Source organism: Thiohalophilus sp. (genome assembly GCF_046483665.1).
Lineage (GTDB): Bacteria > Pseudomonadota > Gammaproteobacteria > UBA6429 > Thiohalophilaceae > Thiohalophilus.
This window is the reverse complement of record NZ_JAWOCR010000021.1, coordinates 1-173,022: the sequence shown is the minus strand read 5'-3', so window position 1 is coordinate 173,022 and position 173,022 is coordinate 1. Positions and strand designations below refer to the sequence as shown.

Genomic DNA, 173,022 nt, shown 5'->3' with positions numbered 1-173,022 from the left:
GGGTTCAACGGAATCAAAATGGCCATGATCGCGCGTAACACCAATAATTACACCATATCCTCCTTGCGCAGCAGCAAACTGCGCCGCGCCTCCGACACTCCCATGATCAACGGTAAACCGCTGACCACCGAAGCCATCACGCTCAAGGATCAGGATGTCATCGAACTGGCCGGCACCCAGATGAAGTTTTTCTATATTGAGTAAAAACAATCCGCGAATTAACGCGAAAAACGCAAATAAATTATGACCTGAATAAGTTTGCGTTTATTGGCGTGCATTCGCGGATTTTCTGAATATCCCTATCAGACCCGCCTTGACCCGCGTCGCGGCCACAAACGCTGCCGGGATGGTCAGCAAGGTGACCAGTGTAGCAAACGCCAGTCCCCAGGAGAGCGCCAGAGCCATTGGGGCCACAAAGGGATCGGCCCCCCCCCAGCCGTAGGCGGTCGGTAACAGCCCGAGCACCGTGGTAGCAGCGGTCAGAATCACTGCCCGCAGACGCCGATTCCCGGCCTGCATTACTGCCTCGTAGACATCGTGGCCTTCTTCCAGCGCTCGCTGGATAAATACCACCATAATCAGCGAGCTGTTAACCACCACCCCGGTCAGGGCAACCATGCCCAGAGTTGAGAAAAACGACAGAGGCATCTCTTGCCAGAACAGATCGTGCAGCAGGAAACTGATCACGATTCCCACTACTCCGAACGGAATCGCCATCATTACCAGTAGCGGATAACCCAGATTGTTGAACTGAATTGCGAGAATAAAGAAAATGCCGATCAGAGCGACCACGAAAGCCATACCCAGATCCTTGAACGACTCCTGATTTTTCTCGTTTTCGCCCCCATAGACCACCCTGACCTTGTCTGCATCCTGGCCCAGCCATTGCGCTTTCCCCTCTTCCACGGCCTGGTTGACCTCCAGACTGGTGGTCTGTTTACTGTCGATATTGGCAACCACGGTAACCGCCCTGACACCCTGCTTGTGCCGAATTGTGGTATAGCCTTCGTGCTCATCGAGTTTGGCGAGCCAGTTCAACGGCACCATGCCGCCGGTGCGATTGGGGATTTCCAGCTGCATCAATCTGCCCACGGGATCGTCTCGATCACGCGGCAGCCGGATAGTAATATCGACCTCCTCGGTTCCCTTTCGCGTGGTAGTTACCCGCAAACCATCGACTGCCGCTCGCACATGACTGGCGATAGTCGCCAGATTGATCCCCGCATAGGCTGCCCGGACCCGGTCCACCCGCACATGCAGCTCCGGATCGCCCGGTTGCAGTCCGCTTTCAATGGTAGTAATCCCTGGCAGGGTTTTCACGTAATCCATCAGACGCTGGGCTACCGCTTCATTAATGTCGTTGTTATTACTGGAAATTTCTACCTCCAGCGCCCTGCCGGTGGGCGGACCGTGCTTGATCTCGCCCAGGGATATTTGCAATTCCGGGAATTTTTCCGTCAACAGCGACTCAAAGCGACGCATGTCCTCCAGCACGTCATGCTCTTCGCGCAGTACCGCGGGAATATAATTGACCCGGATCTGTCCGAAACGACTGCCACGCTGCATCAGAGGATCGTTGGCATCCAGGGCAATCTGTCCGGTGGAAATGATCGTCGTCTCCAGATAGTCCGGGTTGGTCCCCTCGCGGACGATTTCATCAATGGTGCGCATCTGTTTGCGCATTTCCTCCAGACTGGTACCGGCCGGGGCCGTCACCCTCACAATGTATTCATCCACATCCACCGGCGGGAACAGCTGGAACTTGAGGACATTGATGGCGGCAAACAGGCTCAGAGCCAGTGCCGCAACGGAGATCAACAAGGTGATCCAGTGATGCCGTATCGCCTTGTCCAGTATCCAGGCATAGGCATTTTGCAGACTCACCACCCAGCGTCGCTCAGCGGGATGTTTTTTACTGTTAGTTACATGAGCAACGTGACTGGGCAGGATCAAGAAGGACTCCAGCCAGGAGAAAACCAGCAGGGCAATCACTACGGTCGGGATGGCAACAATAAACTTGCCAATAACCCCGCTCATGAACAGCATTGGCATGAACGCCGTGATCGTGGTCAGAATGGTCGCCGTTACCGGTCCAATCAGTTCCCTGGCACCGACGACCGCCGCTTCGTTGGGCGACAGGCCCTGCTCCATGTGATAGGTAATATTTTCACCGATGATGATGGCATCATCTACCAGCATTCCCAGTACCATGATAAAACCAAGCATGGAGACCAGGTTTAATGTGATACCGGATAGATAGAGCACATACAGCCCGGTCAGAAAGACAATCGGGATACCCCAGGTGGTGGTCAATGCCACCGAGGGGCGTAAAAACATGATTAGCGAAAGAAAGACCAGTACCAGCCCGACCTGGGCATTATTGGTCAGCACTCCCAGTCGGACGTTGGCGAAATAGGAAAAATCCTGAAAGGTTTCGATCCGGATATCGTCACCATAACGCTCGGGGACTGTCGCCAGATAGGCTTTGATTCGATCCACTGCCTCGATAATATCGGCCTCACCCTTTTTCATCACAATCACATTCAGCGCCGGGGTACCACTGACATCATAATAGATATTGGCCTCCTCCAGTGACTCAGTCACCTCGGCGATATCCCGCAGACGAATGCCCTCACCCTGCTCGTTGGCCCGCAGCACCAGCTCACTGATATCCTCCGTGCGCTGATATTCGCCGACAATGCGAATGGCTCGTTGGCCCTCCGGGGTATCCAGATCACCGCCGGGCGCGTTGACGTTCCAGTTCTCCAGCACCTCGGCCAGCTCGCCAATGGAGATACGATGCTCGCGTAACTTGTCGGGCCGGACCACTACCTGCAGCTCGGCGCGGCGATCACCCTGGATCTGCGCCCGCGCGATGCCATCGATGTTCAACAGATCGTCTTCGATGTCATCCACCAGGCGTTTCAGCGCCACCTCGTCGCGTGGCGCGGAGATCGCCAGCTGGATGATCGGAATCATCTTGCCGTCCACCTCCAGTACCACAGGCTCCTCAGGCATATCGCCAGGCAAGGTGGCGCGATCCACCGCCAGTTGCACATCACTGACGATGCGATCCCGGTTTGTTGCATCCGGATCCACTTCCAGATTAATACGCCCCGATCCGGGAAAGGCAATAGAGGTCATGGTGTCAATACCGTCGAGCGAGCGCAGCTCCTGCTCGATCGGCGTGATAATGATGCGTTCGATCTCCTCGGGGGAGGAGCCGGGATAGACGATCTCGATCTGCACTTTGTCGAGATTGACATTGGGAAAGGCTTCGCGGTTGATATTGGCAATCGCGATAATCCCCAGCACGATCAAAAACACTGAGACCAGATGGACCACCAGACTGCGTTCTACCAGAAACCGGATCATGGCAATTCCCCGGGATTCATCCCGCTATCCAGGGCGGCCCAGAAGCTGCCGTGCAGAATTTGCAGAGCACTGAGCCGACGCGCCAACTCCACCTCCAGTTCGGCCAGCGTCAGGCGAGCCTCATTGCGTTCATTATCAAACTGGATCAACCGATCAGTCTGTTCCCGCCCCTGACGATAACGCTGCATGGCCTCACGGTATTTATCCTGTTCGCTTTGCAGACGACCTCGCGCGCTATCAAGCGCACGACGCGTGGCACGGATCTCCTGGACCAGGCTGGCGACACCATAGCGCAGCTCATCGCGAGCCCGGCGAATCTCTTCCATAGCAATGGTGCGATCCAGTTGGGCCTGGCGGACTTCGGCATCCAGCCCCTGCTTGTTCAATGATTCGCGATATTCAACGCGAATCTGACCGGCCATATCTTCTTCACTGACACTGCCGTTGGTGGCATCGCCGCTGCGGGTGCGGGTCCCGACCGAGAAGACCAGATCCAGCTGGTCCTTGCGTTGATCGCGACTGCGGCGCAGCACTGTTTCGGTCACTTCCAGGCGGGCCCGGTTTTGCTGCAGGGGCGGATAATGCACTTCGGCCTGCCCGATCAGGGCCTCCACTTCATAATCGCTCAATGTTGTCTCTAACTGAACAGCACTGCGGTAACGGCGCTGCCAGGGTGCGCCCATCAGACGGTTGAGCGCGATACGCTGTTGTTCCAGAGCCATTTCCAGCCGTTGCCGGGCGGTCTGCTGGGCACGTACCTGGGCCTGAACCTGCAGAGTATCCTTTTTCTCGGCCAGCCCCAGTTCACGCCGTTCGGCGATGTACGCCTGCAGGCGGCGCGCGTTCTCCACGCCTTCGCCGGCGCTGGCCAGTCGCGCCTCGGTCAGCGCTTTGGCGTAAAACAGATCGAGGGCCTGATTGGCGATCTCGTTACGCAAAGCCCGGGCCGCGGCACGTTCGGCTTCAACCCCGGCCTGTGCGCCAGTCAGACTTTCGCTGTAGAGTGGATTGTCCTCGCCCTGGCGTAGCGGGATGCGATAATTGAGATCCAGTTCAGTGGCATGCGAAGGGTTCGGAAACCGGGGATTGACCGTGAACGAGCTGTCTTCATAGGTATAATTGCCACTGATCCCGACTCGATGTCCCGATTCCAGTTGCCGTTCGAGGGAGAGGTTCACATCGGCACGATCGGTCGGTGTTCCGAATACCGAAACATCATGTGCTACTCCGGCGTTACCGGCCAGCTCCCAGCCCAGCCGGCTATGGACCCGGGCAATTTCCTGGCGCGAACGCTGTACCTGCAGGCGCGCCACTTCCAGGCTGGGATACTGCTGCAGAATATTCTCCACCACCCGTTCAAAACCCAGCGTCGGTTGTGCGGCCTGTCCTGCCGGCAGACCCAGAACCAGCAGCAACGCGCCGAGCATGCCACGCGAATTCATGGCATCTCCTTGCGCAGGCCGTTGAGAAACAGATCCAGATGCTGCTGCAAATAGATTTGCTCATCCATCGGGAACGCCTGATCGTAGGGCTGCAGGGAGTGACGCCAGATAGCCAGCAAGACCATCGGTGACATCAACAGGCGCGTCGCATACTCGGGATCGACCTGGCGAAACTCGCCTTGCTCGATCCCCTTTTCGATGACCTTGCTGAAAACCCCGCGCACCCGTTGTATGACATTGTCTACAAAAAACTGGGCTGTCTGCGGAAAATTGGCCGATTCGGCAATGATCAGCTTGGGGATACCACAGACCCGGGTCGTACTGACCGATTGCCACCAGTTCATCACCAGTTGCTCGAGTAATTCACCCTGACTGCCCTGATGCTGCTGCGCCAGCAGTTCGCTGCGCTCGACCTGGGGAATCACTACCTCGCGAACCACGGCCTCGAATAACGCCTCCTTGCTGTCAAAATAAAGATAGACCGTTCCTTTGGAAACACCGGCCCGATGAGCTACATCCTCCAGCCGGGTGGCGGCAAAACCGTGTTCCACAAACAATTCCAGGGCCGAGGCCACAATCTCACCGGGGCGGGCCGCCTTGCGGCGCTGATGGCTGGTGCTATCTGATTGTTTTATTGGACTTTTTGTCATCTTCAAGGGCGTTTACTGACTGACTGGTCAGTTAGTATAGGAGGCTGCTGAATAAATGCAAGAGCCGATGGAGCGCTACAGGCATCAGAATGCCGAGTGTAACCCAGATCCCCCTGTTCGACGCGCGAATAGCCTGTAGTTAAGCCAGCCCTTCAGGGCTAAACCAACCAGGAAGTTAACAGAACAAACAGGAGAACCGTATGTTACCCAGGCCCGTTTTAGGTCTCTGCAATATTGTAGTTGTTGCCGGCCTCAGTTTTCAGGCTGTAGCAGAGCAGGATCACCATCCACGCAATAATTACGACTGTCCCGACGACTATTCCGCTCAGACCTGCGTGATGAGCAACGGTACTGTGGTGGAGGATCCGAATCTGACCATCGATGAGGAGTCCGGCGCAGGCTCCGAAGCCATCACTCATTGCCTCTCCATCGCAAACACACCAAGGTACTGATTGCCATCACCGCCCCCCCCCCTCCCCGCCCCAGGACAAGAACGGTATCGCCCAGACTCAACGAGTGCGTTTTCTCTTTAACATCGAGTACATGCGCGAGAATTATGAAGTCACGCATAACATGAAGATCGGTGAAGATGTGAAAGTGAACACCGTGGCCAGTAACTCCGGCGCCTGGTTAATGACCACCTATCACCCGGCCTGGATGCGCGATAGCGACGACGGCAGTACTGACTGCCCGATGAGCCCCCTCGCCGGTAAAACCAGCGCCAATCCCTTCAGGAAGCTCGTCGAACGTGCACAGAATTATGTGCGTCAAGTTTTATCTGTGCCAGATGGCCTCGCAAATGCCGGGGATCAAAAAGGCGAACAAGATCGACGGCGTCACCTTCGTGCCGGGTGGACACATCGCCGTCGCGGATTTCCAGATGGATGGGTACGCATTGATCGATCTGTGATCGGGAGAATCAAGTGAAACAAAAAAGCCCGCTTACGCGGGCTTTTTTGTTGGATATGGCGTCCCCAAGGGGATTCGAACCCCTGTTGCCGCCGTGAAAGGGCGGTGTCCTAGGCCAACTAGACGATGGGGACGAAAAACGTGGTGTTATTCGTCGTCAGGGCGTGACAGCTGTGACATGACAGTGCCCGCCAATAATACTACAAATCCGACTGGCACGACGCCGAGCCACTGAATGCCCGCGCTGTCCTGATCGACAATCATCGCACCGAAGCCCGCGATCATACCCACTACTATCAGTATGATCCCGAGGTACACAGCAAGGCGTCCGGCCAGTTTCACGCGTCACCTCGCTGTGGTCTCTGGTGGAGCTAGGCGGGATCGAACCGCCGACCTCTTGCATGCCATGCAAGCGCTCTCCCAGCTGAGCTATAGCCCCGAAAATCGAGAGCGCGCAATTTACGATAGCGGCCCTGGCATGTCAATCATTTGCCTGTGATTTTTCCGTGATCCCGTCAGATTTCAGGTATTTGCGGAATCTTTCGCCATTCTTGCCAGGGATTTCAGCCAGCGGCCGATTTCTGCTCGATTTTCGCCCAGGTATCCCGCAGGGTGACCGTACGATTGAACACTGGCAGGCCACCCTCGCGGTTTTGCGGATCCCGGCAGAAATACCCCTCACGTTCGAACTGGAACACCTCACCGGCTTGCACCTCGCCCAGGCTGGCTTCCACCAGACTGGTGGTTAGTGTACGCAGGGAATCGGGATTGAGGTGCGCGGTCCAAGGCTGGCCATCTCTGGCACTGTCCGGATTGGGGTGACTGAAGAGCCGATCGTAAAGCCGAATCTCGGCCACAATTGCATCGGCGGCATTGACCCAGTGGATCACCCCCTTGACCTTGCGCCCCTCGGGGTTAGCGCCCAGGGTGTCGGGATCATAACTGCAATGCAATTCGATAATCTCCCCATGGGCGTCCTTGATCACCTCATCGCAACGAATCACATAGGCGTTGCGCAACCGCACTTCCCCGCCACTGACCAGGCGCTTGAATTTTTTGTTGGGGGCCACTTCCATAAAATCCTCTCGATCAATCCAGACCTCGCGACTGAAGCTGATCTGGCGGCTCCCCATGGCCTCGTTCTGCGGATGGTTGGGCGCATTCAGTTGTTCGCTCTGCTCTTCGGGATAATTGGTAATGATGACCTTGAGCGGATGCAAGACGGCCATACGCCGCGGGGCCTCCTGATTGAGATCCTCGCGGATGCTGTTCTCCAGCACCCCCATCTCAACGAAGTTGTCCGACTTGGTCACGCCGATACGCTCGCAGAAATCACGCAGCGCAGCCGGGGTGTAACCACGACGACGCAGGCCGGCGATGGTCGGCATGCGCGGATCGTCCCAGCCTTCCACAAATCCCTGTTCCACCAGTTCGGTCAACTTGCGCTTGCTGGTCATCGTATGTTCCAGCGTCAGGCGGGAGAATTCGATCTGTTGCGGATGGGACGGTGTCTGCAAGGTATCCAGAAACCAGTCATACAAGGGACGATGATCTTCGAACTCCAGAGTGCAGAGCGAATGGGTAATCCCCTCGATGGCATCAGACAGGCAGTGGGTAAAATCATACATCGGATAGATGCACCATTCTTCGCCGGTCTGGTGATGAATCACGCCGTGGCGAATGCGATAAATAGTCGGATCACGCAGATTGATGTTGGGTGAGGCCATATCGATTTTGGCACGCAGGACTTTTTCGCCGTCCTGAAACTCACCGGCGCGCATGCGCGCAAACAAATCGAGATTCTCCTCGACGCTACGCTCGCGATAGGGACTGTTCCTGCCCGGCTCGGTCAGGGTGCCACGATATTCGCGGATCTGTTCGGCATTGAGATCGCACACATACGCCTTGCCCTGTTTGATCAGCTGTACGGCATAATCATGCAATTGTTCAAAATAGTTTGAGGCGTACAGCAGCTCATTCCATTCATAGCCCAGCCATTGCACATCCTGCTTGATCGATTCAACAAACTCGATATTTTCCTTGTGCGGATTGGTATCATCGAAACGCAGATTACAGGTGCCATTATAATCCTCGGCAATACCGAAGTTCAGCACGATTGATTTGGCATGGCCGATATGCAGATAGCCATTGGGCTCGGGCGGAAAACGGGTCGCGACACGCCCCCCGTGCTTACCCGCGGCCCGATCGGCCTCGATGATCTGGCGAATAAAATTACCGGCTTTGGTTGTATTGCTGCTCATAAGAAGTTGCGTCCGTGAGTGGCAGGCTTAATTTATTGTGCGCTGCGCTGACGGATATAGTCCAGCGCCATATCGATGCGACGCAAACAGGATTCGCGTCCGATCAGGTAGACAGTCAGATCCAGCGAGGGCGATGGCGCGCCTCCGGTCACAGCCACGCGTAACGGCATGCCCACCTTGCCCATTTTCAGGTCCAGCTCTTCAGCCGTGCTGTGAATGACGGTATGAATCGCGTCCTGTTCCCAGGGTTCCAGCACTGTCAGCTTGTCGCGAATCCGTCGCAGTGGCTCGGCCGCGGCACTCTTGAGTTGTTTGCTGGCGACTTTTTCGTCATAGCCGTCCAGGTCACGGTAGAAAAACTGGCAAATATCCGCCAGTTCCTTCAGCGTTTGCGCCCGCTCGCGCTGGGCCTCGACCACCGCGACGATATCCGGCCCTTTGCTGGGATCGATATCCAGTTTGCCCAGGTGGTAACCAAGTTGATAGGCAATATAATTCGGATCGCAGCTTTTCAGGTATTGCTGATTCAGCCACAGCAACTTGCTGATATTAATGCTGGAAGCGGAGTTGTTGACCTCGGAAAGATCGAACAGCTGCACCATCTCATCCAGAGAAAAGATTTCCTGATCACCATGTGACCAGCCCAGGCGGACCAGATAATTAAGCAGCGCTTCGGGGAGATAGCCTTCCTCGCGATACTGGATCACGCTGACCGACTCACCGTGTACCCGTTTAGAGAGTTTGGCGCCATCCTCGGCCAGAATCATGGGCAGATGGGCATAGATCGGCACGGGCGCTTCCAGAGCCTTGAGAATATTTGCCTGACGCGGGGTATTATTGAGATGATCGTCGCCACGAATCACATGGCTGATTTGCATATCAAGATCATCGACTACCACGGTCAGATTGTAGGTCGGCGCGCCATCGGAACGACGAATGATCAGATCATCCAGCTCGGCATTTTGCACCGTTACGCGCCCCCGGATCAGATCGTCAATCACGATCTGTCCTTCCAGCGGGTTTTTAAACCGTATCACATGCGGCTCCTGCGCACTGACCTGACGATGGCGACAATGCCCGTCGTAGCGGGGCTTTTCCTTGCGCGCCATCTGCGCCTCGCGCAATTCATCCAGGCGTTCACGGCTGCAGCTGCAGCGATAGGCATGCCCTTCGCTCAGTAAACGTTCGATGATTTCGTTATACCGCTCGAAGCGCTCGGTCTGGTAAAACGGTCCCTCGTCATATTCCAGGCCCAGCCAGGTCATGCCCTCGAGAATAGCATTGACCGACTCGGCGGTAGAGCGCTCCAGATCGGTGTCCTCTATGCGCAACACAAAGCGGCCTCCGTGTTTGCGGGCGTACAGCCAGGAAAACAGCGCGGTGCGCGCTCCGCCGATATGCAGATAACCAGTAGGGCTGGGGGCAAAACGGGTACGAATGGACATGAAAATCAAATCCTTGAAAAATAAGTCATACTGCAGCTGTCAGGAGGAGTATTGTACTCGTCACGCGGCAAAAATGCAGTCCTCGCAGTGCATTGGCAGACGACAGGTTGCAACGCTTTGTGAGTTCCCGATCCGGCCTGAAACGTCTCTGAAAGCCGTCTATTTTCCTAAAGTCTGCGCGACACAGACCGACTAACCTGATGAATAGCGTATTTAACTGCCTGTCAGTGACAGTGACAATCACCACTCCAGAGGCAGGGAATCATTCGGAGAATGCTCATGGAAGTAATAAATTATCGTTTATCTCATGTAAATACACTCAACATCATCACCAGCCTCCTGACTCAGCGAGAAAGGCAATGACGATTGTGCTGGACGATGATCAGCAGGCCGTCACCTGTGAGATCAACCCTCGCTCCATGGCGCAGTTTCTGGAACACTGCACGCATTACAACTTGCCGAAAAAAAGCATCGTGGTACGCGCCGGCGATCCGGGTGACACCCTCTACTACATTATCGAAGGCTCGGTTAGCGTCATGCTGGAAGATGGCGGGGAAGATAGCCATGAAATCGTACTTGCCTATCTCAACAGCGGGGATTTTATCGGGGAGATGGGGCTGTTCTATCGCGTCAAGAATCGTACAGCCCTGGTACGCACCCGTACCCCTTGCCAGCTGGCCCGAATCACCTACGACGAACTGAATCGCCTGTTCGATAACGAACTTCAGGAGGCCCAGCCCGATATTCTTAAAGCGGTGGGGCTTCAGCTGTCACAACGTCTGATCACCACCAACCGGAAAGTCAGTCAGCTGGCTTTCATGGATGTGACCGGCCGCATTGCCCGCACACTGCTGGATATGTGTTCCCATCCCGAGGCCATGTCCCATCCCGCAGGTACCCAGATCCACGTCTCTCGCCAGGAACTGGCCAGGATTGTCGGGTGTTCACGCGAGATGGCCGGCCGGGTACTGAAAAGTCTGGCCGAACAAAAAATGATCGAAGTACAGGGGATGGATATCGTCGTGTATCACGAGCGTTGAAAGGAGCGACGCTGAGTTCAACCATCTGTCACTGGAGGTTAAAAAGACGCTCAAATCGCGACAGTTCAAGAATCTGGCGCACCTGGCGCGACGCTCCACGCAGTGTCACCTGCGCCCCTTCAGCACCCGCCTGTTCGCGTAACCAGAGCAACAATCCCAGCGCTGCGCTGTCCAGCTGTTTAGTCCGGCCTGGATCCACCTCGTAGCACTGGACCTGTTCATGGGGTCAAATGCGTCTCTGAACGCCTTGTGCAAATCATAATCAAAATCCCCTTCGAGCCTGATAATCCGGGTTTTACCATCATCACTCAGTTCGGAACGCGCTGCCATATCAACCCCTTGCGGCCCTTCAGGTTATCCCGGCCTTTGAAAATACGGGCCCTCATAACGGCGCTTTGCAATTTTTAGCGGACAAAAAAATCCCCGCTCACTGGCGGGGAAACTGAATTTGCGCAATTCCTGCGCAGGGGGAGGAAACACAACAATCAATACAACAAAACATCGCTCTCTCACTTTGTCCGGAACAACGATTCTCTCCGGGCTTGATAAGTATGTCGGCAGTCGGGGGGATTGACTTTAAACTTTTTGCGCCATCCAACTGGTTGTTTTTAAATCTGAAACCCGAAGCACCGCCCGCCCGGCCAGGTTACGGGTTACGTACTCAGGGCTCGAGACGGCGCCACAGACATTGACCGTCGCTGGCCCCGTCGATGGCTTCCAGGCGGGCCTGATGAGCGCGCAGCTCATCCTCGCTGGCGGACAGGATTTTCAGCGGGGGGCGATCCGCCGCCAGCGGGCGGCGCGCTTCGGACCGGTCAGCTGTCTCCCTGCTACCCCGCCTCTCCAGTGACAGCGTCACCTGACCGCCGGTCATGGCCAGATAGACTTCCGCCAGGATCTCGGCATCGAGCAGGGCCCCATGCAGCTCACGCGAGGAATTATCGATGGAATAACGCTTGCACAGGGCATCGAGATTGTTTTTCTGCCCGGGATGTAGCTGGCGCGCCATCACCAGCGTATCGATGATTCGACAGAAATTGTCGACCGGCTGGCTCCCCTCCGCCAGGCGCCGGAGTTCGTGGTTGATAAAACCCACGTCGAACGGGGCATTGTGGATAATCAGCTCAGCACCCCGGATAAAATTGACAAAATCCGCGGCCACTTCGGTAAAACGGGGTTTGTCGGACAGAAACTCGGGGGTAATACCGTGGACTTCGATTGCCCCCTCATCAATCGCCCGGTCGGGATTGATGTACTGATGATAACGATTATTGGTCAAACGCCGGTTGACCAGCTCGACACATCCGATTTCGATGATCCGATGCCCCTGGGACGGTTCCAGGCCGGTGGTTTCCGTGTCGAGGACGATCTGTCGCATAAATCAGGTTCTAGTATCTAGGGGCCAGGTCCTAGGATCCTAACCGGAAAATTCAGTAACGAATAAAGCAAGTGCCATTTTCACGAGGGTATCCCATTCCCTTCTCAAATTCACGCATTGCGCAACGTATCACCCCATCCCTAGGGGCTAGCCCCTAGCCCCTAGCCCCTAGCCCCTAGCCCCTAGAATCTAGCCCCTGGGAAGACATGCGAAGCATGTCGTCAATCCCCTGGTTGGCCAGCTCATCGGCAATCTCGTTTTCGTCATGGCCACTGTGACCCTTGACCCAGTGCCAGTGCACCTTCGGATGCTTTTGCACCGCCGCGTCCAGGCGTTGCCAGAGATCGATGTTTTTGACCGGTTTTTTAGAGGCGGTTTTCCAGCCGCGTTTTTTCCAGCTTGCCAACCATTCGCTGATGCCTTTCTGGACATAGGTCGAGTCCGTCGTCAAATGCACTTCACAGGGTCGGGAAAGGCTCTCCAGTGCCTGGATGGCGGCCATCAATTCCATGCGGTTGTTGGTGGTCTGCAGCTCGCCGCCGTGTAGCCGTTTTTCATGGCCATTATAACGCAGCAAGGCACCCCAGCCGCCCGGCCCGGGATTGCCGCGGCAGGCGCCATCGGTAAAAGCTTCAACGATCTGGCTCAAAACGGGCTCCTTTTTGTTGTCTTTCATTATTCATTGGTTTTACCAGGCCACTCACAGCGATGCGTCGCCGCGCTCGCCAGCGTGGTCGGATCGGTGTCAGGGTAACCACCCGTTTGCGCGCCACCAGCAGGTAACCGCCGCCCAAAAAAGGCCACAAACGAGACCCGACCCGCTCCAGAAACGCCAGCCGTTGCATCAGGCGCGACCGCTGCCAGGGAGGCCGGTAGAAATAGCGACGCTGTTGCACCACATCAAACCCGAGCAGGGCCAGCCAGTCCTTGAGTCGGGTGAGAGTCATAAAATGGCCACACCAGGGCAACTGGCCTTTGCCGCCGCGCAACAGACTGGCCAGCCCCCACAGGCTGAGGGGGTTGAAACCCAGTATGGCCATATGCCCCTGGGGGATCAGACTGCGTCCCACCTCCCGCAGGACGGTATGCGGGTCGTTTGAAAACTCCAGCACGTGGGATAACACCACGACATCCAGGCTGTCGGGGGTAAACGGTAAGGCGGTGGGCTGCAGACACAATACGCGCTCATCCTGCTCTGCGGCGCGGCTGTCGGGGTCGAGCCGGGTACGCATGCGGTGGTTGACCCGGCTGGACCGCAAAACTGCCTCGTCTGCGGGGCTGCCCAGATGCAGCAGATGATAGCCAAACAGATTCACCAGCTCCGTATCCAGCTGCTGTTGCTCCTGCTCGGCCAGCAAACGCCCCAGGCGGGTGGCATACCATTGTTCGAGCCGGATCCCGACCTGTTCCCCTCCCGGACAACGATGGAATCGGCGCGGGTCGTTTTTTTGACGGCGTAGTTTCATAATTTCCTGATCTAGGACCGATTCACCCCTGGTACCAGTATGCCTGCTCTGCGCGGTGGGGGGAATCTCGCCGCCGTTGATAAAGCTTGACCACCTGGTTCACAGTTTTTACTATCTGTATTCACTATAGTCTGTCGTCAACTCATCAAAGAATTGATAATAACAACATGCGCATACTGATCGTTGTTTTGCTGACGGCGGCCATGAGCGGCTGCGCCCTGCCCTCATCCACCTCTGGCGACGTGCAAATCGAACCCACCGCGCCCCCCCCGGAACATGTCTCGATGGTTGTGGGTGATGCACCGTTTCCGCTGTTGATGCGCGATGAAACAGTCTATTCCCTGCTGTCGGACGAACCGGCCCCAGCCCCGGATATCTGGCAACGAATTCGTGATGGTTTTGAGCTGACGGACGTCGACCATTCGCGCGTCGAACAACAACTCAGCTGGTATGCCCGCCATCCCGAATATATGAAGCGGGTTGCACAACGTGCCCGCCCCTATTTGCATTATATCGTGGAAACGCTTGAGCAGTATGATCTGCCACTGGAGATCGCCCTGCTGCCGATCGTCGAAAGCGCTTTTCAACCGTTTGCCTACTCCCATGGGCGGGCTTCGGGCATCTGGCAATTCATTCCTGCAACCGGCCGTCTGTATGGATTGAAGCAGAACTGGTGGTACGACGGTCGCCGCGATATTTATGCTTCAACCGAAGCGGCCGCCAAATTTCTCAAGCGCATGCATGACTATTATGACGGTGACTGGATGCACGCGCTGGCTTCCTATAACTCCGGGATTGGCAACGTTAATCGCGCCATTCGTCGTAACAAGGCTCGCAACCGCCCGACTGATTTTTTCTCGCTGAATCTGCCGCGTGAGACCGAAGCTTATGTACCCAAGCTGCTGGCCCTGAAAAAGCTGATTGCCGCACCTCAGGAATACGGCCTTTACCTCGATCCGATTCCCAATCAGCCCTACTTTACCCGGGTCGATATTCAGGGGCAGATCGATCTGGCCAAAGCCGCCGAGCTGGCCGAACTGGAGCTGGATGAACTCTATCGACTCAACCCCAGCTACAATCGCTGGGCGACAGCGCCTGACGGTCCGCATTATCTGCTCCTGCCCATCGAGTCAGTCGCGAAGTTTGAAAAGCGTCTGGCCGGGCTGGACCGTGACCAGATGGTCACCTGGCAACGCCATCGCATTCGCCAGGGTGACACCCTGAGCGGTATCGCCGGTCAATACAACACCAGTATCAACACCATCAAACGCATCAACCGGCTACGCGGCAACCTGCTGCGGGTAGGACAAAGTCTGATGATACCGGTAGCCAGCCAGCAACCGGAACGTTACCGACTCAGCCAGGCCCAGCGCACCCAGCGCCTGCAAAACCGCCCGCGTCAGGGCAACAAGATTACCCATATGGTGCGCTCTGGTGATACCTTCTGGCAACTGGCGCAACGTCACGGGGTCAGCGTTCGGGCCCTGGCGGCCTGGAATGCGATGGCCCCCGGCGACCCGCTGCGACCCGGGCAAAGCCTGATTATCTGGTCACAGTTGCGTGACCAGGCCGCACGGGACCCGGACCAGATTGCCCTGCCGGCCCAACGCAGCCTGACCAAGCGTATCGGCTACCGGGTACGTCGGGGTGACTCCCTGGCCCGCATCTCACAAAAATTCCGCGTCAGCATCGGCCAGTTGCGCAAATGGAACAACCTGCCCGAAGGCAAATACCTCCAGCCGGGGCAACGGCTGACCCTGTATGTCGATGTCATGCAGACATCCAGCTAACCTTTCCGATTTAATAAAATTCACCGCAGAGACGTTTATGCCCATTGCGTGAGTGCAAAGTACGCAAAGTAAAATGTCATTCTATCCGCTAATAAACGCCAATTAACGCAAATAAAATTCATGAATTCATTCGCGTTAATTCGCGTGCATTTGCGGACCTATAATCGAATCAGGCGCGCTCTGAACACACACAACGCGCATAAACGTCTCTGCGATAAAAAATCATTAATCCCAATAGCAAATCGGTTACCTTAACAGGGTCTCGTCACCCTGGTCTGACTATCAATGGCTGAACTGAACCCGGGGTACAGCTGAAAGTAATTTTTGGGTGTATTCGTGTTGCGGGTCGCGACTGATACGATCGGTTGGGCCGCGTTCCACGATTCGCCCTTCGTTCATCACCAGCATCTCGTCGCTGACGTACTCCACTACGCCGATATTATGCGTGATGAACAGTAACGTCAGATCCCGCTCGCGGCGAAGCTCCAGCAACATTTGCAGAATCTCGGCCTGTACCGAGACATCCAGCGCACTGGTCACTTCATCACAAACGATGAAACGTGGATTGAGCGCCAGGGCGCGAGCGATACCGATACGCTGGCGCTGACCGCCGGAGAATTCATGCGGGAAACGCCACACATAATCGCCCTTGAGATGCACTCTTTCCAGGATCTGTTTGGCCAGATCCAGACGCTCTTCCTTCGACTCGCCGATGCCGTGTACCTTCATCGGTTCAGTCAGCGTCGCAGCAATGGACAGGCGCGGGTTGAGCGACGACATGGGATCCTGAAAGATGATTTGCATTTCTCGTCGCAACGGCTGCAGGGCCCTGCGCGGTAGTGAAGTAATCTCGCAACCATCGAAGTGGATCCTGCCGGCGGTGGAATCGGTCAGGCGCAGAATTGCACGGCCGAGGGTGCTCTTCCCGCAACCGGATTCTCCGACCAGTGCCAGAATCTGGCCTTTGGGAATGCTCAGATCGATACCGTCGACCGCCCTGACGTAATCGACAGTACGCCGCAATAACCCCTTCTTGACAGGAAAATGGACTTCAACGCCCTGCAGATCGAGCAGGATATCGGTGGTCTTGCTATGTTCGCTGTCGTGAGTAATTACCTCGCGCGGCAGGTTCTCCGGCAGCGCCGCCAGTAGCTTGCGAGTATAGGGATGGCCGGGTCGATTGATCATCTGCTGCAGGGGTCCGGATTCGACAATTTTGCCTGTTTGCATCACTGCCAGCCGATCAGCCATTTGCGAGACCACCCCGAAGTCATGCGTGATAAATAAAATCGCCGTACCGCGCCGCTGCTGTAACTCTTTCATCAACCGCAAAATCTCGGCCTGCACGGTGACATCCAGCGCCGTGGTCGGCTCGTCGGCGATCAGCAAATCGGGTTCACAGGCCATGGCCATGGCAATCATCACACGCTGGCGCTGGCCGCCGGAAAGGCGGTGCGGATAATCATCGATCCGCTCGGCGGCATTGGGGATTTTGACCTGCTCGAGCGCGGCGATGGCCCGTTCGCGTGCCCGGGCCTCGCTCATGTCCGGGTTGTGCAGCAGTAATGCCTCAATGATCTGATCGCCGACACTGAACACCGGGTTGAGCGAAGTCATCGGCTCCTGAAAGATCATGGCAATGCGCGAGCCGCGAATGTTGAGTGTCCTGGCCGGATCCAGCCGGAGCATGTCCACCTGTTCCGTACGGCCGTCGTTATGCCGATAGTCGAACAGCACCCGACCACCCGGATGCTCGCTGATATCTTGCGGCAGCAACTGAATGATCGACAGCGCGGTAACCGACTTGCCGCTGCCCGACTCCCCGACCAGACAAAAGGTTTCTCCCTTGTTTATCTCGAAACTGACATCATCCACCGCGCGGATCATCTCATCGCCGCTGCGCAACCAGGTCTGCAGTCCTTCCACTTTAAGTAAGCGGCTCATAACGATCTCACCGCGCGGATTTTTTCAGATGGGGATCGATGGCATCGCGCATGGACTCCCCTATCAGGTTATAGGCAAACACAGTCAGGAAAATGGCTCCTCCGGGGAAGGCCGCCATCCACCAGTTGAACGTGGCCGCCTGTACTGCCTGATTCAGCATCTGTCCCCAGGAGGGGTCATCCACCAGTCCGAGACCAAGAAAACTCAGGGTCGCCTCGGCCAGAATCGCGGAGGCGACACCGAAGGAGGCGGCGACCAGCACCGGCGCCATGCCGTTGGGCAAAATATGCCGAAACAGAATCGAATACAGCGGCAATCCGCAGGCAATCGCCGACTGGACAAATTCCTGTTGTCGCAATTTGAGAAACTCCGCCCGCACGTAGCGGGCAAAACCGGTCCAGCTGGTGATGCCGATGATGATCATCATCACGTAAAGATTACGCCCAAAGAAGGCGACAAAGGTTAACAGCAAAAACAGGACCGGGATCGCCTCGAATATCTCCACCAGGCGCATGCCCAGCATGTCGTATATGCCGGAAAAATACCCCATCAGACCACCGATCAAAGTACCGATGAGCATCGCGATGCCGGTGGCGACAAACCCGATGCCCAGTGCGATGCGCGAAGCATGGATCATGCGACTCAACACATCGGCGCCATTTTCATCGGTTCCGAACCAGTGTTGGCGTTCGCTGGCGCTCAACGGTGCTTCCAGACCGGTATCCCCGGCGTCGCGCAGATAATCCTTGGGCGAATAGGGAATCGGCGCCGTAATCACCCACTCATAGGCGCCGGCCCGCTGCTTATCCCGATATTCTTCATAGACACTCAATTTCGGCGGGGAAACCAGCGCGTTGCACAGTACCGTGGCGACCAGCGCGATCAGCAGTAATATACCGAAGCGGAGCCGCAGGCGAATCCGGATAAACCAGAGCGCCACGGCACTGAAGAAAATAATCAACAACGTCACATCGGCCGCGCCCAGATAGCGCAACAGGGGACTGGACAGGCTCCCTTGTTCCCTCAACAGCAGGGGATAGCTGCTGGCCAGCAGCGGCGCGAACACGGCCACGAATACCAGCAAACCGATCCAGGCCAGGCCAATACGCGCGGCCCATTTGGTAAACACTTCGCGCATGACCTGGGCCGCATAACTGCGTTGCTGTCTTGGCTCACTCATAACTGACCCGCGGATCGGCAATCGCATAACAAAGGTCGGCCAGCAAATAACCCAGCAGTGACAACAGTGCCCCTATCAGGGTAATCGACAGTACCAGTTCGCGATCCCGGGTCTGGACCGCTTCCACCGCCAGCTTGCCCATCCCGTCGATACTGAACAGCGCTTCGACAATAATGGAACCGCCCAACAGGCTGGGCAACAGTGCTGCGGCTACCGTAATCAGGGGCAGCAAACTGTTGCGAAAAACGTGTCGCCACAGTACCTGTTGTTCGGGAACCCCCTTGGCCCGGGCGGTGCGCGCGTAATCGGACAACAGATTCTCCAGCACCGCGCTGCGCGTCAGTTTTGCCAGAAAGGCAAAACCGCCATATGACAGGCACAGCACCGGCAGAATCAGATGCCAGAGCCGATCCAGAAGGAAGCCTCGCAGAAAGTCACCCTGCATGAAATAAACGGCGATCCCCGCCCCGATCCCCGCCCCGAGGAGACCCATCATGGTAGTGCGCAGCGCGGCATAGTCGGTGTAGCCGATCAGGCCGAGACAGGCAGCCAGTACTACGCTGTTCAGCAGCCAGAATACCCACGTCGTCTCGCCGGGCAAGGCCGCGGTCATGAATAAACCCAGCACCGCGCCCAGTGTCCCCATCAGGGCAGTGCGCCAACGGCTGGCAGCTCGCAAGCTCAGCATAATGAACAGTGCCACAGAGAGTGCCATTGCCACAAACAACAGCACGAGATCGCCTGACGAACTCCAGTGAGGCATGAAAGGCATATCCAGTGCCTCGCGCCGATTCAGACCGCCGGTGGGAAACCAGTGCCAGTACTGATCACTGGCAAAAAAGCCGATCAGCAACACCCCCGCCAGCATGGTCGGTACCGACCACAGGCCCAGCAGTGTCACTCCCGAACCGACATCGAAGGCCTTGCCACGCTGAGTCGCGGCATGTACCCCAATGGCGATCGCCACCACGTAGATTAACGGAATGGAAAGAATATTCAGCAACAGGGTAATCGGCAAACGCTCCTCGATCAGATCTGCGACCGGGCGTCCATAGCGAAAGCTGGTGCCCAGCTCGACCCCTTTGGTCAGCGAAAACCCATCGACCCGGTTATCCTGATCGAAAGTGAATCCGATCGGCGAGATATTGTTCAACCAGCGCAGATATTGCACCGGCGCCGGCTGATCCAGCCCATAGAGGCGGTTATAGTACTCCTCCATCGCCTTTTTGACTTCCGGCTCCAGATTTTGTCCTTCCACCAGGCTCTGGGCACTGATCCCTCCCGGGGCTGCCGCCATAACAGTGAATACCACGATAGTAATCCCGAGCAAGGTCGGGATCATTAACAACAGGCGGCGAAGAATATAGGTGTGCATCGGGCCAATGTTGCCGGATCAGCTAGCGATTATATTTCTGCATATCCAGCGGCACATAGATTTCCACCGGCAGGATTCCCAGGTTCAGTCCCAGGTTGGTGTTTTGCAGGTTTTTGATACGTTCGTCAATAAATACCAGTGACTCGCGTCGCATCAGAAATGTGTAGGGTTGATCGTTATGCAAAATACGCTCGGCTTCCTGCCACAGTGGCATCCGCCTGGCCTCATCCACTGTGCCGCGTGCCTGCTCGATAAGCTGATCAAGCTGTTCATTTTCATAGCCGACAAAGTTGTCGCCGCCGGACTCGATCTGCTTGCTGTGGAATATCTGGTAAATATCGGTTTCCACCCCGCTGGTCCAGCCAAGAGTAATGGCATCGAAATCGCGTTTGTTGATCAGATCCAGCATCACCGACCATTCGGTCGGCTTGGGGATCATGGAGATACCGGCCCGGGCATAGATATCCTTGAGAAACAGTACAATACGCCGGGTGTCCTCGCTGTCCTGGAAGAACACCAACTCGAATTCAAATGCTTCACCATCCGGCCCTTCCAGCAGGCCGTCATTGTTGCGATCACGATAGCCCGCCTCGCCCAGCAACCGGCGTGCCTTGTCCAGATTAAACCGGCGCGGTTCCAGTGCCGGATCATGCTGTTCGCTGCGCGGGTTGAATGGACTGATCGCCACTTCGGCATAACCGAGCATAATCTCGTTAATGATGCGTTGCCGATCAGTCAGGTAGGTCATCGCCTCGCGCACACGCGCATCAGCGAACCGGGTCGGCTTGCCATTGCGTTGCTGGTTCCAGCCGATGTAGCTGTAGCCGGCGGTGGGACTCATGTATTCAAACCGCTGACTGCGGGACATCAGTGACTTGTCATCCAGCAAGGTCTGGTATTCACGCGGCCGCGCACTGTAGGTATCTATCTCGCCGTTACGAAAGGTGGTCAGTCGTGCAGCATCATTCTGGATCACTTTCCACATGACCCGGCCAAACGAGGGCTGCAGTCCCCAGTAACGCGGATTACGCTGCAATTCCACCAGCCCCTGATCCGGTGTCCAGCCTTTCGGATCGGCGAGTCGATAGGGTCCGGAACCGAGCAGCAACCCCTTGGACTGGTTAAAGGTTTCCGGCTCGTCGAGATACGGTTCATAAAAATGGCGCGGCATGATCGCCATGCCGCCGGCCAACGCCAGGCTGTTGAAGTAAGGCTCCTTGAATTTGAACACCACTTCATTCGGACCCGTGGCAATCACGCTGTCGATCTTGTCATAGATAGCCCGTTCGCGCGGTGCAGCGATGGCCGGATTCCGGATAAACTCGAACGTGAACACCACATCGTCAGCATCCAGAAGTTCACCGTCGGAAAACTTGACCCCCTCGCGCAACCGGAAAGTAAAGCTCAGCCCGTCGTCGCTGACCTGCCAGTCGCGGGCGATCAACCCCACCCATTCGAGCGAGTCGGGATCGCGGGTCAGCAGGGATTCCTGGACATAGGATTGCACCTGCGAAGCATAGGCATCGCTGGAGACCAGGGGTGTGATGGTCTTGATTCCGGTACCAAATGAGTCCACCAGCCAGTCACCGCGGGCGAAATCGGACTCGCGGGTGGCGGCCAGCGCGCGTTCGAACGCCGGCAGTTCCGCCTCCGACTGCGCCGACCCGCCGCCGTCGCTGGCAATTTCGCCACGTTCAAGTCGACGTTCCAGACGATTAATCGAACCCCGCAAAGCCCGGATATCCTCCGCCTGCTCGTTCATCGTGCGCTGTATCCCGGCCATTTCGGCCCACTGGCGATCGACCATGTACATCGATAACAGTAAGGTGATGAACAACAGGGCCAGAAAGGCAAACAGAAAGAAATCTTTAAAGGTAAACCGTTTTTCCATGGCGGGACTCGCTACGCCTTTTATATTTATACTGAGATCTTCGATGGTACACTATTTTCAAACCCGGTCGAGACTCAGAATAACCACCTCGTTGCCGGCGAACAAGCCGTGGAATCTGATGCAAGCCTTCCCCTGGATGGTAATTTTCGGTACCTTATGATGCTGTTGGCGAACGTCCGGGACGCCCACAACCGAATTCAAAACAACTTAATTGCAAGGTGAACTATGGGATTTCTACAAGGGAAACGCGCGTTGATCGTCGGTCTTGCCAGCAACCGCTCCATCGCCTGGGGCATTGCTCAGGCCATGCACCGCGAGGGCGCCGAACTTGCTTTCACCTATCAGAACGACAAACTTGAAGATCGGGTCGCCAAAATGGCCGCCGATCTCGATTCAGAAATCACCATTCCCTGTGATGTCAGTAGCGACGAGGAAATCAGCAAGGTCTTCGATCAGCTCGACAATTACTGGGATGGACTGGATATCATCGTCCACTCGGTTGCTTACGCACCACGCAATGAACTGGAAGGTGATTATCTGGACGCCGTAACCCGCGACGGCTTTCGGACCGCGCACGAGATCAGTTCCTACAGCTTCGCGGCCCTGGCCAAGGCCGGGCGCAACATGATGGAAGGCCGCGACGGCGCCCTGCTGACCCTCAGCTATCTGGGGGCCGTGCGCGCCATGCCCAACTACAACGTCATGGGCCTGGCCAAGGCCAGCCTGGAAGCCAACGTGCGCTACATGGCCCAGAGCCTGGGGCCCGACGGCATCCGCGTCAACGCCATCTCCGCCGGCCCGATCAGAACCCTGGCCGCGGCCGGAATCGGTAATTTCAGAAAAATGCTCACCGAAGTGGAAAACACCGCCCCGCTGCGCCGCAACGTCACCATCGAGGACGTCGGCAACGCCGCCGCCTTCCTCTGCTCCGACCTGGCCAACGGCATCACCGGTGAAATTACCTACGTCGACTCCGGCTACAGCACCATCGGCATGCGCCCGCTCGACGACGAGTAAATCCTCAACCAGAAATACTCACCACCAAGACGCCAAGACACGAAGAAAACTGTTCAGAAGAATTGAGTTTTTAACTTGGTGTCTTGGTGGTGAAGCCTTTCCTCGTAACTCGTCCCTCAGCCCTCGGCCCTTTTTGTCAGCGGCGAAGGATTTATGCCGTTTTTACAGCCGGTTGTTCGTCCACCAGCAGGTCGGTCTCCCCCTCAGAGCGGGCGATGATCACCGCACCACAGGAGTCGCTGAACACGTTCACCGAGGTGCGGAACATGTCCAGTATCCGGTCCACCGCCAGGATCAGCCCCAGCGCTTCCAGGGGCAGGCCGATGGCGGCCAGGATAATGGCGATGGCGACCAGGCTGGCGGCCGGGATTCCCGCCACGCCGATGGAGGTCAGCAACGCGATGAGGACGATGGTGAACTGGGTGGCAAAGCCCAGCTCCAGGCCGTAGGCCTGGGCGATGAAAATCGCCGCCACACATTCATACAGCGCCGTGCCGTCCATATTGATGGTTGCCCCCAGCGGCAGGACCACGCTACTGGTGCGGTTGGAAACCCCGGCGTTTTTCTCCACGCATTCCATGGTCAGCGGCAGAGTTGCCGCGGAAGAGGCCGTCGAAAACGCGGTCAGCATGGCCGGCGCCATGGCCCGGTAGTGGCGCCGGGGGCGCACTTTGCCGAGGAATTTGAGCAGCAGCGGCAAAAAGATCAGCACGTGCGCCAACAGGGCCAGTAACACCGCCGCGGCAAACAGTCCCAGCGTCTGGGCCAGCTCCGTGAGCTGATCCAGTTCAGTCTCCGCCACGACTTTTGCCACCAGGGCAAAGATCCCCAGCGGCGCGAACTTCATGACCAGATCGGTAATGGCCATCATGATGTTGAACATGCCGTTCCAGAAGTTGTACTGCGCTTCAGCGAAGTCTTCCTCGATCCGGGCCATGAAAAAGCCGTACAACAGACTGAAGAAGATCAACCCCAGCATCTGCCCGTTGGCAGCAGCGGCAACGATATTGGCCGGGATCATGCTCAAAAAGACGCCGGCAATGTCATTCGCGCCCCGCTCGCCAACCGTCTCCCGGGCGATACCCGCCTGTTGCTGGCTAAGCCCGAGGACCTCGTTGGCCGGCTGGCCATCGATGATACCCGGCGATAACAGATTGACGAAAAACAGACCGATCAGAATCGCCACCAGGCTGGTGGCCATGTAATAGAGCAGCGTTTTGCCGCCGATCCGGGCCAGCCCGTGGCCGCCGCCGATCCCGGCAATCCCGACGATAATCGAGGAGACGATCAGCGGCACGATGATCATCTTCAGGGCATTGAGGAACAGGCTGCCAACAAAGTCGAAGACACTGTACAGGCGTACCCCGAACAGCGTGCCCTCCTGACCGGCCCAGGCCCCGATCAGTACCGCCAGCACCAGCGCAATCAGGATCTGCCAGTGGAGTTTAAGTTTTAGCATGGCCTGGTCCCTTCGTCTTCCAGCGGGCTGTTTACCCGGCAGGCTGTTACCGCCTCAAAGCGGCGAACCGCGTCCCGGGGCAGATTGTTATTCCTCGCCGCTCAGGTCATCGCTGATACGGATTTTCGCCTCCTGACGCAGACTTTCCACCAGGGCATTGTATTCGCTGACACCAAAGGCGGCGGCCAGTTGCTGGCGTTCACTTTCCAGGGTTTCCCCGGCGGGCAGCTCTCCCTCGCGGATCGCTTGCAGACGAATCACGGCCACATTGCCGTTAGACAGGGCCGTGGTGGTCACGCTGGGTTGCCCCTGTTCATCCGGGGCCGGCATCCGAAACGCCGCCTGACGCAGACTCTCGTCCAGCTGCGCACCCTCTTGTTGCGCGCGGCGGCCGATCAATCCGGGCGTCTGCCAGTCGGCGTCATACCGCGCCGCCAGCGTCTGGGGCGCAGCGCCCTGCTCCAGCTCAGCCTGGATGGACTGCGCCGCCTCGACAGCCAGCTCCTGCGCCTGTTGTCGCTTTAGCTGCCGGACAATCTGCGGGCGGACTTCCTGCAGGGATTTTTCACTGGCCGGCGCGTGTTCGTTAACCCGCAACACCAGAAAATGGGTATCGCTCAGCTCCAGCACCTCGCTGTTGCGCCCCTCCTGCAGGACCTCCTCGCTGAAGGCCGCGTTCACCACTTTGGGATGGCCGAGGACACCCTCCCCACCCTGGCGGGTCAGCATCGGACTTTGCCGGAGTTCCAGATCGAGCTGCTCGGCCACCCCTTGTAGTGAGTCGGGCATCTCATAGCTGTAACGCTCAAGCTCGCTGACCTTCTCGTAGAAATCCTGCTCCGCCTGACGCATGCGCAGCTCCTGGCGGATTTCATCTTCGACCTCGGCGAGCGGTTTCACCGGCGCAGAGACCACCGAGTCGGCCTTGATCAGGTGGTAACCAAAGCGGGTTTTGACCGGCTCGCTGATCGCGTCTTCTTCAAGAGCAAACGCGGCCTCCTGGAATTCGGGATCAAAAGCCCCCCGTTCAATCCGCCCCAGATCACCCCCTTCACTGGCGGAGCCGGGATCATCCGAGTGGGTCCGCGCCAGCTCGGCAAAGTCGGCGCCCTGCTGCAACTCGCGGTAGAGCTGTTGCGCCTTTTCGAGCGCTTCGCTCTGGCTGCGTTCGGCATTGATCGCGATCAGTATATGGCTGACCTCGCGCTGCTCTTCGCCCTCGCGATACTGCTCCTTCTGGCTGGCGTAAAATTCCTCGACTTCCCGCTGACTGACTTCATACTGTCTGGCCAGTTTCTGCAGATCGAGCTCCAGGTAGTTGAGACGGACCTTCTCGGGCGTCATGAAACGACCGCGATTGTCCTGATAGAAGGCTTCAACCTCGGACTCATCCACCGCGACCTGATCCACAAAACCAGCCACATCGAGTACCAGATACCCGATCTCGCGCTGCTGGTATTTGAGGCGCAAATAGCGCTGCAATTCGGCGTCGGTGACAAAGGCACTGCCAGCAATCCCGTTGCGTAATTGTTCGAACGCCAGGTCACTGGCCACATCCCGCTCGAACTGTTCGGCCGCAATGCCCTGCTGACGCAGCAGGGTTTTATAGCGCGCGCTGGAGAAACGCCCCTCCTCCTGAAATGCGTCGTACTCCTGGATGGCACCCAGTACCTGTTGGGAGCCGGGCTGATAGCCGGTGTCGTTGATATGTTGCTGAACCAGTTCGCGCTGAATCAGTCCCTGCAATACCTCGCGCTTGATCTGCGCATTATCGAACAGGGAGGCATCGAACTGATCGCCCTGGAATTGCCGTAAACGCTCCAGATAATTCCGCTGCGCGCGTAACAACTGATTTTCGGTGATTTCCGTATCGTTGACTTCCGCCACGCTGCTCGGCCCTCCCCCACCGGTGAGATAACTGCTCAGACCAAACAGGGCAAAGGTGATGATAATCAGACCGACGATGGTCCAGACAAACAGCCCTTTGGCGCGATCACGAATCAGTTGCATCATAACTAAACAGTTTCAGTTGTGGACGAAGCGCCTATTCTAACTTTATTCACACAAGAATAAAGAGTAAGCAGGCCAGTTGGTCACACTTGACCACAAACTTGCTGTACTCGCGGGCCTCAGTGGCACCCTGGTAGCTGACGGCCCGGATGCGCCCGACCTGGTTGTTGGCGCGGATCTCGGGGCTGTCGTCGCCATAGGTGTAGGTGACGTTATTGTCTGTAAAATGGGGTAGGTAATTCCTACCAGGCGGCTGGGGATTTGGCTCGCGTCAGCAGAAATCTGTGGTAAACTGATTGTAATTCAATTGCTTGGACTCCACTTGGTGAAGATTATGGAACAAATCGTCAATCTCCATATCGAGCATCTGCCGGAAGGCGTCTATCTGGCGACCTCCGAGGATCTGCCCGGGCTGGTGGCCCAGGGCAGGACCGTCACCGAGACCCTGGAGATTGCCCGCGACGTGGCCAAAAAGCTGCTTGAGGCCCAGACAGAGCGTCAGGAACCGGCCAATCTCAAGACCACAGGGGAGTCCTTCGACTATCCGCTGGTCGTGAGCTAAATGGGGCGGCTGACCGGTTTTCGTTATCACGAAATCATCAAACGGCTAAAACGGCACGGTTTCGAGTTTGACCGCCAGGCGGCGGGTTCCCACGAGATATGGTACAACCCACCGCTAAACGCTACACCACCATTCCAAACCATCCCGGCGATATGCCCGAAGGCACCTTGAGGGCCATTCTGAAACAAGCGGGGATTGAGGCAGAGCAATTCCTGAAAAGAAATAATAAGAGTCTTGCTAACGGGCAAGCCGAAAAAGTTACCATCTTCTTTTATACAATAAAAATTTCACACCATGCTGTTCATCTACCTGCTCTACCGGACATTGCACCCGGTCCTGCGTCGTATTGCGTTGGTTCTGACACTGCGAAAACGCTTCCCTGTCTACGGCCGCAAGAAGGCGGTTGAACCGACGGCCCGCTACTGCCGCTTCCCGAGAAAACCCGCCTGGGTGGCAAAGGAGCTCATCCGCATGAAGGCGCTGATGCCGGATCAAGGCTGTCGGGCGCTGGCGGCGAGCTTCAATCGCCGCTTTGCCGGGAAAGAGTCAGTTAGCAAGAGTTATGTGCACGGGGTACTGGTCAAACACCGGCACGAGATCGCCCTGCTGCGCAAGAACCTGAAGAAGAAACAGCCCCGGCCTGGGCCGCACAACCTGATCTGGGGGCTGGATCTGACCGGTAAGCAGGATACCCGAGGAAGCCCCCACAACATTCTCGGTATCGTGTAGCATGCTTCACGCGCGAGCCTGGTTCTTATCGGTTTGAAAGACAAGGCCAGCCTCACCCTGCTCCGCCATCTTCTGGACGCCATCGAACACTACGGCAAGCCCAAAATCGTTCGGACCGATAACGAAGTAATCTTTACCTCCAGGCTATTCCGGTTCAGTTTGTGATTATTGGGCATCAAGCATCAGAACACAGACAACGGGTGTCCGTGGATGAACGGCAGAATCGAGCGGTTCTTCAGCACGCTCAAGCAAAAGCTCGAACTGTGGGAAGTGGATAATCTGGCCCAGCTCAACGGCGCCCTGGGTCAATTCAGAACGTGGTACAACTTCGTTCGGCCACATCAAAACCTGGCCGAACGGACACCCGCCGAGGTCTGGCAAGGCGTGGATGTCTATGCCAACCGGCCGCGTCGGGAATATTACTACAGTGCCTGGAACGGGTTGCTGACAGGGTATTATCTACGGCTGTAGGTCGCCGCGCCACCGATGCCGACAAACCTCTCAGGTGGACAGTCAAGCCGGCTGTCCGGGGAAAGTTGTGTCGGTCAGGGGAATATCCGGTTGAAACAGGCCAGATCGATGAAGGTTATCGGCGGTTTGAGGCAATGGATTTTGCAAACCGTGATGTAGTACCGCCTGAACAGCGGTCGAGGTTGAAGATTTCAGGGAGGAAAACAGCCTGGCGAGTGTTGCGGACGGATAGACGAGACAACGGGACAACGGGACACTTAAATAAAATAAAAAAAGGGCGAGCTCGTTAAAGCTCGCCCTTTTCAGCGTTGGCGGACCGGACGGGACTCGAACCCGCGACCTCCGGCGTGACAGGCCGGCATTCTAACCAGCTGAACTACCGGTCCGAACTGGTGGGTGGTGCAGGGATCGAACCTGCGACCCTCGCCTTGTAAGGGCGATGCTCTCCCAGCTGAGCTAACCACCCCAGCAAAGGCGCGCTAGTTTACGGCATCTTTCAGCGCTTTTCCAGCCTTAAATCCAGGAACTTTTGAAGCAGCGATCTGGATCGCTTCACCGGTGCGCGGGTTGCGTCCGGTACGGGCCGCACGTTCCTTCACGGAGAAAGTACCAAAGCCAACCAGCGTCACCTGGTCTCCCTGCTTCAGGGTGCTGGTGATGCTGTCAAACATGGTATCTACGGCACGGGTGGCGGCGGCTTTGGAAATATCGGCGCCTTCGGCAACTGCATCGATCAGTTCGGCTTTATTCACAGTGGGGGTCCCCCTTATTTTCAGTGTTGTGTGAGGTAAAAAAAACACCGCCAGTGCGAGACCGGCGGTCATACAGGATATTATTTGAGAATTTTTATACCAACCAGAGCCACAGACGGTCAAGGAATCATTACCGGTTTAATCCTCCAGACCGGTAATAAAGTCCTTGACAAGCCTGTCAATCCGATTCGGTTGCAGGGTCAATGCGGCCGCAGCGTGCCCGGCTGATCCGGATTATCGCTGTTTTTAACCACCTCGGCCTTCTCTTCACCCTTGGCCGGATTGAGCTCCTCGGGCTGGCGGGTCAGTGCGACCTGAAACACCTCATCGATCCAGCGGACCGTGCGAATATCCACTTTCTCCTTGATATTGTCAGGTATCTCGGTCAGGTCCCGCTCGTTTTCATGCGGAATCAGGACCGTCTTGATACCCCCGCGGTGCGCCGCCAGCAGCTTCTCCTTGAGACCGCCGATAGGCAATACCTCGCCACGCAGGGTGATCTCACCGGTCATGGCCACGTCGGCCCGCACCGGGATGCCGGTCAGGGAGGAGACCAGCGCGGTGCACATGCCAATACCGGCACTGGGCCCATCCTTGGGGATGGCGCCTTCGGGCACGTGCACGTGGATGTCCTTCTTCTCGAACACATCCGGTTCGATACCCAGCACATTGGCGCGGCTGCGCACCACCGACAGGGCCGCCTGGATAGACTCCTTCATCACATCGCCCAGCTGGCCGGTGATATTGTGCTTGCCCTTGCCGGGCATGACGGCGGTTTCGATGGTCAGCAGTTCACCACCGACCTCGGTCCAGGCCAGTCCGGTCACGTGACCGATCCGATCCTGTTCATCAGCCATGCCGAAGCGGAAACGTTTCACGCCCAGGTATTTCTCCAGATTGTCGGCCTTGACCACTACAGTCGTATCGCTCGGTTCCAGCAGGACCTCCTTGACGACCTTGCGGCAGATCTTGGCAATTTCGCGCTCCAGATTACGCACCCCGGCTTCGCGGGTGTAATAGCGGACGATATCCAGAATGGCTTCTTCGGTAATATCGACCTCAGCTTCCTTGAGCCCGTTGGCCTTGACCTGTTTGCTCACCAGGTACTTGAGGGCGATGTTGACCTTCTCGTCCTCGGTATAGCCGGACAGGCGAATCACCTCCATGCGGTCCAGCAGCGGGGCCGGAATGTTCATGGTATTGGAAGTTGCCACGAACATGATGTCCGACAGGTCGAAATCGACCTCCAGATAGTGATCGTTAAAGGTATGATTCTGTTCCGGGTCCAGCACTTCGAGCAGGGCCGAGGCCGGATCGCCGCGAAAGTCCATCGCCATCTTGTCGATCTCGTCGAGCAGAAACAGCGGATTACGAGTCTCGATCTTGTACAGGTTCTGTACCACCTTGCCCGGCATGGAGCCGATGTAGGTGCGACGATGACCGCGAATTTCCGCCTCGTCACGCACGCCACCGAGAGCCATGCGGATAAACTTGCGGTTGGTGGCACGAGCCAGTGACTTGCCGATGGAGGTCTTGCCCACACCGGGCGGTCCCACCAAGCACAGGATCGGACCTTTCATTTTCTTCATGCGTTTTTGCACGGCCAGGTACTCGAGAATTCGTTCCTTGACCTTCTCCAGACCATAGTGGTCTTCTTCCAGCACCTGTTCGGCCTTGGCCAGATCGTTACGCACCTTGGAACGTTTCTTCCACGGTACACCGACCAGCCAGTCGAGATAATTGCGCACCACGGTGGCCTCGGCCGACATGGGTGACATCATCTTCAGCTTGTTCATTTCGGCTTTGGCCTTGGTCTTGGCTTCTTTGGACATGCCGGCATTTTCGATTTTCTTTTCCAGATCTTCGATCTCGTTGGGCACGTCGTCCATTTCGCCCAGTTCCTTCTGGATCGCCTTCATCTGTTCGTTCAGATAATATTCGCGCTGGCTCTTCTCCATCTGGCGCTTGACGCGACCGCGGATGCGTTTTTCCACCTGCAGCAGATCGATTTCCGATTCCATCAATCCCATCAGCTGTTCCACGCGATCACGCAGCGAGAAGTTTTCGAGAATTTTCTGTTTCTCCTCGATTTTCAGCGACATGTGCGCGGCAATGGTATCGACCAGCCGATTCGGATCATCAATACTGGACAGGGAGGTCAGAATTTCCGGCGGGACTTTCTTGTTCAGTTTAACGTACTGATCAAACTGGGTAGTCAGTGAACGCACCAGCACTTCAGCTTCGCGATCATCGACTGTCTCTTCTTCATGTACCTTCGCCTGGGCGATGAAATACTCGCCCTCGGCTTCGTTGAAGTTCAGAACCTTGGCCCGCTTACCCCCTTCGACCAGAACCTTGACGGTCCCGTCAGGCAGTTTGAGCAATTGCAAAATACTGGCCACGGTACCGATGCGGTACATGTCGTCGGCCTTGGGATCATCCTCGGCAGCACTCTTTTGCGCTACCAGGAGAATCTGTTTGTTATCTTCCATGGCTGATTCCAGCGCCTGAATCGATTTTTCACGACCGACGAACAGCGGAATGACCATGTGGGGATAGACCACCACGTCCCGCAACGGCAGGACCGGAATTTCAGTCAACGGTTCTTCTATCATATCGGACATAATCACGTATCTCTTGTTTGCATGAGGTCCCGCGGGACCATTACAGGCTAATCTGGGGTTCTGTACTCAGGAATTCAACAGCTGCCGGTCATTTTTGCCTGACCATAATAATTAAGGGGTATCGAAATACCCCTTAATCCTTTCAGTCTTCGGCAGAGGCCGCTCTGGAGGAATCCGAGCTTTCATAAATGAACAGGGGCTCGCCTTCTTGGCGAATCACAGAATCATCGATGACCACTTTGTTCAGATCCTCCAGCGAGGGCAGGTCATACATGGTATCCAGCAGCACGCCTTCAAGAATGGAGCGCAAACCGCGCGCGCCGGTCTTGCGTTCCATGGCCTTGTGGGCCACGGCCTTGAGGGCGGATTCGCGGAATTCCAGATCGGCCCCTTCCAGTTCGAACATCTTCTGATATTGCTTGGTCAGCGCGTTCTTGGGCTGGGTGAGGATTTCCACCAGCGCCTCCTCGTCCAGCTCGTTAAGCGTGGCGATCACCGGCAGACGACCGACGAACTCGGGAATCAGGCCGTAACGGGTCAGATCCTCGGGCTCGACGTCGCTGACCACTTCGCTGGCGCTTTTCTTTTCCTGCTTGGTCTTGACCTCGGCGCCGAAGCCAATACCGCCGCGCTCGGAGCGATCGCGGATGATCTTGTCCAGACCGGAAAAGGCACCGCCGCAGATAAACAGAATATTGCCCGTATCCACCTGCAAAAATTCCTGCTGTGGGTGCTTGCGCCCGCCCTGAGGCGGCACGGAAGCCACGGTCCCTTCGATCAACTTCAGCAGGGCCTGCTGGACCCCCTCGCCGGAAACATCCCGGGTAATAGAGGGATTGTCAGACTTGCGGGAGATCTTGTCGATTTCATCGATATAAACAATCCCGGTCTGGGCCTTCTCAACGTCATAGTCACACTTTTGCAGCAACTTCTGGATGATGTTTTCCACATCCTCGCCGACATAACCGGCCTCGGTGAGAGTGGTCGCATCGGCAATGGTGAATGGCACATTCAATAGCCGCGCCAGTGTCTCGGCCAGCAAGGTCTTGCCACAGCCGGTCGGCCCGATAAGCAAAATGTTGCTCTTGGCCAGTTCCACATCGTCTTTTTTCTGAGCCGATTCCAGACGCTTGTAATGATTGTACACCGCCACGGCCAGCACCCGCTTCGCGCGTTCCTGGCCGATGACGTATTCGTCGAGCTTGTCACGGATTTCGTGCGGGGTGGGCAGCTTGCTGCCGGTCACCGAACCGCTTTGTTCCTGGACTTCCTCGCGAATGATGTCATTGCACAACTCAACACACTCATCACAAACAAACACGGAGGGACCCGCGATAAGCTTGCGTACTTCGTGCTGGCTCTTGCCGCAGAAAGAACAGTACAACAGCTTGCCGTTATCACCGGAATTGGTTGTGTCGTCACTCATGTCCCTACCTCAAAATGTGTGCTGACTGTATTCATACCATGCGTCGATTTGACGTATTTTTCAAGTAGCGAATGCACGGTTAAATGCCCTATTGCATACAGGCGTTTAGCTCCCCGCCTCGGGATAAAATCCCTTTATGCGTCCTTACCACTGTCCCGGTTGATCATAACCTCATCAATCAACCCATACTCGACGGACTGTGACGCGCTCATGAAGAAATCCCGGTCGGTATCCTTCTGAATCTGTTCCAGTGGCTGACCGGTATGCTCGGCCAGAATCCGGTTCAGACGCTCGCGCACATCCAGGATTTCCTTGGCGTGAATCTCAAAATCCGACGCCTGGCCCTGAAAGCCGCCGAGCGGCTGATGAATCATGGTGCGCGAATGTGGCAGGCCAAAACGTTTGTCTTTCGCCCCACCGGCCAGCAGCACCGCGCCCATACTGGCCGCCTGCCCGATACACATCGTACTCACATCGGGCTTGATAAACTGCATGGTGTCGTAAATTGACAACCCTGCTGTAACCGAACCGCCAGGCGAGTTGATATAAAGGTGGATATCCTTGTCCGGATTTTCGGACTCGAGGAACAACAGCTGGGCCACAATCAGGTTGGCCATATGATCCTCGACCTGCCCCACCACAAAGATCACCCGCTCCTTGAGCAGACGTGAATAGATGTCATAAGAGCGTTCGCCGCGCGAGGTCTGCTCAACCACCATGGGAACCAGCTGGGCCACGGTATCGGTGTGCTTGCTATGATTATCGGTCACGACTACCTATCCTTTAAGCTGCTAGCTTGTTATTTCGCATTTTCGGACGTCATTATTTCATCAAATGAGACTGGTTTCTCAACCACTTTGGCCTGATCGACCACCCAGTCGACAACCTGATCCTCGAAGACCAGCGATTCGATTTCGCTCAGACGCTGGCGATCGGACTGGTACCATTTGACCACTTCTTCGGGGTGTTCGTAAGGGGCGGCGATCTCCTGGATGCGCGCCTTGACCTGCTCCGGTTCCACCTTGAGGTCATTGGCCTTGACGATCTCCGACATAATCAGCCCCAGTGTCACGCGCTTTTCGGCCTGCTCACGGAACATTTCCGGGTTAAGACCTGATAGGTCCTGCTGTTGCATCCCCTGGCTGGCAAGGTTCTGCAGCATCTGCTGTAACAGAGTCCGTTCCTCGTTTTCCACTAATGATCTGGGCACATCAATCGGGTTGGCGGCCAGCAGGGTCTCGATCACCGCTTCCTTGAGCTTCCCGCGCAAACGCTCATCCAGCTCACGTTGCATGTTCGCACGGACCTCATCGCGCATCTCGCTCAGGTCGCCGCTTTCCACGCCCAGTTGCCTGGCAAACTCGGCATCGACTTCGGGCAGGACGGCTTCCTCGACACTTTTTATATGGGCTTCAAATACCGCGGGTTTGCCGGCCAGGCTCTCAACGTGGTAATCCTCTGGAAAAGTCACGTTCAGGGTCCGGTCTTCACCGGCTTTGGCTCCCATCAGACCGTCTTCAAAGCCCGGAATCATGCGACCGGCGCCCAGTTCGACCTGCATCCCTTCACCGCTGCCGCCTTCAAAGGTCTCGCCGTCGACCATGCCCTTGAAGTCGATAGTGACGCGATCGCCCTGTTTGGCTTCACGCTCTACCGGTTGCCAGCTGATGTTCTGCTTGCGGATGGTTTCGATCATCTTGTCGACATCACCCTCGCCAATCTCGGTCACCGGTTTTTCGACGGTCTGCTCGGCCATGGGGGCCAGCTCGAGGTCGGGGTAAATTTCAAAAGTGGCGGTATAGGCCAGCCCCTGACCCGGCTCGTTTTTCAAATCGTCAAAATTCGGATTCCCGGCCGGCTGCAGCTTTTCCTGGCTGACGGCCTCGTAAAAGGTGGATTGCACGACTTCGCCAATCACTTCATCACGCACCTGCTTGCCGTAATGCTGTTTGACCACCTTGAACGGCACCTTGCCCTTGCGAAAGCCCTTGAGCTTGACGGTATGGGTCATATTCTTGAGCCGATCGTCGACTGCCGAGGCGATTCGCTCCTCGTCAACGTTCACTGTCATCCGGCGTTCCAGACCCCCGGTGGCTTCTACAGAGACTTGCATGTGTTTGACCTCGTCGTTTAGTTCTTTAAATTCATATAGTTAAAGCTCTTCAACAGCTGGTGCGGAAGGTGGGACTCGAACCCACACGCCTTGCGGCACAGGTACCTAAAACCTGCGTGTATACCAATTTCACCACTTCCGCGAATACTCATCAGGAGGGATTATACAGAAGACTATGTATAGAGGTGTAATCCGTGCGCGTAGCGGGGACAATCGGCAGGTAACTGGTGGGCCGTGAAGGACTCGAACCTTCGACCAAGAGATTAAGAGTCTCCTGCTCTACCAACTGAGCTAACGGCCCCAAGCGCTGAATTGAACCACAATCGTTAGATGTTTTTCAAGTCATACTCGCCTGCGTTTGACCGGGGGTTCTTAATCAAAACGGAAAACAGCATGAATCATAAAGCGTTGCGGGAAGATTTCGAACATCAGGCGGATATTGGCGATCGGGGCATCGGGCCGAGACAGAGACCGGCTTTGAACAGGCGACACTGGCATGACGGCGGTCAGCGTGACCTGCGGGATCCGCTTGAGTATAAATATAAATCGCACATAAATTTTGAAACAGTAGTTCAGATATACAAAGAGGTGTTGTAGCCAGCCTGACATTCATGGCAGAGAATCACTCTTTTATCTATCCCGGCAAATAACGAACAGGCGATCAATTACACATCATCAGGCAATCTTCAGACCCACTTTAACAATCCTGCCCTGTTCGATCTCCAGTACAACCAATTCAACCGTGTCCAGTCGCGCCCGATCACCGACAACCGGCTTATTACGAAACTGTTGTGCCACGTACTCCCCGACAGTCATTGTGTCACATCGCTCGGGCACCGAGACACCATAAACTGTCGACAGATCGCAGAGTTTGGCCGCAGGATCGAGAATAAAATCACCAAAGAATTGATGATCCGCCGCGTACTCCAGTGTGGTAAACAGCCGGTTGATCTGATCGACTTCATCACTGGCGGCAAGAATATGGACATAGTCCCCTTCTGCAAATCGATCGATATCTTTAGCATCATAAGAAATCCCATCGCGTATAACCGAAGTCAGACGCGCCGTCCCTGGCAAAATAAAGTAATCCGGTGAACGATCACGCAACGGGCTATTGTGCCCAAGATGGTAAACCAGAATCTCACATTCAGGATGCCCGGGTATCAAGGTATCGATCTGCATAACAGGCTCCGGTCCCGGTGGAATCTCGAGACGTAACCAGCGAGCTACAGGAGCCACGGTCCAGCCCTGTAATAATAATGAGACCAGCACGACAAAAAAAGCCACGTTGAAATAGAGTTCGGCTTGCTCCATTCCCGCCAGTAACGGAAACAGGGCCAGAATAATTGGCACCGCACCCCGCAACCCGACCCAGGCAATATAACTCATCTCGCGCCAGGCAAAGCGAAACGGTAACAGGCATAGCAGCACCGCCAGCGGTCGCGCGATAAAAATCAGCACCAGTGCAATCAAAAGGGCGTGCCAGGCGACTGGATAGAGCTCGGAAGGCGTGACCAGTAATCCCAGGATCAGGAACATACCGATCTGGCTTAACCAGGCCAGCCCGTCATGAACACGCAAAATATTCTGTCCGGCATGTAGCTTGCGATTGCCCAGAACCACACCAACCAGATAGATAGCCAGAAAACCACTGCCGCCCAGACTGTTACTCAGAGCGAATACCAGCAAGCCACCACTGGTCACCAGCAGAGGATACAGACCATTGGCCAGCGTCAAATGGTTTATCATAAACCCCAGAAGGCGCGCCCCCAATACCCCCGCCAGGGCGCCAATCCCCATCTGCATGCAAAACGAGAGCAAGACATCCCAGCTCATCAGCGACTGCTGGGTCTGGATCAGTTCAATCAGGACAATTGTGAGAAAGATGGCCATCGGGTCATTACTACCCGACTCGATCTCCAGTGTGGCCCCCACCCGGCGCTCGATATTCATTCCCCTGGCATGCAACAGAGAAAAGACCGCTGCCGCGTCAGTGGAACCGATAATGGCACCCAGCAGCATGCCCTGCATCCAGTGCAACTCAAAAATCCAGGCTGCCGCCAGCCCCACCAGACCACTGGTAATCAAAACCCCGACGGTTGCCAGACTCAATGCCGGGCGCAACCCAACCCGAAAACTTTCAAATTTGGTGTGCAGTCCACCGTTTAAAAGAATGATCCCCAGCGCTGTCGAACCGATCAGATAGGCGGTACCGACATCATCAAATACCAGATTTCCCGGCCCTTCTTCACCGCCGAGCATACCCACAATTAAAAAGATTAACAGCAGGGGAGCGCCGACCCGTGCCGAGATTGAACTGACTACAATACTCCCGAATAACAGCAACGCGGCGATCAATAACAGATTATTCAGCAGATCCATTTATTCCGTTAACTCCATATAATCATGCTTGTTGATACGCGCCAGAAAAATCGCGCTTTACTACGCCGTCAGAATATTTATCATGACAGAGGGTCAACCCTGTTTCTTCCTTGACACCCTGAGCCTGAAATTTGTTGCATTATATCGTTTATCGCCACGGGTGACGAGACGACACTTTATTCTATGAATATGCCACAAAGACGAGAGCTGATTATCAGTGGCCGTGTTCAGGGCGTCGGATTCCGACCGTTCGTTTTCCGGCTCGCACAACAACTGCACCTCAGCGGCTGGGTCAGAAACAGCCAGGGTCAGGTACAGCTACAGCTCCAGGGAGATGTTCAACATATCGAAATGTTTATTTCACAGCTACAGGTCCATCCCCCACCTGCCTCACGGCCTGTGGTCAGCAAAAACGAAAGCCTGAACATTGTTCGCGAAGAGAAGGGTTTTCTCATCCTTCCGTCGCAGTCTGCTCTCGGCGCCGACATCCATATTCCGCCTGACTACTTTCTCTGTTCCGATTGCCTGCGTGAACTCAACGATCCCGATGACCGTCGCTATGCTTACCCGTTCATCAACTGCACCGCGTGTGGCCCTCGTTATACGCTTGTCAGGCACCTACCTTATGATCGCGCCAATACAAGCATGTCGGGATTCACCCTGTGTCCCACCTGTCAGGCAGACTATACTGATCCTCTGAATCGGCGATTTCACGCCGAACCGCTGGCCTGTCCCGATTGTGGTCCCCAGCTCCAGTTTGAAACAGCCGGTACGAACCGGCAAATTGCCGGTGAGGCGGCTCTGCAAGCGTCCGTCGATTCACTTCAACAGGGCGCTATCATCATCGTAAAAGGTATCGGTGGTTATCACCTTTGCTGTGACGCCACCAATACGAAGGCAATCGACTATCTTCGGGGGCGAAAGAAGCGACCTGACAAACCGCTCGCCGTAATGTTTCCTTCCGAAGGCAAGGATGAACTCGACAGAATTCGTCATGAGCTGCAAGTGGACGCGGTCTCCGCCGAGGCCTTGTGTTCAGTGACCCGACCCATTGTGCTGTTGTCGCGCCACGGTAACAGCCAGCTACCCGAAAATCTGGCTCCGGGCATGAATGAGCTGGGCGTCATGTTGCCTTACAGTCCTCTGCACCATCTTCTTCTGGCCCGGTTTGGCAAACCCATCGTGGCCACTTCGGCCAATCTTTCCGGGGAACCGGTACTGACCGACGCGGATGAGGTCAGACAACGCCTCGCACATCTGACCCCTGTGCGCCTGCACCATAATCGTCCCATCGTACGACCGGCGGATGACCCGGTGATACGCATCATCGATCGCCAACCTCGCCCCCTGCGCCTGGGACGTGGCAATGCGCCGCTGGAACTGGCTTTGCCGCAGCCATTATCCCGGCCGATGCTCGCCTGTGGCGGTCATATGAAAAACAGCGTGGCACTTGCATGGGATCAGCGGATTGTCATCTCCCCGCATATCGGCGATCTCGATGCGCCGCGCAGCCAGCAGATTTATGCCCGGACCATTGCCGACTTGCAACAACTCTATGCCGTAGAAGCCGCTGCACTGGTCTGTGACAAGCATCCCGACTATTTCAGTTCACGCTGGGCCAAACAACAGAACCAGCCGCTGGAAACGGTAGCCCATCATCACGCCCATGCCGCCATTGTCGCCGGCGAATATCCCCACGAGCCACGCTGGCTGGTGTTCACCTGGGACGGTGTCGGACTGGGAGCGGACGGTACACTGTGGGGTGGTGAAGCCCTGCTGGGCCAGCCCGGCCAATGGCAGCGCCTGGCCAGCTGGCGGCCGTTTTATTTACCCGGCGGCGAACGCACCGCGCGTGAACCCTGGCGCACGGCCCTGGCATTGTGCTGGCAGACCCAATACGACTGGTCTGATGCCCCCGAGAATACCGCTCTGTTACACCAGGCCTGGCACAAAAGACTCAACGCACCGCAAACCACGGCAGTCGGTCGCCTGTTCGATGCCGCATCCGCCCTCACCGGCCTTTGCCGTAACGCCAGCTTTGAAGGCCAGGGACCGATGTGGCTGGAACAGCAGGCGTTCAACGGCACGCATAAAGGCATCGATCTGCCCCTGATGAAACAGTCAGGGCTGTTACGCAGTGACTGGGCACCGTTGTTGCCGTTATTGCTGGATGAAACATTGTCGATTGCCGATCGGGCTGCGGCCTTTCATCACAGCCTGGCCCGGGCCCTGCTCGCTCAGGCTGTCGAATTGCATCGGCAACATGGCGATTTTGCCGTCGGGCTATCCGGCGGCGTCTTTCAAAACCGTTTACTCAGTCAACAGGTCATGCAACAGTGCCGCCAGGCCGGCTTTCGCGTCTATCTGCCGCAACAGGTCCCGATCAACGACGCCGGACTATGTTACGGTCAGATTATCGAAGCCCAGGCCCGGCTCAAGAGCTAAAATCATTCTGAGTCTTGAATGCTGAATTTGAATTAAATCTCTGTATCCAGATTTAACTCAATATTCGACATTATGTTTTCGTCTCTGCGGTAAAAAATCAACCCCATGAACAACCTGACTGACTCGCACATCTCACTCGCCCACGGTAATGGGGGCCGCCTTATGCGCGAATTGATTGCAGGATTGATTGCCGATTGTCTCGGCGATCGGCTGGGAGATATCGAAAACGATGCGGCCAGTATCGCGCTGAACACAGATGGAGCCGAGTTACTGATCACTACCGACGGCTTTACGGTCAAGCCGCTGGAATTCCCGGGCGGCGATATCGGTTCGTTGGCGGTGCATGGCACGGTCAACGATCTGGCGGTCAGCGGTGCAATTCCCCATTACCTGACGTTGAACCTGTTTATCGAAGAAGGACTCGAGGTGGCATTACTTCAGCGTCTGCTCAACAGCCTGGCGGGCGCGGCCCGTGAAGCTGGTGTGCGTATTGCCTGCGGCGATACCAAGGTGGTGCCTCGCGGCGAAGGCAGCGGGGTCTATTTTGCTACCACCGGTGTCGGCCTGCGAAGACGTTCGTTACAACTGGGGATGTTCCATATCCAGCCACAAGACACGATCATCGTCAGCGGCCCGGTTGGCGACCACGGGATTGCCGTCATGCTGGCCAGAGAACAGTTCGGCCTGCGCGGCGATGTCCGTTCCGACGCCGCCAGCGTTCTGCCGCTGGCACAGGCCGCCACCGAACTGGAAGGGCTGCGCTATATGCGCGATCCCACCCGCGGCGGGCTGGCAACAGTCCTGCATGAGATTCAGCGCGCCACCGGTCTGGGTGTGCGGATCCAGGAGACCGGGATTCCGGTACGCCAGCCGGTCCGGTCAGTTTGCGACATACTCGGCTACGATCCCTGTTACCTGGCATGTGAAGGCCGGATTGTCGCCGTTGTTGCAAGTGCTCAGGCCGGGGCCCTGCTGGAACGTTGGCAACAGCTTACCGGGGGCGAGGAGGCCGCCATTATTGGTCATCTGAATTGCGAGGATCCCGGCGTAGTCCTGGAGACCGAACTGGGCGGCGAACGGGTACTGGAAGAACTGGAGAACGATCCTCTGCCCCGGATATGCTAAATGACCGCGGCAGGCTCCGATCCTGCAGGGGCGGTAAAGGGAGGTTGACTGGTGCGCGTGACAAATTCCGTCTATTTGCTATTAATAAACAGGGACCGGGATTCTGCGCGGCCCCCACAGACACCGGCATAACCTGTCACTAACCCGGGAGTTCACTATGTCTGATCACATAACACCTTCGACTCGCTTGAGCATTCTGTGCAGTATCGGCATCATGTTCAGTACTCCAGCCGTTAGCGCGGCCGAAGGTAAGCACCTGTTCCAGCAACATTGTAGTCGCTGCCACCAAACCCCGGCTAAACTCACAACCCCGCCCGATCAACTCCCTGAACTTTTACGCTCGGACACGATACGGCCCCACCGTTTTGAACTGGACGATGAGGCCCTGCGCCACATCGTCGCCTATATCAACCAGGAACGCTCCTGAATAAACATTTCGCCCGTGGCCCGAGAAATCCTGTACACCATTCGCAACCGGGTTCCCTGTATTGCCTGAGCCGGGCATGTGACCGATACTGAGGAAGATGAGCTGGTCAATGTCAAAGTCGTCTGACAAGAAGGAGAGATAACCATGTCACGCCTGTTTCCTGCCATTTTGTTATCCAGCGGCGGACTGTTATTCAGCAGCTCCGGTGTGGCTCACCCTGCAGCCGGGCACAGCATGCCCTTTGGCGAGGGCATTTTGCACCTGCTCAGCCAGCCGGATCATCTGCTGATGATCCTGGGTTCGGGCCTGTTCGCGGTGTACATGTTAAAAGGCCTCGTTATGCGCCGGGCAAAAGCACGCAAACGCCGGGATCAGTAACCCATGTGCCTGGGCATTCCGATGCAGATTGTGGAAATCAACGGTTTCAACGCCCGTTGCGAAGCCAAAGGCGTGGAACGGGATATCAGCCTGTTCATGTTGCAGGACGAGGCAGTCCAGACCGGCGATTATGTGATGGTTCACGTGGGCTATGCCATCCAGAAAATCTGCGAACAGGATGCCCGCTCGAGCTGGGAACTGTTTGATGAGATCCTGGCCGCCGAATCGGCCCTCTCCAATGCATGAACTGTCGATCTGTCAGAGCATGCTGAAACAGATCGAAACCGTGGCGATGGAAAACCGGGCCACCGCGGTGCACTGTATCAAAGTACAGATTGGTCCTTTGTCCGGTGTCGAGCCGCAATTACTGCAGCAGGCCTTTCCCCTGGCCGTCGCCGGCAGCATCGCCGAAAACGCGGTGCTGGAAATTGAGCTGCTACCCATTCGCCTCGAATGCCGGCATTGCGGCGCCGAATCGAACGCCGTCTCGGCCAGCAAACTGGTGTGCGGACAATGCGGTCACTGGCAGACCCGTTTATTAAGCGGCGACGAAATGTTACTGGCCAGCCTTGAACTGGACCGCTCGACGGCTGAACAGGCGGCAAAGGGTTAATAAACAAATGCAAACCACCAAGACACGAAGACACCAAGATAAATAAAATCGCATCATATACATTTATAAATTTTCGTGTCTTGGTGTCTTCGTGGTTGGGCTTTTTTAATCTATTCGGAGGAAGGCGGTATGTGTGATACCTGCGGCTGCAATATTACTTCCGGTAACCGGCACCTGCTGCAACCGACCGGCATGCTGGAAAAAACCGCCGACGGCAAGTCAGCGGTGATGGTACTGCAAAGTCTGCTGTCGGAAAACGATCATCAGGCACTACACAACCGTCAGCACTTTGATCAACACAGCGTACTGGCCATCAACCTGATGTCCTCCCCCGGCTCGGGCAAGACCGCCCTGCTCGAGGCAACCATCGATGCCCTGGCCGATCGTTATCGCATCGCCGTCATCGAAGGTGATCTGGAAACCGAAAATGATGCCGAACGCATCCGCGCCAGAGGTATCACGGCGATCCAGATCGCCACCGGCAGCGCCTGCCACCTGGATGCCCACATGGTGCATGATGCTCTGCACCAGCTGAACCTGGCCGATTACGATCTACTCTTTATCGAGAACGTTGGCAACCTGGTCTGCCCCGCCAGTTTCGATCTCGGCCATCACCACAACATTACCCTGCTCTCGGTGACCGAAGGCGACGACAAGCCGGCCAAATACCCGGTCATGTTCCGCGCCGCCGATCTCATGCTGCTGACCAAAATCGACCTGCTCGCGGTACTGGATGACTTTGAACCACTCAAAGCCGAGCAGTGCCTGCGGCAACTGGCCAACCCCGCTCCCATGCTGTCGCTGTCGGCCACCCGACAACAGGGCATGGATGCGTGGTTCGACTGGCTGGAAAACGCAATAGCTTCACATCAACAGCGACTTGCCCGGGGCGAAACAGTATTGCCTAAAATCCAGGCGAACAACGGCCGGTTGCACGCCGGCGAACCGGCCCAACCCTGAGATCGATAATCGCTGATGAGTCTGACCGCCAGACAATGGCTGCAGAAGATTCGGCAACTGTCGTTGCCGAAGAAGGTGCGCATCATGAACGTGTGTGGCGGGCACGAACGCTCGATTACCCAGGCCGGCCTGCGCACTGCCCTGCCCGATAACATCGAATTGATTCCCGGCCCCGGTTGTCCCGTCTGTGTCTGCCCCGAAGAAGATGTCTATGAAGCCATCCAGATTGCACTGAACGAGGATGTCATTCTGGTAGCCTTCGGCGATATGTTGCGGGTCCCGGTCAATGTCAGCAAAAGCGAGGCGCGCTCCCTGGAAGAGGCCCGGGCCATTGGCGCCGACATCCGCCCGGTAGCCTCGCCCGCCGAAGTGGTCCGGATCGCCAATGAGCATCCCGACAAAGAAGTTATCTTCTTTGCCGCCGGCTTTGAAACCACCACCGCCCCGGTGGCGGCCATGCTGGCCGAGGGCGCCCCGGACAACCTGTTGTTACTGCTCTCGGGTCGTCTTACCTGGCCGGCAGTTGCCATGCTACTGGCATCGGACGAACCCGGTTTCGATTGTCTGGTCGCCCCGGGGCATGTGGCCACGGTCATGGGTTCTGAGGAATGGCGCTTCGTCGTCGAACAGCACAACATTCCGGCGGCCGTGGCCGGTTTCAATAACGAGAGCCTGCTGGCCGCTATCTATTCGACACTGCGACAGCGACTGGAGGACAGGCCATTTCTGGATAATTGCTATCCCGAACTGGTCAGCAAAGCGGGTAACCCCCGCGCCAAACAGCATCTGTATAACGTCATGGAAGTCATCGACGCCAAGTGGCGTGGTATCGGAGTCATTCCTTCATCAGGTTTTGGTCTGAGGGAAGCCTGGCAGCCGCATGACGCCCGTCAAAAATACGCCAGCTATCAGGATGAGGCCCGTAAACGAGCCGGCAAGATGCCACCGGGGTGCGACTGCGCGCGGGTGGTACTGGGCAAGATCTACCCCACCGAATGTAAACTTTACGGTGCCGCCTGTACGCCGCGCCATCCCATCGGCCCCTGCATGGTCTCTGACGAAGGTGCCTGCCGCATCTGGTGGAGCCACGTTAGAAAACCTGCCGCCTGATCCCCTTGTTAACCGGTTCCGAAAAACATGGAGCCGCTCATGTTCCCGAACTCTCCAGCCAGGACATGGCCTGTTCGCGTTGAGCAAAAGGGAAATGTTGCACTTCGGCTTCAACAAAATGATCGGCCAGTTTCGGCAACAGGGAAAGAATATCGTCATCACTGACCACGGCCACCCGTTTTACCCGGGTCTGGTGATCTTCGACAAAACGGATATGAGAAACCAGGGCGGCAAAATCCTCCCAACCAGGAAAATCACTGGCCAGAATCATCATCCCGTTGATTTCTCCATGTTTTTCAATATACGGGTTAACCAGATAGGCCAATTCCTCGAAATCCGTTTGTTCCAGCTTCCCGCTCGGACTAACGATAACAACGCCCTTATCCCGTAATAATTCCGGATGTATCACATCGCCTCCATGAACTGGTATTTGTTAACTCCAGTTTGAAGTATCTGCTCTGATTAACATTGAAAAATCTCAACGCGCAGCCGGGGAATTCCTGCCAGACTTTAATCAGGAAATCCGGCTATATCCCCTTGAGAGTCAATTGAGGAAAAGCAAATTATGAGCTGGTCAGGCTATCTTTATCTATTTGGTATACCGCTTATATTTATCGGGATTATTGTCTATATCTATCGCCCCGGTGCAAAGCGACGATATCGTCAGGATGCGCAGATTCCCTTAAAAGAAAATGATAACCACAATCGTCATCGCAACGGTGACAAAGGAGAACAAAATGACCCTCGCAGATGAATTCAGGGAACATCATCTTTTCGTCAACAGTGCGGAAATACAGAAGCACCGCGGCTGGTTCATTTTCCTCGGTGGGGTAATGGTTTTACTGGGGATAGCCGCCCTGCTGTTTCCCTTTGCCGCCACTCTCGCCGGCGAACTGGCGCTTGGCGTGATATTACTGGTGGCCGGGATAATCGGTACGGTACACGCCTTGCAAGTCAGGCCCTGGAAAGGATTCTGGTTATCTTTGCTGACTGCCCTGTTGACCGTCATCATCGGAGGGCTGCTGGTGGCTTTTCCGATGCACGGCATTATGACTGTCACCCTGTTGATCACAGCCATGTTTCTGGTATCGGGCGTATTTCGTACGATCCTGGCGTTTCAGCTTAAACCGTATGATGCCTGGGGCTGGATTCTGGCCAGTGGCATCCTGGCACTGATTCTGGGTATTCTGGTTATTACGCAACTTCCGGAAGCTGCGTTCTGGCTGATCGGTATTCTGGTGGGAGTCGACTTTCTGTTCGCCGGCTGGGCAATGATTAGCCTGGTCCTGTCCGTACCCGGACGCTAAATTGACTGAACTATTTTTTTGTCACGTAATAAATAAAGGGCTGTCTCACTGAGACAGCCCTTTATTCATCAGATGGGGTGGCTGATGGGAATCGAACCCACGACAACAGGAGCCACAATCCTGCACTCTACCAACTGAGCTACAGCCACCATAGAACAAGTATCTAGATTCTAGTTACTAGCTGCTAGAACCTGGGTATTGGCGCGCCCGGCAGGACTCGAACCTGCTACCCTCGGCTTAGCTTACCCGCTACAGCTTTCGCTGCCGGATTCCATCCGTTTGTGGTCTGGACCATCTCTTCACCGTCTCAGGTGTCGCACGTATGGCCTCTACGGATCCCGGTGATTTTATCATAGCGCCCAGAGGGCGAACCACCGGTTTCCTCGGGATTGCCATCAGCCTGACCTGTTAAGGTTTCCCCGATACAGTGCGATCCACTTTGCAGGTTCCGGTTCCCTGCAAAGGCTCCTCGTTCGTCCCACAGGACGAGCTTAAAGGCCGATGCTCTATCCAAATGAGCTACGGGCGCTGAACTGGTCGGGGAAGAGGGATTCGAACCCCCGACATCCTGCTCCCAAAGCAGGCGCGCTACCAGACTGCGCTATTCCCCGAACAAGGGCGGCGATAATACGCATACTGCCGACGCAGGTCAATGAAATTGCTGCTATTTTCCGCCGTATGCTTGGCCTGACGAGACTATCATGCGATCATAACAGGGATTTCAATTCCAGAAACCCAAATTCGGACAGGTTTGCATGACAGCCCAGATTATCGATGGCAAGGCCCTCGCCGCCCAGCGGCGCCAGTTGGTGAAACAGCAGGTGGATGCCCGGCTGGAGGCCGAAAAGCGAGCCCCCGGACTGGCTGTCATCCTGGTCGGCAACGATCCGGCCTCGGAAGTGTATGTGCGCAACAAGCGCAAGGCGTGCGAAGAGGCCGGGATCAACTCCTATGCCTATGACCTGCCCATTGATACGGAACAGGATCGCCTGCTGACCCTGATCGACGAGCTCAACGCCAATCCGGTGGTGGACGGGATTCTGGTACAGATGCCCCTGCCCCCGCATATCAACCAGGAAACCGTCATCGAGCGCGTCAAGCCCGACAAGGATGTGGACGGCTTTCACCCCTACAATATCGGCCGCCTGGCGGTGCGCATGCCGGTGTTGCGCCCGTGCACCCCGCGCGGGGTAATCGCCATGCTGGAGAGCACCGGCCAGCCGGTCAAGGGCCAGGACACGCTGGTGGTCGGCGCTTCCAACCACGTCGGCCGCCCGATGGCGCTGGAGCTGTTACTGGCCGGCGCCACAGTCACGGTCTGCCACCGTTTTACCCGGGATCTGAAACAGAAGGTGCGCGAGGCGGAGATTGTGGTGGTGGCCGTCGGAAAACCGGGCGTCGTCGACGGCGACTGGGTTAAACCCGGCGCCACCGTGATCGATGTGGGGATCAACCGCACCGAGGCCGGCAAGCTGATCGGGGATGTCGATTTTGCCTCCGCCAGCCAGCACGCCGCCTGGATCAGCCCGGTGCCCGGCGGAGTCGGCCCCATGACCGTGGCCATGCTGCTGCAGAACACGGTCGACGCCTGTAACAACTTCCACGATCATTAAACCTTTGCGGCCTATCCCGCCGGACACCACTTGGCTATGTCCGGCCTGCCTCTGTGGGACTTACTGAGGCTGAAGATACTTGCCCGGCTTCTCGGGCAGGCCAGCGAAGCAGCGTTGATAAAGCGGGGTTTGCTGCAATTCGGGATCTTGCTCGGTACTGCCAAACACCGATCCCTGATCAACCAGTAATTCTACGCGCTCACCCTCGTGTGTGCCGCTACACCGCTCCACGTTCAACTCTCCCGAGGCATCGAAGCTGCGAAATGCGTGCAGACCGTTATTGTAAGCATGGAAACTCACCAGGGTCTGGGTCGGCGCGTTATGGTATTCGGGCAAATAGGCGGCGGTATAATCGCGTACGACGCGCCCCTCATCATCGCGAATAAATACTTCGATCACATGCAGGTCGCCGGATTCGATTTCCCATTGCACCCGGCTGATCAGCTCGCCGTCGTGAAAATAACTTTCCTGACGATAAAATTCCGGCAGGTGGGCATAGCCACCCGTCGTGGTCTGGCGTTCAACGTCCTGCTCGTCAATTAATTGCCGATGCAGCGCCAGAGTCTGATCGGCAAAGCGGTTCCAGGTCGCAACATGTGTCTGATCTTCCTGGAGAGCCTCCTGGCTGAAAACCGGATTGCCCGATAACAAAAATGGCCCCACGAACAACAATACCAGCGTTCGGATCTTCACATTGACCTCCTTACGACGGATTCAGACAGTTGATCGCTACGGGACGATGGAAACTTACACCCGTCGCCAGGTGGTGCCCCCGGGGCCGTCCTCGAGTATCACGCCCTGGTCGTGCAGTTCATCGCGGATCCGGTCACTCTCTGCAAAGTCCTTGTTGGCACGCGCCTCGGTGCGCTGACGAATCAGCGCCTCGATGACGTCGCTGTCCGGCGCGTCGCCGCCCCCCTCGCCCTGCAAAAACGCCTGTGGCGACTGTTGCAACAAACCGAGCAGGCCGCCGAGATATTTAAGCGTGGCGGCCGCCTGTTGCGCCAACCCCGGATCCGCCTGCCGGTTGATCTCGTGGGCCAGTTCAAACAACACCGACTGGGCTTCGGGGGTATTGAAATCATCGTCCATGGCGGTGCGAAAACGTTCGACATAATCCGCACTGAGCGGAGCCGCTTCGACCGCTTCATGCCCCCGCAAGGCGGTATACAGTGTGGTCAATGCCCCTTTGGCATTGTCCAGGTGCTGATCCGAGTAATTGAGCGGACTGCGATAGTGACTGGAGAGAATAAAATAGCGCAGCACTTCCGGTGCATACTGCTGCAGCACGTCGCGGATGGTGAAAAAGTTGCCCAGCGATTTGGACATTTTTTCTTCGTCCACCCGCACAAAGCCGTTGTGCATCCAGACATTGACAAAGGTCTCGCCGGTGGCGGCCTCGGACTGGGCGATTTCATTTTCATGATGGGGAAACTGCAGATCCAGCCCGCCACCGTGGATGTCGAAATGGTGGCCCAGACAATGGGTGGACATGGCCGAACACTCGATATGCCAGCCGGGGCGGCCCTTGCCCCAGAGTGAATCCCAGGCTGGCTCACCTTCCTTGGCGGCCTTCCACAGAACAAAATCGAGGGGATCCTGCTTGGCCTCGTCAACCGCAATGCGTTCGCCGGCACGCAGATCCTCGATATGTTTGCCGGACAGGCGTCCGTAGCCGTCAAACTGGCTGACGTCATAGTAGACATCGCCGTTATCGGCCGCATAGGCATAGCCCTTCTCCACCAGGGTGGCGATCATCTCGATGATCTGCTGCATATGCAGCGTCGCACGGGGTTCCTGGTTGGGTTGCCGCACGCCCAGGGCCCCGGCATCGCGGTTCATCTCCTCGATGTAGCGGTCGGTCAGGCTATCAATGGGCTCATGATTTTCGCTGGCGCGCTGGATAATCTTATCGTCGATATCGGTAATGTTGCGCACATAAGTGACGTGTTCGGCCCCGAACACCTCGCACAGATAGCGATAGACCACATCGAATACCACCAGTACCCGGGCATGGCCGATGTGACACATATCATAGACCGTCATTCCGCAGACATACATCCTGACATTGGCCGGATCGATGGGCTGGAAGGTTTCCTTGCGCCGGGTCAGATTATTATGGATTTGCAGCATTCGAGTCACTCGTCACAAATGCCGGCGCACCTTGCACCGACCAGCGCGTAGAGTACCGGAATTCCTTGGCCCAGACAAAATCCGCCGGCCGATTCAAGACTTTTACCCGCCGCACAAACCCATTATTATGCCCACTCTATGCCTCAACCTTATGGAATTGCTGTTATGCGAAATCTCCTGCTCTGGCTCAAACTGATCCTCCTGCTCGTCCCCGCTTCCGCCCTGGCCCAGGAATCCGCGCCGCGAGTCGAAATGCAAACGAGCATGGGCACGATTGTTCTGGAGCTGACGCCGGACAAAGCCCCCAGGACAGTTGACAATTTTCTGCGCTATGTCGAGGACGGCTTTTACGACAACACGCTGTTTCACCGCGTGATCGATGACTTTATGATCCAGGGGGGCGGTTTTACCCCCGGTTACGAGCGCAAGGAAACCCGGGCGCCGGTGGTCAATGAGGCCGACAACGGACTGCAAAACAAACCCGGCACCATCGCCATGGCCCGCACCATGGATCCCCATTCGGCCACGGCCCAGTTCTTTATCAATGTTGCTGACAACGAGTTTCTCAACCATAGCGGCAAAACTCCCCGCGAATACGGTTATGCCGTCTTCGGCAAGGTGGTCAAGGGCATGAATGTCGTGAACAAAATCAAGTCCGTCACTACCGGAGCCGGCGGCCCCTTTGCCCGGGATGTACCCAAAACCCCGGTCATTATCCAGAATGTCACCCTGCTCAATCCCGAGCAGCCCGCTTCATCCAACTAACCAGGAACCCTCATGGTCAAACTGCATACCAACAAAGGCACGATTGTGCTGGAACTCAACGCCGAAAAAGCGCCGAAAACAGTGGAGAACTTTCTTAACTATGCCAAAAGCGGCTTTTACGATGGTACGATTTTCCATCGTGTGATTGAAGACTTCATGGTCCAGGGTGGTGGCATGGAACCGGGCATGCGTGAGAAAAAAACCGACGCGCCGATTCAAAACGAAGCCAATAACGGATTGAAGAACGAGCGCGGCGCTATTGCCATGGCCCGCACCCCGGATCCCCATTCCGCCTCCTCCCAGTTCTTCATTAACGTTTCCAACAACGATTTTCTGAACTTTCGTTCCGAAACGGGTGAAGGCTGGGGCTATTGCGTATTCGGCAAGGTCGCCGAGGGCATGGATGTTGTGGATGCAATCCGCCAGGTCGACACGGGCTCCTTCGGCCCTCATCAGGATGTGCCCAAGGAAGACATCGTGATCGAACGGGTGGAAGTCGAATAATTCCGGGTATGACTACCCTCTTTATCTCCGATCTTCACCTTAGCGATGAGCGGCCCGATATCACCGGGCTGTTCATCGACTTTCTGCAACAACGGGCCAGCCACGCCGAGGCCCTCTATATACTCGGCGATCTGTTCGAAGTCTGGCTGGGCGATGACATGATCCTGCCGGACTACCGGGCGGCCATCGATGCCATGCACGCGCTCTCCCGAAAGGTCCCGCTGTATGTCATGTACGGTAACCGGGATTTTCTCATGCGCGAGGAATTCTGCCGTCAAAGTGGCGCCAGACTGCTGGCCGAGCCGACCGCTCTCGATCTCTACGGCACCCCGACGCTGTTGTTACACGGCGATATACTCTGCACCGACGATCAGCCCTACCAGGAATTTCGCCGCATGGTACGCGATCCCGCGTGGCAGGAAGCGTTACTGGCCAAATCTCCCGAAGAGCGCCTGGCATTGGCCAGACAATACCGTGAGACCAGCAAACTCGAGACCGGCAGCAAGGATGAAGCGATCATGGATGTCAATGCCCGGGCCGTGGAACAGCTGCTGCGCGAGCACAACGTATTGCAGATGATTCACGGCCACACTCACCGCCCGGCCATCCACGAATTTATCGTGGACGGACAGCCGGCACGCCGGATTGTGCTGGGTGACTGGTATGAACAGGGCAGCGTGCTGGTGTGTGATGCAAGCGGCTGTGCTCTGGAAGGGCTGCCGCTTTAAGAAGATTACCGGATCCGCTGCGCTTGATCCGGCCAATTTCCGGTACAGGGTGGTAGCGCTGTGCTTATACCACTCTGCGTATTATTCCATTACTGATTTGCGTTTATTCGCAGACTTTTTGAGAAACCTCAATGCCCGCCGCCGTTCACCTTGCCTCCGCGTATGTCCTGAACGGAAAAATGACGGTAATCCTCCGGTAATTCGAACAACGTCGGGTCCGGTTTGTAGCTTTCATCATAGTCAACCAGCGTCCGGCCGTCTCCATCAACACTCCATTCCTGGATCGGAAAACCGTGCTTGAGATGCCGGCCGGTGGCAAAGGTACTCATGGACATATCGCAGGCATTGTGCAGATCGGCAGGCATATTGTTGAACGTTACCTTGCTGTCATTGGCCAGAATGGTTTTAAAAGCCTGCATGGCGTCGACCACATCGGGCATCAGTCCCTTGACGGCCACCACATCATAACAGACCTCGCCATTGGCGAAGAACTGATAATGCACAGGCGTCATCCCCTGTATTTTCGGGGCCTCTTCCAGTGTTCCCAGGTTGCGTTCTTCCAGTTCCAGCGCCATGGGTGGTTCCAGATCAATCTCCTGATCCTTCAGTGACATTACGGTACGATCCTCGTCATTGACACTGTAGATGGTATCGGTATCCCGGTTAAACAGGATAAAACTGGTGGAGCCTTCACCGTCATCGAAGCGCATGAACTTGTTGGTGACAATCAATCGGGTTGGATAGGGTTTGACATATTGCTCGTGTTCCATGAAGTCAATCTTGACCGACGTCTTCTGCTTACCCGGGTCTGGTTCTGAAGTGTCACACCCCCCCAGCATCGTCAACGCTAACAGGCTCATCATTACGGCTTTGTACTGCAACATCATCCTACCCCTTCGATATAATCCAGTTCGGCTTCAGAAAAACCGGCTTGCAGGCGCGAGGCCCTGTCCAGCGGCCCCCGGCCGCCCGCCGGCATGTATTGATCAAATAATTTGCGGAATGTCGCTTCCGGCGCCAGTCCACGTTGTTCACACAAATAAGAAAACCAGCGCGAGCCGATGGCGACATGCCCGACTTCGTCGCGTTGGATAATCCGTAACAGATCCACGGCGTTATCATCGCCGCTTTGTTCCAGCTTGCGCATGATTCCCGGTGTCACATCCAGTCCCCGTGCTTCCAGCACGCGCGGCACCAGCGCCATGCGGACCAGCGGATCATGCGCCGTTTGCAGACACATCTCCCACAAGCCGTTGTGCGCCGGAAAATCGCCATAGTCATAGCCCAGGTGACGCAGATGATCGCGCAGCAGGCTGAAATGATACGCCTCCTCGCGCGCCACCTTGATCCAGTCCGTGTAATAGTCCCGTGGCAAATCACGGAAACGATACACCGCGTCCCAGGCCAGGTTAATGGCATTGAATTCGATATGACAAATCGAGTGGATCAGCGCCGCCCGACCCGCCTCACTGGCTGTACTGCGGGTCGGCAGATCCCGTGGGGCCACCAGCTCCGGCCGCCCGGGACGCCCCGGCTCGGACAGGCACACCGCTTCCCCACTCGACTCGCACGCCAATTCCCCCGCCTGCCAGGCCACCGACACCACCCGCGTCTGCTGCAGTTTGGTATCGGGATCACAGGCCCGCAGACAGGTTTCGGCCTCGTCAAAAACAGAGGGCCGAGGGACGAGGGACGAGTTACGAGGCGTATCCGGCTGGTTCATAGCGATATTGTAACAGCCTGCCTCGATCGGGAAAGAACACAGAAGGAAAACAAGTCAAAACCGACCCGAGTAAACTCGCCTCGTCCCTCGTCACTCGTCCCTCGGCCCTGTTTTGATAGCGATAACCAGATCCATGACATTGGTCCCGGTGGGTCCAGTGGAGATCAGGGCCCCGGCCTCGGCCAGAAAGGTGCCGCTGTCGGCCCGATCCAGCGCGCCGGTGGCACCGCCGGGATAATCGGAGGCCTGTCGCACGGTGGTGCCGTCGATAATCGCCCCGGCATCGTTACCGGGCCCGTCACTACCGTCGGTGGCACCGCACAGCACGCTGATACCCGGCTCTCCGGCCAGCGACGCCGCCAGACTCAGCGCCAGATGCTGGTTGCGCCCGCCCCGCCCCGGTTGCGGCGGTAATTCCAGAGTGGGTTCACCGCCCCGGATATAGACCCCCGCTCCTGCCGAGCGCAGGAACCCGGCCAGCTCTGAGGCCACCTCGGCGACCGGACCATAGTGGGGTGGCAGGATTGTCACCGGCAGATCCCGGGTCCGGGCGGCCTCGGTGACGGCCTCACAGGCATCCTGGTTACTGGCGACAATCTGCGGTTCCACAACCGGCAACGCCGCCCGGCCGGGGGGGCAATCGGCGCTGTGGGCCAGCAGGGTAGTTAACCAGTCGGGGAGATTCGATGGGAGAGGGTCCTGGTCCGGCGTCAGCAACCCCGAACCGATCACGGCCGGATCGTCGCCACGAACATCGGAAATCATCAGGTTCAATACCGGCCGCTCGCCCAGATAATTCAATAACCTGCCCCCCTTCAGACAGGACAGGACCTTGCGCACCCGGTTCATGCCGGCAATGTCGAGACCACTGCCCAGCAGCCAGGCATTGACCCGCTGCAGGTCCGCCAGACTCACCCCGGGCGGCAAGACCTCCAGCAGCGCCGAGGTCCCCCCCGAGATCAGGCTCAGCAAGGGCATGGCGGGCGGCAGTTGCGCCACAAAATCGAGCAATTGTTGACCCGCCTGCAGACTGCAATCATCAGGCAGCGGATGACCGGCTTCGAGGTATTGCCAGCGAGAGGACAGACCGGTCTCCCGATAACCGTGTTTGGTGATCAGCAACCCCTGCTCGATCCGTTGCCCGAGAACCGACTCCGCCCCCCGCGCCATGGCTACAGCTGCCTTGCCACAGGCCAGCACAGCCATCGGCATATCGGCCTGCCAATCCCGCTGACGCAGATAACCGCGGGTTACCGTCTCGCCGGCGACTGCCTTGAGACCCGCCTGATAGAGCGACAATAACAGTGACCGGGGTTCGATATCGGAATGTGGCATGGGCTGACACCATACCCGTTTTATTGCGGGGGTCAATAAATGAAGGTAATCCTGGCAATAAGGCAAAAGGGTGCTAGGCTGAAATTGTTGCCCACCTTGTCGCCGGTTAAGCGACATCGTTTTTTTCATGGAACGAAACCAGCGAGGACTTTCCCATGCTTCCCAAACCGATTTACGAAATATTGCCCTATTTTTATGTGTGTTGCGGTATTGCCGCAATGCTGCTGCTGGATAGCCTAATGTCCTTTGTCTGCGGTCTGCTGATGAGTGTTACCGGTGTGCTGGTAATGTGGCTGCGAAGAAATCATCGCCGACCTGCCAGGCTGTTGCTGGAACAGGAATGGCAGACCGAATAACCCCTCACAGGCTGTCAGCCTGATCTGATAAGCTATTTCTCAGTAGATGTTGTGGAGAGTTTTTATGCCTTCTTTTCCCCAGGTGGCGGTTGGCGCCGTTGTTCGCCGGGGCAAGGCTATATTACTGATTCAACGGGGTACCGAGCCCAATGCCGGTCAGTGGACAATTCCGGGGGGTAAAGTCCGCGCCGGTGAAAGCCTGCAACAGGCGGCGGAGCGGGAAATCCGGGAGGAAACCGGCATTCATATCCGTGCCGGTGAACCGATTTTCAGCTTCGATGTCATTGAACGGGATAACGAAGGTGAACTGCGTTATCACTATGTCATCGTGGATTTACTGGCCGACTATCTCGACGGGGAGCCGCAGGCCGACGACGACGTACTCGACGCCGCCTGGATCGAACCGGATACCCTGGCCCGACTCGAGGTTAACGCCATAACCCGACAACTTCTGGCCCGGCTGGAAGCCGGGCGGGCTTCACACAAGAGCGAGAATCAAAAGACCGATCACCACCACCGAGATACCCAGCGAGACGAGTAAGCCTCGCTTGTTAGGATCGCGGGGATAATTGGCGTCGAAATCCTCTTTCTGATCGGCATCAGCACTCTGTTGAGAAACCCCGGAATGATCCTCATCGTTCATCAAAAAACAAAAACCCATTAAAATATAAAGTATAAGGTTTCATACTGCATCCCTCTCACGCTCTACCGCCATCAGCATTATTCCAATGGCCACCCTGAACTCTAACAGCACAGACAAAGCGAGGATTGTCAGCCTTTTCTGAGAATCATGTAGGACAATTCCTACAGAATCGTGAAACGTAATCTTTAACGTAGAGGCGCAAAGACGAAAAGATATAATTTTTAATGTTGAATTTTAAATTGTGGAATCCACATTGAATTCAGAATTCAACATTTAAAATTCAAAATTACTTCAGACCCCGTTCAAGGTCGGTAATGATGTCTCCGACGTTTTCCAGGCCGACAGCAACCCGCACCAGTCCGGGTGTAATACCCGACTCGGCGCGTTGTTCGTCGCTGAGCCGTCCGTGCGTGGTGCTGGCCGGATGGGTGATGGTGGTTTTGGCGTCTCCCAGGTTGGCGGTAATCGACAACAGGCGGGTATTGTCGATTAGATTCCAGGCTGCTTTCTGCCCTCCTTTCACTTCAAAGGCCAGTACACCGCCATAACCGCTCTGCTGGCGAGCGGCCAGTTCATGCTGCGGGTGCTCCGATAACCCGGCATAAAACACCTGGCTCACGTTGGGATGCTGTTGCAAATACTCGGCCAGCTGGCTGGCATTGTCACTGTGCGCTTTCATGCGCACGTTGAGGGTCTCCAGTCCCTTGAGAAAAACCCAGGCGTTGAACGGGCTGAGCGTCGGGCCGGCAGTGCGCAAAAAACCATATACCTCCTCACCCACCAGCTTGCTGTCTCCGACGACCGCGCCGCCGATGCAACGCCCCTGTCCATCAATGTATTTGGTCGCCGAATGAATCACAATATTGGCACCGAGTTTCAGCGGTTGTTGCAGCACCGGTGTACAAAAACAGTTATCCACCACCAGCAGACAATCATGTGCCCTGGCCAGACTCGCCAGCGCCTGAATGTTTGCCACTTCACTCAACGGGTTGGAGGGAGTCTCAAGAAACAGCATTTTCGTTTCCGGGCGAATCGCGTTTTCCCATGCCGACAGATCCGTTAACGGGACATAACTGGTTGCAATACCTGTTTTACCCAGATACTTGTCGAACAGGACTACCGAGGTACCGAAAATCGAACGGGAAGAGACGATATGATCCCCCTGTTGCAACAGCGCCAGACAGGTACTGAGGATCGCCGACATTCCCGAAGCGGTCGCCACACAGGACTCACCTCCTTCCATCGCAGCCAGACGTTGTTCAAACGTACGAACCGTCGGATTGGTAAACCGTGAATAGATATTACCTGGCAACTCTCCCTTGAATCGCGCCGCAGCCTCGGCAGCAGTGTCGAACACATAACTGGAGGTAGCAAAAATCGGTTCAGAATGCTCGTTTTCGGCGGTGCGTACCTGCCCGGCGCGCACCGCCAGCGTCTCTACTGCCCATTCCTTATCAAAGTCCGTCATCATTGTTCCTCAGCATTGTTCGATAAAACTCTTTCTCTCGCCAGGACTCAAAGGCGCAGAGAACAACTATTATCCTTTGCGGGCTTTACGACGCTACGAGAGATCATTTTCACTCCGCAGATAATAAAAAACCCGCCAAGCTGTTCAAGCCAAAGCGGGTCCGCGCTCGCTTTAGCTGAATTTATTACGCGCCCGCAAGTTGAGTTAAATCGGCGCGATGTAATTTATCATAGGTCAGCCTCAATGCGGCGTCAAGTCGCTTACATTGAGTTGCGGATTTCCACTACTTCACCGTCAGCGCTCGAATCCTGACTGCGCGCCTTGTCATTACGCAGTGATTCAATATGCTGTAGATAAGATTCACTGACATCGCCGGTCACATAGGTACCATCGAAGACCGAGGTATCAAATTGTTTCAGCCTCGGTACTTTTTTCTTCACCGCCTCGATTAAATCGGACAGATCCTGATAGATCAGCTTATCAGCGCCAATTGCCCGGGCTATTTGTTTCTCGTCACGACCATGACCGATCAGTTCATCCGCGGCGGGCATATCGATCCCGTAGACATTGGGATAACGTACCGGCGGCGCTGCCGAGGCAAAATAGACCTTGTTGGCGCCGGCTTCGCGCGCCATCTGGATAATCTGTTGTGAGGTAGTGCCCCGCACGATGGAGTCATCAACCAGCAGTACATTCTTGCCCCGAAATTCCAGCTCGATAGCATTGAGCTTCTGACGTACCGATTTCTTGCGCTGTTTCTGCCCGGGCATAATGAAAGTTCGACCGATATAGCGGTTCTTGATAAAGCCTTCGCTGTATTTAACGCCCAGGGTATAGGATAACTGCAGCGCGGAGGTGCGACTGGTATCGGGAATCGGCAAGACCACATCAATATCATGATTTGGCCATTTGCGCATTATCTTGCGGGCAAGATAATCCCCCATGCGCAGGCGCGCCTTGTAAACAGACACACCGTCAATAATGGAATCGGGACGGGCAAAATAGACGTGCTCGAAAATACAAGGTGATAACTGGCTCTGGTCGGCGCACTGACGTGTATGTGGGTTACCGTCGGAATCGATGTAAATCGCCTCACCCGGTTCCAGATCGCGTACCAGATCGAAACCGAGCACATCGATCGCCACGCTCTCGGAGGCAATCATATATTCGGTACCTTTGTCGGTATGCCGTTTACCGAATGCTACCGGCCTTATACCATAGGGATCACGAAAGGCAAAAATGCCCCGCCCGGTGATCATTCCCACCACTGCATAGGCCCCCTGACAACGCCGATGGACGGCACTTACTGCGGCAAAAATATCATCGGGACTCAGAGTGAGTGTGCCCTGGTTCTGCAACTCATGGGCAAATACGTTGAGCAGAATCTCCGAATCCGAGTTGGTATTAATATGCCGTCTGTCCGACAGGAACAGATCTCGTTTCAGTTCCGCAGCATTGGTCAGATTTCCATTATGTGCCAGGGCAATACCAAAGGGTGAATTAACATAAAACGGTTGCGCCTCGGCCGAACTGGCACAACCGGCAGTCGGATAACGCACATGGCCGATACCCATATTGCCCGGCAGGCGCAGCATATGCCGGGTATGAAAAACATCCCGCACCAGGCCATTATCCTTGCGCATATACATTCGATCGTCTTCGCAGGTCATAATACCCGCCGCATCCTGACCGCGGTGTTGCAATACCGTCAGGCCGTCATACAGCGACTGGTTAACCGCCTGTTTTGCCACGATGCCAATAATTCCGCACATTCCACGCTACCCTTTCTGTTACTTGTGCAAACGGATTACACAGTCAAAGTATAGTTCCATCAATGGTTATTCAAACTGGAAATTGTCGGCAATCGAGTCCGGTAACAGGCTCTGAATTCCTTCGGCAATTGCCTGAAACCGGAACAGAAAAAACGACTCGTCCCACCAGGGCTCTCTGGGCAGGGTTGTCAGCCCTGCCAGCAGGACCAGTATCGAGACAATCACCACGCCGCGTCCGAAGCCGAACAAGAGACCCAGAAACCGATCCATTTTGGTCAGCCCGGTACGATACACCAGTTTGACCGCGAAAAAATTCACCATGCCCGAGACAATCAGGGACAGGACAAACAACCCGACAAAGGCCACAATTAATCTGAATGTCGGATCCTCGAAGGTGTTGGTCAGTAACCTTGCCAGACCTGTTGCGAAGGTCAGCGAGACCCAGAACGCCAGAATCCAGCCGGCCAGCGACAATGCCTCGCGCACAAAACCCCGTAACAGACTGATGAACGTGGAAATCACCAGGATTCCCAGGATCGCGTAATCAACGCCCAGCATCAGTCCGCCGCGTATCCCGCATCAGATACCATCATGGGTGCGCAACCACCAGACCTTCGAGCTTGAGTTTGGCCTGCAACTCCTGTTGCAGCTTCTCAGCCTTGCTGCGTTTCACTTCCGGGCCGACCCGTACCCGGTAAACCGGGCCATTGTCCGTGGACACTTCTTCTACGAAGGTGCTATAGCCCTGATCGCGCAGCTTGTCGCGCAGTCCCAGCGCATTACTCTGTTGACTGAAACTGCCTACCTGCACAGCCCATGCCTTGTTGTCGACAGCCTGCGCGTCGGCTTGAGTTTCGGAAGGAGACTGCGTTTTCGCTGCCTCATCCCGGCGGTCGTTCGAAGATGCCTCATCCTCTTGCGCCTGCGGGGTATGCGCATCTACCGGGCTGCGACGAATCGGTTCGGCGGGCGGGGGCGCCGCAGGCGGTTCGATATCGAGGGTTTTGACCCGATCCACATGTTCGGGTTTGGCCGGTATATTGGATTCCACAATGGATAGGTTCCCGTCCCGATCTCCGCTGAGCAACATGGGGATGAAGATGACAGCCAGGGCGACCAGTATAATGGCCCCCACAATGCGTTGCTTGAGCTGATTTTCGTCCACGATACTCCCGACTCTGGGCACTGGAAACAGAGGCGTATTATAGGGTCTGGGAGAGGGCTTCCGCCACCGTATAAAAGGACCCGAAGATCACAATACGATCGCCGGGGTCAGCAACGGCCCGAACCTGTTCCAGGGCCTGTGACATATGGCTGCAGGGCCTCACGGATGTTGCGCCAAGTTCCCCCAGAACTGCCGCCAGCGACGCCGCGCTGGCCGCCCGCGGTATCTCCGGCAAGGCCACGGGAAACCAGCCGGCAATCTGCGCCAGAATCGGCTGCAGCGTCCCGTACAGGTCCTTATCCGCCATCATGCCGATAACGGCCCAGTTGCGACCCGCCACCGGCTCCGTGCAAAGCGCCCGGGCCAGTTGCTCGACCCCGTCGGGATTATGGGCAACATCCAGCAGCAGAGGAGGATCCCCCGGGATACTCTGCATACGGCCAGGCAGAACCATCCGGGCCAGGCCAGCGCCTATCTTGGCCTGATCGAGCGAAAAGTGTTCGCGCAGCAGCGACACCACCATCAACGCCCCGGCCAGATTACGGTACTGGTGTTCGCCCCCCGGCACCGGACGCGGCAGATCGACCAGCGTCTGTTGGGGGGCAACTGTGCACTGCCAGTCCCAGGAGTCACCGTGCAGCCGGTAATCAAATTCCCTGCCCAACCGGTATAAGGGCGCAGCCAGCTTGTCGGCCCGATCGACGATGGTCGCTGGCGGCAGCGGGTCGCTGCACACAACCGGTCCGCCAGGACGCATTATCCCGGCTTTTTCGCCAGCTATCGTCTCGCGGTCCTCCCCCAGCCAGGCGGTATGATCGATGCCGATGGCGGTAATCAGCGCCACATCGGGATCAACAATATTGACCGCATCCAGTCGCCCGCCAAGCCCTACCTCGAGCAATACGATTTCCGGCATCACATCGGCAAATATGCATAGCGCCGCCAATGTACCGAATTCAAAATAGGTCAGGGAGATGTCAGCCCGGACCTGATCCACCCGCTCAAAAGCCTCGACCAGCGCGCTATCACTCACGGGGGCGCCGTCGAGACGAATCCGCTCGTTGTAGCGCAGTAAATGCGGTGACGTATACGCACCGACCCGGTAACCCCCTGCCAGCAGCATCGCCTCCAGTGCCGCGATACTCGACCCCTTGCCATTGGTGCCGGCCACCGTCACCACGGTAAACGGCAACGACTCGGGACACAGCCGGGCGAACACCTCCCCGACCCGCGCCAGCCCGAGTTCAATCTCCTCGGGATGCAGACTTTCCTGCCAACGGAGCCATTCCGAAAGGGTTTTAAAACGCATAGATATTAATTGGTGTGGGAGGCGATTTTATCGGCGAACGGATTCGAGGCGGATGAACAGGAAGGATCGAGGTTACAAACTCAAAATAACCTCGTCCCTCGTCACTCGTACCTCGTCCCTTTTCAAAGAGAGGGTTGTTTGGTGAGCATGGCCAGCACATTGGCGAGGCGGTCGCGCATTTCGCGACGGTCGATGATCATGTCGATAGCGCCGTGTTCCAGCAAAAACTCGCTGCGCTGAAAGCCTTCAGGCAGGGTCTCGCGCACGGTCTGTTCAATAACGCGTGGGCCGGCGAAGCCGATCAGGGCGTTGGGCTCGGCAGCGTTGATATCCCCGAGCATGGCCAGACTGGCGGAGACGCCGCCCATGGTGGGATCGGTCATGACCGACACGAAGGGAAGGCCTTTTTTACTCATACGGGCCAGTGCGGCGCTGGTCTTGGCCATCTGCATCAGGGAGAACAGGGCTTCCTGCATGCGCGCCCCGCCACTGGCGGAAAAACAGACCAGCGGCATGTTGTGCTCGATACAGGTGTTGACCGCACGCACGAAACGCTCGCCGACCACCGAGCCCATGGAACCGCCCATGAACTTGAATTCAAACGCTACGGCCACCAGCGGCATGCCTTTGAGCGATCCCTGCATAGCGACCAGTGCGTCGTTTTCATCCGTCGCACGCTGGGCCTGTACCAGCCGATCTTTGTATTTTTTTATATCCCGGAATTTGAGGGCATCGACCGGCTTGAGATTGGCGGCAATCTCCTGGCGACCCTCCTCGTCCAGAAACTGTTCCAGCCGGCGGCGGGCACCGATACGCATATGGTGATCGCATTTGGGGCAGACATCCAGGTTACGTTCCATCTCGGCGCGGTAAAGCACGGCACCACAGGACTGGCATTTGCTCCACAATCCTTCGGGAACGCTTTTACGAGTGCCACCTTCGGTGCGGATCCGGGTGGGTAATAACTTGCTAAACCAGTTCATCGATGAACAACCTCAAGTCTTGTTGGTAATGTCCTGGCGGGCATCCATTGCCCGACGCATCTCGCCCAGCAAGTTCGTGACAGCCGCCACGATCTTGTCCGCCGACGTGATATTTTCTTCTATTTTACGCACCAGTGCACTACCTACCACAACGCCATCGGCCTCGGCAGCCACGGCAGCGGCGGATTCGGCATCCTTAATGCCGAAGCCTACTCCTACCGGCAGTTCTGTCAACGTGCGAATCGCCGAAACACGATCCCCGACTGCTTTGGTATCGATATTGGCCGCGCCGGTGACTCCCTTGAGCGAAACATAATAGATGAAACCGCTGCTGGCCCGGCTGACCACTGCCATCCGTTCGGGATCAGTCGTCGGCGAGATCAAAAAGATCCGGTCAATATCGTGCGCCTGGAGGGTGCGGATATAATCCGCGCCTTCTTCCGGGGGTAGATCGACGGTCAGAACCCCATCAATGCCCGCCCCGGCTGCCTCGTCCGCGAACTGATCGTAGCCTTTGACCTCGATGGGGTTGAGATAGCCCATCAGCACTACCGGTGTGGCATCATCCTGCTGGCGGAAGGTACGCACCATGCCCAACACATCGTCCAGGGTTACGTCATGGGTCAGGGCGCGTTCCATGGCTTTTTGGATCACCGGCCCCTCTGCCATGGGATCGGAAAACGGCACTCCCAGCTCGATGATATCAGCCCCGGCCGCCACCATGGCGTGCATCAGGGTCACAGTCTGATCCGGGGCGGGGTCGCCGGCCGTCACATAGGGAATCAAGACCTTGCGCCCGGCTTCGCGGGCCGCCGCAAAACAACCGGCGATACGACTCATAATTCGATCCCCTGATGGTTCGCGACTGTCTGAATATCCTTGTCACCCCGCCCGGAGAGATTCAATACAATGATCTGGTCCTTGCTCATCGTTGGAGCCAGTTTGGTGACATAGGCAAGCGCATGGCTGGATTCCAGGGCCGGCAGAATACCCTCGATCCGCGTCAGATCATGAAAGCCCTGCAGGGCTTCGTCATCGTTGACCGCGACATAATGAGCCCGTCCCGAATCTTTCAGCCAGGCATGCTCGGGACCGACGCCCGGATAATCCAGACCGGCCGAGACCGAATGGGTATGGACGATCTGGCCGTGGGCGTCTTCCATCAGATAGGTGCGATTGCCATGCAAGACCCCCGCCTTCCCGGCACTCAGCGGTGCCGCGTGCTGGCCCGTCTCCAGGCCAAAGCCGGCCGCCTCGACACCGTACATCTCGACCGATTCGTCATTAATAAACGGATAAAACAGACCGATGGCGTTGGAACCGCCACCCACACAGGCCACCAGCGCATCGGGCAGGCGTCCCTCCTGGGTCAGGATCTGCTCGCGGGATTCTCGGCCGATGATCGCCTGAAAATCGCGCACCATGGCCGGATAGGGGTGCGGCCCGGCCACGGTGCCAATGATATAGAAGGTATTGTCGACATTGGTCACCCAGTCGCGCATCGCCTCGTTCAATGCGTCCTTGAGTGTACGCGAACCTGATTCCACCGGTACTACCGTCGCGCCCAGCAGTTTCATGCGAAAGACATTCATCGACTGGCGTTGCACATCCTCGGCGCCCATATAGACCACACACTCCAGCCCCAGCCGGGCCGCGACAGTAGCAGTGGCCACCCCATGCTGACCGGCGCCGGTCTCGGCGATGATCCGGGTTTTGCCCATATGCCGCGCCAACAGGGCCTGACCGACGGTATTGTTGATTTTGTGCGCCCCGGTGTGATTGAGGTCCTCACGCTTGAGGTAGATGCGCGCGCCGCCGAGTTTTTCACTCCAGCGCCGGGCGTAATAGAGCGGGCTGGGCCGGCCGACGTACTGGCGCAGCTCGTCGTCCAGCTCGGCCTGAAAATCGGCGTCAGCCATGTAGCGATCATAGGCCTCGCGCAGCTCTTCCAGCGGCCCCATCAGGGTCTCGGCCACAAACCGGCCCCCGTAAGGGCCGAAATGACCGCGAGCGTCCGGATAGTGATATTTGGGTTTAGTCTCTGCCAATGCGTTCAACCTCTGCAATAAAGGAACGGATTTTATAGGCGTCCTTGATGCCCTTCTGGGATTCAACCCCGCCGCTCACGTCCACGGCATAGGGCCGGGCGGTAATCACTGCCTCGGCGACGTTTTCCGGGGTCAGCCCGCCGGCCAGAACCACCGGGGTAGTCAGGTGAGCCGGGACTCGCCGCCAGTCAAAACTGTCGCCCGTGCCCCCCGGAATACCGGCCTGGTAGGTATCCAGCAGTAACCCGGCGGCATCGTGATACTCCCGCGCCGCGCCCAGAACATCCGCCTCTTCACGCATGCGCAGAACCTTGATGTAGGGACGGGCGTAGCGACGACATGCCTCGGGCGACTCGTCGCCGTGAAACTGCAATATATCCAGCGGCAATGCCGCCAGTACCTGCCGGATGGTTGCCTCCTCGGCATCAACAAACAACCCCACGGTCGTCACAAACGGCGGTAGCACGGTGACGATCTCCCGGGCCTGCTCGATCTCCACCGCCCGTGGACTGGCCGGATAAAACACCAGCCCGATGGCATCGGCACCGGCCTGTGCGGCGGCAATGGCATCCTGCGGTCGGGTAATACCGCAAATCTTGACCCGGGTTCGCATCGCTATCGATTGTCCTGTAAAGCGCCGGACTCGCAAGCCGGACGTGTACAAAGGTTATTGATTTTACAGGTACTTAGTACACACCTGCAAGAAAAAGCCCGTTACACAGGTCGTCTGGTTGCACGCTTGTCCAAAAGTGTATTGTCGTAGTTTCTATGACAGGCCGTATTGTTGTTATATCCGGTAATCCCTGCGAAATTAAAATCGGCAGTCAATCTGTCGAGACATAAACCGGCGCAGGAAACAATACAAGCAAATATCGCTTGTTTGTTGTCATGGACAACAGGCTCCCGAACCAAAATTACACCGAAATCGGTATCGGGCCGTCAGCATAGACATAGCTGAAGGCAAGTGTTTATACTTTGACAACCAATCCCGAATCACCTGACAACCTGCCGTACAAACCACCAGCAAATAAAACAAGACTTTCGGCCGTGCAGTATAAGAAACCCTATTTTACAGCCGCGCTGGTAGCACTGTTGGTGCTGGGTTTTCTTGCCACCAGCGTCATCAGCTATCTGGTAGCACATGATTCGCTGCGCACTCAAATTGCCGATGAAGCATTGCCGCTGACCAGTGACAATATCTATTCAGAAATCGAACGCGATCTTCTACGTTCCATACTGATCTCCTCGCTCATGGCATATAATACTTTCGTGATTGACTGGACATTGGGCGGCGAGAAAGATCCGGACAAAATCATTCGCTACCTGAAGCAAATCAAGCAACGCTATGAAACCACCTCGGCTTTCTTCGTCTCCGAAGAACACCGCAACTACTATCACCCCGACGGTGTTTTGAAAAAAGTATCCCGGGATGACGCGGCCGACAAATGGTACTTTCGGGTTCGCAACATAGACGATCCCTACGAGATAAATCTTGATTTTGACACAGCGGATCGAAGCCGGCTTAGTATCTTTGTTAATTACCGGGCTACCGACTACAACGGTAAATTTATCGGCGTAACCGGCATCGGTTTGTCCGTGGAACGTGTAGCCGATATGATTGAAAATTATCAGCGCCGCTACAATCGGGACATCTATTTTATTAACCGTGAAGGCATGGTAACCGTGCGTGGCAGCCATTACACTGGAGCAAAACGGATACAGGATCAGCCGGGGATGAAGCGGGTCGCCACCCACATACTGGCCAACCCCAGTGCAACGGTAAATTACACCCGGCCTGACGGCAAAACGGTTTATGTTAACAGCCGACTGGTTCCCGAGTTCGACTGGTATCTTATTGTCGAACAGCCTGAATCCGATGCCAATGCACGGGTTCTTGATGCCCTGTTTGCCAACATCGTCATTGCCCTGATGATCACGGCGCTGGTGCTGGGAATCGCCTGGTTCACATTGCGCGGTTATCAGCGTCGTCTGGAAGAAATGGCCACCACTGACAAGTTGACGGGGGCCGCGAACCGACATGTCCTGGAGGTAATATTCAATCATGATATCCCTGCTGCCCGGCGCCACAATACGCCGGTCACGCTGGTCAGTCTTGACATCGATACTTTCAAACAAATCAACGACTCGCAGGGGCATGATTGTGGCGATGCGATCTTGCGCAGTTTTGCTGAAATTGTCCGCGATCACATCCGCGCCTCCGACACCCTGTGTCGCTGGGGTGGCGATGAGTTCGTTATCCTGATGAACGGCCTGGGTAGCGAGGAAGCCGGGCAACGGGCTGAAATAATTCGCGAGGCAGTCATGAAACACGTCTTTCGTTGCAACAAACAAAGCCTGGAAGTCACGATCAGCATTGGTGTGGCCGAATACAGACCCGACGAGGTGCTGACCGACCTGCTCAAACGAGCCGACACCGCCCTTTACGCCTCAAAAAAACAGGGCCGCAACCGAACCACAAGCGCATGAACAGACCTGTCTTGCCTGTTTTGATCCTGCTTGCGGGACTTTTGGTATCAAACCCTGTCTCTGCCCTGCAGTGGCAAACCACCGAACTGCATTATCAGCGCGGCACACTTGCCGCTCCCGCGTTTGCCGGCGGCGCCCGCAGCAACACAGACATACTAACCCTGCAACATGCCAGTGGCTGGGCGTTCGGCGATCTGTTCCTGTTTGCTGATTATCTGGATGATCGCCATGCCGATGACTTTAACGACAGCGATGTCTACAGCGAACTGTATATCAATTTCAGTCTGGGCAAGCTGATGGATCAAAACGTCGGCTTCGGCAGGGTCAGCGATATCGGTCTGCTGGCCGGGGTCAATTATTCCCGTGATGCGCGGGTGCGCAAATACCTGCCGGGTATCCGCCTGAGCTGGGAGTTTCCGGGTTTCACCTTTTTCAATACCGACTTCACCCTCTATCTGGACGACAGTGCCGGGATAAGCGGTGGCGGCGCCCCGGCCGAGGACGACAGCTATATGATAGATATCAACTGGGCCTATCCCTTTAGTCTGAGCGAGCACCGCTTCAGCATCGAGGGGCATGGCGAATACATCGCCGAGCGGGATAACGAACTCGGTCAGATCGTGCATGACTGGATTCTGTTACAGCCTCAGTTTCGCTATGATCTGGGCCATACACTGTGGGATGTCCCCGAACGCCTATTTATCGGTGTCGAGTGGCAATACTGGCATAATAAACTGGGGGATAAACAAACCGAGGACAACGTCCTTCAGGCACTGGTCGTCCTGCGCCTTTGAGTCAGAGCGTCACTTTTTGACTTTACTGGAAATAACGCCAAGTTCGCGGAGGCGCGAAGGTCGCAAAGATAAAATGATTTTTTCGTGTCCTGGTGTCTTCATGGTCGAATCCAAAATAGACATAACCACTGAAACACCGAGCAAACCGAGCACACCGATACGCACTGAAAAACAGTGGATTGGGTCCGTTCAAAAAGGTCACTGGCCCGACTAAACGAAGCGGTATCGGGCAACACCTTCCAACGAAGCATGCTGCAAAGCAGAATCTGATCGTGTCTTTCCCGGAAGCAGCGTTGTAGCAGAGGTTTAATTATTTTTACCTTTGCGTTCTTGGCGTCTTTGCGTTACTTCGACAGGATACGAAAAGTGAAAAAATCCCGCCGGGGGACGGCGGGAAAAATCAGCTATGGAGAATGCACCGTTAGCTGGAGACAGCTTGCCAGCGTCCCTGCCCCGGCACTTTGACCTGGATCAAATGACGCTGAAAAAATCGAACACACCGCCCGCCCCGGGATTATCCGCTCCCCCGGGCAGTTCAAACTGGGCGGGATAATCGACCCGCGTAAAATAGAGCCCATCCGGCGGTGCGGTCACTCCTGCGAGGGTGCGATCCCGTAATTCCAGCACCTGACGGGCCCAGTCGGGTTCGGCTTCACCGGCGCCAATGCGCATCAATACACCGGCGATATTGCGCACCATATGATGCAAAAAAGCATTGGCCGACAAATCCATAATAATAAAAGGGCCCTGCTGCCGGAGATCGAGTTGATAGAGCGTACGCACCGGACTTTTTGCCTGGCAGGCGACCGCCCGATAGGCGCTGAAATCGTGTTCACCTAGCAAATGCCGGGCCGCCTGCTGCATGGGAGGCAGTTCCAGTGGCCGGTATTCCCAGCTGACCCGTTTGTGCAAACAGGCCGAATGGATGGGACGATTGAAAATGACATAGCGGTAATAACGGCGCTGCGCCCTGAAACGGGCATGAAAAGTCTCATCCATCTCGCGGGTCCAGAGCAGGCGCACACCGGGTGGCAGATTACTGTTGCTGCCTCGCACCCAGGAAAATTCACTGCGCACGGCATCGGTATCAAAATGAATCACCTGTCCCGCGGCATGCACCCCGCTATCGGTGCGTCCGGCACACATCACTCGTACAGGATGGTTGGCCACCTTGCCCAGAGCCTTTTCCACCACGGCTTGCACATTCGGCGAGTGCTCCTGATACTGCCAGCCACAGAAGGCACTCCCGTCGTATTCTACGCCTGCCGCGATTCGCACAAGGTCTCCGATGTTACAGTTCGATAAAGGCGCTGAGGATAAAACCGGCACACAGGACGACCGGCCAGCCCCATTGTATCAGGCCTGGCGGCGCCGGAAGCTCGAGCACCACGGTTTGCCGGGGTTGTTCTGTGGCCTGCTCAAACAGCCGCGGCAGCAAACTGCCCAGATGTCGGGCAATGCGATTAATCCGGCCCTGCAGGCGCTCCTGTGGCGGTGGAGGCGGCGCGCACCAGTACTCCTGCTGCTGGTCGACATAGGCCAGAGTCAGGCTAAGGCGCACCGCGAACCGTTCCGGCTGCAGGCCGAGATAACGCAATGGTGCCAGCAGCCAGTAAAGCGCGGCAATTAACTCGACGCGGGAGGTAGTCACCAGCAGCAGGCCGGCGGCCAGCAAAATCAGTATCAGGGTGATACCACGCAACAGACCGGTTTCCAGGCCAATGCGGGTCGGTAACAGAGAATCAGGCAGCGGCCACGAGACGGGTAAGCCGGGGGTAAACCAGCCGTAGATTACCAGCACGGAAAACAATAACCAGCGCAGGCGGCGAACCATTCTCAGGGATTGGGTCAACTGAGCGAACGTGCAACGAGACAACAGGACAGTGATCAGCAGCCCGGCCAGAATCAGCTGTTCCTGATCCGGGCGTGCCAGCGCGATACAAAAGAGTAAAAAGCTGACTACCCGGATAACCGGATGCATTTACTCAGGCAATCTGCTGTAACAGTTGCTGGGCTTCCTGCTTCTGGGAATCATTTCCTTCGCCAAGGACTTCATCGAGGATACTGCGGGCCCCGTCGGGATCGCCCATGTCGATGTATGCCCGGGCCAGATCCAGTTTGGTTCCGACTTCATCACCGCCACCCAGTGACATTTCTGAATCCGCCGCATCGGAGGCATCCAGGTTCAGATCCATGCCACCCTGGTCACCCGCACCGAAGTCCAGATCCCCGGCGTCAATCGCCATAGTCTGTTCCTCCTCGCCTCCTTGCAACTCATCGCTGCCGGTATCCAGGGACAGGGTGTTGTCCTCATCGCCCAGATTGAAGTCGAGCCCCCCGATCTGTTCTGATGATGCTTCTGTACCGCTATCCAGATCCAGACTCAGTTCAGTTTCGGTATCAGGGCTTTCGGCGCCACTATCGAGATTGAATTCCAGATCATTTCTGGTATCGCCTTCGTCACCACCGAGATTGAAGTCCAGTCCCCCCCCTGCCTCTTCAGCCCCACCGAGATTGAAGTCCAGTTCCCCCCCAGCCTCTTCAGCCCCGCCGAGATTGAAGTCCAGACCACCGCCGGTGTCATCCTCGCCGAGGTTGAAATCCATGCCCCCGGCATCAGACTCTGCCGGCGTCCCGGCGGTTTCTTCGCTTCCCATATCCAGGTTGAAATCGAGATCCGAACCGGCGTCCGCCTGGCTTTCACTCGAAGCGGCTTCACTTCCCATATCGAGATTGAAGTCCATGCCCCCGGCATTCTCTTCAGAGGCCGCCGCGGCGGTATCGCTTTCGGTACCGAAATCCAGATTGAAATCAAGTTCCGAGTCGGCGCCACCAGTCTGCTCGGCGCCGGCAAAATCGCTGTTTTCAAAGACCCCGGTATCCAGACCGATATCCATAACCTGACTGTCGGACAGACCGGAGGAAGCTGCGCCTCCTCCCAGGTTCGGGGCAGCCGCTGCCGCGGCCGCACCGGCGGCGAACAGCGGATTATTCGGCGCCAGTTCCTTGCCCATAGCCACGACTTTTTCCCACTGGGGATCGGATTCGGCCTCGCCGCCGAGACTGGCATAAAACTCTTCGGCCAGATTTTCAAATGCATTACTGTTACCGGTAGCCGAATACAGTTCCAGCAACTTGAGTTTGAGTTCCTTGCGGCCCGGTTCCTGTTCGATCGCTTCCTGCAGGCGTTCTTCGGCGGCCTCATAACGACCATAAGCCATAAAGACATCCGCTTCGGTCAACGGATCGACTTCCGAATCTTCGGTTTGAATCGCGCCGGCACCACTGACAGCAAAGTCACTCAAAAATGAAGACTCACCCGTATCGGTGCTGTCCGTCCCGCTGGTTACGGTCGACGGGCCACCGGAGAGAATACTTTCCTGATAATTGCCTTCTGCCTGACGACGGCGACGTACCACGATCAACATCAAAATAACCAGTACCAGCAATACCGGAGCCGCTACATACATCAGCAGGGAATTGCCGGAGGCGCCAATCATGCCACCGACCACACCGACGGCGCTGTTGAAGATATCCCTGGCCATGGTGAGATACTCTTCCACCATGCCTTTGGGTTCGCTGTCGGTTTGCGGTGCACTCGCCGCCTGAGGCTCTTCTTCAACCGTCGGTGTCTCAGGTTGGGCTGGCTCCTGAGAGGCTTGTGGCGGTGCCGGTTCGAGTTGCGCCTCGGGTTGCGGAGCCATATCAGCTTCTGCTTCCGCCTCGGCTTCCTCGCGCGGCATCGCCGGTTCGGCGTCGTTCGCCTCTTCCGCCGGTTGCGGTTCAACCCTCTCTTCAGCTTCAGTGGCGGTTTCTTCTTCCGCCGCGGGCGTCTCCGGCACGGCGTTCAGTTCGGCCAGTTGCTGCTGCAGCGCGGCCAGTTCGTCATCCTTGACCGACACGGAACGTTGCAGTCGGGCCAGTTCCTCTTCCATTTCCTGCAACTGACGGTTCAGTTCCACATTACGCTCACGGGTGCTCGTGGCATTCTCGCGCAGCTGACGCATTTCATCCTGCAGGGCAACGAGGTCGTTGCTCATGGCCTCTTCACTGGCACCGGCGCCGGCCTGCAAATCATCTCCATCCGGCGAAGATAGCGTCAGTTCGCCGCCGTTATCAGCACGAACCGGTGCCTGTACGGCGCCGGCCTCAGCCACCACGGCCTGGCGTCCGGTCCGTTCGGCCATGGCCTGGCGGTACTCGTTCCAGCTTTCGGTCTGTGCCATATATTCATTGGCCGCCTGCTGCCGGTTCATGGCATCCAGCAGCGAGGGATCCTCGATACGCAGCACCTGGCCGCTCTTGAGGCGATGGATATTGCCTTCAATAAAGGCCTCGGGATTGCTTTGCAGCAACGCCATCATAATCTGGTAAATACTGGCCGATTCGGCATTGCTCTGCAGTTTTTCAGCAATGGTCCAGGCATTGTCGCCCTCTTTGGTAACGCCATAATCGAGTTCGCCCAGCTCAACATCACTGCGATAACCACTGATATCGATGCGCGGGAACAGGGAGCCGTCATCAACGAAGGCGTCACTGGTTTTCCAGGCTTCTTCTGCGGCGAGCTCATCCGTCGCCGGCGCCACCTCGATAACTTCCGGTTCATCCGTTTCTTCCGCCATAGCCGGCTCATCCGCACCAGCGGGTGCCGGTTCGGCAGGCATGGGCTGCGGTTCGGCCGGCACGGCGGGCTCAGGGCTGTAAGGTTGCGGCTCGTAACGCTCGATGGTGTCAGCCGGTTCCTCGGTTACCGGGGTCTCGGCCATGGCCGGCGCCGACTCGCGGCTGATCCTGCCGGGCGGATCCAGCAACATGGTGTATTCGCGCAACATCCGCCCATTGTCCCAGCTGAACTCCAGCAGGAAATTGACGAACGGTTCACGAATCGATTCGCGGGAGATAATCTTGATATAAGGATCCCCCCCCTCTTGCACAACCTCAAACTGCAGGCCGCTGAGGAAATGGGGGCGATCGATGCCGGCGCGGGTGAAGGCGCCTTCGGAAGCCAGTTTGACGTTCAGGGAATCGAGATCGGAACTGGTCGGTGAAATCAGTTCGATTCGCGCATCGAGTGGTTCATTGAGTGTCGAATTGAGCTTGATATTGCCAAACCCCAATGCCTGAGCGGTCAACGGCACCATGATCAGGCACGCCGAAGCCAGGCCCACAAGCAGCTTTCGCAACATAGAAATTCTCCAGTCTGTCATGCTCCCGCTCCCCTCAAACTGGCGGCAACCTTTTTATTCTTGTATATCAACAACTTATTCCGGTTTTTTGGAAGATTCTTTATGAGTATGCAGTAACTATAGCTTATAAATAGTCTTTTACCAAAATTTCTGCAATTTGAATACTATTTAATGCCGCTCCTTTACGTACATTATCGCTCACGATCCATAGATCCAGTCCCTGTGGCTGGGCGATATCCTCACGAATTCGCCCGACCAGCACGGCATTTTCATTGGCCGCATCGGTCACCGGGCTCGGATAACCGCCACCCCGCAAGGTGTCCATGACCGTGATCCCCGGCATTTGCTCCAGCAAGGCCCGTGCCTGGCCGGCACCGAGCCTGTCCCGCGTCTCCAGATGCACGGCCATGCCATGGCCGTAAAACACCGGAACGATCACCGCCGTCGGATTAATCGGCAGATTTTCATCGCCCAGTATTTTGCGACTTTCCCGTACCAGATTCATCTCCGCCCGGGTATAACCGTTATCTTCCAGCGGTTCGACCTGTGCCAGCGTATTGAACGCAATTTGCCGATCATAAACCTCATGTTCGAGTGGTTGGGCATTCAACAGGTTAGCGGTCTGCCCGGCCAGTTCCTTAACCCCGGCTTTGCCGCTAGTGGACACCGCCTGGTAAGTTGCCACATTGAGTCGGGTAATACCGGCGGTATCATAAAGCGGCTTGAGCACCATCCATAACAGAGTCGCCAGAGCATCAGGACTGGCAATGAGATTGTGTGCCGTGTAACCGGCCAGAGCCTGCGGATTGACTTCCGGTATCACCAACGGCACCGACACATCGCCGCGAAACCGGGCGCTGTTATCGATGACCACGCAACCGGCCGCCGTTGCGCGAGGCACATAATCGGCCGCGACTGTCTCCCCGGCACAAAACAGTGCCAGCTGCACCCGGGAGAAATCGAAATCCGTCAGATCTTTGACCACCAGCGACTTGCCACGAAATTCCACCCGTTTGCCGGCGGAACGGGCGCTGGCAAGCGGATAGATCGTCCCGACCGGAAAATCCCGTTGCTCGAGAATTTCCAGCATTACCTCGCCCACCGCGCCGGTGACCCCGACAATCGCGATATCCACGTTCTTATTCATAAAAATCGTTTAACGCAGAGGCGCAAAGGCGCAAAGAACGCAGAGAACTTATTCAACTGACTTTCACATCGATTACACATTACAAACTTTGCGCCTCTGCGTTGGATTTTTCAGCTGCTTCAGTGTTCGAGCAGGATGCGCAGCATGCGGCGCAGGGGTTCGGCGGCGCCCCACAACAGCTGGTCGCCGACAGTGAAGGCGGACAGGTAGTCGTTGCCCATGCTCAGTTTACGCAGGCGCCCGACCGGCACATGCATCTTGCCGGTAACAGTGGCCGGACTCAGCTCCTGCATACTGGCCTGTTTGTCATTGGGAATAACTTTCACCCAATCATTGGCCCGGGCCAGGATGTCGCTGATTTCATCCAGCGGCACATCCCTGTTCAGTTTGATGGTCAAAGCCTGGCTGTGGCAGCGCATCGCGCCGATACGCACGCAGATACCGTCGATCGGGATCGGCCGCTCGCTGCGTCCGAGGATCTTGTTGGACTCGACCTCGGCCTTCCATTCTTCCTTGGTCTGACCGCTGTCGAGCTGTTTGTCGATCCACGGGATCAGGCTGCCGGCCAACGGCACGCCCCATTGATCGACCGGATAGTCCTTGCTGCGAATGAATTCGGCCACCTGACGATCGATATCCAGGATCGCGCTGGCGGGATCGACATTGAGTTTCTCGACCGACTTGTTAATGGCCCCCATCTGCCGGATCAGTTCGCGCATGTGTTGCGCGCCGGAACCGGAGGCCGCCTGGTAGGTCATGGGTGAAATCCATTCGACCAGATCCTGGTCGAACAGGCCACCGATGGCCATCAGCATCAGGCTGACGGTGCAGTTACCACCCACGTAGGTCTTGATGCCTTTGTCCAGTCCGGCTTCGATGACGTCGTTGTTGACCGGATCCAGCACGATAATGCTGTCGTCCTTCATGCGCAACGTGGAGGCCGCGTCGATCCAGTAACCGTCCCAGCCCGCCTTGCGCAGTTCGGGGTAAACCTTCTCGGTATAGTCGCCGCCCTGACAGGAGATGATGACCTCCATGGCCTTCAACTCATCAATATCATTGGCGTCCTTCAACGGCGGGACATCCTTGCCGACATCCGGCCCCGGTTGACCGGTCTGCGAGGTAGAGAAAAACACCGGTTCGATATGATCGAAATCCCGCTCCTCACGCATGCGTTGCATGAGAACCGATCCCACCATACCGCGCCAACCTACCAGACCCGTGCGTTTCATTGCTTCACCTCGATCAAAACTCTGCTGTTATATACCTGACATTGTACCCCTGAACAGGGTCGGGGGACGAGGGACGATGCGTATGAGATATCCGATTGGTTCTACGCATTTCGCTTTTCCTCGTCCCTGGTAACTCGTCCCTGTTCCCTTTCAGGCTGGATTCCGGGTCGCGCCTCCGGCTTGCCCGGAATGACGGGGTAAGGGGTTATTTTCCTGGTCCCTGGTCCCTCGTCCCTCGTCCCTCGTCCCTGTTAGTTGTTAGAGCGCCTTGACGACCGCATCGCCCATCTCACTGGTGCCGACTTTCTGTGTGCCTTCCTGGAAAATATCTACCGTGCGCAGTCCCTGATCCAGTACTGTGTTGACTGCGTGCTCGATCCGATCGGCCATAGCCGGCTCGTCCAGGGAATAGCGCAACATCATGGCCACTGACAGAATAGTTGCCAGCGGGTTGGCCACGTTCTGCCCGGCGATATCCGGTGCCGAGCCATGGATCGGCTCGTACATCCCCTTGCCGTGGGCATCCAGTGAGGCCGAGGGCAGCATGCCGATGGAGCCGGTAAGCATGGCGGCGGCATCGGAGAGAATATCACCGAACATGTTGGTGGTGACCATTACGTCGAACTGCTTGGGCGCGCGCACCAGCTGCATGGCCGCGTTGTCCACGTACATGTGGCTCAGCTCCACCTCGTCGTATTCCTTGCCGACCGTGGTTGTCACTTCCCGCCACAGTTCAGTGCATTCAAGGACGTTGGCCTTGTCCACCGAGCAGACCTTGTGCTTGCGTTTGCGGGCGATATCAAAGGCCACCCGTGCGATGCGTTCGATTTCTGATTCGCTGTAGACCAGGGTATTGTAGCCTTCGCGCTGACCGTCCTCGCGGGTACGAATGCCGCGCGGCTGGCCAAAGTAAATGCCGCCGGTCAGCTCGCGCACGATCATGATATCCAGCCCGGAGACCACTTCCGGCTTCAATGTCGAGGCATCGGCCAGTTGCGGATAGAGAATTGCGGGGCGCAGATTGGCAAACAGTTCCAGTTCCGAACGCAGCCCCAGCAGGCCCTTCTCCGGGCGGACCGCGATCTCCAGCGACTCCCATTTGTAACCACCGACTGCACCGAGCAAAATCGCATCGGCCTCTTTAGCGAGATCCAGGGTTTCATCAGGCAACGGCGTGCCATGCTCGTCATAGGCCGTGCCACCGACCAGCGCCTCGTCCAGCTCAATATTCAGGCCATCGGTTTTCAGGGCTTCCAGGACCTTGACCGCCTCGGCCACGATCTCCTGACCAATACCATCGCCCGGGAGTACTAAAATCTTCTTGCTCATCATTTAATCCAGATTGAAGTGATTTGAATTTCCGTCTTTATTCGGCAGGAACGAGTTACGAGGGCCAAGTGACGAGGAAATGCTTTCAAGCGCAGTGCCTCGTCACTCGTACCTCGTCCCTCGTCACTGAAAAAGCCATGGCCTTTGTTGACGTTGCTGTTCTTCGTAGGCGCGGATCTCGTCGGCATGCTGCAGGGTCAGGCCGATATCATCCAGGCCTTCGAGCAGGCGCTGTTTGCGATAGGCGTCGATCTCGAAGGGAATCGCTTCGCCGTCGGGCGTGCGAACCTGTTGTTGTTCGAGGTCCACGCTCAGTCGATAACCTTCCTGCACTTCGACGGCCTTGAATAACCTGTCTACTGTCTCGCTGTCCAGAACGATAGGCAGGATGCCATTTTTAAAACAGTTGTTATAAAAGATATCGGCGTAGCTGGGCGCGATAATCACCCGAAAGCCGTAATCGAGCAACGCCCAGGGCGCATGCTCACGACTGGAACCGCAACCGAAGTTCTCCCGCGCCAGCAAAATTTGCGCGCCCTGGTAACGCGGCTGGTTGAGCACGAAGTCGGAATTGATCGGCCGCTGGCTGTTGTCCTTGCCCGGCTCGCCGTGATCCAGATAACGCCACTCGTCGAACAGATTCGGCCCGAAGCCTGTGCGCTTGATCGACTTGAGAAACTGCTTGGGAATGATCGCATCGGTATCGACGTTGGCTCGATCCAGCGGCGCGGCGATGGCGGTTAATGTCTCAAATTTTTCCATAGCTCATATCCTGCAAAGTAACGCGGAGTTCGCGGAGGCGCAGAGTCGCAGAGGTAAATCAATTTATTTCTCCGCGCCTCCGCGACTCTGCGTGCTCTGCGTTAGTTACGTCAATTCTCGAACATCAACGAAGTGACCGGCGATGGCCGCGGCGGCGGCCATCGCCGGGCTGACCAGGTGGGTGCGCCCGCCCTGGCCCTGGCGGCCTTCGAAGTTGCGGTTCGAGGTCGAGGCGCAGCGCTCGCCGGGTTCGAGGCGATCGGCATTCATCGCCAGGCACATGGAACAGCCGGGCTCGCGCCATTCGAAACCGGCCTGAATGAATATCTTATCCAGCCCCTCGGCCTCGGCCTGCTGTTTGACCAGCCCGGAACCCGGCACCACCATCGCCAGTTTGATGTTGTCCGCAACCTTGCGGCCGTCGACCATGGCGGCGGCATTGCGCAGGTCCTCGATGCGCGAGTTGGTACAGGAGCCGATAAAAACCTTGTCGAGCAGGATCTCGCAAATCGGCATGCCGCCTTCCAGCCCCATATATTTCAGGGCCGCACGCGCACCTTCCTGTCTGACCGGCTCGGGGAACGACGCCGGCATCGGGACCGTCTCATTTACCCCGACCACCATCTCCGGCGAGGTGCCCCAGGTAACCTGCGGCTCCAGGGTGGTGGCATCCAGATGTACGACCTTGTCGAAACCGGCACCGGTATCGCTGTGCAGCTCCTGCCAGTCGGCGACCGCCTGCTCCCAGAGCTCTCCCTGCGGTGCAAAAGGCCGGCCTTTGACATAGTTGAGGGTCTTGTCATCCACCGCTACCATGCCGGCACGGGCGCCGGCTTCGATGGCCATGTTACACAGGGTCATGCGTCCTTCCAGAGAAAGATCGCGGATCGCCTCACCGCCGAATTCAATGGCGTAACCGGTGCCGCCGGCGGTGCCGATCTGGCCGATCACCGCCAGCACGATATCCTTGGCGGTCACGCCGGCCGGCGTCTTGCCGTCCACGCTGATTAGCATCGATTTCGACTTTTGCTGCACCAGGGTCTGGGTCGCCAGCACGTGCTCCACCTCCGAGGTGCCAATACCGAAGGCCAGGGCGCCGAAGGCGCCGTGGGTGGATGTATGGCTGTCACCGCAGACCACGGTCATCCCCGGCAGGGTTGCGCCCTGCTCCGGGCCGATCACATGTACGATACCCTGGCGCGGATCGGCCATGGCAAACTCGGTAATGTGGTAGGTCTGGCAATTTTGATCCAGAGTCTCCACCTGCAGGCGCGAGACCGGATCGGCGATACCACCGCTTCGATCGGTAGTCGGTACATTGTGATCCGGCGTGGCCAGATTAGCCCCGACCCGCCAGGGCTGACGGTTGGTCAGGCGCAGGCCCTCGAAGGCCTGGGGCGAGGTCACCTCGTGAATCAGATGCCGATCGATATAGAGCAGCGCGGTGCCGTCACCGTTATCGCGCACCACATGCCGATCCCACAATTTATCGTATAAGGTTCTGGCGCTCATCATTTCTGTTCCTGTCTTGCGATTGGACAGAGTTTAACCTTCGATTTATCATTACTCAAATTCATTATTTTCATATTATTGATTACTTTTATTCATGGATATTGCCCACCTTCAGGCTTTTGTCGCTGTCGCCGAGCAGCGATCTTTCTCCCGGGCCGCCAGCCAGTTATTTCTCACCCAGCCGGCCGTCAGCAAACGTATTGCGGCGCTGGAGGTGGAGCTGGCTAATCCCCTGTTCGACCGCATCGGCCATCAGGTGCAACTGACCGAGACCGGTCATGCCCTGCTGCCCCGGGCCCGGAATATTCTGCTGGAACTGGAGGATACCCGCCGCAGCATTCGCAATCTCTCTGGTCAGGTGGGCGGGCAATTGAGTATGGTCACCAGTCACCATATCGGTTTGCATCGCCTCCCCCCCGTACTGCGTCACTACAGCGGCGATCATCCGCAGGTGGAACTGGTCCTGCAATTCATGGAATCGGAACAGGCCTGCCAGGCGGTATTGCACGGTGACAGCGAGCTGGGCGTGGTGACCTTGCCGCTGACCCCACCGGCGGAATTGAAATTCCAGGCTGTCTGGCGTGATGCTTTGTATCTGGTGGTCGCTCCCGGCCATCCACTGACCCGGGTAACATCCCTGACGCCGCAAGCGTTGCTGGACTGGCCGGCCATTTTGCCCATGCATGGCACCTTTACCCGCACGCTGGTGGAACAGGCATTTGCGGATTTGCAGGCGCCTGCGCCTGTGCAGGTCAAACCGGGCACCAATAACCTGGAGACCATCAAGATGATGGTTGGTATCGGACTGGGCTGGAGTGTGCTGCCGCAAACTTTGCTGGATGAAGAGCTGGCCTGTTTGCACTTGCCCGCATTGCAGCTGGAACGTGAACTTGGTGTGGTCTGGCACGCGGGCCGAACGTTAAGTAACGCCGCCAGTGCGATGCTCGACTGCCTGCAACAAAGCGCCAAACCGGGTTAAACTGGACCCTGACTCTTCACCTCTGGATAAGCCCGTGCGCTACTCAATAATACTGCCTCTGTTATTTCTCTGGTTGGCTGGCCAGATCACGGGCTGTGGAACACTGGCTGCCACCGGCGCCGCCCGGGACAGCGGGAGTGAGTATGGTTTCAATGACAACCACAGCGGTCATTCCGACGTTCGTATCAGTGCGGCGATTCGCTCTCGGTTGATTGTGGCTCCCGAGATCAACGCCAATCAAATTTCTATCAGTACAAAACAGGGTATCGTCACGCTGCAGGGACGGGTTGCCGACGCAACGATTCGCAAACGTATCATCTCCCTGTGCAACACCACGCCCGGTGTCAAACAGGTCAATGCCCGGCATATAGTCGTTCAGGATTGACGGTACTGCTCGAGTGCCGCATCCCACAGCCGCCGACGCTGTTCAAGACTCATCGCCGCGGTTTCGTAGGCTTCCTCAAGTCGGCGTGGATCATCAGCGCAAAGCACTTCCAGGCATTTTTGTGCCAGATGCGAATGCTCTTCCCCGTCCAGTTCGATATGGCGTTCCAGATAATAGACCAGCGTCGGGCATTCCTGTTTGCGCTCGCCCAGACCGTTGAGAATTCTGGTGAACATTTCCGGAATCAGTTTTTCACGGCCGAAGAAAAATGCAGAGGCGATCCGGTGCAGTTCACCACTGGCGGCCAGATCCAGATTCATCTGTACAAACTCCCGCGCGCCGGAAGGAATTACCTCATAATCAAAATCACGTAGAAACTGTTGTACCATGCTGTAATCCACGCCCAGCTCTTCCATCGCCCGAAGATACAGCGTGAAGTGATCGCAGGCCTGTCCTTCCTGATCCAGGTCGCTCTCCTCGCCCAGCACGATCTCGTTAATAAACCGCACCAGTTCTTTCGAGGTATCAACGGGTCGCCAGGGAACCTCCAGACAGGTCAGCCCGCGCTGCAATGCCTTGAGCAGGGACATGAAATCCCATACAGCAAAAACATGATATTGCATAAAAACAGGCACAGCACGGGGATCGTCAAGAACCTGATAAAGAGGGTGTTCACAAAGCGAGTGCTGAAGTTGCTCCAGCTGTAACGTCATATCAACCGCGGATTTCATATTCTCTACAACCTGAAGGGGTAAATTTTCCAGTGATCCCTGACGAGCCTGACAGGCATGCAAGGAGGCCTATTGTCCGCAATCGTTCGCCACAAGACAACCACCGGCTGTTTCGCCAGGGCCGGATATCCCTGGATTTAAAGGTGTACAGAAAATAAATCTTTCATCCATCCCACGAGCGATATTGATGTGTATAGATCGCTATTCGGACTGACCCGAGATCAGCTCGGATTCGAATCGCCGGGTATCAATCCGACAACCCAGATAATCGGCAATAATCCGCATATCCTTTTCCGCGTTCCCCAGGCAACTGGTGGCTCCCGGAGACGGTGTCATATTAAAAATAATTCCGTTACCCGGATTAATCTTCGCCTCTCCCAGATGCAACTGGCGATTCAGTTTATCGATCATAATCGGGCGTATTCCACCGATACCGCTGGCAAACTCCAGCTCACTGAGTTTCATATCAGGGACAATCTTGCGGGCATCGCGCAGGAACAACAGTCTGCGGATAAACGGTATCTCAAACAGAAAGTTCTTGAACATGTAATTGCGTATCTCACTCACCCGGAACAGATCCCAGAAAACTTTCAACACACGCCAATCAGGGCGAAACACTCTAAAAAACTCCCCTACCGTGCGCAGGTTATAGCGCTCCAGCATTGGCAACATCAGAGCAGTCGGACCAAAACGGGTTTTGTTCGGCACCAGTACATCGGGGTCCCCGTGAATCGCCGCGAAGGGCAGATTCTTTTTCTGCACAGTATAGACTTTGCCATTGAGAACTCCGGGTGTGTAATAAAAACTACCTGCCATCGGCAAGCAGGAATAATCCAGACCATAGCCCAGCTTCTGGGCATAAAGGAGACTGTGCGCGCCGGCGGAGACAACGACAAAACGGGTACGATAAGTTCCCCGGCTGGTCACCACTTCGTAATAGTCATCCATTTTGTGAATCGATTGCACATACGTAGACAGGTGCACGGCCACCTGCTTATTGCGTTCCTGCCGGGCCTGCTGAATAAAACTGTTAGCCAGGGCATGGAAATCGACCGCGGTATACTCATCAAGCACGGCGAGCGCTACAATCTCCTGATGTCGATTGACGGCCACGCGGGGTTCGATTTCGGCAATCTGATCCCGCTCCAGCAATTGCATCCCCGGGAAGTGCTGATGAAATTGTTTATAACGTTCACGCAGCTCGTGACACTCGCTGGCACCGACACCGAGTACCATCTTCGGATACTTAAAAATCAGACTGTCGCGTTCCTGTACTTGCTGGCAGTAATTGACCACCATGGCGGCAGTGGCCTTGACCTGTATTGCTTTTTCCAGACTGTAATTGGTTTCTATATCACCGCAGTGCAGGGTCTGACTGTTGTTGCGACCGTGTGAATTCAGACCGGCAATGCTGTCACGCTTTTCCAGCAGGCAAAGCTCATGAAGATCCGTATAGCGGGCCAGTTCGTACAACAGAGCGGCGCCGGAAATACCGCCACCCATAATAAGCACATCATAGATCGGCCCTTCATGAATTCTCGCCTGGGTTAACATCGGATCATCAATACCTTTTTCTGGTACGGGTTATAAACAACAGTTTCGAACTTTATCGGCCAACAGGCGGGTTTGTTTATCTTCCCCCGGCGGCCTCCGAAGCTTGTGGGGGATAAACAAATATGTATACCACCAGCGTTCCAACCAGACTGAGCATTGCAGCGAGGCTGTACATAACCAGCGGCCCGGCCAGATCATAAAGATAACCGCTATAAAAGCTGCCCACCGCGCCTCCGGCGCCAAAGCTGAGACTGCTGTAAAGTGCCTGCCCCTTGCCCTGGTGCCGACCGGTAAAAAACAGGTGAATCATCTGTATCGCTGCAGCGTGATAAACTCCGAAACTGGCAGCGTGCAGCAGCTGGGCCATAATCATGATCGAAACCCATTGCGGAAACAGGCCAATGAGTACCCAGCGCATTGTCGCCATCAGCAGGCTGAGCATCAACAACCAGCGCAACCCAAAACGCGGCACCAGCCGGTGCATAACCAGAAAGACCCCGACTTCCGCCAGCACACCGAGAGCCCAGAGCAAGCCAATTTTATTCAGCGAGTAACCCACTTCTTCCAGATATATAGAGTAAAAAGTGTAATAAGGACCGTGGCTGGCCTGCATCAGAAAACAGGCCACCAGCAGGCCGGCCACCGCCGGTTTTGCCAGCACCTGGCGAAGCGGCTGATGATCGAGCAACATATGACCGGCCGCCTCTTCGGGGACTACCACACTGCTGAGCCAGATAGCCGCAAACAAAAACAACAAAACATGGGGGAGCCACTGTATCGCCTGACCTTCCAGTGCATAACCCACCCCCCAGACAGACAAAATAAAGCCGACCGAACCCCACAGCCGGATAGAACTGTAACGATGAACCTCTCCGGCCAGGTAGTTGAAGGTCGTCGCCTCGAACTGGGGGAGTGCCGCATTCCAGAAAAAACTGAACACGGCCATGACCAGTACCAGCCACCAGAAATCGGATGAGACATAGACCCCCATGAAGGTCAATGCCGCCAGCAGACTGCCCAGCTGGACAATCGCCATACGCTTGCCGGTGTGATCGGCAATCCAGCCCCAGATGTTGGGCGAGATGATCTTGGTTGCCATGACGATACCCATCAGGGTCCCGATAGCGGTAGCGCCGTATCCCAGCGACTTGAGATACAGCCCCCAGTACGGCACCAGCGCACCGAGGCTGGCAAAATAAAACAAATAAAACGAGGATAACCGCCAGTATGGGGCTCTGGATGACACGCTCAAACCTCAATCCGATATTCAGAGAACGCGACATCAACCACTGGACACACCGAATACACTGACAGCAATGAAAACGAGTGCAATGAAGTATTCCACTCTGCTCTCAAGGTGACTGGCATCTGCGCTGATGCCTGCATTCTGTGATGCCACGCTGGTGATAAGAGTCCGGATTGCACCATGACCCCGGCACCGTTAGCGGACGGCAGGCGGGATCACCGGGGTGGTGGATTGCACATCCGCATTCTGGGCGCGGTGACGCAGCAGATGGTCCATCAGGACGATCGCCATCATCGCCTCGGCTATCGGGGTAGCACGAATGCCGACACAAGGGTCGTGTCGCCCTGTGGTGATCACTTCGATGGGATTGCCATCGATGTCGATACCCCGCCCCGGCAGGCGCAGGCTGGAAGTAGGCTTGAGAGCGAGGCTGGCTACGATGGGTTGACCGCTGGAGATACCCCCGAGTACCCCGCCGGCATGATTACTCAAAAAACCTTCCGGCGTCATCTCATCCCGATGTTCAGTGCCTTTTTGTTCCACAGCCGCAAAACCGGCACCGATCTCCACCCCTTTGACCGCGTTGATGCTCATCAGGGCATGCGCCAGATCGGCATCCAGGCGATCGAAAATCGGCTCGCCCAGTCCCGGAGGGACGCCCTCGGCCACGACGTTGATACGGGCGCCAATGGAATCGCCCGATTTGCGCAATGCGTCCATGTAGCTTTCCAGCTCGGCGACTTTTGCGGCATCGGGGAAGAAAAACGGATTGGCTTCCACCGCCTCCCACTCAAATGCCTCGGCCTGTATCGGGCCCAGCTGGCTCATGTAGCCACGGATCCGGATACCGAGTTTTTCGTGTAGATATTTTTTGGCGATTGCCCCGGCTGCCACCCGTATTGCGGTCTCGCGAGCTGAAGAACGCCCGCCACCGCGATAATCGCGAATCCCGTATTTCTGCTGATAAGTATAATCGGCATGCGCCGGACGAAACTGGCGCATGATATTCGAGTAATCCTTCGAGCGTTGATCGGTGTTGTGAATAATCAGCCCGATCGGCGTGCCGGTCGTCTGACCTTCAAAGACGCCGGAAAGGATCTGCACCTCGTCCGATTCGCGGCGCTGGGTGGTATGACGCGTCTTACCCGGTTTGCGGCGATCCAGATCCGGCTGCAGGTCGGCCTCGCTCAGGGTCAGACCTGGCGGGCAGCCGTCGACGACACAGCCGATAGCCGGGCCGTGGCTCTCGCCGAAACTGGTGATGGTGAACAACTTGCCGAAACTGTTACCGGACATTTTTCGCGCATTCCAATGGGAGGTCATGAACGCCCATTGTAATGGAACTCGGCGGCGCGGGACAGATGGGACTGGTGTGCGGAGCATATGATTTGGCGCCGGACTCAACTGACCCGGGCTGGCCAGGAAAAATGATTAACCAGCATAAAACCGACTACACTGAACCGGGTTGGTTAGATTTCTTCGGTATATTCAGTGTGTGTCAGTGGCTAAATGCGGGCCAGCCACTCGATATCCGATCCTGAAGTGGATACCAAAATATATTAAATAACTTTGGAATAGCGCCGGGTTTGTTGCTGACGCAGATATTTGTCGAACACCATACAGATATTGCGAATCAGCAGCTGGCCGGCCCCCAGTACGGTGATGCCCCGTTCGTCGAGTTGCAGCAAACCGTCCTCCTGCATGGCTTTGAGCTCCGCCAGCTCCGTAGCAAAGTACTCCGCTACAGAAATATCAAAAGCCAGTTCCAGCGCCGGGAAAGAGAGAGTGAACTGGCAGATCAGCTGATTGATGATCTCCCGCCGCAGCAAATCGTCGCCATCCAGTTCCCGGCCACGAAACACCGGTAATTGATTCTGATCGATGCGCGCAAAATATTCATCCATTGTCTTGACGTTCTGGCTGTAACTGTCGGCTACCTTGCCAATTGCTGTCGTCCCCATAGCAACCAGATCGCACTCAGCATGGGTCGAATACCCCTGAAAATTGCGATGTAAGGTCCCGTTGCGCTGGGCAATGGCGAGCTCATCATCCGGTCTGGCAAAGTGGTCCATCCCAATGTAGACGTAACCGGCTTCCGTTAACTTGTCTATGGAATACTTGAAAATTGCCAGTTTATCGTCCGGGCCGGGCAGATCTTGCGCGTTGATCTGGCGTTGTGATTTGAATAAATCGGGCAGATGCGCGTAGTTGAAAATCGACAACCGTTCCGGTTGCAGGGCCAGCACCTTGTCCAGGGTACGGCTGAAACTCTCAACACTCTGCAACGGCAACCCGTAGATCAGGTCAAAACTGGTGGAACGAAATCCGTATTCACGGACAGCCTCCATCACTTCGGTGACCTGGGCTTCAGACTGGATGCGGTTGACCGCTTTTTGGACTGCGGGATCGAAATCCTGTACCCCCAGGCTGATGCGGTTGAAACCCAGTTCGCGTAACAGAGCGAGGGTTTCGCGATCGGCTTCGCGCGGATCAATCTCAATGGAGTACTCGCCGCTGTCGTCCTCCAGCAGATGGAAATGCTGGCGGGTTTTATCCATCAGCTCACGCATTTCCGTATGACTGATAAAGGTGGGTGTTCCGCCTCCCCAGTGTAACTGTTCGACCGGACGCGAGCTATCGAACAATTCACTCTGCAGTTCTATCTCGCGGTGTAACCGTTGCAGATAAGGGGCGGCTCGACGACGATTGGCGGTGATGACCTTGCTGCAGGCGCAGTAGAAACAGACCGTATTGCAAAACGGCAGATGAAAATAGAGCGACAGGGAACAGCCCTGCTGGTTACTCCGCATAGCCAGGCGACGATAGTCCTCTGACCCAAAATCCTCGTGAAACTGCACCGCGGTCGGATAGGAGGTATAGCGTGGACCCGCCTTGTCGTAACGGCGAATCAGATCCTTGTCGAATTCCAGCTCATACATAGCCATTGCCCCGGAGAAATTGCCGACATTATCGGCATTTTAGGCGGGTTCAAACTATGATCTGGATCAAATCCGGCTCACACCTCAATTTTAGAGTAATTTCAACGCAGAGGTGCAAAGACGCAGAGAACCGCAGAGAACCGCAGAGAACCGCAGAGAACCGCAGAGAATAAATATAAATTGGCCCGACAAAAGAGCCAATGACTGAGCGAGCAGGTCAGGGGGCGCGCAGCGCTCCCTGAAATTCTCCGTATCAGCTGACGGGTACAAGCGCCGGAATGACCCTATTCGGACCTTCCTGAAATAATTATGTTTTCTCTGCGTCCGTTGCGTTTCCGCGCGACGTACAGGGACGTACTAGTGTCGCGGGAGTCAGGATGACGAGCGACCCTCTGCGTTGGGTTTTCTTTATTCTATACCGCCGCCCGGACTGCTTCCGAAGCTTCGTTCAGCTGTTCGGCGGTGAGCAGGAAGACGCCGTGGCCGCCGAATTCGAATTCGAGCCAGGTAAACGGAACCTCCGGCAACAACTCGGCCAGGGCTTCGGCACTGTTGCCCACCTCCACGATCAACACCCCGCCCGGATTCAGGTGTTGCGGCGCCTCACGCAACATTGGCAGGACGAAATCGAGCCCCTCGATGCCGGCGGCCAGCCCCATGGCCGGCTCATGCCGGTATTCCTCCGGCAGGGCCGCCATATCCCCGGCATCCACATAGGGCGGGTTGCTGACGATCAAATCGTAACGACGCCCGCCCAGGCCGGCGAACAGATCCGATTCGATCAGTTCGACCCGATCCACCAGCTCGTATTGATCAACATTGATCCGGGCCACGGCCAGCGCCCCGGCGGAGACATCACTGGCATCGATCCGGGCCTGCGGCAGGGCTTCAGCCATGGCAATGGCAATACAGCCTCCGCCGGTACATAAATCCAACGCGCACTGCACCTTCGAGGCATCCACCCAGGGTTCGAATTGATCGGCAATCAGTTCGGCGAAGGGTGAGCGCGGGATCAACACCCGTTCGTCCACATAAAATTTCAATCCGGTGAACCACGCTTCATGGGTCAGGTAAGCTGCTGGCTTGCGGGTACTGATCCGTTGCCACAGCAAATCCGCCAGTTGCTGTTTTTGTTCCGCCGTGGCCTGACGTTGCAGATCCTGCTCGCCAAAATCCGGTGCCAGCCCCATGCTGTAGGAGACCAGATACGCGGCTTCATCAAGGGCGTTGTCGGTGCCGTGACCGAAAAAAATATCCGACGCTTCAAGCAACGACTCGCTTTGCAGCACCAGCTCGTGCAGGTTGTCGGCCGGAATCAGTGCTGCTTCGAACTCGGTCTTGTTCATGGAGGTCAGCCGGCTGGTTTTTTAGCATGTTTGGGACGAAACGCTTTAACCACGCCCTCGTCGGTTTCCAGATAGGGTCCTTCGATCAGATCGATACAATAGGGCACCGCCGGGAACACGGCATTCAGGCAATCGGCGATCGCCGAAGGCTTGCCCGGCAGGTTGATTAACAGGCTGCGTCCACGGATTCCCGCCATTTGACGCGACAGAATCGCAGTGGGAACATACTGCAGCGAAACAGCACGCATCTGCTCGCCGAAACCATCAAGTATCTTGTCACATACCGCTTCGGTTGCCTCGGGAGTAATGTCACGCGGTGCGGGTCCGGTCCCGCCGGTGGTTACAACCAGGCAACAACGCTCATTGTCCGCCAGCGCTTTCAATGCCAACTCGACCTCATTCTGCTCATCCGGAACCAGGCGCGCAACAGCCTCCCATTCATTGATCAGGGCTTTATCCAGCCATTCGTGGATCGCCGGTCCACCCTGATCCTCGTATTCGCCGCGACTGGCGCGGTCAGAGACGGTCACGATGCCGATACGAATCATGTCTGTCATTTTTGCTTCATCTCTTTTGCTTTTGACTGCTAATGCCAGAGTACTTAAAAATCATACACCAGTGTAATAGCCGTGCGGGTATCCGTAGTTTCAAACCCGGGCTGGGGATCGCTGTTGTTCTTGATGGTATAGCTGACCTTCATAGCCAGGCGGTTATTGATTTTTGCCGTCAATGCCGTCACCGATTCGGTATAGGTATTGTTACTGCCATGTTCCACATAAACTACTTCACTGAAAGAGCTGGTCTTGCTGATCTGCCACTTATAATCGAGACCGACCCGCCCAATACTTTCACTATCGTCACTGCCATCGACAAATTCGGTCTGCCGGCCACCGGCACCGAACTCACCCTTGAGATGCATATCCTCTCGTTTGAGAAACTGGTGTCCATAACCGAACACTTCAGTCGTGCGTCGATCATAGCCGGCAAATTCGTCGGACTCGTAACGCAGGGTGCCAAACAGATAATCATTTTCATCCAGCAGATACTCCGAGCGTCCGGACACCTCGTAACTTTCCGCCGTGGTCGTGTCTTCTTCGCTGATGCGCAACACCTTGGCCTCGGCGCGGTGACGCCATTTGTGGCGTGAATTTTCGACACGCAAGCGGGCATTCAGACTATCGGAGTCGGTATTGCCCCGATTCATAATGAAGCCCAGCTCCACAGCCCCGTCCCATTGACTGGCAGCTACCTGTTCGGCCTCTTGCGCTGCCATCAATGGAGCCGAGCTCAATACCATCAGCAACCCACCCAGACCGCACCGACATGCGGTCGCCATGTTTGAAATCATAGTCACCTGCCTTGGTTATTTACCACTTTTGACACAAGGTCGTCTTGAAACCCGCGGACCGCGACTCTATGGTGAGAGTATGAACACACAAATCCGCCAACCGGCTGTGGCCGGAATGTTTTATCCCGCTGACGCCGTACGTCTGCGCCCCATGCTGGATGAGTTTCTGCAGCAGGCCGGCCAGCAAATCGACACCGACCAACCTGTTCCGCGTGCTATCATCGTGCCGCATGCCGGTTATATCTATTCCGGCTCAGTGGCCGCCAGTGCCTATGCACGACTGCGACCGGCTCATGCCAGATACAAACGTGTGTTATTACTTGGTCCCTCGCATCGGGTCCCCTTGCGGGGCCTGGCGACCAGTAGCGCCACTCATTTTCTCACGCCGCTGGGCCAGATTCCGCTGGATCGCGCCAGCCTGGAGCAGCTCGAAACCTTACCACAGGTGACACGGCTGGATCAGGCCCACGCCATGGAACACAGCCTCGAAGTTCAATTGCCCTTTTTACAGTCGGTGTTAGATGATTTTGTACTGGTGCCACTGGTGGTGGGCGACGCCGATCCGCAGGAAGTCAGTGAAATTATCGACCAATTCTGGGATGAACAGACCCTGATTGTCATCAGTTCGGACCTGAGTCATTACCACGACTACGCTACCGCCCAACAACTTGACACGGCGACCTCCCGGGCCATTGAGGCTCTGCGACCTGAAACTATAGGTTATGATGATGCCTGCGGACGCAACCCGGTCAATGGGCTACTGCAATTTGCCCGTGCACACGGTCTGCGTGCCAGCACAGTGGATTTGCGAAATTCCGGCGATACGGCCGGCCCCCGGGATCAGGTTGTCGGCTACGGCGCTTACCTGATCCAGTAAATGAACACCGAACAGCGACAACAATTACTGGCCATCGCCCGCCAGTCAATCCAGCACGGTTTACAAGATGGACGGCCATCAAGCGTTAATGCGCAGGACTATGACAAATCATTGCAACAGCCGGGCGCCAGTTTTGTCACCCTGAATGTACACGCACAGCTACGCGGTTGTATCGGGAGCCTGGAAGCATGGCGTCCGCTGGTTGTTGATGTGGCCGAAAATGCCTATGCGGCAGCCTTTCGTGATCCGCGTTTCCCCCCCCTGAACGAGAGCGAGTACCCACAACTTGAATACCATATTTCCCTGCTCAACCCCGCCGAGCCCATACAGTTTACCCGCGAGTCGGATTTGCTGGCGCAACTACGCCCGTATGTCGATGGCCTGATACTCGAAGACCACGGGCATCGGGGAACCTTCCTGCCCGCCGTCTGGGAGAGCCTGCCCGACCCCGAACAGTTCTGGCAACAGCTTAAACTCAAGGCCGGTCTGCCGGCTGACTACTGGTCGGACACACTGAAAGTCTCCCGCTACACTGTTGAGGAATTTGGCTGAATTTAAATTTTCAATCCCCCTGCCAGGGGCAAGCGAATCAGTTCCACCTGAAACCTGCATACTCGGAATTCGTCGCGTTGCAGCTTGTTTCAGACTATCGGCTTATGGACAGGTATTCGCAGCGCTTATATTGCCCGTTGCGATAAGATAAAATCCGCACCTCATCCCATCGTGCATGACAGGACAACCTGACGGTATGACTTATTCCCTGGTGATACACCTCTGATGAACTGCCTGGTGTCACAGATCATCTTTCGGCAATGGGACAAAGGGCAATGCAGCGAACAGCAGGAGCAACGACGCGCGGCCCTGCCAGATCGTTATCCAGTCAAAATCCCACACGCACAGGTACTGGATTCGGGTCGTATTATTGTCGATCAACACGGCGAGGATCGACTCGGTAACCGTCTGCAATACCGGCAGGATACGAATCAGGTGTTCGTCATCGATCGTTTCCATATCGACCGGGCAAATAACCGGCTGACCTACGACAATGACAGCGGGCGACTCATACTGGGTCCGCTACCCAGTCCCTGGATACAATGCCGTTATCAATGGCGATACCGGATGGAAGAAAGCGGCATGATCTACTGGCTATACGAAATGGTGATATTAAACATTGCTTTGTGCGAGGATTTTAATCCCGGTTTATTCGTCCGCACTGAACCTGCCCGAATTCACGATCAATTAATACCCCCTGCTTCAAGTTCCCCGCTCAAACTAACCAACCGCCCTGTATTAAAAAACAACCCGGACCACTGAGCACACAGAAGGCACTGGAAACGCTGACTGATAACTATCCCGGAGACCTCGAAAAATTACTTCGGTGGGTTCGGGGTTACCACGCACCGATACCGGGTCCTGCCCGGCAAGCTCATGACCGTCAACGGAAGACGGTCTGACATTCACCGATGGAGCCGGCAATACAGGTGCGTCCATCGGTCCAGATCGCATGGTCCAGTCTGGCACCGGAGAGGTCCGCGCTGTCGAGCGTCGCGCCTCTGAGATTGGCATAGGACAGATTCGCATTGATCAGACTGGCATCGGTCAGATCGGCGTTCTGCAATCCGGCTCCCTTGAGATTGGCCTGTTCGAGATCCGCGTAGCTGAGATTGGCCAGACTCAGATCCACATAACGCAGATCGGCACTACGCAAACTGCTGGCAAACAAATTGGCACCTCCCAGTGCGGCATTGTTCAATTGCGCCTCATCCAGATTTTCCCGAATAGCATTGAGTCCAATCATCCGGCAGTTACGCCAGTCTACCCCGGGTGCGGGAGGGGCATTGCAATCGGGATCGCCCGGACCGGGTTGGGGGTCATAGAGGAAACCAAGCGCAATCAGCCCCGCCGCCAGAGCGATAACCAGTCCCAGCTGCAGCAGGGAGAATTTGCGCCCGGGATTGGTGTCGCGCATGACATCTTCGCGGTGATGACGGTATTCCAGCGTCTCGTAGGGTTCAGGGTTGCGCTGGTCCTGCTCGCTGGTCACCAGATGATGCTGGGGGCGACGTTCATCGGCCCAGCGGCGGGCCGCCTGCAGCCGTTCCCGGGACAGCTCGTCGTCGGGGTCGGCTTTGAGTACGTCGGGGATCAGATCCGGCCGCTGGCGAATCGACAACCAGCTCTGCTTGTCTTCGCTGACCTGATCGTCCAGGCTGAAGCGCCCCAGCAACAATGACTGGGCGATCTGGCCTACCGGAAAGGGGCCCTTGATCCGGTTATTCTGCTTGAGTTTTACAAATAACGGTGCCTGTTTTGTCATAATTATGCTCGGCGTGTCGGTTAAGACGACGTATTTTATCTGCCAGGGTAAAGTGTGGCGGCTTTTATCCGTTAAGTATCCATAGGACTTGCCGGGCAAAGATCAGCAAGCACTCCTGTTCCTCTTTATATCGGCCAAAGCGTGATGGAAATTAAAGGTCCGGGCAATTTTCCCGCAATCAATCTGAGCGAACTTCGCCAGCTGTCTACAAAGGCGGCCGAAGGGGCGTTGCAGGCCGCCCGTCTGAACTGGCAAAACGGTCAGCTGTTGAATGCGCTGGTGGTCCGTCAGGATAACAATAATCTGCTGCTGAATATCCAGGGCCAACCGGTGCTGGTCAAAAATCGGCCTGAATTCGCCTTTTTGCCCGGCCAGAAACTGACCCTGCAGATCCAGCAGCTCACGCCGCAACCGGAGATGAAACTGATCGCTCCCGCCCCCCGGCCGATCGCCGGCGCTGAGCAGGGACTGCTGCAACAGACCCTGCGCCAGGATATGGGGCGTCAGACGCCGCTGCCCCCGCTGCTGGCCAACCTGAAAACGGTGGCCCGCGAGCCCCAGCAGCATCCGCCCCTGCCGGCCCCGGTTCGCAAACAGGCCTGGGAGATCCATCAGCTGTTGCCGGACGTGCGTCAGGCCAGCCGGGGAGAAAGCCTGCAGCAGGCCCTGGAACGTACCGGCCCCTTCCTGCACTCTCAGCTGGGCCAGCTCGCCCGCGGGCAGGCTGCCCCGCTGCCGGAGAAAACCCTGCAAGGCGCACTGTTGCGCCTGGCCGATCAGATTCGCCAGCAACTGACGCCCGTGCCAGCGCGTCCGGCGCCCGCCACTTCTCCTGGCGCCAACCCCCCCCCGCAAATCGCCCTGGCCGCTTCGTCATCCGGCGCTGCCGCGCAGGCCGCCACCCACGCTGCCCTCAATACCGCGCCCCGTCCGCAAACTCCCCAACCCCAGCCGCCCCAGCCCCCGACACTGCAAGGGCTGAGCACCCAGGATCAGGGACTGGGCGAGTTACTGCGCCAGGTCGAGGGTGGCCTGGGGCGAATGCAACTGCACCAGCTGCAGAGTCTGCAAAGTGAACAGGCCGGACGCCCCATGTGGGCCATGGAACTACCGATTCGCTCCGAAGAAGGGATCGATCTGTTCGATCTGCGTATTCGTCAGGAGGATTCCGAACAGAGCGACGACAACGACCCGCGTCCCTGGCACGTAAGCCTGGCGTTCGATCTGGAGGGGCTGGGACCGGTGCGGGTCAACCTCACCTTAATCGGGCAAACCGTCTCGGCGCATTTCCAGATGCAGGAAGAACAGACACGCAGCTTGTTCGACGCTGCCCTGGATAAACTGCGCAGCCGTCTGCATGGCGTGGGACTCGAGGTTGGCCGTCTGGAATGTGCCAATGGCATCGAAGACCCGTCTCCCACTCAGTCCACACCAGGCAGTGTCCTGCTGGATGAAAAAGTATGAGCGAACAAACCGGACAACCGCCGCTGCCACTGGCCGTGGCGTTGCATTATGACGGCGAGAACGCCCCGACAGTCACCGCCAAGGGGGGTGGCGACCTGGCTCAGCAAATTCTGGATATTGCCCGCCAGCATGAGGTGCCGATTCAGGACAACCCGGAGCTGGTCAAACTGTTATCCCGACTGGAACTGGGGGAAGAAATCCCGCACGCACTTTATCTGGCGGTCGCCGAGGTGATCGCCTTTGCTTATATGTTACGCGGTAAAACACCGAAAAACCGGGAATAAAAAACAAGACCGAATTAAAACAAGGTAGCCGGTGCTGTATCAAGGCTCTCCGGAAATCGAATTTCAATCATACCCTCCCTCTCGATAGTGATGAAGAATTTCACACCCCCCTTTCCATTGCGTCTTTCTGTAACTTTCCAGTAAGCTTCAACATCATAGGTTCGCGCACGGGTAACAGTCGAGAAAAACCGAAATACCCGAAGGAAAGTAACCTCCCCCGTCAGATATGATTACTGATAACGCATGAATCGAGCCAAACCTGTTAATGTAACGATATCCGCTGTATGCCGCATCGCTCACGTACATTCGACTTCATCTACAGGTCCTCTTGGTGTATCAATCATTGCTACTTTATTATTTTAAGATTTCCGTATTTCGATACACCAGCTACCCAAAGCACCTCCCCCGGGAGCTCTGAAATAAAGCTCATGCCGGGATTGAGCAGCGCCAACAATCACACCAGTGACAACGGCGGAAGCAGCTCTCCGGCAGCCGGAACGGAATCAGGCGTGAGCAGTTGAAAACCAGTATCAGGAATCAGCTCTGATTTGAGAGGTCAGACCTTATAGTGCGAAAACACACCCAGGGTGAACACCCTGCCGGTCGCTGACAATTGACACAATCCAGCACTTGCATTATTAAAAACCAAGCATACGACACGGTTTCGACCCGTTCCAGTCGACGAAAAACCACATAGAAAACACCCGCACCAGGCACTGCAATCAGGATAACGCCGTTAAGCGACAGCCCCTTACCAGCTTTACTGTCGCGAAGTGATCTTGTTCGATGAGAAGGATTAACAAGATGGTTCGGGCTTACACCCAAAGTTCAAAACCACAATCGAGTTCACTGACAACAGTGATAGCTTGTCGACTATACCTGGGCAATTTCCCGGTGCCCGGGTTATTATTTACGCAACACGGCAACAAAGTTACCATCAGCTTCCTCGAATGGCGCAAAACATTCTATTTTACTGAAACCAGCACGCTTCGCCAGTGAGGTGAAGTTTTCGCAATTGAATAGATGTAAATGTTCGAGCGGCTTGAGCGCTCCCCAGCCACACTTTTCCCGTTCAGCCCGCTCACAGGCGGTATCGGGAGTCTGAATCAAGAAGACTCCACCCGGCTTGATCAGTTCATAAATCCCCTGCAAATCGCCAGACACATCTTCAAAATGCTCAACCACATCGATCGCCGTAATCAAATCGAAACTGGCCTTTTCAACGTTTTCTTTTGCATCCTCGAAGCGTTCCGAGAATACCTGCTTACTGTACTGCGGATAACTGTTGATAAAAGGCCGGATCAATTCCCGGACCAGCTCAATGCCATAAACATCCCAGCCATGCTTGTGCGCCGTCGCCAGCAAGAAACCTTTGTTACAGCCGATATCCATATACCGGCGCTTCTCGCCGCCGGCGGTTACCTGTTTTTGACCAAATTCGAAAATCCCGCGGGCGCGACGCATGGACTTGTCGAACGATTTGCTCCAGCTGAATTTTCTAAACGGTGCGGTCAGTTTGCGGCGCAACGACTTGAAGCTGTTGCCACTATAGGCCTTGTAGAGCTCTTCCGGTTTTAACAACCGGTCAACATAAATCAGGCCGCAGCTATCACAACGCAGATAGTCCTGATCTTGCAGGTGGCAATATTGTTGAGCGAATTCATTCGTCTCGCAGACGACGCAGGCCCGCCTTTTCATTCGACATCCTCTTGGATTTACAGTGATTTGCCTGCCTGAAGCAGGTACAAGCTGGATTTTAAACCAATACTCCCAGCCATGCACCGGACCCGTGACACGCTACAAGAAAAAATCCCGGAAAATAAGACGCCCGGATTGACCGGGCGCAAAATACAACAGTTGGGAGAACAGACAATCAAGAAACAGAGATTTAACCCGCCTTGTCGAAGCGATGCATCATGTGCAGCAATTCCGCCTCGTTGGTACTGAGACCACAGACGTCCACCAGTTGTTCAACACTGGCACCTTTTTCGACCATGCGGATGGCATGTTCGTAAGGCTGGTTGGCGGAGTCATAGATGTCGACCTGTTCCTGGCGTTCGGCCAGATGCCGCTGACGACGCTCGACTTCAAGCAGACGCTCACCAACACTGACCGCCGCTGTGGTCAGAGCGCGCAAATCGTTTTTGACCGCGGCCAGGGTTTGTTGCTGTTGTTTGTTCTGGCGGCGCAGGGAATGAATAGCCAGTCCCGCCAGCAACAGGAATACGCTACTTGCCAGCAGCAGCAAAATATTGAAATCGGGTTCGCTTAACAGGTTCAAGGGTTCCATTCGCCACCTCAGGCATATTCGTCAATCTGCGATCCGTTATCGGGATCACCCTGTTTATCCGGCGGCTGTTGTGGCGAACGTCCGGGTTGGCGTCCGGGGCGTTGCTTGCGGTCCCCGGTCGGTTCGGTTGGCCGGGACTTGTTAACCGACCAACCAGGATTCAACGGGATGATATTACGTATCTCCGTCATGCCCGAACAGGTTACAAGGTTGCAACCTCCTCCCATTCATCGTCCGTCAACAACTTGTTAACGTCGACCAGAATCAACAACTCGCCATCCTGGCTGGAGACACCCTGAATATATTTGGCACTGTCGTCGTTGCCAACATTGGGCGCGGTTTCGATCTCGGAAGTTCGCAAATTGGCGACTTCAGCCACGCTGTCGACCAGAATACCGACGATCTGGTTTTCCGCCTCAACGATGACGATACGTGTCGAATCATCCGGTTCTTGTATCGGCAGGCCGAACCGTTTGCGGGTATCGATCACGGTAACGACGTTACCGCGCAGGTTGATGATGCCCAGAACATAATCCGGGGCGCCAGGAACCGGCGCAATCTCGTTCATACGCAGCACTTCCTGCACCTGCATCACCTTGATGCCATACTTCTCGCCTTCCAGCTTGAAGGTCACCCACTGGATGCTCGGCTCGTTGGCGGCTTCTACGACGTCATTCATCGGTTGTCTCTCTCCTTGCCGGTGCCGGTGGCGTCAAATATTCGGCGCCCCGACCGTGCGAAATAATAGATTGCATTATCCATGCCATTGACAGCTCAGTGGACGACAGCATCCTGCGTGGCGATGGTTATATTATTGTTATCGGCCGCTAAGCCGCTGATTTGAGGGTTTAATCCCGACCTTCGGCCAATTTTGTTGCAAACGCGTCAGTATCCACCAGGGCGCACATGTGTTGAATGACTGTTCCCCGCAGCCAGCGTCGGCGGGTGCGATTACTGCGCCAGCGAACTTCATCCTTGCGCAGGGTAATCACCTCGTCGACCTCGTCACAGGCCAGACCCCAGCGCCCCTCATCGATAAGGACCACGCGCCGGAGCCGTTTGACCGGATCGTCTCCGGCCAGCTGTTGCAGTTTTTCTGGGGGAAAGACCAGACGGGCAGTATCGACGATCGGCACACTCTTGCCCATGTGGGTGACCAGCCCCAGATAGAAATCGGCGTGACCGGGCATCTCGGTAAGCTGATCGGAATCGAACTCCAGCACGCCGCCCAATTCTTCCAGAGGCACCGCGAGGGTGAGACCGGCAACACGAAACAGCATGGCCTGGAAAAGCTCAGCCCAGGGCGGCAAATCTTCGCCGGCGACCGGTGACGGAGTATCAGGCATGCTCTCCAGCGATACGTCCGGAGATTCCACCACCAGGGTTTTCTGCTCCACTGCCGTCGGCGGCGGGACATCGACCGTCACCCGCGGTGGAACCTCAGGTGGCGTGATCACCGTCGGCGCGGGGGCCGCTTCCGGTTCGGGCGTCGGTTCCCGCAGCAGGGACTGCAGGAATATATCCAGCGCGACTTTTTCTTCCACCAGAGTCTGCTTGGCGGGCTTATTGCTCATAACCGGTCACCAGTTTTAAACGGGGTTCGTCGACCCCGGGATTCAACAGGGAATACAGCAGCGCGGCATAGGCCTGGGCTCCACGCGCAGAAGTCCGCATAATCGAAAGGGGAATGCCCTGCTTGCTGGCCTCCCGAAACTGGGTATCGACCGGAATCACGGAGTTCCACACCTCGTTGCCGTATTTTTCACGCAGTACCTGCAAACTCTCTACGGCAGCGCGGGTACGCCGATCATACATGGTCGGAATAATGGTATGGCTCAACCCGCCGCGGCGCGCGCGCAGGATCATCTGTAAAGTGCGCATCATCCGTTCCAGTCCCTTGAGGGCAAGGAATTCCGTCTGTACCGGCAGCAGCAGGTGTTCACAGGCCGCCATGGCATTGACCATCAGAATACCCAGCGTGGGCGGGCAATCGATCAACACGGTATCGAATTCCCCCTCCAGTCGCGCCAGGCTGCGGGCCATAACCAGGCCCTTGCCCTCCTGGCTGCCAAGCTGGCGATCCAGCGTGGCCAGTGCGGTGGAGGCCGGCAACAGCCTCAGGCCATCGAACCGGGTATTCAGCAATAACTCTCGCGGGTCCTCCTGCGACTCGGCGCCCTCGCCCTGGAACAGCAAATAGAGGCTCTCTTCCAGAGTATCGGGATCATTCCCAAAATAGGCGGTCAACGAGCCATGGGGATCCATGTCCACCAGCAGCACACGCTCGCCCTGGTTGACCAGATGTCCGGCCAGCGTCACGGCCGTGGTGGTTTTGCCCACCCCGCCTTTCTGATTGGCCACCGCCCAGATTTTCAAATGCGTCTCCTCATAAGGGCTGTTAAATGCAAGAATCCGGCCAGACACCAGCCTGGATATTCTGTCATCAGGCTGTTCCAGCAAACAGATATCCTCTGACAGAGAGCCCGGACCCCGCAAAAGCTTATTCAAAAGCGGCTCCGGGATTCTCCATAAGATCGGGGCCGGCATTCTGTGCATCCAGGCTGACGAGAGGATGTAACTGCCTGTCACACAGTACAACCGATACCAGGACGTCTAGTTCCGATCCTTGTCCATCTGGCGCTCGATTTCCAGCATTCGGCGGGCATTTTTATCAGCCAGAATCACCACCGTGACCCGGCGATTGCGCTGGCGGCCCTGGAGGCTGTCATTATCGGCAATCGGCCGGTGTTCGCCATAGCCGATGGCGGACAGCCGCTGCGGCTCCACCCCGCTCTGGGTGAACAGATGGACCACGCTCGCGGCGCGCGCTGCGGACAGTTCCCAGTTAGACGGATAGGCCAGAGTATTGATGGGCTGATTGTCGGTATGCCCTTCCACATCAATATGGTTGGGGACATCGCGTAACACCTCGGCCAGCTCCTCCAGTACCGGGTAAGCTTGCTGTGTGAGCTGCGCCGCGCCGCTGGGAAATAGTACCCGGGTGTCCATTTCCACTTCTACCCACAGTTTGTCCTGGTTGATGTTAATAATCCCCTTATCGATCAGCGGCTGCATGGATTCGCGGAGCTGCTCGGCAATTTGCGCCATCTGCCGGGATCGATCCACGGTCGTCTCCGGTGCCTTTAACTGGACGATTTGTGTGCGAGGCTGTTCGATCAACGGATCCACCGGGAGAAACGCTTTGGCCTGCTCCCCGATCTGAATCGGGTCCCGGGACTTCGGCGGTGTTTTGAAAGCATCGATCATGGTGTCGGACAACACCCGGTATTTGCCCTCGTTGAGCGAGGACATGGAATACATAACTACAAAAAACGCAAATAGTAACGTGATGAAATCCGCGTAGGAAACCATCCAGCGGTCGACATTCTCCTCTTCCGGTACTTGTCGACGTTGGCGGCGACGCATAGTTATGCTCCCTGTCGCAGATAACCCAGCAGCTTGGTTTCAATATTGCGCGGGTTCTCGCCTTCGGCGATGGAGATCATGCCCTCAATAAACATATCCCGGTACTGGGACTGCAATTGCACGAGAGATTTAAGCTTGTTGGCAATGGGCAAAAAGATCAAATTGGCGGCACCTACTCCGTAGATGGTGGCGACAAAGGCCACAGCAATACCACTGCCCAGCATGCCGGGATCGGACAGGTTACCCATGACCTGAATCAATCCCATAACCGCGCCCAGGATGCCGATGGTCGGGCTATAACCGCCCATGCTTTCAAAAACTTTGGCCGCCTGGGTATCGAACTGTTCCTTGACCGAGATATCCACGTCCAGAATATTTCGAATACTGTCCGGCTCGCTACCGTCTATCAGCAGTTGCAAACCTTTACGGGCAAACGGATCGGACTCTTTTTCTTCAACACCTTCCAGCCCCAGTAAGCCTTCCTTACGGGCGATGTTGCTCCAGTGAATGATACGCTGAATGCCCTCTTCAAAATCAAACCGGGGAGAATAAAATGTCCAGAACAGCATGCGCATCGCGCGCAAAAACACCACGAGCCGGGATTGCAACATGACTGCCCCGACGGTACCGCCAATGACGATCAACAGCGCCGGCCCGTTCAGCAACGAACTGATATGCCCGCCTTCCAGATGCTGGCCAACCAGAATCGCAGCAAGCCCGAGTATCAGGCCGAACAGGCTCAGCAAATCCATGTTCTACATCACCCGTTTGATGATACTCGGACCGATATCGGTCAGGTTGAGTATCTGTTCAGTTAGACCGGCCTCGGCCACGGCGGCCGGCATACCATAGACCACACTGCTGGCCTCATCCTGAGCCCAGATATTGGAGCCCATTTGCTTCAGGCTGCGCGCGCCCTCGCGACCGTCTGCCCCCATTCCAGTCATGATCACCGCCAGAGTTTCACCCGGATAGACTTTGCTGATCGACTCGAAGGTAATATCGACGCTCGGTTTGTAGGTCTGCGATTCATCAGCATCGACAATTTGCAGATTCGCCCGACTGCCGCGTCCCTGCAGCAACATTTGTTTGCCGCCAGGAGCAAGATAGGCCCAGCCCGGTTTAAGGACATCGCCATTCTCGGCTTCCTTGACGTTAATCTTGCACAGCTGATCGAGGCGCCTGGCAAACGCCGGAGTAAAGGTTGCGGGCATATGCTGTACCAGCACAATCGGCAAGGGGAAATCCGCAGGCAAGTTGGTCAGAACCTGTTGTAGCGCCACTGGTCCGCCGGTGGATGTGCCAATTGCCAGTAATTTAAGTGTGCCGCCCTTGTTGATACGCGGTGCGGGGGCCGGCGCCGGCGCGGAACTGCTGGTGCTAATCGGTTTACTGGCCGGCGTAGTGCCTGGCGGCGTTGCCATGCGTTTGCGTCCCAGCGCCCGGACCCGCTGGCATAACAGGTTCTTGGCTTCATCCCGATCACGGGCGATATCCTCGAAACGTTTGGGCAAAAAGTCGAGCGCGCCGGCTTCCAGCGCATCCAGCGTGGGCTTGGCCCCATCGGTCGTCAGGGAAGAAAACATGATCACCGGTGTCGGGGTACGCTGCATGATCTTACGTGTAGCAGTGATGCCGTCCATCACTGGCATTTCGATATCCATGGTGATGACATCGGGTTTGAGTTCAGCCGTCATGCGTACGGCTTCTTCACCGTTTTCCGCCTGCCCTACCACTTCCAGCGATGGATCGGCATTAAGAATTTCAGCAACTCGACGACGAAAGAACCCCGAGTCATCGACCACCAGCACCCGTGTTGCCATTAACGTTCCTCCGTCATACTGCGTTGTTTGTCATACTTCTGTTTGGCAAGACACGGGCGAGGGGCCTTGCCGGAGATGAATTAACTTGCTGCTTCAGGTATACATTTTCATCAGACCCGGCACATCGAGAATGACGGCAATGCCACCATCGCCGGTGATGGTAGCCCCCGCCAGGCCAGAAATCCCCTGCAACTGGGCTCCGAGAGGTTTGATTACCACTTCTTCCTGACCAATCAGTTCATCCACCACAAAGCCGATCTTCTGGTTACCCATATGAACAATGACCACGTGACCTTCGCTGGGCAGCGGCGTATTGGCTTCGCCCTTGATCAGCCAGCGTTTGAGGTAAAACAGAGGCAGGGTTTTTTCGCGTACGATGATCACCTGTTGACCATCCATAACATTCGTCTTGGTCAGGTCCAGATGGAATATCTCACTCACGTTGACCAGTGGCAGGGCAAACAACTGATCCCTGAGCCGCACCATCAGGGTCGACATAATCGCCAGGGTCAGCGGCACTTTAATACCCAGGCGCGTGCCCTTCCCGGGCGCCGAATCGATCTGGATGCTGCCATTGAGCTGGGTAATCTTGGTCTTTACCACATCCATCCCCACTCCCCGACCAGAGATATCGGAAATTTCATCCTTGGTGGAAAAACCCGGGGCGAAAATCAGATTGAAGCACTCATTGTCGTCCAGGCGCGCGGCCGCGTCCGCATCCATGACCCCTTTTTCCACGGCTTTTTGCCGCAACTTGTCGGGGTCCATACCGCCGCCATCATCTTCAATCACCAGCAGGATATGATCCCCTTCCTGGGACGCCGTCAGGGCTACGGTCCCTTCCCGGGGTTTACCCGCCGCCTCGCGGACATCCGGCATCTCAATACCGTGATCCACTGAATTACGCACCAGATGCACCAGTGGATCAGCCAACGCCTCAACCAGGTTTTTATCCAGATCGGTTTCTTCACCAATCATTTCCAGATTGATTTCTTTTTCCAGGCTACGCGCCATATCCCGAACAACGCGCGGAAAACGACCGAAGACTTTTTTGATCGGCTGCATGCGGGTCTTCATGACCGACAATTGCAGATCGGAGGTGACCAGATCCAGAGTGGCGACCGCCTTTGACAGTTCTTCGTCACCTGCATGTTCACCCAGACGTGAAATCCGGTTACGCACCAGCACCAGCTCGCCGACCATATTCATAATCTCGTCCAGACGGGCGGTATCCACCCGTACGGAAGTTTCACCAGCAGGACGTTCCTTGTTTCCGGCCGCCGCCTTGGCCACCATGGCAGCCGCGGACTGAGGTTGTTCGGGTTGCGGAGCAGCGGCCGCTGCGGCAGATCCACTCGTCCCGCTGCCGACCCCGCCAGCACCACTGACGGGAGGCGGCGCGGCGCCCTGTCCGCTACCGGCCGGTGCCCCCTGGAACTGTCCCTTGCCATGCAAGTCATCCAGCAACGCCTCGAACTCATCCTGGCTGATCGGCTCTTGCGATTCATTACTGCCCACCGCGGCGGCCGGTTTGCCCGTTGCGCTGTCGGCCGGCGGCCCCTTGAACTGCCCCTTGCCATGCAACTCATCCAGCAGCGCTTCGAATTCATCGTCGTTGATCTCGTCGCCGTTGCTATTGCTTGCCGCCGCCGATTTGGCACTCGCACTACCCCCGGGCTTGTCCAGCGCATCAAGCAGCGCCTCGAATTCCTCATCGGTGATATCTTCATTACCGGCGGCTGCCACTGCTTCGGGCTTCGGTTCGGCATCCGCAACGGCTGCGGGAGCAGGACCATCGCCGGGTGTAGTGTAATGTTCCAGGGCACGCAACAGCGCAGGATCAGCGGCGTCCAGCTCATCGCCGGATTGCAGCCGCTCGAACTGATCGTTGAGCACATCCAGCACCGGCAACACAGTATCCATCAGATCCTGGGAGACATGGCGTTCACCGTTGCGCAACAGGTTGAAGATATCCTCGGTGCGATGACAGAGAGCGACCATCGGTTCGATAGTCAAAAAACCGGCGCCCCCCTTGATGGTATGAAAACCGCGAAATACAGCATTAAGCAGGTCCTTGTCATCGGGGGCCTGCTCCAGACTGATCAGCTGGCTGTTGAGTTGCTCCAGGATTTCGCCCGCCTCAACCAGAAAATCTTGTAACAGTTCATCATCCATTCTTATGTTCAGCCTGTACGCTAGATTAAAACCCGAGACTGGAGAGCAGGTCGTCGACTTCATCCTGACCAGAGACACTGTCGCCGGTATCGTCGACACCCGGCACCACTGGTCCGGCCAGTTTTTCACCATCCTGTTTTTGCCGTTGCTCTTCGTGTTCCGGCAACCCGGCCAGCTTGATCAATTCCACCAGGTTGTCCTCGACTTCTTCTACCAGCTTGATCACTTTCTTGATGATCTGCCCGGTCAGATCCTGGAAATCCTGAGCCATCAACACCTTGTTGAGATTATCTTTCAACACCAGCGTTTTATCGGACTGGCTGCCCAGATACTCGCCAAGCCGGATGCTTAGCGCCCGGAATTCATCGGCGCTCATTTCACGACGGGTAAAACGTTGCCACTGGTTATTTAAATCAGCGGCCTGATTTTCGATTTCTTCACACAAGGGGAAGGATTCTTCCACCGCCTGCAGGGTGCGGTTGGCGGCTTCATCGGTTTTCTGGATGACATAATTGAGTCGCTCTCGCGCGTCGGGAATATCATGCTCGGCGATGTCGGTAATGCGATCATCCATACCAAATGCGCTGATGGCGTCGTGCAACTCGCGGGTGAGCTTGCCCATTTCCTGATATAGCGTGGACTCACGCATCGAGGTCAATTCGTCCACAACCTCCTTGGCACCTTCTTCATCACCGTTTTCCATGGATGCCAGCAGATCACGGACCTGGGCAATGTTATCGTCATTAATGAAATTATTATCCGACATTTGACCGCCTTAAATCTGTATCAGCTTTCGATGCGTTCGAAAATCTTATCGAGCTTTTCCTTGAGCGTCTGGGCGGTAAAGGGTTTGACGATATAACCATTTACCCCGGCCTGAGCCGCTTCGACGATCTGTTCACGTTTCTGTTCAGCGGTCACCATCAATACCGGGATCTGTGCCAGTTTCTCGTCTTCACGAACTTTTTTGAGAAGATCAATGCCCTGCATACCGGGCATGTTCCAGTCAGTAATCAACAGATCGTAATTACCGGATTGCAGCATCGGCAGAGCCGTAGTGCCGTCATCGGCTTCCTCGGTGTTGGTAAAACCCAGATCCCGCAACAGGTTCTTGATGATTCGTCGCATGGTGGAAAAATCATCCACTACGAGGATCTTCATATTTTTATCCACGCTATCCCTCCAGCATTAATGCAACACCATGCTGCCATACCCAGCCCCGGACTCTTACCGGCAACAGGCATATGGAGCGGCAAATTCATCGAATATATCGGCCAGGTTCGACGAAAACTTAAGGGGGGTCGGCCAAAATCCGGGGGTGAAACAACCATCATCGGATGTCAGATTACACCGAGCACGCCGAAATCAGCGAAAAACCCGGCTCACTTTCCAATGACTTGGCCATCAATCCAATCACCTCAAGAACCTTCGGTGATTTCGCTGACCAGGGTGTTCCCGGTAGTATGAGGCGACAGACTGGAGTTGGAAGAAAACGCAGTAATAAAGCGAATGGTACGGAAAGGACAGGCCAAAGACCCGAATACAAGAGTGAGAATCACGCTTCCTTGAAGCGGTTTTCCATGCGAGCCTGCAGGCGAATGACTGCCTGGCTGTGGATCTGGCTGACGCGCGATTCGCTGACGCCCATCACCGCGCCAATCTCACGCAAATTGAGTTCTTCATCGTAATAAAGTGCCATGACAAGTCGTTCGCGCTCGGGCAGGCTGGCGATCGCCTCGCCCACCACCCGCTGCATGTCTGCACTCTGCAGTCCGTCGACAATGCCAGGGGCGTTATCCGACATATTGTCGAGCATCGAGTCCTCACCCGTACCCATGTCCTCGAAACTGAGTACCTTGTGGTAACTGTTGTCTTGCAGAATCTTGTAATAGTCCTCCAGGGACATATCCAGGGATTCGGCAATTTCCACGTCGCGGGCATCCCGACCACGGTCATTTTCGATCTCACGCACTGCCTCGGCCACCATGCGCGCCTTGCGGTGTACCGAGCGTGGCGCCCAGTCGTTCTTGCGGATTTCATCCAGCATGGAACCACGAATCCGGATTCCGGCATAGGTTTCGAAGCTGGCGCCCTGGGTTTCATCATAATTGCGTGAGGCCTCGAGCAGGCCGATCATGCCGGCCTGAATCAGATCCTCGAGCTGGACGCTGGCTGGTAACTTATTAATCAGGTGACAGGCAATACGCTTGACCAGCGGCGCATGCTGCTCGACCAGATCGTCATGCAGCCGTGGCTGGTTGGCGGCATAGATAGCCACACCACTCACGTCAGTACCTCCGCCTCTTGCTCATGTCCCATTACCAGTCGTTCCACAAAAAACTCCAGATGGCCTCCCGCAGTCTCGGGTAAAGGCCATTTGTCAACTTTTTCCGCCAGGGTAGCGTAAGCCTGACTCGCCTTGCTGCGCGGATAGGCCTCGATCACCGAGCGTTGCTTGCGTATAGCCTTGACCACGAATTCATCATCGGGGACGTAGCCGACATAATCCAGCGCGATATCCAGAAACCGATCCGTCACCCTGGCCATCTTTTCGTATACGTCACGCCCATGCTGGGCACTGCGTACCATATTACACAGTATACGGAATCGAAACAGCCCGTATTCCCGATTCAGCAACTTGATCAGCGCATAAGCGTCGGTGATCGAGGCCGGTTCGTCGCATACCACTACCATCACTTCCTGTGCCGCCCGGGAGAAACTGACCACGCTGTCAGTAATTCCGGCAGCTGTGTCGACCAATAATACATCAATATTGTGGTTCAACTCACTAAAAGCGCGGATTAATCCTGCGTGCTGGTTGGCGTTCAGTTCCGCCATCTCCTGTACCCCCGAAGAAGCCGGGATCACACTCAGGCGGCCGGGACCCTGCACCAGAATCTCATCCAGCTCGCATTCGCCGCGCAGAACATGCGACAGGTTATAGCGCGGGTGCAGGCCCAGCAGCACATCAATATTACCCAGCCCCAGATCGGCATCGAGAATGGTGACATCCTTTTCCATCGCCGACAGAGCCATAGCCAGGTTAAGCGATACATTGGTTTTGCCCACGCCACCTTTGCCACTGGTAACGGTAATAACGCGGACCGGATTGGGTTGACTCATGCGACGTAATCCTGCGGCCTGATCCATGAGCGACTCAACCGTTGGCCCCGGCGACCATGCCGCCCAGAACCAGGGAGATATCATCTTCTTTAACACCGGCCGCAACCTGCTGCATGATCACCACGCTGCGGCTGACCAGGGTGTGTGGCCGGGCCGGATGGAAATCCTCGGGGACCCGCTGTCCATCGCTGAGGTACACCGGGGGCAGGTTCTGTTCAATGGCGACCGACAGCGCCCCGCCCAGACTCGTGGTCTCGTCCAGCTTGGTCAGGATCAGACCACTGAGCGGCACCTGACCGAAGGCACTGACCACATCGTTCATTACACCCCGCTGGCTGTTGGTAGCCAGCGTCAGATAGGTCTGAACCGCCCGCCCACCAGTGTTGAGTGCGGCCAGATGTTCGTACAGGGCCATATCACGCTGGCCCATGCCAGCGGTATCGATCAGCACCAGCCCTTTGTCACGATATTCGACAAGCGCCTCATCCAGCGCTTTGCTGTCAGCAGCTACGCGCATGGGCACCCCCATGATTCGGGCATAGCTGCGTAGCTGTTCATGGGCCGCAACGCGATAATTGTCGGTCGTGATCAGCGCGACTTTTTGCGGACCGTGTCGCAATGTATAGCGGGCCGCCAGCTTGGCAATGGAAGTGGTCTTGCCAACGCCGGTCGGACCGACCAGGGCCACGACCCCGCCGCGATCCACAATATCAGTCTCGGTCGTGGGCAGCTGATGGGCGACCACACCCAGAGCCTTGCGCCAGTTAAAATCAAAATCCTGCTGCTCATCACACTGGGCCACCACCTGGCGCGCCAGGTTCGGACTCATCCCCAACGCCAGCAGGCGTTGCAACAAACGGGCACGCAGCGGGTGATAACGGGTTTCCTGTCCCCAGGCCAGACCAGAGAGCTGGTTGACCAGCATGCCGCGCAATGAGCGCAATTCATTTTGCATCTCCATGATCATCGGCTGTTGCGACCAGAGGTGATCGGGCTGTTGTGTCCGTCCGGCCGGCGCGCCGGCGTTCGGCGTGGCCGGTGGATAATCACCGTCGGGAATATTTCGACTGAAGCGGATGTCATCCAGTGCCGCCTGACGGGATTTGCGCGGTGCCGGCGTGGCCGCCTTGGTCGTGACGCTGGGGGCGCCGGTGCGGTCGGCTCCGGTTGTGGGATTGGCCTCGCTGCCGGTGGCCGGACCATCCAGCAGCGACTCGTCATAATCGATGGCCGCGACGATCTCGACACCCCCGGGGATTTTCTGGTTGGAAAGAATCACCGCGTCGGAGCCAAGCGTATCCCGCACCTGGCGGATGGCCGTGCGCATGTCAGTACCCTGGAAGCGCTTGATTTTCATAACAAAAGCCTCTATCTGGCTGGTTTGCGTTACCCGCCCGGCTTACTGGCCGACCGTGGCAACAATACGAATCTGTTTGTCGCTCGGTATTTCGTTATACGAGAGCACCTGCAGCGCCGGGATGCTGTGGCGGACAAACCGGGCCAGCATGGTCCGGATAGCGCCAGAGACCAGCAACACAGCCGGTTCCCCGGCGATCTCCTGCTTCTGGGCGGTTTCGCTCAGCGCCTGGTGCAGCCGCTCGGCCAGACCCGGCTCTACACCGGCCGTCGAACCTTCGGCACTCTGGATAGACTGTTGCAATATCTGTTCCAGTTTGGGATCCAGAGTAATTACCGGCAGTTCCGCCTGCATCCCGTTGATTTGCTGGACAATCATGCGTCCCAGCGCCTCGCGCACGGCCGCCGTCAATACGTCGGGATCCTGCGTGCGGCCACCATGTTCCGCCAGAGTTTCGGCGATCGTACGAATATCCCGCAGCGGAATACCTTCGTTGAGCAGATTCTGCAGTACCTTGACCACGACCCCGAGTGAAAGCGTATCGGGCACCAGATTCTCGACCAGTTTCGGCGTACTGGCCGCCAGCTTGTCGAGCAGGTGCTGGACTTCTTCATGTCCCAGCAACTGACCGGCATGAGTTTGCAGCAGCTGACTCAGGTGAGTGGCGATCACGGTGTTGGCATCGACCACGGTGTAGCCCATGGTCTGGGCCTGATCCCGCTGGGCGGGTTCGATCCAGAGCGCATCCAGACCAAAGGCGGGGTCAGTCGTGTCGATGCCCTCGATGGTGCCAAATACCTGGCCGGGATTGATAGCCATCTCCTTCTCCGGATAGACATCAGCCTCGCCCACAGTAACGCCCATCAGGGTAATGCGATAGGTGGTGGGAGCCAGTTCCAGATTATCGCGGATATGCACCGGCGGAATCAAAAAGCCGAGATCCTGGGTGAGCTTCTTGCGCACTCCCTTGATCCGCTGCATCAGCTGTCCCCCCTGATCCTTGTCCACCAACGGGATCAGACGATAGCCCACTTCCAGACCAATGGGATCGACGGGGGTGACATCCTCCCAGGTCAACTCCTTGACCTCGGGTTGGGCCGCACTGGTACTGGGAACGGCCGCTTCGGCTTCTTCAGCCTGTTCCCGATGACGACGCTGCATCCACCAGGCCAGGCTGCCGCTGAGCAGTGCGAGAGTCAAAAACGCGACGTTAGGCATCCCGGGAATGATTCCCATGATACCTAGAATGACGGCAGTCACCGCCAGCGAACGGGGATTCCCGAACAACTGGTGGATCACCTGCTCGCCCATATTCTGGGAAGCCGACACCCGGGTAATAATAATGCCGGCGGCAGAGGACAATAACAGCGCCGGAATCTGCGCCACCAGGCCATCCCCGATAGTCAACAGGGTGTAATTACGCGCCGCTTCGGAGAAGGACAGACCATGCTGGGCCGTGCCAATGATCAAGCCGCCGACAATACTAATCACCAGTATCAAAATTCCCGCCACCGCATCACCGCGCACGAACTTGCTGGCACCATCCATGGAACCATAGAACTCGGCCTCGTCACTGATCTCCTGGCGCCGGGTCCGCGCTGTATCCTGATCGATCAACCCGGCGTTGAGATCGGCATCAATGGCCATCTGTTTGCCTGGCATCGCATCCAGGGTGAAGCGGGCGCTGACTTCCGAGATACGGGTCGCGCCCTTGGTGATCACCACAAAGTTGATAATGACCAGAATCGCGAAAACCACGATCCCCACGGCGTAATTACCCCCGACCACGAATTCACCAAACGCCTGAATGACCTGCCCCGCCGCATCAGTGCCGGTGTGTCCCTCCAGCAGCACCACGCGAGTAGAAGCGACATTCAAGGCCAGACGCAACAGCGTGGTCACCAGCAACACCGCAGGAAACAGGGCAAAGTCAAGAGGACGCAGGGTATAGACCGTTACCAGCATGACGACCAGTGCCAGCGAGATATTGAAGCTGAATAGTGCATCGAGCATGATCGGCGCCAGCGGCACCACGATCATGGCCATCATCAGGATCAGCAGAATTGGAGCACCCAGACCCTGCCGGCTGAATTGACGTAATGAACTGACTACCGCACTGCTGGACTCGGCCATGACAATTACCTGTCTTGTATTAATCGAACTTGAAGTCGTCGGGAATCGGCAGATCGCTGATCTTGTGTTCCCGGGTGGTATTGCCCTTGCGATCCCGCCGCAACTGGAATACATATGCCAGTACCTGCGCGACCGCCAGATAAAGTCCAGAGGGAATTTCCTGTTCCAGCTCGGTGGTATGGAACAGCGCACGTGCCAGCGGTGGCGCCTGAACCAGAATGACATTGTTCTCGCGGGCCACGGTGCGGATTTGCATGGCGATCAGATCGGCCCCCTTGGCCAGTACGACGGGCGCCCCCATCTTCTCGGGGTCGTATTTCAGTGCGACCGAAAAATGGCTCGGGTTAGTGACCACCACATCGGCCTCGGGAACCGCCGCCATCATCCGATGCTGGGCCATCTCCCGTTGCATGCGCCGCGCACGACTGCGTACGTCAGGGTTCCCCTCGGTGTCCTTGTTCTCGTCCTTGACTTCCTGGAAGGTCATCTTCAACTGACGATGGTGGTCCCATATCTGAAACGGCACATCCGCTGCCGCGATCAGAATCAGTGCAGAGCCAATAACCAGAAACGCCCCGATCAATAAATACGCAGCGTGGGGAATCGCCTGCATCACCGGTTCGTTTCCCAGACCCAGATAGTTCTCGGCCTGGAGATATAAAAAGGCAATAGCTACCGAGGCAATGACGATGAATTTGACCAGAGCCTTGACCAGCTCCATCAAGCCGCGCCAGGCGAAGATCCGTTTAAGGCCCTTGATGGGATCGATCTTTTCCCACTTGAAGGTAATCGACTCGGGGCTGAGTACCACACTCCCCATCAAAATCGGTCCTGCCACCGCGGCAATCATCACGACAATAAAGAATGGCGCCAGAATCCATAACGCCTCGAGCATCGCGCTTTCAAACTGGCGCGGCATGGCCATAGGGTCGAATATCACCTGCCGACCGACGTCCAGATGCCGGCCCATCAAGTCCAGCATGTCGTCGATGGCACCCGGTCCAAGTAACAATACCGCCATACCGGAGATCAACATCACCAGCATGGTATTGAGTTCCCGTGAGGAGGCGACCTGACCTTTTTCCCGCGCCTGCTGTTTGCGGCGCGGGGTCGCCTCCTGCGTGCGTTCCTGACCGGTATCTTCCGCCATCCTCAGGCGCCTCCGCTCAGTAGTTGCCGGATTAACTGATAGGTGTCGTTAAACATGCCCGTGCTTTGCGGCACCACGCTGGGCAATGTCAACAGAACCAGGGCAAAGCCGATTAGCATCGTCAACGGAAAACCGATAGCGAAAATATTCAGCTGCGGCGCAGACCGGGTCATAATGCCAAAGGCAAAGTTGACTACCAGTAACGAAGCCACGGCAGGAATCGCCATGCCCAGTCCCCCGGCGAAAATCAGACTGCCCCAGCTCACCACCTGCCAGAAGGTGTCTGCTGTCACACCTTGCGGACCGATGGGCATGGTTTGAAAGCTGTCGACTATCACTTCGATCATTACCAGATGGCCATTGAGCGTCAGAAAGACCAGTAACACCATCAGCATGTAGAACTGGCTGAGTACCGGAGCCTGGGCGCCATTTTGCGGGTCCACCATCAGGGAAAAACCCAACCCCATCTGCATTGCAACGATCTGACCACCGGTGACTACCGCACTGAAAACCAGTTGCAGGGTAACCCCCATCACTATGCCAATGAGTATCTGTTGACCGATAATAAACAGCATCATCGGACTTAACAGCTCCACTGCCGGTTGCGGCGGGAGCAGGGGTACAACCAGTGCGGTCACTGCCAGTGCCACTACCAGTCGCACACGAACAGGAACATACCGGGCCCCGAACACCGGTGCAGACATCACCAGCGCACCAATGCGAAACAGCGGCCAGAGGAAGGCGCCGATCAAACTGGTGAGTTCGCTGCCGGTAATAACCATGTATCATCCGATCAAATAGGGGATATCGCGCACCAGTCGCTGGGTGTAATCGATCAGCAACCGTAACAACCAGGGACCAGCCAGCATCAGTGTCAGCACAGTGGCAATCAGTTTGGGAATGAAACTCAGGGTCATTTCATTAATCTGCGTTGCGGCCTGGAACATACTCACCAGCAAACCAACCACCAGTGCCGGAACCAGAATCACCACGATCATAATCAACACCACTTCGAGGGCGTGCTGAAAAATACTGAGAACGCTATCCGGTGTCATCATCACGCTCCGCTATACATAGAAACTCGAGGCAAGTGTTCCCATGATGAGGTTCCAGCCATCGACCAGCACAAAAAGCATAATCTTGAATGGCAGTGATACAATCATGGGCGAAAGCATCATCATCCCCATAGACATCAGAACACTGGCCACTACCAGATCAATAATCAGAAACGGGATAAATAACAAAAAACCAATCTGGAACGCCGTTTTCAGTTCGCTGGTCACAAAGGCCGGCACCAGAACGGTAAATGGCACATCCGCCTCGGATTCGTAGCCATCATCACCCGCTATACTGGCGAACATATTGATATCTGCTGCGCGGGTCTGGCTCATCATGAATTCACGCAAGGGTTCGCCAGCCTTGATAGCGGCATCCTGCATGCCAAGCGACTCGTTCATATAGGGCTGAATGGCATCGTTGTTAATCTTGTTAAATACCGGTGCCATAATAAAAAAAGTCAGAAACAGAGCCAGGCCAAGCAACGTCTGGGTGGTCGGCGTCTGCATCAACCCCAGCGCCTGACGCAGAATCGCAAGCACGATAATGATACGGGTAAAGGAAGTCATCATCATCAATGCCGCCGGCAACAGTGTCAGCACCGTCATCAACGCGACGATTTGCAAACTCAAGCTGTAGGTCTGCTCGCCATCCTCGCCGGTCGTCATGGTCAGGGCATTGATACCATCCTGTGCCATGGCATCGTCAAACGGCAACAGCATGGCCGCTACCAGAAAAAACAACATTGACAAAGACGGGCGTTTCATTTGCGTGACGTTTGTTGTTTCAACAGTTGATTGAGTTTTTCCGCGAACCCGGACGACATTGCTTGCGGTGATTCATCGCTGACCGGTTTTTCCAGCACATGCAAGGTACGAACCTGTCCCGGGGCAACACCTACCAGTAACTGGGTCTCACCTACCTGTACCAGAACAATTTTTTCACGCTGACCAATTGACAGGCCGCCAAGAAGTTTGAGGCTGCCGCTGGCAACACTGTTAAAGGTCCCCAGCCGGCGTATGAACCATCCCATGCCAAAGATCAATGCAACGATGAACAGCAGGCCAAGCGCCATTTGCACATAGCTGCCACTACCGATCGGCTCGCTGGTCAAGGGGCCGGATTTGACTGTTTCGGCCGCCAGCAGCGCGCAGGAACTTGACAGACCTGCCAGAAACAGGCCCATTCTGGACAGAAATCGCTTCATTTGAGTTTTTTGACCCGTTCCGCAGGGCTGATAATATCGGTCAGACGAATGCCAAATTTCTCGTTCACGACCACTACTTCCCCATGCGCGATCAAAGTACCGTTAACCAGTACATCCAGCGGCTCGCCCGCCAGACGATCCAGTTCAATCACCGAGCCCTGGTTCAGTTGCAGCAGGTTACGAATATTAATCTGAGAACGTCCAATCTCCAGTGACAGGGTCACCGGCACATCCAGTATCACATCCAGGTTGATATCTTCGTTGCTGCGACTGCCTGATTCCTGAAGGTTCTCAAAGCCGGCATGCTGAACCTCTGTGGTTTGCTTGGCTGCCGCTTGATCACCGGCTTCCGCCGCTTCATCCATTGCAGCCGCCCATTCGTCCATAACTTCTGATTCGTCGTTTGTATCGTTCATGGTTACCTCACTTTGATTCCGTCATGGCCGTCTTCAGCAACGGGTTTTCCTTGGTTCGTTCCACCTGTTCAACGATCTTTATCGCCATATTGTTGTGGTGCACCCCATATTTGCCACGAAAGACCGGTATATCCTCGGCACGCACGGTAACCAGTTCGGGCATTTCTATTGGAATGACATCTCCCGCCTTAAGCTTCACAACATCCGCAAGGCTCATTGTGGCTTCGGTCAATGTGGCAGTCAGGTTTACCTCAGCCGACTTGATATCCTGGCGCAAAGCATGGGCCCAGCGTTCATCCCGCTCGGAGACATCGCTTTGTACGCCGGCATCCAGTAACTCACGAATCGGTTCAAGCATGGAATAAGGCATAGTGACCTGAAATTCGCCACCGCCCCCTTCCAGTTCGATATGAAAACGGGATACCACCACTACTTCCGAGGGACTGACGATATTGGCAAACTGCGGGTTGACTTCCATGTTCATAAATTCGAAGTTGATCGGCAGCACCGGCTTCCAGGCATCGATCAGATCATTAAAGGCATCTTCAAGTACCGTACTGACAACGCGTTGTTCGGTGGCGGAAAAATCGCGTCCTTCGATCTTGGCGTGCCGGCCAATCCCGCCGTAGTAGTTATCAACAATAATAAAAACCAGTTTGGGTTCGAATACGATCAGCGCTGTGCCGCGCAGGGGGCGCACGCGGGTCAGATTCAAGCTGGTGGGAACAAACATGCTGTGCACGTATTCAGAGAATTTCATCATTTCCACGCCCCCGACCGAAATTTCGGCAGCACGGCGCAGCATATTGAATAAACTGATACGAAACTTGCGCGCGAAACGCTCGTTAATCATCTCCAGCGTCGGCATCCGGCCGCGAACAATGCGATCATGACTGGCAAAGTCAAATCCACGCGCCACCCCGTCGTGGGCGGCAAAATCGTCCTCGGTATCAACGTCGCCACTGTCAACGCCATGTAACAGCGCATCGATTTCGTCTTGTGATAATAGATCGTTGACTGACATCCCGGGGCCCTATTGCATAATCAGGCTGGTGAAATAGACCTGCTCGATGCCGGGGTCATCTTCACCGGTCTGCAGTATCTGGTTAATGGTTTTCAAGGTCTCTTCGCGCAGGCGCAGTTTGCCTTCACGCGTGCTGAGCTCTTCGTAAGTCTGTTCGCTGAACAGAATCAGAAGCTCGCTGCGAATAACCGGCATATGCGTCTCGACCTGCTCGAAAACCCCGGAATCACGGGCCATTAACTGGATTTCCAGCTGTAGATAGCGGGCTTTGCCAGGATTCTCGAAATTGACCACGAACTCCGGTTCGAGTTTGAAATAATGCGCCGGTTTCGGTTGCGCTTCGACCACCTCCGCCGTCTCGCCCTCTTCCCCCTCGGCAGCGGCACTGTCATCATCACCGCTCATCAGGTACCAGGCGGCGCCAGCACCGGCGACCGCAAGCAAGAGTACGATCAGCACCACGAGCAAGATGGTATTCAGCTTGCTGCCGCTTTTTACGTCGAGATCCAGATCTTTTTCGTTATCTGCCATGAGCTTCCCCTGGGATTTAAAATCGCCGTCCATCCATCCGGGTGCAAAACATGTGCCAGTGGTTGTGCTGAATAATTTATTATTTAAAAACAATAGCTTGACAATGCAGATGCGCGAAACGCCAATCTCTTGACGGCCGACAACGCCGTAGCGCAGTCAGAAACCTGACTGACACGGCGGCCGCACGGGAACTCTGGCCCGGGTGATTTATCTAACTTTTGCGAGTTGTCAGGAGGTTATCCCCGCCGGGAGGCGGGATTCAATCGGAAGGAAAGGACTTGAGCAAGTGCTCACGATAGTAGCGTAATTCATTGATGGAATCGCGAATATCGTCCATTGCCAGGTGGGCGCCGTTTTTCGTCAATCCGCCGCAGATGGAAGGCGCCCAGCGCTTGGCCAGTTCCTTGAGGGTACTGACATCGAGATTGCGGTAATGGAAATATTGCTCCAGCTGGGGCATGCAACGCGCCAGAAAGCGACGATCCTGACAGATACTGTTGCCGCACATGGGCGAGGCGCGGGCCGGTACGTACTGACTCAGAAACGCCAGGGTCTCTGCCTCCGCTTCAGCTTCGGTCACCGTGCTGTTACGAACCCGCTCCACCAGACCTGACTGACCGTGCTGGCGTGTATTCCATTCATCCATGCCGGCCAGGATCTGATCGCTTTGATGAATCGCCAGAACCGGGCCTTCGGCCAGAATGTTGAGCTGGCTATCGGTAACGATGGTGGCAATTTCGATGATCATGTCGTTCTGGGTGTCCAGACCGGTCATTTCCAGATCGATCCAGATGAGGTTATTGCTGTCTGCACTCATAAAATTGGTTTCCGTCGTACGTCTCTTGCCAACCATTCTATCAGAGGCTAACCTGCCATGCTGCACTCTGAACAGGGAAATCCACGATGAATACGGTGACTCTTATTTTTATTACAGCACTGGCCCTGTCCGTCGCCCTGCAATGGTGGCTGGGTCAGCGTCAGGCACGTTATGTCAGTCAACATCGCGACCGTGTTCCGGAAGCATTTCAGGAACATATTGGCCTGAGCCATCACCAGAAAGCCGCCGATTATACGTTGGCCAAATTGCGTTTTGGCAAGACCGAGTTAGTAATTGGCATCGGTCTGCTATTACTCTGGACGCTCGGTGGTGGATTAAACATGCTGGATCACTTCTGGCGCGGGATGGAACTGTCACCGGTTCTCACCGGCCTGGCGGTAATTTTCAGCTTTATGCTGATTAGCAGCCTGCTGGATATCCCCCTGAGCCTCTATCGGACTTTCCGACTGGAGGAGCGCTTCGGGTTCAATCGCATGACCGGCAAATTGTTTGTTACTGACTTCATGAAAAACATGCTGCTGGCGGTGCTCATCGGAGGACCGCTATTGTGGCTCGTGCTATGGCTGATGCAGGATGCTTCGTCATTGTGGTGGCTATATGTATGGGCCATCTGGATGGGATTCAGTCTGCTGATGATGTGGGCCTATCCGACCTTCATCGCGCCACTATTTAACAGGTTCTCGCCGCTGGATGATCAGGCCCTGCGCGAGCGCATCGAGAAGTTATTGGCGCGCTGTGGTTTTCGCAGTAACGGTATTTTTGTCATGGACGGCTCGCGCCGTTCCAGTCACGGAAATGCCTATTTTACCGGTCTGGGTGATAACAAACGTATTGTCTTCTTTGACACCCTGCTCAAGTCCCTGACTCCGGATGAAGTGGAAGCAGTGCTGGCCCATGAGCTGGGCCATTTCCGCCGCCGCCACATTCCCAAGCGCATTGCGGTAATGGCCATGCTCAGTTTGGCCGGGCTGGCGCTGCTGGGCTGGTTGCTCGACTACGCGCCTTTCTATTATGGTCTGGGCGTAGAACAACCATCCACCTATATTGCACTGTTGCTTTTCATGCTGGTGATGCCGGTATTCACGGTCTATCTGCAACCGTTGATGGCGGCTTTCAGTCGCAAGCATGAATTCGAGGCCGATGACTTCGCCGCACGGCAAAGTGACGCGGGCACTCTGATTCAGGCCCTGGTTAAACTCTACCAGGAGAATGCCAGTACCCTGACTCCCGACCCGGTTTATTCGGCCTTTCATGATTCACATCCGCCAGCCCCGGTGCGTATCGCGCATTTGTCGAGTAAAATGAGTTAAGTGTTTACTTTACAAAACATAAGGTTTTAAGCCGATGCGTTTGCACCTCAGTCATAGCTTCCTGATCTGCCTTCTCCTGGCAGGCCCCGCGCAAGCCGGCGATCCCGAACGTGGGCGGGAACTGCACCGTGAAAACTGCATCAATTGTCACGCCTCGATGAAAAGCGGTATTTATGGCGAGGACGGTACCGGCATCTATGTCCGGGAAAATCGCCGTATCGAAACGCTTGAGGCATTGTATACCCAGGTGCGACGATGCAAGACCAGCCTGGGTGCCCCCTGGCCGGAGAGCCAGATTGAGGACGTGGTAAATTATCTAAACCAGAACTTTTACAAGTTCGAGGAGTAAAAACCATGGGACTTTCCGATAAAAGTTGTCAGTCACTGCCCAAAGGCAGCCCGGCACTCGATGCACAACAGGCTGCGCAATTACACAAGGAAATTCCCGGCTGGGAACTCATAGAAACCGAGCAGAGCCTGGCCCGTGAATTCAAGTTCAAGAATTTTTACGAAACCATCGAATTTGTTAACGCGGTTGCCTGGATTGCCAATCAGCAAGATCATCATCCGGATATCGAAGCCGGTTACAATCGCTGCAAGATTATCTTCACGACACACTCGGTTGGCGGGCTGTCGGAGAATGACTTTATCTGCGCCGCGCGGGTAAACGCGCTGTTTGCCTGATTGCCAGACAACAAGCCAATAGCTGCATGAGTGTTGACACGTCCACAGAAAGTGATTCTTTACAGTCAACCGAAAATCACAGGCAACAAACAGGACTGGTAATCGCCCATCACGGTTCCACTCTGCTGGTGGAAACAGCAGATCAACAGCTACGTGAGTGCCATAGCCGAAAAAGTGCGGGTCCGCTGGTTACCGGTGATCAGGTCATCGTTGAAACCGGCGAGCGCGACGATATTATCGTCCGACGGTTACCACGTCGTTCTGAACTGGCTCGTCCCGACAGCCGCGGCAAATCCCGTATTATTGCGGCCAACATCGATCAGATATTGATCGTCATTTCTCCTCGGCCCGCCTTCAAAGAGGCCCTGATCGATCGTTATCTGGTGGCTGCCGAACTCACTGGCATCACGCCCGTCATCGTCCTGAACAAGGTTGACTTGCTTACAAGCGAAGACGCTGCAGCCGTTAAACAGCGGCTCGCCGTTTATGAACAGATAGGCTACCGGCTGGTCGAGGTCAGCGCTAAAGTTGCGGACGGTTTCGACGCATTGCATCTGGTTCTGAACGGCCGCAACAATATCGTTGTCGGCCAGTCGGGTGTGGGTAAATCATCCCTGATTAATGCGCTGTTGCCCGAAGTCGATGCCCGGGTCGGCGATGTCTCCAGCGCGACCAACAAGGGAACCCACACCACTACGACCGCCCGGCTCTATCACTTGCCTCAACGGGACGGTAACATCATCGACTCACCGGGCATCCGTGAGTTTGGCCTGTGGCAAGTCGGACCAACTGATCTGGCTGCGGGATTTCGTGAGTTCAACACTTTTCGACCACACTGCAAATTCCGTGATTGCCTGCATCGCCAGGAGCCGGGCTGTGCCGTACGCACGTCAGTCCAAACCGGTGGAATCAGTCCGCAGCGTTACAAAAGCTACCTGAACCTGCTCGAATCTCTGCAACAGGACAACCATTGAGCGTCATTTTTTGGATTTTCTGTCAATTACGCGGAGGACGCGGAACCGCAAAGACGCAGAGAGTTCATTTTGATTTGAAATGCAAAAAGTGAGTTAATAACGACGTATATCGCAAAAGGCGAGAATGTCCGATTGAGATTTCGATAACAGCCTGTTTTGAAAGTGCTGATCGCGATCAAGGTCCGACTTATATAATTTTATTATTCTTCTCTGCGGCTCCGCGTCCTCTGCGTTTTTTCCCGCCAGACCTGAAAGTGACGAGACTATTCCGAGGCAGGCTCGTCTGGTTTAATTTCGAGGGTATCCATCTTGCCCTCGCCTTCCATCAGGGCCTGCTCAGCATCTCTGTTCAGCACGACGATGCTGATACGCCGATTCACAGGGTTGTACGGGTTTTCCTTGTCGAACAGTACCGAATCAGCAAGACCTACCACCCTGCCGAGCTGTTCCTGTGGCATTCCTCCTTCAATCAGTTCTCGGCGTGCGGCATTGGCGCGATCCGCCGACAGCTCCCAGTTGGAATAGGGTTTACGATAATCGTTGCCGTACTGGTCTTCATATTCGATATAACCCTTGGGAAAAGGCGTTGCATCGGTATGGCCGGCAATACTCACCTTGTTCGGCACATTGGCGGCAATGACCTGGGAAATATTTTGCAGGATTTCCTGAGTATAGGATTTGAGCTGATCGCTGCCCAGATCGAACATGGGGCGGTTTTTCTTATCGACAATCTGTACCCGCAGTCCTTCCGGTGTGATCTCCAGCAGCAGTTGATCCTTGAAATTCTTCAGCTGATCACTGCTTTCGATAGCCGCTTTGAGTTTTTGCAACAACTGGTCGAGTTGTTTTTTATCCTGCTGACGTATTACATCGCGAACACGCTCCTCCATCTTTTCCTGCTCGCTTTGTTCAACAGGATCGACTTGCGGGGCGTGTTGCTCGGACTTATGCCCTTCGCCTTTAGGAATATCCTTGGTGCCGCCAAGCTTGATCATACTGGTGCTGGCGCCGCCCGGGCCCTGTATGGCTGACGGGTTCTGAAACCAGTCGGAAATCCCCTCGCGCAACGCGTCATCGGAGATACCCAGCAGCCACAGCAACAGGAAAAACGCCATCATCGCGGTGACGAAGTCAGCATACGCGACTTTCCATGAGCCACCATGATGACCGCCGCCCTTCTTGACGACTTTCTTGATGACGATGGGTTGTTTTTTGTCCTCGGCGGCCACGCTGATAATCCGTCAGATTACTTCTTCTGTTCCTTGATATACTCCTCAAGCTCAAGGAATCCGGGACGATTGTGGCTGTAAAGCGCCTTGCGGCCAAATTCGACCGCAATCTGCGGCGTATAGCCGTTCAGGGTAGCCATAATGCAAATCTTGGCACATTCGAACAGCTTACCTTCTTCTTCTTCCCGGCTGGACATCGCAGCCGCCATAGGACCAACAAAACCGTAGGCCAGCAAAATCCCCAGGAAGGTGCCCACCAGAGCGGCCGCGACCTTCATACCCAGAATTTCCGGGGGCTCACTGATATAGCCCATGGTCACGACGACACCCATGACCGCCGCGACAATACCGAAACCGGGCAGGCCGTCCGAGGCAATCGTGACGGCATGGCTGGGCTGGGAAATTTCATGGTGATGGGTTTCGAGCTCGACATCCATCAACTGCTCAATTTCGAAAGCATTCATGTTACCGCCCACCATCAAACGCAGATAATCGCAGATAAATTCAATAAGATGATGATTGCTCATCAGTTTGGGATAAGCGGTAAAAATCTCACTCTCTTTCGGTTCATCGATATCGCTTTCCAGCGCCATCAACCCTTCCTTGCGCGCCTTGGCGAACAGGTTATACATCAGAGCCAGCAATTCCATATAGGTTTGCTTGCTGTATTTCGCTCCCTTGAGCAGCGCGGGCACACCTTTGAAGGCCGCGGTGATAATCCGTGGAGGATTGGCGATAATAAATGCACCCAGCGCCCCCCCACCGATAATCACGTATTCCGCCGGTTGATATAATGCCAGCATGTGTCCGCCAGCCATCATAAAGCCACCAAACACGGCACCACTGACGATAATTAAACCAATAATGAGCTTCATTGCCTCAAGCGGCTCCCTTCTTGTTGTGCAGATTCACGTGGCCTGACGGCATACACTCCCTTATCGTCTCAATGACCGGCAAACTTTAAAGGTTTCCGGCTCTCAATCTCAGTGACATTCCATGCTGGTTAATCTTTCACCAACCTAAAGCCTGCTGCCCGGATACCGATATAGACAGCATAACCAGGTTACCCCTGGCACCCAGCAACGATAAGGTTTTTCATGAGCAACCGGACCCTCAACGACTGGATCGACCGGTTCGGCAACGACCCGATTCCGGCTATTGGTCGCGCAATCAAGGAGTTACGACGCGTCAACAACGATGAACGTCGCTCCGTGCATGAGATTGTCGAGGTGGTGGAACGCGATCCCGGTTTGTCGGTCTTTGTGCTACGTCTGGCTAACAATAAAAAGCGCAGCAGTCTTTCCAGTGAGGTGACCTCGGTTCAGCAAGCAGTCATGTTGCTGGGCACCGGACAATTGCAAAAAATTCCGGAGCAACTGCCCGATCTTGAGAAAAGTCTGCCCGATGCTGCCCGAATGCGCCTGCTGAAAACCTTTTCCCGTACCTATCACGCCGCTTATCAAGCCCTTGCCTGGGCGCGCGAACGGCGCGATATGACCCCGGATGAGGTGTTTGCCGCCGCCCAGCTGCATTTTCTTGGTGAAATGGCCCTCGCCATACATGCTCCCGAACTGCTAGATCAAATTGATCAGATGTGTATTGAACAGCATTTGCCCTCCGAAGAAGCCCAGTATGTCCTGCTCGGTTTTACCCTTGACGAGCTGACCCTGTGTCTGGCCGAACAATGGCATCTGCCGGAATTACTCAAGGAATCCCTGCAGGCCGAAAACGCTCGTTTCCCTCGCGCTTACGGCATCATGCTGGCCGTGCAACTGGGCCGGCATGCCGCGATTAACTGGTACAGCAAAAAAACCCGTGAAATTGAGGAGAAGGTTGCCGAATGGCTGGGCCGGCCACTGGATGAGGTTATAGCCCGCAGTCATCAATTGGCTGCCCATATCGCCAATACTTCATACACGCTGTACCAGGTAGCGCCTGCGGCAGCGTTGCTGCCGCTGATTGCGCCCTCACAACCGGAAACCCGGACCGACGCCCCGGAGCAGGCCGAAGTTCCGGAAGCGACAGCGGATATCTGCCTGATGCCGCAATTGCCGGTGATACGTGATCTACTGCAACAACTTAGTGACACGCAAATATTCGACAAAAATCCTCAGGAGATTATAGAAACCGTTATCGAATCCCTGCATCATGGACTGGGCCTGAATCGCGTAGTCTTCGCCCGCCAGGATCCGGAAAAAAGAAAATTAATCGGCGAGAAAGTTATCGGCAGCAACAACGATCCGGTTTTCAGCCGGTTCGAGATTGATCTAAGCAGCAAACATCTCTTCAGCCTGCTTATGGAAAAAACCCAGGCAATTCTGATTAACGATCAGACCAGACAAAAGTTCTGGTCGCTGGTACCCGCTGACTTACAGAAAAAGATAAAGGTCAACTCCTTTATCGCAATGTCATTATATATACACGATCAGCCACTGGGCCTGATTTATGCCGATCGTCACAGCAACAATTGCCAGATAGATGAAAACACCTATCGTCATTTCAAAACCGTGTGCAAGCAGCTTGGCCAGGTTCTTGTGCAAATCCAGGAAAACAATCCGCAGAAAGTACTCTAATCACCCGCTGTGCTCCCTGCACTACGGGATAATGAAATTTGATAACGAGAATCAGTAATTCGACTAAATAATCTCGCACTTCAAATGCGATGGCGTTCCATGAATGCCCGCGACAGGGTACTGCTGTTAAGATATTCGAGTTCACCGCCCATCGGAACACCCTGGGCAATGCGCGATACATGGATACCTTCACGCCGGGCGGCCATCTCGGCAATATAATGGGCAGTGGCCTCACCTTCGACCGTGGCATTGGTCGCCAGAATCACTTCGCTGACTTCACCGCTGTCGAGACGCTCCCCGAGTTTGTCCAGACCAATATCCAGCGGACCGATTCCGTCCAGTGGCGACAAATGACCCATCAGAACAAAGAACAACCCCTTGTATTCAGTCGCCTGCATAATCGCCTGGACATCGGCCGGTGTTTCAACGATGCATAACAGACTGCGATCCCGGCTGTCACTGGCACACAACTGGCAGACCGGGGCCTCGCTCAGATTACGGCACTGCTCGCAATGGCCGACCTTCTCGATGGCCTCCTGCAGTGTCTGGGCCAGCAGGCGTCCGCCCTCGCGATCCCGATCCAGCAGATAAAACGCCATGCGCTGCGCCGACTTCGGCCCCACGCCGGGCAGGCAGCGCAACGATTCGACTAACTGGTTAATCAGGGGACTGTAGGACATGAAAAGTTATCCTGAATAATTCTCGCAGAGGCGCAAAGGCGCAAAGAATCGGAAGGGTAAAGTTCTGAGTTATTCAGTACTTGTGCCGCCCAGATAGGTCTGGTGCTTTTCAAACACTCAATCTCTTGTTTTCTTTGCGTCTCTGCGGCTTGGCGAGAGAATCATGAAAATAATTTAAAATGGCAGTTTGAAACCCTCGGGCAGGTTCATTCCGGCGGTCATACCGGAGAATTTTTCTTCCACGGTTTTTTCCACCTGGCGCACGGCGTCGTTAGTGGCCGCAGCCACCAGGTCTTCGAGCATTTCCTTGTCGTCGCCCACCAGACTGTCATCGATCTGGACGCGTTTAACATCATGCTTGCAGGTCATGGTGACCTGTACCAGCCCTCCACCGGACTGGCCGGTAACTTCCAGTTTGGCCATCTCTTCCTGGGCTTTTTGCATGTTGGCCTGCATCTGCTGGGCCTGCTTCATCAGATTGCCTATTCCGCCTTTCATAGTTTTACCTCAACGTATTGATGTCGGTTTTTAGTCGATCGGTTCCACGCTTGCGGTGTTGATCCGGGCGTCAAACGTTTCCATCAGATTTTTCACATTGGCGTCGTTTTCAATCGACGCCACTGCGGCACTTTGCCGCTCGTCACGCTCACGAGCTTCCCGGCGCGCCGGGGTTTCGCCTTCTACCTGGCCTACCTCGATACTCAGCTTGATCGGCTGGCCGAAATACTCGCTCAGTTGCTGTTGTAAACTGGCCTGGCGATCCCTGGTATACAGTGGAGCGCCGGTCTGGTCCAACGCCAGCTTGAGACTATTGCCTTCCCGGGCCAGTAAAACCGAGTGGGCCGCCAATTGCTTGACGGCGCCCCCGAGCGGCAAACTTCCCACGATCGTCGACCACTCCTGTTCAGCTGGTCTCCTCGTGGCCGGCGCCGGTGTGTTATCTGCCGATGCCGGTTTCGGTTTCGGGGGTGGCGGACGCGGCACCTCCGCCTGCGGCTTTTTTATCGCAACAGGCCCTCCACTATCGCCCGCCGCTACGGGCCGAAATGCCAGCATGCGTAGCAGCGCCATTTCCAGACCACTGCGCGGGTCCGGCGCCAGCGGCAGATCGCGCCGGCCAGTAAGAGCGATCTGGTAATAGAGCTGGACATCTTCCGGGCTCAGTTTTTCCGCCAGGGCCTGCAGCGCCGGTTGATCGCCCATACCCTCATGGTATACCCCGGGAACCTGCTGCAACAGCGCCAGTGAATGTAACAGACTGATCAGCTCCGCCAGCACCTCGCTGTAATCAGGGATGATATCGATAGCCTGCTGGATAATCTCCAGCACCTTCTGACCATCGCCGTCGGCCAGGGCATCGAGCAGTGCAAGCACCGGTTGTTGATCCAGCTTGCCGAGCATGGCGCGTACTTCTGCCTCATGCACCACCCCGCCGCCATAGGCGATAGCCTGATCCAGCAGACTCAGTGCATCGCGCATACTGCCATCCGCAGAACGGGCCAGCTGCTGCAAGGCCGGCATCTCACATTCAATGCCCTCCTGTTGCAGGACGTTTTCCAGATGCTGGACGATCAACTCCGCCGGCAGGCGACGCAGGTTGAACTGCAGGCAGCGGGATAAAATAGTGACCGGCAGTTTTTGCGGATCAGTGGTGGCAAGCAGAAATTTCACGTGCGGGGGCGGCTCTTCCAGGGTCTTGAGCAGGGCGTTGAAACTGTGCCCGGAGAGCATGTGTACCTCGTCAATCAGGTACACCTTGTAACGGCCGCGGGTCGGCGCGTACTGGACATTGTCGAGCAGATCACGCGTATCCTCGACCTTGGTGCGCGAGGCGGCATCCACTTCCAGCAAATCTACAAACCGGTTTTGATCGATCTCGGTGCAGGCACTGCAGACACCACAGGGCTGTGAGCTGACCCCCTGCTCACAGTTAAGCGATTTGGCGAAAATCCGCGCAATGGTGGTCTTGCCCACCCCGCGGGTACCGGTGAACAAAAAGGCATGATGCACCCGATCATTATCCAGCGCATTGATCAGCGCCCGCGACACATGCTCCTGTCCCACCAGCGTATCAAACGTACGCGGCCGCCATTTGCGTGCCAGGACCTGATAGCTCATGCTTTTTCCGAACCCATTCGAAGCTTCATGGAAAAGCCATTCTACCTGTCTGCGCGGGGCAGTGCATCAATTGGAAAACAGGGCCGAGGGACGAGGTACGAATGACAAGGAAGATCAAAGGCTTGCCTGATGGATCGCGAGCGGCTGCGCCGCGATTGATCTTGCCTATCGCACGGTATACCGCGCCGCAGGCGCTATGACATAAACAGGGCCGAGATACGCTGCGCTTTTTCTCGTCACTCGTACCTCGCCCCTTGTCACTGAAATAGGGTGACAGCTCGTACCAGCCACACCCCGGCGCCCGAGTCCACCGCTACGGCTGCTCCCTTCCGGGCCTGACCGGGTTCACGGTTTATCGTCGCGAGGGGACCGGCACAAGCTGCCATTGAACTGGCAGATGCGCCCAGAAACAAAAAGGGCCGCGGGTCCCTGGGTTTTCAAACATCCGAACCGCGATGGTAGCACATCACCGCCGGGCTTTGTGCATCAGAACGACCCGTTCGCTAACCTGTTCCACGCTGAAGTCCAGGGTTTGCCCGAGCCAGTCGAAGGTCGCCGGGCGATAGAAACTGACGTGAGTCGGATCGCCCTTGTAGCCCCAGCTGCGAAACACCGCCGGTTCAAGCTCTGTTACCAGACAGGTCATCACCCCCAGCCAGCCTCCGGGGCGCACCAGCGCTGCCAGCTGCGGCCAGACTTCGCCTGGATCGTAAAAATGCTCTACCACCTCGGTACAGGTGACAAAGTCGTACGTCCGCTCCAGCAAGTTTTCAACCGGTGCATAGAGAGGATCGTAATCGTGCATCACCATCCCCGCCTCACGCAACATGCCGCTCAGGGTCGGACCCGGACCACATCCGTAATCCAGCCCTTCCATACCCGGCCTCAGCCGCCCCAACAGGGGTTCGGTCAGTTGCGCCAGGAACGTCCGATAGCGCGGATCGGCCGGATCGTTTTCATGTAGATCATAGACCGCCTTTTCGCCGGCCCTGTCCAGATGCGCGGCGGGATCAGCGCTGATCAGATCACACTGCGGGCAATGATAAAACCGCCGGCGCCGATCCGCACAGAACAGTTCGGCACAATGACGGCACAACGGGCAGGTCAGGGTCTCGGGTGTATTCACGCAGGGGCCACAATGAATTCTGTTTCATATTTTGGGTCTACAGCATCTGAGCGTCCACAGTATTCGACACCCCGGATGACTACAACCCCATGATCAGACGGGCAATGAGAAAATAGAGCAGCAGACCGCACGCATCCACCAGGGTAGTGACCAGCGGCGCACTCATTACGGCCGGGTCGATGCCGGCACGACGCGCCAACAATGGCATGCCTGAACCCACCAGGGTAGCCAGGGCACAGATCGCCACCAGTGTTATCGAGATAGTGCTCGCCAGCGCGGCATCGAATACTAGCAGGACTGGCAGATAAGCTGCCAGCCCCAGCGCTGTGCCCAGCAGGAAACCGACAGCGGCCTCGCGTAACACTACCCTTAACTCTGCGGTCCACCCGGCAATCACATCCCCCAGGGCCATAGCACGCGTCACGGTAGTGGCGGACTGGGCACCACTGTTGCCGCCAACACCGATCAATAAGGGAATAAACAAAGATAAGCTGATCGCCTGTTCCAGCAGAGATTCAAATGCCTCCAGTACCTGGACGGTAAGCCCGCCAGCGATCGCCAGTAATAACAACCAGACAAACCGTGCCCGGGTCAATCCGAACAGCGAAATGGAAAAGTAAGGCCGCCCCATGGGCGCGCTGGCCCCGGCCCGAGCGAAATCTTCTTCATGTTCCAGCTGAATGATGTCCATTGCATCATCCACTGTGATCACTCCGAGCAGCCGTCCGTCCTCGTCCACTACCGGCAGAGCCAACAGATCCGCAGCCTGAATCAATCGCGCTACCTCTTCCTGATCCATTAGCGGGTCCGCTGTCGGAACCTGGTCCAGCATCAGTGCTGCCACGGTTTGTTCCGGCTCCGCCAGGACCAGGGTGCTGAGCATGACCAGGCCAACCAGATGACCATCGCGATTCAGTACCGGCAAGGCATCAATTGTATCGGCGCTTTTCCCATCACGCTGGATCAGGCCGAACGCCTGCTTCGCGGTCATCGAGGGCAACAAAGACAGATACTCCGGGGTCATGATACGCCCCGCGCTCTCCTCCGGATAAGAGAGCAGCTTGTGGGTCAGTCGCCACTCGCGCAGATCGAGGCGACTCAGCAGTCTATTGGCAACCGATTCAGGTAAGGTATCCAGCAGACGCACACGATCATCGGGGTCCAGATCGGCCACCAGGCGATCGACCAGGGCATCCGGCAGCCAGTCGAGCATTTCCTGCTGCAGCGGGGCTTCCAGTTGCTCGAAAACTACCCGCGCCTGGTGCGGCGTAAACTGCAATAACGCCTCGGACCGCTGCTCCGGGTCGAGCTGGCGCAGTTCATTGACCGCTTTGAGAATCTCTTCCTGCACTGTTTCAAATCATCCGGGTCGACTTACCCAAATGACCCTAGCTTAACAGCAAAAGCCGGCAACCTGTCAGAAGCGGGTTTGATCTCGACACGGCTTACAATGGGGTACTACAAATCGGTATTCAGCGCACCGTGAGGGTCATTGCCATGCGATGTAATTCCCCCGCCCTGAGGGTATAGGTGTTATCCAGCGCATTGGCCGCCTCGACGCAGACCATATGCATATACTGATCGTCGGGCATGTCGGCAAAGCCTTTCGCGCCTTCAGCACCCGGATTCCAGACGACCGTGCTGAGACTGTGAGTCTTCTGCATCACGATCTGGCGCTGATTGCCGTGGTCATCGAGAGTGACCTGATGGGGATGGTCGACGTACACGCAGTCCATAGGCATGCTCACCTGCAGTGGTCCCGACTGAATAAAACGCTGTCCGTCACGCCGTTTGTCAATATACGTGGCATTGTCCATACCCTCGAGGGTCAACCCGTCCGCATGGGCGACACGGAAATAGGTGTGAAAGGCTTCGGAGACTACCCAGTCGCGATCGCTGCGGTTCTCGCCAATCAGCTCCAGGGTCAGTATCTCGCCGAGTGTGACTATCAGTTTCAACACAAATGGCCATGGCCAGGCCTGGCGAATGGAATCATTGGGTTCAAGTTGTAATATCATCTCGGTGGCGTCGCCCGCCAGGCTGCGCACCGAGGCCACGTCCCACAGCTCATAACGTGCCACGCCGTGGGCTTTTTTGGCCGCATCGGTCGGGTCCTCGCCCATGCCCTGTGGATCATAGGGGCCGAACCAGGGCCAGCAGATCGGAACGCCGCCGCGTACCGGCTTGCTACCGTCATAGACGGCCGTCTCGCTGAGCCAGATCACCTCCTCGCCGCCGGCGGGCCGATAACCGAGCAGCGTGCCACCATGGGTGGTCAGAGTGGCCGAGCCATGGCGATTGTTCAGCTCTATCATGATTAACTGATCGTGTTGATAGAAACGCACCTGGGGATGGGAAAAACGTTGTTTGAGATCATCCAGCACGGAAAAGACTCCTCGAAGGGTAAAGATAAACAATCACTGGTAGGGGTTATTCCTGCCGGATAAAAAACGCGGTCTGGGTCGGTTGACCGAACTCGGGATCGTGATCGCCGATGCCGCCCATCATCACCCGGTAGCCGTTACGCCGGGCAATCCCCTGCGACCAGAGGCAGAAGCGATCGCGGTCCCACTCGAATTCATGATCCGCCTCGCGCAACTGGCCGGGAGACAAGCCGTACAGCGAGTTATATTCGCGATTGGGTGTGGTGACATATACCACACGCGGACGCATCTGCCCGAATACTACCTGCTCTGCAGCCGACAACGCGCCGGGCTTGAGATGTTCGATGGTCTCTACCATCGCGGCAGCATCATAGCCGCACAGGGAAGGCTGGGCTTCAGTATAGGAGCTGCTGATCAGAGATAGCCGCTGCGACGCGTCATCCAGATACCCGCTCAACAGGTTTCTGGCCAGCAGGAGAGAATGAGTGCAGCTTTCCAGGCCGACGATCGCCTCGAACTGCCGCTCCCTGGCCAGACGATACAACAGATGTCCCGCCCCGCAACCCAGATCCAGCACCCGCCGCGCCCCGCTCCCCTTTAGCCGGCGTAACACCTGATCCAGTCGGGTTTCATGCAACGGTGTCATGCCCGCCATCATCGACGCCGGGTACAGTGATTCCACGTCCCTCACCCCCGCGTTCCATGTGTCACAACGGGGGCCGGTTCACGCGTGCAGAATAGGAGGTTAAGGCGAGGCATGGCGCGGAGACAGGTGAATGTAGAGCAAACTTTTGTCCCTGTTACACAAAATCGGGGGGAGTATTTGATGGCGTGAAGTCACCGGCTGTTCAAATTGGCTGGCCGCTCCCGGCAATCCCTGCCCTCTCGCGACACGAGGGCATCCTGTACGTCGTTCTGTCGATCCGGACAGCCGAAAAATTCTCATCATGACCTTCCTCACCCCCCAAATGAAAAGGGGCCGTAAGGCCCCTTTATTATTTATTTTGGCGGAGAGGGAGGGATTCGAACCCTCGATACGGGGTTACCGTATACACACTTTCCAGGCGTGCTCCTTCAACCACTCGGACACCTCTCCTGATCAGTTTCTAGTCACCAGAACCTGGTACCCGTGCAATGCCGAAGGCATTGCACGAAGGCGCGCAAGGTTAAACCAGATGCCCGGGCGGTGCAATGCCAATCCGTTCTCCCACACCCTGCTCCGGAGACGGTCAGGAGGCCGGGAGATCGCTATATCATTATTTATCAAGGGGTTATATAGATAATCATACAGAGGGGGCCCGGGGCGTGATTGGTAAATATTAGGCTGTTATAATATTAAAATTTTTTATCCTGCGGCCGAAAAGCCCGGGACGGACTTGCAGTTTGGCGATTGTACTCCAGAATTTGACTGATGAACCGATAACCAGTTCACAAACCAATAAGGTAAAAACCGAATGCAACAACGGGTTTTCGCAACGCTGCTGGGCGCAGCGGCGCTGACAGGCATCCTGCTCAACGCCTGTACACCGCAGCATAGTGCGCTGGAACAGGTGCTGGACAGCGGTGAGCTGCGTGTTTACACCCGCAATGGCCCCACTACCTATTACCAGGGGCCCCGGGGCCCGGCCGGTCTGGAATATGAACTGGCCCGGTCCTTTGCCGATCACCTTGGCGTACGCCTGAAACTGGTCGTCAAAGACAATCTGGAAGAGATGTTTATCGGCCTGCGTAAAGGCCGTGCCGATCTGGCCGCCGCCGGCCTGAGCGTGACCGAACAGCGTCGCCACCAGGTCCGTTTTGCCCCGGCGTATCAGCAAATCACACCACAACTGGTGTATCGACAGGGCAGCCTGCCCGAACCGCGGGATTTTTCTGATGTCCGACAAGGCTATCTGGAAATCGTTGCCAACAGTAGCCATGCCGAACAGTTACACCAGATACAACAGTCACATCCCGATCTGCAATGGCATGAAAACCCGCAAGCAGGCAGTACCGAATTGCTGTCTCTGGTGGCCCAGGGACTGATTGATTATACCGTTGCCGATTCCAACGAAATAGCGATTAACCGGCGCTATTTCCCCGAACTGCGAGTGGCCTTCGACCTGTCAAAGCCCCGGCAGCTCGCCTGGGCTCTGCCCCGCAGTGAAGACACCTCTCTCTATAACGAAGTGAAGCATTTCTTCGAGACACAACGCGAATCGGGTGAACTTGCGCACAGGGTGAAACAGAATTATGAATACGTGCGTAATTATGACTACGCCGGGACGCCGTTCTTCATGCATCATATGCGCAGTCGCATGCCGAACTATCAGGCACTGTTCGAAACAGCGGCCAGGCAAAATGACCTCGACTGGCGTCTGATTGCAGCGGTTGCCTATCAGGAGTCACACTGGAACCCACTGGCTGTATCACCCACTGGCGTACGCGGGATGATGATGCTGACCAACGTCACGGCCGAGCAGCTGGGTATTGCGGATCGGACCGATCCGGCTCAGAGCATTGAGGGCGGTGCCCGCTATATCAAGAGCCTCTATCAACGTTTTGAGGATATTCCCGAAGACGATCGGATGTGGTTCACCCTGGCTGCTTATAATGTGGGCCTCGGACATGTGCGCGATGTACAGGGGATTACCGAACAACTCGGTGGCGATCCGAACAAATGGTCCGACGTTAAAACCAATTTACCGCTGTTAACACAGCAAAAATGGTATCAACGAACCCGTTACGGCTATGCTCGCGGACATGAGCCGGTAACCTATGTCAATAATATTCGCAGTTATTACGACATTCTGCGCTGGCACTTGCGTACCACTCCGGCACCGGGGCAGATTCCCAGCTCGATTCTGGCCTATTCTTCGCCGGCATTGTAACCCTTACCAAACGCCCTCACGTGAATCAGCTTTTTTTGCTGGCTTCACGTCGGGTCTGGAAGAAATTCGTCAACAGACTCCCGCATTCTCCGGCCAGTACCTCAGCACGAATCTCGACCCGATGATTATGTTTATCACTGTTCAATATATCGAAGACACTGCCAGCGGCTCCGGTTTTGGCATCCCGGGCACCAAACACCACCCGTTTGACACGCGAGTGAATAATCGCGCCGGCGCACATCACACAGGGCTCCAGAGTCACGTAGAGCGTGGTATCGGGCAAGCGATAATTTCCCGAGCGTTGCGCCGCATCGCGCAGGGCACTCATCTCGGCATGGGCGCTGGGATCATGACTGCCAATCGGCTGATTCCAGCCCTCGCCGATCGCCTGTTCATCCCGAACAACTACTGCCCCCACCGGCACCTCCCCGGCCGCCTCGGCCCGACGCGCCAGTTCCAGCGCCCGCTGCATCCAGAACTCATCCAGCGCCTCGGTTTCTATTTGTTGCAATTCATCATTCATGTTCAATTCAATGATTTTCTACCCTGGAGGACACAGAGAACAAGCCATTCAAACCTGATTCACGGACAGCGAACTCCTGAACTTGAATAGAATGAAGCGACAACATCCACAGAATCAGGTTGTGTCCCCCGCAGCTTTATCCTCTCATCAAGAATGGAGTGCGCAGTACGCAGCCTACTCCCTTATCTTTGTGTTCTTTGCGCCTCCGCGTCCTCTGCGTTATTTACAGTTCCTGGCTATTCGCCAATGACCGGAGATCACGATCGCGCATGCCCAGCAGATACAAAATCGCATCCAGTCCCAGGGTAGCGATGGAATGCTGTGCCTGTTCGCGCACCAGTGGTTTGGCATGAAACGCAATCCCCAGGCCGGCGATGGACAGCATGGGCAGATCGTTGGCGCCGTCGCCGACGGCGATTACCTGTTCCGTGCTGATCCCCTCCTGTTCGGCGAGCTGCTGCAGGAGTTTCGCTTTCATCTGTCCGTCGATGATATCGCCTTTTACCTTACCGGTCAGCTTGCCGTTTTCAAAGTCAAGCTGGTTGGCATAGACATAATCGACACCCAACTTCGCTTTCAGATGGTTGGCGAAATAGGTAAAACCGCCAGAGAGTATCGCGACCTTGTAACCGAAGTGTCGGAGAGTGGAGATGAGTCGTTCGGCGCCTTCGGTAATCGGCAGGTTTTCGGCAATCTGTTGCAAGCTTGACTCTTCAAGCCCCGCCAGCAGCGCCATGCGCTGACGGAAACTCTCGGAAAAATCGATCTCACCGCGCATGGCCGATTCAGTAATGGCGGCCACCTGATCGCCGATACCGGCCACTCTGGCCAGCTCGTCGATCACCTCGGTCTGGATCAAGGTCGAGTCCATATCAAAGCAGACCAGGCGACGACTGCGCCGATAGAGGTTATCCTCCTGCACGGCAACATCGATTTGCATATCCTGCGCGATCTGTAAAAACTGGGCATGCATCCCCGGGATATCCTGAACTTCCCCGGTCAGGGTCAGCTGTATGGCCGCAGCCCCGCTGTGCTGGTCTGATTGATGTAATGAAAGTCGCCCCGAAAGCCGGCTGATATCCTCGATATTAAACCCGTTTTTCTCTACTACTTCGGTGACCCGGGCAATATGTCGAGCGGTAATCTGCCGTCCCAGCAGGGTTACGATATGCCGGGCCTGCCCCTGGCGGGCCACCCACTGCTCGTAATCCTGTTCCTTGATGGGAGTAAAGCGGATATCCAGATCCAGTTCATGGGCGCTGAACAACAGGTCCTTGAACAGAGAACAGTTACTGCCTTCCTCGGGTGCCATCACCAGCAAACCCAATGCCAGGCTGTTGTGCGTCACCGACTGATCAATGTCCAGTACCGGTATATCGTAATCGGCCAGCACACCGGTTAACCGGGCCGTCAGGCCCGGCCGATCCCGGCCAGTGATATTAATCAGAACTACTTCGCGCATGTTATTCCCACTCGATAGTGCCGGGCGGTTTGCCGGTAATGTCGTAAACTACCCGGGAGATACCATCGATCTCGTTCACAATCCGCCGCGAAACATGATCCAGAAATTCATAGGGCAGGTGCGCCCAGCGAGCGGTCATAAAGTCGATGGTCTCGACGGCGCGCAGTGCCACTACATATTGATAACGCCGGCCGTCGCCGGTAACCCCGACTGATTTGACCGGCATAAAAACGGTAAAGGCCTGGCTCACCTTGTCGTACAACTCGTGCTTGCGCAGCTCCTCGATATAAATAGCATCAGCCAGTCGCAGCAGATCAGCATATTCCTTTTTAACTTCACCGAGAATTCGCACTCCGAGTCCCGGTCCGGGAAACGGGTGACGATAGACCATATCGAAGGGCAGCCCCAACTCCACGCCGATCTTGCGTACCTCGTCCTTGAACAGTTCACGCAGGGGTTCGCATAGCTTGAGTTTCATATTCTCCGGCAGGCCGCCCACGTTATGATGGGATTTAATCAAATGTGCCTTGCCGGTACTGGCGCCGGCCGATTCAATGACATCGGGATAGATGGTGCCCTGCGCCAGCCAGGTGGCATTGGTCAACTTGCTAGCCTCATCATCGAAGACGTCGATAAATGTATTGCCGATGATCTTGCGCTTCTCTTCAGGATCACTGACGCCCTTGAGCTTGCCCAGAAACAATTCCTCGGCATCCACGCGGATGACCCGAATCCCCATATGTTCGGCAAAGGTCGCCATCACCTGCTCGCCTTCCTGATAACGCAACAGGCCGTTATCGACAAAGACGCAAGTCAGCTGATCACCGATAGCCTTGTGCAGTAACGCTGCAACTACCGAGGAATCCACGCCACCGGAGAGACCGAGCACCACTTCATCCTCACCGATCTGCTCGCGAATTTCGTCGATACTCTGATCAATAATATTCTCCGGCGTCCACAGACGGCGGCCGCCACAGATATCATGCACGAAACGTTCAATGATTCGCTGACCCTGATTGGTATGGGTGACCTCGGGATGAAACTGCAGACCATAAAAATGACGCTCCACATCGGCGATCCCGGCAATCGGTGCACTCTCGGTGGAAGCCATCAGTTTGAAACCCGGCGGCAGTTCGATGACCCGATCCCCGTGACTCATCCACACATCGAGCAACCCATACCCTTCGGGGCTGGCATGATCCTCGATATCCTTGAGTAACGGGGTATGGCCATGGGCGCGTACCTGGGCATAGCCGTACTCATGCCGGTCACTGGTTTCCACCTTGCCCCCCAGTTGCATGGCCATGGTCTGCATGCCGTAACAGATACCCAGCACCGGGATGCCCAGCTCGAAGATCAGCGGCCAGGCCAGCGGCGCATTTTCAGCCGTGGTGCTTTCCGGTCCGCCCGAGAGAATGATCCCGTTAGGTGCGAAATCCCGAATTGCCGTTTGTTCCATATCCCAGGGATGCAATTCACAATAAACACCGGCTTCGCGTACCCGACGGGCAATCAACTGGCTGTACTGGGAACCGAAATCGAGGATCAAGACGCGATCCGAATGGATATCCTGGGACATAGGCAAACTCTCAAAATGGGCCGGGATGGACAATAAAGCGGCGATGATCCCGGAAATCGCCTGAAATTTCAAGTATTTTTACTAAAATCAGTAACTTATGTTAATCAGAAGCTGGTGGCGGCCCCGCGACCCTCTATATAATGAGCCGCATGAAATATATAGGTGCCCATGTCAGTGCCGCCGGCGGCGTGCAGAACGCCCCGCTCAATGCGCAGGCCATCGGGGCTCGCGCCTTTGCCCTGTTCACCAAAAACCAGCGCCAGTGGCAGGCCAAACCGCTGAGCACCGAGGCGATCGATGCGTTTAAAGCCAATTTACAACAGGTGGGTATCGCCGCCGAACAGGTCCTGCCCCACGACAGTTATCTGATTAATCTTGGGCACCCGGAAAAAACCGCCCTGGAAAAATCCCGCTATGCGTTTGTCGACGAGATGCAGCGCTGTGAGCAACTCGGCCTGCCGCTGCTGAATTTTCATCCCGGCTCCCATCTGAACAAGATCAGCGAACAACAGAGCCTGGCCAGCGTGGCCGACTCCATCAACCAGGCACTGGAACAGACCCGGGGCGTCACCGCCGTGATCGAAAACACCGCCGGCCAGGGCACCAACCTCGGTTACCGGTTTGAGCATCTGGCCAAAATCATCGAACAGGTTGAAGACAAGAGCCGGGTCGGGGTTTGCATCGATACCTGTCACACCTTCACGGCCGGTTATGATCTGCGCACAGCCGATGCCTGTGATGCAACATTCCGGGAATTTGATGAGATCGTCGGCTTTGGGTATTTGCGTGGTCTGCATCTTAATGGTTCAAAACCGGACCTGGGCGATCGGGTCGACCGGCATGAATCATTGGAAAAAGGCAAACTGGGGCTGGCCGTGTTTCAGTACATCATGCAGGACAAACGATTCGACGCTATCCCGATGGTGCTGGAAACGCCCGATCCCGATAACTGGGCGCATGAAATTAAATTACTGTACAGCTGGCAGTAACCACTGTGATATTTCGGATTTTCGACTGCCGACTGCCAACTTTACTCATAACCCCTCACGGCAGGGGTTGATTCCCCCCCTATCCGACCTGACATAATAGGTACTATTCAGGTTAAACGGATTTCAGTATGCCCTATTCAGAACAGACGATTACTTCCAAACGCCCCTGGTCGGAGAACATCTTTACCTTTACGACGACCCGACCGGAAGGTTTTGAATTTAAAAACGGGGAATTTGTTACGCTGGGCCTGCGCCCGGAAGGAAAACTGATTCCCCGAGCCTATTCGATCGTCTCGACCAATGATGATGACCAGCTGGAATTTTTGAGTATTGCGGTACCGGACGGCCCCCTTACCAGTCATCTGGCCGAAGCCGACTCCGGCAGTTCCATCTGGATCAATACCAAAAGTACCGGTTCATTGACTCTGAATCACGTAAAGCCGGGACGACATCTGTACATGCTGGCCACCGGCACCGGTCTGGCGCCGTTTATGTCACTGGTACGCTCCAGTGAAGCTTTTGAGCATTTCGAGCGTGTCATTCTGGTTCACAGTGTGCGCCATTCACCGGCTCTGGCCTACCGTGACGAGCTGGAAGCGCTGCACGGGGATTCGTTCCTGTACGTGCCGACAGTCACCCGGGAAGAGTTCCCCAACATAGCACGCGGCGCGGATCTGTTCCGCTCTGGTGAACTTGCCAAACAACTGGATTTGCCCGCCGTAGATCCGGAGCAGGATCGAGTGATGATGTGCGGCAATCCGCAAATGAACAAGGAAATGAGCGAACATCTGGAAGAAAACGGCTGGACCATGACCAATTACAAGGGCGTGGGTAACTTCACCGTGGAACAGGCGTTTGTGCTGCAAAATTAAAGCGTCAAACGTAGCTAATCGGCGAGTGTAACAACATACCGATAAAAGCCTCTGCCACCGGGTGATTCAGGTGTGAACAATTGCGGGCAAACCACAAGCTTCGCTGAATCCCGAACCCGGTGACTTTGAGGTGATAAAGATCGTCGGCAGCCACTTTATCCTTCACGGCGAAGCGGGACAGGTAACTGACGTGCTTGCCCCGTCCCAGCATCTCGACAAGCGTGACCGTGGAGCCCACCTCCAGCGCCACGTCCAGTTTTTCAATCCCGATACCGGCAAAAGCCTGACCCAGCTGGCTGGCCTGGAACTGATTAGCACGATTTCTTTCCGAAAGCACCAGAAGTCTGCCAAGTAACATCAGCCAGGGAACTCTGGCACTGGCTTTACTCAGTGGTGCCCTGGCTATTCCGGTGCGCTGGTCAAGGGAACAGGTCAGCACAAGAAACAACAAACCGACTATGCCGCCTCGGTAGCCGAGGCATAAACGGCATAAAGCCCTGTAAAAAGCCCGACTGTACGCCGGGCTTTTGTATAAGTTATGGGTTGCAGAATGGCAGGAAAGCAGCTCTTTTCATGATTCCCCGGATTCTTCGAGATTACGAATCAACTTTTGCAGTTCATTCAACGCCACGTTGAGCAAAGCCAGATCCACATGCGCCGATTTGAATTCCACAAAACGTCGATCGTAGCGTTCCAGCACCGAATCATGAGACTCTCGCCAGTTTTCGAACAACCGTTTCGCGTCGAGGTTTATATTCTCGGAACCCAATACGTTTATCGTCAACAGGCGCTGCAGGCGATACAACTCATCACGCAGGGCGGAGCGCGCCAGACGTGTCCAGTGCTCTTTACGGGATAACCGATCAATCTGATCCCGTAACCAGTGCAACTCCAATTCCGCTCCCAGCCGATTGAACACCTGGGCAACAAATACCGGACTTTGTCCGGTTTGCAAGGTCACTTCAACCATATCGAGCGCCGGAAACAGGTAGGGAAGTCCTGCCACCGTCCAGGCAAAGGATTCGGGAACGCCCTGTTCCTGATAATTCTCTGCCACTTTTGCCAACGCTTCACTGTCTTCCTCAACAACCTGACCTGGCAAGGTATCAATCAGGGAACTCACACTGTCCATATACTTTTCGGTGGTGACGCCTATATCCAGAGGACGCGGTACATTTTGTAACAACCATAATGTGGACTGATTGGCGAGGCGGCGGATTGTGCTTAACATATCCATCTGGACAGAAGCCTTGACCCGGTTATCGAGTAAAGCGAGCTCTCGCCACAAACCGGGTAAATCAAAGATTCTGCGGGTTACCAGATAGGCACAGGCGATCTCGGAAATCGGGGCACCGGTATGATCGTGCAGGCGAAATGCAAACGCCATTCCCATCCGGTTAATCATGCTATTGGCAATGAATGTCGCAATAATTTCCCGGCGTAACGGGTGGTTGTTCATATATTGGGGATATTCGCGGGCAATCGCCGCAGGGAAGTAAATCGGCAGTTCATTGACCAGATAAGCTTCATCAACCACATCGGAAGCCAGTAGCTCCTGATAGAGATCGATCTTGCTAAACGCCTGCAACACAGCAAGTTCAGGCCGACTCAGTCCCTGTTCGGTGCTGCGCCGTGCTGACAGATTTTCATCATCAGGCAAACTCCAGGTCCGGCGTTGTAACAGTTCCTTGCGCTCCATCGTGCGCATCAGCCGGATATGTTCATCCAGCAATGTCGGTGCGAGATATTCACTGAGCGAAAGTGCCTCGCTCTGTTGATAATTGTTAATCAGAACCAGTCTGGCAACATCCTCGGTCATACTTTCGAGAAGCTGATTTCTCTGTGGTTCGTCAAGCCGCCCCTCACCCATCGCCTTGTTGAGCAGGATCTTGATGTTGACCTCGTGATCGGAACAATCGACCCCGCCGGAATTGTCAATAAAATCGGTATTCATCCGGCCGCCTTGTCGGGCAAATTCGATGCGGGCTTGCTGCGTGAACCCCAGGTTCCCGCCTTCCCCGATCACCTGACAACGCAGCTCGTCGGCATCAATCCGCAATGCATCGTTCAGGCGATCATCGGCATCATCGTGAGTTTCATCGCTGGCCTTGACGAATGTCCCGATACCCCCGTTCCAGAGTAGTTCGAGCGGTGCTTTGAGAATCGCCGTAATTAGTTGGTTAGGTGTCAGTGAGTCTGCGTCCACTTGCAGTGCTCTTCTCACCGGTGCGGACAGGGTTATGGATTTTGCAGAGCGGGAATAAACACCTCCGCCTTTGGAGATGAGTGCCGGATCATAATCGGACCAGTTGGAATGGGGTAAATTGAACAGGCGCTCGCGTTCCCTGAAACTGGTTTCAGGGTCCGGCTCGGGGTCCAGAAAGATTTCCTTGTGATTGAAGGCCGCTATCAGCCGGATATGACGGGATAACAACATGCCGTTGCCAAAGACGTCACCGCCCATATCCCCGATACCCGCGACGGTAAAGTCCTCCTTGTGAATATCCTTGCCGATTTGACGAAAGTGACGTTTGACCGATTCCCAGGCACCGCGTGCGGTAATGCCCATTTTTTTATGGTCGTAACCGGTCGAGCCCCCGGAAGCAAAGGCATCATCCAGCCAGAAGTTATACTCCCGCGCAATGGCATTGGCAGTATCCGAGAAAGACGCGGTTCCCTTGTCGGCCGCCACTACCAGATAGGGATCCGGGTCATCATGGCACACCACCCTGGGAGGCGGGACCGGTTTGTCATCCACCAGGTTGTCGGTTAAATCCAGCAAGCCTCGAATAAAAGTTTTGTAACAACTGACAACCTCCCGGTTTAGCTCATCGCGTTCCAGACCGCGCAGGTTCTGTTTCACGATGAAACCGCCCTTCGCACCAACCGGGATAATAACGGCGTTTTTCACCATCTGGGCCTTCATCAGACCAAAGACCTCGGTACGAAAATCTTCCTGACGATCGGACCAGCGAATACCACCCCGCGCGACTTGCCCCCCTCGCAGATGCACTCCCTCGGTTTGTGGTGAATAAACGAATATCTCGAACCGGGGTTGAGGGTTGGGCAGATCGGGGACTTTGTGGGGGTCCAGTTTGAACGACAGATAGGGTTTAGGCAGCTGCTGGCTGATCGTCTGAAAGTAGTTAGTTCGCAGCATGGCCTGAATCAGGATAAACAGGCGGCGCAATATCCTATCCGCATCGAGTGTCGGAACCTCGTCCAGCGAGCGTTGAATCGCATCACAGATATGCTCGTTACGTTCGCTGGCCTGGGCCTGTTCATCGGGATCGAAGCGCGCCAGAAACAGATCCACCAGCATTCGGGCAATCCGGGGATGCTCGACCAGCGCCTGTTCCATATAGTTCTGACTGAACGGGAAGCCGGTCTGTTTAAGATATTTGACACAGCTTCGAATCACCACAACTTCACGCCAGTCAAGCCGGGCGCGCAACACCAGGGCATTTAACCCATCGTTTTCCACCTCGCCATACCAGATACGGACAAAGGCATCCTGGAAAATATTCCGGACCTGCTCCGTGTCCAGTTGCCCTTCATACGCATATACCATTCCGACATCGTGCAGCCAGATCATGGATCGCCCGGCCGGATACAGGCGATGTGGACGCTCATCAATCACCTTGAGCCCCATGTTTTCCAGGACGGGTAACAGTAAAGAGAGGGATAACGGCTCTTTTTTGTGAAACAATTTGAAGCGTATTTTCTCCGGCGGCGCCTCTACCGGATGATACAACCTCATTCCCAGTTCCGGCCCGTCTGCCAGAGCTTCAAGCTTGTAAATATCGAGTACCGCGATTTCTGCTGAGTAGTCTCCCTGATAAGATGCCGGAAAGGCAGTGTTATACTCCTGCAACAGTCTATTGCCCTGTTCCTCGCCATATTCATGAATCAGCGCGGCATGCAGTTCGTCCTTCCAGCTGCGAATAGTGGCCGCTATCTGTTTTTCAATTTTGCCAATATCATATTGAGGCACCCTCCCCGGGGGTAGATGCAGTATCAAATGCAACCGGGCCAGTACCGAGTTTGTCAGCCAGACGGTAAAATCCATCTCCTGCGCATTGAACAGATCAGCGAGAACCCCCTGAACCTTGAGCCGAATATCGGTATTGAAGCGATCCCGTGGAATGTAAATCAGGCAGGAAACAAAGCGTCCATAGGCATCGGGGCGTATAATTACCCGTACCCGTTGGCGCTCCTGAAGTTGCAGAATAGTGTGCGCTATCTCATACAGTTCGTCCTCTGTACACTGAAACAGCTCATCACGCGGCAGAGTCTCGACGATATTCAGCAGCGTCTTTTGTGAATGGCTGTGCGGTCGAAAACCGGAGCGTCGCATAACGTACTGCACCTTGCGCCGCAGCATCGGGATATCCGTCGCCCGGCGAATATATGCTGCGGAGGTATAAAGTCCCAGAAAGCGGGACTCCCCGATCACCTTTCCCGCATCATCGAACCGCTTGATCCCGATATAGTCGAGGTAGCCGGGCCGATGTATGGTGGCTCTGGAATTACTTTTGGTCAGTATCAATAATGCAGGATCATGGGCTTTTTGCCTGGCTTGCGGCTGTAATTGATCGAAGCTTCTGGAATATTCAGTTCCCGAACTCCGGCTCAATATACCCAGACCGGAGTCTGCAATAATTTTCAAAGATTCTTTACCCTTTGTCCGTTCCAGCGCATATTCACGATAACCGATAAAGGTAAAGTGGTCCTGATCCAGCCATTGCAAGAACGCAATATCTTCCTCAATTTGCTCTTCATTCAGTGGGAGTGGAGTCTGCTTTATCGACTCGACGATAGTTCTTAATTGTTCCCGCATCGGCTGCCAATCCCTGACGCAGACCTTGATATCCTGAAGTACCCGCTCAATCTCATTGTGTAATTCCTGTAATATTTCCGGATCGCTCTGCCGATCGACTTCAAAATACATACAGGCCTCATTCGAGGTCTCATCACCGATATCAGATGCATCGAAAACCTGATTGATACGACCTTGTTCATCCCGCTCGATACGCATTACAGGATGAACAATCAAATGTACTGTCAGTCCGTAACGGTTCAACGCCATACGAATGGAGTCGACCAGAAATGGCATATCCTGCTGAATGACTTCCACCACCGTATGCGTGGATTGCCAGCCATGCTCTTCAACGTTTGGATTTTGCACCCGGATCAATATCTGCTGCGAACGACGCCGACGCGCCAGGTTCCAGTGTGAGATCACTGCACCGTACAGGTCCTCCAGTTGTCGTTCGGACAGATCTTCCCGGGATACACCGGCCAGATACTGGCGAATAAATCGCTCAATGTTCTCATGGTCCCGGACGGGAAAACTGTCGCGGGCCCGCTGCACCACTGTGTCGATCAGGTGGTCGATATCATGCGTCGTGGTTACAGAATTATACATAGTAATGGCTGAAGGCCCTCTGAAGACAAAGTCGTACTCGGCGGAATCTATTGAATTATCTATCGAGTCTACAAAAAAAATCCTGCCAGCGACAGCCGTGCGCGTCGAGCCTCAAAGTACGATAACCGGCAACGAAATTGTCTTCAAACACTTTGGGCAAGGCGTGTCGAGTCATTGCAGACCGATGCGTCTGGCTAGTAACTGAAACTCGGGGAGAAAAAAAGAAGGATGGAACAGCTGCCAGATCTACAGCGAAACCCGGCAGCGTTGACTCAAACCCGGTAGTTGGGCGATTCCTTGGTGATCTGCACATCATGTACGTGACTTTCACGCATCCCCGCGCCAGTCACCCGAACGAACTCGGGACGGGTGCGCATCTCGTCGATGCTACGGCAACCGGTATAGCCCATGCTCGCACGAATCCCACCCAGCAACTGGTGGATGACCGGACTCAACGGACCTTTAAACGGGACCCGGCCCTCGATGCCTTCAGGCACAAGCTTGTCGGTTTCGCCGCCTTCCTGGAAATAGCGATCCGATGAACCATGGCGGCTCCCCATGGCGCCGATGGACCCCATCCCGCGATAGGATTTGTAGGAGCGTCCCTGAAACAGCTCTACGTCACCAGGCGATTCTTCGGTGCCGGCAAACATGGAGCCGAGCATCACGCTGTAGGAACCGGCCACCAGCGCCTTGGCAACGTCCCCCGAATAGCGGATACCGCCATCGGCAATCAACGGTACGCCGGTACCGTCCAGCGCTTCGGCCACATTGGCCACCGCGGTAATCTGCGGGACGCCCACCCCGGCCACGATACGGGTGGTGCAGATGGACCCCGGGCCGATACCGACTTTAACCCCGTCAGCGCCGGCATCCACCAGAGCCCGGGCCGCGGAACCGGTGGCAATGTTACCGCCAATCACCTGAACCCCGGGAAACTGCTTTTTCACCCAGGTAACCCGATCCAGCACACCCTGAGAATGACCATGAGCCGTATCCACCACGATCACGTCTACCCCGGCCTCGACCAGAGCCTCGACCCGTTCCTCGGTGCCGACCCCGACCCCGACGGCTGCGCCGACGCGCAACTGCCCGTATTCGTCCTTACACGCATTGGGGTATTCGCTGGCTTTCTGAATATCCTTGACAGTAATCAGGCCACGCAGCTCGTAGTCGTCGTTGATCACCAGGACCTTCTCGATCCGGTGCTCGTGCAGCAAATTGAGGATCTCCTCCCGGGGAGCACCCTCCTTGACTGTCACCAGCTCATTTTTGGGGGTCATGATGCTGGATACCGGCTGCTCATAATGAGTCTCGAAACGCAGATCCCGACTGGTAACAATGCCGACCAGCTCCCCTCGCTCGACCACCGGCACCCCGGAGATATTCTGTGCCCGGGTCAGTGCCAGTACATCGCGGATGGTGGTATCGGGCGTGACAGTGGTCGGGTCCTTGATCACTCCGCTCTCGAATTTTTTGACCAGCCGGACATGTTCAGCCTGGGCCCGGTGATCCATATTCTTGTGCACGATCCCGATACCGCCTTCCTGAGCCATGGCGATGGCCAGCCGGGCCTCGGTTACGGTGTCCATGGCTGCCGCCACCAGGGGGATATTCAGCTCGATCTCCCGTGTCAGGCGGGTCGTCAGAGAGACCTCCTTGGGCAGGACATCAGAGTGGGCGGGCAACAGCAGGACATCATCAAAGGTGAGAGCTTCTTGGGCAATTCGCAGCATTTTGGGGTCCCGGTTGAGGTAAATCGCCGAATTATAAAGACTTTTGCCGGACCGGTAAATCCGGCCGATAGCTGATTCTAGCAAAAATCAGCGGTTGCCATCTCGATTCTGACGCCGCATAATGACTTTCAAGTATGGCGAGGTGGCTATATGTCGCTCCGGCCAACCTTAAATAAGAATCAAGGTCCTCGAAAGGACTGGTATATAACAAACCCCATAAACTCAAAACAAGTGATTCCATCGGAGGAGCCCATGAAAAAGATTGCAATTCTGGCGATGACTGCAGCCCTGTCTCTGGCCGCGTGTGCCACCGGTCCGAGCATGACTCAGCAGGATGCCAACAACGCCATCAGTGCCGCCAAAACCGAACTGAACAAGGCAGCCAGCATGAATTACACGTGGCGCGATACCCGCAAAATCATCAAAGCTGCCGAAAAAGCCGCCAAAGAAGGCGAATATGAAAAAGCCGTTGACCTGGCCACCGAAGCTCGCAAACAAGGCGAACTGGCCCAGGCTCAGGCCAGGGAAGAACAGAACGCCGGTCCGCGTTTCTGAATGACGACACAAGCTGTGTAAAAAAGGCCGGGCTTGCCCGGCCTTTTTTATTGTCTGCCAAAAATCTCCCCTGTGCGGTATCCTCCCGCTATGGCTGAACTGACCTCTGCGCAACGCGATATCTACAACGTCTCGCGACTTAACCGTGAAATTCGCACCCTGCTGGAAACGGGCTTCCCGACCATCTGGCTGGAGGCCGAGCTCTCCAACCTGGCCCGACCCGCCTCCGGCCACCTCTATTTTTCCCTCAAGGACGAGGCGGCCCAGGTACGCTGCGCTATGTTCCGTAGTCGCAACCTGCTGCTCAAATTCCGCCCGGAAAATGGCCTGCAGGTGAGGGTCCGCGCCCGGGTCAGCCTGTATGAGGCACGCGGCGACTATCAGCTGATCGTCGAACACATGGAAGAGGCCGGAGACGGTGCCCTGCGCCGCGCTTTTGACGAACTCAAGGTTAAACTTGAAGCAGCGGGTCTGTTCGCGGCCGAACACAAACAGCCCCTGCCCCGCTTCTCGCAACGTCTGGGGGTGATCACCTCCCCCAGCGGCGCGGCCATTCGCGATATTGTCACCACCCTGCGGCGGCGCTTTCCCGGCCTGCCAGTGGTGATCTATCCGGTGCCGGTGCAGGGGGGAAACGCCGCCCCGGCTATTACTGCCGCCCTGCGCACCGCCGCCCGACGCGCCGAGTGTGATGTGCTGATTCTGGCCCGCGGCGGTGGCTCGCTGGAAGATTTGTGGCCCTTCAACGAGGAAACCGTAGCCCGGGCGATATATGACTGTCCGATTCCGGTAGTCAGCGGCGTCGGCCATGAGGTGGATATCACCATTGCCGACTTTGCCGCCGATGTCCGGGCTCCCACACCCACCGCCGCGGCGGAACTGGTCAGCCCTGATCAATACGACTGGCAACAGAACTTCGCCCGGCTGGCCCGGCGTCTGAGCCGAGAGATGCAGCAACTACTGCGCTATCGCGAACAACAACTGAACTGGCTCGCACGGCGTCTGCCTCACCCCCGACGCTATCTGCAATCGGTGGCCCAGCGACTGGACGAACTGGATATCCGCCGCAGCCATGCTTTGCGTTATCAGTTGCAACATCGCCAGTCGCAACTCAACACCCTGCGCGAGCGATTACAACAATACAATCCACACCATGCCCTGCAGCGTCACGACGCTCACTGCCGGCAACTTGTCACCCACCTGCAGCAGGCCATGCAACGACAGTTACAGGACGCGAACCGGCGCCTCCAGTATCGGACGCGTTCACTGGAGACCGTCAGCCCGCTTGCCACCCTGAGTCGCGGATATGCTATTGTCAGCACAGAAATCGAAGATAAAGTGATTACGGATGTTAACCAGATCACGTTGCAAGGCCGGATCCGTGGCCGATTGCACCGGGGTCGTTTTACCGCTGTTGTCGATGGGATTGAAGATGAAAAAAACTAGTCCGGGTCTGTTAGCCCTTGTTGTTGCTGTCCTGTTTTATACCATCAGTGTTAGCGCCACCACGTTGCCCCGTCACCAGACAATTCCCGGCGGTGTAGCCGTGATTCCGTTGGGCGTTCTGGAACAACCGAAACCGGCAGTCACGTATCTTGAAAAACAGGTTATGGTGCGCGCCAATAATCGGCGCTGGGAAGCCGTGGTGGGGATCCCCCTGTCTGCCAAACCCGGCATTCATCGCCTCCAGGTGGATAACGGTCAGCGCGAATTCAACCAGGAATTTCGTGTTGTGGACAAGGAGTATGAGACCACCCATATCACGATTAGCAACCAGCGCATGGTATCCCCCACCAAAGAAGACATCGAACGCCATTATCGGGAAAAGAAACAGATCGTTGCCGCTATCCACAGTTGGAGCGAACGCGAGCATATTGATACGGCTTTCATTACCCCGGTGGAAGGTCGCTTCAGTAGCCCCTTCGGTCTCAAGCGCATTTACAACAATCAGGATCGCATTCGCCGCCATACCGGTCTGGATATCGCCGCCCCGGTGGGCACGCCCATAGTCGCGCCGGCCAGCGGCACGGTGATTCGCACGGGCGATTACTTTTTTACCGGTAATACCGTCTTCATCGACCACGGCCAGGGGCTGGTCACCATGTATTGCCACCTGGATAAAATTGATGTCGAGGAAGGCCAGCATATCAACCAGAGCCAGCAACTGGGCGAGGTCGGTATGACCGGCCGGGTCAGCGGCCCCCATCTGCACTGGGCTGTCTTTCTCAATCAGTTCAAGGTCGACCCCAAACTCTTTATGAGCCAGCTCGAAGATTAAACAGGCATTCCAAATAGCAACAGGACAAACCTCAACGTTACAGGGTCACCGCCCTGTGATGTGATGTATTGTCCATTGCCCGGCGTATAACCAAACGGCTAACTTGTTAAAAGCGACCCCCTCAACCTCCCCACGTTTTCATGTCCGGACAAAGTTTTTCTATTCCCGCCTGGGTCAACTGGATCGCACAGGATGCCAACGGCAACTGGTGGGGTTACAGTGCCGAACCTCATCAGCATGAGTGGGGCTGGTATGAAAACGAAGTCGGTGACTGCCAGCTTCTGGCCACGGATCAAGCCAATTCGAACTGGCGGGAAACATTACAACGCATCATGCATTGAAACATTTCCTGAAACCGAAGTTTGCCGGATAAACAGCAAATAAAAGGATCGCAGGCGGGCTTGCTGCAAAACAAGAACGAGATGCGAATTTACCGTGTCAATCGACAAATTCGCATCCGGATTCAGATTATCAAAAAGGGATGGCTATCCGCGAAAGAGATGGAAGGTTTCAGCGCTGATAATGCAGCCTGACATTGTCCCGGCGACAATAGAGGTTGGTCCGATCCGAAGCCTGGCAACGGGCCGTCAGTTGCGGTTCCTGCCAGCCCTGTTCCAGTTTCAGACCGTGCGGATCAGCCTGCACACCGCGTGAGCCCGCCTGATCCAGCTTGACTGCATTGTAGTTGTATCTGACCTGAAAACTGCCATCGGCATTGAACCCGGTCAGTGTTGCCTTGGTGGTATAGGTCACACGCATGCCGTTGATAACCCGCTGTTTTTCTGAAGAAAAACAAACCACTTCCGCATCCGAGGCGCTCAGGCAGTGAGTACTGGCAGAGGGCAGAAAATCAGCCGGTTGAGCCTCCCTTTGCCACTGGTTGTTCAATACCAGTTCGGCCAGATCGGGAATAGTGACGCGCCGGGTTGCTGCCGGTTTACTGGAGGTGGCCGCTGCCTGTTTTTGTTGCTTGGAGCTGGCCCGGGCCTTTTGTTCACGTTGTTTGCGCAGCGCGGCTTCCCGGGCGCGAGCAGCGGCCGCCGCCTGTTTACGTTTTTGCTCTTCGGCCCGGCGCTGCTTTTCGGCCTGTTCACGCTTGCGCTGCTCTTCTTTTATGGCGGCATTACGGCGCTTCTTTACCGCCTCCGCCTCCTCGGTACGGGCCAAGGCCGCCTTGTTCAAACGCTCGCTGGCCAGGGTGTTGCCGTTTTCCGCAGCCTGCCTGTAATATTCCATGGCCTGTTTGAGATCGGCTTCCATCCCCATGCCGTTTTCGTGCATTACACCGAGTTTATACTGGGCAGCACCATGCTGTTGTTCGGCGGCCTTGCGATACCACTCAAGTGCCTTGTTGATATCCACCTGGGTGCCGCGGCCTTCTTCGTAGGCATTGGCCACATAATACTGGGCATCGGCATCGCCCCGCTTGGCAAGAATCCTATCCAGCTTGAACTGGCCGGCATCCGCCATCAGCGGTGCGGAAAAACCCATTCCGATCACAGCGATTACCAGAACCAGCATCTTGTAAAAATAGTTTGTCATTCTCTACTGCCTGCTTTACGTGCGACTTATTTACAGATTGACATCACCCGGGCAGCCGGCCCCTTGCAGGGATCCGACTTGAAACGCTCGTCATTGGTTTCGACCTGGTCGGGTTGACTTTCTGTCGGCTCGGATTTCTTTGCCGCCCTGGCATTCGCCTCGGCTTGCTGGCGGGCCTGCTCACGGGCCTTGCGTCGGGCTTCGGCCTGGGCTTTTTGACGCGAGAGCTCTTTGGCCCGCGCCTCGGCTTCACGCCGGGCCTTTGCTTCGGCCTGTCGGCGTGCCTGTTCCTCGGCGCGCTGTTTGGCCTGGGCTTCTTCCTGACGGGCTTTTTGCCGGGCAGCTTCCCGGGCTTTACGGGCTTCTTCGGCCTTGCGTTCGGCCTCGGCGCGACGTTTTGCCTCCTCGGCCTTTCGCCGGGCTTCACGCGCTCGCTCGGCCTCCTGACTGGCGGCCTGGCTTTGCGCCTGTTGGGTACGCTTCACCCGAGCAATGGCCGCTTCGGCATCGCTATGCCCGGCGGCCCGGGCTTGGTCATACATTTCGAGCGCCTTGTCGAAACTCTGTTCGGTGCCCTGGCCCTGTTCATACATCTCGCCCAGCTTCATCATGGCGCCGGCACTGCCGTTGTTGGCCATCTTTTGCTGGAATGAAAACAGGCTTTTCAGCGGGTCGTCCTGCGCTATCGCGACACCACCCGGCAAAACGCCCAGCAACACAATTAAAAGATATTTTTTCATTCTCGAATAACTTCGCCAGCAAGATTAAACAATCGATTGAAGAAACGTACCGGCCCTCGATAGAGGGCCGACAGAACAACGATCAGGGTATGATCAGTACCACGTTGACACTCTTGTCGAGGTACTTGCCATCGATATAACCAATGGCACCCGGATTACGGGCCACCCACTCTTTCACGGCTTCATCGCCGGTGATTACCCGGGGTGGTTTGCCCTTGCCGGTGAACTTGAGTTTGGACCAGTGGCGATTGACTGCACTGGCCGACTTTCTGACCACCGCCTTGTAGAACTTCTCACGGATCGGGCTGTTGGCGGACTGATCCACCGGTTTAGCCGACACCCCGTTGGGAAAGCTTTTGCTGTTGCCCATATAGATATCGGCGACCTGTTCCCGGGAGACGCCGATTTCCTTGACGCCGGAATGGGTGATGACAGCAATCTCCGCCAGGGCGGTCTGAACACCGGCCAGCAACAATACGATAACCGCCGTCTTGCTAAAGACATTCTGTAACTTGCGCATGAGACTCTCTCTTAAAAAATCGTATCGAAGGTAACGGTATAGATATTGCCGTCTTCCACGGTGCCTTTATTGAACAGGCCGTAGGTTCCCCCGGACGAGTTCGCTTGCGGCTCCGCGTTCATGATTTCAAATTTGACCGCGGAGGCATCCCCCACTTCGGTGCGCAGTCCCAGGGCCACGGACTCCTGAACCTGGGCGACCTGCGATTTGAAATCCCCTTCGTCGATTTTGGCGTAAGTCACATACGGCAGGAAGCGATCCACCCGGTAACCCAGAGTCAGGTAATAGGCTTCCTGATCGGGAAAGGCGGACTGCATTTCGGTGGTATCCTCGGTATCGCGCACGATGTATTCGCTGTAGGCCACCATGTCGTTCCAGTCGATGGTGAAGCCGACCGAACCGAAAGAGCCTGACTCCTCGATCAGACCAAAAGACGAGGCACTCACGTCCGTCTCGTAATACCCCAGTCGGAACGTGCCAATGTCGCCGGAGACCGAGGCATTGATCCCGCGTGAGTTCGGGGTTTCAAAACTGACGGAATCCCCCGCGGAAACCTCAGTACTATTATCCCCGACTTGAGGCAGAACCCGCGCCCCGTGCGTCCCGTTACCGACATATATCTCGAACAGGTAGCGCAGATTACCCACGTTTTTCTGCCAGATGAGATCCAGCCCGCTCAACGCCTCGATCGGGTTGGTGCTGTAGACTTCCAGCGGCGGCCGCACCCAGGGATAGGCGTAACCGACGTCCTTGTAGTCGGAAACCATATAGAACGGGCCCTTGTATTTACCCATCCGCAGTTCCAGCTCATTATTGAAATGGTAGGAGGCATAGGCCCACTGGGTGTCGATATCGTAGTTATCGGCGCCACCCTGGGCGTGCAGAACCACGGTCATATCGACCTTGTCGGAGACCGCGGTGGAGAACTGCAGGCCGATATCGTTATCTTCGGTGTCGAACCGGGCGGTATCGTCCGCCAGTTCAAAATAATAGGGAACCGATGCGCCGGTCGTGGCGTTTTCGCTGTCGCTATAGGTGCCGGCGAAAGAGGCATAGCCGCTGACCATGACTTCCACCGCCTGGACCGGCAGTGACGCGCACACCAGCAACCCGCCCGCCAGGGCAAGAATTTGCTTGTTCATTATTGTTCTCCCATGTGTGTATCCGGGACGGCCCGTTAATCGAACAAGAGTGCGAGCCGTCGGATGGTAATACCAAAATGGTATGACCCCAAATCGGCGTTCATTCTAGCGAAAGGTTGCTCAGAATTAAACCAGAATCAACGGGGATGGAACAAAAGGCAGCGAAATATTTGCCGGCATATCACCGGGTTAGGGTTTACCCTGAGTTATAACATTGCCGTAAGCGGGTTATTTGCCCCGTTTGGCGACGAAGCGACGCAGACGCTGGCGCTTGTGCACCTGGCGGGCGGTAAGTTTGTTTTTCTTGCCGGCGAAGGGATTGTCGCCGCTGCGAAGTTCCACCTGCACCGGGGTCCCTTCCAGGTTCAGATGTTTCTGAAAGCCCTTGATCAGATAACGCCGGTAACTGTCCGGCACGGAGGCGGTCTGGTTACCGTGGATCACGATCACCGGCGGGTTCTGCCCGCCCTGATGAGCAAAACGCAGCTTGATACGTCGACCGCGCACCAGCGGCGGCGGATGAGCCTCAACCAGATCGTGCAGTAACCGGGTCAGGGCGGCGGTGGAGAGCGTCCGGGTGGCCGATTCGTAAGCGGTGTTAATCGACTCGAACAGGTGCCCGACATTGGTGCCATGCAGGGCCGAGATAAAATGCACTTCGGCAAAACCGAGAAACGGGAGCTTGGCCTCCAGCTCGCGCCGGATCCAGTCACGCTGCTCCTGTTCCAGGCCATCCCATTTGTTGACCGCCAGCACCAGTGCCCGACCGGACTCCAGCACAAACCCGAGCAGACTGGCATCCTGTTCGCTGATGCCCTGGTGGGCGTCGAGCAGCATCAATACCACGTGGGCATCCTTGATAGCCTGGAGGGTTTTGATAACACTGAACTTTTCGACCACTTCCCTGACCCGGCTGCGGCGCCGCACCCCGGCAGTGTCGATCAACACATAGGCCTGCTCGTCACGTTCGAAAGGCAGATAGAGACTGTCCCGGGTGGTGCCCGGCATATCATAGGCCAGCACCCGCTCCTCGCCGAGAATCCGGTTGACCAGGGTCGACTTGCCCACATTGGGCCGACCGATGATCGCCACTTTAATGCCGGCCGGCGCTTCCTCCGGTAACGTCCCGGCCTCGGGCAGGCTCTCCAGCACCGTATTGATCAATGGTTTGACCCCGCGTCCCTGGCTGGCGGCGATGGCATAGGGCGGCCCGAGGCCCAGAGCGTGGAACTCGGCATTGACCAGATCGGCATTGCGGCCGTCGGCCTTGTTGACCACCACGAAAACCGGCTTGCCCGTTTGCCGCAGGCGCTCGGCGATCTGTTGATCGTCCGGCATCAGCCCGGCATGGGCGTCGACCAGAAACAGCACCACATCAGCCTGTTCCACCGCCAGCCAGGCCTGACTGGCCATCAGACTGTCGAGGGTGTCTGCCTCGCCACTGAGCCCCCCGGTGTCCACCACGATATAGGGTTTGTCGCCCAGTTTGCCGTCACCGAACTGGCGATCGCGGGTCAGGCCCGGCTGATCGGCCACCAGCGCATCGCGCGAGCGGGTCAGGCGATTGAACAGGGTGGATTTGCCGACATTGGGACGACCGACGAGAGCGATGACCGGTTGCATGGACGTTCCTGAATCAGAGGGCTGGCAAGTTGAAAGGCGACACCGTTATTCGGCCCGCCCGAAGGCCGCCAGATAACCTTTGCGATCCACCGCGATAACCCGCTCGCCGGCCACCAGCGGTCGGGTCAAGATGTTGTTTTCCTTGCGAAAAGCGGGATCGTAATCGTCGTATTCATCGGTCATGAGATAGAACCCGGCATTGATTCGGGCCCGTCCGGCCAGCTCCCCGCTTTCGCGCAATAACCAGTGCAAATAGCCGTCGTAATCGGCCACGACCAGATAGGGCCCATCCAGTTGCGGGCGGGTAACCCCGCGACGCAGCAGCTTGTCCTGGCGCCACAGAGTGGCGCCATTACGTCGGTTCAGCGCCAGTACCTGACCCTTGCTGTCACTGAGATAAATCCGGTAATCGTCCACCGCCATGCCGGTATAGGAGGACATATCCCGGGCCCACACAATGCGCCCCGAACTGATATCGACCGCCGCCAGCCGCCCCTGATAGGACACAGCATACACCACGTCCCCGACCACCACTGGTTCAGCATCGATATCGACCATCCGCTCCAGTTCAGTCTTGCCCGAGGGATAGCTGATCGCCGTCTCCCAGAATACCGAGCCGTTGCTCAATACCAGGGCGCTGAGGCGACCGTTATCGGAGCCGGCGATCACCAGATCGTTGGCGATCACCGGTGCGCTGTTGCCCCGCAGGGTCAGCGACGGCACGCTGCGGTCGTAGACCCAGCGGCGCAGACCAGTGGCAGCTTCCAGGGCAAACAGCTTGCCGTCGTTGGTCCGCGCTACCACGGTCCCGTCGGCCACGGCCGGCCGCGCGATCACTTCGCTGGAGACCTCGACGCGCCAGATGATTTCGCCATCATCGGCCGACAGTGCGACCACCTCGCCCTGACGGGTGCCGAAATAGAGATGACCGTTGTAATACACTGCGCCGGTGGCCAGCTCCAGGCCGGTCTGGCGTTCCCAGATCCGCTTGCCGGTGGCCAGCTCGAAGGCTTTGATATAACCCTGGTAATCGGCCGCATAGCCTGTCTGTTCGTGGTGGCGAACCGGCAACTGCAGAAATTGGTCCCCGACTCCACGACCGGCCTGTGTCGACCAGAGGCTCTCGATTCGCACCTCCGGCTCAGCAAGCGGCTGCAACTCGCGCGGCGGCTTGAGATTGGCGGAACTGCCGCAGGCGTTCAATACCAGCGCGGCGCCGATCATCAGCAGCAATGCCCTCACGGCTGCACCTCGCTATTCTGGATCTGGTCCGGAGCCCCGCTGTCGGAAGACAGTTCAGCCAGTTTCATTTCCAGCAGCTGCCGGCGCAGCGGCTGGTCGGCCTCCCGCAGGGCCGTTTGATAGTGAGTTCGCGCCCCGGCTGGCTGCGCGCGGGCCACGTCAATATCCCCACGGATTTCGGCATAGATTGACGCGTAGCCCTCTTCATCGACGCCGTCGAGCAGGGCCGCGGCCTGCTCTGTCTGCTCCCGGGCAAGCAGCAGGCGGGCCAGTCGCTGGCGGGCCAGATGCGCGTATTCATCGGTCTTGCTGTTTTCCAGCGCCCAGCGCAGATGGCCTTCAGCACTGTCGGCCTCGCCGGCTTCCAGTTCCAGCCGGGCCAGGTTCAATGCTGCCAGAGTGGCATACACCGTCGAGCTATACTCATCGGTCAGAGTCTCGCCCTGCTCCAGCGCCTGTTGCCGGTCATCTGACTGTACGGCCATCATCACCTGACTGTAGAGCTGCGAGGCTTCCTGGCGGCCCTGGGCCTGGGCGTCGAACCAGTAACGTATCCCGACAATCCCGCCGATACCCAGTACCACGCCGGCGATGACTGCCCGGCCGTTTTCCGCCCACCAGTCCTTGATCGCCTGGATGGTTTCTTCTTCGCTGCGTTCAAACTGTGCCATTTATCTCTTCCCGTCGTTTGCCAAGTGCCCTGCGTTCGCCTGTGCCGATCTCAGGCCAGGTCGAATTCACGGCTCAGGAAATCTCCCAGCGCTTGCCGGGCCAATTGTTGTTGCGGTGTGTCGCCGCGCAAATCCTTGATCGTCACGCTCCCGGCCGCCAGTTCCTCTTCACCCAGAATCAGCGCGTAACGGGCGCCGCTGCGATCCGCTTTTTTCATCTGGCTTTTGATGCTGCCGCTGCCACAATGGACCTGCACACGTAATGCCGGGGCGCTGTCGCGTAATTGCTCGGCCAGTTGCACGCCGGCAATCTCGGCCTGCTCCCCGGCCAGCAACAGATAGGCGTGGGGCTGATACGGTGTCTCATCGAAAGGATGCTCATCCAGCAAGGCCACCAGCCGTTCCATCCCCAGGGCAAACCCCATCGCCGGGATCGGCTTGCCCCCCAGTTGCGCCACCAGACCGTCGAAGCGGCCGCCGGCACAGACAGTGCCCTGGGCGCCGAGTCGATCAGTCACCCATTCAAACACGGTTCTGGCGTAATAATCGAGCCCGCGTACCAGCCGCGGATTGACCCGGTATTCGATACCCACCGCTTCCAGCAGTTCCCGCAGGCGGGCAAAATGCGCGGCCGACTCGTCATCCAGGTGGTCCTGCAGGCGCGGCGCCGCTTCGATCAGTTCCTGCATCTCGGGGTTCTTGCTGTCGAGGATACGCAGCGGATTGCTGTGCAAGCGACGCTGACTATCCTCGTCGAGCTGTGTCTGATGGGCAGTGAAGTACTCGACCAGCACATCCCGATAGGCCCGCCGTGCTTCGCTGGTCCCCAGCGTATTGAGTTCCAGACGCACATCATCGACCAGGCCGAGCTGCTTCCAGAGCCGCGCGGTAAGCATGATGAGCTCGGCATCGATATCCGGCCCCGATAGCCCGAAGACCTCGACCCCGAGCTGGTAAAACTGGCGATAACGCCCTTTTTGTGGTCGCTCGTGGCGGAACATGGGACCGGCATACCATAGCTTCTGCGTGCCCTGGTTCAGCAGGCCATTCTGGATACCCGCGCGCACACACCCGGCGGTCCCCTCCGGGCGCAAACTCAGGCTGTCGCCGTTGCGATCCTCAAACGTGTACATCTCCTTTTCGACGATGTCGGTCACCTCGCCAATGGAGCGTTTGAACAGTTCGGTCTTTTCGACGATAGGCAGGCGGATCTGCTGATAGCCATAAGCGGCCATCAATTCGCCGAAGCGGGCCTCCACAAACTGCCAGCGCGGGGATTCTGCCGGCAGAATATCGTTCATGCCCCGGATTGCCTGGACTGGATTTGCCACGTTGATATCCTGTGCGGGTTGTCGGGCCGAAAAGTCTCTTCCGGCGCTGAAAAACGGCCGCCATTATACGCGATTCGGGTCGGGATGAGGCGAGGGATCGACGCAAATTATGCGCCGGGACAAACACCCTGCGCGAAACGGGTCAGCGGGAGGACGACAGGCCGAGGTCAAACGGCAAGGGGAGGCTGAAGAACAGCCCGGCCAGTCCCGTGAGGATCAACACGATTAACACCAGATAAAGCCAGCCCCGATGTCCGCGTGCGCCCAGCCGAACCGGTTTGTCGTAATCGATATTCTCGGGAAGCAGTTCATTGGTCTCGGCCCGTTCGATCTGGACCGCCGCGACGATTTCGTTCTCCGGCAACTTCAGCAAGCGGGCATAACTGCGCAGATAACCGAGAACATAGGTTTGCCCCGGCAAACGGGCGTAGTCGTCCTCTTCCAGGGCCTGAATAATGGTCACTTCCTGATGCAACTGACGGGCCGCCTCTTCGCGGCTCATTTGACGGGCTTCGCGGGCCTCGCGCAAACGCTTGCCGGGCCACATGCGCGGTTCGGCGGGTGGCATTTCCGGTTGTTGTAACGCCTCCCGCTCCATGTTCGCTCCTTTATAATTTGCCCTGACGCTCGAGTTTTCTCAGCTTGCGGGCTTCACTGGAATCGGGAAACTGTCCCTTGAGTAAGATGGCATATCTGGCCACCCGGTTTCTGTTACCTGTTTGGCGTTCCAGCAAAATAGCCAGCCACAGGCTCGCGGCGTTATGCTTGCGCCGTTCCAGGAACTGTTCCAGATATTTGCGAGACTGTGTGTACAGACTCATATCGAAGGTCAGTCGGGCCATGCCCAGATTGGCCGTGGGTAGTTTGGGATCCAGGCGCAGAGCCTGCAGGTAATATTCCTCGGCCCGCTTGAGATTGTTCTGACTTTCGGCGCACTGGGCCATGTTCTCGTAGATGCTCGCCTTGCCCGAATAGACCGGATCCTGAAGCGCCTTGTCGAAATAACGATCCGACTCGGCATATTTTTCCATGTCACAAAGCAAGACCGCGTAATTATTCAGCAACGAGGGATCATTGGGGGTGATATCCAGCGCCTGCCTGAAATGGTCCTCGGCTTTCTGCGGTCGATCAACGCGACGATACAGCTCACCCAGATAGTGATGGGCCCGGGCATTATCCTCATTTTGCTGGATCGCTTTTTGCAGCTTGCCCATGGCACGCTCGTTATCGCCCTGCTGCATGTATCGGACACCCAGCTCGGCATTGAGATCGGAAGCGCGCAGCAACTGTTCTTGCGACAGGTCCGGTTTACCGGTCGTACTGCAGGCGCCCAATAGCAGCACCGGCACCAGAAACAGTACATAGCGCAGGCCTTGTGTCATGTTCCCATCCTGTTGATTGGTATCGGCTCACTCACGCGGCGAAGCTTGCGTTTGGTTTTATCCAGCACCTTGCCGGCCAACTGGCCGCAGGCCGCATCGATATCTTCACCCCGGGTTTTGCGGGTGACGGTCATCAACCCTGCTTCCATCAAGATATCACGAAAACGGTTGATGGTGGCAGTATCGGAACAGCGATAGTCGGTGCCGGGGAACGGATTGAACGGGATCAGGTTAATTTTGGAGGGGATATGGCGCAATAACCGGATCAACGCCCGGGCATGCTCGGGACTATCGTTAATGCCATCGAGCATGACGTACTCAAAAGTAATCTTGCGCCGTGAGTCATCGACAAGATAACGCTGACAGGCAGCCATCAGTTCACTGATCGGATATTTACGGTTAATCGGCACCAGCTGATCGCGCAGTTCATCATTCGGTGCATGCAGCGATACGGCCAGGCTGACATCACTGACCTGTTTGAGGCGATCCAGCGCCGGGATTACCCCGGAGGTACTGAGCGTCACGCGTCGTTTGGACAGGCCATAGGCGTTATCTTCCATCATAAGGTTCATGGCGCGCACGACATTGTCGAAGTTGAGCAACGGCTCGCCCATCCCCATCAGGACTACGTTACTGATCGTCCGCTGCTGACGCGGAATGGCGTGCAGGCGCCGGTTGGCAACCCACAGCTGGCCGATGATCTCGGCAGTGGAGAGATTCCGGTTAAAGCCCTGTTGCGCGGTCGAGCAGAAGGTGCAGTCCAGTGCACAACCCACCTGGGAAGAAACACACAGGGTGCCGCGATGATCTTCGGGAATGAACACCGTCTCGATACAGTTGCCGTTATCCACCTGCAACAGCCATTTGACGGTGCCATCTTCAGAACGTTGTTCACTGACCACTTGCGGCGGGCGAATCTCCGCCACCTGATCCAGTTTTTCGCGCAACCCCCTGGCCAGATTGGTCATGGCATCGAACTCATCGACACCAAACTGATAGATCCATTTCATCACCTGGGTGGCACGAAAAGCCTTCTCGCCCTGTTCGGCGAAAAAGGCCTGCAAGCCGGCTTGATCCAGATCCAGCAGATTGACTTTATCGTGCTCGTTCAAAGTGATAAATACTCCTCGGGTACGCGCCGTATCAGCGGGTGCGCGGACAGATTTCGTCGTCCTTGAAGAAGAAAGCGATTTCCGCTTTGGCGGTTTCGGGGGCGTCGGAACCATGGACCGCATTTTCATCCACGGTCCTGGCAAAGTCGGCGCGAATGGTGCCCGGTGCGGCATCCTGCGGATTGGTGGCGCCCATCACTTCGCGGTTTTTGGCAATGGCCTGCTCGCCTTCGAGCACTTGCACCATGACAGGACCCGAGGTCATGAATTCAACCAGTTCGTTATAAAAAGGGCGTTCCTTGTGCACGGCATAGAACTCACCGGCCTGCTCCTGGCTCAGGTGCAGCATCCGGGCAGCGATGATTTTCAAACCGGCTTTTTCGAAGCGGCTGTAGATTTCGCCAATCACATTCCTGGCGACAGCATCGGGTTTGATAATGGAAAGCGTACGTTCAACGGCCATGCACAGTTACTCCTGAATCAGGTTAGCAAGATAGCATAAACCCGCACGGGGCGCGGGTTTAAGTCAAAATGGTAAAATGAAATTTTATCCCCATGCCGGGGGCACAGGCAATCCACAGGCGTGGCCGAAAAGGCGACGCCCGGCGCAGCCGGGCGGAGCAGGCACTCAGTTCCCGGAAGCGACCTTGCTCTGTTCACCCTGGGGCGAGTGGAAGGTCACCTGCTGCTTGCGTTCCTGACGGGCGGCCACTTCCTGGACACCCTGACGCTCGACCAGTTGCCCCAGGCTGATCCCCTTGAGGAAGTCGTGGATCTGCTCGCTGAGATCGGTCCACAATTCGTGGGTCAGACACTGCTGATCTTCCTGGCAGTTGGAGAGGCCACCACAACGGGTGGTTTCGACCTTTTCATCCACCGCGGTAATGACATCGGCCACTGCCACTTCATGGGCATCCCGGCTCAGACGATAGCCACCGCCCGGTCCACGGGTACTGTCAACCAGACCGTTTTTGCGCAGCTTGGAGAATAATTGCTCCAGATAGGAAAGAGAAATCCCCTGGCGCTGGGAGATATCCGCCAGCGTGATCGGACCCTCTTTATAATGCAGCGCCAGATCCAGCATGGCGGTAACGGCGTAGCGGCCTTTGGTTGTCAGTCTCATTGCTCAATCCTGTCTCGTAATGTGGGTTTACCATCAACGTTGGGCTAACTTACCAAGCCCTAGTATTTTAGTCAAGAATCTGAGGCCGCTTTATGATCGATTTTTAACCTTAATATAGTTATGTCTTTTCGGGCTTGTCGGGCTCTTCGCCCGGCTCGGCGCCGGCGGCAAATTCATCGGCCTGCTCCAGATCCCGGGCACTGATATCGCAGGTACCGAGATCGGGCAGCTCCACCTCCTCCATTTCCATGCCGAGAGTCTTGAGGGAGTGACACATATTTTCCATCTGCTGGTCCATGGCATGAATGTGATCCAGCATGCAATTGATCGCATTGGCCACCGGGTCGGGCATGTCCTGGGTCGTGCCGTAGGCATCGAAACCAATCTTGGCCGCGAAAGCCTTGCGTCGCTCGTCCTCGGGTCCCGGTTCCTGACCCGTTTCCGCCCGAGTCACGACGCGTCCGGGAACTCCGACGACTGTTGCCCCGGCCGGCACATCCTTGACCACCACGGCGTTGGAGCCGACTCGTACGCCTTCACCCAGAGTAATGGGCCCCAGCACCTTGGCACCCGCGCCCACCACCACATCATTGGCCAGAGTCGGGTGCCGTTTGCCTTTTTGCCAGGTTGTCCCGCCCAGGGTGACACCGTGATAGAGCGTGCAGCCATCGCCAATCTCGGCCGTCTCGCCGATCACCACGCCCATACCGTGGTCGATAAAAAAATGCCGGCCGATTCGCGCCCCCGGATGGACCTCTATTCCGGTCACCCAGCGCCCCAGATTGGAGAGCAACCGAGCCAGCCATTTGAGATGATGGGTCCACAGGGCGTGGCTGAGTCGATGCAACACCACCGCATGCAGCCCCGGATAGGTCGTCAGCACCTCGAAGGTATTGCGCGCGGCAGGGTCTCGCTCGAACACGCACTGGATGTCTTCTTTGATCCGTTTGAACATAATCTGTTTACCGACACAGGTCCTGTCTGTACATGCTGTTAATCTCTCACCAGGATGCAGAGCCCGCCGGCTTTGGAAATAGCCGTGTCCCGCTATCGGGCAATGCGCTGGATTGATCGTCTACCGCAAAACGAACATTTCACTTGTTGTTCTCTACGGCTCTGCGCCTCGGTGAGAACATGACCGATTAAAGACTTTACCACTAACGCTCTGATTCTTCAGTCTTTGTCTGCGCCAGTTTTTCCCGGGTAGCACTGAGAATACCGCGCAGGATATTGATCTCCATCCGATCCAGTTCGGCACGACCAAAGAGCCGGCGCAGACGACGCATGATCTGACGTGGCGCGCTGGGCTTGAGAAAATCGAGCTCAGTCAGGGTCTGTTGCAAATGGTCATACAACTGTTCCAGATCCCCGGCCGTGGCCCGCGGCTGATCACTATGAAAGCGGTTATCCCGCCGACCCAGTTGATCCAGCAGAGTCATACGCAGCTCATAGACCAGTACCTGGACAGCGGCGGCGATATTCAGTGAACTGTATTCGGGATTGGCCGGGATATGCACCAGATAATTGCAACGGTCCAGTTCCTCGTTGGACAGACCGTTGTTCTCACGCCCGAACACCAGTGCCGCCTCCGCCGATTCGGTCGTGTCCAGCACCTGTTCGGCCGCGGCCCGGGGATCCAGCGTTGGCCAGGGGATACTGCGCAAACGGGCACTGGTGCCCAGCACCACAGCACAGTCGGCCACCGCCGCATCCAGAGAACTGACTACCCGTGCCTGCTCGAGTACATCGGTGGCACCGGAAGCCCGCGCTCGTGCCTCCCCGCTGGGAAATTCTGCCGGATTGACCAGCACCAGTTGTGTCAGACCCATGTTTTTCATTGCCCGGGCCACGGCACCGATGTTGCCCGGATGGCTGGTATTGATCAGCACCACCCGTACCCGCGCCAGACGGGCGTTGAGGTCATCGTCCTGCTTTGCCGACATTGCAAATCATCCTGTCAGTTTGAATTGAGCCTGTTACAATAGCGCACCTTGACGTCCGGCGCCGCCGGCGTTTTGTTCTTTGGCAACCGGATAAGGAAGACACCTGTGCACCCGATGTTGAATATCGCGGTTCGTGCGGCGCGTGAGGCGGGCAATATCATTGCCCGTAACGCGGACCAGATCGACACCCTGACTATTACCGAAAAGACCGACAACGATTTTGTCAGTGAAGTCGACCGCCGCGCCGAGCAGGTGATCATTCGTACCCTGCACAAGGCCTATCCGAACCACAGTATCCTCGCCGAGGAAAGTGGCAGCCATGCCGGTAACGACTATGAGTGGGTTATCGATCCGCTCGACGGCACCACCAACTTTGTTCACAACTTTCCGCAATATGCAGTATCTATTGCCCTGCGGCACAAGAACCGGCTGGAGCAGGCAGTGGTCTATGATCCCCTGCGCGAGGAGTTATTCACCGCGAGCCGGGGCGAAGGCGCCCAGCTTAATGGTAAACGCATCCGGGTCACACCCCGGCGCGGCATCGAAGGTGCCCTGTTCGGCACCGGCATTCCGTTTCATGAGGCGCATATGCCCTACATGGACGCCTACCTGCAGATGATGCAGGCGCTGATCCCCGGCAGCGCCGGGATTCGCCGCGCCGGCTCGGCCGCACTGGATCTCGCCTATGTGGCGGCCGGCCGCCTGGACGGTTTCTGGGAATACGGTCTCAACAGCTGGGACATGGCCGCCGGCGTCCTGCTCATCGAAGAGGCCGGCGGACTGGTCGGAGACTTCAGCGGCAACGCCAACCACATGAAAAATGGCAACATCGTCACCGCCAACCCGCGCCTGTTCAAGGCAATGCTGCAAAAAATCCGCCCCTTCGTGCCCGACGACCTGAAAACCTGAATAATCTCCTCTCGCCAAGTCGCAGAGCTCGCAACGTAACCCTTTCGTCCTCGGCGTCTTTGCGCCCTGGCGAGAGAATAAATTTTCTTGCCATAGAGCCCCTGCCACTGCCGCAGGCTATAGCTCTTCCTTAACAAACCTGTGTAACCGCTAGAACGTAGGTCACGCTGGCCGATAGCCTGCGTGACATCTGGCTAGTGGGAGAGTCTCAGGTAGCGCGATGCGCAACCTGAGCTACGATACGGTATTGCCTGGATAATATTTATTCATTCTTTGCGATCCTCTGCGCCTTTGCGCCTCTGCGTTAAGATCTTTCTTTCCCTGCGGGGAGCGGAAATATTTCAAATCCCCCCTTCAATATCCCGCAACGTGTCCGCTATTGGGACAGGCCCATTCAATTCATGGACACAGACGGCGGCAGTGATGGCGCAGCCCAAACGCAACAACAACGGAAGCAAGGCCCTGGAGATCACGATGTGTGATGTCCTCGATGCTCTGGAGGAGTCAGCCAGTTATTTCGGCTATCAGCCCGGACTGGATGATATGGAGATCCTCTCCATTGAGGCCCCCGCCCCGGATCCGTATCTGCAGCGTGCAACGCCTGCTACCGTGCACCCCCTGCCCGGGGCCGAACGCAGTGCGGATATTGTCGCTTATCTGATGCGGCGCGAATCGGCCGCCTGAGGGGCCCCTGTTACAGCGCGCTTTCCCGTCCCGAGTCTTTCATTCCCTCATCGGCCGATCTCGACAGGGAGGGTATTATCTCCCTGACAAGGGGGGTTTTATTCCCTGTTTACCCTCTGTCGATGCAAAATTCATTTGACCGTCATAAAAAATTCATGCTTACTAGTCAGTAACCTTACGTTACACCAGCATATTCCACAGGAATAGTCAGGAGGGGGATGGTGAAACGCAGTATTCTTGCCTTGCTTGCACCGCCGGTCGCGGTCTGCCGTTATGGTTGTGCCGGCTGTTGCGCCGCGCCGATCGCCGTGTTCTGGATTGCCGGCATTAGCAGTATCGTTTACGCCTTTTTCGGTGGCCCGCTCGCCACGGAGGGTATCAGTCTCGGTACCCTGGCTCTGGGTGCGGCACTATGGGGAATCGCCTCAATCTGGGCGGAAACTGTCATCAAGAGCGTCGAACAGGATGAAAACGATCCCGAATGCGAAGTGCGCGGCAGCACTGTCTGCCGTATGGTCCGACCCCGGGTCGACGAACACGACCCCATGGAAGACGTCAAAAAATTCCATTCCCGCTAAAAACAAAAAGCCCGCAACCGCGGGCTTTGTCAATTTTGAATGTTGAATGTTGAATTCGCGGCAGGCCATAAGAGCCTGCCATCCGATTCAGATCAAACTCAAAATCCAACATTCAGAATTCAGAATTAATCAGAGCTCCTGACCGGGTTGGTCGACGCCCTCTTTTTCCACCGGGATCAGGTTCGTGCTGTTGATGTTCAGTGCCAGCGCGGTTGAGCTTGCCACGTAAATGGAAGAGTAGGTCCCGATGACGATCCCCACCAGCAAGGCAGCCGAGAACGAATGAATCAGTTCGCCACCGAGGAAAAACATCGCCAGCACGACCAGCATGGTCGTCATGGAGGTCACCACGGTACGTGACAGGATCTGGTTCAACGAGGTATTGATGACCTCCGCGGGCGGACTCTTGCGCATGCGCAGGAAGTTCTCCCGAATGCGATCGAACACCACGATAGTGTCATTGAGCGAGTAACCGATCACGGCCAGTACGGCCGCCAGCACCGTCAAATCAAATTCCATTCCGGTAACCGAGAAAAAGCCGATCACAATGACCACATCATGGATCAGTGCCGAGATGGAACCGACGGCAAAGCGCCATTCAAAGCGCGCCATGACATAAATCAGGATAAAGGCCAGCGCGATAATCATCGCCAGGCCACCATCGTCACGCAATTCATCACCGACTTGCGGGCCGACAAACTCCTGCCGCCGCATCTCGACCGAGTCATCCTCTGCGCGCAACACCTTGAGAATCTCGTCGCTCAACATGGCCGTGACCTGTTCGGCCTGGGGGGCCAGCCGAATGACGACATCCCGGGAACTGCCAAAATGCTGGACTACCGCGCTGTCGAAGCCGGCATCCTCCAGCGCCTGGCGAATCTGTCCAAGTTCCTTCGATTCACTGTAGCCAGCCTCCAGCAACGTCCCGCCGGTAAAATCCAGACCAAAGTTCAACCCGCGCGTGGCCAGCGAGCCAATGGCAATGATCAACAGAGTCACTGACAGGATTAACGCATAACGACGTTTATCGACAAAATTATACCGGGTGTTCTGAAAAATCTGCATGACGCGATTCCTGTTGCCCTAGATAGACAGTTTGCGCAATTTCTTGGCGCCCACCGAAAGATTGACAATCGCCCGGGTTCCCATAATCGCAGTGAACATGGAAGTGAGAATTCCGATGGACAGGGTAATGGCGAAGCCCTTGATGGGCCCGGTACCAAAGACAAACAACACTACCGCGGCGATCAGGGTGGTAATGTTGGCATCGGCTATGGTCGACAGCGCCTTGGCATAGCCGGAACTGATCGAGGCCTGGGGCGAATTACCATTTTTCAACTCCTCGCGGATACGCTCGAAGATCAGCACATTGGCATCCACCGCCATGCCCACGGTCAGGACAATTCCCGCGATTCCGGGCAGGGTCAGCGTGGCCTGCAACAGGGAGAGTACCGCCACGATCAGCACCAGGTTCACCACCAGTGCCACATTGGCCACCAGACCGAAACCGCGATACCAGAAGGCCATGAATGCCAGCACCAGAATCATGCCGATGATAACCGAACTGGTACCCTGCTCGATGTTGTCCTTACCCAGGCTTGGGCCGATGGTGCGCTCCTCGATAATCCGGATCGGCGCGGCCAGCGCGCCGGCGCGCAGCAACAGGGCCAGATTACGGGACTCTTCCGGCTCCAGACCGGTAATCTGGAATCGATTACTGAAGACACCCCGAATCGTGGCGACGTTGATCACTTCCTCGACCTTGCGGTTGACGACCTTTTCTTCGCCGTCTTCGCGAATGATTTCCGGCTTGTATTCGATGAACACCACGGCCATCGGTTTACCGATGTTCTGCTTGGTGGTGCTGGCCATGCGGCTGGAACCGGCCCCGTCGAGATTGACAAACACCGCCGGGGATCCGGTTTCCTGGTCGAAACCGGAGGTGGCATTGGTAATGCGCTCGCCGGTGATAATGACCCGTTTTTTCAGCAAAATCGGATCCCCGCTGCGTTCCTCGTAAAGCCGTGAGCCAAACGGTACCCGGCCCTGCAGGGCTTCACGGACATCGTTTTCCACATCCACCAGGCGAAACTCCAGCGAGGCCGTGGCGCTGATCACGGTTTTCACCTGGGCGCTGTCCTGCACGCCGGGCAATTGCACTACGATGCGCTCATCGCCCTGACGCTGCACGATTGGCTCGGCGACCCCCAGCTCATTGATACGGTTACGCAGGGTCGTGATGTTCTGCTTGACCGCCGCCTGTTTGATTTCAGTAATCGCATTTTCCGTCAATGACGCCAGAAGATAATAGGCACCGTTCGATTCGCGCTCGCGCAATTGCAGATTACGCCGTTCCCGGCTGATAGCCGCATCGGCCGCTTCGCGTACGTCGGCATCAGGAAATCGCAGTTCAATCACCCCGTCCTGCTGGGTGACCGACTGATAACGCACTTTGGCCTCGCGCAGGACCGTACGCAGCTCATTGCCCAGATTCTCATAGGTCTGTTCCATGACCGTTTCAGTATCCACTTCCATCAAAAAGTGCAGACCACCGCGCAGGTCGAGTCCCAGATACATGGGCAACGCCCCCAGGCCAGACAACCAGCCCGGCGCGGCCGGCGTCAGATTCATCGCCACCACATAATCGTCGCCCAGGTTCTCGCGCAGCAAATCGTTGCTTTTGAGCTGCTCATCCACATCGGAAAAACGAACCATCAACCCGGTTTCATCCAGCGTGATCCGCCGATAATCAATTTCATGTCCTTCCAGCAGGTCGCGCACGCGGTGCTGGGTCGAACTGTCCACCGCCGCGCCCCGATTGGCCGATATCTCGATCGAAGGGTCGGTGCCATAGACATTGGGCAGCGCATAGATCACTCCCGCGATCAGGATCAGCAGGATCAGAAGATATTTCCACAATGGGTACTGATTGAGCATGAGACTCGATTCCGAATTGAGGCGACGGCCGCACCAGGCGGCCGTAAAAGCGTTCGACGTTACTCTTTATTGATGGTCTTCAGGGTGCCCTTGGGCAGGACATTCACGACCGACTGCTTCTGTAACTTGACCTCGACATTGTCGGCAAGTTCCAGATTCACGTATTCGTCCCCCACTTCGGTGACCTTGCCGGCCAGACCGCCGTTGGTCACTACTTCATCCCCCTTGGACAAGGCCGAGACCAGATTACGGTGTTCCTTGGCACGTTTTTGCTGCGGACGAATCAGCAAAAAATAGAATATGACGAAAATCCCGATAAAGAAAATCAGCTGCGACATGATATTGGGTTCTTGGGCTGCCGGCGCCGCCTGCGCCATGGCATCGGAAATGAAAAAGCTCATAATCTCTGTCCCTTGTCGTTTTGGAGGTTTGAGGCCCGCTATTATGACATAGCCGGCACAGCTTGCGAGCGTTTGGTGTAGAAATCGGCGACGAACTGTTCCAGCTGGCTGGCCGCAATCGCCTCGCGCAGCTGCGCCATCAGGTGCTGATAGTAGTGAAGGTTATGCAGGGTATTGAGCCGGGAACCGAGGATCTCACCGGTTTTGTCCAGATGGCGCAAATAGGCCCGGCTGTAATGCCGGCAGGTGTAGCAATCACAGCCCGGATCAAGCGGCCGTGTGTCGGTGCGAAACTGGCTGTTGCGAATGCGCAGCAGCCCCGTGGAGGTAAAGATGAAGCCGTTGCGGGCGTTGCGGGTCGGTATCACGCAATCGAACATATCGATGCCCCGGCGTACCCCCTCAACCAGGTCTTCCGGCTTGCCCACCCCCATCAGATAACGGGGCGTGTCGACCGGCAACCGCGGGCCCAGAAAATCCAGAATCCGCAGCATATCTGCCTTCGGTTCACCCACCGACAGCCCGCCGATGGCATAACCGTCAAAACCGATCCGGGTGAGACCATCCAGCGATGCCTGGCGCAGCGATTCGTACATCCCCCCCTGCACGATACCGAACAGGGCAGATGGACTATCGCCATGCGCCGTCTTGCAGCGTTCGGCCCAGCGCAACGACAGCTCCATTGAAACCCGCGCTTCATCCTCCTCCGCCGGATAAGGCGTACATTCATCAAAGATCATGACAATGTCCGAGCCCAGCGTGCGCTGTACCGCCATGGATTCCTCGGGACCCATAAAGACCTGATTGCCATCTACCGGAGAGGCGAAATGAACGCCCTGTTCGGAAATCTTGCGCAACTTGCCCAGGCTCCAGACCTGGAAACCGCCCGAGTCAGTCAGAATCGGCCCCTCCCAGTGCATAAAATCATGCAAGTCACCATGCGCTTCGATCACCCCGGTCCCCGGGCGCAGCATCAGATGGAAGGTGTTGCCCAGCACAATCTCCGCGCCCAGTTCGCGCAATTCCTCCGGCGTCATCGCCTTGACCGTGCCGTAAGTCCCCACCGGCATAAACGCCGGCGTCTCCACCGTCCCGCGCTCGAAACTCAACCGCCCTCGTCGGGCCTCGCCATCGGATTGCAATAATTCAAATTTCACCGAAAATCTTCACTCTATTTAAATGCTCTGGAAAAATAACGCGGAGTTCGCAGAGGCGCGGAGACGCAGAGAAAATAATTTTGAATTGTGAATGGAAGCCGTCCCCTGAAATTCAAAATTTAGAATTCAAAATTCAAAATTATATTTTCACACACTCCGCGCCTCTGCGTCTCCGCGCCCTCTGCGTTGAATATCCATCACTCACTACGAGTGAGGTACATCGCATCACCGTAGCTGAAGAAGCGGTAGCGCTGTTCGACGGCGTGGCGGTAGGCGCGCATGACGTTGTCGTAGCCGGCGAAGGCGCAGACCAGCATCAGCAGGGTCGATTCGGGCAGGTGGAAGTTGGTAATCAGCCCGTCGACGATCTGAAATTCATAGCCCGGATAGATAAAGATATCCGTGTCACCGGTGAACTGTTGCAGTTGCCCGTCGCGTGCGGCGGATTCCAGACAACGCACGCTGGTGGTGCCCACCGCGATCACCCGCCCGCCCCGCTGACGGGTCTGTTCGACCTGCTGACAAACGGTCTCGTTTACCTCGACCCATTCGGCGTGCATGTGATGTTCGCGAATATTCTCCACCCGCACCGGCTGAAAGGTGCCGGCGCCGACATGCAGGGTCACCCAGGCGGTCTCGATCCCCTGCCGGGCCAGCTGGGCCAGCAGGGCCTCATCAAAATGGAGTCCGGCAGTGGGGGCGGCCACTGCGCCGGGGCGTCGGGCAAACACGGTCTGATACCGCTCCCGATCCGCCAGTGCATCAGCTCGACGGATATAGGGTGGCAGCGGCATGTGTCCCAGCTCGTCCAGTATCGCCAGCAGAGTGCGTTCGGGATCGTCACGATCGGTGAGCCGCAGACGAAACAGCTCTCCCTCACGCCCCAGTACCGTCGCACTCACGCTATCGCTCAAATGCAGTGCCGTGCCCGCCCTGGGGCTTTTGCTGGCGCGCACGTGAGCCAGCAAGTCAGTCTCATCCAGCAACCGCTCGACCAGTACCTCGATCTGCCCGCCGCTCGCCTTGTGCCCGAACAACCGTGCCGGAATCACCCGGGTATCGTTCATCACCAGCAGATCGCCGGCCTGCAGCAACTCTAGCAAGTCCACAAACTGCCGATCCGCGATCTCCCCCGTGACGCCATCCAAGCACAGCAGACGACTGTCCCGTCGCCGGGCAGCGGGAACCTGGGCGATCAGCTCCTCGGGCAGATCAAAATGAAAATCCTGGCGTCGCATGGCGGCGCATAGTAGCAGATTTGAACGCGTTCGACGCCAAAACGCCCTTACAACCGCGGCCCGATTTGCCTATAATGGCCGCCGCAATGGCGCTCTGGTGGAATTGGTAGACACGCGGCACTCAAAATGCCGTGGGGCAACCCGTCCCGGTTCGAGTCCGGGGAGCGCTACCATCTACAACACAGGGACGAGTTACGAGGGCCGAGGGCCGAGTAAACAAACCTCCCTACCCTCCATTGATTCCTAAATTATCCGTTAATGTAACGCAGCGTGACCTGGCAATATAACAGAGTTGGGCGCAATCGCTTTTCCTCGTCCCTCGTAACTCGTCCCTCGGCTCTGTTACTTGTCTGGACGCAATCCCTTGTAGTAGTTGATCAGGCCGTTGGTCGAGGCGTCGTGACTGTCGATGGAGTTGCTATCTTCCAGTTCGGGCAGGATTTTCGCCGCCAGTTGTTTACCCAGTTCCACCCCCCATTGATCGAAGGAATTGATATTCCAGATCACGCCCTGCACGAAGACCTTGTGCTCATACAGGGCGATGAGCCGTCCCAGAGTGCGGGGATCGAGGGTGCGAAACAAGAGCGTATTGGTCGGTTTGTTGCCCGGAAACAGGCGATAGGGTAACAGCCGTTCGATCTCCGCTTCATCCAGTCCCTGAGCCTGCATATCGGCGCGTGCTTCGGTGTCGGTCTTGCCACGCATGAAGGCTTCGGTCTGGGCAAAGACATTGGACATCAGGGTACGATGATGATCGCGTATACAATGCAGACTGGTAATCGGCGCGATAATGTCCGCCGGAATCAGTTTGGTGCCCTGATGCATCAGTTGATAAAACGCATGCTGGCCGGTGATCCCCAGCTGGCCGAACAGAACCGGTCCGGTCTCGTAATCGGTAATCGGGTTACCTCGACGATCCACGCTTTTGCCGTTGCTTTCCATATCCATCTGGCGCAGATAATCAGGCAGGTATTTGAGATGCTGATCATAGGGCAATACAGCATAGGTCTGGGCGCCCAGAAAGTTGTTATACCAGATACCGAGCAAACCCAGAATCACCGGCATATTCTGTTCCAGTGGCGCACTGCGAAAATGGCGATCCATATCGCAGGCCCCCTGTAACATGGCCTCGAAATGATCCATGCCCACCGAAATGGCGATACTCAGGCCCACCGCCGACCACATGGAATAGCGGCCACCGACCCAGTCCCACATGCGAAAAATATTGGACTCGGGAATGCCGAACTCCACGGCCGCCGGAACGTTATCACTGACCGCGATAAAATGACGTTCGATCGTGCTCTCGTCTCCGGCGACACGGCGGAACCATTTACGCGCGGTTTTGGCATTGACCAGGGTATCCTGCGTGGTAAAGCTCTTGGAGACGATAATAAACAGAGTGGTTTCGGGCTTGATCGACTCCAGCGTGTCGAGAATGTGATTCTCGTCGACGTTGGAAACAAAATGCATGCGCAGATCGTGGATGGCATAGGGCCGCAGGGCCTCGCAGGCCATCACCGGTCCCAGATCCGAACCGCCCACCCCGATATTCACCACGTCGGTGATCGGCTGGCCGGTATAGCCCCGCCACTGACGGGAACGGACGGCATCACTGAGTTCGCGCATCTGCGCAAGTACCGCCCGGACCTGGGACAGGACATCCTCCCCCTCGATCAGGATGGGATCCGACTCGGGATCGCGCAGCGCTGTGTGCAGCACGGCACGCTGTTCGGTATGGTTGATCATCTCGCCGCGGAACATGCGCTCGATCCAGGTCGGCAATTCGCACTGCCTGGCCAGTTCCAGCAACTGCTCGCGTATCTCGTCGGTGATCCGGTTTTTGGAATAATCCAGCAGCAAATCATCCAGCGCCAGGGAAAACCGGGCAAAACGACCCGGATCGCTGTCGAACAGCTCGCGCATATGGACCGATTCGATGGCTTCAGCTTGGCGCTGCAGAGCCTGCCAGGGCGGCAGGGCGGTACGGGATTCGGGGGCAGAGTCCATTGGCATACCTGTCATTATTCGTAATAATTCATTGACTTACGGTGGTAATAAAGATACTAACACGCTGCACCGGCAAGGCAACCCTTGTAAATTTCCGTGTAAGATCACATAGAAAATATTACGTCAAGGAACACACTCACCGCTTTGACGGCTATAATGTGCGGTCATTTTGCAACCGATACACAAGCAGCGGATATGACGGCAGAAAAAACTTCCTCGCAAGACGGGACCCGTCTTCAGACCGGCAAACGGCCTGTCAACGACAAACCGTTACGTTCCCGGGTTAAACTGTTTGGCAATA

The 173,022-nt window shown here is 56.2% G+C and carries 164 protein-coding genes, 10 tRNA genes, 1 other RNA gene and 2 pseudogenes; 50 read left to right on the top strand and 127 right to left on the bottom strand.

Annotation, left to right across the window (positions count from 1 at the left end):
• Positions 1 to 204, top strand: a pseudogene (locus tag R6U90_RS06060) (hypothetical protein); the annotation flags it as partial.
• Between the two features lie 60 nt (positions 205 to 264).
• Here the strand turns inward: R6U90_RS06060 and R6U90_RS06055 are convergent.
• The 4 genes from R6U90_RS06055 to R6U90_RS06040 all read right to left on the bottom strand — a co-directional run bounded on the left by R6U90_RS06055 (position 265) and on the right by R6U90_RS06040 (position 5,886).
• On the bottom strand, positions 265 to 3,375 hold the full coding sequence (locus tag R6U90_RS06055; protein WP_410351767.1) for an efflux RND transporter permease subunit: 3,111 nt from the start codon (positions 3,373 to 3,375) through the stop codon (positions 265 to 267).
• Entirely contained in the window at positions 3,372 to 4,817 is a 1,446-nt protein-coding gene (locus R6U90_RS06050) for a TolC family protein (protein WP_410351766.1), read from the bottom strand. The genes R6U90_RS06055 and R6U90_RS06050 overlap by 4 nt, the downstream gene beginning before the upstream one ends.
• Positions 4,814 to 5,467 carry a TetR family transcriptional regulator gene (locus R6U90_RS06045; RefSeq protein WP_410351765.1) on the bottom strand — a complete coding sequence of 218 codons (654 nt, stop codon included), beginning with the start codon at positions 5,465 to 5,467 and terminating at the stop codon, positions 4,814 to 4,816. The genes R6U90_RS06050 and R6U90_RS06045 overlap by 4 nt, the downstream gene beginning before the upstream one ends.
• 218 nt (positions 5,468 to 5,685) lie before the next feature.
• Positions 5,686 to 5,886: a hypothetical protein gene (locus R6U90_RS06040; protein ID WP_410351764.1), complete on the bottom strand. Its 201-nt coding sequence runs from the start codon at positions 5,884 to 5,886 to the stop codon at positions 5,686 to 5,688.
• A gap of 329 nt (positions 5,887 to 6,215) precedes the next feature.
• Here R6U90_RS06040 and R6U90_RS06035 point away from each other — a divergent pair, with 329 nt between their 5' ends.
• Positions 6,216 to 6,377, top strand: a complete 162-nt coding sequence (locus R6U90_RS06035) for a DsrE family protein (RefSeq protein WP_410351763.1) — start codon at positions 6,216 to 6,218, stop codon at positions 6,375 to 6,377.
• Positions 6,378 to 6,433: 56 nt separating this feature from the next.
• Here R6U90_RS06035 and R6U90_RS06030 read toward each other — a convergent pair.
• The 5 genes from R6U90_RS06030 to gltX all read right to left on the bottom strand — a co-directional run bounded on the left by R6U90_RS06030 (position 6,434) and on the right by gltX (position 10,082).
• Positions 6,434 to 6,510 (bottom strand) — tRNA-Glu (locus R6U90_RS06030).
• Between the two features lie 13 nt (positions 6,511 to 6,523).
• The gene (locus R6U90_RS06025; protein WP_410351762.1) at positions 6,524 to 6,718 is read right to left on the bottom strand and encodes a hypothetical protein; all 195 of its coding nucleotides are present in this window, start codon (positions 6,716 to 6,718) and stop codon (positions 6,524 to 6,526) included.
• Between the two features lie 21 nt (positions 6,719 to 6,739).
• Positions 6,740 to 6,815: transfer RNA gene (locus tag R6U90_RS06020), tRNA-Ala, on the bottom strand.
• Positions 6,816 to 6,939: 124 nt separating this feature from the next.
• Positions 6,940 to 8,637: a glutamine--tRNA ligase/YqeY domain fusion protein gene (locus R6U90_RS06015; RefSeq protein WP_410351761.1), complete on the bottom strand. Its 1,698-nt coding sequence runs from the start codon at positions 8,635 to 8,637 to the stop codon at positions 6,940 to 6,942.
• Positions 8,638 to 8,669: 32 nt separating this feature from the next.
• Complete coding sequence (gene gltX / locus R6U90_RS06010) at positions 8,670 to 10,082, bottom strand: glutamate--tRNA ligase (RefSeq protein WP_410351760.1); 1,413 nt, start codon at positions 10,080 to 10,082, stop codon at positions 8,670 to 8,672.
• A 359-nt stretch (positions 10,083 to 10,441) separates the two neighbouring features.
• Between gltX and crp the strand changes: the two genes are divergently transcribed.
• The gene (gene crp / locus R6U90_RS06005) at positions 10,442 to 11,122 is read left to right on the top strand and encodes a cAMP-activated global transcriptional regulator CRP (protein ID WP_410351759.1); all 681 of its coding nucleotides are present in this window, start codon (positions 10,442 to 10,444) and stop codon (positions 11,120 to 11,122) included.
• A 28-nt stretch (positions 11,123 to 11,150) separates the two neighbouring features.
• Here crp and R6U90_RS06000 read toward each other — a convergent pair whose 3' ends face one another.
• From R6U90_RS06000 to R6U90_RS05985, 4 genes are all read right to left on the bottom strand, one after another.
• The gene (locus R6U90_RS06000; protein ID WP_410351758.1) at positions 11,151 to 11,321 is read right to left on the bottom strand and encodes an STAS domain-containing protein; all 171 of its coding nucleotides are present in this window, start codon (positions 11,319 to 11,321) and stop codon (positions 11,151 to 11,153) included.
• A gap of 462 nt (positions 11,322 to 11,783) precedes the next feature.
• A complete protein-coding gene (gene dnaQ / locus R6U90_RS05995) occupies positions 11,784 to 12,500 on the bottom strand; it encodes a DNA polymerase III subunit epsilon (protein WP_410351757.1) in 717 nt (238 codons plus the stop codon).
• A 175-nt stretch (positions 12,501 to 12,675) separates the two neighbouring features.
• Positions 12,676 to 13,149 (bottom strand): ribonuclease HI, encoded by a 474-nt coding sequence (gene rnhA, locus R6U90_RS05990; RefSeq protein WP_410351756.1) that lies wholly within the window; start codon positions 13,147 to 13,149, stop codon positions 12,676 to 12,678.
• The gene (locus R6U90_RS05985; RefSeq protein ID WP_410351755.1) at positions 13,133 to 13,966 is read right to left on the bottom strand and encodes a class I SAM-dependent methyltransferase; all 834 of its coding nucleotides are present in this window, start codon (positions 13,964 to 13,966) and stop codon (positions 13,133 to 13,135) included. Before R6U90_RS05985 ends, rnhA begins: the two co-directional genes overlap by 17 nt.
• Before the next feature lie 167 nt (positions 13,967 to 14,133).
• Here R6U90_RS05985 and R6U90_RS05980 point away from each other — a divergent pair, with 167 nt between their 5' ends.
• Positions 14,134 to 15,756: a LysM peptidoglycan-binding domain-containing protein gene (locus tag R6U90_RS05980; RefSeq protein ID WP_410351754.1), complete on the top strand. Its 1,623-nt coding sequence runs from the start codon at positions 14,134 to 14,136 to the stop codon at positions 15,754 to 15,756.
• A 282-nt stretch (positions 15,757 to 16,038) separates the two neighbouring features.
• Here the strand turns inward: R6U90_RS05980 and R6U90_RS05975 are convergent, their stop codons facing one another.
• The 4 genes from R6U90_RS05975 to R6U90_RS05960 are packed head-to-tail and all read right to left on the bottom strand — an operon-like array spanning position 16,039 to position 22,146.
• Positions 16,039 to 17,700 (bottom strand): ABC transporter ATP-binding protein, encoded by a 1,662-nt coding sequence (locus R6U90_RS05975; RefSeq protein ID WP_410351753.1) that lies wholly within the window; start codon positions 17,698 to 17,700, stop codon positions 16,039 to 16,041.
• Positions 17,701 to 17,707: 7 nt separating this feature from the next.
• Entirely contained in the window at positions 17,708 to 18,880 is a 1,173-nt protein-coding gene (locus tag R6U90_RS05970; RefSeq protein ID WP_410351752.1) for an ABC transporter permease, read from the bottom strand.
• Entirely contained in the window at positions 18,873 to 20,255 is a 1,383-nt protein-coding gene (locus R6U90_RS05965; protein WP_410351751.1) for an ABC transporter permease, read from the bottom strand. The genes R6U90_RS05970 and R6U90_RS05965 overlap by 8 nt, the downstream gene beginning before the upstream one ends.
• 22 nt (positions 20,256 to 20,277) lie before the next feature.
• The gene (locus tag R6U90_RS05960; RefSeq protein ID WP_410351750.1) at positions 20,278 to 22,146 is read right to left on the bottom strand and encodes a peptide-binding protein; all 1,869 of its coding nucleotides are present in this window, start codon (positions 22,144 to 22,146) and stop codon (positions 20,278 to 20,280) included.
• Positions 22,147 to 22,371: 225 nt separating this feature from the next.
• Between R6U90_RS05960 and R6U90_RS05955 the strand changes: the two genes are divergently transcribed.
• Entirely contained in the window at positions 22,372 to 23,163 is a 792-nt protein-coding gene (locus R6U90_RS05955) for an enoyl-ACP reductase (RefSeq protein ID WP_410351749.1), read from the top strand.
• A gap of 151 nt (positions 23,164 to 23,314) precedes the next feature.
• Here the strand turns inward: R6U90_RS05955 and R6U90_RS05950 are convergent, their stop codons facing one another.
• Positions 23,315 to 24,622, bottom strand: a complete 1,308-nt coding sequence (locus R6U90_RS05950) for a dicarboxylate/amino acid:cation symporter (RefSeq protein ID WP_410351748.1) — start codon at positions 24,620 to 24,622, stop codon at positions 23,315 to 23,317.
• A gap of 87 nt (positions 24,623 to 24,709) precedes the next feature.
• Positions 24,710 to 26,635 (bottom strand): SurA N-terminal domain-containing protein, encoded by a 1,926-nt coding sequence (locus R6U90_RS05945; protein ID WP_410351747.1) that lies wholly within the window; start codon positions 26,633 to 26,635, stop codon positions 24,710 to 24,712.
• Between the two features lie 331 nt (positions 26,636 to 26,966).
• On the opposite strand from R6U90_RS05945, the gene R6U90_RS05940 reads away from it, so the two are divergent.
• The 5 genes and pseudogenes from R6U90_RS05940 to R6U90_RS05920 all read left to right on the top strand — a co-directional run bounded on the left by R6U90_RS05940 (position 26,967) and on the right by R6U90_RS05920 (position 28,394).
• The gene (locus R6U90_RS05940; protein ID WP_410351746.1) at positions 26,967 to 27,194 is read left to right on the top strand and encodes a type II toxin-antitoxin system HicB family antitoxin; all 228 of its coding nucleotides are present in this window, start codon (positions 26,967 to 26,969) and stop codon (positions 27,192 to 27,194) included.
• Positions 27,195 to 27,415, top strand: a pseudogene (locus R6U90_RS05935) (type II toxin-antitoxin system HicA family toxin); the annotation flags it as partial.
• A 73-nt stretch (positions 27,416 to 27,488) separates the two neighbouring features.
• Complete coding sequence (locus R6U90_RS05930; protein ID WP_410351773.1) at positions 27,489 to 27,923, top strand: hypothetical protein; 435 nt, start codon at positions 27,489 to 27,491, stop codon at positions 27,921 to 27,923.
• Positions 27,924 to 27,956: 33 nt separating this feature from the next.
• Entirely contained in the window at positions 27,957 to 28,088 is a 132-nt protein-coding gene (locus tag R6U90_RS05925; protein ID WP_410351745.1) for a hypothetical protein, read from the top strand.
• A 3-nt stretch (positions 28,089 to 28,091) separates the two neighbouring features.
• On the top strand, positions 28,092 to 28,394 hold the full coding sequence (locus R6U90_RS05920; RefSeq protein WP_410351744.1) for an integrase core domain-containing protein: 303 nt from the start codon (positions 28,092 to 28,094) through the stop codon (positions 28,392 to 28,394).
• A gap of 309 nt (positions 28,395 to 28,703) precedes the next feature.
• Here R6U90_RS05920 and R6U90_RS05915 read toward each other — a convergent pair.
• From R6U90_RS05915 to R6U90_RS05870, 10 genes are all read right to left on the bottom strand, one after another.
• Positions 28,704 to 28,780, bottom strand: a tRNA-Asp gene (locus R6U90_RS05915).
• A 4-nt stretch (positions 28,781 to 28,784) separates the two neighbouring features.
• Positions 28,785 to 28,860 (bottom strand) — tRNA-Val (locus R6U90_RS05910).
• 13 nt (positions 28,861 to 28,873) lie between these two features.
• Positions 28,874 to 29,218, bottom strand: coding sequence for an HU family DNA-binding protein (locus R6U90_RS05905; protein WP_410351743.1), 345 nt, complete (start codon positions 29,216 to 29,218; stop codon positions 28,874 to 28,876).
• Between the two features lie 128 nt (positions 29,219 to 29,346).
• Complete coding sequence (gene lon / locus R6U90_RS05900; RefSeq protein WP_410351772.1) at positions 29,347 to 31,761, bottom strand: endopeptidase La; 2,415 nt, start codon at positions 31,759 to 31,761, stop codon at positions 29,347 to 29,349.
• Positions 31,762 to 31,912: 151 nt separating this feature from the next.
• Positions 31,913 to 33,196, bottom strand: coding sequence for an ATP-dependent Clp protease ATP-binding subunit ClpX (gene clpX, locus R6U90_RS05895; RefSeq protein WP_410351742.1), 1,284 nt, complete (start codon positions 33,194 to 33,196; stop codon positions 31,913 to 31,915).
• 134 nt (positions 33,197 to 33,330) lie between these two features.
• Positions 33,331 to 33,966 carry an ATP-dependent Clp endopeptidase proteolytic subunit ClpP gene (gene clpP / locus R6U90_RS05890; RefSeq protein WP_410351741.1) on the bottom strand — a complete coding sequence of 212 codons (636 nt, stop codon included), beginning with the start codon at positions 33,964 to 33,966 and terminating at the stop codon, positions 33,331 to 33,333.
• Between the two features lie 29 nt (positions 33,967 to 33,995).
• Positions 33,996 to 35,309 carry a trigger factor gene (tig, locus tag R6U90_RS05885; protein WP_410351740.1) on the bottom strand — a complete coding sequence of 438 codons (1,314 nt, stop codon included), beginning with the start codon at positions 35,307 to 35,309 and terminating at the stop codon, positions 33,996 to 33,998.
• 57 nt (positions 35,310 to 35,366) lie between these two features.
• Positions 35,367 to 35,451, bottom strand: a tRNA-Leu gene (locus tag R6U90_RS05880).
• A gap of 83 nt (positions 35,452 to 35,534) precedes the next feature.
• Positions 35,535 to 35,610: transfer RNA gene (locus R6U90_RS05875), tRNA-Lys, on the bottom strand.
• A 374-nt stretch (positions 35,611 to 35,984) separates the two neighbouring features.
• Positions 35,985 to 37,691 carry a potassium/proton antiporter gene (locus R6U90_RS05870; protein WP_410351739.1) on the bottom strand — a complete coding sequence of 569 codons (1,707 nt, stop codon included), beginning with the start codon at positions 37,689 to 37,691 and terminating at the stop codon, positions 35,985 to 35,987.
• 189 nt (positions 37,692 to 37,880) lie between these two features.
• Here R6U90_RS05870 and hypF point away from each other — a divergent pair, with 189 nt between their 5' ends.
• From hypF to hypD, 8 genes are all read left to right on the top strand, one after another.
• The gene (gene hypF / locus R6U90_RS05865) at positions 37,881 to 40,136 is read left to right on the top strand and encodes a carbamoyltransferase HypF (protein ID WP_410351738.1); all 2,256 of its coding nucleotides are present in this window, start codon (positions 37,881 to 37,883) and stop codon (positions 40,134 to 40,136) included.
• A gap of 105 nt (positions 40,137 to 40,241) precedes the next feature.
• Positions 40,242 to 41,261 carry a hydrogenase expression/formation protein HypE gene (hypE, locus tag R6U90_RS05860; RefSeq protein WP_410351737.1) on the top strand — a complete coding sequence of 340 codons (1,020 nt, stop codon included), beginning with the start codon at positions 40,242 to 40,244 and terminating at the stop codon, positions 41,259 to 41,261.
• Positions 41,262 to 41,418: 157 nt separating this feature from the next.
• Positions 41,419 to 41,688 carry a c-type cytochrome gene (locus R6U90_RS05855; RefSeq protein WP_410351736.1) on the top strand — a complete coding sequence of 90 codons (270 nt, stop codon included), beginning with the start codon at positions 41,419 to 41,421 and terminating at the stop codon, positions 41,686 to 41,688.
• Positions 41,689 to 41,832: 144 nt separating this feature from the next.
• Positions 41,833 to 42,066 carry a HupE/UreJ family protein gene (locus tag R6U90_RS05850; protein ID WP_410351735.1) on the top strand — a complete coding sequence of 78 codons (234 nt, stop codon included), beginning with the start codon at positions 41,833 to 41,835 and terminating at the stop codon, positions 42,064 to 42,066.
• 3 nt (positions 42,067 to 42,069) lie between these two features.
• Complete coding sequence (locus R6U90_RS05845) at positions 42,070 to 42,312, top strand: HypC/HybG/HupF family hydrogenase formation chaperone (protein ID WP_410351734.1); 243 nt, start codon at positions 42,070 to 42,072, stop codon at positions 42,310 to 42,312.
• Positions 42,305 to 42,679, top strand: coding sequence for a hydrogenase maturation nickel metallochaperone HypA (locus R6U90_RS05840; RefSeq protein WP_410351733.1), 375 nt, complete (start codon positions 42,305 to 42,307; stop codon positions 42,677 to 42,679). The genes R6U90_RS05845 and R6U90_RS05840 overlap by 8 nt, the downstream gene beginning before the upstream one ends.
• Before the next feature lie 129 nt (positions 42,680 to 42,808).
• Positions 42,809 to 43,639: a hydrogenase nickel incorporation protein HypB gene (hypB, locus tag R6U90_RS05835; RefSeq protein WP_410351732.1), complete on the top strand. Its 831-nt coding sequence runs from the start codon at positions 42,809 to 42,811 to the stop codon at positions 43,637 to 43,639.
• 15 nt (positions 43,640 to 43,654) lie between these two features.
• Positions 43,655 to 44,749, top strand: coding sequence for a hydrogenase formation protein HypD (gene hypD, locus R6U90_RS05830; protein ID WP_410351731.1), 1,095 nt, complete (start codon positions 43,655 to 43,657; stop codon positions 44,747 to 44,749).
• Positions 44,750 to 44,786: 37 nt separating this feature from the next.
• Here hypD and R6U90_RS05825 read toward each other — a convergent pair whose 3' ends face one another.
• The gene (locus R6U90_RS05825) at positions 44,787 to 45,158 is read right to left on the bottom strand and encodes an STAS/SEC14 domain-containing protein (RefSeq protein ID WP_410351730.1); all 372 of its coding nucleotides are present in this window, start codon (positions 45,156 to 45,158) and stop codon (positions 44,787 to 44,789) included.
• A gap of 156 nt (positions 45,159 to 45,314) precedes the next feature.
• Here R6U90_RS05825 and R6U90_RS05820 point away from each other — a divergent pair, with 156 nt between their 5' ends.
• Both R6U90_RS05820 and R6U90_RS05815 read left to right on the top strand, forming a co-directional pair.
• Positions 45,315 to 45,503 (top strand): cbb3-type cytochrome oxidase subunit 3, encoded by a 189-nt coding sequence (locus R6U90_RS05820; protein ID WP_410351729.1) that lies wholly within the window; start codon positions 45,315 to 45,317, stop codon positions 45,501 to 45,503.
• Positions 45,487 to 46,056, top strand: a complete 570-nt coding sequence (locus tag R6U90_RS05815) for an HdeD family acid-resistance protein (RefSeq protein WP_410351728.1) — start codon at positions 45,487 to 45,489, stop codon at positions 46,054 to 46,056. The genes R6U90_RS05820 and R6U90_RS05815 overlap by 17 nt, the downstream gene beginning before the upstream one ends.
• 73 nt (positions 46,057 to 46,129) lie before the next feature.
• On the opposite strand, the gene R6U90_RS05810 is transcribed toward R6U90_RS05815, so the two are convergent.
• Positions 46,130 to 46,205 (bottom strand) — tRNA-His (locus tag R6U90_RS05810).
• A 385-nt stretch (positions 46,206 to 46,590) separates the two neighbouring features.
• A tRNA-Pro gene (locus tag R6U90_RS05805) sits at positions 46,591 to 46,667 on the bottom strand.
• Positions 46,668 to 46,811: 144 nt separating this feature from the next.
• On the opposite strand from R6U90_RS05805, the gene folD reads away from it, so the two are divergent.
• The gene (gene folD / locus R6U90_RS05800; RefSeq protein WP_410351727.1) at positions 46,812 to 47,669 is read left to right on the top strand and encodes a bifunctional methylenetetrahydrofolate dehydrogenase/methenyltetrahydrofolate cyclohydrolase FolD; all 858 of its coding nucleotides are present in this window, start codon (positions 46,812 to 46,814) and stop codon (positions 47,667 to 47,669) included.
• Positions 47,670 to 47,729: 60 nt separating this feature from the next.
• On the opposite strand, the gene R6U90_RS05795 is transcribed toward folD, so the two are convergent.
• Positions 47,730 to 48,362 carry a hypothetical protein gene (locus R6U90_RS05795; protein ID WP_410351726.1) on the bottom strand — a complete coding sequence of 211 codons (633 nt, stop codon included), beginning with the start codon at positions 48,360 to 48,362 and terminating at the stop codon, positions 47,730 to 47,732.
• A 54-nt stretch (positions 48,363 to 48,416) separates the two neighbouring features.
• Positions 48,417 to 49,802 carry a cysteine--tRNA ligase gene (cysS, locus tag R6U90_RS05790; protein WP_410351725.1) on the bottom strand — a complete coding sequence of 462 codons (1,386 nt, stop codon included), beginning with the start codon at positions 49,800 to 49,802 and terminating at the stop codon, positions 48,417 to 48,419.
• A gap of 165 nt (positions 49,803 to 49,967) precedes the next feature.
• On the opposite strand from cysS, the gene R6U90_RS05785 reads away from it, so the two are divergent.
• From R6U90_RS05785 to R6U90_RS05775, 3 genes are read left to right on the top strand one after another with little or no spacing between them, the layout of a single operon-like run.
• Positions 49,968 to 50,567, top strand: a complete 600-nt coding sequence (locus R6U90_RS05785; protein ID WP_410351724.1) for a peptidylprolyl isomerase — start codon at positions 49,968 to 49,970, stop codon at positions 50,565 to 50,567.
• A 12-nt stretch (positions 50,568 to 50,579) separates the two neighbouring features.
• Positions 50,580 to 51,071 (top strand): peptidylprolyl isomerase, encoded by a 492-nt coding sequence (locus R6U90_RS05780; protein WP_410351723.1) that lies wholly within the window; start codon positions 50,580 to 50,582, stop codon positions 51,069 to 51,071.
• An 8-nt stretch (positions 51,072 to 51,079) separates the two neighbouring features.
• Positions 51,080 to 51,799, top strand: a complete 720-nt coding sequence (locus tag R6U90_RS05775) for a UDP-2,3-diacylglucosamine diphosphatase (RefSeq protein WP_410351722.1) — start codon at positions 51,080 to 51,082, stop codon at positions 51,797 to 51,799.
• Between the two features lie 128 nt (positions 51,800 to 51,927).
• Here R6U90_RS05775 and R6U90_RS05770 read toward each other — a convergent pair whose 3' ends face one another.
• The 3 genes from R6U90_RS05770 to R6U90_RS05760 all read right to left on the bottom strand — a co-directional run bounded on the left by R6U90_RS05770 (position 51,928) and on the right by R6U90_RS05760 (position 54,857).
• Positions 51,928 to 52,686: a hypothetical protein gene (locus tag R6U90_RS05770; RefSeq protein ID WP_410351721.1), complete on the bottom strand. Its 759-nt coding sequence runs from the start codon at positions 52,684 to 52,686 to the stop codon at positions 51,928 to 51,930.
• Complete coding sequence (locus tag R6U90_RS05765) at positions 52,683 to 53,522, bottom strand: ferritin-like domain-containing protein (RefSeq protein WP_410351720.1); 840 nt, start codon at positions 53,520 to 53,522, stop codon at positions 52,683 to 52,685. Before R6U90_RS05765 ends, R6U90_RS05770 begins: the two co-directional genes overlap by 4 nt.
• A 90-nt stretch (positions 53,523 to 53,612) precedes the next feature.
• Positions 53,613 to 54,857, bottom strand: coding sequence for a glycerate kinase (locus R6U90_RS05760; protein ID WP_410351719.1), 1,245 nt, complete (start codon positions 54,855 to 54,857; stop codon positions 53,613 to 53,615).
• Positions 54,858 to 55,012: 155 nt separating this feature from the next.
• Between R6U90_RS05760 and R6U90_RS05755 the strand changes: the two genes are divergently transcribed.
• Both R6U90_RS05755 and R6U90_RS05750 read left to right on the top strand, forming a co-directional pair.
• On the top strand, positions 55,013 to 55,213 hold the full coding sequence (locus R6U90_RS05755; protein WP_410351718.1) for a hypothetical protein: 201 nt from the start codon (positions 55,013 to 55,015) through the stop codon (positions 55,211 to 55,213).
• A gap of 64 nt (positions 55,214 to 55,277) precedes the next feature.
• Positions 55,278 to 55,754, top strand: coding sequence for an NUDIX hydrolase (locus R6U90_RS05750; RefSeq protein ID WP_410351717.1), 477 nt, complete (start codon positions 55,278 to 55,280; stop codon positions 55,752 to 55,754).
• A gap of 388 nt (positions 55,755 to 56,142) precedes the next feature.
• On the opposite strand, the gene R6U90_RS05745 is transcribed toward R6U90_RS05750, so the two are convergent.
• The 9 genes from R6U90_RS05745 to R6U90_RS05705 all read right to left on the bottom strand — a co-directional run bounded on the left by R6U90_RS05745 (position 56,143) and on the right by R6U90_RS05705 (position 65,214).
• On the bottom strand, positions 56,143 to 57,327 hold the full coding sequence (locus tag R6U90_RS05745) for an O-succinylhomoserine sulfhydrylase (RefSeq protein WP_410351716.1): 1,185 nt from the start codon (positions 57,325 to 57,327) through the stop codon (positions 56,143 to 56,145).
• A 257-nt stretch (positions 57,328 to 57,584) separates the two neighbouring features.
• Positions 57,585 to 59,096 carry an amidophosphoribosyltransferase gene (gene purF / locus R6U90_RS05740; protein ID WP_410351715.1) on the bottom strand — a complete coding sequence of 504 codons (1,512 nt, stop codon included), beginning with the start codon at positions 59,094 to 59,096 and terminating at the stop codon, positions 57,585 to 57,587.
• Positions 59,097 to 59,162: 66 nt separating this feature from the next.
• Positions 59,163 to 59,654: a CvpA family protein gene (locus R6U90_RS05735; RefSeq protein ID WP_410351714.1), complete on the bottom strand. Its 492-nt coding sequence runs from the start codon at positions 59,652 to 59,654 to the stop codon at positions 59,163 to 59,165.
• 31 nt (positions 59,655 to 59,685) lie between these two features.
• Positions 59,686 to 60,261, bottom strand: a complete 576-nt coding sequence (locus R6U90_RS05730) for an SPOR domain-containing protein (RefSeq protein ID WP_410351713.1) — start codon at positions 60,259 to 60,261, stop codon at positions 59,686 to 59,688.
• Between the two features lie 37 nt (positions 60,262 to 60,298).
• Positions 60,299 to 61,570 (bottom strand): bifunctional tetrahydrofolate synthase/dihydrofolate synthase, encoded by a 1,272-nt coding sequence (gene folC, locus R6U90_RS05725; RefSeq protein ID WP_410351712.1) that lies wholly within the window; start codon positions 61,568 to 61,570, stop codon positions 60,299 to 60,301.
• A 122-nt stretch (positions 61,571 to 61,692) separates the two neighbouring features.
• Positions 61,693 to 62,553 carry an acetyl-CoA carboxylase, carboxyltransferase subunit beta gene (gene accD, locus R6U90_RS05720; RefSeq protein ID WP_410351711.1) on the bottom strand — a complete coding sequence of 287 codons (861 nt, stop codon included), beginning with the start codon at positions 62,551 to 62,553 and terminating at the stop codon, positions 61,693 to 61,695.
• A gap of 12 nt (positions 62,554 to 62,565) precedes the next feature.
• Entirely contained in the window at positions 62,566 to 63,393 is an 828-nt protein-coding gene (gene trpA / locus R6U90_RS05715) for a tryptophan synthase subunit alpha (protein WP_410351710.1), read from the bottom strand.
• A complete protein-coding gene (gene trpB / locus R6U90_RS05710) occupies positions 63,390 to 64,601 on the bottom strand; it encodes a tryptophan synthase subunit beta (RefSeq protein WP_410351709.1) in 1,212 nt (403 codons plus the stop codon). The genes trpA and trpB overlap by 4 nt, the downstream gene beginning before the upstream one ends.
• Complete coding sequence (locus R6U90_RS05705; RefSeq protein ID WP_410351708.1) at positions 64,588 to 65,214, bottom strand: phosphoribosylanthranilate isomerase; 627 nt, start codon at positions 65,212 to 65,214, stop codon at positions 64,588 to 64,590. The genes trpB and R6U90_RS05705 overlap by 14 nt, the downstream gene beginning before the upstream one ends.
• A 434-nt stretch (positions 65,215 to 65,648) precedes the next feature.
• Here R6U90_RS05705 and R6U90_RS05700 point away from each other — a divergent pair, with 434 nt between their 5' ends.
• Together R6U90_RS05700 and R6U90_RS05695 are read left to right on the top strand one after the other, a co-directional pair.
• A complete protein-coding gene (locus tag R6U90_RS05700; RefSeq protein WP_410351707.1) occupies positions 65,649 to 67,088 on the top strand; it encodes a diguanylate cyclase in 1,440 nt (479 codons plus the stop codon).
• Entirely contained in the window at positions 67,085 to 67,882 is a 798-nt protein-coding gene (locus R6U90_RS05695; RefSeq protein WP_410351706.1) for a nucleoside-binding protein, read from the top strand. The genes R6U90_RS05700 and R6U90_RS05695 overlap by 4 nt, the downstream gene beginning before the upstream one ends.
• A gap of 471 nt (positions 67,883 to 68,353) precedes the next feature.
• Here the strand turns inward: R6U90_RS05695 and truA are convergent, their stop codons facing one another.
• From truA to leuC, 8 genes are all read right to left on the bottom strand, one after another.
• Positions 68,354 to 69,160 carry a tRNA pseudouridine(38-40) synthase TruA gene (truA, locus tag R6U90_RS05690; protein ID WP_410351705.1) on the bottom strand — a complete coding sequence of 269 codons (807 nt, stop codon included), beginning with the start codon at positions 69,158 to 69,160 and terminating at the stop codon, positions 68,354 to 68,356.
• A 13-nt stretch (positions 69,161 to 69,173) separates the two neighbouring features.
• A complete protein-coding gene (locus tag R6U90_RS05685; protein ID WP_410351704.1) occupies positions 69,174 to 69,863 on the bottom strand; it encodes a hypothetical protein in 690 nt (229 codons plus the stop codon).
• A 4-nt stretch (positions 69,864 to 69,867) separates the two neighbouring features.
• Positions 69,868 to 73,068 (bottom strand): FimV/HubP family polar landmark protein, encoded by a 3,201-nt coding sequence (locus R6U90_RS05680; protein ID WP_410351703.1) that lies wholly within the window; start codon positions 73,066 to 73,068, stop codon positions 69,868 to 69,870.
• A 124-nt stretch (positions 73,069 to 73,192) separates the two neighbouring features.
• On the bottom strand, positions 73,193 to 74,215 hold the full coding sequence (locus R6U90_RS05675; RefSeq protein WP_410351702.1) for an aspartate-semialdehyde dehydrogenase: 1,023 nt from the start codon (positions 74,213 to 74,215) through the stop codon (positions 73,193 to 73,195).
• A 119-nt stretch (positions 74,216 to 74,334) separates the two neighbouring features.
• Positions 74,335 to 75,447 (bottom strand): aspartate-semialdehyde dehydrogenase, encoded by a 1,113-nt coding sequence (gene asd / locus R6U90_RS05670; RefSeq protein ID WP_410351701.1) that lies wholly within the window; start codon positions 75,445 to 75,447, stop codon positions 74,335 to 74,337.
• A gap of 258 nt (positions 75,448 to 75,705) precedes the next feature.
• Positions 75,706 to 76,776, bottom strand: coding sequence for a 3-isopropylmalate dehydrogenase (leuB, locus tag R6U90_RS05665; RefSeq protein WP_410351700.1), 1,071 nt, complete (start codon positions 76,774 to 76,776; stop codon positions 75,706 to 75,708).
• Between the two features lie 123 nt (positions 76,777 to 76,899).
• Complete coding sequence (gene leuD, locus R6U90_RS05660; RefSeq protein ID WP_410351699.1) at positions 76,900 to 77,538, bottom strand: 3-isopropylmalate dehydratase small subunit; 639 nt, start codon at positions 77,536 to 77,538, stop codon at positions 76,900 to 76,902.
• Between the two features lie 105 nt (positions 77,539 to 77,643).
• A complete protein-coding gene (gene leuC, locus R6U90_RS05655) occupies positions 77,644 to 79,050 on the bottom strand; it encodes a 3-isopropylmalate dehydratase large subunit (protein WP_410351698.1) in 1,407 nt (468 codons plus the stop codon).
• Between the two features lie 94 nt (positions 79,051 to 79,144).
• Here leuC and R6U90_RS05650 point away from each other — a divergent pair, with 94 nt between their 5' ends.
• Complete coding sequence (locus tag R6U90_RS05650) at positions 79,145 to 80,029, top strand: LysR family transcriptional regulator (protein WP_410351697.1); 885 nt, start codon at positions 79,145 to 79,147, stop codon at positions 80,027 to 80,029.
• A gap of 34 nt (positions 80,030 to 80,063) precedes the next feature.
• Positions 80,064 to 80,414: a BON domain-containing protein gene (locus R6U90_RS05645; RefSeq protein WP_410351696.1), complete on the top strand. Its 351-nt coding sequence runs from the start codon at positions 80,064 to 80,066 to the stop codon at positions 80,412 to 80,414.
• Here the strand turns inward: R6U90_RS05645 and R6U90_RS05640 are convergent.
• The 8 genes from R6U90_RS05640 to R6U90_RS05605 all read right to left on the bottom strand — a co-directional run bounded on the left by R6U90_RS05640 (position 80,405) and on the right by R6U90_RS05605 (position 89,503).
• On the bottom strand, positions 80,405 to 81,145 hold the full coding sequence (locus tag R6U90_RS05640) for a DUF3050 domain-containing protein (protein ID WP_410351695.1): 741 nt from the start codon (positions 81,143 to 81,145) through the stop codon (positions 80,405 to 80,407). The two genes, R6U90_RS05645 and R6U90_RS05640, sit on opposite strands and share 10 nt — an antisense overlap.
• Before the next feature lie 201 nt (positions 81,146 to 81,346).
• The gene (locus R6U90_RS05635) at positions 81,347 to 82,699 is read right to left on the bottom strand and encodes an FAD-dependent oxidoreductase (protein ID WP_410351694.1); all 1,353 of its coding nucleotides are present in this window, start codon (positions 82,697 to 82,699) and stop codon (positions 81,347 to 81,349) included.
• A gap of 76 nt (positions 82,700 to 82,775) precedes the next feature.
• On the bottom strand, positions 82,776 to 83,945 hold the full coding sequence (locus tag R6U90_RS05630; RefSeq protein WP_410351693.1) for an MFS transporter: 1,170 nt from the start codon (positions 83,943 to 83,945) through the stop codon (positions 82,776 to 82,778).
• Between the two features lie 195 nt (positions 83,946 to 84,140).
• Complete coding sequence (gene aroC / locus R6U90_RS05625) at positions 84,141 to 85,241, bottom strand: chorismate synthase (RefSeq protein WP_410351692.1); 1,101 nt, start codon at positions 85,239 to 85,241, stop codon at positions 84,141 to 84,143.
• A gap of 263 nt (positions 85,242 to 85,504) precedes the next feature.
• Positions 85,505 to 86,884 (bottom strand): oxygen-independent coproporphyrinogen III oxidase, encoded by a 1,380-nt coding sequence (gene hemN / locus R6U90_RS05620; RefSeq protein ID WP_410351691.1) that lies wholly within the window; start codon positions 86,882 to 86,884, stop codon positions 85,505 to 85,507.
• Positions 86,885 to 87,297: 413 nt separating this feature from the next.
• Positions 87,298 to 88,230: a 50S ribosomal protein L3 N(5)-glutamine methyltransferase gene (gene prmB, locus R6U90_RS05615; RefSeq protein WP_410351690.1), complete on the bottom strand. Its 933-nt coding sequence runs from the start codon at positions 88,228 to 88,230 to the stop codon at positions 87,298 to 87,300.
• Between the two features lie 5 nt (positions 88,231 to 88,235).
• Positions 88,236 to 88,787, bottom strand: a complete 552-nt coding sequence (gene mog, locus R6U90_RS05610) for a molybdopterin adenylyltransferase (protein ID WP_410351689.1) — start codon at positions 88,785 to 88,787, stop codon at positions 88,236 to 88,238.
• A 44-nt stretch (positions 88,788 to 88,831) separates the two neighbouring features.
• A complete protein-coding gene (locus tag R6U90_RS05605; RefSeq protein ID WP_410351688.1) occupies positions 88,832 to 89,503 on the bottom strand; it encodes a YdiY family protein in 672 nt (223 codons plus the stop codon).
• Positions 89,504 to 89,657: 154 nt separating this feature from the next.
• Here R6U90_RS05605 and amrB point away from each other — a divergent pair, with 154 nt between their 5' ends.
• Complete coding sequence (gene amrB / locus R6U90_RS05600; RefSeq protein WP_410351687.1) at positions 89,658 to 90,455, top strand: AmmeMemoRadiSam system protein B; 798 nt, start codon at positions 89,658 to 89,660, stop codon at positions 90,453 to 90,455.
• Positions 90,456 to 91,007, top strand: coding sequence for an AmmeMemoRadiSam system protein A (gene amrA / locus R6U90_RS05595; RefSeq protein ID WP_410351686.1), 552 nt, complete (start codon positions 90,456 to 90,458; stop codon positions 91,005 to 91,007).
• Positions 91,008 to 91,247: 240 nt separating this feature from the next.
• Here the strand turns inward: amrA and R6U90_RS05590 are convergent, their stop codons facing one another.
• Both R6U90_RS05590 and R6U90_RS05585 read right to left on the bottom strand, forming a co-directional pair.
• A complete protein-coding gene (locus R6U90_RS05590) occupies positions 91,248 to 91,466 on the bottom strand; it encodes a hypothetical protein (RefSeq protein ID WP_410351685.1) in 219 nt (72 codons plus the stop codon).
• A gap of 424 nt (positions 91,467 to 91,890) precedes the next feature.
• On the bottom strand, positions 91,891 to 92,772 hold the full coding sequence (locus R6U90_RS05585; protein ID WP_410351684.1) for a pentapeptide repeat-containing protein: 882 nt from the start codon (positions 92,770 to 92,772) through the stop codon (positions 91,891 to 91,893).
• 144 nt (positions 92,773 to 92,916) lie between these two features.
• Between R6U90_RS05585 and R6U90_RS05580 the strand changes: the two genes are divergently transcribed.
• Both R6U90_RS05580 and R6U90_RS05575 read left to right on the top strand, forming a co-directional pair.
• A complete protein-coding gene (locus tag R6U90_RS05580) occupies positions 92,917 to 94,236 on the top strand; it encodes a flagellar hook-length control protein FliK (protein ID WP_410351683.1) in 1,320 nt (439 codons plus the stop codon).
• A complete protein-coding gene (locus R6U90_RS05575; protein WP_410351682.1) occupies positions 94,233 to 94,520 on the top strand; it encodes an EscU/YscU/HrcU family type III secretion system export apparatus switch protein in 288 nt (95 codons plus the stop codon). The genes R6U90_RS05580 and R6U90_RS05575 overlap by 4 nt, the downstream gene beginning before the upstream one ends.
• 906 nt (positions 94,521 to 95,426) lie before the next feature.
• Here R6U90_RS05575 and R6U90_RS05570 read toward each other — a convergent pair.
• The 25 genes from R6U90_RS05570 to orn all read right to left on the bottom strand — a co-directional run bounded on the left by R6U90_RS05570 (position 95,427) and on the right by orn (position 117,048).
• Positions 95,427 to 96,302: a class I SAM-dependent methyltransferase gene (locus tag R6U90_RS05570; protein ID WP_410351681.1), complete on the bottom strand. Its 876-nt coding sequence runs from the start codon at positions 96,300 to 96,302 to the stop codon at positions 95,427 to 95,429.
• A gap of 106 nt (positions 96,303 to 96,408) precedes the next feature.
• A complete protein-coding gene (locus R6U90_RS05565) occupies positions 96,409 to 96,810 on the bottom strand; it encodes a DUF2802 domain-containing protein (RefSeq protein WP_410351680.1) in 402 nt (133 codons plus the stop codon).
• 8 nt (positions 96,811 to 96,818) lie between these two features.
• Positions 96,819 to 97,001, bottom strand: a complete 183-nt coding sequence (locus R6U90_RS05560) for a hypothetical protein (protein WP_410351679.1) — start codon at positions 96,999 to 97,001, stop codon at positions 96,819 to 96,821.
• A gap of 11 nt (positions 97,002 to 97,012) precedes the next feature.
• Positions 97,013 to 97,489 (bottom strand): chemotaxis protein CheW, encoded by a 477-nt coding sequence (locus R6U90_RS05555; RefSeq protein WP_410351678.1) that lies wholly within the window; start codon positions 97,487 to 97,489, stop codon positions 97,013 to 97,015.
• Positions 97,490 to 97,658: 169 nt separating this feature from the next.
• Positions 97,659 to 98,384: a chemotaxis protein CheW gene (locus R6U90_RS05550; RefSeq protein ID WP_410351677.1), complete on the bottom strand. Its 726-nt coding sequence runs from the start codon at positions 98,382 to 98,384 to the stop codon at positions 97,659 to 97,661.
• Positions 98,374 to 99,186 (bottom strand): ParA family protein, encoded by an 813-nt coding sequence (locus R6U90_RS05545; RefSeq protein ID WP_410351676.1) that lies wholly within the window; start codon positions 99,184 to 99,186, stop codon positions 98,374 to 98,376. Before R6U90_RS05545 ends, R6U90_RS05550 begins: the two co-directional genes overlap by 11 nt.
• 237 nt (positions 99,187 to 99,423) lie before the next feature.
• Entirely contained in the window at positions 99,424 to 100,236 is an 813-nt protein-coding gene (motD, locus tag R6U90_RS05540; protein ID WP_410351675.1) for a flagellar motor protein MotD, read from the bottom strand.
• A gap of 2 nt (positions 100,237 to 100,238) precedes the next feature.
• Positions 100,239 to 100,988: a flagellar motor protein gene (locus R6U90_RS05535; protein WP_410351674.1), complete on the bottom strand. Its 750-nt coding sequence runs from the start codon at positions 100,986 to 100,988 to the stop codon at positions 100,239 to 100,241.
• Positions 100,989 to 100,991: 3 nt separating this feature from the next.
• A complete protein-coding gene (locus R6U90_RS05530) occupies positions 100,992 to 102,059 on the bottom strand; it encodes a chemotaxis response regulator protein-glutamate methylesterase (RefSeq protein WP_410351673.1) in 1,068 nt (355 codons plus the stop codon).
• A gap of 93 nt (positions 102,060 to 102,152) precedes the next feature.
• Complete coding sequence (locus R6U90_RS05525; protein WP_410351672.1) at positions 102,153 to 104,234, bottom strand: chemotaxis protein CheA; 2,082 nt, start codon at positions 104,232 to 104,234, stop codon at positions 102,153 to 102,155.
• Positions 104,235 to 104,259: 25 nt separating this feature from the next.
• Positions 104,260 to 105,000, bottom strand: a complete 741-nt coding sequence (locus R6U90_RS05520) for a protein phosphatase CheZ (protein WP_410351671.1) — start codon at positions 104,998 to 105,000, stop codon at positions 104,260 to 104,262.
• 20 nt (positions 105,001 to 105,020) lie between these two features.
• A complete protein-coding gene (gene cheY, locus R6U90_RS05515) occupies positions 105,021 to 105,407 on the bottom strand; it encodes a chemotaxis response regulator CheY (protein ID WP_410351670.1) in 387 nt (128 codons plus the stop codon).
• A gap of 382 nt (positions 105,408 to 105,789) precedes the next feature.
• Positions 105,790 to 106,521, bottom strand: coding sequence for an RNA polymerase sigma factor FliA (locus tag R6U90_RS05510; RefSeq protein WP_410351669.1), 732 nt, complete (start codon positions 106,519 to 106,521; stop codon positions 105,790 to 105,792).
• Positions 106,518 to 107,357, bottom strand: coding sequence for a MinD/ParA family protein (locus R6U90_RS05505; protein ID WP_410351668.1), 840 nt, complete (start codon positions 107,355 to 107,357; stop codon positions 106,518 to 106,520). The genes R6U90_RS05510 and R6U90_RS05505 overlap by 4 nt, the downstream gene beginning before the upstream one ends.
• Positions 107,358 to 107,391: 34 nt before the next feature.
• Complete coding sequence (gene flhF, locus R6U90_RS05500) at positions 107,392 to 108,714, bottom strand: flagellar biosynthesis protein FlhF (RefSeq protein WP_410351667.1); 1,323 nt, start codon at positions 108,712 to 108,714, stop codon at positions 107,392 to 107,394.
• Between the two features lie 42 nt (positions 108,715 to 108,756).
• Positions 108,757 to 110,847: a flagellar biosynthesis protein FlhA gene (flhA, locus tag R6U90_RS05495; protein WP_410351666.1), complete on the bottom strand. Its 2,091-nt coding sequence runs from the start codon at positions 110,845 to 110,847 to the stop codon at positions 108,757 to 108,759.
• A 19-nt stretch (positions 110,848 to 110,866) separates the two neighbouring features.
• Positions 110,867 to 111,997: a flagellar biosynthesis protein FlhB gene (gene flhB / locus R6U90_RS05490; RefSeq protein WP_410351665.1), complete on the bottom strand. Its 1,131-nt coding sequence runs from the start codon at positions 111,995 to 111,997 to the stop codon at positions 110,867 to 110,869.
• A gap of 2 nt (positions 111,998 to 111,999) precedes the next feature.
• Entirely contained in the window at positions 112,000 to 112,779 is a 780-nt protein-coding gene (fliR, locus tag R6U90_RS05485) for a flagellar biosynthetic protein FliR (protein ID WP_410351664.1), read from the bottom strand.
• A gap of 3 nt (positions 112,780 to 112,782) precedes the next feature.
• On the bottom strand, positions 112,783 to 113,052 hold the full coding sequence (gene fliQ, locus R6U90_RS05480) for a flagellar biosynthesis protein FliQ (RefSeq protein WP_410351771.1): 270 nt from the start codon (positions 113,050 to 113,052) through the stop codon (positions 112,783 to 112,785).
• Between the two features lie 12 nt (positions 113,053 to 113,064).
• Positions 113,065 to 113,799, bottom strand: coding sequence for a flagellar type III secretion system pore protein FliP (fliP, locus tag R6U90_RS05475; protein WP_410351663.1), 735 nt, complete (start codon positions 113,797 to 113,799; stop codon positions 113,065 to 113,067).
• A 17-nt stretch (positions 113,800 to 113,816) separates the two neighbouring features.
• Positions 113,817 to 114,260, bottom strand: a complete 444-nt coding sequence (fliO, locus tag R6U90_RS05470; protein ID WP_410351662.1) for a flagellar biosynthetic protein FliO — start codon at positions 114,258 to 114,260, stop codon at positions 113,817 to 113,819.
• Complete coding sequence (gene fliN, locus R6U90_RS05465; protein ID WP_410351661.1) at positions 114,257 to 114,676, bottom strand: flagellar motor switch protein FliN; 420 nt, start codon at positions 114,674 to 114,676, stop codon at positions 114,257 to 114,259. Before fliN ends, fliO begins: the two co-directional genes overlap by 4 nt.
• 7 nt (positions 114,677 to 114,683) lie before the next feature.
• Positions 114,684 to 115,700 carry a flagellar motor switch protein FliM gene (fliM, locus tag R6U90_RS05460; RefSeq protein ID WP_410351660.1) on the bottom strand — a complete coding sequence of 339 codons (1,017 nt, stop codon included), beginning with the start codon at positions 115,698 to 115,700 and terminating at the stop codon, positions 114,684 to 114,686.
• A gap of 9 nt (positions 115,701 to 115,709) precedes the next feature.
• Positions 115,710 to 116,231 (bottom strand): flagellar basal body-associated protein FliL, encoded by a 522-nt coding sequence (fliL, locus tag R6U90_RS05455; protein WP_410351659.1) that lies wholly within the window; start codon positions 116,229 to 116,231, stop codon positions 115,710 to 115,712.
• 259 nt (positions 116,232 to 116,490) lie between these two features.
• A complete protein-coding gene (gene orn / locus R6U90_RS05450; RefSeq protein WP_410351658.1) occupies positions 116,491 to 117,048 on the bottom strand; it encodes an oligoribonuclease in 558 nt (185 codons plus the stop codon).
• Positions 117,049 to 117,134: 86 nt separating this feature from the next.
• On the opposite strand from orn, the gene R6U90_RS05445 reads away from it, so the two are divergent.
• From R6U90_RS05445 to rsgA, 4 genes are read left to right on the top strand one after another with little or no spacing between them, the layout of a single operon-like run.
• Positions 117,135 to 118,379, top strand: a complete 1,245-nt coding sequence (locus tag R6U90_RS05445) for a M48 family metallopeptidase (protein WP_410351657.1) — start codon at positions 117,135 to 117,137, stop codon at positions 118,377 to 118,379.
• Positions 118,380 to 118,413: 34 nt separating this feature from the next.
• Positions 118,414 to 118,728: a cytochrome c gene (locus R6U90_RS05440; RefSeq protein WP_410351656.1), complete on the top strand. Its 315-nt coding sequence runs from the start codon at positions 118,414 to 118,416 to the stop codon at positions 118,726 to 118,728.
• 5 nt (positions 118,729 to 118,733) lie between these two features.
• Entirely contained in the window at positions 118,734 to 119,063 is a 330-nt protein-coding gene (locus R6U90_RS05435; RefSeq protein WP_410351655.1) for a 4a-hydroxytetrahydrobiopterin dehydratase, read from the top strand.
• Complete coding sequence (rsgA, locus tag R6U90_RS05430) at positions 119,030 to 120,037, top strand: small ribosomal subunit biogenesis GTPase RsgA (RefSeq protein ID WP_410351770.1); 1,008 nt, start codon at positions 119,030 to 119,032, stop codon at positions 120,035 to 120,037. The genes R6U90_RS05435 and rsgA overlap by 34 nt, the downstream gene beginning before the upstream one ends.
• A 263-nt stretch (positions 120,038 to 120,300) precedes the next feature.
• On the opposite strand, the gene motB is transcribed toward rsgA, so the two are convergent.
• Positions 120,301 to 121,266 (bottom strand): flagellar motor protein MotB, encoded by a 966-nt coding sequence (motB, locus tag R6U90_RS05425; RefSeq protein WP_410351654.1) that lies wholly within the window; start codon positions 121,264 to 121,266, stop codon positions 120,301 to 120,303.
• Positions 121,267 to 121,283: 17 nt separating this feature from the next.
• A complete protein-coding gene (gene motA / locus R6U90_RS05420; RefSeq protein ID WP_410351653.1) occupies positions 121,284 to 122,141 on the bottom strand; it encodes a flagellar motor stator protein MotA in 858 nt (285 codons plus the stop codon).
• A gap of 222 nt (positions 122,142 to 122,363) precedes the next feature.
• On the opposite strand from motA, the gene R6U90_RS05415 reads away from it, so the two are divergent.
• A complete protein-coding gene (locus R6U90_RS05415; RefSeq protein WP_410351652.1) occupies positions 122,364 to 123,839 on the top strand; it encodes an HDOD domain-containing protein in 1,476 nt (491 codons plus the stop codon).
• A gap of 80 nt (positions 123,840 to 123,919) precedes the next feature.
• Here the strand turns inward: R6U90_RS05415 and recR are convergent, their stop codons facing one another.
• From recR to R6U90_RS05370, 9 genes are all read right to left on the bottom strand, one after another.
• Complete coding sequence (gene recR / locus R6U90_RS05410) at positions 123,920 to 124,519, bottom strand: recombination mediator RecR (RefSeq protein WP_410351651.1); 600 nt, start codon at positions 124,517 to 124,519, stop codon at positions 123,920 to 123,922.
• 174 nt (positions 124,520 to 124,693) lie between these two features.
• On the bottom strand, positions 124,694 to 125,017 hold the full coding sequence (locus R6U90_RS05405; RefSeq protein ID WP_410351650.1) for a YbaB/EbfC family nucleoid-associated protein: 324 nt from the start codon (positions 125,015 to 125,017) through the stop codon (positions 124,694 to 124,696).
• Between the two features lie 30 nt (positions 125,018 to 125,047).
• Positions 125,048 to 126,637: a DNA polymerase III subunit gamma/tau gene (dnaX, locus tag R6U90_RS05400; protein WP_410351649.1), complete on the bottom strand. Its 1,590-nt coding sequence runs from the start codon at positions 126,635 to 126,637 to the stop codon at positions 125,048 to 125,050.
• A gap of 278 nt (positions 126,638 to 126,915) precedes the next feature.
• Positions 126,916 to 127,012: signal recognition particle sRNA small type (ffs, locus tag R6U90_RS05395), an RNA gene on the bottom strand.
• 91 nt (positions 127,013 to 127,103) lie between these two features.
• Positions 127,104 to 127,763, bottom strand: a complete 660-nt coding sequence (locus R6U90_RS05390) for a class I SAM-dependent methyltransferase (protein ID WP_410351648.1) — start codon at positions 127,761 to 127,763, stop codon at positions 127,104 to 127,106.
• Between the two features lie 79 nt (positions 127,764 to 127,842).
• Positions 127,843 to 129,114 (bottom strand): magnesium transporter, encoded by a 1,272-nt coding sequence (gene mgtE / locus R6U90_RS05385; RefSeq protein ID WP_410351647.1) that lies wholly within the window; start codon positions 129,112 to 129,114, stop codon positions 127,843 to 127,845.
• Positions 129,115 to 129,235: 121 nt separating this feature from the next.
• Positions 129,236 to 130,147 carry a D-hexose-6-phosphate mutarotase gene (locus R6U90_RS05380; protein ID WP_410351646.1) on the bottom strand — a complete coding sequence of 304 codons (912 nt, stop codon included), beginning with the start codon at positions 130,145 to 130,147 and terminating at the stop codon, positions 129,236 to 129,238.
• Between the two features lie 46 nt (positions 130,148 to 130,193).
• Positions 130,194 to 130,829, bottom strand: a complete 636-nt coding sequence (locus R6U90_RS05375; RefSeq protein ID WP_410351645.1) for a methyltransferase domain-containing protein — start codon at positions 130,827 to 130,829, stop codon at positions 130,194 to 130,196.
• 323 nt (positions 130,830 to 131,152) lie between these two features.
• Positions 131,153 to 131,243: transfer RNA gene (locus R6U90_RS05370), tRNA-Ser, on the bottom strand.
• Positions 131,244 to 131,601: 358 nt separating this feature from the next.
• Between R6U90_RS05370 and mltF the strand changes: the two genes are divergently transcribed.
• On the top strand, positions 131,602 to 133,017 hold the full coding sequence (gene mltF / locus R6U90_RS05365; protein WP_410351644.1) for a membrane-bound lytic murein transglycosylase MltF: 1,416 nt from the start codon (positions 131,602 to 131,604) through the stop codon (positions 133,015 to 133,017).
• A 25-nt stretch (positions 133,018 to 133,042) separates the two neighbouring features.
• Here the strand turns inward: mltF and tadA are convergent, their stop codons facing one another.
• The 3 genes from tadA to guaA form a co-directional block, all read right to left on the bottom strand.
• The gene (tadA, locus tag R6U90_RS05360) at positions 133,043 to 133,540 is read right to left on the bottom strand and encodes a tRNA adenosine(34) deaminase TadA (RefSeq protein ID WP_410351643.1); all 498 of its coding nucleotides are present in this window, start codon (positions 133,538 to 133,540) and stop codon (positions 133,043 to 133,045) included.
• A 223-nt stretch (positions 133,541 to 133,763) separates the two neighbouring features.
• Positions 133,764 to 135,002 carry a phosphoserine phosphatase SerB gene (serB, locus tag R6U90_RS05355; RefSeq protein ID WP_410351642.1) on the bottom strand — a complete coding sequence of 413 codons (1,239 nt, stop codon included), beginning with the start codon at positions 135,000 to 135,002 and terminating at the stop codon, positions 133,764 to 133,766.
• Between the two features lies 1 nt (position 135,003).
• Positions 135,004 to 136,581 (bottom strand): glutamine-hydrolyzing GMP synthase, encoded by a 1,578-nt coding sequence (guaA, locus tag R6U90_RS05350; RefSeq protein WP_410351769.1) that lies wholly within the window; start codon positions 136,579 to 136,581, stop codon positions 135,004 to 135,006.
• 149 nt (positions 136,582 to 136,730) lie between these two features.
• Between guaA and nfo the strand changes: the two genes are divergently transcribed.
• Both nfo and R6U90_RS05340 read left to right on the top strand, forming a co-directional pair.
• Complete coding sequence (gene nfo, locus R6U90_RS05345) at positions 136,731 to 137,570, top strand: deoxyribonuclease IV (RefSeq protein ID WP_410351641.1); 840 nt, start codon at positions 136,731 to 136,733, stop codon at positions 137,568 to 137,570.
• Between the two features lie 128 nt (positions 137,571 to 137,698).
• On the top strand, positions 137,699 to 138,442 hold the full coding sequence (locus R6U90_RS05340) for a ferredoxin--NADP reductase (protein ID WP_410351640.1): 744 nt from the start codon (positions 137,699 to 137,701) through the stop codon (positions 138,440 to 138,442).
• Positions 138,443 to 138,446: 4 nt separating this feature from the next.
• Here R6U90_RS05340 and R6U90_RS05335 read toward each other — a convergent pair whose 3' ends face one another.
• The 3 genes from R6U90_RS05335 to guaB form a co-directional block, all read right to left on the bottom strand.
• Positions 138,447 to 138,893, bottom strand: coding sequence for a LysR substrate-binding domain-containing protein (locus R6U90_RS05335; RefSeq protein WP_410351639.1), 447 nt, complete (start codon positions 138,891 to 138,893; stop codon positions 138,447 to 138,449).
• 120 nt (positions 138,894 to 139,013) lie between these two features.
• Positions 139,014 to 143,870 (bottom strand): NAD-glutamate dehydrogenase, encoded by a 4,857-nt coding sequence (locus tag R6U90_RS05330; protein WP_410351638.1) that lies wholly within the window; start codon positions 143,868 to 143,870, stop codon positions 139,014 to 139,016.
• Positions 143,871 to 144,142: 272 nt separating this feature from the next.
• The gene (gene guaB / locus R6U90_RS05325) at positions 144,143 to 145,603 is read right to left on the bottom strand and encodes an IMP dehydrogenase (protein WP_410351768.1); all 1,461 of its coding nucleotides are present in this window, start codon (positions 145,601 to 145,603) and stop codon (positions 144,143 to 144,145) included.
• A gap of 255 nt (positions 145,604 to 145,858) precedes the next feature.
• On the opposite strand from guaB, the gene R6U90_RS05320 reads away from it, so the two are divergent.
• The 4 genes from R6U90_RS05320 to R6U90_RS05305 all read left to right on the top strand — a co-directional run bounded on the left by R6U90_RS05320 (position 145,859) and on the right by R6U90_RS05305 (position 148,780).
• Positions 145,859 to 146,161 (top strand): hypothetical protein, encoded by a 303-nt coding sequence (locus tag R6U90_RS05320; RefSeq protein ID WP_410351637.1) that lies wholly within the window; start codon positions 145,859 to 145,861, stop codon positions 146,159 to 146,161.
• Between the two features lie 90 nt (positions 146,162 to 146,251).
• A complete protein-coding gene (xseA, locus tag R6U90_RS05315; RefSeq protein WP_410351636.1) occupies positions 146,252 to 147,607 on the top strand; it encodes an exodeoxyribonuclease VII large subunit in 1,356 nt (451 codons plus the stop codon).
• On the top strand, positions 147,594 to 148,439 hold the full coding sequence (locus R6U90_RS05310; protein ID WP_410351635.1) for a peptidoglycan DD-metalloendopeptidase family protein: 846 nt from the start codon (positions 147,594 to 147,596) through the stop codon (positions 148,437 to 148,439). The genes xseA and R6U90_RS05310 overlap by 14 nt, the downstream gene beginning before the upstream one ends.
• 140 nt (positions 148,440 to 148,579) lie before the next feature.
• On the top strand, positions 148,580 to 148,780 hold the full coding sequence (locus R6U90_RS05305) for a hypothetical protein (protein ID WP_410351634.1): 201 nt from the start codon (positions 148,580 to 148,582) through the stop codon (positions 148,778 to 148,780).
• Positions 148,781 to 148,949: 169 nt separating this feature from the next.
• On the opposite strand, the gene R6U90_RS05300 is transcribed toward R6U90_RS05305, so the two are convergent.
• The 15 genes from R6U90_RS05300 to trmJ all read right to left on the bottom strand — a co-directional run bounded on the left by R6U90_RS05300 (position 148,950) and on the right by trmJ (position 162,810).
• Positions 148,950 to 149,981 carry a hypothetical protein gene (locus R6U90_RS05300; protein WP_410351633.1) on the bottom strand — a complete coding sequence of 344 codons (1,032 nt, stop codon included), beginning with the start codon at positions 149,979 to 149,981 and terminating at the stop codon, positions 148,950 to 148,952.
• Between the two features lie 26 nt (positions 149,982 to 150,007).
• On the bottom strand, positions 150,008 to 150,721 hold the full coding sequence (locus R6U90_RS05295; protein ID WP_410351632.1) for a hypothetical protein: 714 nt from the start codon (positions 150,719 to 150,721) through the stop codon (positions 150,008 to 150,010).
• A gap of 82 nt (positions 150,722 to 150,803) precedes the next feature.
• Positions 150,804 to 151,241, bottom strand: coding sequence for a phosphate ABC transporter substrate-binding protein (locus R6U90_RS05290; protein WP_410351631.1), 438 nt, complete (start codon positions 151,239 to 151,241; stop codon positions 150,804 to 150,806).
• An 11-nt stretch (positions 151,242 to 151,252) separates the two neighbouring features.
• Complete coding sequence (locus R6U90_RS05285; protein ID WP_410351630.1) at positions 151,253 to 152,383, bottom strand: hypothetical protein; 1,131 nt, start codon at positions 152,381 to 152,383, stop codon at positions 151,253 to 151,255.
• 228 nt (positions 152,384 to 152,611) lie between these two features.
• Positions 152,612 to 154,006 carry a ribosome biogenesis GTPase Der gene (der, locus tag R6U90_RS05280; protein WP_410351629.1) on the bottom strand — a complete coding sequence of 465 codons (1,395 nt, stop codon included), beginning with the start codon at positions 154,004 to 154,006 and terminating at the stop codon, positions 152,612 to 152,614.
• A 45-nt stretch (positions 154,007 to 154,051) separates the two neighbouring features.
• Positions 154,052 to 155,248 (bottom strand): outer membrane protein assembly factor BamB, encoded by a 1,197-nt coding sequence (bamB, locus tag R6U90_RS05275; RefSeq protein WP_410351628.1) that lies wholly within the window; start codon positions 155,246 to 155,248, stop codon positions 154,052 to 154,054.
• Positions 155,245 to 155,919: a YfgM family protein gene (locus R6U90_RS05270; RefSeq protein WP_410351627.1), complete on the bottom strand. Its 675-nt coding sequence runs from the start codon at positions 155,917 to 155,919 to the stop codon at positions 155,245 to 155,247. The genes bamB and R6U90_RS05270 overlap by 4 nt, the downstream gene beginning before the upstream one ends.
• Positions 155,920 to 155,969: 50 nt before the next feature.
• A complete protein-coding gene (gene hisS, locus R6U90_RS05265; RefSeq protein ID WP_410351626.1) occupies positions 155,970 to 157,250 on the bottom strand; it encodes a histidine--tRNA ligase in 1,281 nt (426 codons plus the stop codon).
• A gap of 142 nt (positions 157,251 to 157,392) precedes the next feature.
• On the bottom strand, positions 157,393 to 157,848 hold the full coding sequence (locus R6U90_RS05260) for a helix-turn-helix domain-containing protein (RefSeq protein ID WP_410351625.1): 456 nt from the start codon (positions 157,846 to 157,848) through the stop codon (positions 157,393 to 157,395).
• A 10-nt stretch (positions 157,849 to 157,858) separates the two neighbouring features.
• Positions 157,859 to 158,632, bottom strand: a complete 774-nt coding sequence (gene pilW / locus R6U90_RS05255) for a type IV pilus biogenesis/stability protein PilW (RefSeq protein ID WP_410351624.1) — start codon at positions 158,630 to 158,632, stop codon at positions 157,859 to 157,861.
• The gene (rlmN, locus tag R6U90_RS05250) at positions 158,629 to 159,744 is read right to left on the bottom strand and encodes a 23S rRNA (adenine(2503)-C(2))-methyltransferase RlmN (protein ID WP_410351623.1); all 1,116 of its coding nucleotides are present in this window, start codon (positions 159,742 to 159,744) and stop codon (positions 158,629 to 158,631) included. Before rlmN ends, pilW begins: the two co-directional genes overlap by 4 nt.
• Before the next feature lie 31 nt (positions 159,745 to 159,775).
• Positions 159,776 to 160,207, bottom strand: coding sequence for a nucleoside-diphosphate kinase (ndk, locus tag R6U90_RS05245; RefSeq protein ID WP_410351622.1), 432 nt, complete (start codon positions 160,205 to 160,207; stop codon positions 159,776 to 159,778).
• Positions 160,208 to 160,372: 165 nt separating this feature from the next.
• Entirely contained in the window at positions 160,373 to 160,867 is a 495-nt protein-coding gene (iscR, locus tag R6U90_RS05240; RefSeq protein WP_410351620.1) for a Fe-S cluster assembly transcriptional regulator IscR, read from the bottom strand.
• A 118-nt stretch (positions 160,868 to 160,985) separates the two neighbouring features.
• A complete protein-coding gene (cysE, locus tag R6U90_RS05235) occupies positions 160,986 to 161,822 on the bottom strand; it encodes a serine O-acetyltransferase (RefSeq protein WP_410351619.1) in 837 nt (278 codons plus the stop codon).
• A gap of 202 nt (positions 161,823 to 162,024) precedes the next feature.
• A complete protein-coding gene (trmJ, locus tag R6U90_RS05230; protein WP_410351618.1) occupies positions 162,025 to 162,810 on the bottom strand; it encodes a tRNA (cytosine(32)/uridine(32)-2'-O)-methyltransferase TrmJ in 786 nt (261 codons plus the stop codon).
• 105 nt (positions 162,811 to 162,915) lie between these two features.
• On the opposite strand from trmJ, the gene suhB reads away from it, so the two are divergent.
• The 3 genes from suhB to R6U90_RS05215 all read left to right on the top strand — a co-directional run bounded on the left by suhB (position 162,916) and on the right by R6U90_RS05215 (position 164,981).
• Positions 162,916 to 163,719, top strand: a complete 804-nt coding sequence (gene suhB / locus R6U90_RS05225; protein ID WP_410351617.1) for an inositol-1-monophosphatase — start codon at positions 162,916 to 162,918, stop codon at positions 163,717 to 163,719.
• 423 nt (positions 163,720 to 164,142) lie between these two features.
• Positions 164,143 to 164,403, top strand: coding sequence for a hypothetical protein (locus R6U90_RS05220; protein ID WP_410351616.1), 261 nt, complete (start codon positions 164,143 to 164,145; stop codon positions 164,401 to 164,403).
• Positions 164,404 to 164,621: 218 nt separating this feature from the next.
• Positions 164,622 to 164,981, top strand: coding sequence for a hypothetical protein (locus R6U90_RS05215; protein ID WP_410351615.1), 360 nt, complete (start codon positions 164,622 to 164,624; stop codon positions 164,979 to 164,981).
• A 129-nt stretch (positions 164,982 to 165,110) separates the two neighbouring features.
• Here R6U90_RS05215 and secF read toward each other — a convergent pair whose 3' ends face one another.
• The 5 genes from secF to queA all read right to left on the bottom strand — a co-directional run bounded on the left by secF (position 165,111) and on the right by queA (position 170,714).
• A complete protein-coding gene (secF, locus tag R6U90_RS05210; RefSeq protein ID WP_410351614.1) occupies positions 165,111 to 166,046 on the bottom strand; it encodes a protein translocase subunit SecF in 936 nt (311 codons plus the stop codon).
• Between the two features lie 18 nt (positions 166,047 to 166,064).
• Positions 166,065 to 167,918 carry a protein translocase subunit SecD gene (gene secD / locus R6U90_RS05205; RefSeq protein ID WP_410351613.1) on the bottom strand — a complete coding sequence of 618 codons (1,854 nt, stop codon included), beginning with the start codon at positions 167,916 to 167,918 and terminating at the stop codon, positions 166,065 to 166,067.
• 59 nt (positions 167,919 to 167,977) lie between these two features.
• Complete coding sequence (gene yajC, locus R6U90_RS05200; protein ID WP_410351612.1) at positions 167,978 to 168,319, bottom strand: preprotein translocase subunit YajC; 342 nt, start codon at positions 168,317 to 168,319, stop codon at positions 167,978 to 167,980.
• Between the two features lie 41 nt (positions 168,320 to 168,360).
• Positions 168,361 to 169,476, bottom strand: a complete 1,116-nt coding sequence (tgt, locus tag R6U90_RS05195) for a tRNA guanosine(34) transglycosylase Tgt (RefSeq protein ID WP_410351611.1) — start codon at positions 169,474 to 169,476, stop codon at positions 168,361 to 168,363.
• A gap of 197 nt (positions 169,477 to 169,673) precedes the next feature.
• Positions 169,674 to 170,714, bottom strand: a complete 1,041-nt coding sequence (gene queA / locus R6U90_RS05190) for a tRNA preQ1(34) S-adenosylmethionine ribosyltransferase-isomerase QueA (protein WP_410351610.1) — start codon at positions 170,712 to 170,714, stop codon at positions 169,674 to 169,676.
• Positions 170,715 to 170,802: 88 nt separating this feature from the next.
• Here queA and R6U90_RS05185 point away from each other — a divergent pair.
• Positions 170,803 to 170,887: transfer RNA gene (locus R6U90_RS05185), tRNA-Leu, on the top strand.
• Between the two features lie 169 nt (positions 170,888 to 171,056).
• On the opposite strand, the gene pgi is transcribed toward R6U90_RS05185, so the two are convergent.
• Positions 171,057 to 172,721, bottom strand: coding sequence for a glucose-6-phosphate isomerase (gene pgi / locus R6U90_RS05180; RefSeq protein WP_410351609.1), 1,665 nt, complete (start codon positions 172,719 to 172,721; stop codon positions 171,057 to 171,059).
• Positions 172,722 to 173,022 lie beyond the last annotated feature (301 nt).

Coding starts and splice junctions, on each gene's coding strand:
- R6U90_RS06055 (WP_410351767.1), bottom strand. CDS start 3,375: ATGATCCGGTTTCTGGTAGAACGCAGTCTGGTGGTCCATCTGGTCTCA.
- R6U90_RS06050 (WP_410351766.1), bottom strand. CDS start 4,817: ATGAATTCGCGTGGCATGCTCGGCGCGTTGCTGCTGGTTCTGGGTCTG.
- R6U90_RS06045 (WP_410351765.1), bottom strand. CDS start 5,467: ATGACAAAAAGTCCAATAAAACAATCAGATAGCACCAGCCATCAGCGC.
- R6U90_RS06040 (WP_410351764.1), bottom strand. CDS start 5,886: ATGAGTGATGGCTTCGGAGCCTGCGCCGGACTCCTCATCGATGGTCAG.
- R6U90_RS06015 (WP_410351761.1), bottom strand. CDS start 8,637: ATGAGCAGCAATACAACCAAAGCCGGTAATTTTATTCGCCAGATCATC.
- gltX (WP_410351760.1), bottom strand. CDS start 10,082: ATGTCCATTCGTACCCGTTTTGCCCCCAGCCCTACTGGTTATCTGCAT.
- crp (WP_410351759.1), top strand. CDS start 10,442: ATGACGATTGTGCTGGACGATGATCAGCAGGCCGTCACCTGTGAGATC.
- dnaQ (WP_410351757.1), bottom strand. CDS start 12,500: ATGCGACAGATCGTCCTCGACACGGAAACCACCGGCCTGGAACCGTCC.
- R6U90_RS05985 (WP_410351755.1), bottom strand. CDS start 13,966: ATGAAACTACGCCGTCAAAAAAACGACCCGCGCCGATTCCATCGTTGT.
- R6U90_RS05980 (WP_410351754.1), top strand. CDS start 14,134: ATGCGCATACTGATCGTTGTTTTGCTGACGGCGGCCATGAGCGGCTGC.
- R6U90_RS05975 (WP_410351753.1), bottom strand. CDS start 17,700: ATGAGCCGCTTACTTAAAGTGGAAGGACTGCAGACCTGGTTGCGCAGC.
- R6U90_RS05970 (WP_410351752.1), bottom strand. CDS start 18,880: ATGAGTGAGCCAAGACAGCAACGCAGTTATGCGGCCCAGGTCATGCGC.
- R6U90_RS05965 (WP_410351751.1), bottom strand. CDS start 20,255: ATGCACACCTATATTCTTCGCCGCCTGTTGTTAATGATCCCGACCTTG.
- R6U90_RS05960 (WP_410351750.1), bottom strand. CDS start 22,146: ATGGAAAAACGGTTTACCTTTAAAGATTTCTTTCTGTTTGCCTTTCTG.
- R6U90_RS05955 (WP_410351749.1), top strand. CDS start 22,372: ATGGGATTTCTACAAGGGAAACGCGCGTTGATCGTCGGTCTTGCCAGC.
- R6U90_RS05950 (WP_410351748.1), bottom strand. CDS start 24,622: ATGCTAAAACTTAAACTCCACTGGCAGATCCTGATTGCGCTGGTGCTG.
- R6U90_RS05945 (WP_410351747.1), bottom strand. CDS start 26,635: ATGATGCAACTGATTCGTGATCGCGCCAAAGGGCTGTTTGTCTGGACC.
- R6U90_RS05940 (WP_410351746.1), top strand. CDS start 26,967: ATGGAACAAATCGTCAATCTCCATATCGAGCATCTGCCGGAAGGCGTC.
- R6U90_RS05930 (WP_410351773.1), top strand. CDS start 27,489: ATGCTGTTCATCTACCTGCTCTACCGGACATTGCACCCGGTCCTGCGT.
- R6U90_RS05905 (WP_410351743.1), bottom strand. CDS start 29,218: ATGACCGCCGGTCTCGCACTGGCGGTGTTTTTTTTACCTCACACAACA.
- lon (WP_410351772.1), bottom strand. CDS start 31,761: ATGATAGAAGAACCGTTGACTGAAATTCCGGTCCTGCCGTTGCGGGAC.
- clpX (WP_410351742.1), bottom strand. CDS start 33,196: ATGAGTGACGACACAACCAATTCCGGTGATAACGGCAAGCTGTTGTAC.
- tig (WP_410351740.1), bottom strand. CDS start 35,309: ATGCAAGTCTCTGTAGAAGCCACCGGGGGTCTGGAACGCCGGATGACA.
- R6U90_RS05870 (WP_410351739.1), bottom strand. CDS start 37,691: ATGGATCTGCTGAATAATCTGTTATTGATCGCCGCGTTGCTGTTATTC.
- hypF (WP_410351738.1), top strand. CDS start 37,881: ATGCCACAAAGACGAGAGCTGATTATCAGTGGCCGTGTTCAGGGCGTC.
- hypE (WP_410351737.1), top strand. CDS start 40,242: ATGAACAACCTGACTGACTCGCACATCTCACTCGCCCACGGTAATGGG.
- R6U90_RS05855 (WP_410351736.1), top strand. CDS start 41,419: ATGTCTGATCACATAACACCTTCGACTCGCTTGAGCATTCTGTGCAGT.
- R6U90_RS05850 (WP_410351735.1), top strand. CDS start 41,833: ATGTCACGCCTGTTTCCTGCCATTTTGTTATCCAGCGGCGGACTGTTA.
- R6U90_RS05845 (WP_410351734.1), top strand. CDS start 42,070: ATGTGCCTGGGCATTCCGATGCAGATTGTGGAAATCAACGGTTTCAAC.
- R6U90_RS05840 (WP_410351733.1), top strand. CDS start 42,305: ATGCATGAACTGTCGATCTGTCAGAGCATGCTGAAACAGATCGAAACC.
- hypB (WP_410351732.1), top strand. CDS start 42,809: ATGTGTGATACCTGCGGCTGCAATATTACTTCCGGTAACCGGCACCTG.
- hypD (WP_410351731.1), top strand. CDS start 43,655: ATGAGTCTGACCGCCAGACAATGGCTGCAGAAGATTCGGCAACTGTCG.
- R6U90_RS05820 (WP_410351729.1), top strand. CDS start 45,315: ATGAGCTGGTCAGGCTATCTTTATCTATTTGGTATACCGCTTATATTT.
- R6U90_RS05815 (WP_410351728.1), top strand. CDS start 45,487: ATGACCCTCGCAGATGAATTCAGGGAACATCATCTTTTCGTCAACAGT.
- folD (WP_410351727.1), top strand. CDS start 46,812: ATGACAGCCCAGATTATCGATGGCAAGGCCCTCGCCGCCCAGCGGCGC.
- cysS (WP_410351725.1), bottom strand. CDS start 49,802: ATGCTGCAAATCCATAATAATCTGACCCGGCGCAAGGAAACCTTCCAG.
- R6U90_RS05785 (WP_410351724.1), top strand. CDS start 49,968: ATGCGAAATCTCCTGCTCTGGCTCAAACTGATCCTCCTGCTCGTCCCC.
- R6U90_RS05780 (WP_410351723.1), top strand. CDS start 50,580: ATGGTCAAACTGCATACCAACAAAGGCACGATTGTGCTGGAACTCAAC.
- R6U90_RS05775 (WP_410351722.1), top strand. CDS start 51,080: ATGACTACCCTCTTTATCTCCGATCTTCACCTTAGCGATGAGCGGCCC.
- R6U90_RS05770 (WP_410351721.1), bottom strand. CDS start 52,686: ATGATGTTGCAGTACAAAGCCGTAATGATGAGCCTGTTAGCGTTGACG.
- R6U90_RS05765 (WP_410351720.1), bottom strand. CDS start 53,522: ATGAACCAGCCGGATACGCCTCGTAACTCGTCCCTCGTCCCTCGGCCC.
- R6U90_RS05760 (WP_410351719.1), bottom strand. CDS start 54,857: ATGCCACATTCCGATATCGAACCCCGGTCACTGTTATTGTCGCTCTAT.
- R6U90_RS05755 (WP_410351718.1), top strand. CDS start 55,013: ATGCTTCCCAAACCGATTTACGAAATATTGCCCTATTTTTATGTGTGT.
- R6U90_RS05750 (WP_410351717.1), top strand. CDS start 55,278: ATGCCTTCTTTTCCCCAGGTGGCGGTTGGCGCCGTTGTTCGCCGGGGC.
- R6U90_RS05745 (WP_410351716.1), bottom strand. CDS start 57,327: ATGATGACGGACTTTGATAAGGAATGGGCAGTAGAGACGCTGGCGGTG.
- purF (WP_410351715.1), bottom strand. CDS start 59,096: ATGTGCGGAATTATTGGCATCGTGGCAAAACAGGCGGTTAACCAGTCG.
- R6U90_RS05735 (WP_410351714.1), bottom strand. CDS start 59,654: ATGCTGGGCGTTGATTACGCGATCCTGGGAATCCTGGTGATTTCCACG.
- folC (WP_410351712.1), bottom strand. CDS start 61,570: ATGCGTTTTAAAACCCTTTCGGAATGGCTCCGTTGGCAGGAAAGTCTG.
- accD (WP_410351711.1), bottom strand. CDS start 62,553: ATGAACTGGTTTAGCAAGTTATTACCCACCCGGATCCGCACCGAAGGT.
- trpA (WP_410351710.1), bottom strand. CDS start 63,393: ATGAGTCGTATCGCCGGTTGTTTTGCGGCGGCCCGCGAAGCCGGGCGC.
- R6U90_RS05705 (WP_410351708.1), bottom strand. CDS start 65,214: ATGCGAACCCGGGTCAAGATTTGCGGTATTACCCGACCGCAGGATGCC.
- R6U90_RS05695 (WP_410351706.1), top strand. CDS start 67,085: ATGAACAGACCTGTCTTGCCTGTTTTGATCCTGCTTGCGGGACTTTTG.
- R6U90_RS05685 (WP_410351704.1), bottom strand. CDS start 69,863: ATGCATCCGGTTATCCGGGTAGTCAGCTTTTTACTCTTTTGTATCGCG.
- R6U90_RS05680 (WP_410351703.1), bottom strand. CDS start 73,068: ATGTTGCGAAAGCTGCTTGTGGGCCTGGCTTCGGCGTGCCTGATCATG.
- R6U90_RS05675 (WP_410351702.1), bottom strand. CDS start 74,215: ATGAATAAGAACGTGGATATCGCGATTGTCGGGGTCACCGGCGCGGTG.
- asd (WP_410351701.1), bottom strand. CDS start 75,447: ATGAAACGCACGGGTCTGGTAGGTTGGCGCGGTATGGTGGGATCGGTT.
- leuB (WP_410351700.1), bottom strand. CDS start 76,776: ATGAGCAAGAAGATTTTAGTACTCCCGGGCGATGGTATTGGTCAGGAG.
- leuD (WP_410351699.1), bottom strand. CDS start 77,538: ATGGAAAAATTTGAGACATTAACCGCCATCGCCGCGCCGCTGGATCGA.
- leuC (WP_410351698.1), bottom strand. CDS start 79,050: ATGAGCGCCAGAACCTTATACGATAAATTGTGGGATCGGCATGTGGTG.
- R6U90_RS05650 (WP_410351697.1), top strand. CDS start 79,145: ATGGATATTGCCCACCTTCAGGCTTTTGTCGCTGTCGCCGAGCAGCGA.
- R6U90_RS05640 (WP_410351695.1), bottom strand. CDS start 81,145: ATGAAATCCGCGGTTGATATGACGTTACAGCTGGAGCAACTTCAGCAC.
- R6U90_RS05635 (WP_410351694.1), bottom strand. CDS start 82,699: ATGTTAACCCAGGCGAGAATTCATGAAGGGCCGATCTATGATGTGCTT.
- aroC (WP_410351692.1), bottom strand. CDS start 85,241: ATGTCCGGTAACAGTTTCGGCAAGTTGTTCACCATCACCAGTTTCGGC.
- hemN (WP_410351691.1), bottom strand. CDS start 86,884: ATGTATGAGCTGGAATTCGACAAGGATCTGATTCGCCGTTACGACAAG.
- prmB (WP_410351690.1), bottom strand. CDS start 88,230: ATGAACAAGACCGAGTTCGAAGCAGCACTGATTCCGGCCGACAACCTG.
- mog (WP_410351689.1), bottom strand. CDS start 88,787: ATGACAGACATGATTCGTATCGGCATCGTGACCGTCTCTGACCGCGCC.
- R6U90_RS05605 (WP_410351688.1), bottom strand. CDS start 89,503: ATGGCAGCGCAAGAGGCCGAACAGGTAGCTGCCAGTCAATGGGACGGG.
- amrB (WP_410351687.1), top strand. CDS start 89,658: ATGAACACACAAATCCGCCAACCGGCTGTGGCCGGAATGTTTTATCCC.
- amrA (WP_410351686.1), top strand. CDS start 90,456: ATGAACACCGAACAGCGACAACAATTACTGGCCATCGCCCGCCAGTCA.
- R6U90_RS05590 (WP_410351685.1), bottom strand. CDS start 91,466: ATGGAAACGATCGATGACGAACACCTGATTCGTATCCTGCCGGTATTG.
- R6U90_RS05585 (WP_410351684.1), bottom strand. CDS start 92,772: ATGACAAAACAGGCACCGTTATTTGTAAAACTCAAGCAGAATAACCGG.
- R6U90_RS05580 (WP_410351683.1), top strand. CDS start 92,917: ATGGAAATTAAAGGTCCGGGCAATTTTCCCGCAATCAATCTGAGCGAA.
- R6U90_RS05575 (WP_410351682.1), top strand. CDS start 94,233: ATGAGCGAACAAACCGGACAACCGCCGCTGCCACTGGCCGTGGCGTTG.
- R6U90_RS05565 (WP_410351680.1), bottom strand. CDS start 96,810: ATGGAACCCTTGAACCTGTTAAGCGAACCCGATTTCAATATTTTGCTG.
- R6U90_RS05560 (WP_410351679.1), bottom strand. CDS start 97,001: ATGACGGAGATACGTAATATCATCCCGTTGAATCCTGGTTGGTCGGTT.
- R6U90_RS05555 (WP_410351678.1), bottom strand. CDS start 97,489: ATGAATGACGTCGTAGAAGCCGCCAACGAGCCGAGCATCCAGTGGGTG.
- R6U90_RS05550 (WP_410351677.1), bottom strand. CDS start 98,384: ATGAGCAATAAGCCCGCCAAGCAGACTCTGGTGGAAGAAAAAGTCGCG.
- motD (WP_410351675.1), bottom strand. CDS start 100,236: ATGCGTCGCCGCCAACGTCGACAAGTACCGGAAGAGGAGAATGTCGAC.
- R6U90_RS05535 (WP_410351674.1), bottom strand. CDS start 100,988: ATGGATTTGCTGAGCCTGTTCGGCCTGATACTCGGGCTTGCTGCGATT.
- R6U90_RS05530 (WP_410351673.1), bottom strand. CDS start 102,059: ATGGCAACACGGGTGCTGGTGGTCGATGACTCGGGGTTCTTTCGTCGT.
- R6U90_RS05525 (WP_410351672.1), bottom strand. CDS start 104,234: ATGGATGATGAACTGTTACAAGATTTTCTGGTTGAGGCGGGCGAAATC.
- R6U90_RS05520 (WP_410351671.1), bottom strand. CDS start 105,000: ATGTCGGATAATAATTTCATTAATGACGATAACATTGCCCAGGTCCGT.
- R6U90_RS05505 (WP_410351668.1), bottom strand. CDS start 107,357: ATGAGTCAACCCAATCCGGTCCGCGTTATTACCGTTACCAGTGGCAAA.
- flhF (WP_410351667.1), bottom strand. CDS start 108,714: ATGAAAATCAAGCGCTTCCAGGGTACTGACATGCGCACGGCCATCCGC.
- flhA (WP_410351666.1), bottom strand. CDS start 110,847: ATGGCCGAGTCCAGCAGTGCGGTAGTCAGTTCATTACGTCAATTCAGC.
- flhB (WP_410351665.1), bottom strand. CDS start 111,997: ATGGCGGAAGATACCGGTCAGGAACGCACGCAGGAGGCGACCCCGCGC.
- fliR (WP_410351664.1), bottom strand. CDS start 112,779: ATGGTTATTACCGGCAGCGAACTCACCAGTTTGATCGGCGCCTTCCTC.
- fliQ (WP_410351771.1), bottom strand. CDS start 113,052: ATGACACCGGATAGCGTTCTCAGTATTTTTCAGCACGCCCTCGAAGTG.
- fliP (WP_410351663.1), bottom strand. CDS start 113,799: ATGTTGTTTTTTCTGGTAGCGGCCATGCTGTTGCCGTTTGACGATGCC.
- fliO (WP_410351662.1), bottom strand. CDS start 114,260: ATGAAGCGATTTCTGTCCAGAATGGGCCTGTTTCTGGCAGGTCTGTCA.
- fliN (WP_410351661.1), bottom strand. CDS start 114,676: ATGAACGATACAAACGACGAATCAGAAGTTATGGACGAATGGGCGGCT.
- fliM (WP_410351660.1), bottom strand. CDS start 115,700: ATGTCAGTCAACGATCTATTATCACAAGACGAAATCGATGCGCTGTTA.
- fliL (WP_410351659.1), bottom strand. CDS start 116,231: ATGGCAGATAACGAAAAAGATCTGGATCTCGACGTAAAAAGCGGCAGC.
- orn (WP_410351658.1), bottom strand. CDS start 117,048: ATGAGTGCAGACAGCAATAACCTCATCTGGATCGATCTGGAAATGACC.
- R6U90_RS05445 (WP_410351657.1), top strand. CDS start 117,135: ATGAATACGGTGACTCTTATTTTTATTACAGCACTGGCCCTGTCCGTC.
- R6U90_RS05440 (WP_410351656.1), top strand. CDS start 118,414: ATGCGTTTGCACCTCAGTCATAGCTTCCTGATCTGCCTTCTCCTGGCA.
- R6U90_RS05435 (WP_410351655.1), top strand. CDS start 118,734: ATGGGACTTTCCGATAAAAGTTGTCAGTCACTGCCCAAAGGCAGCCCG.
- motA (WP_410351653.1), bottom strand. CDS start 122,141: ATGAAGCTCATTATTGGTTTAATTATCGTCAGTGGTGCCGTGTTTGGT.
- R6U90_RS05415 (WP_410351652.1), top strand. CDS start 122,364: ATGAGCAACCGGACCCTCAACGACTGGATCGACCGGTTCGGCAACGAC.
- recR (WP_410351651.1), bottom strand. CDS start 124,519: ATGTCCTACAGTCCCCTGATTAACCAGTTAGTCGAATCGTTGCGCTGC.
- R6U90_RS05405 (WP_410351650.1), bottom strand. CDS start 125,017: ATGAAAGGCGGAATAGGCAATCTGATGAAGCAGGCCCAGCAGATGCAG.
- dnaX (WP_410351649.1), bottom strand. CDS start 126,637: ATGAGCTATCAGGTCCTGGCACGCAAATGGCGGCCGCGTACGTTTGAT.
- mltF (WP_410351644.1), top strand. CDS start 131,602: ATGCAACAACGGGTTTTCGCAACGCTGCTGGGCGCAGCGGCGCTGACA.
- tadA (WP_410351643.1), bottom strand. CDS start 133,540: ATGAATGATGAATTGCAACAAATAGAAACCGAGGCGCTGGATGAGTTC.
- serB (WP_410351642.1), bottom strand. CDS start 135,002: ATGCGCGAAGTAGTTCTGATTAATATCACTGGCCGGGATCGGCCGGGC.
- guaA (WP_410351769.1), bottom strand. CDS start 136,581: ATGTCCCAGGATATCCATTCGGATCGCGTCTTGATCCTCGATTTCGGT.
- nfo (WP_410351641.1), top strand. CDS start 136,731: ATGAAATATATAGGTGCCCATGTCAGTGCCGCCGGCGGCGTGCAGAAC.
- R6U90_RS05340 (WP_410351640.1), top strand. CDS start 137,699: ATGCCCTATTCAGAACAGACGATTACTTCCAAACGCCCCTGGTCGGAG.
- R6U90_RS05330 (WP_410351638.1), bottom strand. CDS start 143,870: ATGTATAATTCTGTAACCACGACGCATGATATCGACCACCTGATCGAC.
- R6U90_RS05320 (WP_410351637.1), top strand. CDS start 145,859: ATGAAAAAGATTGCAATTCTGGCGATGACTGCAGCCCTGTCTCTGGCC.
- xseA (WP_410351636.1), top strand. CDS start 146,252: ATGGCTGAACTGACCTCTGCGCAACGCGATATCTACAACGTCTCGCGA.
- R6U90_RS05310 (WP_410351635.1), top strand. CDS start 147,594: ATGAAAAAAACTAGTCCGGGTCTGTTAGCCCTTGTTGTTGCTGTCCTG.
- R6U90_RS05305 (WP_410351634.1), top strand. CDS start 148,580: ATGTCCGGACAAAGTTTTTCTATTCCCGCCTGGGTCAACTGGATCGCA.
- R6U90_RS05300 (WP_410351633.1), bottom strand. CDS start 149,981: ATGACAAACTATTTTTACAAGATGCTGGTTCTGGTAATCGCTGTGATC.
- R6U90_RS05295 (WP_410351632.1), bottom strand. CDS start 150,721: ATGAAAAAATATCTTTTAATTGTGTTGCTGGGCGTTTTGCCGGGTGGT.
- R6U90_RS05290 (WP_410351631.1), bottom strand. CDS start 151,241: ATGCGCAAGTTACAGAATGTCTTTAGCAAGACGGCGGTTATCGTATTG.
- R6U90_RS05285 (WP_410351630.1), bottom strand. CDS start 152,383: ATGAACAAGCAAATTCTTGCCCTGGCGGGCGGGTTGCTGGTGTGCGCG.
- der (WP_410351629.1), bottom strand. CDS start 154,006: ATGCAACCGGTCATCGCTCTCGTCGGTCGTCCCAATGTCGGCAAATCC.
- R6U90_RS05270 (WP_410351627.1), bottom strand. CDS start 155,919: ATGGCACAGTTTGAACGCAGCGAAGAAGAAACCATCCAGGCGATCAAG.
- R6U90_RS05260 (WP_410351625.1), bottom strand. CDS start 157,848: ATGGAGCGGGAGGCGTTACAACAACCGGAAATGCCACCCGCCGAACCG.
- pilW (WP_410351624.1), bottom strand. CDS start 158,632: ATGACACAAGGCCTGCGCTATGTACTGTTTCTGGTGCCGGTGCTGCTA.
- ndk (WP_410351622.1), bottom strand. CDS start 160,207: ATGGCCGTTGAACGTACGCTTTCCATTATCAAACCCGATGCTGTCGCC.
- iscR (WP_410351620.1), bottom strand. CDS start 160,867: ATGAGACTGACAACCAAAGGCCGCTACGCCGTTACCGCCATGCTGGAT.
- cysE (WP_410351619.1), bottom strand. CDS start 161,822: ATGTTCAAACGGATCAAAGAAGACATCCAGTGCGTGTTCGAGCGAGAC.
- trmJ (WP_410351618.1), bottom strand. CDS start 162,810: ATGTCGGCAAAGCAGGACGATGACCTCAACGCCCGTCTGGCGCGGGTA.
- R6U90_RS05220 (WP_410351616.1), top strand. CDS start 164,143: ATGGCGCAGCCCAAACGCAACAACAACGGAAGCAAGGCCCTGGAGATC.
- R6U90_RS05215 (WP_410351615.1), top strand. CDS start 164,622: ATGGTGAAACGCAGTATTCTTGCCTTGCTTGCACCGCCGGTCGCGGTC.
- secF (WP_410351614.1), bottom strand. CDS start 166,046: ATGCAGATTTTTCAGAACACCCGGTATAATTTTGTCGATAAACGTCGT.
- secD (WP_410351613.1), bottom strand. CDS start 167,918: ATGCTCAATCAGTACCCATTGTGGAAATATCTTCTGATCCTGCTGATC.
- yajC (WP_410351612.1), bottom strand. CDS start 168,319: ATGAGCTTTTTCATTTCCGATGCCATGGCGCAGGCGGCGCCGGCAGCC.
- queA (WP_410351610.1), bottom strand. CDS start 170,714: ATGCGACGCCAGGATTTTCATTTTGATCTGCCCGAGGAGCTGATCGCC.
- pgi (WP_410351609.1), bottom strand. CDS start 172,721: ATGGACTCTGCCCCCGAATCCCGTACCGCCCTGCCGCCCTGGCAGGCT.